The following is a 230,686-nucleotide window of genomic DNA, read 5'->3' on the forward strand; positions in this document are numbered from 1 at the left end:
CAGACTCTAAATAAACACTTCCCTGATTCTCATTAGTTACATCCAAATCTTTAGCTATATTAGTACCATCAATGTCTATACTAATTTTATCATTAACTAATGTTATATCAACCTTTCTGCTCCCCCCATCTCTTATATCAAATTTTTCTTCTTTATTTTTACTTAAGTCTAGTGAGAATATGACATTAGAACTACCTTTTGAATTTTCAATAATACTTATTACATTATTCATAAGTCTAACACATAAACTATCACTTTGATCATCATTAGCTCGCAAATAAATACCTTGAGAACCTATTATATTCCCATTTAATATTGTTGACACATTAACATCCTTATAAGTATCACTATTTAAAAGTTTAAGGATACCTTTTCCTTCTGATAAAGATGTTAATATAATAGTATCATCCTTAAACTCCGCTTTTCCTGATACCTCTTTAAATTTACTTGCCTTTTCTTTATCTCCAACTACAAATTCAATATCCTGCTTCGTATCATCCAAAATTCTCATTAGCAAATGATTGGTTGACCAATAGGACTGTGGTTGAATTCTAGTTAAATCATAGATTGAACTATCTATTGTATTTAGCGAGAAACCTTCCCTATTAAAATTCATATTAAATAACTCTTTAATCCATTTACCATTTATTTCGCTTACCTTGTCATTAGTACCAAACTGACCTGTATTAGAATGCATTAAGGCATATAATTTAGGCACTTGACTAATTTCCTTAGTATACACTTTAGATAAAGCCTTATAGTCACTATCAATACGCTGTTTCATTTCTTCATAGGACTCTTTGGGAATATTATATTCATCTCTAATATAATCCATTAAATAGTGATTATAATCTCTCTCCATACTTGAAGCTGATTCTGCAAACTCAACTGCATTTAAAATACCTAAGTAGTTTGAATCTTTATCAAATGCATTTATGTATTTAAGTCTATACCCATTTGTACCTAATTCCCAGTAAGAGCTATCTACTAACTCTAATAGCTCATTAGAACTTAAAAATTTCGAGTCTTCCTTTTCAAATTTATCAGCATAAGTTAGCATAGTTGCCTTTAAATTGTATTCTTCTATAATTTTCTGAGAAAATATTGCTGTATCTCTTCTTCCATCTTCAAATAGTAAAAATAGTGATTTAGTTGGTAATGCCTTACCTTTTAAATAATAATCCACTACATCCTTTTGAGTAATTGTTACATATCCGTTATTTTTTAATGCTTTAAGCTGTTCATCCAATCTTTTGGTACTTATTAAGGTATCATTTCCTGCTCTATCTACACCAAAATATGATACTGCAATGAAGCCACTATCTTGATTATTACTTACCTTATATGAATTGTAAGGCTCATATACAGAGAATGAAAATAAAGCTTTTATAATAGCTATTAACAATATAATTAAAATAACTCCTTGTAATATACCTCTTGCTATCTTAATCCTATCTTTCTTTTTAGGAGAAAAAGTATTACTTTTCATTGTTTTTCCCTCCGTTTTTCTTAAACTTACTGGAAGTAGTTCTCTGTTCCTTCTTCTTTTGAGCCTTTATATCACTGGGAGTCATTCGCGTGCCCCATGTGGACTTCCAAAAGGTTACCCATGCAATAGGCATCTGCCACAATAATACTGCCTCATAATAAATGCAAAATACCATACCAAAAACCCATGTAGTACTTTTTCTAAGAAACATTTGAGCAAAACTCATCATTAAAGCCATCATCAATATTCCTACTAAGAAGGTTGTTGGAAATATCTTATGGATAATTGGAACATAAATTAAGTTATATGTAACAACTATTGGAGCAACAATAGGAACTACTACACCCATATAAAAGAATACTGCCATAAAAGGCTCCTTTTTCCACATAAATTTACCTGCAATTATTGATTCTCTTAGCCATGAACGCTTCCACCTCATTTGTTGCTTAAGAAATATTTTATATTTATTAGGTACAATGGTAGAACAGATAGCTGTATCTTGATAACTTGTTCGATGACCTTTTAACACAAAATTAGTCATAGCACGATCATCTCCAAAGGTTGCCTTCTGACCTAAAAACCTTTGATTTAACCATGCATCCATATTGTCTAGAATTATTTGTTTTTTATAGCAAGCTAATGGTCCTGATAAACAGGTAACAGCATCAAAATAAGCCTCTGCTGCCTTCATAATTCTAAAGGCTATGTAATAACGCACTGATTGCATCTTTGTTAATACATTAGTGTATGTATTAGCTACATCAGTCCTTCCTGATACGCCTCCCATTTTAGGATCTTTAAAAGGTTGAACTAAATTTCTTATAGCAAAGGGATCTAAAAAGCTATCTGAATCAACAAATACAACTAAGTCATGTTTAGCTTCCTTAACTCCTCTGCATAAAGCATCCCTTTTACCTAGATTATTTTCTTGCACAAAATATTTTAACCTGTGTTTTGTTTCAAATCTCTCTGCTTCACTACTTAACCTCTCAATAGTTTCTTTAATTTTTTCTACAGAATTATCATTAGAACAATCATCTACTACTATAACTTCCAGCTTGTCTATAGGATAATCTTGATTTATGCAACTTAGAATTGTTCTTTCGATCCACACTTCTTCATTAAAGCAAGGAATAATAATAGTTACTCCAGGTGTATAATCCACATCTATTAGCATAGGTTTATATAACATTCCAAATAAATATCTGCTAAGCAAAAATACTGCTGCAATAATACTATAAAGGTATATCCATTTATTAAATTTAAAATATATAATACTTTCTGCACGCATTAATATAATAAATAATGTAATAAATAATAAAAGAAAACTAGAAGTAACAAGTACATATCTATCTTTTTTTCTACTTGAATACTCTGACAAAGTTTCTGTAAACTCTATTCCACAGATAATTTTTCCTTCAGATGTTATAGAATCTCTAACTTTTTCACCTTTAATTTTCACTTTCATTTCATAGCCCTCAGGCATAGAACCAGGTAATATTTTAAATTTTAACTTTATCTCCTCAGCATTGTTTATTATATTTAATTGTGTTTCATCTTTTAATTCTAACAAAAGCCCCGTGGTAGAAATGTCTATAGATTTTACTAATAACTTTTTATTTCCTTTGCTGCTTTTACAAACAACTTCCACATCCGTTTTCATTACATATCTTATACCAGCATTCTTACTCGTTATAAAACCACTAGGGTCTTCTTTATGGTTATCCAAAAGTTGATATCCCCTACGGTCAATATTATCTCTAATTTCTTCCTTATCAGGAACATTTGATAATAACCGTCTATCTTTACGGGGATTTAAAAGGACATCACGGGTTTCATCTTTTTTTATTTTTTTCATATAGTATCTAACCTCATTTTTAAACTCCTCATATGTTACAAAAATTATTATTCTAAATAATCGCTTAGCTTTGCAATTTTATACTTTGTTCCGTAAACTCCATTCTCATTATTAGTTAAGAAAATATCTAAGGCTTCTGCTGTATAATAACTTTGATTGTTCATGTGCATTACTATAATATTCCCTCTACCTTTGATTAAACTTTCTTCTAATGAATGAACAATTTCTTGGGAAGAACTACTTTCATAATCATGAGTTGAAATATTTCCATTAATAGAATATTTAAATCCACTTTCAAATACCTGTGCTAGCCCTTCCTTTTTAACAAGTAAAGTTGGTGGTCTAAAGTATGGTCTTAATGAATTTAAATCACCTATAACATTAGCCATAGCATCATAGGATTTAACTAAAGAAATCTCCAATTTATTCTTGTTTGTATCTAAAGTTTCATGATTATAGTTATGACTTCCAATATCGTGACCATTAAATGCAATGGTTCTAAGTAAATTAGGATTAGCATTAGATACATCTCCGTTAGTATCAATGTACTTTGATATTACAAAAAAGCTTCCTTTTACTTTATGTTTATTAAGTACATCTAAAATCTCATTAACCACAGGATCTCCTCCCCAATCATCGAAGGTAAAGAATATTACATCTTCACCATTGGTATCAATAGTCCCTGTCTTATCCATTAAAACCTGTTCCTCTTCATTTAAATCACTTAAATCCACATATTTATTACCTATGTAATTAGATTTCATCATAGATAAAGCTTCTTCATAAGACCTCCTAATTAATGAGTTAATATTATTCCCCGCCATCCTATATCTCCCTAATTGAGAAGCTGATTCCACAGTATGTTGCAATTCACTTAAAGTCTCAACAGAATAATTCAATGGCTTTTCAACTAAAATATAGGATTGTGTTGCTTCATTATATTTATTGGCATGTCCATTTTTTACATAATTAGAGGTAATTAATTCAATAATATTTGCTACAGTATTCTTATCTTCAAATAAATCTGAGTCTAGCCTAAAGTAAACAATCTCACCTTTTCTTAATGACATATAGGTATTTAAATTAAGATAATCCCTTACAACTTCTTCTGCATTCATGTTTTTATATTTATGATTAATAGGAGATTTAGAATAAGTAAACAGTTCATAACCCTTAATACCATGAATTTTATTGATAACAGATAAAGCTTCTTGAACCTCAACATCAACATAACCATATCCAGGCATGTATGCTTTAGTATTTACACCAATCTTCCTTAATAAATTATCTACTTCATATATTTCTTTACAAATCTCTTCTGTAGATTTGTCTAATAAACTTGAGCTAACTGTTATTCCTCCATTGCCAATTTCATGACCTTTCTTTAATATGTTAGCAATTCTATCTGGATACTTTTCTATTTCATCCTTAGTGACAAAGAAAGTTCCTTTAGCCTTTATTTTATCTAAAGATATTAAAACTGAATTTAATGCAGTTTCATTACCTAATCCTCTAAAGGTATAGGATAATGCTTTTTTAGTAGTGTAAAACTCTGAAATGTTAGGAGCCAGGTTACCATTATTTTTTTCTATTAGCTCCTTAAAATTCACTAAATCTGAAGAATTTTTTACTTCACTATTTCCTTGTGAAGTATTTTTTTCTTCTTTATAACTTTCATCTATATAAATCTCATCTTTATTTGACATATTTTCAGGTGATGAAGTTTCATCATCACTTTTCATTCCTACTAACTCATTCACTTGGACAACAGTTATTTTCTGTTCATCTATGGCCTTCAACAACCATTCTACAATTTTAACAACAGTTATTTCTTCTCTTTCATCCTTAGTAGATTCATCTATCCCTGCTTCTTTGTCTATAGCTGGCTTTTCCTCTTCTATTTCTCCTTCATATTCAAAATCATCAAGAACACCATTAACCTTAATGGAAATAATTGTGCCCTTATCTAATTTATTTACATAATTCTGAGCCTGCCCATAATCCTTGAAACTTTGATAGCTAAGATAATGATCACTGTGAACCACATATTTATTACCTGAGGCGTATGCTGCCTCTAGGACTTCATCAGTGTATGTGGTAGATTTACACTTTAGTAAATTAGATTTCTCCTTAATTATAGTTTCTATTATCTTATTACCACGGCAAAAATCAGTAATTAATTCTTTCTGAGATAACTTTTCCATATACCTAGTATCTGAAAGAGTTTCACTTCCTACTACATGCCCTGCTTTTTTAATGTCTTTTACTGTGGTAGGATCTTCTCCAGCTTTAATACCTGGAATAAAAAAATTTGCTTTTACACCATACTCATTTAGTAACTCCACTATTTTTCCCATGGTATTAGCATCACTAATTCCTTCAAAGGATAGAGCTAGTACATTAGAAGAGGTTTTTACATTAGTTATAACTTCAGCTTGTTTTTTACTACTTAGTAACTTTAATGCATCCTTTATCTCTGCTGATGCATCATACTTATTTTTATCATTTTTAATCATATTTTCAGTATGATTATTCTTAGTGTAACTCTTATATGTAAAGGCTCCTAATCCTACAGCCACGGTTATAATTATTGTGACGATAATCCAATTTTTTTTCATATTATTTCTTCTCCATGTATTTAAGACTTTATTTTTATTTTAACTTTAATAATAACTTATTTCAATAAACAATAATTATTGATTATTGAAATGATATACAATTATACCACAATATTTTATTTTGAATCAATATACTATTAATTAGATTCTGTTGAAAATTACAGTAATAGAATAAAAGCTATTGAATATTACATTGAATATTCAACAGCTTTTTTAACTTATTCAATTATTTATTTTAAAATCAGTAAATTATATATATTAATTAAAATCTTTTACCCTATTGTGTAATTATTTAGATGGAGCAGGTGACTTTACCACAGTTAATTCTAAAATTTCATCATGTTTATTACCAACATTCATCTTAGTTTTAAATGGTATTTTTAATAAAGTGCCTTCTTTGTATTCATGAATTTCTTGGTCATCTAATCCAATTGATAACGTGCCTTTTAGTACAGCCATATATACATTAGAATTTGAAAAATGCTCTGGAAGTCCTTCTCCTTTATTAAATATCATGTGTAAGTAATGAACATTTCCATCTGAAATAAGCATTTCAACTGTTCTACTATGGCTGTTAGTCATTTGATAAATTTTTTCAACCATTATAAATTCCCCCTTTATATCTTTATCTTTTAGAATATATTATTTATACTTAATTGCCTTTGCAGGACATTTATATATAGCTAGTTTAATCTTTTCACTTTCTTGTGATATTAATATATTTTTATTTACCTTTGCTTTTTTATTTTCTAATATAAAATCTTCTGATGCTATCCTTGTACATAATCCACAACCAATACAAAAGTCCTCTTTTATAATTAGTATTGCATCTTCCTTTTCTATAATATCTTCTTTAGGTAATTCTTCTTTTTTAACAAATCTTGAAGTTATAATTGCCATTATAATAATAGATATTGTAGTTAAGCTCCATCGAATCACCATAAATTTAGGACCTAAAAACTTAGATTCATTTGCTAGCATCGGAATCTTAATTACTGCCCAAGCACTTAAGATTATTACCATATTTGCTATGCTGGCACCCTTTTTTATAAGCATCTTACATACAGGAAAAGCTGCATAAATAGGACCTGCTGAAAAACTACCTAGTAAAAAGGAAAATATATATCCTTTAACCCCTGAACCTTCACCTAGTGCATTTTCTATAGTTTTTTTAGGAACCCATCCCTCAATGAGAGATGTTAGTAGAAGTATTACTGGCATTATTATAAGCATTTCTTTCACATAATATAAGCTATTATTTAAAGCCATAATTCCTTTATCCGGCATAAAAATCAATAAAAACAAATAAGCTAAAATAACAAAAGTTAATAACATATTGTTTTTTACTTTTTTAATAATTAAACTCATATTATCACCCCCATGAAAAGTGCTATAACCACAGCAAATATAAAGCTTAATGAGTTTCTAATTAATGCAAACTTAACACCAAATTCTCTTCTTTCAAGAGGAAATGTAACAAAACCAACCATGGTAAGAGTTGTTAAAAATGCCACTATAGGAACTATACTAGCTCCCGCATTTACTAGGGAACCTACTAGTGGAAAAGCAACAAAAGCTGGTATTAAAGTGATGCTTCCTACAAATGCAGAAATAATTGTAGAAATAAAAATATTAGATTGCCCTAAATAATATTTAATTGTATCTGGTGGAATGAATGTAAGTATTAATCCTATAAGAAAAAGTATTCCTATAATTTCTCCTATCATGCTTTTCATTATTCCCGTTGACATTTTAATGGAGTTAAAAGTTTTCTTTTTATCTTTAATTATGGACCAAATAAACCAAGTCAATGTAATTGCCCAAAGAATTATTGTGAAAATATCCATTTTATTTTCTCCCTTCAACATCTTTACTTGTATTATAATTTGTTTTAATATTATAATCAGTTACTAAGGTAACTAATTTTGAAAAAGGGGAAATAATAATGATAGATTTTATTTCTGTTCTTGAAAATACAGAATTATTTAAAGATATCTCTATGAGCACTATTAATCATTTATTTGTACAAGATTCTTTCAATATAAAAACTTATAAAAAAAATTCCGTAATTTATTTTCAAAATGAAAAATGTGTTACTTTTGATATAGTCCTGAAAGGAATTGTCTCTGTACAAAGCACTGATGAGAAAGGAAACTATATCTCAATAAGTGATTTTACTATCGGAAGTGAACTAGGAGGAAATCTGCTTTTTTCCCATAAAAACTTTTATCCAATGATGGTTCTAGCAAAAACGGAAGTAACACTTATACACTTAAAAAAAGATTTAGTTTTAAGTCTCTGCCAAAGTAATACTACTTTTTTATCTAAATTTCTTCACTCCATCTCAGACAAAACCTTAATTTTAACAGATAAAATAAAAACACTTTCTCTTAAATCTATAAGACAATGCATAATTGACTTTCTAATGTATGAAAGCTATGTTCAAAAGAGTAATACAATTAAACTAGAAGTAACTAAAAAGGATTTAGCAGAAAAATTTGGGGTACAAAGATCCTCATTATCCCGTGAATTAAATAAAATGAGAAAAGATGGGTTAATAGAATACGATGCATTTTCTATTACAATAGTAAACCTTGATAAATAGATAAGTGGTAGACCTTTAACTTAAAAAGTCCACCACTATTTTTATTTAAGTATATCAATGGTATTTGCACTAGCAGCCTTATTGGCAGGAATTATACTAGATACTATACCTATAAATATGGAAATTCCTATAGCTACAGATGCAGTAAATAGACTTGGTATTATTGCCATGTGCATAAAATAAGATATGATATTAGCAATTATTATTCCAAATACATATCCTATCACTCCACCAGTGACAGTAATAACTACACCTTCTACTAAAAATTCTCGCTTTATATCTTTTCTTCTGGCTCCTATTGATCTCTTTATTCCAATTTCTAAAGTTCTCTCAGAAACAGAAGTATAAACCATGTTCATAACACCTATTCCTGCAATAAATAATGATATACCAGCAACTCCAGCAATAAATAAAGTTAATGTATTTAGTACTGAACCCATCATTTTTATTATTCCGCTAGTATCCATTACCATATATTCTCCTTCAGCTTTTTTAGAGCCTTCCTCATTAAGGACGTTTTCTATATCCTTAATAGTATCCTTAACATTTACTCCATTAACTAAGGTAATACTCATACCTTGAACTACATCACTGGAAGGGAAAAACTTATCATAGGTGTTCTTTGGAATTTGAATATCTGGTTTAAAGCTAAAGCTAAACTCCTCATCTTCATCAGATTCTATAATACCTACAATTTCAAAGGTAATACCCTTTAAGGTTGCAATACCTCCAATTAACTCTTCTTTCTCTTCAACCTTATCACCAATTAGGCTTTCTCTTAATACTATGGTTCTTGTTGAATTTTCATTATCTTTTTCACTTAAATTTCTTCCTATAATCTTTGGAGAATCAGTTTTTTCTACCTTTGAAGCCATTCCTTGAATGGCAGCTCCCCTTACTTGTAAATCTACAAGCTCACCATATTCATTGCTAGAATATATATATTCTACTGATTCAATTCCTTGTAATCTTTCTATAGCTCTTTTATCATTATTATTAAAACTATTTCCTGCAGCATTAATATGTTCCTCATTTGACGGAGTAAACATTGCATTTAATACAACTTTACCTTCGTTTTCTCCTGTAAAGTCTTTTATAGTTTTATTCTTATACCCCTCCCCTAATGCAACTATGGTAATTACTGCTGCTATTCCTATTATTATACCTAACATAGTTAAGAAAGATCTTTTTCTATTTCTTATAAGATTTCTTAAAGCAGAAAAAATTAGAACACTAAGCTTCATCTAAAATTCTCCTTCCTTAAGCTCACCATCGAAAATAGACATTATTCGATTAGCTTGTCTTGCTACATTTACATCATGGGTGATTAAAATTATAGTAATTCCTTCATCATTAAGTTCTTTAAACATACCCATTATTTCCTTAGATGTATGGCTATCTAAAGCACCTGTAGGCTCGTCTGCAATTATTATATCTGGATTATTAATTAATGCTCTAGCAATAGATACCCTCTGTTGTTGTCCTCCTGATAATTCAGTAGGATACTTATTTATTTTACTCTCAAGATTAACCTTTTTTAATAGTTCTACAACTCGCTTCTTGGTTTCCTTTATTCTATGACCTCTATAAAGCATAGGTATTTCAATATTTTCTTTTATTGAAAGCCTTTTTATAAGGTTAAAATCTTGAAATACAAATCCTATCTTTTCATTTCTAAACTTACTTAAAGCATCATCTGAAAAAGAACTTATATTTTTATCTAAAAATGTGTAACTTCCATCAAACTTTTTATCCAGCAATCCTAATATTTTCATAAGTGTTGATTTTCCTGATCCAGAGGGTCCCATTATTGCTAGAAACTCACCCTTATTTATCTCTAAATTAACATCCTTTAATGCCTGAAGAGTTTCATCCCCAGTAACATAAAACTTATTTATGTCTTTTAATTTAATCATAATTATTTGCTCCCTTCTAGTACCGTAGAAGGATTTTTAATCAACCTATCTCCTATCCCTATAGCTCCATCTAATAAATAATACTTATCATTTTCTAAAGTTGCTTTTATTTCTATATCTTCATAAGATTCGCCTTTTTCCTTAAGTATATGTATCTTAGAATCTTTTTCATATACATAATCTTTAGGTATTTCTATTCCTTTGTAATTGCACTTAACCTCTAAGCTAAACCCTATTCTGATACTCTTTTCTGGTTTTATGTAAAAATTGTATCCTGTTGTAGTTCTTCCTGGTTCTTCAATAGGTAGCTCGTCAATTTCAGTTATAGTACCTTTAATATATTCTCCACTACTAATAACCTTTAACATTACTTCATCATCTATTTTTAAATTCTTTACATCAAATTCAGAAACTTCTGCTTTAACTAAAGGCTCTTTAGATATTATTCTCATATAGGCTACAGTTGGGTCATCTATACCCTTGCTATTTACTTTCACTACTCCATCTATATCTGCAACTATATCTTTACCTATTTTTTTCTTTAAAGTATCCCTTTCAGTTACTATTGACTTGTTTCCCTCTTCATAACTTGCTACTTCAGTTTCTATGCCATTAACTTGATTCATTAACATTTCTATTTGTTGAGAAACTTCTAGTTGCTTACCTTCAAGGACATCTTTTGTTTTCAATAATTCATTATATTGACTTTGAGCTTCTTTTTCTTCTGATGTACTAAGCTTAGATATTTCACTCTTAACTTTATTTAGTTCACCACTTATTGCATTTAAATCTCCTTGTAGCTTATTAATGCTTGTGTTAACTTTATCCTTTTCCTTCTTCACTCTAGATACTTTGCCATTATTGGAGGTTATTTCCCTATCATACTGTGCTATTTGATCTTCAACTGCAGTATTAAGATAAGAAAATAATACATCGCCTTTCTTTACCTCTTGTCCATCTTTAACTTTAATATCTTTTAATTCTCCTTGTGACTTATCTACTATAATGATTTGCTCATCACTTATAATACTAATACCATTAAATTTTAATGTTTCTTCTCCCTTGATTTCATAACTATCTTCATGAGTAATTGTTGTCTCCTCTTTTGGTCCTTTTAACTTTATAGCAATTATTACTGCTGAAAGTATTATAAATAATACTACTGCAATGACAATCAGTATATACTTTTTCTTCTTTGAAAGATTGAAATCCATCTTCAAATTCTTCACTCCTTGTCCTATTCTATAATAAATAAAGAAGATAGAATCTATCTTCTTTATTTACTATACACTAATTTTATACATTCATTGTATTTTCTGCTTCTTCATTATATTTAATTTTCTTAAGTAGGCTGAATACTATTAGATATGCTATTACAATTCCTATTATTCCTGAAACTACAGTTAACCAACTAAAAATTGGAGTTGCAATTAATCCTATTAAAAAGCAAACAGGTTGATATACTGCCAAAGCATATACTGCCATCTTTTTCCACATGAAAATTCCGATAGTAATAACTAAAAGTATTATCCCAGATATAATTGAAAATACTACCATACCATTGCTAAGGGCAAGCTCTGGAAACATTTGAGCTGTAGTCTTATTTGTAAGTGGAGTAAAAAGTGACCCAATTCCTCCAAGAATGTAAAGTACTAACACTAATGTGGTCCAAAATCCCCTTGTCTTTTTTTCCATTTTATAATTCCTCCTTATATAATTATATTAAATAATTTCTAATACTATTTTAGCAGAAATCTATACTTTTTTGTATATATTACTTAAAATTACTATTTTTATACCTAAAAGTATGTGGAATTAAAAACTATAGAATTTTTTATGCTATTTCTATTTACTAAACACTTCCTAAATCTTCGACTTCTTTTTTATATTTATCATATAACTCTTTTAAATTAAGAAATTCATTTAGAAAAGCTCCTCCATGCTTTAATTCTTCATCAATATACTTCATCCCTTCCTTTGCAAAAACAAAACAATATTTTACTATTTCTTCTTTAGCAACATTACACTTTATATATTGGGGTATTGCTTTCATATTTATATGATTTTGAATTTGATTATAATAAAATTGAGCTATTACATAATTTTTTAGCTGGTCCCTATCCTCAAATTGACTCCATTTAATTTCAGATGCATATACTTCTTCTTTAAAATTTTTAATTATATAATCGAATATAGTAACAGATGAATCTATTCTCCTTTGTAAGTTATGTGATAAATTATTTGAATGAATTCTATAATTTATTACTGCACCATCTACTTTTCCATAATTCCAATTATATTTTATTAACTGCAGACAATTCAATGTATCTGCAGAAAAATCATTGTTTTTATAAACTATCCAATTTATTTTATTGTCCTTAAAAAAGTTCAATCTATGAAGACAATTCATAGGTATAATACCAGATGCAGATTTAAAAATACGTCCAATGACCTCCTCTTTAGAATGAACTTGGTAATTCCATTGCTGAACTATTATATTATCCTCATTCACTATATTAAAGTCACTAAATACATAGTCCTTGTTAGGATTTTCTTCTAAATACTCTACAAATTTATAAACAGCATCCCTTTCTACAAAGTCATCACAAGCAATCCATTGAAAATACTTCCCCTTTGCGTTACTAATAATTTCTTGAATTCCTTTTGATGCTCCACCTGAGTTTAGACTATGATAAATTCCGCGTATATTTTTATGTTTTTTCTCATAATTTCTAATTATTTCATCAGAGCCGTCTGTTGAACAGTCATCTATAAGTAAAATTTCTATATTAGGATAGGTTTGATTTATAAAAGAATCTACACATTTTGATAAGTATTTATTACCATTATAATTTGTTATTCCTATAGTAACTAATGGTTGCTCAATCATTGAAACTTTTTTTATTTCAGATAGAGTTATGAATAATGCCTTTAGTTTTTCTATTTGATCCTGCAACTCAAAATCATTCTTAACAAAACAATTATACTCTTGAGAATCATATTTACTATCAATTACCATCTCAAGAGCATCATTTATTGTATTCCAAATTAAACACTGAGGATATATTTCTTTTGCACCAACAAAATTATGGATTATAGGTTTTATCCCTTTTGCCATAGCTTGCATAACACTAATGTTTTGTGATTCTAAAATACTTGTACATAATATATAATTTTTATCTTCTAGCCATTTATCTAGGTTATCCTGCCAACCCTCATAAACTACATTATTTTCTAATTCAAATGCTTTTATCATTTGATTAAAATACAAAACATCTCTAGTATCTTGAAATTTACCAGCAATATATAATTTGTATTGGCTGTTTTTATCATATATAGCTTTAAAAGTATGAAGCAATAGCATAGGTCCTTTCTTATAGTTTATATAACCTACATACGCAATATTAAACCCAGGTTTTCTATCTTGAAAAGTCCATTTAGGAATATCTATACCATTAGGAATTACTATGGTTTTTTCTTTATCAATATTGAAATTATCAATAGTAAAATTCCTTATATGTTCTGCTACAAATATGATTTTATCAACATTTTTCCAGTAAACATTACATGGATATTCAGTAAAGGATTCATAGCTGTGTATTCTACATATAATATTCTTTTCTTTAGCAATGCTAAGTTTACTTCCATAGGATATTAATTCATCACACCACTCAAACCAGCATATATCGGCACACTTCATCCCTTCATCAATTTGCTTTAAATTTGTTACCACTATTTTTTTAGTCACATAGTCATGAGATAATCCATTAATAATATCTTCTAAAAAACTATCTAGCCCTTGTTTTACAAAAAAGACAATATTTTTTCTATTACTTTTCTCAGAATCAACTCTCATACTACTTACATTTTCAACCATACTATTGCTCCTTCATTATTATTATTAAATATAGTAAGAATAGATACTTATTCTATTGATAACCTATCCAATAAAATCTCATTTATCTTTACCATATCTTATGTTAATTAGTAATCATACAGTTTTATATTAATTTGAACAAAAGATTACTAATTATAGTAGAAACTAATAATCTACTCCTTATATGAACCATAAAAGCTTACAGTCTCTATATCTCCTGGATTTTCCTTTGGTACTATAGCCATATTATAGATTTTATCTACATAAAGAGGACTACTATTTGATAAATTGTTATATTCATCAGTTATATAATAATTATCTGTATGTCCAGTACCACTTCTTGTTACTCCAATATTTACTATGGCTACATACTTTGAATTCTCTGCAACAGTTCCCTTGACATTTACCTGTCTTATAGTGCCTTCCCCTTTGTTACAACAATTGCATTCCTTACAACATTTACACTCGTCGTTTATAACCACTTTCAAAAATGGAACAAGATATCTATCCTTACATATTGAAGAACCAAATTGTGTAAGAATGCTATTACTTCTATCAAGTAATGCTATACCTCTATTACTTAATTTATTCTGTAACCATAATACAACAAAATCAGTTAAATCCACTGTTATAGCCACATCTGAAGTTATTGGATGAAAATTTTTTTTAATATTGATATCTACTTCTGGTCGATTATTGAAAGTTGTATAAGTGCTGAAATAATCACATAGGGGGTATATTGAAAATATTTTCCTACAATCATTATAAAAATTATTTGTCTTAAACAATACAAGTTCTGCACTAGAAATTGATGCATTACTTGGTATACTAGAAATATCAAAAAATAGGTAACTAATATAGTTGTGTATACCATCACTACCTACAGTTATAGTAGGTTTATTCATATTTCCGTTTATCAATTTACTGGTTACCGTAAGACTCTTAGTAGCATAAATTATTATATTTGACAAATTTGTCACCTCTTTTTTAATCCATTAGTTTAAAGCATGGAGCAATAAATTGCTCCATGCCATTATAAATAGTTCTAGATGGTATATGACCATGCAGTTACTACACCAGTAGATTCGTCAACAGTATCACCTGTTATAAATTTTGGTACAATTGACAAAGTATAAGAGGTATTAACAGCTAATGATGTTCCATTTGCTGTATTATCATAAGCAATTACTCTATAAAACGATCTATCTCTTCCTGTTGAAACAGCGTTTGTAACATTAAGTCTAATGGTTAAATAAGCAAGACTATTTCTAGCAACAGTGCCTGTAACTCCAACAGAACGAGGTGTACCAGTTTGAGGAGTATCAAAATCAATTGTTAAAGCCATAAAATTCATCCCCCAAATTTTTTTAGGATTTTGCTCCTGATATATTATATGACCTTATATACAAAATGTGATTTTAAATTTATTATCCTGTAATTACTTTTCTAAATACAAGTATAGTAGTTATACTTTTTCTCCTTCACTCTATTTTATTTCTCACAAATAGAACTAAATATTATTATATAAATAGTAATGTTTACTACAAGAACAGTTCATTAAATTTTTACATAGTATATATGGTAAAACTAATAGAATATTTTATTTATTCAACAATGAAGGTTTTATTTAAAAGAGGAGATAATATATTATGAAAAATGAAGTAAGCTTGTGTATGATTGTAAAAAATGAAGAAAACTATTTGCCAAGCTGTCTTAACAGCATTAAAGATATTGTGGATGAAATTATTATTGTTGATACAGGGTCTACGGATAAAACTGTAGATATTGCCAAAAGCTTTGGGGCTAAAGTTTACTATTTTCCTTGGCACAATAACTTTAGTGAAGCTAGAAATGAATCACTAAAGCATGCTACCAAAGATTGGATACTCATATTAGATGCAGATGATGAATTATCCCCTAAGAATCAAGAAAACTTGAAAGATTTACTATACAGACAATTAGATGAAAATGCGATTTACTACTTTGAAACATTAAATTATTATGGAAATATCGTTGATGATAATTCAATAACTATAAATTTAAATCCTAGACTATTTAAAAATAACCATGGAACTCACTATGAAGGAGAAATTCATAATCAATTAGTATACTCAGAAAACAAATATAAAGCAATTTATCAATTAATGCAAATTAATCATTATGGATATATGACTAAATCAATAGAATCTAAGAATAAAAGAAATAGAAATATACCTATTTTAAATGATCAAATAAAAAAAGACCCCAATGATTCCTTTGCTCACTTTAACCTCGGTACTGAATACGCAGCATTAAACGATAATGAAACTGCGTTAGAACATTACTATAAATCCTATGAGAAATTTGACCCATACAACGGATATAGTTATTTACTAATATTTAGGATAATTTTCTTAAACTATAAAATTAAAAATTATGATACAGCTTTTAAGTTCATAGACATCGGTATTAAGCATTATCCTAAATTTACTGACTTATATTTTTTAAAATCTCTTATTTTTAAAGATATGAATATGCCTACACTTCAGATAAAAGCTCTTAAAGAATGTATTGAGCTAGGTGAAGCACCATCTGAATTAAAATGCTTATACGGAATAGGAAGTTTCAAGGCATACTATGAGTTAGGCAATGCCTACTTCGCACTAAAAGACTATGATGCTGCATACAATTATTATATTGAAACACTTAAATCAAAGTCAGATTTCCTTAATCCCTTATACCTTATTGGAGATATATTAAAATTCAAAAATACCCCAATGGATAACTTTAAAAGGATTATAGAAGATCTTATTTCTAGTTCTCCAAAATCTAATCATATTATTGCAGATTTGTTTTATAATGAAGGACTCTATGAAATAGCATTGGAATACGTAGAAAAATGTGAACTATCTGAAACTATTACTGAAGAGCTGGTATTACTTAAAGCTAAATGTCTTGTAATGTCTGGTTCCTTTACCAAGTGTATTGACATGACCAATATAGTTGATGATAATTCTTCAAATTTATATTTTTCAATGTACAAAGTTATAAGTAGTGTATTAACTAATAATTATGATAAGGCGTTATCCTTATTATCCAATTTTAAAGAGGATTCCTTATTAGGTCACAATAAAAAACTATTAGAAGTGTATTCACAGTTTTTAAAATTATTTACCAAAGAATCCACCACTCTTTTATCCGAAGATGAAAATGAAAGGGAATATCTTGATATTATTCTAGAAATATGTGAAATATTGCTTATAAATGATAAATATGACGAACTTAAAATAGCTGTACACTTACTAAATTTAATAAATAATAAATTTGTGATTCTTAATCTAGGAAAACTATATTTTAAACATGGATATATTGAGCATGCCAAAAAAGAAATCATTAGGTCAATAAAAGAATTTGAAGTTTATGATAGTGATAGTCTAGATATATTGCAATATTGCATTAATAATAAAGACGTCTCATAAATCTATATAATTAAAGACTCCCAAACGTTAATTTAGGAGTCTTTATTAGTTCTATACTATACTATATTATAGTATACACTTTAATGCATTATCTAAATCATTTATTATGTCTTCCACATTTTCTAGACCAACAGCTATTCTTATTAATCCATCACTAATACCAGCCATTTCTCTTTCTTCTTTAGTGTATGGTGAATGTGTCATTGATGCTGGATGTTGAATTAAAGTTTCAGCATCTCCAAGACTTACTGCTATTGTACAAAGCTCTGTACTGTTTATAACTTTCTTACCTTCTTCGATTCCACCTTTTACCTCAAAAGCTATTACAGCTCCTGGTAAAGACATTTGCTTTTTAGCTAATTCATATTGTGGGAAGCTTTCTAAACCTGGATAATATACTTTTTCCACTGCATTATGTCCTTCTAAAAATTTAGCTACTTTCATAGCATTTTCACAATGTTTTTCCATTCTTATTTCTAGAGTTTTCATACCTCTAATGATTAAAAATGCATCAAAAGGACTCAAGCTAGCTCCTGTCATATCCTTTACACCAAATAATCTAACATTTTTTATAAATTCTCCACTTCCAACTACAAAACCAGAAATTACATCTCCATGACCATTTAAGAATTTTGTTCCTGAATGAATTACTACATCAGCTCCAAATTCTAATGGTCTTTGAATATATGGAGTACAGAAAGTATTATCAACCATTACTATACAATCCTTATTTTGGTGAGCTATCTCACTTATAGCTTCTATATCTGCAACTTCAAGGTTTGGATTTGCTGGTGTTTCTAAATAAACTACCTTAGTATTTTCTCGCATAGCCTGTCTTACTTCTTCAAGATTGGTGGTATCTACAAAAGTTACCTCAACCCCATATCTGCTTATTCCATGATTCAAATAAGCATAGGTACATCCATAAAGAGTTTTTGCTGCTACCACATGGTCTCCAGCTTTTAACACTGTCCAAAATGCTGATGCAACAGCTCCAATGCCAGACGCTGTAGAAATTGCCGCCTCTGCACCTTCTAGCATTGCTAACTTATCTTCCAATTGAGTATTTGTTGGATTTCCAAGTCTTGAATATATATATCCACCTTCTTCAAGAGCAAATCGTCTACCACCTTGCTCTGCAGATTCGAAAGTAAAGGTTGCTGTTTGATGAATAGGAGTAGCTAAAGCACCAAATTGATCCTTAACGTGTCCACCATGAATTGCTCTAGTAGCAAAGCCCATTGTTTTTAAATTATTCCCCATTAATTTGACCTCCCAATATAAATTATTTTTACAATAATATATAGCAATTCTAGTGCCAAATTAAGGATAATTTAAGTGATACTTAGATCTAGGTGAATATAGTTTTAGACAAAGCTTTAATAACAAGGAAAGGAGAATCTCATTTATTTTTATAATATGTAACTCTTAATATTTATACTAATTTAGTGTAAATATATCTTTACTTATCAGAATTTTTTGTAAATGTTTTTTTACATCTGTAAATTAATTTTTACATACTTTAATACAAAAACACCTACATTTTTATATGGTACTTATTAATTTTATTCATTATTGTAGTATGAGAAACTTTAAGTACACTTGCAGCTTTTCTATAACTCTTATAATTATCTATAGTTTTTTTAATAATTTCTTTTTCACATTTCTCCATTATATCTTTTAATGGTAGCTGCAAATATTCATCAGATTTTTTATCTATAATCTCTTTAGGTCCATAGCTATAAATATCATTCTTAAAATTAATAAAAATATCCTCTGCAGTTAATATGTCACCTTTGCATAAATTCATTGCTCTTTCTATAACGTTTTGTAACTCTCTAACATTTCCAGGCCAATGATATTTCATTAACTCGCTAATGAAATCAACATCAGCGCCCTTTATATTTTTATTTAATTTATAATTTAACTTCTCTATAAAGAACTGTACAAACATCGGAATGTCCTCTAATCGTTCCTTTAATGTTGGAATATACATAGGAACTACATTTAATCTATAATATAAATCTTCTCTAAAAGTTTTATCCTTAATCATGTTCTCAAGATTCTTGTTAGTTGCAGCTATGATTCTTACATCTATGGATTCTTCTTTATTACTACCAATTTTTCTAATTTTCCCTTCTTGTATCACTCTTAATAACTTTGCTTGAATAAACATAGGCATTTCTCCTATTTCATCTAAAAATAAAGTTCCTCCACTAGCTTCTTTAATAATACCATCTTTTCCCCCTATCGTTGCACCTGTAAAGCTTCCTGGCTCATATCCAAACAACTCACTCTCTAATAAGGTTTCTGGTAATGCTGCACAGTTAATAGCAATAAAATTCTTATTACACCTAGGGCTTATGTCATGTATTGCCTTTGCAAAGACTTCCTTACCCGTACCACTTTCACCTCTTAATAACACCGTTGAGTTACTCTTTCCAATAGTCAAAGTCATATTTTTAACTTGCTCTATTGCCTTGCTTGTACCAATTATGTTCTTGAATTCCCTATCCTCTATTGAATCTATTATGGCTTTTAACTTTTTTTCTTTCTGTTCATAATATAATAAATCCATTTCTTTAACTGAAATAATATCTTTAATATTACAAATCTCTTTCATTAGTTCCTTCTTTAACCCATCTTCCATGTCCTCAACCTTTACACATACCTTTTGAAAAAACACTTCCATAGAAATCAAGTTAATTTTCCTATTGTAAATTTTCTCTAATATCTCTACTGTAATTCCCAATCTATCTCTTGTAATTATCTCAAATCTAATCATACAAATCCCCCTTTTGTAAGAAAGTACTATGTTTAAAAGTGGCGTTACAAGACTTCTATTGTAACGCCACTTAAGCTATCCCTTAAAATATAAAACTTTATTTTACTTAGATTAATTCTAAATTATTAATATCTAATTTATAAATGACATCTTTTCGTTCCACTATAACATTGATTTTTTTCTTTACTTCTTCATTTTCTATTATCTTTGAAATAAGCTCTTTAGTTGGATTTATAGCATATGGATTTCCTACAGATTTAAACATAGTTAAATCCCCAGAAGTATCTCCATAAGCATAACTTTTACTTAAATCTATATCATATTTTTCTTTTAACTCCATTAAAGCATTTTCTTTACTTACAGAATCCCACATTGGTATAATTTCACCAGTATATTTTCCGTGGTCATCGGCTTTATAAATGGTACCCCTAAAATCGTCCATTTCATATTTCCCTGCCATCTCTCTTACAAGCTCTATGGGAGATCCAGAAATAGCAATTACAACATGACCTTGTTCCTTATGCCATTTAATTTTATCCCTAGAAAATGTATATACCCTATCACCTTTCTGATTAATCACATTTCTAGCTATATGTTCTATATGTTCTTTACTCAAACCCTTAGTTGCCTCAATATAAACGTCAATCATTTTAAGTAAATAGGTATCATAATCCCCTTGTCTAATATCCCACTTGGAAAAAGCTGGCCTAACTTCATTATACCATTTATCTTCTTCAACTAACTCATATTTTATTATTTTCTTAAAAACTTCTGTTATTAAACCTTCTCTATAGATAGTTCCATCTATATCAAAAAATGCTGCAATCTTTCCCATATAAAGCCCTCCTTAAATGACACTTCAACTCTACACTTTTGTTAGTAGATTTACTTCTTCAAATAAAAATAAGAAGAAGTTTCCATTATAATATTTTATCTACAATAACATATTTATGATTTAAAGTCCAGTATTCATAATAGGGTTCACTAATTTGGATTTTACTAATCTATTAAATAAATCCGTCATTTTCTATTATTATAATAATTAAATATTTTATACAAAACCTACATAATAAAAGGCACCCTTTTGTCAATGACATTTTATTAGGAATGCTTTTAAATTTCATCATCTAGTAACCATTTAATCAAAGAAAATCTCACATGTTTAGGAATTTTATTTTCATTTTTTGTTTTAGCTTCTTTTAGATTAGATAAATTCTCGACACTCTTAACATTCATTTGTTGTTTTAAATTTTCATTTTCTTTTTCTTTTTCATCTAATTTCTTTTCCATTAATATTTTTTCTTTATCCTTTTGTAACAGCATCTGCTCTAAACAACTATTTTTCTTTTTTAATACATCATTATCATACATATATATATTAATTTTCTCTTTTTCATTGTAAAATTTATATTTCAAATTTGATATTTGATTTTTTTCATACTGCATATCCTCTTTCAATGTTCTTAATTCTTCATAAGTCTCTTTAAGCTTTAATTCTAATTCTTCTTTTTCTCTTTTAAGTATTTTAACTTTTGAAAAATAATTTTTTAACTCCTCCTTTTTAAATGTAGAATTTTCAACCTTATGCTCTAGGTTTTTATTATTCTCTACTTCAGTATCTATTGAATTTTCTAAAAATTCCGGCAAAAACATTTGTTCCTGTCCATTAACATTCACTACATATATCTCATTAATAAAATAATTGTTTTGTTTATCTTCTATATTTTCTTGATAAAATACTTTCTTAGGCAATATCTTATCAAAATGCCTGTACACTTGAGGATTGCTAAAATTTTGTCCACAGTCTGCAGAAAAACATCCATAAAGCTTGTTATCGCAAATCCACAAAGCCCATAACACCCTATTATATAATATTAATGTGCAAGAATTAATATTTACATGTTGAAACAGTATAGTATTTTTTTGCAGCCCTGCTTCCTTATACTGGTAAATCACTCTATTAACATGATCATCTTGAGTAATAAACAGATAGTGCTTTATATTTTTTTCTACACAAAAAGTAAAATCTATGTATGGTAAGAGAGACATGTGTATAACTTCTTCCTTTCCCCATCGCCCTTCTACAACGTGGAAATTTCTAGAAATTAATTGATATACTCCAGCTACCATAGTGTTTAATAAGATTATATTAGATTCACACGCTTGGCAAGTACCATACGGAAACTTAGAGTAACATTCTAAATTAGCAATTATTTGCGGTTGAGTCCATAACGTTCCATTTTCAGCAAATTGATGAACTAATATTTCTGAATAAGTATGTTTATCTACTACGTTATATAGTAAATGAATATCCTTGGAGCAAAAAAAAGCTCTAATCCGTATAGGTGTAATTACATCATACTTCATATGGAGGAGAGTTTTATGCGTCCATTCTTTTCCTTCCAATGTAGATAAAATAAGATCGCCACAAATATCCTGACAGAAAACATGAATCTTCCCATTCCACTCCTCCAAAACATAAAAATATTCAAAACTATCTTTATAAATGCTTATCTTCTCTGACCACTCATGATTCATAAGTATTTGATAATATATGCCTTGGTTACTATCATAACAAAACTTTAGTAATCTTCCATCTTTCTGCTTAACCAAAAAACAATCATATTTTTCGTTAGTCATCTTTCTTCTCTCCTCTACAACCTTCACAGTCTCTACAAAATGGAATAAATACTATTTCTTCTACAATTACCTTTGTTGAAATCAAAACACTAACATCAAACTTCAAACTGTTGTTTATAATTACTGGAGTGCCTGTTAATTTAGCAAAAGAATTGATTACAAATTCTACTCCCTCTTGTTCTGCATATGCGGGTATATATAATGTCGCTTTTTGTGTTCCCTTAATTTTTCCTTCAACTATATATTTTTGTTCCCGTTCATCTTTGCATTCTATGTAATAGGGAATATAAAAATCATATTGTAGTATTGAGTATTTTTTTCGACTATCTATAATTTCTCTATTCTTTGTTTCTTTTACAATTTCACACTTTTTAAATACAATTTCTTCCACACTTATAATTTTTTCACCTTTTGAAGATACTTCATTTAATACCTGTGGAAAGATTATTTTTTCTTGATAGGTAGATATAACTTTTTTTGCTAATATAGTGGTTACATTTTCTTGTTTTTCTTCATCTTCACACTCTGCGAAAATAAAAGATTCTTCATCTACTTGAAATTTATTCTGAGTAACCACACCTATATCGTATGGAATACTATTATTCTGTACAAAAGTAAGAGTATCTAAAATAACATTATTAGAAATATCAATCCTTTCAAATACCCCTTTCCCATCATTACTTATACTAGTTACAAGTAATGTTTTTTTATCAGGAGATAATTTAATTCTTTGTAATTCTGGTAGAGTAGTTTTTATTGTTGCTATACTTTCTCTTTTTAAGATATCTATAACTTCAATTCTATGCAACCCACTATTTGCTACATATAAAAGAATCCCGGCCTGATCTAAAGATGTAATATCAGACCCTTTTGGGAAATCTATATATGAAATATCCCCATTTTCAAGATTCAATATAGAGACATTGCCCATATAATTTCCTTTATTAATTCCTTTATTACATATATAAATATATTTTTCATCTTCTCCAATAAGAATACAGCTAGGCGCAGTCCCAACATCTTTGTACACTTTTATCAATTGGAAGTCTGATGTATCATAAACATTTATTTCATTCTGAAAAATGTCCAGTACAAATAATTTCTTCTTCTCCTTGTCAAGTTCTAAACTATCTGCAGCCATAAACCCTTTTATGCAACCAAGCTTTTCACCAGATCTTAAGCTATAAATACATACTTCCTCAGTATCACAGACATAGATTTTCTGAGCTATGAAATCTACTTTTATATTACCATTGTTAGTAATATTCCATGTTCTATTTGAATCATATAAATCCTCAATAAGTGTAACTTTACTATTTCTATCACTAGCTATATACACATTGCTTTTTTCATCAACAATAATACTTAGAGGCCTTGGACCAACATCAATCTCTTTTATAATACTATAACTATCCCCATCAATTATAGATACCTTTCCTGTTCCTAAATGCGATATATAATAGATGATTTTCTCTCTTTTATTAAACATAGACTCGCCTTCACCTCCTCCTTTACTAATAAATCATATTGTGCCATCAGTAAATCTTTATATCATTATTCTAGGTCTATTATATAATTTATCTTAATATTCAATTTTCACTTTTCAGCCTATATAAGTGATTTTAATTATAAATTAATCCAAATAATAACTTAAAGAGTGATCGGTACTAAAACTATATAAAAACTATTTTTGATTCTATTTGAAGTTAGTTTCCGAGTTCACTCTTATACTAAAAAATATGCTTTATGCTTGCTTATTATGCAATATAAATATAAAAAAACTAACCAAGCAAATATTATTCAACTAATTCATAAGTTTGGCTTTTTCCTTCTTTAACAATCTTATACATACTAGTTGGGTAAATATTATTTCTTTGTAATTCTTTTTGTATAGCTTCCATATCTATTTCTTTAAATTTCACTGCTTGAGTACAACTAATATTAATTTTATTAGGAGCAGTAACAAGTTTTACCGCTATATTTTTTCTAACTAAACGCTCGTAAATATATAGCGCCCTGTGATGAGAAGTAAAGACCATGATATAATCGTAATCTTCTATTTTCATATTATCACCTCTATTTTGTGACGCCTTAATTTATACAGGCTCCTTACTTTATTGTATGCTTTAAAGCTGTAGAAGTGACTTTATACTCCATTTGTCCTTCTTCTTAGTAATCGTTCCATAATGGATTGATTCTTTTCTAATTCAAGTTCTTCACTCAATCTCCTTTTTTCTTCATTTATGATCTCACCTTGCTGTTTAATTATTACATTTTCTTCTTGGCATTCTTTCAATTTACTTTCTACCGCTACTTTAATCTTCCTTTCTTCTAGCAATTGTTGTTTTGTATATTCTAACTCTTTTTGAATACTTGTTGTAAGGAGTTCTTCTTCCAAAAACTTTTTTTTTGTTCCCTCTAACTCTTTTTGAATGTTCTTCTGCAATTTCAAGAATATATTACAGTTCTCATCTGACTTCCGCTTTTGTTCTAATATTCTAGTAATTTGTTCCTCATATTCATCTATAAATCTTTGATTTTTTTGTAATTGTAAATTTAATGCTATAATTTTCTTTTCTAAATTTTTCTTTTCTAAATTTACACTAGATAATTCAAGTTTTAAACTTTCAATTGATTCTCTTTCCTGAAGTGTTGCTCCTTTAACTTGATTTCCTTCTTTTTTTAATGAATCTTTCATACTTGTTATAATTTCACTTGGATTAAACAAATACAAATCCAATCCACTAGTTCCATAAATTTTTTTTACTTTAGTAACACTATCCTTATCTATACCAATAAAACAATTATATCTTTCTACTGTAAGCTCATTACCTCTATCAAAATAAACTACGCTACTCCATTTTTTACCATCAAAGGCTGAATAGGAAATCTTCCCTTGTTCTAGCCAACAAACGTACAATTTATTACTTTTAGTAAATAATATAGGTTCTTTCAATTCTTTTCTACTTTCATGAACTCTGAATTCTTTTATACTTCCGATAATATCTATAGAAACATGATCAAGAAAATAAATAGAGTCTTCTCTAGATTTATTTAGTATATGAATTTCCTGTTGATCCATTAACACTTCAAACCCTATATCCTCTCCTTGAATGCCATAAAGTCTTCTTGCAATCGACCATCTGTGATTTTCAAAGTTACAATAGTTTAAAGATATCTCATCACCTTCATCTGAAATAAAAAATGCATAAATATTACCCTTTTTATTTACATGTACTGAATAATATTCTTTTAAATTAGGTATCAATATAATATCCTGTATTGTGGTAATTTTAGTTTCTTTTCCATTCCATATACAATGCATTAACACTCCATGGTCACTACCATCATTACCTACTAGTAAATAAAAGATGTGCATCTCATCTCCGATAATTTCTACTTTTAAGTTTTGTATTTCAAATTCTTCACTTTCCACTTGATATAGTAGCTTTCCCAACCATTGCGTATCTTTCATAGTACAGTATCTCAGTTCCCCTTTAGTATTACTGTATACCACATGTATTGTCTCATCTACACTAACATAAACATCGAATCCTAGCACCTCTACATCAATTAGAGTTTCTTTAGTCCATTTTCCTTCTCTGTACATAATTCTATAACATAACTCTTTATTGTCGTTTCGTGAAAACTTCCATATGTTATCTTTATAGTCACTATATATCCAAGGATATACACCATTCATACTCACTCCCCCTTTATAAAATTATATTTGAATAAAAACTTATTATGCACTTCTATATAACAAAAAATTATATTAACCTGACTTTTTAATATCACCACTTTAATATTCTGACATATGATGTATTGTAAGTATTAAATATATTTATATTTATCATAATTTTTCAAGAGGAGGAGAATTTATGTCCATTAACTTCAAGAAATTTGTGCCACGTCCTGGTCTTGTAAATAAACAAGGACGTTTACCTGATCCTTCAGAATTAGTTTGCATTGAAGTACCTAAGATTTTTGATCAATGCCTAATTAAAAGATGTCTCGTATACGGCGAAGGTCCAGACACAAATACAACAGATAGTCAATTAAGAAGCGATCCGCTCATTGATCCTAAGAGATATATTGGTAGTAGAGACTTCAATGTAGAGCTACTTTCCGTAGATAAGCTTCCGCTCAAAGGAAAACCTGGTTTTAAAAAAGTAGTTCTTAATTATGTGATTTCTTTCTATGCTGATTATATTGATTGCGATGGCGTAAACAAAAGTGAATTATATGAAATTAATAGGACAGATGTAATTGGAAAGTTCTACTGTCCTGATTCCATAGCTCAAATTTCAGCTAGTTTTGTACCTGTTCAACAGGCTGAAGATTTAGATTCTAACATTATAAAACTTGAAATGGTTGCTGAAGCTCTAGACGGTGAATTACTACAAGATCTAAATGGGGATGATGTTCTAGATATTACTTTAGGTTACTACATTGTTGTAAAATGTGAGCTTATTGTACAACTACTTATCCCAGCTTATGACTACTGTCCAGTTCCAAAAGAACCATGTGAAGAAGAACCTGACGAAGATCCATGTGAGAGATTTGATAGAGCCCCAATTCCTAAGTTCTATCCTGATCAAAACCTAGACCCATTATTCCCAGACTGTGACTGTGACGATAATGAAACTGTATTATCGGACTTGCTATAACTGAAGAATAATTAAGGGTTCTATATCTATATGAATAATGTACCTTCGGTAAAATTAGTAATTGTGAAAGGTGATAATATTTTTAAATATATTATTATATTTTTTTATAAATGCTTATCTATCATCACCTTTCTTCTACAAAAATCATATAATATAATAAAACACTTAACAAATAATTGCATACCTTAATTATTCATACAATTGATTTTATTAAAATTTATATAATTAGAGGGAGGATTCTATCTATGAATTCAATGTCAAAAGGTTATTATGATCCTTGCAGAAAAGAAATTAAAGAGGACAAACATTGTCCAACTATTATAAAATGTGGTACCCCTAGTTCTACTACAGTACCTGCAGCTACTGTAGCAGGTACAACTTTTACCGTTAGTTCTGTTACTTTAGATAATTCTTGCTTATGTAACCCAACAACTAAGCTAGAATTTGCAAGTAATCTTGTTGCTCCAGTTGCTTTTACAGGAACTATAAACTTTCAAGTATTTAAACTATGTAGAGGTCAATTTACCCCTGTTCCTGTTGGTCCTGCATGGACATTTGATTTAGTTGCACTACTTGCATCAGAAACATTCTCATTCTTTGTTTGTGATTGTGATTCTTGCTTTGATGATTGCTGTACCTATACTGTAGTTGCAACTGTTACTAGTGCAGTTACTGTTGGTACTCTTAATATCAACAATGCAACACTTGGAGCAATATCAACATGCGGTAGAAATAACTGTTGCTAAAAGTTAGGCATATATGAAAATAATTTGGTTTAGCTAATTTAAAGTTAAGGACATTTAATTATTGTCCTTAACTTTTTTATTGCAAGCGGTTTTATTGTGGAAGAAGATAGCCATGATAGCAAATACTCCCTCTATTCCATCTAACATTGGAAATCAAAACCTCTTGGGCATAGAATTACAAAATGACCTACATCTAGTTGATGTAGGCCATTGCATTTATACCTTTAAACTTCCGTCTACTCTTTACTAGCTATTATTTGCTTTGCTACTTCATTTGCTGAAATCATTCCACTCTGTAAGGCTCCTTGTTGTGATGCATGTTTTTGTGATATATGCTCTCCTGCAAAAAATACTCTATTCCCCATTTCTGGAATAGTTACAGCATAGGAAAACAGTGTTTTTTCCTGGGGCTTAGATAGTGCTCCTGCTCCCCATATATACTGTACATCAGACCAAATTAATGACTTATAGTCAATAAAATTCTCATTAATATAATGAGGAGGAAGTTCATGCATTTTTTCTAGATATCTTATAACGTCGTTAACTTGCAACTCAGGGTTTTCATTGCCTAATCTCACCGCTTCATGACACCAGCTGTAACTAGCAAGCAATGCACCTGGTTCTTCTGGACTTGCATCAGGCTTTAGCGTCCATTTCCCATATTTATTCGATACTGGTTTCGCATGATCTGATGGATAGTAAACTGAAGTTAGTGGGAGGTCAGTAAAAGATCTTCCGCCTACTATTTTTTTGGATGCATTCCCCATCTCCCAAAACCTTTCCTTAATATATAAATATACCTTTTGCGCTGTTTCATAGTTCATTTCATTTATTGCCTGCATCTTTGTCACCGTAAAAAGAGGATTAATCTCAACCCTCCTCAAGCTTGGAAAAGGCACGGCACATATAACATAATCATATTCCTCTAAATTCTCTTTACTTGTTCCACACTCTGTATATTTAAGAAGAATTTTATCACCTGAAGATGAACTATATATGCCATCAACTGGAGAGCCCATTTTTATATCTACATGACCTAATTTATCTTTATCTATACCTTTATATACATCTTCTATTTCTATATTATCACAAAGTGCTCCATATATCGAAAGCGGTAAGTTAATCATGCCATCGTTAATACGGTAAGTGCACTCAGAATCAGCAGTATAATATTGCTGTAGGATTTCAGTGAGACTTAGCTTAAAAAACTGCTGACTACCATCTAAATAGCCTAACATTGATATCGCATCTTCACTAAACTCTGCATTTTCATAGGCTCTTCTATAACTTAGTTTATCTATGTCCTCTATACTCTTTAAGTATTCGGGTTTAGTTTCAACTAACTCCTTTCTTGCTTCTGATGTAAGAGAATCTAGATATTTTTGATAAAATTTTCTATAAAGTTGCGAACGAACTTTGCTTCTATCACTGTCTGTTAAGTGAAATCTAGGATATATATTCCTTGATATATATTTCCCTTTAGGATCGTTCACAGCCTTTTCACCTCTTACATAAAACAGAGCATTAGTGTTATTATTTACAAATGGGCTTGTGTTAAGCTTAAAAAGATTGATATAATGCCAGGTAGTCTCATGAGATACTGGTATACTCATTGGTCCTAATTCACCATAATATCTTTTATTTCTATCAAAATAATATGTGTATACCCTACCCCCAATTCTCTGACTTGCTTCAAATAAAGTAATGTTGCATCCTATCTTTCTGAGTTCAAAGGCTGCAGCTAGCCCTGCCTCTCCCGCACCAATTATCGCTACCTTAATATCTTTAGCATACCCTGTTGGACAAATGTTTGTTATATCTTTAGGTGGACTCATTAAATCAATTATATTATTTAGATCATCTAATCTATTCTGCATCTTTAGTATATATTCAAGCATCGTGTATCTTTCACAATCAGAAGGATTGTCTATTTGATAAAGAGAGTTTGAATTATTACAAGCATTCATAACTTTCACATCCTAATGTTTTTTATTACATATATAATTATATATGTACTGTATCTTCCATTTCACATTATTTTAATTTATAAATCATCTTAATTGCTTCTACTAATTTTTCTATATCCTCAAAAGTATTAAAATATCCCGGACTCACTCTCACCGTACCAGCATACTCTGTACCAATTACGCCATGTATTAAAGGTGCACAATGGTAGCCTGTCCGTAAAGCAATTTCGTTTTCATTTAATTGTTCACCGACAATCGAAGCGTCAATTCCATCTATATTTAAAGAAATTACTGCACTTCTTTGTTTTTTAGAATCACTTCCATAGATTTTTACATAAGAAAGTTTTTTTATCTCTTCTAACAAATACCCTGTTAATTCTTCTTCACATTTTCGTATATTATCTATTCCAATTCTCTTAATAAATTTTATACCTTCACATAACCCAGCAATGCCTGGTGTATTTAGTGTTCCACTTTCAAATTGATCCGGAATAAAGTCTGGTTGGACCATAAAGTGTGAGTTACTTCCTGTTCCACCTTCCTTAAAATTCCTTAGTTTAATACCATCTCTTATAAATAATCCCCCTGTTCCTTGAGGCCCCAATAATCCTTTATGTCCCGGAAAAGCTAATAGGTCAATATGATTATTTTCTACATCAATGGGAATCACTCCCGCACTTTGAGATACATCTACCATAAATATAATCCCATTTTCCTTTGAAAGCCTTCCGATACTTTCGATATCCTGAATAGTACCTAGTACATTAGAAGCATGATTGATAATGATCATTTTAGTGCTTCCCTTGATCTCCTTTTTAATATCCTTAAAATTTACATAACCTGCTTTATCTACACCCACCAGAGTGATTTCAACTCCACCTTCATTTAATGAATGAAGTGGCCTTAAAACAGAATTGTGTTCAATTACTGTACTAATAACATGATCCCCTCTTTTTAAAGCTCCTTTAATTGATATATTTAGGGCTTCTGTAGCATTACTTGTAAAAATCAAATTTAAAGGACTAGGTATATTAAATAATTCACAGATACCTACCCTTGTTTCCATGATTTTCAAAGCTGATTTCACTGACATATCATGAGAGCCTCGTCCTGGATTAGCACAGTAATTTTTCATGCAATTTAGCATTTCTTCATAAACTACTGGTGGTTTTGGAAAGGACGTAGCTGCATTATCCAAATAAATCATATAAACCTCCTTTTCTAATCGCAATTCAAATAAATATATGACTTATCATTAAAGTAAGAAATACCTATGATGAAGTCTAAAGTCATAAAGCTCTTGCTTATTATATATTATATTCAAAAGGTTAAAGTTTCGTGATTGCTCATGAAAATATAAAGAATATAATTATTTCTAATAATGAAATATATCAATTATTCGCTAACCTATATATAGACATAACAAAATCCCGGCATGGAAAATTCACACTCCGAGACTTTGTTAATATTAATATCAGTAATTTAATTATTTATATATCAAAATTATCTAAACTAATCGATTTATATATGACTAATCTTTAGCAACAATTATTTCTACCACATGTTGATATTGCTCCAAGTGTTGCGTTGTTAATATTAAGAGTACCAACAGTAACTACACTAGTAACCGTTGCAACTACAGTATAGGTACAGCAGTCATCAAAGCAAGAATCACAGTCACAAACGAAGAATGAGAATGTTTGTGATGAAAGTAGTGCTACTAAATCAAATGTCCATGAAGGTCCAACAGGAACTGGCGTAATCTGACCTTTACAAAGTTTAAATACTTGAAAGTTTAGTGTTCCTGTAAAAGCAACTGGAGCAACAAGATTACTTGCGAATTCTAACTTAGTTGTTGGGTTACACAAGCAAGAATTATCTAAAGTAACAGAGCTAACAGTAAATGTTGTGCCTGCTACAGTAGCTACAGGGATTGTGGTTGCGCTAGGAGTACCACATTTTATAATAGTTGCGCAATGTTTGTCCTTTTTAATCTCCTTTTTGCAAGGGTCATGCTTGCAAGGATCATGTTTGCAAGGATCATAACAATCTTTTGACATTGAATTCATAAATAGAATCCTCCTTTTAATTAAATAAATTTTAATAAAATCAATTGTATGAGTAATTTAGTGTATTATCCTATTTATTAAGTGTTTTTATTATAATATATGAGTTTATTAGGAAAAAGGTGATGATAGATAGAAATTTATTAAAAAATATAGCAATACACTTAAAACTATCATTACCTTTCATAACTACTGATTTTAGTTAAGTTACATTCCTCATTTACCTGTAAAAACCTTAAGTATTCTTTTTATTATAATAAACTCTATAATTTTTACTAATCGTACTCTTCATCATTATCGTCACAGTCTGGGAATAATGGGTCTAAGTTTTGCTCTGGATAGAACTTAGGAACTGGAGCTCTATCAAATCTTTCACATGGATCTTCAGGCTCTTCTTCACATAATTCTTTTGGAACTGGACAGTAGTCATAAGCCGGTATGAGTAATTGTACAATAAGCTCACATTTTACAACAATGTAATAACCCAAAGTAATATCTAGAACATCATCTCCATTTGGATCTTGTAGTAACTCACCATCAAGAGCTTCAGCAACCATTTCAAGTTTTATAATATTGGAATCTAAATCTTGTGCTTGTTGAACAGGTACAAAACTAGCTGAAATTTGAGCTATTGAATCAGGACAGTAGAACTTCCCAATTACATCAGTTCTGTTAATTTCATATAATTCACTTTTAGTAATACCATTGCAATCAATATAATCAGCATAGAAAGAAATCATATAATTAAGAACTATTTTTTTGAATCCCCGCTTACCTTTAACTGGTATCTTATCTACAGATATAAGTGTTACATTGAAGTCTCTACTTCCAATATATCTCTTAGGATCAATAAGTGGATCGCTTCTTAATTCACAATCTGTTGTATTCGTGTCAGGACCTTCACCATATACAAGGCATCTTTTAATTAAGCATTGATCAAAAATCTTTGGTACTTCAATACAAACTAACTCTGAAGGATCAGGTAAACGTCCTTGCTTATTTACAAGACCTGGACGTGGTATGAATTTCTTAAAGTTAATGGACATAAATTCTCCTCCTTTTGAAAAACTGTAATAAAATTTAATCTATTTTATACTTTCAATACATCATATGCTAGAATAGAAAATTGGTGATAATTAAACCGTATATTATATTACATAAATAACTTAAATTAACAATGCCTTATAAAAAAATATTATTATTTAGATTATAATAGGGAATCTCTATGATAAAATATAATTAGGAAACTAAGGAGAATAAAAATGAAAATAAATAATATAATTAAGGAAAAACTTTCTATATTAGCACAGCCTAAATATCAAAAATTTTCTAGTGGCTTATTACCTGGTATTCACAACATCCTAGGTGTTCGTTTACCTGAACTTCGAAAAATTGCTAAAAAACTTGCAAAAGATGATTGGCAAGGTTATTTGCAAAATGCATCAGATGACAGTTTTGAAGAGATTATGCTTCAAGGGATGACCATTGGTTATGTAAAATCTGAGCTTTCTGATATATTGCCATACATCACAAGCTTTGTTAATAAAGTTGATAATTGGTCCGTATGCGATAGCTTTTGTAGTGGATTAAAACTTCCTAAACAATATCCAAAGGAAATGTGGGAATACTTGATGCCCTATCTTTCAGATACTGATGAGTATCATATACGTTTTGGAGTAGTCATGCTTCTTTTCTATTATATAGATGATAATCATATTGATGAAATATTAAAGCTATTGGATGGCATTAAACATACAGGCTATTACGTTAAAATGTCAGTGGCTTGGGCCATATCTATCTGTTATATAAGGTTTCCAGAGAAAACACTAAAATTTCTTAAAAATAACACTTTGGATGATATGACCTATAACAAAGCTTTACAAAAAATTACCGAATCATTACAAATAGATAAGGATACTAAATGCCTAATGAGAAATATGAAACGAAAATAAACAGAGTTCTTTGCTTCAGAGGGAGTTTTTACTCCCTCTGAAGCTTTAGAAATCGTTATCCAGGTACGTAGCAGCTCTTTACTCCCCCGCTTTGAAGAAGATGGGAGAATTAGAGCTGGTAGTCATCGGATAAATCAAAAAAGTGACCTCTAACAGTTCATAAACTGCTACAGGTCACTTTTAAACAACTTCTTCATGTTAAAGGTTTATATGATGCGTTCCTCTGATTGTGCACATTTAAAATTTATCTATCATTTATATCTTTATTAATTGGTCTTCTCATAGATAATAACATTGGTGTAAAATACTTTTTCCAAAACTTATTACCATATAGATTTGCTGTTTCAAAATCAACATGAATATATGGTACATTAAAATCCTTGCAATAATCATTGACGATTTTCAATAGCTCAATACCTATTTTTTTATTTCTATATTCTAATTTTATATAAGCACCAATTTCGTCGATTAAACCACATTTTTTTATAGACATATCTATAAAGTTATTGTTATCAGCAATACTTAAATTAATAAATCCCACCGGAATATCTTCGTGCCATGCAATAAACACATTTCTTTTTAATATTATTTCTTCAATCTCTTCTTTAGTAACCCTGTCTCTCTTAAGAAATAATGGTGCAGACGCATAATATTCATTGGATTCTTCTACAAGCTCATATAAAACATTAGCATTTTCCATGGTAGCTTTTCTAATATCACACATAGATTTTTCACCAGACTGAATATTACAATCATTAAATGCATCTATCAAATATGACCCATATCCTAAATCAAACAATATGTTTTTTAAATTTATATCATTAAAAAATATTGTCCACATATGATTAAAAATATTTTTATTAATCCATTCCTGTGATATACTTTTATATAATTTTAAATATACACTTTCTTTGTATTCTTCAATAGCAGAATGTCCTATTGCTGGACAAAACACTGTATTCTCTCCATTGAAAGGAAATTCATCATATGCAAAGAATCCAACTACCCTGTTGTCTAACTTTGCTACAACTGCACTTTGATTTTTAATTCTTTCAACAAGAAACTTTTCTAATAATTCTGTATCTTGTTTCCAATGTAATGGGAATTCACTATTATCACAATATAGTTCAAATTGTCTAACCCATATCTTCTTCGCCTTATTTATATCTGAGTCTTCCATATTGGTTACTTCTATCTCTCTAATCATTTTTTTATCTCCTTTTCTATTTTGGTATTGTTTATATCATTTTGAAACTTCCTTCTATAATCATCTATATGCTGTCCAGCTTTTTCATTTTTTCTCTTTCTCATCTCTCTTGCTACAATACTTTTATTAAGATTATTTGCCATTGCGGCCTCTGAGAAAGAGTACCCCTCTTCTACCATGTCTAGTGCTCTTTTAAGTTCCGCATCTGTATATTTTCTATTCATATATAGCCTCCACATTATTTTTTTCCTTAAAAATGGACATAAAGATACCGTAGACAATCAACCCTTTGTACTTGGCTACTCTATCTACGGCTACAAAAAACACGACCTTCCTGTCGCGTTACTTATCCTTTATAGGCAGTATTATGAAAGGTTAACTACTCCCGCAAAAATGCAACACAAATAATAGACTATGTCTAAAGTTACATTTAAGCCCATTTTAAGTTTTATACTAAAATCACCCTTTTACTTGTATTCATTAAAAACATCTCCTTTCATAAAATATTATTAGTAAATAACTGTTTACCTTGATAATTATACTTTTTTATGAATATTTTGTCAATTGCAAAATAACAACTAAAGATGTAATCAAAGTAACACCCTTATTCTATATTAACGTTGTTGCATATATAAGGTATTGGAATAGAATCCAAGTTTCTTATAAAACCCTATGGTAGTTTCATTCTCTTGTGATACCGTTACCCCAATTACTTTGCAATTATTTTCTTTCAACCACTCCATATGCTTAATTACAAGTTTCTTACCAATGCCACTTCCTCTATTATGCGCATCAACGTGAAGTGAATCAATTTCTCCTTTTCCATCAATTATCGTTGATATACAATACCCAATATATCCATCATCACTTTTGGCAACAGTAATTTTTATTGTCTGGCTCTCAAAATCTTTGATTCTCTCCTCAAAGCTAATAAACCTATAGGATTCCTTAAAGTATTCTGAAGTATTTTCATGATACTGTCTGTTTTTTTCCCATAAGTTCTTGATAACTTCAACCTCATCATAAGAAATATCAAAAATTTCATTCATATTTATCGCTTCCTTTCAATAGTCTTAATATAAGCATATCAATGTTCCAAATATATACAAGCAATTATGGAGCCGGTCTCCAGAATGTCCCTTGAATATTTCTTTACTTATGTAGACAAGTAGTCCTTTATATTGAGCTGCTGTCTACAGATATACCAAAACACGCCCCTTCTAATTATACTTTTTATGAATACGTCTAAACATTGAAATAACAACTAAAGATCCAATCAAATATAAATACTTACATTTTTCTTGTGATATAATAAATATATACAAAAATAAAGTAACATCTGTTAATATAAATTATTAGAGTGACTGTATAAAATTTAAGAATATAATTCCTTTAACCATACTAATTTAAAATAAGGAGTGACTTTATAAATGTATGAAAATGACTATATAATGAAAATGATAAAAACAGCCTTACAAGCAGTAGCTTCTATATTTAAAGGGAAAAGTGCTATAGAAAGTAGTATTGATGAAAACAGTGATGATATTACTATTGCAGAAGACCAGCTACTGGAAATAATGATTAGAAAATATATAATTGAAGGTGAAATCAATAAAGCTGAAAATATGCTGTTTGAAGCTATCAATTCTCATAAATCCCCTAGAAACTTAGAACTAGCATTATTCTTTTATGAAGAAATAAGTAAATGGACTGAAGATAAACTCATCAGTTGTAATTTCTCAAAAATAGAAATATTAGAAGGTTTAAATACTGTAAAAAGAATATATAAAAGAAGTTAATAATCAAAACTTCTAAATAAGATTTACAAAATCAGAGAATATACACTAAATTTTTGGACATACGTACCCTCTCATCAATCAAAATGAGAGTAGATAAATTTGTGTTTACACAAACTTATCTACTCTCCCTTTTTATCTATTTAACTTAATTCATCTATTATTTTCTTAGCTTCTTTATTGTTAGGATTCAACTCAAAAGATTTCTTATAACTCGCTAAAGCTTGCTTCTTATTACCTTGACATAAGTACATTTCTACTAAACTATCCTAAAGGTTAGCTGATCCTGGAAATATTTTTATTGATAAATTGAGCACATCTATTGCCTCTTTAATTCTTTTTCTCTCCAACAAGTTATAAGCAATAGCGTTAAATTCATCCTCATACACAAGATATTTTTCAATGGAATTTTCCTTTATTGTATAATACTCCTGTAATGCAATTTCAGAATTATTATTAAACATTGTTCTTACTATATGACTAGCAAGTGATCTTTTTATATATTCAACTTCTTCTCCTAAAAGTATATCTAAAATACTCTCGCATAAAACTTTAGTTCCAATATAATCTGAATTAATCATAACAACAACTGCAATACCTCTCTCTGGTAATATTATTAAATTGCTTCTAAATCCTGTATCCATACCACTGTGAGATCTCACTTTATTTTCTTTATATTCTCCTAAAAACCATGCCAATCCAATTTCCGAAGTATAACCACCCCAACCTGTTAAGGCATATTTTCTCCAAAGTTCTAAATAACTATGGGCTTCTAATATTTTATTTCCTTTAAATTTTCCGACCTTCATATTAGCAATAGCGTAGTTGCACATTTCAACTACATTAGAATACAACGTAGAGCTTGGACCATGTGCACGATTATAAGGAAAAACTTCACTAACCGTGGCACCATAGCCATTCTTGATATCTAAGACATGAGGACTTGTAAGTAGCTCCTTTGAAACTAAATGTTTAAAAAAATTGCTTTCTTTCATTTGTACAACATTGAGAATATTTTCTTTCATATATTTCTCAAAAGACATACCTGAAACTTTTTCAATAACATTTCCCAAAATCTCATAAGCAATATTACTATAGGCAAATTTTTCTCCTGGCTTCCACATAAGTTCTCTTCCACTAATGCTTCTAACGTACCTCTCTAAAGCATCTTCATTATATTGAGGCTTATTCCATTCATAATCCTCTTCATCTGGCATACCTGATACATGAGTTAACAATTGCCTTATAGTTATTTTTTTATATCTATCTCCAAAAATTATAATTTTTACACTAACTTGTGAACTTCCTCTTCTGTTAGCATTCGATACTGGCCTTTTTCAAGGGTTTCATCTAAGGTTAACTCCCCAATAGAAATCCTCTTTAAATATACCACATAACAACCAACTGCCTTTAACATACGCTTAACTTGATGTTTACGTCCCTCAGAAATTGTAAGATATCCACAGATAATAGGCTGATTATAATGTTTTGATTCTATATTATAAAACTTTCCAATATCAGTTTCCTGTTCTAACTCTTCATAGTTCCCACATTTCACCACTTCAATTTTAGCAGGCTTTGTTAATGCTTCACCTTCTCCAATGGAAATTCCATTCTCTAATCTATCCCTATCTTCATCATCTAATGAACCCAATGCCCAAAAGAAATATTTCTTTTCGACATGCCTTTCTGGACACATTAATTGATGATCAAAATCACCATCATTGGTAAAAAGCAATAATCCTTCTGTATCTTTATCTAATCTTCCAACATGAAATATCCCATTTATATTATCCTCATGAAAAAAATCAAAGACTGTTTTATTATCAGCATCCTTTCTTGCAGTAATACATCCTGCAGGTTTATGAAACATATAATACACCTTTTCTCTATAATCAACTACTTTATCAAGATACTCAATGATATCGGTACTCTCCTTAATTTCCATTACAGGCTCTGTTATCACTTCCCTATTTACTTTAACCTTACCTTCTTTAATATAATCCCTACTCTTTTTACGTGTCTCAACGAATGACCCTGCTAAAAATTTATCTAATCTCATGTTTATCCTCTTCTTTTCATATGTAAAATAATTTTAATTCTCTTTTCATAAGTAATTAGTAACTCTTTTAATATATAACAGTTTAGTCTATGAGTAAAGCTGTCAGTTTCTTAATAAGATAGTATTCCGATACATATAATCTAAACATAAACAGATTTCTTTGCTTCAGAGGGAGTTTTTTACTCCCTCTGAAGCAAAGAAATCGTTATCCAGGGTCGTAGCCGCTCTTTACTCCCACTTTGAAGAAGATGGGAGTATTAGAGCGGGTAGTCATCGGATAAAAATGACTAAGGTAATAATAAATCATGTCTTAATCCACTATTTTTAAATAAACATGCCTTATCAAAACAATTTTCTTTCATTTAATAGAAATTAAATTGTGGTATTCAATTACAATATAAACTAATGAATATTTATCTATTCTTAAAAACAGGCCCAAAACCTCTCTTAGTAGATTTTAGGCCTGTTTAATATTATCGAGTAATAAAAAGCTTTTACACTTATATTCATTTAGCAATGTTACACTTTTATATTTATACTATTTAATAATTATAGTGCTGCAATTTTTACCTGTTGTTCTTGTAGGACTTTTAGTGTTAAATTCACTACTATTTTTTCTGTGAATTCAGTAAATATTTGTTCTGCAGGAACTATGCAACTTATAGTTGGATTTATATGAATATCAACCTCAGCAATATCTGCTCTTACTAATTCAGTAAAAGGTTTTTCATTAAAGAATTCTGTAGAGAAAAAACTCTGACCACAAGGATTATGTCCAATTACGGGATCTGAACAAGCATTGCAACCTTGAAGTTTATCTGTAAAAAATTCTAATTCACTCTGAATTTCATTTTCAATAAAAATCGGTTCTCTAATAAAATTAATTCTTGTTGTAAAATTGAAAGGAACTTCAACTGTGCAACATCTTATATCTCCACAAACATTTGGACTTTCAATTATACTACAAGTTTTGGTTGCATACTCAATATTTTTTCTTATAAACCCCTCTATAAATAGTATTCCAGTATCAGGTGCACACTCTTGAAAAAATGGAATAATACGAGATTGAGTTAAAAATACATTTTTTTTAATTCGTTTAATTTCCATAGCTGGTTGGTCTAATGTGATAGTAGCTTCAACAGGAATTGTTATGTTTATCTCTGCTAATACAACTGGAATCTTAACAAATACAGGTCCAGATTTAATAACAACAGGTGTTACAGGAATTTGTTTAGTTAATGATTGTACTTTAGAAGTAATAGTTGCACAAGGATCTGCTACACATTCATAATCACTTGTATTTTTTGGGCTATCATTCATTATAAGATTTCCTCCTTATCTATCTAATTGTTAGTGTAAAGTTTTTTACACTAATTCTTTTTTAAAATTATATATATATCAATGCCCCCTTTTTTTATGTTATAATTGAATCGCAAAGCCAATCAAAACATCCAAAGGAAAAACATTGCTATGGATTCATGATATAAAGATATCTCATGCTTCCGATGAAGCTTATATTAAGTATTGTCATGCTTGATAAAGATAATATTTCTCTTAAAAACAGACCCAAAACCTCTCTTAGTAAGCTTTAGGTCTGCAATATATCATTTAAATAAGATTAATTTTTCAATTTAATTCCTGCATGTTGCTTGTGTTGCTTCTGTTGCTGTAATTTCTACCTGTTGTTCTTGTAATACTTTTAGTGTTAAATTTACTACTACTTTTTCTGTAAGTTGAGTAAATACTTGCTCTGTAGGAACTGCGCAATTTATAGTTGGATTTGTGTGAATATCAACTTCAGCAATATCCGCTCTTACTAATTCAGTAAAAGGTTTTTCGTTAAAGAACTCTGTAAAGAAGGAGCTCTGATCGCAAGGATTACGTCCAATTACTCTATCTGAACAAGCATCGCAACCTTGAAGTTTATCTGTAAAAAATTCTAATTCACTCGGAATGCTATTTTCAATAAAAATTGGTGGTCTAAGGAAAGCAATTCTTGTTGTGAAATTAAAAGGTACTTCAACTGTACAATGTCTTATATCTCCACAAACATTTGGAGTTCCAGCTGTCCTACAAGTTTTAGTTGCATACTCAATATTCTTTCTTATAAAACCTGCTATAAATAGTATTCCAGTATTAAATTGATCATCTTGAGAAAATGGAATAATACGGGATTGAGTTAAATATACATTCTTTCTAATTCGTTTAATTTCTATAGCTGGTTGGTCTAGTGTGATAGTAGCTTCAACCGGAATGGTTATATTTACTTCTGCTAACACAACTGGAATCTTAACAAATGCAGGTCCAGGTGCAATAACAATCGGAGTTACAGGAAGTTGTTCAGTTAGTGATTGTACTTGGGTAGTAACAGTTGCACAAGAATCTGTTGCACAAGAGTTTCCTACACATCTATTGTTATTTGCATTTATTTTATTGTCATTCATAATAACATTTCCCCCATTTTTATCTAATTAAACTATAGTTAGTGAGACCTTATACTATATAATATATGAATTTCTACTTTTTGTTCATATATAAATAAAAAAGTTTCTTTTATTTAGTAAATGCAATCATAAGCCTGTTGAAGAAACTTTAGAGTATCTAAAATAAATAAACAATATCCTCTTTAAAAATTTATTTGCATAAACTCAACCCTTAAAATAAATAAAAAACTAGGTTTCCCTAGTCTTTTATTTATATTTGTTTCAATTCATATACCTTTAGATTTATATCATAAATTAAATACTATTTTAAGTTAAATTGAGCTTTCATTTCTAGTTTTCCATCTGAAAAAGTAAAGTTAGCGTTTGAGCCATCTTTATTTATCCATGCATAGATTATAGCTTCCATATCCATAATTTTTGTTTGAGAAAGTATTTGTCCCTCACCTAATATACCTTTAACTTCATCATATGTCATTCCTTCTTTAACCTGATTATACTTGTCTAATGTTATTTTTGCATCCATACTTTCTAATCCAGCTTGAGCCTTTGCCGTAACTTCATCATTTTGCATGGTAATGGTCAAATTACTTATACCAGAACCATTCCAAGAATATAGATTGGTTTTAATCCCAGCTACCTCAGATGAACTTTCTTCTTTTCCATCTCCAAGTATATTTTTGACCTCATCATATTTAGCACCCATATTTATTTTCAAAAAATTCTCATAGGTAACTTTTGTGTCTGTTTTCTTTTCCTCTGTAACTGCTGGCGAATTAATTGCTGTATCATTTTGTGTCTCTACAGTTTTAGAGCTACATCCTACTAATCCTAAAATTAATAATCCACCAGTAATCATTGATAGTATTTTTCTCATCATTTCTCCCCCTTATTAGTTAAGTCCTTTATAATTGTATAATAATATAGGTCTTCTTACAATCACTTACATATAATGAGTAAAACTTATATAAATGAAAAAAAGAGACTAGATTTCTCTAATCTCCATATAGCTAACTGATAATATTGACCTTATTTCTGTTATAAAACATCATTATACTTCTCAAAATAACAGATATCTTGGTGTCTTATTTACATACTCACTATATTCCTTTTTAAATACTTCTTCCATATGATTTTCTTCTTGAAGTATTTGTAGATGTATACCAACTACAACTAATAAACCTACAATTACGATAATAAGATTTGCATAGGTAATTGCAGCTCCAATAAACATCAAGTCCATTCCAACAAAGGCTGGATTCCTACTGAATCTATAAAGTCCTGAAGTTATAAGTGATGTTTTTGTTGATTTATCTATACCTGCTCTCCAAGAAGTTTTCATGAAAACCATAGCCAATATAAAGAGTGAAACTCCTATTAATGTAATGACTACTCCAATAATGCTTACTGTAAAGCCTTTGCCAAGTCCAACAAACCACTTTTCTGTAAATGATGGGAATAAAGCACTAATAGTCCAAATCCCTATCCCTGCAAAAGTCATTGCTTTTAGAAACCTTTCAATAATAAGACTTTCTTTACTTTTAGTACCTTTACCAAAAACATTAGCTTTAATGTTGTTTTTCTTTGATAATATTATTAGTTTACCTATATATGAAATACCAAATATACATAGTAATGCAAATGAAACTATCTCTATTAACCCCATAATTATTCCCACCTTTAAAATTACTTTTTACTAATATTATTTATATGAATACTTATTCATATGTTCATGTAAATATTATATTCTCACCTCTAATTCGTGTCAATAGACTTTAGCAAAAATTTCTTATATAAAGGAAAACACACTGTACAGCAATAGGTAAAAATATATATCATATTATGAAAGTAAGAGTTATAATTATTGTAAATCTTATGTTCATTTTTGCTGGCTACTCCTAATTGGAATAATCCGAATAATTTTATCATCACCTATATTAGGATTACCTCTTCCATCTCTATTACTTGTTGTTAGGTAAATTGATCCATCTTTCCCCTGAATAATCTCACGTAAGCGCCCATATCTATTCTTCAACCATGAATCTACGCTATTTACTTTCGTTCCTTTTCCATTCAATGAAATAGTAAGTAGTTGTTCTCCACGCAAAGTAGCAACTAGTAATTTCCCTTGCCACGGTCCTTGTTCTACAAAGGCTATACCAGAAGGTGCCCACGTCTCTTCTTCACTGTGTATTAATGGCTTTTGCACTATAACTTCCTTAGAGTCTTCATTTCCTTGAACCAGAGGTCATCCATAATTAGCTCCTGGCTGTATAATATTTATTTCATCATGAGCGGTCTGCCCATGCTCAGATGCATACAATATATTTCTTGAATTCCAGGCTAAACCCTGAGGATTTCTATGACCAAAGCTATAAACAGGTGAATTTACATTTGGATTATCTTCAGGAATACTACCATCTAATTTTATTCGCAGTATTTTCCCTGCTGTGCTTGTGACATTTTGTGCCAATGCAGAATTACCTGCATCCCCCGTCGTAATATATAATTTTCCATCTGGCCCTATCTTTATCCTACCACCATTATGAATCCGCCCACCAGGGATTTTATCAATAAGTACTCTGTCAATAGATGCCTTGTTATTATTTTCAATCAATCTCACAACACGATTGTTAACTTGATTACCTTCTGCATATGAATGCATAACATATATATAATGGTTTTGAGAATAATTTGGATCTAATGCAATTCCCATCAATCCACCTTCCCCTTGGCTTACAAAGGGTGCACTAAATCTGATCAGTGGCTGCGGAAGAAGTTTGCCATCTTCAATAATTCTAACTGCTCCAGACCGCTCTGTAAAATATAATTTACCTTCATTGCTTATATCTATGGCCCAAGGTACATATAAATTTTCAGCAATAACTTCAACTTCATAGGGAAGTTCTCTTGAAATACCGCTCTTTGCTTTCCCTCTAGAGGCGTTATCTCCACGTAATATCATATTAGATAAAACATTGTAAATCTTTCTTTTCATGCTACTATCCTCCAAACTTAAATAAATCATATATCAATGCACACTTTATTTATATTATTAAGTATTCATGTTAATGTTCCATTTTTACATAAATAAAAAGAACCCTATTTCTAGAGTTCTTCCTTTAATCATTTCAATATGATGTATTTAAAAATTACATTGCTCTTGATGGAAATACAGCATCTATTACACCAATTACTAAAGCTGCTAATATTGCGCCTAGAAGAGATACCCTCATATTTGGCACTAAAAATTGTGCTACATATATTATTACAGCTGCAATAATAAAACCTTTTATTCCTTTTCCAAAAGGTGATGCATCAACTCCCATGAATGCTTCTACGAAATAGTCTAATACAGTTATTACAACTGCTGCAATTAGATATGACCATAATCCATAAATACTAAATCCTGGAGTTAAAAATGATGTTATACCTAAAATAATTGCAACTAATATCAATCTTCCTGCCCATCTTAAAATACTATTTCCACTAGAACCTTCTTTTCTTACCTCATTATTATCTGGCATAAGAATTCCTCCTTTAATAGAAATTTTAATTTCTTAAAGGTATTATGCCCATAAATTCCAAAAATATAATCTCCTATATACATATTAAATTATTATACTTTTTATATTATCTATTTTCTTCAACTACCTTCTTATAGGCTTTTGTTTCTACAAAAATTTCATCTTTTAGTGGATTAAGTTTATTTTTATGAATCTTATTAAACTGATAAATTACTAATGCTACATTTGCTATTAAAGATAATAAACTTAAAATAAAAAATGCTTTTGGATTATGTGTAGTAGCTACAGGTGCTATACGATCTGCAAAGGAAGGTACTGTCATAACAAACATAATCCATAGGGCAAGTGTCTGTGCACGATGCTGTAGCCATGCTCCTTTTTTGATAAAGAAAGCAGGTATGGTGCAAGAAAGTAACAGTGCCAAACCACAATAAAATGAATGATCTGCTATACAATTATATGTATAGGCAAAATTCCACAAATCATATGCTATAATCCAAGGCCATATCATATCAGGCCATATCATATCCTTCGTTTTATCTTTAGAAATAAAAATACCAACCCATCCGCAAATGGCAATAATGTTTAGTAATCCAGCTATACCATTCATGATATTCCATGATCCTGACATTACCCAAAGATTGTCTACATATGCTCCGTTCCATGCACCATATGTAAAGCATTGAAAATCACGAATAGCTGCTTCGAGAATATTAATTGCCAAAATAAGTGGTGGAAAGCATAATACCCACTTCTTTTTAGCAAGTGATGGAATATAGCGAATAGCCATAAATCCAAGGCACCCTGCCAGTGCTGAGTAAGTTTTTACCCAGTTAAACCAAGTACCTGTTCCATATTCATTTCCTGGAGCTGCAGTTGTTGGCCAAACAAAAATAGTTAAACCTATAGGAACAATTAAAAAAAGTATAATTCCGCCCCATTTTGTTGAACGACCAAGCTCATTAAAAGCCATTAAGGCGAAAAGAATAAAAAGCCAAATAGCCCAACCTGTAAAATTGGTTGACTCATAAAAAAAACCCATAATATTCCCCCCCTAAAAATAATATTTGACATAATTCTATTATGTCTCTTCATAACAAGCAAAGATATGTAAATATTTAAAGTTTAAATATATTTATCTGTTATCTTAGTAATTATATTACATATTGACTCTTTGGTCAAATATTTAAAACGCCCCAAAACCCCCATGAACAGCACAACTATTTATATAGTTTTATATTTATATAGTTTCCTATATAACTATTTTCCTGTTTAAATATTTATATAGACATATAGTTTTATATACTCCTATTTCTCTATAAATCTAGGTTTATATTTCCCTATGATAATATAAATGCTCAACACTATTGCTCATAACTATTTCCCATTTTCCTTCTATATGCTCAATTTTGTGCATTCCAGTAGTAGATGTTTTAGATAGTTTAGGTGACTTATTTGTCCACTTTATATTATTTAATATATAGTATAAAACATTTATTACTCCACCATGAGTAAGAATCATTACATCATCTTCTTCCATTCCTGTTGAAATATTGTTGCAAAGTTCTAGAAAAGTACTTTGTATTCTCTTGTAAAACTCACTAGGGCTTTCCCCATTTGGATATCTCTCACTCATGTCTAGTGTATTAAAAAAGAGTCCAGGATATTTTATTAATGCATCCTTGTTATCCATTCCTGCCAGAACTCCATTATTTATTTCTCTCCAATCACTACAATACTTCACTGGTATATTTAATTTACTTTCAATCTCCTTAGCTGTTTCAACAGCTCGTCTTAAATCACTGCTTATAATTTTATTAATGCTGTACTTTTCTTTATTATCACTTAAATAATTTGCTAATAATTGGGCTTGTTCCATGCCCTCCTCTATTAAACCCAAATCACTCCATCCACCTCTATAATTTTCATTGTCCATACCATGTCTAACTATGTATATAGCCAATTTACCACTCACTCCTTCCTAGTAACCGAATAAACTATAACTACCATTTACCCTAAAATACTATTACTTTAATCGAATATAGAGCCTATTATTACAATTACATACTTTTATAATAAATTTATAGTTACAATTTGTAAACTATTTTATTTATTATAATATAATCCTTATCCAGGTATGTAATAACTCTTCACTCCCTCTTTAAATTAGATGGAAGTATTAGAGATGATATCAACCGTATAAAAATATATAAAAAAGTACCTATAAGCTAAACACTTTTGTGTATCTAGCCTATAAGTACTTTTATTCCATTAGTATTTTTATAATGAACTTTATAGAATTTTAAATTTTACCTTTTGCTTTTGTTTCTACTTTTTTTGCTGCTATTAAGAAAATTACCATTGCTACAATTGCACTTACAATTCCTATTGGATATGAAATACTTTGAGAAAGCTTAAAGCCTTCTGGTGCAATTAAAATGTAAGATGTACATACTGCTGTCATAAATGTTGCTGGTATAGTAGCAATCCAGTGTTTTTTACCTTTAGTAACTAAGTACATGCCTGATGTCCATAATACTATTGTAGCTAAAGTTTGGTTAGACCATCCAAAATATCTCCATACTATTCCAAAATCCATCTTAGTTAATATAAAGCCTACTACAAATAAAGGAATACTAATTATAAATCTATTTTTAATAGGTCCTTGATCAAGTTTAAATGAATCAGCTATAGTTAATCTTGCACTTCTAAATGCTGTATCCCCAGAAGTTATAGGACATGCTACAACTCCAAGTATAGCTAGTAATCCACCTACTCTTCCAAGTAAGCTTCCGCAAATTTCGTTTACTACCCAAGCTGCTGTATGACCTTCTATTGCCATAGTAGCATTTAACTCTGCTACTCCACCAAAGAAGCTCATTGCTGCTGCAGCCCAAATTAAAGCAACTACACCTTCTGCTATCATTGAACCATAGAATATTTTTCTACCTTGCTTTTCACTAGTTATACATCTTGCCATTAAAGGTGATTGTGTTGCATGGAACCCTGAAATAGCTCCACAAGCAATAGTTATAAATAACATTGGGAATATTGGATTTTTATCTGGGTTTGAATGCATATTAATCAAATTAGCCGGTATTATTTCTGGTATATCAAATCCACCAAAAATTAATGCACCACCAACACCAATTGCCATAACTAATAAACAAATTCCAAAAATAGGGTATATCTTTCCAATAAGCTTGTCTATAGGAACCATTGTTGCAATTATATAATATGCAAATATAATATATATTAATAATGTAATGTTTAATCCTGTTAATCCTTTTAATATACTTGCTGGTCCAGTTACAAATACAACTCCTACAAGAACTAAAAGTATTACTGAGAATACTCTCATAAAGTTTTTGAAGCCTTTTCCAAGGTATTGACCTACAACTTCAGGAATACTTGTCCCATCATGCCTTACTGAAAGCATACCAGAAAAATAATCGTGAACTCCACCTGCAAATATACATCCAAAGACAATCCACAAAAATGCTGATGGACCCCACATTGCACCTGCAATTGCACCAAAAATAGGTCCTAAACCTGCTATGTTAAGAAATTGAATTAAGAAAATTTTGTATGCAGGCATTTTAACAAAGTCTACACCATCCTCTAGCCTTACAGCAGGAGTTTGAATTTTTTCATCTGCTCCAAAAGCCTTTTCCACAATTGCACCATAAATAAAATAACCTATAATAAGAGCAATAATCGCTAAAATAAATGATACCATTTGGACCCCTCCTAATTAATTATTTGTTAACAAAATTATAATATGTTTTTTAGGAGTTTATACGGTTTCATACATGAAAAAACAAAAAAAGCACATCAAGTGCTTTTATATGCCCATTATATGCTTAAACTCACCTATATTATTTCTACTTACGGGTATATCAACTTTCTCACCTTGTAATTTTAACATAAAGGTGTTGTTAAACCACGGAACTATCTCTGTAATTTTATCAGTATTAATAATATATGATCTATGACTTCTATAAAAGAGTTCTTTGGGAAGTTTTTTATAAAATTCTGAAATACTACAGTTTACATTATATTGTACTCCATTAATATAAATTAAAGTTTCTCGTTCCTTTGCTTCACAATAGGAAATATCTACTATATTTTTTACAATCATCTTATTATCTTTCCAAAGGGTTATTTTATTATTTATACTCTTTTTATCTGAAAGTTTATCAATTTTCTTTAATGTACTAACTATTCGTTCTTCTGAATAAGGCTTTAATATGTAGTCATAAGCTTGAATTTCAAAGGCATCTACAGCATAATCTTTATGGGCAGTAATAAAAATTACAAGGGATTGCTTTGGAAAATGATTAATAATTTTACATAATGCAATGCCATCTAATTTTGGCATATTAATATCTAGGAAAATAATATCTGGTTTATTTTCTTCAATATATTCTAAAGCCTTAATAGAATCATCAAATTCATTCACTATTTTTATATTACTGAAATTGTTTATAAAATATTTTAGCTCTTCTCTTGAAGGAGATTCATCATCAACAATAATACAATTCATACCATTACTCCCTTATTTTACTTACATTGAAACTGATTCTAGTACCGCTTTTCAATGTTTCTATCTTTAATCCTTCACCATAAATATATTTTAATCTATTATGAACATTTGATATGCCTATTTTATTTTCTTCCATTTTATCTTCATAGACTTTTTCTATAATATCTTTTGAAATTCCAATTCCATCATCTTCAATAATTATCATAATGTTGTCCTTGGAAACTTTTTGAACTTCAATTGTCACTGTCCCTTCACCTTTACCTTTTAAAATACCATGTTTTATGGAATTTTCAACTATTGGCTGAATGATAAGGCTTGGGATTTTAACATCTAAATCATCTTCAATATTATAAACTACATGAAGTTTCTCCCCAAATCTTGCTTTTTCTATTTCTACATATGCTTTAACCTGCTCTAGTTCCTTATAAATATCTACATGGTTTTCCCCTATATCTAAATTATACCTTAAGTAGGTAGATAAATTAATAATTAGCTCTCTTGCTTTATTAGGATTAAATCTAATAAAGGAAATTATTGTATTTAGTGCATTAAATAGAAAATGAGGATTTATTTGGGATTGCAACGCCTTTATTTCAGCCTTATTTGCCATATTTTTCAGTTCTCCAAGCTTACTTATTTCTAGCTGGGTAGAAATAATTTGGGATAAGCCTACAGCTAAATTTATATTTCTAAAGGAAATAGCATTATCAGTGCAATAATATATTTTTAATGTACCTATTACTTCATCCCCTTCTTTTAAAGGAGCAATAATTGCAGATTTTAAACTACAATTTAAATTAGGACACTCAATCTGATTTGCATTTGTTAGAGAAAGCAAATTCCCTCCTCTAATAACCTTTTTTGTAGCCTCTGTTATAATTTTCTGGCCCTTTATATGGTGGTCAGCTCCTACTCCTACGTGAGCTAATATATTTTCTTTATTTGTTATAGATACTGCATCTGCATTAATTGATTCCCTTATTATTCCGCATATCTGTTCTAAGGAATTTTCATTCATTTCTCTAAAATAAGGTAAAGTTTTATTTGCAATCTCTAAAGCGATTTGTGCTTGTTTTGCTGCAATTTCTTCCTTTTCTTTAAGTATTTTTTGAATTATCAATATTAGAATTGCAATTCCAATAGCATTAGCAAAACTCATAGGAAAATATATGCTCTTTACAATGGTTAATGCATTGCTAAAGGGATGTGCAATTGTAAGTATTAAAATCATTTCTAAAATTTCAATTAAAAGTCCTCCAAATAACCCGTAAAACCACTTGTTATTTTCATTTGATTTACTATATATTAAACCTGCAACTATTCCCGAAATTATAGTAGTTATTGTACAAGGTATTGATGTAATTCCTCCAATATCTACAAGCAATCTATGAACTCCAGCTATAATACCTGCCATTGTCCCTACAAAAGGTCCGCATAGTATTCCCCCAGTCATTACACCAATAATTCTTGTATTAGCAATGGCTCCATTAACCTCTGTTCCTGTGTAGGTTCCCAAAATTCCAAAGGCTCCAAAAATTATTGAAAGCACAATTAGATCTTTCTTTTTAAATTTATCCTTTTGTACTATTTTCTTAAAGCTCCCTAGTCTTGAAACAAAGAAAGCAATAAGGATTACATACCCTAAATTATTCGTAAGATTTCTTAGTAATTCTACCATTAAAATTAACTCCATTTCACTAAATGCATATTTTAAAAACATATATCGAATATTTTACCAGTTGTTTTTATATCTAAATAAGTTTCTATAAATATTATATATAAAATTCTAAAATATATAAACAAAGTTATTAATACTTGTGGTGTCAAATAAGAATGAGCACCCCTAAGAGTGCTCATTCTTAACTTAATAAATTATAATATAATTAATCTATTATAATAATTCAAAAGTTCCTTTTAAATCATCATATATCTTCTTATAAATCTCATAATATCTTTTATATACTAGGGAATTTTCTTCTTTTGGAAATTGTACACTATTTTCAGAAATTGCTATGCTACAAGCTTCATCTATATCCTTATATACGCCAGTTCCAACTCCTGCTAGTAATGCTACCCCTAAGGCTGGCCCTTCTGAAGACTTATTTGTAGATACTTTGCAGTTAAACATATCTGCTAATATTTGACGCCATAGTTCACTTTTTCCGCCTCCACCTGACACCATCACATTAGTAGGATTCATTCCTGTGTCTTTAATGATTTCCATGCAATCTAAAAGTGAATAGGATACTCCTTCAATTACAGCTCTTAGCATTTCATTTTTTGTATGAGCAGCTGAAAGTCCAAAGAATACACCCTTTGCCTTAGGATTTAAATGTGGTGTGCGCTCTCCCATGAGATATGGAAGATATATTACTCCCCTTGAACCTGCAGGCACTTTTTCTGCTTCTTTAGTCATAAGTACATATGGATTAATTCCCATACCTTTTGCTACTTCAATTTCATTAGTACAAAAATTATCCCTAAACCATTTTAAAGAAAGTCCTGCACCTTGGGTTACTCCCATCATATGCCATGCACCTGGCACTGCATGACAAAAGGTGTGTACTCTTCCTTTCTCATCAATTATAGGTTCATCTAAATGAGCAAATACTACTCCTGAAGTACCTATAGTCGAAGATATTTGTCCACTTTTTATAATACCATTTCCTATTGCACCAGCTGCCTGATCTCCTGCTCCCCCAACTACTGGTGTATTCTCTTTAAGACCAGTAACCTCCGCTGCTTTTTTATGAACTTTTCCACTGACTACAATTGATTCATGTACATCTCCTAAATACTCTATAGGAATATCTAAAGCATTAAGGACTTCCTTAGACCAGCACCTATTTTTAATATCTAAAAGCTGCATTCCTGAAGCATCAGATACCTCCGTAGCAAATTCACCTGTAAGCATATATCTTATATAGTCCTTAGGCAATAATATTTTCCTACATTTTTCATATATTTCAGGCTCATTATTTCTAACCCAAAGTATTTTAGATGCTGTAAATCCTGTTAGAGCAGGATTTGCTGTAATATCTATTAATCTTTTTTCTCCAACTTTTTCTGTAATCTCAACACATTCCTTAGCTGTACGTTGATCACACCAAATAATAGATTTTTTTAATACATTTCCATCTCCATCTAACATAACTAAACCGTGCATTTGTCCAGATAAGCCAATACCACTGATGGATTCCGGATTTATATTACTATCTTTTATAACCTGATTAATTGTTATACATACTGCATTCCACCAATCTAAGGGATCTTGTTCTGCCCAACCAATCTCTGGCTGATATAAGGGATATTCTGCTGTAGAAGAGGAAATAGGATTTCCGCCCCTATCAAATAGCACTGTTTTAGTACCCGAGGTTCCAATATCTATGCCTATTAAGTACTTCATATTCTAGCCACTCCAATCAAAACTATTATAGCTTAATAACTGCCTTTACTACATCATTCTTATTTTCTATAACATAGTCAAAGGCTTCCTTTGTCTCACTAAAATCAAATTCATGAGTAACTATTCCATTAACATCAATTTTCCCATCAGAAATTGCTCCTATAGCTGCTGGATATATGTTTCTATATCTAAATACACTTTTTATTTCAACCTCTTTAGTCATTATTTGCATGAAATCGAACTCAATTATATCCTTTGGCGCAAGTCCTACTAATACAATAGCTCCACCTCTTTTTGCTAAATAAGGTGTCTGCTTTATTGTATGCTCAGATCCTGCTGTTTCAATAACCACATTAGCACCAGCATTGTTTGTAATCTCATTTATTACAGCTAGTACATCTTGATTTTTTGCATTTATAACTTTAGTTGCACCTAATTTTAGGGCATAATCTAATCTCTTATCTATAACATCTACAACAATAACATTTGTAGCACCATATGCCTTACAAGCTAATAAAGTTACTAGACCTATACATCCTGCACCTAAAACTACAACCGTATCCCCTAATTTTACATTTCCTTGTGATACGGCATGTAATCCTACTGCTAAAGGTTCGACTAAAGCACCCTCCTTAGTTGATACATTGTCTGGTAGTTTAAAACACATATTTTCTGGATATGTTATATAATTCATTAAAGAACCATGATATGGCGGTGTTGCTAAGAACTCAACCTCTGGGCATAGATTATATTTACCACTTTTACAAAATTCACATTGACCACAAGTTTGACCTGGCTCTAATGCAACTCTATCTCCAACTTTTAAATTCTTAACTCCAGGGCCTACTTGAACTATTTCTCCAGCACATTCGTGACCTAAAATAAAATCTCCATCTACTATGAAGTCTCCTATTCTACCATGCTCATAATAATGTACATCTGAACCACATATTCCTACATATTCTAATTTTATAAGTACTTCTTTATCCTTTGGAACTGAAACCTCAATATCTCTTGTTTCCATATTATGAGTTCCACACATATATACTGCCTTGTTTATCATCTTTATTCCTCCTAAATTAAGTTCAATTATAGACCTTGCACAAAACTGTACAAGGTCTACTTTTTTTATTAGTCTATATTGCCTGCTTTTTTATGAATTTCTATAAACTCATCAGCATTATCCTTTGTTATTAATGGACAATCTACCATTATAGTATCACGCTCTACTTTACCAGTCATAACATCATATGTTAACTTAACAGCTTTTTCTGCAAGCTCGTAAGCACTTTGAAGAGTAGTTGATGTCATTTCACCATTTTTTATAGCTAAACAAGCTTCTGCTGTTCCATCAACACCATATGATAATATATTTGTCTTTCCTGCTGCTTTAGCTGCTTCAAGAGCTCCTACACACATGTTATCATTCATAGATATTATTGCATCAATTTCTCCATGAGTTTGAATCCAGTCTTCCATTAATCTCATCGCTTCATCTTTATTCCAATTTGCAATTTGCTCATCTAAGATTTTAACGTCTGGTCTCTTTGCAAAAAATTCTTTTTCCCATCCTTCACGTCTCTTATCAGAGTGCATATTACCTGCTGGTCCCATAAGAACTACAACTTTTCCATTTTGAGGAACTTGCTCTAAAGCAAGTTTTGCATTTTTAGCAGCTTGGTCAACTGGGTCTGCATCTACTGCCGCTGCTCTATCATTATCATTAATACGATTGTTTACCGTAATAACCTTAACTCCTTTATCCATAGCTGCCATAGCTGGTGCTACTTGTGCTTCAGAATCAAATGGTTGAAGAAGAATTGCATCATATTTTTTTGTAACCGCATTCTCAATATGAGATGCTATAACTTCATTCTTGCTATCTCCATCAAATATATCTACCTGTACATCCTTATAGTTTGCAGCTACTTCATCCTTTACTGCATTTGCAAGCCAAGCAGCAAAAGAATCTCCTTGTGCTCTTGCAATATATGCAACTTTATAAGTCTTTTCACCTTCTGCAGCTGGCTCCTCCTTTGAAGTATTAGTACATCCCACAGTAAGTGATAATGCTAGTAAAGATGACATAGCTAAAGCTAATATTTTCTTTGTTTTCATATCATTTTCTCCCCCTAATAATATTATTTTTATTATATTTTGATTTTTACTTAACTTGATTTAGTTTAAACAGAACTTCCTTTGGTTTTCACTAGGGTTTTGTCTTTTATTTTATCAGTAATACTACCCAGTTTTTTACTTTCTCTTTTGTTCTTAGATTTTATATCGTAAATTACTGCAAATGCAATAATTACTCCCTTTACTACTTGTTGCATATAAGATTGTATTCCTACTAGGTTCATTATATTGTTTAAGAATCCCATAATGAATGCTCCTGCAAGGGTTCCACCTGCAGTTCCTATTCCCCCAGTAAAGCTTGTTCCACCAATTATTGCAGCAGTCATTCCTTCAAATTCTGCTCCTATACCAGCATTAGGAAGCCCAGCATTAACACGAGACATAAATAACACACCTGCGATTCCAACAAATATACCATTTATAAGATAAGCCTTCATCTTAGTTTTATTTACATCTATTCCTGAAGCTCTTGAAGCCTCTTCACTACCACCTACAGCATAAACGCATCTACCTAGCTTTGTATGTTTTAGGATGTACCAAGTTAAAAGAGTAATTCCAGTCATGAATATTACGGGAATAGGAATAAATCCTATAGAATTTTGTCCTAGTACAATAAAGTCTCCTATTTGATAAATATTTTGACCATTTGTAAATAATAAGGCTGCTCCTCTTGCTACAGTTTGCATAGCTAATGTGGCAATAAATGGAGGTGCTTTAAACCTAGTTACCATTATCCCATTGATAAAGTTACAAATAACACCTACAAGCACTCCAACTAGCACTGCTATTTCCAAAGAACCTGTTGCCTTAAAGGCTGCAACAGAAAGCAGACCTGATAAAGCCAGAACTGAACCTGCTGATAAATCTATAAGTCCACATATAATTAAAATTGTTTCACCAAAAGCAATAATAGTGGTTATTGATATTTGTCTTGATATATTGGTTAAGTTTTCTCCTGATAAAAATACAGGACTGATTAAAGAACATGCTATAAACATAGCAAGTAATACAATGTAAATACTATATTTACTTGAGGTTTTTGACCATTTATGTCTAATATCTATCATCTTCATCCTTCTATTCCCCCCTTGTAGCTAACTTCATAATAGCTTCTTGTGTAGCCTTTTCTCTATCTATTTCTCCAGTAATTTTTCCAGATGCCATAACATAGATTCTATCGCACATACCTATGAGCTCTGGTAATTCAGAACTTATTATTATTACTGCTCTATTTTCTTTTGCAAGTTCTGTAATAAGTTTATATATTTCGTACTTTGCTCCTACATCGATTCCCCTTGTTGGCTCATCAAGTATAAGAACATCTGGATTTCTAAGCATCCACTTTGCAAATATTACCTTCTGTTGATTTCCTCCGCTTAGAGAATCAATAGAGGTTTCTAAGTTAGGACATTTTACCTTCATTCTTTCACATATATTTGATACACTACTAATCTCTTTTTTACTATGTAGATGACCCTTATAAAAGAATTTCTCTAAATTAGATATGGATACATTTTCAGTTATACTTCTAATTCCTACTATTCCATATCTCTTACGATCTTCTGATAGCATAACTATTCCATTGTTAATACTATCTTTTACATTTTTTATTTTTACTTCCTTACCCTTAACTTTAATCTCACCTGATAGGTATGGGTCTAGTCCAAATATTGTTCTAGCCACTTCACTTCTACCTGCTCCCATAAGACCTGCAAAACCTACAATTTCTCCTCTTTTCACATGGAAATTAATATCCTCAAAGTGCTTTCCATCAGTTAGTTCTTTAACCTCTAACATGGTTTCTCCGATTTTAATATCTTCCTTAGGATATGCATTGGTAATTTTACGGCCTACCATAAGAGAAATAACCTTGTCTATATCTAACTCACTAGCTGGCTTAGTATCAATAACAACACCATCTCTTATAACTGTTATCTCATCAGCTATTTTAAAGATTTCTTCCATCTTATGAGATATGTATATTATACTTACGCCCTTACTTTTTAATTCAGCAATCTTATCAAAGAGAATTCCTACCTCTTTTCTAGTAATTGCAGATGTAGGTTCATCCATGATAATAACCTGTGAATTATAAGACATAGCCTTTAGTATCTCTAGCATTTGTATATCTGATACTGTAAGATCTTTAAATTGTGTTGTTGGCGAATAGGGTAAATTTTCTTGTTTTAAAAGTTCTTCTGTATCTTTTCTAATCTTCTTCCAATTAATTTTTCCTAATTTATTTACAGGCTCTCTTCCTAAAAATATACTTTCTTCAATAGTAATCTCAGGTATATAATTTAGCTCTTGAAATATCATAGATATACCATGCTTACGAGCTTCAATAGGATTCTGTATCTTAACTTCTTTTCCATCTATATGAATACTTCCACCATCAGGCTGATATATACCATTTATTATCTTCATAAGTGTAGACTTACCAGCTCCATTTTCTCCACAAAGCACATGAACCGTTCCCTTTTTAACAGAAAAACTTACATTTGCTAAGGCAGTTACTCCTGGGAAAAATTTCTGTATACCTTTTAATTCCAGCTTTGGTATATTGCTCTCCACCTTTATCCCCCCTTGTAAACTTTTAATTTCATTCTATGGCATAATTATAATAAAAAAATAATTAACCTATAATGGAAAATAACCTTAGTTTTGTGCAAATTATTCTCGCCTAATTTTTCACAAAGTTCTTTGTGTAATATATTAATATTTTTGTGTAATATATTAATATATTTGTGCAACATAATTATATATATTTCTACATTTTTTTCATTAATCTTAATTTTATATAAAAAAAATACTACTTAACATAGTTAAATAGTATTAATGTGCTACACTTTATCTATTTTTATATGGTATCTTTATATTGACCTACAGTTAATCCTGTTACTTTTTTAAAAGTCTTATAAAAATACTGTTGATCTGTAAATCCGACCCTTTGATAGATAACTTTCATGCTATCTTCACCTTTATTAATCATTTCCTTCGCTTTTTCTATACGCAGATTAATAATATACGAAGAAATATTTATTCCTGTCTCTTTTTTAAATAAAAATGATAGGTATTGTTTAGATAGATTAATATGAGTAGCGATATCTTCTAGGGTAACTTTACTTGAATAATTTTTTTCAATGTACTCCACAACTTTATTTATAATATATTTAGAATTCTGATCATCCCTTATTCTTAGAACTAACTGACATATCTCCTCTAAAAATTTACACATTAGTTTTGATATAAACATAATTCTTGTAGAATCCATAATTTTATTGTAATACCCCTGATATAAGGTATCATAATCATTACATTGAAAATATTCTTCATACTTTTCTAATATACTAACAATAATATTACAATACATAAGCTTACATGTTAACTCTGATATTTTACAACCATTTATTTTCTTCTCTATACTCTCTATATGACTTTTTCCACCCTCTAGATTTCCTTCTTCTATAAAGTTTATAAGAATACTCTTAGATTGTTTTTCGAACTTCAGCATATTTATATCCTTCAATTCTTTATTTTCTCTAGTTTCTACTACAGAACCCAAAGGCAAATAGAATATATCTTTTGTTCTTTCTATATATTCCTTAAAACAATTTGGAAATTCTCTAAGCTCACTAAACATAGGTGTATATATTACATCTAGCTTAATATTAAAATATTGCATTACAGTGGTCTTTATATATTTAATTACCTCTTGTACTTCACCATATTTAATATCTTCCTTGGATATAAAATATATAAGTCCATCCTCCTGTTCCTTCAGAACACATTGTATTTTTTCTTTAGAAAATATCCACGTTATAAGCTCTATCATAGCATTTTTCACATTTTCATTTTCTCTTTCTTTAATGGATGTAATAATATGATTAGTTTCAGGGAAGAAACCTAAAATAGAATATTTTCCTCCATAAATATTAAAGTCTATATGTTTAAACCCCTCAAAATCTACTTCATCAAAGGAACTTGAACCATCTATAAGATATTCTATAAGCTGACTTTTACCCTTCATTAAGGTTTCACTAGCCTTATCCTTACCTAGTGCATCCTTATCCATATTATCTAAATTTCTTTTTACCTCTAGCATGGTACTTATAAGTTCCTCATCCTCTACCTCTGATTTAAGAATATAATTATTAGCTCCACATTTTAGAGCTTGTCTTACATTTGTAAAATCATCATAGCAAGTTAATACCAGTATTTGAGTTAAGCTATCTTTTTTTCTTACTTCTTCAGTTAACCATAAACCATCCTTCTTAGGCATTTTTATATCTGTTATAATTACATCTGGGTTATATAGCTTATACATCTCATAGGCCTTTTCACCATTTGGAGCCTCACCTATAACTGTAAAGCCTATGCTATTCCAATCTATTGTGGATTTTAATCCTACTCTTACAAGAACCTCATCATCTACAATTAAAACCTTATAAACTTTCATCACCCTCTTTATCTACTAAAAAGTCACCAGTAGGTTTCCTCATTATACTCCTAGGAATCGTCACCTTAACATATGTACCTATTTCACTTCTATTTCCTATCTTAATCCCATATTCTTCACCACAATAAAGCTTTATTCTTTCATTAACATTGTTTAATCCAACTTTACTAAATTTATTTACATCCTTTTCTTTAGTAAAGATTTTTTCTAAATCCTCTTCACTGATGCCAAGTCCATTATCTTCTACAAGAATAATTAAGTTTTCACCTTCTATACATGCTTCTATAGATATTTCCAATGGTTCCTCTTCTTCATCTTCCCTAATTCCATATATCAAAGAATTCTCTACAATAGGCTGTAAAATTAATTTCGGTATTGAGCAATTAAGGCAGTCTTCATGAATATTATAAATAATGTTAACTTTTTCATTGAATCTTAGATTTTGTATTTTAATATAATTCTTAACGTAATCTACCTCATCTTCTAGAGTAATCATTTCCTTTCCTAAGTTTATACTTACCCTTAGAAGTTTTATCAGTGAAGTTACTGCATTACTTACAGATTTATCTCCTTGTATCTTTGCCATCCACTTTATAGTATTTAGTGTATTATACAGGAAGTGTGGATTAATCTGAGCATGCAATGTCTCAAGTTCTAACTCTTTTTTTATTCTTTCTTCTTCTACTAGCTTATCAACAACTTCATTCATCTTCCCTATCATATTATTAAAGCTGTTTCCAAGTTCCCCTAACTCGTCAATTCTATCTATATTTATGCGCACATGTAAATCTCCATCTTCAGCCTTCTTCATCATATTTCTCATACTCACCATGGGTTTTGAAATTTGAGACGAAAAGAATAAACAAATTATTATAGTTATAACTACATAAATTATTACACCTATTAACATATATCGTTGCATATTTGTAATTTCTTTGTATAGATAATCTTTAGTTACTATTTTTACAATCTTCCAATCTGTTGATGTAATATTAGAGTATATACATACCTTTTCAACATTATCATCAGTAAACTCTATTGAACCCATATCTATTTTAGATGATAGAACTTCTTTTGCATAATTTTTTTCTTCTATATTCTTTCCTATAATTTCTTTATTAGGATGACTAATTATTTGACCCTTTTCATTACAAATAAATAATTCACTATTCTCCTCTGTAATTAGACTTTTATAAGAATCCTCTAATATGGTTTCATCTACATCAATAAATATTGTTCCCATATCCTTTAAGCTATTTAAGTCTATTATCTTTCTTCCTAAAGAAAAATAGTTCTTAGGAATTTCTCCCGACAATATCTTAACTCTAACAGGAATTGTATCAAACCAAACTAACTCACCATGAGTCATATTGATATTATTAATATCAATTCCCTGTTTAACATAGGTTTTGCTAGCCCCTACATTATAAATATTATGTTTAGTTGTAAGGTATATACTTTCCACCTCTTCATTTGTAGTACAAAAATTTCTCAGTATATTATTTAATTCCTCATGACTTTTAGTTGATGAGCCTTTCAAGCTTTCAATAAAATCTCTATTGGTAACAACCATGTCTGACAGGTCAGCAATGCTATCAATTATAAAATCAATATTGCTTCCTGCCTCATATACAGATTGTTTTGCAGATTCACTATACTTTGTAGTAATAATTGATTTCATTACATTGTTATAAATAATATATATAAATCCAATAGGTATAAATATTAATAGAATAAAAATAACTAGCAATTTATTTCTAAAGCTCTTTCTAATCCATGAAGTTCTCATTTTATCCCCGCTCTTCATTGTAGTAAACTCAACTCTTTTAAAATTTTATCTGCTACTACCTTAGGATCTAAATCATTCTTAACCATATCTCTTACATTATTAATAATAATTTGCTCTACAAAATAGAAATTACTAATCTTAGATCTAAAATATACATTATCCTCTTTCCAGACCTCTAGTAGTGCAGGTAAGTGGTTTAAATTACTTATTTCATTTGTATTACTTTTTACATTTTCTATAATGTCTTGTACATCCTTGCTATTATATACAGATTTTCTTGGTGGCATGCTTCCACCTTCTGGTTCCCATAAAACCATACTTTGAGTCTGAGGTGCAGTAGCCCAAACTATAAATAACCAGGCAGCTTTCTTTTCAATTTCTGAAGCATTACTATTAATTCCTATTCCTGCTCCTCCATATATATTGGCACTTCTCACATTTCCATAGGGCAAGATGCTATAACCAACCTTACCTGCCACTTTAGATAAATTAGGATTTTCTACTACAGCTCCATTTTCATCCCAGTTTGCCATCATTGCAATTTCACCATTCTTAAAAGCTTCCGCAGTATCAGTCCAATTCCAATTAATACTATCTGGTTCACCCACTTCTACCATCTGCTTGTACATACTTAATCCATCTTCAAGGTTATGATTTTTAACTGAAACCATTTTGGGTTTTTCTACTCCTAATGTATTAACATAGGGATCATCAAAATAATCCCCTCCATAGGATTCAAGGACATTAGAAAAATCGCAATATACTGAATTATGTAATTGAGCCATTTGTGCACTTCCATATTTAACTTCCTCATCTGGAACATTTTCATCAATCCATTTTGAAACAATACAATACCTTTCCCAAGTAAAATCTTTCTGTCCTGGAGTCCAATCAAATCCATTTTCAGCCATAAACTGTTCTCTATACTTTTCGAAAATATCCTTTCTATAGAATAAAATCATAGTTGTAGTATCAAAAGGTATAGCACATAACTTAGTTTTATCTCCAAAGTAGGATAAAATATTTACCTGATCATCAAAGAAATCCTCCATACCACCTGGTATATGAGGCATTTTAGGATCATTATTATATAAATTTAAATCCTCTAGATTGTTATGAAACCTGTTAAGAGTTTGATATGGATCTACATAAACAAGTTGAAACTTTGCTCTTTCAGATATAAAATCATTATTTATCTTATTTATCATTGTACTATAGTCCATTGGTCTAATGTTTACTCTAATACCAGTTTTTTCAGTAAAATTTCTACACTCCCTAGAAAGAATATTAGCATTTATATTATTTTCTACTACAAAATTAAGGGTAGTACCTTGAAATTCCCTCCATTGAAATCCCTCTGGTGTTTCTATATTGGGTAATTCATTATCCCATGGATAAAAAGGCGCTTTAATTTTATTACTAATTAATTCATCATCTTTAGACTTAGCCATTATTATATTTTCGCTATAAGTAGTTAAACAAAGCATCATTACAGCCATAATTACAATGAAAATATAAATTCTTTTATTTCTAATAATAATCACCTTCCTCCTTTGTTTTTATATAAAATACTATTCCATTTAGCTACATTATACATAATAATTCTACATATTTAAATGATTAAATCACTATTTTTTCATTAAAATGCTACTCTATTAAAAAATAGAAAAAAAGAACCCTCATAATGAGAGTTCTCCAATGAACTTATTTTTCTTTTAATGCTTCTGGTAATAATTCTTCAATCTTGTTTACTGGTATACCATTTCTGAATTTAACATCCATTCCACAAACTACAGCATAAAATCTAGCATATACCTGTTGAATTTCTTCAACTTCTGGTGAATCTGTTCGATATGAAAAATATAAATTAGTCAATTCAATGGCAACATCATATTCATTCCTTTGTATTGGTGTTGATTTCAACTTCATGTCTTCTTCCATCTTAATCACCCCCTAATAATATTTTACATTAAATACCATCGAAATGCAACAAAGGATAATAAGCCAGTTTGTAGATAATAAATTTCAAGGTAATGTTTATAAAAGTTAAAGCCGCTACTTAAAAACTTAAATAACGGCTGTTTATTAAATATCAGAATTATATTACTGCAACCTATGATGTGGAATAAATCACTAAATAAAATTTAAAACTTATTCACTTTACATATGTCTATGATTATCATTTTAAAAGTGCATTAGCTATTAATTTATCCAATTTACGGATATCTACTCCCTTTTGTAGATTTACTTTGATTTGACCTGCTCTAGTCCATAATTCAACTTCTGCACTAAGATCAAAAAGCTTCCCTGCATTTTCAGTAGACCACATGTTAATAGAAGAATATGGTAAAGAATACACCTCTACTTTCTTGCCAGTAAGCCCTTGTGCATCTCTTACAATTAATCTTTTATTAGTAAAAATTGCACTATCTCGGAATGTTTTATAAGCAGCAATTGCTACTTCTCCTTCAACCAATAAATCATTAACATCATTTGGAATTGGGCATTCAGATACTAGTGTCCATGTTAATATACCTTGTGTTTCTGCCATTTTATTTACCTCCTATAGTAAATCTTTGTCTCTATTTACTATTCTGCATCTATGTAGAAAAACCTTCCTCAATAAATGATTTTTTTCAAGCTTTTGTAAAAGTATTAGATCCACTTCATTTATTGATGATATTAATATACATAGCTATAATAACCTCTATAACTTATGATACTAATATTTAATCGATATTCTTTTCAATTAAAAACAAAAATGCGATAACTTAAATACTAAGATATCGCATTTTACTTTTTAGTTTCATACTCTAGTAATAATAGTAACCCCTTGCCATTTTACTCTCTGCAAGCAGTTTAGATGCACCTGTCCTTTCCCACTCTTCCACCTGTTCAATAGCTTCCTGAGGAGTTTTTCCCAAACCGACAAGGACACCTGATAGGATAAATTCTTGATATAAATGTTCAGGATTAATCCCTTCTCTCGCTTCTGCTAAAGCACGAGTTACTAATGGAGTTATATACCTTACCCAGTCATCTGGCGTAAATTTAGAAGTATCCTGCATTGAACGTCTATTCATAGATGGACTTTCCATACTTCTGTTCAAAGTAAAAAGATAATTATATTTTGAAGAGTGTTTCAATTCATCTGTAATTATATCAAATAAAACATCTCTTTGTGGGCCCATACCTAAAGCTTTTCTAATATCTCTATATCTTTCTACCGCTCTTAGCTCTCCGAATAAAGCTTTTTTAATACCATCTATATATGACTCTGGTCTTTCAAAAGACTCGTCTTCTACCGTTGGAATCTCCATACCGGTAAAGTCCTTATAAATTTTTCTAAACTCTCTATTATGTCTACGTTCATCATCTCGTATAGACGTTATAATGTCTTTTTCTTCCACAGTAGGTGCCATACTTATGAGAAAATCATAAAAAAGTTCATCTTCTCTTTCACCTTGAACTGCCTCTTTCACTCTCTCAAGAGCCTCTTGTAACTGAGTATTATACATCATTTGATTCTCTACTCTAGGCTTAATATACACTAAAATTTCCTCCAGAAATAATAATTCAATAATATATTATGCTAGGTATCTATAAATGTGAAAATAATTACTCTTTTCCTTCCATATTCCACACCTTGTCCATCTATAACTACAATTCGCATTTTATCCCCCTATATTATACCAAATCAAAAGCCATAATTATTGGGTGGTTTATATGTTATAGAAATCATTTTTTGAAGCTCCACAGATTGGACAATTTTGAAGTGAAAGAGGTATTTCTAATCCACAATCATTTAGTAAATCCGCGTTACTTAAAATATCCACTGTGTTTCCGTCTGCAGCAATTTCACCCTCTTTTATCACAATAATTCTTTTACAAGTATCAAATACCATATCTAAATCATGACTAGTTATTATTTTTGTGTGCTGAAAGCCTTTTAATAAATTGATTAATCTTCGTCTTGATTTAGGATCTAAAGCTGCTGTTGGCTCATCCATAACTAATACATCTGGTTCCATTGATAGAACCGATGCAATTGCAGCAGCTCGCTTTTCTCCACCTGATAATTTAAAGGGTGCTCTATCTTTCAAGTGAGATATTCCTACTAACTCTAAAGCCTTTGTAACTTTGATTTCAACTTCTTTTTCATCAAAATTATAATTTCGTGGTCCAAAAGCCACATCATCATATACAGTTGTCATAAACAACTGATCATCAGGATCTTGAAAAACCATTCCTAACCTCTGACGAATCAAGGGTAATGTTTTTTTTGATACATACACATCTCCTATGACCACCTCTCCGTTACTTGGAAATAGAACTCCCATCAAAAGCATTAATAGTGTGGACTTTCCTGCACCATTGGCACCAATAATTCCCACAGATTCACCGTGATGGATTGTGAATGATATATCTTTTACTGCTACATGTCCATCAGGATAGGAAAAATATAAGTTCCTTACCTCAAGTTTATGACAACTCATCTATTTAATCACCCCCGTAATTAATGAACCTATAAGCATAGGTATATTATAAATTCTTGCTAAAATGAAAAATATACTCCAACCTGCTAAATATGCAAAATCACTAAAGCTTAATTTTTCAATATTTCCTGTATTATACTCACCTGTAAATCCTCTCATATTCATAGATTGATACACCCGTTGTGCCCTATCAAATGTCCTAAGTATCAACTGTCCTGCAAAAGAACCCCAAACATTTCTATGTATGCCCTTTTGTCCAGGCGCCCTAAGTAAATATGCTCTCATCATTCTAGAAACCTCTTCTATCAGCACAGATATATATCTATATGTTAATAATAACTGTAATACAAAGATTTTAGGAACTTTCAGCATACGCAATGCTACAGCCAATTTATCCATTCCTGTAGTTGCAATTAATAAAATACTAACAGTTACCGTTAAACCACATTTTATAAAAATAGATAAAAATATTACCCATCCTCTTGAAATAACAATACCTCCTAGAGCCATTGTATGATGATTAAATAAGGGGTTTAATATGCCAATTCCAATAATAAAAGGCTCTACAAGTAATAGTCTTTTAAGGATTGGAACAACTGGCAGCTCTGCTAACACAAAAATAACCACAGGATAGAAAATAAAAGACAAAAGACTACTAATTTCATATCTTCCAAATGATACAACTACAGTTAGGTAAACAATTGTAGTTAATAACTTTGTAATGGGATGAAGCCCATGTATTGTGGTTTCTTTCCCTGCTAAATCACCTAGAAGTCTCATATTATAAAGAGAATTTATTACTTTTGCCATGTAAAATCAAATCCTTATTGTAGAATTTTACTGGTGGTTTCATTACCACCTAGCTTATTTTTATTATTAAACTTTTCTTTTCTTTTTTTAACTAAGCTGATAACAAATCCTGTGAATGCTGCCAGTGCAAGTGTCAATATTCCACCAACGATACCTGAAACACTTGTTCCAGCACTAACTGTAGGCCATTGATCTTCAACTTCTACAGCTGCTTCTTTTTCACTTTCGTCTTCCTTTGCCTTAAAACTGTAATCAGGTAAAAACGCTATCTTACTTTGTATTTCTGATAATGTATTATGAATTCCATCTGGTGTTTCAAATTCTGCTGTTCCTGAAGTTTTTTCCATAGCCCATTCCAATCCATCAGGATTTGAAGAGGCAAACCAAGAAAGCGTTCCGCCAACTAAAACTACTCCAATTACCAGGCTAGTAAGTATCTTTTTCATAGATATATTACCAAGAGCTTCTCCTCTAGCTGCCTTTTCTAGAATTTCTGGTCTAGCCTTCCATACAAAAGTAACAATTGCTGATGTAACAAACCCTTCAGCTACTCCGATTGCTAGATGTATTGGTTGCATTAACAATAAAAAAGTTCCAAAAGGCAATTCAGTCTTTCTAGACATAAGAGTCTGAAGTACAACGCTAAAAGCTCCTATTTGAAGACCAATTATAGTAGATGCCATTGAGGCACCAAAGATCTTCTTAGTAGTAATCCCTTTACGTGTAAACCATTTATAAATTAAAGGGTATGCTATAAAACAAGTATAAAATCCAAGGTTAAATACATTACAACCATAGGCAAGTAACCCACCATCTCCAAAGAACAGTGCTTGAATTAACAAAACAGAAGCCATAGTTAAGAATCCCGCATAGGGCCCTAATAATATTGCAAGTAGTATTCCTCCTCCAATGTGTCCACTAGAACCAGTACCAGGGATTGAAAAATTAATCATTTGTGCAGCAAAAACAAAGGCTCCCATTACCCCCATTAAGGGAATTTTCTTTTCATCCATATCATTCTGTATTTTTTTAATTGAATAAGCTGTAATTCCAGTAGTAGCAGCCAACATAGTTCCTCCCACCACTGGTGAAATCAAAGCATCAGCCATGTGCATAATATTCACTCCTTTACAAAACAAAATGCTCCCCAAAGTCAAGCATTTAAAACCATCTATTTTATCTCCGCAGTTGTAAATCGGAACCTCAGTTGTAAATCGAAACGCAACCCTTTCGACACCAATTAGGTTGTATTAATAATAAATATTTATTGTAAATCAATAAATATTTATTGACAATTCTATTTTCCAAGTATAAAATGATATTAAAAGGTACAGAATTTATAAAGTACTTAATTGCAAACAAAAATTAATCTGAAGTACAAAAATTTATAGGAGGAAAATTAAAAATGAAAAAATATTTATTTAGTATTCTTTTAGTAGTAGCTAGTATAGCGTGTTTTACGATATTTAATGTAGTAGGTTCCGAAGTCTTGCCAGATGGAACTCTATCTGAACCATTCTTTCTTATACCAATAGGATTTTTATTTGCTGGCATAGCTATTATATCAGCAATAATAATTTTTATAGTATCTAAATTTGTAAACAACAATAACCAATAAGTGTATAATCTATTATTTTCAATTAATAGATACGTATTAGAACTTAATTATTGTATATTGTGTTATCTTAATAGTTCTAGATAGCAAAAATAGGCCTATAGGCCTATTTTTTGCCTTCTATAATCATAATATATCGCTTTACATCATCATTTTAATTTCTTTAAACTCATCAAGGTCAGTATAAAGTTCTCCCTTGTATGGATTTCTCTTAGTTTTCTTTATTTTATATATCATATAAAGAAATACAGCTATATTACTTGCAAGAGCTATAGCTCCTAAAATTGTATAAATAGTAGTATTGTAAGTTGATTTAACTACAAACATTCCTGTATCCTGGAAATTTGGAAAAGTTTGAGCAAACATGCACCATATAGCTAAGGTCTGAGCTCTATGCTGTAGCCAAGCACCTTTTCCAACAGTAAATGCACATAGAGTTGGTGCAATGAGTAATGCTAAGCCTGCATACCAAGAATGAGTAGGTATGCAATTATAAGTATATACAAAATTCCATAAATCATATGCAATAATCCAGAACCAAAGCATATCAGGCCATAGCATATCCTTACTTTTGTCCTTTTTAGTTTGTTTTCTAATTACTATTCCAAACCAACCAGTTATAGCAATGATATTTAGTATACCAGCCGCTGCATTCATATAATTCCATGGACCACCCATTACACCTACTACTTCTCCTTCAATAGCTCCTGAATTCATCATCCAATAAGTGGATCCAACCTCAATATCTCTTGCCACTGCTTCTATAATGTTAATAGCTAGAATCAACGGTGGAAAGCATAGTGCAATTTTATTATCAGCTAGTCTCCAAACAACCTCACCAGTAATTTTATCCTTTTTCTCGATATGACGAATACACCAAAATCCAATACATCCTGCTGTTGCAGAATAAACTTTAGCTAGATGGAACCAGTCAGTATAGGTAACATCCTTTAAAACAGTCATCCAAACAACTGTTAAAATAATTGGCAAAATAACAAAACTAAAAAATCCTGCCCACTTCTGTCTTCTAGAAAATTCATTGAATAAAAACAAACCTGCAAAAACTACAAACCACATTCCCCATGCAGAAAACATTATTGCTCCTTCAACATAATTAAATTCAAACATTTTATTCACCCTCTACCCCTATCTAAATTTAAAATTACTTTATAAAATCTTTTATAGTTAACTAAGTTATTTAAAAAGTTTCTTTACTTTTTTAGTTGTAATTTTCACTTTACGTTTAAGAATTTGCTTTATAACTACAGGTTTTAAATCCTCATAGGCTACACCCTCACCATCATATTTTCTTACAAGGGAAATAGCATCAAACTTACATTTAGTGGTACATTGTCCACATCCTACACACAGGAATTCATCTACAACCGTTGCACCACAGCTAAGACAACGTTCTGTTTCCCTTTTTATCTGGTCTTCAGTAAATGTTTCACGCAAATCTTTAAAGGTTTTCCTTGACTTGCTTCCATCTACATGACCTACACTCTGTCTAGGAGTACTATCATATCCTTGAAGTTCTATATTTTCCTTATCTAATGCATGATATTCTTTTCTATCTCGACCAATAATCAAACTTTGTCCTGGCTGAACATAACGATGAATTGAAATTGCACCTTCTTTACCTAAAGCAATTGCATCTATTGCAAACTTAGGTCCTGTTAATGCATCACCACCAGCAAAAACATCAGGCTCACCTGTCTGTAATGTAAATGGATCTGCTTTAATAGTATTATTTCTATTTAGTTCAATTTTACTACCTGATAAAAGTTCTCCCCAATTCATTCCTTGACCTATTGAAAGCAGTACAGTATCAGCCTTAACTATGATAGTGTTATTTTCATCATAAGATGGATTAAATCTTCCACTCTTATCAAATACAGAAATACATTTCTTGAATTCTACTCCTGTAGCACGACCATTTTCAACAATTACTCTCTTTGGTCCCCAAGAATTATTAATTTCAATATTCTCTGATAATGCTTCCTCAATTTCCTCTGGAAGTGCAGGCATTTGTTCACGACTTTCCAAACAGTACATTTTAATTTGTGTATTCCCAATTCTAGTAGCTGTTCTCGCAACATCTATGGCAACGTTACCACCACCGATTACGATTACATTGCCTTCAAGTTTTAACTCCTTACCTAAGTTAACATCTCTCATAAAATCTATACCGGTTATAACATTTTCTACATTTTCACCTTCAATACCAAGTTTCCTTCCCATACATGCACCGATTGCAATATAGAAGGCTTTAAAACCTTGATCCCTTAATTCATTAAGACTTATATCTCTTCCAACCTCAACCCCTGGCTTGAATTCAACGCCTAATTCTTTCAGTATGTCAATTTCAGCATTTATTACATTCTTTTCAAGCCTGAATGAAGGTATTCCTAAAGTTAACATTCCACCAAGAACATTTTCTTTTTCAAACACAGTTACTTTATACCCATCAATGGCTAAGTAGTATGCACAGCTAAGACCTGAAGGCCCTGCTCCCACAACAGCAATTTTTTTACCGTACTCGTGCTTACGTTTAGGCACATATCTATGATCAGTATTTAAATCTTGTTCAGCAATAAATTTTTTGATTTCATCAATAGCAACTGGATCGTCAATATCTCCCCTAGTACAATCTGTTTCACACTTTCTTGGGCAAATACGTCCACATACTGCAGGAAACGGATTTTCTTGTTTGATAAGTTCAAGAGCTTCCCTATATCTTCCTTGAGATGCAAGTTTAACATAACCTTGAACTGCAATATGAGCTGGACAATTGGTTTTACAAGGACTTGTACCTGTATCAACTACATCTTTTCTATTGGTTCTATAATCAGGATTCCATTTATCTGGACCCCACTCAGTATCTCGTGGAGTATCAATTCTCTTTATCTCAGTAGTTACTGGTGTTTTTGAACATAACTTTTGCCCCAATTGTAGTGCATTAACAGGACAATTTTGAACGCACTCTCCACAAGCAACACATTTCTCTTTGTACACTTTAGAAACATAGTTTGAACGTACCATGTCAGCGTTAATAAACATACTAGCAGTTCTTAAAGCAAGACAAGAACATCCACAGCAATTACAAATAGCATGAGTTTTACCAGAACCATCTAAGTTAGGTATTTGATGCATTAAGCCGTTTTCTTCTGCTCTCTTAATAATTTCAAAGGCTTCTTCACGAGTAATCTGTTTGCCCCTCTTCGTACGTATATAGTATTCTGCTGCGTGACCCATCTGAATGCACATGTCTTCCTTAAGATGACCGCAGCCTTCTCCCATAGCTTCTCTTGCTGTACGGCATGAACAATCAGCAACTGAGAAAATATCATTATCATTAAGATACTTAGAAACTTCCTCATAGGATGCTCTTCTAGTTTCACCTTCAATGGCATGTTCTATAGGTATAACACGCATAAGACCTACTCCTACAGGAAAACTTCCTGCTGTCTTAGGTCCTCTTACTCTTCCATAAGCTTCAAAAGCCCTAGGAATCTGAGGATACTTTTTAACATTCTCCTTATTGTTAACCATCATTTCCATGATGCCTGGAACCCAGGTCTCATACCAAAATGTATCTACTTCATCAATTTCATTTACAAAACAAACCCCTGCATCCGCTAATTCTAACAAAAGTTCTGTTGTTCTCTCTACAGATTTGCCACATAAAGGAGCAACATCTTTAGCAGTAACCTTTTTACGTATTTCCATACAAAGTACCACCTCAGCCATTTCTTCTGAAACAACAGGTTCAAGAATCATATACTCTGGATCTGTAGCTTTGATTTCATTTTTCGAGCCACGTTTCTTATTACTGATGTGATTTGCAAGATCAAGTACCTTTTCCTTGACCATATATTATCCCTCCCCAAAATAATTATATGTCATCATAAACAAAACTATAAACACCAGCGTTTACAATGAATTGCAAAGATGGCAAGACTCATTATTATTATTATTAACTATATTAAAATAATCAGCACTTTTAGGTTTTATTAAGTTATTAAAACAAAAGTAACCGAAAGAAGCTGATTATTATATATAGTCAAAATATTTTAAAGTAAGTTTATAATATTTTTAATGTTATGAATTATTTAAAGTTATTTATTTTTCCAATTATCTATTTGTCCACGTATCCAGTCAGCCCATTCTCCAATTCCTTCTCCAGTTTTAGCTGAAATTGGAATAACTTTAATATTAGGATTCAGTTTTTTTACCCTCTCTTTTACTGCCTCCATATCAAATTCAAAATAGTCCGATGCATCTATTTTGTTGACTAATAAAACATCAACTATTGAAAACATTAAAGGATATTTTAAAGGCTTGTCATCTCCTTCTGGTATGCTTAGAATCATAGCATTTTTTGATGCACCAGTGTCAAATTCCGCAGGACACACTAAGTTTCCAACATTCTCCAATATTGCAAAATCAATGTTATCTGTTCCAAGACCTTTTAAACCTTGTCTAGTCATATCAGCATCAAGATGACACATTCCTCCTGTATGCAGTTGAATTACTTTAACTCCAGTCTTTGAAACCTTGTGTGCATCCACGTCTGAATCAATATCAGCTTCTAAAATACCAATGTTCATTTCATTTTGAAGAGCTTCAATTGTTCTTAAAACAGTTGTTGTTTTCCCTGAACCAGGTGATGACATAAGATTTAATAAAAAGACCCCATCTTTTTTCAATTCTTCTCTAAGTAGCTCAGCCTGACGATCATTGTTGTCAAAAACACTTTGCTTAATTTCTAAAACTTTAAATGCCTCCATGTAAACTCTCCCCCATTTCATATTTAATTTAGGTTACTTTATTGAAGTAGGTTACAATATATTATTACCAACCGTTCCACAATATAACATAACAGTTGTTATGTTTATAATATAATACACACCTACCTTTGTCAATGAATTAACATTCGAAATAATAAATATGTTATGAAAATACAGACTATTATGTCCTTGATATAATAGTCCTATGATATGTGAACCATGATGTTGTAAAAATATGATATACTATTTTTAAATGGGGTGAATAAAATGAACGCTAATGAACCTAATGAAAAAAAGCAACATATTTTAGATGCTGCAATTAGTGTATTTATAGAAAACGGCTTTGAAGAAACAAGTATGCGTCAAATAGCCTCAGCTGCTGGGCTTACTACTGGTGCAATATATCATCATTTTAAGAATAAGGACGAGCTATTCTACCACGCAGTAAAGGAAGCTATGTACTTTGCTCAAAAACTTTCTGAAAAAGATGAAAGTAGTAATCTTAAAAGCACTGAAAATATGTTAAATGAAATTAGTAATAAAGTTAGAGAACGTATGTCTAAGGTTAATGAGCAACGCCTTTTGGTTTTATTAATAGGCTACGTATTATCCAAGGGTGGCTCTCTTAGTGAAAGCCTTAAACAAGATTATAATGAAATAATAAACAAGGTAGCAGATATGTACTTCTACGCATTTGGTATTGAAAATAAAAACTGTAAGAAAAGTCTTGCTGCTATTTTAATAGCAGCTCTAGATGGTGTTGCAATGCAATATTCTCTAGGGGTTTTAAAACAGGAAGATCAAGAATTTAAAGACACTTTTATGAGATTTTTCGCAGAAAGTATTCCTATATTTATGCAAAAAAATAAATCCTAAACTAAGTTACATAAAACAAGGATGCTTATAATTTTTACATAGCATCCTTATTTTTATATTGCTAAAATAAATAATATATGTGTGATTTTTATAATGAAAACTCTAATTGGTAATCCCTTGGGTCATTTTCATATAGTTCTTTATTTATTTCCTCTGCTTCTTTACAGCCTATTGAAAAATAAAATGCAATTGTTTCTTCAGCAGAACCTGCACAAATATAAATTTTATCTGCTTTCCACTCTCTTGCAACATTGGCAGAAAGTACGAATAAATTTTTACCTATTCCTTTATTTCTACACTCTAAGGTTATGAAAAGCTGATCTAATAAAACATAATTAAATTTTTCACCAAAAAATTCACGATTAACTGTTGAAAACCCCAGTAATTTATTATTATCATCAAAAGCAGCAATGGCACTTCCCCTACTTAAAATGGTTTTCTTCAAATTTCTTAGATGATATTCATAGCCGTTTGGCCAATCACAATCTTGGTAATTTATTTCTACTAATTTACGTTTGCCACCCACATCTCTCCATGCTTTTCCTATATATTGAGATGGATTCATTTTGTTTATATACTCACATTCCTCTAATTCTAATTTTCTATATATAACATCTCCCATACTTCCACCTCCAAATACTCATGCAAAATAATCCTATTCTATAACACTTTGAACACCCTAGAAATTTTCTCTTACCACTAATTTTTTACAATAACTTCACTTTTATATTTACTATTTAAATAATACACATATTCTAGTAAAAATCCAATAACTCTAACATCAGTAAAATCTGTATTCTCAATTAAATTTTTATTTTCAATGAATAATTTTAGAACTGTTATCCCAAAATAGTATAGAGATATATAGTGGCATCTTTCCATAATGCTTGAAAAAATTTTTTTCTTGCAATTGAATTGATTTTATTAATATTTTAAATTTAATTTATATGACTTATAAACCTAGTTAATATAAGCCTTAATAGATAATTTAAAAACTGATTTTATTTTCTAATTGTTTATTATATAGGTTATTTATGTAAAGGTGACCATTAATTAATTGAAAATTCATTATGCTTTTCCACTTCACATTAGTGAAGATTCATGATAAACTTATTTTTACCAAAGAATTTCCTAGTAACAAATTTAAAGCCACAGAAACTTATTTTTTTTATTTAACGTTATAGGAGGAAAATATTATGAAGAATCTAATGAAGAAATGGAATGGATTAAGTTTAGTAAAACGTATAATCATAGGTTTAATCATAGGTATTATATTAGCCGTAACCATTCCTAATGTAGCAAAACCATTATCAATTTTTGGATCTTTATTTGTAGGTGCTTTAAAAGCCATTGCACCTATCCTAGTCTTATTTTTGGTAACCAGTGCTATTTCCCAACACAAAAGTGGTCATGAAACCAATATGAAAACCGTTATTATTCTTTATCTTTTAGGAACATTCTTAGCCGGACTTGTAGCTGTTATTGCAAGCTTTATGTTCCCGGTAAGTCTAACCCTTGTAGCTGGGGTAGAAAATATTACTCCTCCTGGCGGTGTAGTAGAAGTTCTTAAAGCATTACTATTAAACCTAGTTGATAATCCAGTAAAGGCTCTTTTCAATGCTAACTACATTGGTATATTAGCTTGGGCAGTAATTCTTGGTTTTGCCTTAAAAAATGCTGCAAGTTCTACAAAATTAATAATTTCCAATGTTTCTGATGCATTATCTCAAATGGTTGTATGGGTAATAAATTTTGCACCCTTAGGAATCATGGGACTTGTAGTTGATACTATCGTTACAAGTGGAATAGCTTCACTTCTTAGCTATGGAAAATTACTTTTACTTCTACTTGGAAGTATGATTTTTGTAGCTCTTGTTGTAAATCCAATAATGGTGTACGTAGCTATTCGTCAAAATCCATACCCCCTTGTATTTAAATGCTTAAAAGAAAGTGGAATCACAGCATTCTTTACACGTAGTTCTGCTGCTAATATTCCTGTAAATATGAGTTTATGTGAAGAACTTGGTTTAGATAAAGATACTTATTCAGTATCAATTCCTTTAGGTGCCACAATTAACATGGCTGGTGCAGCTATTACTATTTCTGTTTTAACTCTTGCAGCTGTTCATACTCTTGGTATCCAAGTAGATATTGGTACAGCAATAATTCTTAGTGTACTTTCTGCGGTAAGTGCTTGTGGAGCTTCTGGAGTAGCCGGAGGTTCACTATTACTTGTTCCTCTAGCATGTAGCTTATTTGGAGTCCCAAGTGACATTGCTATGCAGGTAGTTGGTGTAGGTTTTATCGTAGGTGTTATTCAAGATTCTGCTGAAACTGCACTTAACTCATCCACAGATGCACTTTTCACAGCAACAGCTGAATTTAGTAAGTGGCGTAAAGAAGGTAAAAAAATAAATATTTCTAAATAGAAATTAAATACTAGTGTAATTCTTATATAAATATAAAAGCCTCCAAGGATAGCTTATAAACTATTCTTGGAGGCTTTAAACCTTTATAACCACTATAAAAATTAGAATCACCTTTTGTGTATCATGGATATACAAAAGGTGATGAAAAAATTCATCACCTAAATATTACTTCTTAAATATTCCAAAAGGTTTTCCAACAGGTAAAAATACTCTTCCAAAGTGAGTATTTAATACTGCTGCTGCTGAACCATAGAAAGATACTAAAGCTATTGCTAACTCAGAATAAGCAGCTAGCATATGTGTTCCATGCTCCATTATTCCAAAAGTTGTTAGCGTTAATCCTAAGAATAGGAAATCTATCAATAGGAATATTGTAAATAACACCTTATGAGTTTCCATTGCACCTATAGTCATAAATATTGTAAAAATTAAATACCCTAAATAAGCAACTCCTAATTGATTTATGTCAGCTTTAGCTGCTAGGGCTGGTCCAAATACTCCATTTTGAATTAACCAAGTAAAACCAACACCATACCAAAAGAATGCATAAGCACCAAAAGCAGTTGCTCCAAAAGTGTTGTTATGCTTAAAATCATTTAAACAAGCCAACAATTGTGCTGTTGCTCCTAAAAATATTGCCCATGGTAATACTAAAGATACTCCCTCTGTTAATCCTAACTTTTGAGATGATGCTACTAATGTTACCATTGCTAGTCCAAATAAACCTATTGCCGACGGATCAGCTACTACTACTTTAACCTTTGTTTCTTGCATAATATCCTCCTAATATAAGTTCACACAAATTTCATACTTTTAAACAATAACAAAAATATTATCCATTGTCAATAAAAATTATAATGTTTACATATTTATAAACTATTACTTTGAATTATATAGAGAACTATCCATCAATATTAATATGCAAAATAAAAAAACCGCCACAATAAGTGACGGCTTAAAATTAATAATTTTCTTTTCTAACTTCGAAATAACTTTGAGAATATTTACATACAGGACAAACTTCAGGAGCCTTTTTTCCCATTATAAGATGTCCACAAACACGACATTCCCACATAGTTTCTTCACCTTTTTCAAATACCTGTTGCATTTCAATATTTTTTAGTAATTTACGATAACGCTCTTCATGAGATTTTTCAATAGCAGCCACTCTACGGAATCTTTCAGCTAACTCCTTAAATCCTTCCGCTTCTGCATCCTTTGCAAAACCATCATACATGTCTGTCCACTCATAGTTTTCACCTTCAGCTGCATGTAAAAGATTTTCAGCAGTGTTTCCTAAATTACCCAACTCTTCATACCATATACGAGCATGCTCTTGTTCATTTCTAGCTGTCATTAGAAAAATTTCAGCTAACTGATCGTATCCTTCTCTTTGTGCAATATTGGCGAAGTATGTATATTTGTTTCTCGCCTGGCTTTCACCTGAGAAAGCTTCCATCAAATTCTTTTCTGTCTTTGTTCCTGCGTAAATATTTTTAATCTCTTTTTCTTCTTCAATTTTAACAAATACTGAGGCTGGTTGTTTACATTTAGGACATCTAAAACCTTCTGGCAACTCCCCTTCATGAATATAGCCACATACTGAACAACGATATCTTACCATTTTTTTATTCCCCCTAATTTAAAATTCTTTATTTGAAATTTTAATTATTTATTTTTTCACAATTCATTCCTACTATTTCTTATTATACCACATAATATTTAATTTCCCAATACTAATTAGGTTCTCGAAATTTTATAATAGAGGGTATATCGTGCGTTTCTGTTACCAGTAAATTAAATTTTTAAAAACCTACTTAAATATTAGTCCCTTTTACCATTTCTATATTCTCTCATTAAACTGATAGCAGATAGGAATCCAATGTACAGTGGAATCATCACTAGCAAGATTGCAAAAAAATCCCTTGCTGCAGAATATGATGACGTTGTAAATCCTTTAATACAAAGATGACCTAAAAAATATGATATAGGCAAAAATAGAATTTTTATTGTCACATTTTTTACTTTTTCATATCCTCGGAATACAAACATAATTATTCCACAAAGCATTACCAATGCTAAGTCAATAACTAAATAATATGCCAAAACAAGTCTTGGCAATGTGAAAACACCTCCACCAGGATTTTGGTCATTACCATATATTAATCTATCTTCACTTCCATTAGTCATATAATAGTAGACGGAATCTACCACTTCACCATTTGGATTCAAAACAGTATTATTTGCAGGATTTTTAGCAATACTTCTGTTCCAAATACTATCCCATGCAGTTATATTGTAAACATAACCTGTGTTGTCATCATTAGGATAACTACTTATATCATATCCTGATACTTTATCACTGAATAAAGCAAGTACCGACCCATTATCCTTTTCTATTAAGGATACTGTGCCTTCACTATAAGGAATATACTTTGGCGCAGTAAAAAAAGCAATTGTAATTGAAGCAATAACTATGGTCAACATAACAGAAAAAATAATTGTTTGGAGTTTTTTCTTATGCAAAGTAGCCTTTAGATTTCTCAGTGGGGCTACATCTGTATCTATAGGTGGATTATTATATAATTTCATCTCATCAAGTTGCTTTCTACAATCCTCACAAAAACTAATATGCTGTTCCACAATAATGCAAGTATCATTACTGGCAATATTTTCTAGATATAAAGGCAAAAGATCTCTAATCACATTACAAGGTACTTTCATTTATAATCCTCCATTCGCTCTTTGATCTTATTTCTAGCCCGGTGATACGTAACGCAAGCCCAATTATCACTTTTTCCAAACAAACAAGCAATCTGTTTGAAGCTCAATTCTCCAAAAACTCGCAGTGAAAATACTTCTTTATATGGTTCGTCAAGATTATGAAGAATTTCGTGAATTTCCATAGATTCTTCTGTTGAAGATATTATTTGTTCAAAATTAAAATTATCTTTTTGTTCAGAAAGTTCATCTAAATGTATAGTTTTTTTCTTCTTGCGCAGAAAAGAAAAGTAGCAATTTTTTGCAATTTGACATAACCACACTCGTATATCACAGTTACCCTTAAATTTTTCAATAGATTTTATTGCCTTCATAAATGTTTCAGCTGTGATATCCTCTGCTATATGCCTATCTCCAGATAAACTATATATATACAAAAAAATATCTTTAAAATAATTATTATATATATCCTCAAACTCCGTCACTCTATCACCTCCTCACTTATAAGACGCTTTTGATTTGATTATCTTACACTAATATTAAAAAAATTTAAAAGCTAAAGAGAATTATCCATATATTTTTCAATTTATTCCATTATTACTCTGATGTACATTATGCCATAATATCCATTAATTATAAAATCATTAATATAATAAAATACTCTGCTATACTCAAATATATTGTCTTATCTTATGCTTCTTACAATTTTCTTGAATTAACAATTCTTTTTTACAATTAAGTTTTTTAGAACTTTATTTATATTAGAAATGAACCAATATAAACAAACAAACTAAGACCTATAGGTTATCTAACTACCATATCACACGTATTACGAAGAATGGTAATAGGAAGACAACCCATAGGTCCCTAAAAACTTGCTGAGAAGCTTTTATTAGTATTATATATACTCCAATATATTAATTTATTATTTAAAGACTATTCCCTAAGATAAACTACAAATTTTTTCCAATGAAGACATAAGGAATTTTTATTTAGAACTTTCAAGAATCTTTATAATTTCTTTTGGTTTTAATACCTTTCCAAAGGAAACAACTTTTTCATTAATAACTAGTGCTGGAGTTGTCATTACTCCATAAGCCATAATATCCTTAAAATCCATAACTTTAATTATCTCAGCTTCCTTCCCTGTTTCTTTTAATGCTATTTCAGTATTTTCTTTTAATGTAATGCATTTTTTGCATCCTGATCCTAGAATCTTAATTATCATACATATCACTCCTTAAATATTATTTTAAAAAATCTAAATAAAACAAATTCTATTAAAATTAAATATATAAATATATATTCTTATAGTAGAAGATACCCAAAGGCATTAAAGACATAACCTATGATAATGATTCCTATAGTAACAATTCCTACGAATATACCTAATAGTTTTGGTTTCACTACTTTCTTTAGCATAATCATAGATGGAAGGGAAAGTGCAGTTACACCCATCATAAATGATAAGGCTGTACCAATTCCTACTCCTTTAAGTACCAATGCTTCTGCAATTGGTAGAGTTCCAAAAATATCAGCATACATAGGAACTCCTACAAAAGTTGCTATCAGAACAGAATACCATTTATCCTGACCAAGAACAGCAGTAATTACATTCTCTGGAATCCAGTTATGAATTGCAGCTCCTATTCCTACACCGATTAAAATATATAGCCATACTTTTTTTATAATGTCCAAAACCTGATTTTTAGCAAAAATCATCCTATCTTTTTTAGTCAAATCTTCTTGCTCTACTTCAATCATCTTATTGTTAAAAACGAAGGATTCTACATATTTTTCAAGTTTCAACTTGCTAATAATTGAGCCTCCAATAACTGCAAGAATAAGACCTACAACAACATAAGCAATTGCAATCTTCCAGTTAAATATGCTTGCAAGCAAAATAACAGAAGCTAAATCTACAAGAGGTGAAGATATTAAGAATGAAAATGTAACCCCAATTGGTAGACCCGCACTAGTAAATCCTATAAACAAAGGAATGGATGAGCAGGAACAAAAGGGTGTAACAGTTCCAAGTAAGGCACCCAATATATTGGCCCAAATACCATTAAATCTTCCTAAAATTTTCTTAGTTCTCTCTGGAGGAAAGAAACTTTGTATATATGAAATTAAGAATATTAATACTGAAAGTAGTATGAATATCTTCATAACATCATATATAAAGAAGTGAATACTTCCTCCAATTCTGCTACTAACATCTAGGCCAAATAAATTTTTTACTATAAGTGTAACTAAATTACTAAGCCATTCCATTTTCAATAGTTGATTATTTAACCATTCAAATACAAACACATTCCCATCTCCTTAAATTATATTTTTTAACTTTAATTAATTCCAATATTACAAAGTGAATTTTTTACTTAACTCATTTTAAAAGCTATATAGATAATCGTCTATATCCATTATATGACTACACATAGATAACTGTCAATATGTTTGCAATTATTATTTTTGAAGTTAAATTAAATAAGACAACTTACAATTAGTGAAAATAAATCACTTAATATACAAAACTAAAATAAGCTTTGAATCTTATTCACTAGATTCAAAGCTTATTTAATTTCTATTATGTTATCTTCTTAAAGTTTTTTAATAAAAAATTCTATTTATTATTGTTTTAAATCTTAAACTTCCATAATTATTGGCATAATTATTGGTCGTCTTTTAATCTTCATATATATGAATTGTGATAGAGAATTTTTAACTGCAAATTTTATATTTCTTCTACTCATATCTTTAGCTGCTAATTTCTTTTCAACTTCTTTTAATACAATGCCCCTTGCATCATTAATGATGTTTTCTGATTCCCTAACATAAACAAAACCTCTAGTTATTATGTCTGGTCCTGCTACTATAGTATAAGAATCTTTTTTAATTGTAATTACTACAGTTAGAATTCCATCTTGTGCTAATAATTTTCTATCATGTAATACACTACTTCCAACGTCTCCTACACCTAGTCCATCTACCATTATTGCTCCTGTTTTTACTTTACCTGATATGGTAGCAGCTTTGCTGTGCACTTCCAATACATCACCAACTTGGGATACAAATATATTACACTTATCCATACCTAGCTTCTCAGCAAGTAATCCATGCTGCATTAAATGACGATACTCTCCATGAACCGGCATAAAGTATTTTGGTTTAACTAAAGAGTGTATTAGCTTTAATTCCTCTTGACAAGCATGCCCTGAAACATGGATTTCTTCTAAGGAATTATATATAACTTCAGCACCCCTTTTAAATAAATCATTTATTACATTGGATATACACTTTTCATTTCCTGGTATTGGAGATGCAGATATAATAACCAAATCACCTTTTTCTACTTGTACACTTCGGTGTATTCCTGCAGCAATTCTTGTAAGCGCTGACATCGGCTCACCTTGGCTACCAGTTGTGATTATTGTAATGTTTTCACTATCGTACTTACCAATGTCATTTATACCAACAATACTCTCTTCAGGAATGTTTAAATACCCAAGATTCATTGCTACTTGAGATATTTTTTCCATACTTCTTCCACTAAAGGCTATTTTCCTTTCATAGAAAATAGATGCATTTACAATCTGTTGTAGCCTATGAATATTTGATGCGAAGGTTGCCACTATTACTCTTCCTGTTGCTTTACCAAAAATCCTATTAAGGGATTCTCCAATTACCTTTTCTGATATGGTATACCCTTGACGTTCCACATTAGTACTATCAGCAAGTAGCAATAATACCCCTTGCTTGCCCAAAGTTGAAAGTCTTTGTAAATCCATAACCTCTCCATCAATTGGAGTATAATCTACTTTAAAGTCTCCAGTGTGAATAACTCTACCAATAGGTGTATGCACTGCAATAGCACAGGAATCTGCAATGCTATGACTATTTCTTATAAATTCTACACTTATATTTTCTAATTTAATAGTATTTCCAGCTTTTACAACATTAAGGTCACAATCTTTTAGTATATTATGCTCTTCTAATTTACTTTCCACCAATCCTAAAGTTAGACGGGTCCCATACACTGGAACATTAAGTTGTTTTAACACATAAGGTAATGCACCTATATGATCCTCATGTCCATGAGTCAAGAAAAAGCCTTTTACTTTATCCTTATTTTCTAGCAAATAAGTTATATCTGGAATAACTAGATCAACCCCATACATATCTGGCTCTGGAAATGAAATTCCACAATCTATTACAATAATTTCATCCTTATATTCTATAGCTGTTATATTTTTACCAATTTCCCCTAGTCCCCCTAGAGATATAACCCTAATTTTATTTTTAATCTTACTTTTCAAAACATATCCTCCTATTATAAACTAAGTTTATATTCTTTCTCCTCGTTTTAACTTTTCAATAAACTCAGTTAAATCACTTCTTTTTACTCTCCAATGCCTACCAATTTTAAAGGCTGGAATTTTCCCTTCTTGTACTAGTTTATATGTAGTAACTTCACTTATTTTGAAATATTCTGCCACCTCACTAACAGTCATAATCTCATTATCACTCATATTATCATTCATTAAAATTTACCCCCATTTATGTTTAGGATCTTTCTATTTGCTTTTAATTTAAAATCTAAATATGTTAATTCACAAGTTAAGCTTTCTACTTACCCTTGACTTATTCAATTATTATCACTTATATATCATTATATATATATAGTTATAATTAATCAAGTTAGATTAAACTATACTTTAATTAGTTATATTATATTTCATATTATTATGTTAAAATATAAATGATTATATTTAATTATATTTATACCCAAATACAATTAAATTTATTCCCAAAGGTATAAAACACAGTTTTATAAAATATAAGGAGTAATATAGATCATTCTTATATTTTATAATTTTACTTTAAGGAGGCTTGGATATGGATTTTATAAAAAACAACTATAATACTCTGCTTATGGAATGGATAAGATTAAAAACAAAGCAAGCAGTTATTGAAAATTCCCAAGATGGAACTTTAGAAAAAATAGAGGAAGCATTGTTAAATTTAGATATAATTGATATTGAACTTATTAATATTTCAAAGGATTACTATACCTTAAAATTTAAGCATAGAGGCTTATCTAAAATTAAGCAATTTATTTCACAGCAAATAGAGAGCTAACAACTTAATAATTGAAACTCGACTCACTGCGTTCGCTGAGTAAGTGATTCACACCAAATCATAGATTTGGGTTCTCTACTTAAATGAGAATAAAAAAATATATGAATTACCTATGCTTTTTCAACGGTAATTCATATATTTTTATTTTATGGCATATGCCTTTTATTTATCTGTTTTATGGGACTTCTTATTTATCTCCAAATATAAGACACTGTGAAAATAATTTTTCATATCCCTCTGAGGCTCCAAGTTCCATGTACTCCATTTCACCTGCTAAATCTTCAATTTCTTTCTTAACTCTAACAGACATAAGTGCCATATATGCTCCAGTTTTAGAAGAATTCCCTACATATACTAGTTTATCCTTTACCTCTTTTGGCAAAATCCCTGTACCTACAAGGCTATCTGCTGGTAGGTGAGCGCCAAATTGTCCAGCTATCATCACCTTATCTAATTCGCCCATATCAATCTTAGCCTGTTTTAACAAGGCATAAAATCCTGAAAGCAGAGCTCCTTTTGCTAATTGTACCTGACGAACATCCCCTTGAGTTATTAGTAGCTGTTCTGGAGTACCTTTTAAAATAAATTCTCTTTTATTCCCATTTAATTGTATCATCTTATATCGATAATCAGATTCCTCTAGTTGTTCTTTTTTTATAAATGCTCCATTGTTTTTTACAATTCCTGTTCTAAGAAGCTCTTTCACTGCTGCTAGTATCCCACTTCCACATATCCCTATAGGGTCTTCCTCTCCTATAACCTTAAGGTCTATTCCATTTTCAGTGATTTCCATATCTTCAACAGCGCCCTCTGCTGCTCTCATCCCTGAACTTATATTCATTCCTTCTAATGCTGGTCCTGCTGCACAGGAACAGGAAAGTAATCTTCCACCCTTAGATAAAACTATCTCTCCATTAGTTCCAATATCTATAAATAGTATATTTTCCTCAGCTTTATGTAATTCACAAACATAGGCACCTGCCACTATATCAGCTCCAATGTAAGAGGATACAGAAGGAAGGCAATATACTCTTGCACACTTAGCAGCCTTTATCCCAAGGTCACTTGCTGATATGTTTTTTGCCTTTGTAAATATAGGAGCGTAGGGAGATTTTCCAATTGATGTTGCATCAACACCTAAAAGAAAATGCATCATAGTACAGTTTGCAGCAATAGAAATTTCATAAATATTTTCTTTCTTTACTTTTCCCTCACTACATAACTCTTCAACCATTTCATTAATAGCCTCTACAATAGTTTTCTGTAACTCTTCTTTTGAACCCTCTGGATGTTCTAATTCATAGGTTATTCTAGTTAAAACATCTAGCCCAAACTTCTTTTGGGGATTAATTCTTGAAGCTGTAGCTAATTCCTCACCATTGTTCATATCAATTAATGCTGCAACCACCGTTGTAGTTCCGATATCAATGGCAACACCATAAAGAAACTCAGTAGTATCACCTGCCTCAAGGGCAATTAACTCGCTGTCATTAAATACTCCAGTTACAGTTCCATAGCTGCTTTCATAGTCCCTTAGCAACTTCCAGTTGACCTTTTTAGACCCAAGGGCCTCACATAAAGAATCTTCAAAAGGACTTTGTTTTTCTAAAGTAGGCATTTTTATTTCAAAGATTTTTTTAGAAATTGTAGGATTAAACTCAAATTCAGGTACATACCCAGTAGTAAGTATTTTATGCTTTCTTTCCTTTTGCAGAATTTTAATTGTAATATCTTCTTTTGGTACTACCAAGCAGGAAAGTCTTATGTCTGCGTTTATTTCATCTTCTTTCAATAGCTTTCTTTCCGTTGGTGAAAGTGGCGGAAGATTTCCTTCCAACACCCTGACCTTACATTTCCCACAAGAACCATTTCCATTACAAGGATTATCTACAAAAATATCATTTTCTAATAATAGCTGTAGTAAGTTTTTCTTTGGAACATACTCAAAGTCCTTACCTAACTGTTTAATAAAAATCTTAGGCATTTCTATAGCATCTCCTTTTTTAAAGTCTCAAGGATTGCTTTGACATTTGTAAGAGGAGATTTCATTCCAAGTCCACAGGCAGGTGAAATTATGTTCACTCCATCTTTAACACATTTTTTAGTCAAATCAGAAACCTTCTTAGGCTCTCCAAATTCAATTGTATAGGTACTCACATTACCCATAAGTAATCTATCTCCTAAATTCTTTCGTGCCTCACTCATACTAACAATGGAGTCAAAGCTTAGAACATCACTTTTTATTTTTTTTACCTCTTTATACACATTTTTCATTTGGCCACATATGTGCACGATAGTTTTTCCCTGTACTTCTTGAATAGCATCCACTAGCTTATTAATATATTTCACAGCAAATTCTTCAAATAGCTTAGGTCCTAAGATTTCACCAGTTCCACTAGGGTCAGAAATAGCAATTATATCTGCCCCTGCTTCTATTTGCTTCTTTGCAAATAAAATTAATTGATCGGTAACATAATCAACATATTTGTGAGCTTCTTCATTGTTTTTTCTCAGCTCTTTATAAAATACTACAGGTTCCATAACAGAACTAGCAGTGCTTATTGGCCCTGTTAAATTCCCTATTATAGGAACATTGGTCCCCTTTGCTTTTAATAATTTAATTGCATCAATAACTACTTTAGCTCTTCCCTCCTGAAAATTAATCTCGTGGAGTTTCGTCCATTCCTTTACTGAATCTATCGCATACTCCACAACATGAGGTTCATATATGTTTGACCCCATATTCACCGTTGCTCCAAACTCTTCAGACTCAATGGTCATACAAAAAGGAACTCCATAATTTTCAAAACAGTCCTTTTCATATACTGCAGTAGCTAAATCAGCCATAGTTTGCGCATTACTATGAGCCTTTGAAAAATCTATTCCAAGGTCTTCAATTACTTCTGTTGTAACCATGTTCATCATGCCACCAGGACAAATACATGGAACTCTATCAACCTGTTCTCTGTTGAAAACCATATTTAATCGTTCTCTTGGAGATATCATATTACATCCTTCTTTCTAAGCTATATTAAGCATTTTTTTTGCTAATTTTACTGCCTCCACAGCATTGGAACTGTACCCATCTGCACCAATGGTATCTGCAAATTTTTGAGAAATCGGTCCTCCACCTATAAGGACTTTAACTTCATCTCTAATTCCTGCTTCCTTTAACAATTCAATAACTTTTCCCATTCCTGACATAGTTGTTGTCATTAAGGTTGACATGCATACAAAAGAAGCGTTAACTTCTTTAGCTTTGTCTACAAAACTTTTAAGCGAAACATCCCTTCCTAAATCAATCATTTCAAAACCAGCAGTTTCCATCATAATTTTTACTAGATTCTTTCCTATGTCATGGGTATCTCCTTCTACAACTCCAATAACTCCCTTTGGCTTGCTATTTCCTTCTTCTTCTATAGGAAGATGAGGTCTTAATATTGATAGCCCTTCATACATTGCATCTGAGCATAGTAATACATCTGTTACGAAATATTCTTCCTCTTCATATAATTGACTTGCACGGTTCATACCATCTACAAGTCCTTCCATAATACCATCAAAGGCTTTATACTTTGCCTCTACATATTCCTCACAGGCTTCTATTACCTCTTCTTCTTCCATTTCTAATACGCCATCAGATAATCTTTTTAATAACTGTTCTTTAGATGCTGTCATTATTATTCCTCCATTTTAATTACAAAATTTTTCAAACATATATTTTTACATAAAATTTTTCGGATCTATTGGCCACTTTCCATATTTTCTTGCAGAGGCCATAAATTGATCAATATTCTCTAAAGGAACATTTCCTGAAAGGTCACAACCTGATGCTAAAATATAGCCACAAGGACTATCATAAGCCTTTTGCATGCAAGTTTTTACTGCAGAATCTACCTCCTGTGTACTTCCTAAAATTAGAACTTCTACTGGGTCTACATTACCTAGAATTGGAACTTTATCCCCTGCTACTTGTTTTGTGTAAGCTAAATCAACTCTATTATCTATACTTAACATATCGCAACCGGACTTTACCATATCCCCTACTATTGATGTTGTGTCTCCACAAATATGGTAACAAACTAAGCCTTTTGCCTCATGAATATCCTGCATTAAATCTATAGTGTAAGGTAATACAAATTCTAAATATTGTTTTCTATTAAGAATTGTTCCTGATGCAATTGGGTCACATAGCAATATAAGAACACCTCGTTTTATAAATTCTCTACATATCATATTTAATGCTTCTGTGCAAAACTTAATTAACTCATGTACTTTTTCTGGATTTTTTCTAGTTGCTCTTAAAAAATTTTCTGTTTTATAAATACTTGCTGCTGCAGTAAAGGGTCCAGATATTAAAACCCCTGTTGGAACCTCTTTACCTAGCTTATCAATTAATATTTCTGCAGCCTCAATATGTAATTGGAAAAGTTTATCATTTTTTAATTCTAACTTTGACATATCAAGTTTATCTATATCATTTAAATCCTCTAAAACATAACTCATAATTGCTGGTACAGATTCCTCTGGATCATTCATCTTACTACCTAATGCAATACCTACCCCATGTAATCCATATTCAACCACTAATAAATCGTTTCCAAACCTTTCATAACAAGCTATCTGTGCTTTAGCTTCATTTAACGCACTACTTCTTTTCTCTTTGTGGGTCATTCCTAATGCTAGTCCAGACATAGAGCAAGCTACAGGCATCGCAAGTATTCTGTCCATAGGTTTTCCTGTCATGAAGGCATTTAACCTTTCAATTGGGGTCATTTTATCATCCTTGTGCATATACAACCATCTCCTTTTTTTAAGGTGTTATTTATAGTAATTCAAGGGTTTTAATAACCCCATCTTTTAACTGAAAGTCTTTATTTTTCATGCATGTTTGTCCAACAAATTTTGCAAGTCCAATTGCCTTTATGCAGCCTTCTTCATAGTTTGAAGATCCTCCTAAGGAAACATCTTTCCATACTGCTTTATCTGTTCCTAGTAAAGAAAAAGTGGTTTTCGGACAAAGTACTATTATCATTTCTTCATTTATGGTTTTATCCATTGTTTTTAATAAAGGATAAGTAAACATTTCCACTACTTGTTCTGCAAACTTAGGTCCAAGAATATTAACTCCCCCAGAAGAGTCTGCATAGCTAATAATGTTTACCCCTACTTTTTGTGCTTCTTCTATAAATTCAATTATTTCATGTTGAAATTTATTAAAAACTTCCCTAATTAACTCTGGATTCTTTCTAAAAGTTTTGAAAATAACCCTTGGTTCAATTAAAACATTCATTATTGTAAATGGTCCCGAAACATTTAAAATCACATTTTCACCTTGTTCTCTCAAAGACTTACAGGCTTTTAAAACTTCGGAAATTCTTCCCTTTGAAAAATCAATTTTAGGTAAATCTAGCAGTTCTTCTGTAGTTGTACAAATATATTCTTTGGCTCTTGGTCCTATGTTCTCATCCCCAAGATTAACTTTTCCCCCTAGCGCCTCCCCTTCCACAGTATGACAGAAGGGTAGTGTACAAACATTGGCCTTATAGTATTCCTTAAGCTCCTTGGCAAGTGTCACCATACTATCCCAATTTTTATAAGCATCAGGAAATTTCAAATTGGTTTTTTCAATAATTTCTTTACTAATTCCCTGTTCATTACCATATGTACATTTATAATCAATTATTTTTCCCATGGTACTCCCCCTAATCTATTAACAAAAAATCCCTACTATTTTTTTCTTATCTAAGTTACTGCCAATTATGGTTACCTTTGTAGTTTTTACTGATTCTAAATACTCCCAATGATAATGGTGTGGAGTATAATCAAAGTAAACCAGTTTCTTTGTAGAAAGCTGAACAATTCCCTTAGCTCTTACAATAAAACCATACTCCTTTTTATTTAAAGAAAGTAATATTTTATCTATTTCTTTGTCTGAAAAAGCCCGTAGCTTATCTATAGAAAAAGTTTCAAACATCTTATTAGCTGCCAGAAAAGCAGGCCTATCCTTTAACTCAATTTTATAGGATTCCATACTGTTTATTGTTTCAACAATTTCTTCCCCTGATAAAGAAATCCATGGCTCTTTAAAAATTGTAGCCTTGGGATTTATTAAACTTATTTTCTCAATAATCTCTTCAACTTCACTATCCACTAGATTCTCAAAATGACTTAAAAAAATCATCTGAGCATTTTCTATTTGATCTAAATAAAAACTTCCAAAGTTCTCACTGTAATCATTGAAGGAATCTACATCTACAATGGTGATAACATCCTTAATCTTTATATTTAAGGTTGAATTTGAGGAAACCCTATTACAAACCTTTAGTATATCTGATAAACTACCTACACCTGAAGGCTCAATAAATATATTATCTGGTTTATACTCTAAGACTAATTCCTCTAAGGCTTTATTAAAATTTTCTTTAACTGTACAACAAATACATCCAGAATAAATCTCTTTAATTGGAAGACTATGTTGTATTAAATCCCCATCAATACCAATATTGCCAAATTCATTTTCAATTAAAGCATTACTTCCTTGCATATTTGGAATTACTTTATTTAAAAATGTTGTCTTTCCACACCCTAAAAATCCCGAAACAATATTTATGTTAGTACCCATAATTCCCCTCCATACATCAATACTTTTAATTATATATTTTACACTTAAGGCAGTCTAATTTGAATTTCAAATAGAAAGTTGTCATTCAATTGAATTTACCTATACATTAAATTTCATTATATTTTCATTTGTAGCTTTAATATGGGAATTAATTACATGGATTTCTTTGATATGTTGTAGTTACCCAGCACAAAATTAAAAATATGTTTATAAAAGAACAAGAAAAATGACACATAAAAAGACCCCTCTCAAACATAAGCCTGAGAGGGGATAATATCACAACTTCATAGTTATTGTGCCATACCCTTTTCATCATCTTTCTTTTTATTTTTAATAAATCCCTTTAGGTAATGTTTATTGTAATATAAATATTCTATAATCTTATAAACAGCCTCCACTAAAACTAATCCAGCTAACAAATCTATAATCACATGTTGTTTTACAAATTGAGTTGAGATTATAATTAACCATCCAACTATATTAAATCCAATCTTATATTTTGTTGGCATATTTTTAAGCTTATTTATTCCCTTTAAAGCTGAAAAAGTTGCTGCTACATGAATACTAGGAAAACAATTATAGGGGTTGTCCCTACTATAAATAAACTTTACAAAATTGCATAGAAAATCATCATGGATTATTATTGGCCTTGGAACATAGGTTTGAAAGTTTAGATAAATTATAAGACAAATACAATTAACTATATTTAAAGTCAAAAGTGAAATGAAATATCTTTCCTCATCACAATAACACATTATTATAAGTGAGATTATTAAATTTGGCATATACATCATATATGGAAGAATGAATACACTTACAAAAGGAATTAAATCATCTATATCTGTATATACGGAATGTAATTTGGGATTCTGATAATTATTTATAAAAAAATAGCATATACTACTTATTCCTATGGAAAATATCCATAAATATGGTTTTATAGTTTTCACATTATATTTTTCTAGTAACCATTTCATAAATTTCACCTTCATACGAGAATATTATATATTAATATTATATTATTTGTAATTTTTTATCTACGTTAACATTTATAATTAATCAAAAATTTAAATATAATTTTTTATATCTACTACACAAAGCTATTACTTTTTCGTATTTGATCACTCCCTAAAGGAAAAATCCCTCAGACCGTAGTCTGAGGGAACATTAATATATTTCTATTTAATAGCAACAGCTTCAAAGGTAACGACTTGCTCAGAATTCGATGGATACTGACCAAATTTATAGTCTGAAGAAATCACAATATTTTTAAATCCTATACTTTCAAGTATTAGTCTGAACTCTTCTACACCATACCATCTTAATGGGAACCGCTCCAATTCAGTTTGTAAAAGTACCCCTTTACGCCACTTTTCATATCTCCCATGGGAAATGGTATATTGATTTATATAGTCAACCTCTACAATTTTATTTTCTAATGTGATTATATCTCCATTAGAGCAGTCCCAAGTTTTTGTGGAAACTGTACCTGTTGAAATATCTGTTTGCAAAAATATATCAACAATTAATCTACCACCATTAGACAAATGCCTATAAAAGTTTTGTAATGCTTTTATTGAATCTTCTCTATTATGTAGTAGAAGGAAGGTTCCAGTTGGCACTATAATAGCATCGTATTTTGTATCTTGTGAAAAAGACTCCATCTTACCTTCAAAAAGTTTAGGATTCAAACCTCTTTCTTTACAATTATGCTCACATATATTTAACATATCTTTTGAAATATCAAATGCATCCACATTTAATCCTTTTTCTAAAAGCGGAATTAATATACGCCCCGTTCCTGTTGCAGGTTCAAGAATAGGTCCTTTACAAGACTCTAATCTATTCATGTAAAATTCTACATCTCCAAAAGAATGCCCTATAGGCTTATCCATATCATATACTTCTGAAGATAATCTACCATAATAACTTAACATCATTTATCACCTTTCTTCCTTGATTTATCGTAAATACTTATTGGGGGACATACTATACAATGACCTTGTACTAATAATATTTTCGATTCCTTACTATAATTCAATGTCACCTCTAACTGCCCCGTTCTAATAAGTTAATTTTATTATAACAACAACCTTTAAAGAAAACTGTTCCTGTTTTGCTAAGTATTTATAATAAAATATGATTTCAAGTGAATATTCTTATAGCTTCTCTTTGATTTTTAATTTTAAATAAGGTACAAATACAATTGCTATAAGGGCACTTATCCCCATTAAATATGGATAATAAAGATATTTCATTATGATAAATGGTGACAATTTAGCTAATGCTGATGCTGATAAAAGTTGTGCACCATAAGGAATAATTCCTTGGGACACACAAGAAAACATATCTAATATACCCGCTACTCTTTTAGGTTCAATATCATATTGATTGGATATATCTATAGCTATAGGCCCTACAGTAACTATAGCTATAGTGTTATTAGCTGTACATATATCAACTAAACTTACTAATGTGGCAATTCCAAATTCAGCTCCTATTTTACTGTTAACTCTTTTTGTAATAAATCCTAGTATAAACTCAATCCCTCCATTGAATTTTATAATTTCAACCATTCCACCAATTATCATTGAAATTATTACAAGCTCAGACATTCCCCCAATTCCTTTGCCTATGGCCTGCAATAGACCTATTATATCAAAGGCTCCCGTAAATATTCCTATGCTTCCTGCAAATAAGATTCCTCCAACTAGCACTAATAACACATTAACCCCTAAAAGTGCAGCAAGTAATACTCCTACATAAGGTAAAACTTTAACTAAACTATATGAATAATCCCCTACTACCTTAGAATCTTGCCCCAATGTTATAAAAGTGAATATTAAAGTTGTTATTATTGCTGCTGGCAATACAACTGTAAAATTCATTCTAAATTTATCTCTCATCTCACAGCCTTGAGTCCTGGTGGCTGCTATAGTTGTATCAGAAATCATAGAAAGGTTGTCCCCAAACATTGCTCCACCAACAACAGCTCCAACCACTAAAGCTATAGGTATACCTGTCTTAGCCGCAATTCCAGTAGCTATAGGAACTAATGCTACTATTGTTCCCATGGATGTACCTATAGATATTGCTATAAAACATGCAATTATAAAAACTCCAGCTACTAATATGTTACTTGGTAAAAATGTAAGCCCTAAATTAACAGTAGATTCTACAGCTCCCATAGTTTTAGCAACCTCTGCAAAAGCCCCTGCCAATATAAATATCAGACACATTAAAATGATGTTTGGTTCTCCTGCTCCCTTGCAGAATACATCTAACTTTTTATCTAGTGATACTTTTCTATTCATAAATAATGCTACTAATGCTGCTAATAAAAATGGTACAGTTACAGGCATAGCATAAAAGTCCTTTGTAACTAATGATATCCCCATAAAAACTGCTATAAAAATAAATAATGGTAACAAAGCAATAGCACTGCCCTTTTTCAAGTTATCTTTCATTTTTTCCTCCTTAGTTAATTAATGTTTTAATTTTTTTGTATAAGACTTAGTGATCTTAGGCATCTGAAAATAAAAAACTTCTTGCCTTACCTAAAAGATAATGCAAGAAGTTATGTTCTTCCAATTCTTATCTTCCAGGTTAATCCTGCTGGATTTAGCACCATAAAGTTTAAAATAACTACCTTTGGTTGCCGGGCTTCATAGGGCCAGTCCCTCTGCCTCTCTTGATAAGATACTATATTATATTTTTAAATTCTTTATAAGGATAGCATTGGTTTATTATTATGTCAATATAATTAATCAAAAGCATTTTTATCCATCTTTTATCAAAAAAATCCTCAATTTCTTTTTCTATTTGTTTATGGATAACATCCTTGCCATATTATATATTTAGTATACATTTATTTACCTACCATGTCTTCCGAAGTTTCACCATTGAATTTTCATTATGTTAATGTATTGAACCATGCAGAGTGTAGCAATGCGATACCTTCTCGTATCTGTTGTTCACTCAGTAAGCTGTATCCTACAAATATAATGTTTCGGGGATATTCACTCCTGTCATTCCAAAATGGAATCATAGAATATACTTTGACTCCGACTTTTTCTGCCTGTTTAATAAGCCAATCTTGTTCTTCACCACCCGGAAACTCCAAAACGAAATGCACCCCTGCTCCACGACCATGTAATATTACTTTTTTTCCAAACATTTTCGTCGCTTCCTGTAAAAATATATCATGACACCTTTTGTAGGTAATGCACATTTTTCGAATATGACGCTCATAATTTCCCTCTCTCATATATGCAGCTAAAACACGTTGCGTTAACCATGATACAGGAGAACTATGAGAACAGAATAAACTATGATACCTCTTTAGGAGGCGTACTGGCAACACCATATAGTTCACCCTCAGAGAAGGGGAAAGAGACTTTGAAAAAGTTCCAATATAAATAGTACGATCTTCGGCATCTAAAGAGTGTAGTGCTGGCACTGGATTGACATCATATCTGAGTTCGCTGTCATAATCATCTTCAATGATGTAAGCATTGTTAACATTTGCCCAATTAAGGAGCTCCTTACGCTGCACAATTGACATTACAGTTCCATAAGGAAATTGATGGGAAGGTGTTACATAAGCAGCACATGCGTTAGAGCAGCAAATTGATGAAAGGATAAGTCCATCTTTACTAGCTGGGATTGCATGTACATTATAATTGTTGTTGATAAATACATCCCTTGCTCCATTATATCCTGGTTCCTCCATTGCAATAGTGTTATTTTCTTTACGCAGAAGAGTGCACAAAATATTTAAGGAATATTGTAGCCCACAACCGATGATAATTTGTTCCTTACTACAAACCATACCTCTTGATTTGTACAGGTGTTTTCCGATTTCTTCTCTTAATAATAGATCACCCTGCTTATCTGGATAATGATTAACTACTTCTTTTTGCGATGATAGGAGAATTTGAGAGGTGTATTTTCGCCATAACTTGAAAGGAAATTGCTCATAAGGAAGTGTACCGTACTGAAAATCATATAGAATTACAGGTTTCTTCAGTTCTGATTTTTTGATAGATAAGGCATTTATACTCTGCGGCACATAATTTCTCTCCGTAAATTCACTTGAAGTATCCAGAACAAAAAAACCTGACCCATGTCTTGCTTGAATATATCCCTCCACAGCAAGCTGGGTGTAAGCCTGACTAACAGTATTTCGTGCAATACCTAATGTTTGGGCTAGTGTACGAATACCTGGAAGCCGTTCTCCATGTGCAATATTTCCTTGTTCAATATCTTTTTTGACCTGATTATAAATTTGAAGATACATTGGATCATTTGAATTTTCTTGAATATAAATCATATAATTATAACCATCCTTATACCAAAGTGTATCCTATATTATATCATATAAGTGTAACTTTTAATAGGTTCACTTCCATGCTATAATATGTTTAATTCTATATCAAGTACATATATATCTTGAATAGAAATCAAGTTTACATGATTAGGAGGATAATTAAGTTATGCAATATAGAATGAAGAAGTTTCAGTTAACGTTGGAGCAGATTGATGAGCTCCTTCATCGTGCGGATACCGGACGATTAGCTACTATCAATGAGGATGGTTATCCATATGTGGTTGCCATGCACTTTATTTATTACAATAACAAAATTTATATGCATGGTCTACCAAAGGGACAAAAAATCGATAATATAAATAGAAACCCCAAAGTATGCTTTGAGGTTGATGAATTGTTTGGTCTCTTGACTGACAATATCGAGAATGCCTGTGACACCGAGGCAGAGTACAATAGCGTTGTAATTGTTGGAAACGCTTCACTGCTTGAGGACTTGGATTATAAACATGAAGTGTTGAATAAGCTAGTTGAAAAGTACACTCCACAGTTTGCTGGAAAAGAGCTTCCTGATAAAATGATTAAGGGTACAGCTGTGATTGAGCTTGATATGGTAGAGTGTACAGGAAAATATCATAAATAGAGCAAAAGATAAACTTATTTTGTCTAATTGCCATAAAAACCAAATATGATTTTCTAATAGAATTTATCCCGCTTCTTATTGCGGGATATTTTTTATTATCCTGTTCTAGAATTGAAAAGCAATTCCTATTAGTTATTAGACGTCACTAACTTTTCTTTCTTCTGTCTACCATAAATTTTCGTAATCACCCTGATTTTTACTATGAAATCCTTCCTTTTATTAAATTGGCTATAGAATACTAATCATCTATCTACTCTCCTACATCGTCAAAACTCCTTTTCATATCTTTTGAAAAATTCGTAATATGAACGCACATTTTCTAATTCCGTCCACTTTTTCACATCAACTGGATTTTCATCAAGATCATATATTTTTGCTCCACCCATAGCAAGGAGAAAAGGTGAATGTGTTGATATAATAAATTGACATCCTAAAAACCGTGCAGAGTCCTCGATAAATTTCATTAATTCCATCTGACGTTTGGGAGAAAGACTGTTTTCAGGCTCATCCAATATGTATAATCCATTTTCTGAAATTTTTTCAATAAAATATCGAAATGCACTTTCTCCATTTGAATACTCCCTTACATTATCCATAACTTCATTTCTCACAAACTTTGACTGGGTTTTACTCCTAGCAGTATTTACTTTTTTTAGTTGCTCATATTCTTCTATAGACTTCATTTGGAAATGAGAATATTTTGCATCTAAGTATTCTTCAAAAAGTTTTTCCCGTTTTTGATCAATTCCTTCGTTAAGGTTTCGGATATTCAACATATAATCAAATACATCATCACTTGTTATAATTCTGCTATTTTTAGGGATGTCATCTTCAAGTTGCATCTCACACATATTGACATAGTCAGGATAAAAATTAGATTTATTATAGATAGAATCTCGATTGATCCCTGTTTTTTCTGCTATCACATTTAATGCCGTTGATTTTCCCGAACCATTTCCACCATATAAAATCGTAACTGGTTCAAAATCAATTCTTTCAAAACTATGTTTTGATAATATCTTAAATGGATAAAAGGAGTCGTAGCACGTTCTTTTTTCCTCTAGTAAAAAATCAAATTCTATATCATCATTTGGAAATGTAAAAACACTTAAATAAACCATCATAATCACCCTTATCATAACACTATAATATTTGTATTTTTTCTTTTGTCTATCATAACCTTTATAACCATTTAATTTTTAACTATAACCCTGCCTATTTATTATATCCATAAAATTAACAAAGGCCCTCAAACCCGCATGAACAGAACAACTAGTTAACTAGTTATATAGTTTTATAGTTAAATATATCCCTAGTTAACTATAAAAATAGTTTTCTATAAACCTATTTCCCTATGTAAATATTTATATAGAGAACTAGTCATATTTATCTTTTACTTTATTATAATATTTTATTATCAGCTATGCACTACTATCACTATGATTTCATCCTAATGAAAGTTAGATTTTTAAATTGTTTTTTATTACAGAAGTGGTATAGTTAAAATAATTTTTATAAGGTTAACAATATTGCTTGTATATAGTGCTAATACCAAAAGGATTATAGTACAATAAGTAGCACACTTAATATTAACAATTACATATAAAACTTAATGCCTTATTTAATTTATCGGATAAATCTTGTGGAATAGCATGTCCTATACCTTTATTTACATAGAATTCATAGGGAAGATCAACTTCTTCAAATACTTTAATCATTTCTTCTTGCTCTTCCAATGGCATTATAATTTCTCCTTCCATAAATATGCCCCTAACCCCTCTTTCAGCTGCAAGCTTAACATTCACCTTGGTAAATGATTCTGTAAAATCTGGACCTATTGCAATAAACCCTTTTATAGGAATCACATTAGCAAATGTAATGTCTAAGGCTATTATTGCTCCCCCTGAGAATCCTCCAATTATTACCCACTCCTCATCAATGGAATATTCTTGTAATATTAAATTATAACATTCTTTGATATCATTTCTTGAAATAAGTGGATTCATTGTCCAACTGAAACCATTATGACGATATAATTGTGAAGATTGAACATATACAACAATAAAACCTTTCTTTAAAAATTCATCAGGCTTCCAGTATTCACTAAATTCACCTATGTTTCCAGGATCACCATGTAATGTAATAAATAATGGATACCTCTTTCCTTCAATGTAATTAATCGGTAGATGGACAGCATATTTAAATCTAGCCTTTTCTCTAGCCTTTGCTAATAATGAATCATTTTTATTCTTAAGATCAACATACCTGATATCTGCTTTTAAATGAACTTCATCAAAAATCTCCTTATCACATGCCCATCCTTCATTAAGAAGATATGATATCACATTAATAGACTCTTCATACATTTCCTCATGAGAATAAAATTCAGCTTTTAAAATCATTATTTCAAATAAATACTTATCAAATTCCTGTTTAGGAAGATATTCTGATGCATATTCTAATAAATTTAAGGCTTCTCTGTATTTTTTCTGGTTATAAAGAGTTGTAATTTCACCTTCGAATTCCCAATACTTGTTATATTTCATACTTAATTCTCCTTTGATCAATATCTAAATATTTTTCGCAGTATAATATTTCTCATACTATATATTCCATATATAGTAACTTTTAAACTTTATTCTATTATATCACATCACATATTTTCTGAATGTCTGTAGATTGTTTTTCCATATCCATAAACAAATATGCATACAAAGAAAGCACTAAGATTTTATTATCTTAGTGCCTTTAAAAAAGTTTTTGTATCCAGTATTTAATTTATTGATTTAATAGGACGTGCTTCAATATATCCTCTGTATCCCATTGGTGCAAGCTGAAATCTTGGTGCAGTTTCTGGTGCCCACTGATATCCGTAAACAGTAGGGTCAAATTTTTCAATATGATTCCACACTTCATAGATTGCATCCATAAAATCATCATTATAGGATTCACCTTGAAAAATCATTAATTTGCAAGGTGGCAATTCTATAAGTTCATATCCACTAGGAATATCATTTGTGTAGTCAATGGGAACTTCTACACCTTGCACATATTGTGATGTTCCTTCTTTAATAAGATGTTTTGGAAGCCACATTCCAATTGGTTCATATATGGCTTCTTTTACACTTGTTAGTACTGACCATACATCACACCCTACCTCCTCACAATATTCAAAATAACCCGTTGCTTTTTTTCCTCGCCTTAACAAAACTTTTCGTGAAGGACGCTGAATAACCTGTACAAATACAGATTTGGTATTATTGTTATCACTCATCTTTTTTCCTCCTTTATGAAGTGCTCGGTAGGTATCGAAAACTTTCTGAGGCATAAATAGTTTTATTGGTGGTGTACATTGACTATATTTTCTTGGCGGCATCCCAAATTCCTTTGAAAATGCTCTTGTAAATCCCTCGTGTGAGTCAAAGACAAAATCCATCGCTACATCTATAATCTTTTCATTACTATCACGTAGTATTAACGCAGCTTTAGTAAGCCTTAATGCACGAATATAGTCAAATGGTGCCTTACCAGTAACTTCTTTGAATAGTTTTGCAGCATGCCATGGTGAATATCCTGCCACAACAGCTAGTTCTTTTAACGTAATCTTTCTTAAAATATTAACATCAATGTACTCTTGCATACGTTGTACCGCCATAATAGTTTCAGCCTCACTCATTCTTCCACCTCCAATATCTAAAGTATATATCATAAAGAATTCTATTTCTTGACCTTCATTGCGAATAAAAAAGAGCATTTTTCTTCTCTTAATCACTCTACTAATATACCACTTATTAACAAACCTTATATTTCTAATAATACTTTTTCTAAAATTTCATAATGCCAATAATATAAATCCTCGGGTTTTATTGAAAAAGCTTTTTCTTTATCAACAATTATTTTTCCATTTTTAATAGTTACAAAACTAAAAAAAGGTTCTCCTGATAAAAAGGATAAACTGGCATTTTCACTCCATTCCTCAACTGTTACAAAATCATTTTCAAATAGCAGTTTAAGTAAGTCATAAAAGCTTTTTTGCATAACTCTAAGCTTAAAATGTGGACACTCTTTTTTAACAATATATAAATCTATTTCTTCCCATAACTTTTCAATGACACTTTGCCTATTAATTAAACTTTCTAATGATAAATCTCCTGTACTCATTACTTTAAGAATTCTTGTTTCCCATTGTGTTGGTGTCCAAGAAAGAGTTCTACTAAAATTAATAATCCATTTTTCATGTGGAATGTATTCACCATTTACTATAAATAGAGCTTCTACTAACTTAGTGACAGCATTATTCATCATATAATGACCTTGCACTGTATCCCCCCTATGAATCCATATATCACCTGCTAATCTAAAATACCACCAACAATCAAAAAGTAATCCTTCTGCTTGTAATGGTTCTGGTTTATTTATAAGTTTATCTCTTACAAATTTTTTTATTTCTCCATTGGGATCATATAAAATTTTTGCATAAGATAAATCCCATAAAGCAATACTATCCCACGATTTCTGTTTTTCTTCCTCCAAATTTAATATCTTTATATCGTAAAGATATTTTTGAGCCATTGTAATCCCAATTGGTATAGGTGATTTTCCATTATTCCATAGTTCATAATTTTCTTTATCTAAATAAATAACTATGTCAATTTCAGATAGATAATCTACATAACCTCGAGACATCCCTCCATTTAAGGTTATTCCAATTACTCCTTCTAAAGATTTAAGCTTTTTTATACTATTTTGTAATTCTAACATAAAATCATTAATTTTATTTTCACTTTTTAAGTTCACATATGGTCTTTTCATAATTATATCTCCTTCTTAAACTAATTTTGTCATATAAAATATAAATGTAACAGTATAATTTAAATAAAATAAAAAGCCGTAGATTTTACTCTACGACTTCTATCATAAAAAGATAGTTCAATTGCCTAGAGAGTAAAATAAAATCATATACTAATAAAATGGTTCACCAAATAAACTGTCACATCAAACAGTTTTACCACTCTATTTTAATAAATGATTCTATCTTACTTCTCCGTGTCAAATTATACTTTTTGATTACATAGTACTAATTTGACCGAATGGCACTCCACCTTTCAAAATTACACTGTTACATATGAAAATTATACACTTAATTAAAATATTTGTAAACATTATATATTAGTTTTGGAAATCATACTCAGAATATACTATTTAGCCATATATTTAATAGCAAGTTTCTCCTATTAATGAAATTAATCCATTAGCCAATGTTTCACCCCATGATAAGTAATCATGTCCACTATTGAAGTACTCAAAATAGACATCATATCCCTTTTCTATTAAAACATCTTTTAATATATTATTTGTACCAATCATACCTTCTTTATGTTCTAGAACCCCTACATTTAAATAAAACTTAAGTGGTAACTTTTCTATTGTCTTAAATTTAGTACTTATCCAACAATCTAGTTCATGACCATCATGATCTTTTGGTTTGTACCAATAGGAACCTGATTGAGAAAGTACATTTCCAAAAACTTCGGAATGTTTTAATCCTAAATATGATGCCGTCAATCCACCTAAACTTAATCCTCCAATTATAGCTTCATCAGCTTGACCAGAAATATTATAATTATTTCTAATCCATGGAAGTAGTTCTTTAACAATCATATCTCCAAAGGCATCATCACAACTTAATTCTTTATCTCTCATTCCTATAGAGCCAATAAATATTGCAACTATAGGTTCAATTTTTTTATCTGCTATTACATTATCTATTACATTTCTAGCTGAAAGAATATTAATGTACTCCTCCGCGTCAGTTAGAACTAAAAACTTATAAGGTTTATCATCTTCATCATAACCATAAGGTGTATAAATAGTAACTCTACGACTACCTTCTATATTTTCACTATAAAACTCGTGTTCATGTATGATTCCTTTATGAGTATCATTTCTTTCTTTAACCCAAAATTCTTCCTCTGCATTTGGCATTACTACATATGAATCTACTTCATCTTCATCATCATTTTCACCTTTAAAAACTAATATATTTTTATTTAACTTATCATATTCTAAGTTATTCCATCTCTTTTCACAATTAACATCAAGAGAATCATTAACAGAAAAAGAGTATTGAAAGCGTAATTTGCTATTAATTTCATAGCTTGCATACCATATATCTGTATCTAAAAGTCTCTCCATTTTATTTTCCTCTAAGTTATCTCTCCCTATTGGTAATATAAGAACTATATTTTCAATATCTCCATTGCCCTTATAAACAAAAGTAACTAAACTATTTTCCGAATCACCATCTATCTTCTCTATTAATGGAGCATTACCTTTCTCTATGTTATTCCAAAACACTTGTATAGCTTCAGTGTTTCCTAATTCAATCTTTTCTTTTAATTTCATAATTACTGAACTCTTTAGCATTGTTCTTTTCATATTTTTTCACTCCTCTATTTCTTATAGCTCTATATATCTAAATGACTCCTTTTTCATCCATATATAAACCAAAGTACATGTTAAACTTATTAGTCATCAACTCTACTCAATTGCCTATAACATCAGTTGTATGCATGCTTAAAATCCCCATAATATATATTTCTATAACCTACTTATTTTTCAATATACGCATGCTATAATACCACAATATATTACCCGAGTTGAGTAGCCAGCCTATGTTATGTCAGATCAATAAAATCATATCTTCAAAAGCATTTCATACTGACTAACACTATATTCAAACCCTAATTGGAGTAAAAAGTTTTTAGTAGATTCAGATTGATCATCTACGTTAAGAACGCTAATTTTATGTGGATCTGTATTTTTTATCATATCTGTAATTATACTTCTTGCAATTCCTTCACCCCTATAATCCTTATTCACTGCTATTTGTGGAATATCTCCTGTTTTCTTATCAATAATGCCATAGCCAACAATTTTGTTATCAAAACGCACAATAGAATATTGAAATTCTTCTGGTATAGCACTTATAGAATCAATAGAATTCTGCCAAGATGGCTCAAAATCCCAAAATCCTGTTAATTGTCTTAAGTTAATTTTGTCAACATGTTCAACCTTATAGGTTGTTATTGGATTATATTTATTTTTATCTAGATGAAAACATTGGAACTCTCTTTGAATCTCGAAGCCTTGTTTTTTATATAGTTCAACCGCAGATGTATTAGATTTAATTACTTCAAGCAAATATTGCTCTACTTGCTTTTCTTTAAGCTCTTTTTTGATATTTAAAAGCATATTGCTTGTGATACCTTGTCTTCTATATTCAACTGTAACGCCTGTCCCAAGATCATATACTGTTGATTTTCCATTCCAATTTCTAAATCCATTTAAAACGAATCCTACTAACATTTCACTTTTAAATGCACCTATGGACATTTCGGAGACATAACCTCTTCTTTGAAGCATTTGCTTAAACTTCCAGATAGGTAAATCCATCTTAACCTGATAATCAGAAAATGCATCTGAAAACGTTTTATGAAGTGTTTCAATACTTGTTTTATCTAATATTTTATAACTAAACATTTCTTATCTTCTCCTTTATATTATATCATCTTTTAATTTGGCCATAAGTTTGTCAATATTCTTGAAAAAATATTTCTTTAAAGATATGCTTAATATTTATATTATATGTGTTCTTTTAGTATATCACATTAACATTTGCTAATTACATAAAAAACCAATACTTAATAACACTAAGCATTGGCTTTTTACCTTTTAATTATTTTTTCTTAACAGGAATCCAAATTTCACTGTAATAATTTTCATCCTGATTACCCTTTGGATAATCAGCTATATTTGTATACATTTCAATGTTATAACCAGCTGCAATTTCATAATCTTTACAGTTAGGTAGCCATTCTGAGAAGATTTTTTGGTTTACATCTTGCAATGATTTTGGCATTGCTCCCTTACAGGCAAAAATAGCCCAAGTGTGTTTAGGAATAATCTTTGTAATAAAACCCTCTGGAGTTACTGTGGATGGAATATAATTATCGGCAATCAAATATTCAAATTCATCTGAACCCATACTCTCATCAATGCATACACCGTACATTCCGCACACAACTTTACCCTTTCCTGTTTGATAATGCTCTGTCCAGAACTGTGGAATTTCTCTAGTTGCACTATCATATTTAAATACCTTTGATACTCCCATAACTGTAAATGAATCTTTTTCAACAATTTTGTAATCCATAATATAACCGCCTTCCAATGAAAATTTGATTTTTAAGGTCCCAAAAGATTTAATCATTGCTCCGTCTTTTCGAACTGCAGTAGGTGTGACACCATGGAAACGAGTGAAGGCTTTTGTGAAACTATCTGGTGAGTTATAGCCATATTTCACTGCAATATCAATAATTTTCTCATCAGTAGAAACAAGCTCACTGCCGGCAAGAGTGAGCCTACGTTGTCTAATATACTCTCCAACCGTAAAACCACAAAGCATTGCAAATCCTTTTTGGAAATAAAAAGGTGACACCAAAGCCTGTGTTGCAATTTCCTCTATTGTAAGTTCCTCGGTGATATTTTCCTCGATGTAACTAATAGCTTCCCCAATACATTCAATCCATCCCATACTCATCACTCCTGTCTACATTTATATCATATTGCTTTTCAAGCAGTTATTCCCGACTTTTTTTGTTATGTTTTGTCTGGAAGATTAATTTTTAAAGCTTGGCCAACACCATTACGCCGTAGATAGATTATGCTAAATTGGTTAGATAAAGGGAATATATATTATGCAAATATTTTTTATCTCTAAATAATTCATATGTTGAACCAGATAAAATAAATCCAAGATTTTCAACAAGACTAATTGACCTTTTATTGTCAATATAAATGCATGCACTTATCTCTTTTATATTCATATTTCTTATGGCGAATGCGATAATTTCTTTAATTGCTTCTTGCATATACCCATTTCCCCAAAATTCTTCTTTAAGATCATAACCAATTTCCACTTTATACTCTCTGTGATTCCAACAATGAAACCCACATGTACCCATTTTAATCTCATCTAATTTTCTTATTATAACCCAACGATTCTGTAATCGTGGTTCCTGCTGTGTATAAAAATTAATAATTTCATCTGCACCTTCAACATCAGTTAATGGCTCTGCATCAAATAGATACCTATTAACTACGTCATCTGAAAATTCACTAAATATGAAATCTCTGTCATCACTGGATATGTTTTTAAGAACTAATCTTTCTGTTTCTATATTATTAAAAAACATCATTTCCTCCTTTTATATAAAAAGTTTTCTAAAAATCTTTCAGAGGTGGATACTTTAAGTTTTGTAATTCCGAATCAGAAAAAACATTTCCACCCCATACTCTTTCTTTTACCTATTCTTCTAACCTTTTTTTGTTGTCATCTATAAATCTCCATTGCAGCTTATCTGCTACAATAAATGTATCCATAGGTTCATTTAAAAGTTTATTTTCACAAGGAGCTTCTGGATCAAACCAATCATTATTAGCCCAAAGTATATATCCCTCATGCATAGATAAATAACATGATGTAATATCACTAAAATAGTTTTTTTCATATCCTATTAAATTCAAACGACGCAAACCAATAAACTGTAACTGAAGAGTTTTCAATACCATTTGGCTTTGAAAATTAACCTTCAATTTTGAAGTTTCAGCACTACAACCTGTCATTGTTCTTTCTTCATTAACGCTTGCACCACTTATATAGTCAACTTTACAGATACAAGAATCATGAAAGCCACAATATTCATTTAATAAATGCTCAATATCATTATTGTTCTTTATTATATTCCATCCATCGCTCATTATATTTACTCCTTTTTCGTATGAATTAGTAACTTTATATGTACAACTCTTCATAATATAATACCATTATTTACTATAACTGTACATATTTTAAGAATTAATGACACAACTTAATCCATAATATTCTTACTGATTTTTAATACTTATTAAAAATTAAGAGAATCCTTTTTACATTTAGGATTCTCTTAAAATATTTATTATTTATATTAAATCTGAGCATTACTAAATATTTAGTAATGAATTTGAAATTTCCTCAAATCTTTCATCAGGTATACCAAGTTTTTTCTTAAATTTTTCATCTTCTAATCTTTCAATAATTACCTTGTTAGGAGATATTTCTTTAATAACACTTTTTAGTTTCTGTATGGATTCTTCATCATCGTTATAGCCCTTTAGAATAGTTACTTCTAATATAAATTTACCTTTATACTGCTCTCTAAAAGCTTTCATATTTGAAATATGATTCTCAAGATAATAATCTTTACATACCATTGAAAACCGAATACCATCAACCAATGTTATAAATATATTTCCACCCACAAAAGCCCTAGAGTGTGCATAAATACACTCTAGGGCTTGAAACCATTGATATAATTTTAATAAATTCCATTCATCTAATTAAAAAAACAGCTCTCCTACTTTATAGCCCTCAGGCAGTTCTTCTTCACATAAAAATTTGAAGTTATCATCCTTCAGTATTGGTAGAAATACTTCGTATGGTATCCTTGAAAACTCACAGCCATAGCTACTAGCTCCGAACCACTTACCTTCTTTGCTACTCAAGTTTAAATTTCTCGCAAATTTTGTATGATTTGAGCAATCATGAACTGCTAAATCCCAGTTTTCCTCTTCAGCTATTTTCATGAATTTAAGAGTTAATTCTCTGCTCCAAGTTGGAGATATATAACCATGTCTGGAAATATACATGTTTTCGCCTTCATAATTGTGTATGTTATTCTCATTTAAATGTAGCTCTGCACAATTTATAAAATCCAGATTTGTGTCTAAAATTGCTTCTTTTTTCTCAAAAAATCCTTCAAAAAACTCAGGAGTCATTGGAGTTTCAATACCTACATTTTTAATATATTTTTTAGCAAGTCCAATATTTTTTATAACTTTATCTGCACAACTAGTTGCCCCTAGGTTGAATCTTATCTCATCAAGGCCAGCTTCTGCTAAAGCCTTCAAGGTTTCTTCTGTAGCTAAAGTACCATTGGTATATAAATGTTGATGAACCCCTGCCTCACTAAACTTCTTTATAACAGGATAGTACTTTTCAATTTCCATAAAAGGCTCTAAATAAACATAGCATACCCCAGTAGGCTTCTTATGGATGGAAAGAAGTAAATCTATATCCTTCTCATAAAACTTTGTACCTCCGATTTCCCACATACCTTCACCTATAGGAGGCTGATCCTCTAATTCTCCATAGTTATAGCAGAATTTACACTCTATGTTACATTTGTTTGTTTTTCTAATTGCACTTAAGCCAGTTCCCATAAGACAAGAACGGCATCCCATTGCAAACTTTCTTTCATTTCCCACGAAATAAGTTCTATTCCCAAGAGTTTTTAAGTCTTTAATTTCTGACATTAAGATATTATTCCTATGATCAATTGACTCCTCTATTTGTGCAAAGGTAGCGTATATGATTTCCTGTTGTTTTGTCATAAACTCCTCATCCTCTGGTAGCATGGCAAAAAACTCAAACCACATCAACGCATCTTCTTTTGAAATTTTCATTATGTATCCTCCTCTAATTTATCTTCTTAAAGATTCAATCTTAATTCTTCTTGTTATACTTTTTCACGTATTCTTCTTCAAAAGTCATACTCATTCGCTTTATTATATCACTTTCATTGTTTCCTTACTATGTCTTTGGAAACTTATAACTTTTTGCAATTAAAAAGAACCCTGATTTCTCAAGGTTCTAAATGTGTTTCCTTGTTAACATAGCTACAACTTTACTTTGTTGAAACTTGCTGTTTGTGTACCCCACATGAGCTTGGCATTATAACTGGCTTCTTAACAACGTTACTCTTAACTTTAATGATTTTCATCTTGTTCCCTCCTTTCTTTTTGATGTAGCAAGTTGCATACCCTATAACCTACATTATTGTTACATCTTTATCTATTGAAATGGCAAGTTTTCTCCTTTGTTGGATATATCCTAAAATAAAATCAAAGGGAGAATTCTATACCAGTTTCATCTAAGCAATAAAACACTTGTGATATTGCTATTAATTACGATTAGCTTTCTACATACCACTTACTTTGGGAATTATACAATTCTTGATACTTTCCATTTATACTAATTAATTCTTTGTGAGTTCCTATCTGAACAACTTTACCTTTGTCCATAACAACTATTTTATCTGCCATCTTAGTTAGAGCCAGTCGGTGCGTAACAATGAAAGATGTTTTTCCTCTTGAGAACTCGATAAATTTCATATATAATTTAGATTCTTCTATTGGATCAATGGCAGCAGTAGGTTCATCAAGAAGAATCATATTATGTTGCTTATAAAAACCTCTTGCGATGGCTACTCTTTGCCAATACCCTCCTGAAAGGTCCACCCCATCAAAATCTCGTGAAAGCATTGTATTCATACCTTGTGGAAATACTTTGGAATTCACATTTAAATCAGCTTCTTTTAATGAGTTCTCAACACATTGATTTATCACAGTGGTTGATGTATCACTTATAATAATATTATCCTGTAATGTCATCTTATATCGTTGGAAATTTTGGAATATACTAGATATATTTTTCATCAAGCTTTTATGGTCTAATGATTTTGTATCTTGATCATTAAAATATACGCCACCTTTATTGGGCAAGTAAATTCCTGAAATTAGATTTGTTAATGTGCTTTTTCCAGCACCATTTTCTCCTACAATTGCTACGATTTCGCCACTCTCAAATTTAATAGACACATTTGAGATAGCCTCTAGCTTACTTCCTGGATAGCTAAAGGAAACATCCTTAAGCTCAATTTGTGGAGCTTTTTCATAGTTGATTTTCTTTTCTTCTTGTTCTTTTATATTCATAAATTTAAGATAGTTATCAACAGTACCAATCCGTTTCATTGCGTTTCCTATTATGTAGCAAATCATCTGTTCTAGCATACTCATAATCATTCCAGTTGAAGCTAAAACAGCACCAAAATTTCCTACTGAAATAGAACCGTCAAAAAGATACTTAATAAGCAATAAAAGTGTAAGTATATGTCCCAATAATGCCGAAATTTTAAATAACAGCTCAATTCTTATTGATTTAACTTGAGTATTAATAATTTCGTCATTCAGTGTTTCTAATTTATTCTTATATCTCTTAATAAAGAAATTATATGCTCCTAGTAATCTTGTTTCTTTCAATTTTTCTTTTCCAATGATGCATTCCTCATAATGCTCGCACTCTCTACGTAACGGTGCAGCCTTATCTTCAAGTCGAGCATATAATCTACTTTTAAACATTTGAGAAAGCATAACAGGGAGAGAAAATAGAAAAATAATTATAACTAAATTTGGTTTTAACCTATAAAGGTAAATACCTATAATCATAAAGTATGGTATGTAGATAAGTGTAGTATCCACAATTCCTGTTATAAGTGATACACTATTTTTTACACCTTCATGAGCCTTATTGATATCATCTAAAAAAGAAGTGTCCTCAAAACAAGCTGTTTGCTTCATGGCACATTTCTGATTAAACAATTTTTCAAGTTTTCCTGTAACTTTACGCTCATAATCCAAACCAAAAACTGTACTTATTCCATTCAATACTGGGTTCGCTAAAATGCAAAGAAGAAGTAATATAAAAGAACCAATTATTCTTGCTAACATTGCTTCACCAGTAATATATTTACCAATAACGTTAAAAAAGCGGTCAAGTGCTACAGTATTAAGGGCAAGTGTTAAACCCAATAGCAAGTCAATAATGCAAATAAATAGGAAGTACATTGGACAGGCACCAACTACTTTCCGAAAGGCCTGAACAATTGTAAGGAAGGAAGATTTTTTATTAGTTTTCATTCTCATACCACCTCCTCTGACTACGAAACATTTCTGCATAAGAACCATTTTTCGTCATTAGTTCATTAAAATTACCATGCTCGCTTACAGCTCCGTCTTCAATCACATATATAACGTCTGCAAGTTTCGTTGAAGCTAATCTATGACTAATGAGAAGTGTTGTCTTCCCATGATTAATTTTTTCAAAGTTCTCGTAAAGCCGACTCTCACTTACTGGATCTAGTGCTGCCGTTGGTTCATCTAAAATTCTCAACGATGCATTACTTACCAGTGTTCTTGCCATTGCAATTCGTTGCCACTGTCCTCCTGATAAATCAAGACTATCTTTTATAATTCTTCCAATATAGCTATCAATGCCTCTAGGTAGTTCTTGTACTAACTCAATTAATCCACTTTCTTCAATTGCTTCTTGAAAACGTTGAGTGCTATAACCATTCACATTTCCTAATGTAATATTATCCTTCAAAGAAATCTCGTATTTTGCAAAATCTTGATATACCACAGCAAACATGGATTTTAATTCCTCCTGGCTGTACATCTTGATTGAAATATTGTTAATAAGAATATCTCCTTCAAATTCCTCATACAATCCTGTTAGTAATTTAGTGATTGTTGTCTTTCCTGAACCATTAGCTCCAACAAGAGCATAATGCTTTCCGCTTTCAATAACAAGGTTAAGGTTCTTTAAAACATCGCGTTTAGTTCCTGGATATCGAAATGTTACATTCCTAAATTCTATGCGATTCACTAAAACTCTATTCTCTGATGAAACGCATAAGTACTCATTCTTATACTTTAATGACAATAGACTCGTAAAATCTTCTAAGTATTCTTTGGATTGAGCTATTGCTTCAGTATACTCCGGCAATTGCCAAGCCAAATCTGGAATTAGCGATATCGTACTATTAACAATAGAAATAAATAGTCCTATAGACAATAAACCTCTTTTCAGCGGAAACACAAGAATTAAGATAATAACCGCTATCAGTAAGGAAGTTAAAATTCCACCAATTTCAGACTCCTTTAACCATTTTAAACTGGCTTTAAACTTGAGATTCCTAGCAACTTCGTATTGCTTATGCCACGAATCATTAATCTTCTTTGAGTAGTTAAAAAGAGTTCTTTCTTTAGCAGCATTTCTTCCTATCAAAATTTCTGATAGGTACCCAGCTTTCCTTATATGTTTTTCAGACTCTCGATTCGCTTCATAATTTTCCTTACCGCCTCTTATCGCAATACGGAATGTTGGTATTGCTATAAATGCAATTGCTAATGCCGCCCACGCAACCTTAAATAGAAGCACACCCATAATTCCTAGAATCTTAAGTATTAGACTAAATGCTCCCAAAACCTGTCCATAAGACTTAACACATTGAGTCTCAGGTTGTCTAGAAACCCTAGATATTAAGTCTAAACTCTGGTCATCCTCAAAATATTCATATTTAAGTGATGCAACCCTTCCTATTAAAGAAATAAAAAAATTCTCTCTTAAAATATTTTCAAGCTTAGTATTAAGATACTCTAATAATAAAGGAGACAAACTCGAATACAGTGAACATAAAACGATTGCCAATACAGATAACTTTATATGAGCTGCCCCTGAACCTTCTGTAAAAAATCTGATTGAAGAATTGATGAAGTATGAAACAGCTAGCAATGAAAGTGTTGGAACTACACCACTGAAAAAACTAACAACTGCAATTGAAATAGAATAAAAGGGACAGTAATGAATAGGAATGCGAATGATATCAAGTATCCCGAGTGTCTTTTTTGTGAACAAGTTAAAATTTGACATCTAATTATCCCCCTAAAATATTTTAGTGCTTAATAGTCACATGTGCGATTATAATAAATTTCTATAGCCTATAATTCATTATTAAAATCTAAATTAAGCAAAATGCTCATAATTGTCAATTATGCGTTGAAATCTTTCTTCTGATTCTTCAAGAATTTCTACAATTTTTCTTAATGAATACTCATAATGTTCTTTCATATAGCAATTTCCTGTTAAGTATGGGCGTTCTGCTTTACCTGAAATATACTGTGCTACACAGTCTCTACATATATTTCTTGCCCAACATTCATTGCATACCTTATTGTTTTTATTGTTGCATTCCCTTACCAATGGATCATTAATATCATATTTAATTAAACTTACACATGGGTGACGATTCCCATCGGTGTCAAAGGTTTCTAGAAATCCTTTACTCAACTCACAGCAAAAGTCATCAAAGCATATACCATGTAATAACGACTCAATTATTGCCTTTACAAAGATACTAATATTCTTATTTGGTGCATTTTTATAAATCTTACTATATGATTGATCAATATACTTTTCAATATCTTTTTCTTCATCTTGATTATCTTTTATTTTAAGCCAATCTATTTCAGTTGCTACTTCAGAAATATAGTATTCAACTCCCAAGCTTTCAAAATACGCAGCAAGTTCATCTCTACTTATATTGTCAAGATGAAATTTTGTCAATGTGCAATTAAGTTTAACCTTATCTGAAATTGCAGTTTCTTTTAATCGGTTTATAACACTAATTATTTTATGATGTAGGCAATTTACTCTAAGTGTATCATGAATGAAACTCGGACCATCAACACTTATTGTTATATTAAACTTATATTTTTCAAAAAAACTAATCATTTCATCATCAATTAATGCACCATTGGTTACAATATCATAATTTTCAATAATAAAATTAGCTTCAAGTTGCTCCACAATATGTTTAATAATCTTAAAATTCAAAATGGGTTCTCCACCAAAAAAGCTAACCTTAGATATTTTATCATATTTATCTTGTAAGTATTTAACTGCTTTATCCGCAGCTTCCTCACTCATAATAGGACTTACCTCTCCAAAAAAATCTCCTTTTTCATAACAATAAGCACAGTTTCCATTACAATTTATTGTTGTTAGAAATAGTGCTTTCCCTAATGTTCTATCTGCCATTTTGTAAAATTTAGGCATTTCCTGAACATTTTCAAATGAATCTTTATATAATGTCAAGGAATTGCCATCAAAATAGTATTTTGATGTATTTACTGGAAATTCATATATCATTTTCGCACCTCCAATTGTCATTGTATTAATTTAAATCTATAATAATACATTCATTTCAAAACATCAGAAGACCTAGTCACTACTTAATCAGTAGTTGCTAAGTCTTCTTTTTGATTGGATTTCCATTTAAATAAATAGTAAGCGTATAACTCATTGTGTCTTTTGCATTACTATTAATTTATAAGTGCTCAAAATCTCTATATAGTAACTCAACATAAAATTTTGTAAAAAGCACTATATGAAACCCATACATACTGTATCGTCTATTTATTTCACTATTGTTTTAATTTATCACCATAAATAGCTCATTGTAAAATCATGGAAATAAATATAGTAATCAAAACTTTGACGATGATACTCTCATGTTTGAGAATGTATCAATAAAAGACTATTACTTTACATTGTTGTAGCTTGATTCTTATGCACGCCACAGTTGTTTGGTACGATAACTGGTTTCTTAACTACATTACTCTTAACTTTGATAATTTTCATTTGGTTTCCTCCTTTCTTTTTATATAGCATGATGAATACTATATAGCTTGCATCATTGCTACATTTATATCTATTGAAATGGTAAGTTTTCTCCCTTTAGGATATATATACATCATTAATTTGTATATATCCTAAGTTAAAATCTTAAGTAGAATACTATACCAGTTTCATCAAAGCAATTAAACACTCCTAATATTTATATTAATTTTGATTAAATTTAAGCTTGTACTACTAAAAATAACATTAAATTCAATCTACTATTACAATTATTTTCTTATTAAGTTATATATAGTCTTTTCATTTTTGCATTTACACATTGCAGAATATTCACAGTTCAAACAATCATTACTACAATTTAGTGGATAGAAATATTCAAAAGGGTTATTATCTACATCACTCATAACCTCATCAACTATTTCTTCATCAAAATAGCAGTATAACAATTGACTAATGTGCTGATTGTTATCATGTTCAATTTTTAAAGCCAAGTATAATTCATAACAATAGTAATACCTACTACTTGGGTCAGAAGGATTTAGCGTCTCATTATATTTTCTCATCCATAGAAGAGCATTCTCAAGATCATTAACTTTGATATAAAGAAGACACATGAACAATTTTATGGAAACAATGGAGTAAATATTATCATCAGTAAGCTTAATATCATCAATAAAGATGTCAAGAGTGTGATTTTCAGAATAGTTTTTTTTCTTTAGAAATTCAATCACAAAATAAGCTTCATCAGTAGATATGTCATGTAACTTAAATTGTATGATATTTCGAAGCCTTTCATAATCAATGCAATCTTCAATCACCACCGGATCCATAACATTGAATAATTCACTCATCCCGGGAACTAAAATACGATAAGCTAATATCTTAGACTTTGTTACATCTCTCACAAAAATAGAATGACCTAAATCATTAATCAAAGAAATCAATTCAAATAGCATCTCTTGATTATCAACATAAGATTTCTTCTCAAAACTTCCCTCATATGATGGATTTCCCACAAAAAATGTTGACGGATATCGACCTGAACTATCTACAAATATTTCTATAAAATTATCAATATCGCCACCTTCTTTTAAGAAATCACTTCCCCGTGTCATCCCTTCGAAATCTTCAATCTTTTTACCTTGCATTAATTCTGTAAAACAACGCTCAACAGCAACCTCAAGTGATGGATGTGCAGCAGCTTTTACAAAGTAAGAAATATCCTTACAGTTGTACAGAACCAGACCAATGGCTGGAATCCCTCTCCCCAGAGAGAAATCCTTTAATTCTACTTTATAATTTCCAGTTTCCTCAATTGCATCTATCCAATTAATAACATCTGGCATGTTATTTTTAACCTCAGTAGTAATAGTAGGTGGTGTAATATGTTTTTCTATAATTTCTTTGATTACAAACCTTTCTAAAATTTCCGATATTCCTTGGACAAAAGCCTCCGCCTTAGTGTTTCCTGCCACCATTCCGTTGGTACCATAATAAAGATCTACAATATCTATAGGTAGGGCTATCACTTCATCATTTTGAATATTGTGAAATCTTTCATATCTAATATACTCTCCTGATGAATAACTAAACTGCTGCATTTTTTCAAGTATTTTATCATCAGTCTCTCCTTGCACACAGTTTATCCAATAAGATAAATTAGAATAAATAACATCATCATTCTGTTTCTCAACAAAAGAATCATCGTTATATTTACAATTATCTTTTAAAAGACTTCTCCCTTTAAATCTAAAAAAGGCGAGATTTTGCAATCTTTCCATAATCTCACCATAAGCACTTGCCAGTGCATATATCTTATCTGTTCCTTTCCCGCATGTATAGAAATCAGTTCCATCCACCACTAATGCTACTGAATATAGTCCATGAAAACTATCGAACCATGTTTCAGTCACAAAAACTCCCCAATTTGATAGTGCTCTTCTTGCCGTTTCAATTGTTTCTAACGGTTTTCTGTCCTTGAATTTTTGATACATCATTATATCTCCTTTCAGCCTATTAAGCCTCGATACCTTAGCCCATTCTATAGAAACATTTTATTAATATATTTGTATCATTAAGTTTTGTATTGTTAATTTTTTTACTATTAGTTTATTTTCAAATGAATATCTCAATAAATAATTTACCATTAATTACATTTTAATTATATTTTAGGAGTATGTCTACAAAAAGTATTCGTCAATTATCAACTTTATACTAATTTATTCGCCTTGCAATTAGAATGAAATTTTTGTCCAATACTTTTTTTCAACAAAAGTGTTGCATTTATCATGTTGTTTTTAATATATGTATTATTTTATTTACAATATATCTTTTTATTATTTATTGGTTTAAAAATAAAAATAAACGGCGGCTCTGATATCACAAAACCACCGCAAGTAAAATATTAGAGTGCAGAAACTTCTCTGCACTAAGAACGATTTTTTCTTTATGAAAGTGTCAGTCAACTAACCGTAATGTAAATGCTATTAGAGTTCATTTTTATTGTTAGCACCAGGAGTAGTGACAATAACTTTCTCCGGAGTAATAATCAATGCACCCTTTGCAGTAAATTCTCCCTTAAACATATCAGAAACTACGTTCTTAAATGTGTCAACCATTGGTCCCTCAGTAATATATTGAGCAGTACCCTTAATCTGATACCCCTCCATTGTGGATGTGTTACTGGCTGAAACCGCAATTTTTCCGTTTGCTCTGATGTTGTTTAATGTAGTTTCCAAAAATACATCCCCAACTACCAGCTTACCATCATCTGTCACGTTCTTAAATGCTACAGGTACAGCATTTGGCTCAGTTGAATAGGTTGCTAGATACCACATCTGTTCTTTAAATAGTTTAATTACTTTTTCATTCATATAAATTCCTCCTTTATTTGATAATAGCTTAAGCATAGATTTATTATATTCTTCACACTCATTCTCCAAAAGATATAAGCAAATTATTGAGTTACTATTAAATTTAATAGCAACTTGTTGCATTAGAGTATTAGAATTATAATTTATAAATGGAGGTGAAAAAAATGTATCAACCTAAATTAGAAAAAGATATTCGCTGCCCTCTTGAATATGGACTGGAAATATTCGGTGGAAAATGGAAGTCACGTATCATCTGTGTATTAGCTGAAAAGAAAATCTTGCGATATAGTTCCTTAAGAAAAGAAATGATGAATATTACTGATGCTGTTCTGTCAGCTACATTGAAAGAGCTGATTGCTGATGAAATTGTACACCGCCAATCCTACGACGAGATTCCTCCCAGAGTAGAATACACTTTGACGCACAAGGGACAATCAGTAGTTCCAATACTTCAAAGTATTTGTCACTGGTCAGGGGCATATCACAAAGAAGATTCTGAACACATAATGGTGCAATGCCAAAAGTGTGATTATATATTTGAAAATAAATAATGTTTTCGGAAAGTAAGGACTGTATGAAAACTACATACACCATAAATACCAATTAATACTTTTGCATTTTTGTATACCCTATAAAAAACTCCCCTCAGACCGTAGTCCAAGGGGAGTTTAAACATAAATAAATTACATAATATCTTATCCTATTCTCTAATCCAAGAAAACACATATTCCATATGGTCTGGCAATTCTAATTCTGGTTCACATTCTGTATCAAAATAACCTATGAGCCCCTTTTCTTTAACTGAAAAATCAAAGTGAGCTGCAGCAATTCCCATATCCACCCTTTGAATATCATATGGAAAACTGTCACTATATCCCGGCTGTTTATACTCATAAAAGTGGCATGCATTATCCTTTATTAGAATTCTCCAAGGCTGCTTATTTGATGCTGATGGGCCTAAGCGAACCATTTCCAAAGGTACCTCTAGATCTCCTGCTTTTTCTTTTGTAAGAGTTGACTGAAAATCATTTATATAAAACAATTGATTCCATTCTTTACGCTGATCTGCTTTTATCATTTTTCTCATTACAATTTCTTTCATATGCTTCTTTGTAGCAGCATAACCATAGGGAGTTATGATTGGAAATATTTCATCTTCTTCTATATTCATAGCCTTTGCAAATCCTTTACGATTAAAGGTTCCCCCTAACCAACAGGTCCCAAGTTCAAGATGAGCTAAATAAAGAATAACTGCTTCTAGTTCATATCCTAGGGCTTCTAATGCCATTGGTTCTAATTTAATAGTTGTTCCAATATATTGCATTGCCCCCTTAATAACACCGTAAGTTCCAAGCTTATCTTCATCCTTCATTTCCCTATTGTCAAGATAATGAAAGTTAACTTTTTTCCCAAAAGGATTATCCAATGAATTAACAAAGGATTCAATTGCCTTTCTTTTATCTAGTTCAACCTCTTGTTCTTTATAATTTCTTACGCTGTATCGTTTTTTTACTGATTCTTCTATTGAAAAATTAATATTCATTGATGTTTCTCCCTTCTATAATAAATATCTTCTGCTTTTACTCAACTATAATACATATAAATATTCTTTTGTTCTTAGGTAAGAAGATTAACACCCTGAGTTAATACCCATAAGTTTAAAGTGAATCCAATACCCTTACAATAAATCTTTCTGCTTCTTTAAAATCTCTTTGATTGGGATGCCCTTGTGATAATCTGCCCATAATATTAAAAAGCTTTTTGTTAGTAAAATCCTTTGCTATAAAGCTACCTTTACAGGCAAAGCTCCCCTTGTTTATCGCTCCTTTTGACTCTAAAAGTTTAATTAACCTTTTATTATAGAACTTCATCCCAACTCCACTGGTTGAAAATACAAAAATATTTTTACTTGCTAAATTCAACTTATCAACCAAATTAAAAAGCTTTGGTGAGAAACTCTCCCTGTATACCCCAGAACCAAATCCAATCAGATCATAACTTTCTATGTCTAAATCACTAACATCTCTTATATTAATTAACTCCGAATCGATTTTGTCAGCCAATATCCGTGCAATTTCTTCAGTGTTTTTTTTATAATCAGAACAATATATTATCAGCGATTTCATAAATCATACCCCCACTTAATTTCCTTTTAATAAAATTATACTTTAAATATTTATAAAACATGTTAATATTCTCAAGAAAGCTCCATTAAACTATCAGAGGGAAGGGACATGCAACAAACTTTATTGCTCAATTAACTTCTTCATTTTCCACACCATTCTAAATCATATAAAGAGCAAATGCAATACTCAAAATAGTCTCCTACATTTTTAATTCTGCTTCAATCCTTTTGCTATCCTCTAAATCATAGAGATATTCACATAGTGGACTTGATTTTAATGGCTCAATGCCTTTCCATCCATTTTTCAAGGCAATCTGATAATATCTTTTAGCTTCTTCCCTCTTATTGATTTTAAAGTAAGCACATGCTGCGTTATAAAATTGCCATAGAAACCCACGGTTATTTTCAAAGGCTCTAGTATAAAATTCAGCTGAAAGCTTGTAATTAACATTTTTCTTGATATAATAATTACCATTTATTAAATAATTATCGTATAAATCATACCACCCAAAATATACTTTAATATTCTTTTTTTGCTGGAATCCAACTTTTTCAGCTAATTTATAGGATTGAATATTATTATCCCAACAGTGCCAACCTACATTTTTTATATTGTTATTTTTACAATGATTTAAAGCAGCAATAACCACTTGTGTGCAATATCCTTTTTTTCTATAATCCTCTTCTGTTTCTACTCCTAGTTCACATCTCTCTTCAACTACACAGTCAGCTATACATCTGCTTACAACACCACCATCAATTATATATACATACCCAAATCCCTTTTCTAAAAAATTATCAATGGAAGACCAGTTTTCAATTATACTTTCTCTTACATCATCAATTTCTTTCAAATTACTATCTAGCAACATTTCTCTATCTATTTTTTTTACCTTTTCCGATACTTCCACATTATGAAATTTATCTATTTCTAGTTCTAGGTATCTTCTATCATCCTCCATTGGATATAGAGAATTAAATATATCTTTAAATGAATTTTTCCATTCCTTTGAAGAATAAAAAACTATATAATCTACCTTACTTTTTTCTAATGCTTTTTTAAAAATATCATCTTTCAATACATTATTTAACTCACAATTAAAGTCATCATCTTTTGCATTTCCTGCGAAATACATACCCTCGGGACTTATTATTAATGCTGTTGTTGGATTGTCCATATTGTTAACAAAAATCCTGCCTGGATTGATTTTATTTATAACACTGAAAATTGATAAATTATATTCTAAATCTATAAATAAATCTGTAACCTTATTAAAATCAGCTCTATTAAGTTCTACTACCATACTACATACATCCCCTCTTACTTTTCCTACTTTTAAATATTTCATATTGCCTTTTTTCTTTACTTAACCTTTTTATCTCACCTAACTGCTTCATATAACTTTCAAATCTTTCTTGACTTATGATACCATCTTCTATAGCTTGTTTTATTGCACAGCCTGGCTCTTTATCATGGTTGCAATTCTTAAACTTGCAATTTTCTGATAACCTAGCTACATCCTTAAAACTCTCTTCAACTCCATTTTGATCACCCCAAAGCTGAAGCTCTCTAAGCCCTGGAGTATCAATTATCATTGCACCAGAATCATGATAAAATAGTTCCTTGCTAGTTGTTGTATGTCTACCTTTTCCATTAGCTGAACTAACAAAGCCTGTTTTCTGTTTTTCTTCTCCAAGTAAATAATTAATAATAGTTGATTTTCCTACTCCTGAAGAACCAAAGAATACTACTGTTTTACCATATGATAGGTACTCCTTAAAAACCTCCATGCCTATATTACTTATAGCACTAATGCAGTAAATAGGTATTCCTATTGCAATATCATTTACTTTTGTTTTATATTCATCAATTTTATTACATGCATCTGCTTTATTTAGAATGATTACTGGATTTACTCCACTGTTATATGCTAATGTAATATATCTTTCTATTCTTGTGATATTAAAGTTTCCATCAAGCCCACTTACAATGAAAGCTGTATCTATATTTGAAGCTACAACCTGCTCCTCAATGTGCCCTCCTACTATTATTCCATTTCTAATCTTTCTTCCACCAGATATAGGCTGTTTTCTTGCAAAACAATTCTTTCTAGGCAAAACTCCTTGAATTATTCCTTGGGTACTGCCTTCTATTAACTGAACAGCTACCCAATCCCCAATTGCTGGCAAGTCTTTACTGTATGCTACATTATATCTAAATTTACCTGCAAGCTTTGCAGCTATTATACCTTTTTCATAATGTAGTAAATAGTTATTTTTCTGCTGCGAAACTATTCTTCCAGCAATAAGACCTTTATTAAAATACCTTCTAAATTCTTCTTCAAAATAATTATTCCAACCTAGTTTTTCTAAATTCATAAAATCTTCCTTTCATCACAATAACTTATATCACTAAGCCTAATTCGTAAATTATTGCAATATCACGGCTTTATTGAACCTTCATTTATTTTAAATCCATAATATAAAACATTATTATAAGGGTTAGAACAAATTAGTTTAATCCGTCTTCTAAAAAAGGATACAAAAATCCCGCAAAGAGAATAGACCTCCTGCGGGATAATAAATATATAGGCATAAAAAAACACGATAACCTGCATCGCGTTGACAACCAAAATTATTTAGGCCGAACGGTTATACTCATAACATTAGCAAAAGGCAACACAAATAAATGGCATCTTCATCCATTTTTAAAAACCTTTTGCTCTATATTTAATTAGTTCAAAACCACCTCAAATACTGCTGTCATAATAACACTCCCTTCGACTTCATATTAAATTAAGCTATAGTAAAATATTAATTCATTATTTTTCCAATGTCAATACAATTTTTATATAAAGGTAATATTTGGTAAATGGTTTTTAACTAATAGTAAGCCATGATTTATGCCGATGACAAGGGGCTGATTGGATATAAAGTTACTTGATTCATACATATGCTGTACCTAATACAAATGTATAATACTTCTCAGTGATCTTGGGAATCAATATATTTATAGTCAATTTCAACAAATGATAGCAGAGAAAAATTTATTCATTCCTTTATCAGTAAAGTCAACCCTTATGATAGTGCATGATTTATGTCTTAGTTATTGATATAGGTCCAATTCGATATTTTTTATGTAAAAAAAGTCGAGCATGAAAAAAGCAGCTTTGATATTATGTAGATATGGAAGGGGAGAAGATAATGTTAAAAGATTTAAATAAGGTAATTGATTATATTGAAGATCATTTAACTGATGACCTATCTCTTGAAATAATTTCTATTTATGCTGGTGTTTCTGATTTTCATTTTAGGAAAATATTCTTTTATCTTTCAGATATAACGCTTAGTGAATATATTAAAAATCGAAAATTATCTGAAGCTAGTATGAATTTATTACATGGAGAAAAAGTTACTGATGTTGCTTTAAAATACGGTTATCAATCAATGGATGGTTTTACTCGAGCCTTTAAAAAATGGTGTGGTTTTTTACCCTCAGAAGTTATTAAAAATGGTATCATTAAAACTTTTCCTAAACTTTCATTTGTTATAACAGTTAAAGGAGGAATTAATATGGAATTTAAAATTGAAGACAAACCCGCATTTAATTTAGTAGGTGTAAGCAAAAGAGTCCCTATGCAGTTTGAAGGTGTTAATAATGAAATTGTGAAGCTTGCACAAAGCATCACTGAAGAACAAAGGAAAGAAATGCATTCTCTTCAAAACATTGAGCCCTATGAAATAGTCAATGCTTCTTATGAGGCTGACGCTAATTTCTTAAGAGAAGAAGGAGATTTAACTCACTTGATAGGTGTTTTAACAACTACAAATCAAGTGAGTGATCAATTAGAAAAAGTGCCTGTAGATGCATATACTTGGGCAATCTTCCCAAACGAAGGTCCATTTCCATCGACTCTACAAAATACAATGGCAAAAGTATACTCTGAATGGCTTCTATCATCCGATTATGAAGTAATTAATGCCCCTACATTTTCTTTTACTAAAATGGATAAAGACAAAAAAGATTATGCTTATAGTGAAGTTTGGATTCCTGTTCGCAAGAGATAAAAACTAAAATATTAAACATCTATCCTGTTACCTAGCCCCTATTACATTCAGGGTATTTGATATGTTACCCATCGGATTCTTTTGAATCCCTTGCATGGATGTTTGTAAAAAATATTATTCTTCTTAAAAAGGCTTACAAATAAAAGTAAGCCTTTTTACTATCAAATAACAATGTACGTTAATTATGAAATCATGGCCTAATAAAATTAGTTTTATTATCAATAGAAGTCATGCAATAAAGTATTTATTTCAGCCATCCTATCTCTTATTAATTTTAAATCCTTTAAGTATTTAGGTTGTCTCATTCCTAAAACGTTTAAAACCATTAATTTTTCAAATGATATTATTAAAAATTCATCTTTTTCAATTGTGTCCTCTGAAAGAAACTTATAATCAAACAATAAAATACTTTTCCACATTTCAAATTCATATTTACAAACTCCAACGTCATCGTATATTTCCTTTACATTATTAGGATACTTAAATGATAGTAATTCATAATCTTCTTGTATTATGACAAAATCAATGTCTTTACCTGATTCTCTTATCTTATAATATTCCTTAGCTTTTCCACCTATCAATAAAGGCTTTGATAAAAACTGAAAGTTTAGCTTATTAAGATTAATATCTAAATCCTCTATATTTAAACAATTTTCTAATAATACTCTTGTAAAATCATTTTTCATAATTGTTTAATACCCCCTGTATTTTGCCTTGATTCATTATAAGAGCGATTATATAGATTAAGTAATTTAATTTCAAATGATAAAAGTATGCTGAACTACTCCATGAATTTATCAGCTTCAACATTGGTTATATTTCACATTTCTTCTAAATATCTATTGACTATGTGATATTTTTAAGATAATATAAATTGCATCTTTAAAATATGAATTTAGTAAGTAATATTATCTTATAATGAAGACTTATTAACTAAAATAAATTATGAAACTTAACTATAAAACAAGAGCTTACATTTTGGAATAAATCGTAACAAGTATCAAGAGCTTGCCCCTAACAATCTTTACAAGCGCCGCAGGTTATATTATTTTCCTTCGAAAATACTCACTACTTTTGCATATTTATATACCTCCATAAAAAATCCTCTTAGACTGTACTATTTAATTTTCAAAGAACATATTTACCTCAATTCGCTTACTAAAAGCAAATATTCATAAAAAATAATCACTATTATTCATTTATTTGATATCCTGTATTATAAGAATTTTCTAATAAATACTAAATCAGCCTACTCTTAAAAAATTCACATTAATTCTAAGTTGTATTATTAATATTTTTCAATATACTAGGAGGAAATAATCTATGAATCCAATGTCAGAAGTTGATTTAAATTATACTCAAAGTTGTAACTGTGACTCCCAATGTCCAGTTGATTTAAAATGCGGCGAACCTGGTCAAGTAGTACTACCTGGCTCACTAGTAGGAACTACCGCTACTGTTGCTACTCTCACCATAGATACTTCTAAATTCTGTAATCCATGTACAAAACTTGAATTTACAAGCAATCTAATTGGAGTAGGTTTTTCCGGAACCTTAATATTTCAATTATTTAAATTCTGTGATAATCAACAGCCACTCCCAATAGGAGGACCATTTTCTTTTACAGTAGCGACGCCATCTCTTATTGCTAGGACGTTCACATTCTTTTTATGTGATTGCGATTCATGTTTAAATGAATGTTGCACCTATACTGTAATAGTTACAGTCGGTGAAGGTGATGAAGGTGCTATTACAGGTAATATTGGCGTTTTCGCTGCAAGACTATCATCCGTTACTGTAGATAATCCAAAACAAGACTGTTAACTAAATGTAAATTAGAACTTAAATAAATTTCTTTAATCTATTAAATCTATTACATGAAGTTTCCTTTTTATATCTTATGTGTATAATTTACATGATCACTTGCAGGCTAGATAATATACTTACGTATTGAATCTGACCTGCATTTTTAGTCATAATCTTAAATATCTCATCAAATTCCCTACATCTAAAATAATCTATATACATTTCATACAAAACTTATGGTGGCAAATCATATTTTTATTAATATTAAAACAACTTTAATTCGTAATTTGTATAGTCAGCTTAACAACACTTTCAACATGTGTTACCACATTATTCTTATACAATTATACAAAAGGTTATTAATATAATACTCTTTTAGATTAATCTATCCCTATGAGTAAGAACTATACTTAATACAAAGTTAAATTATAATTTTATATATATTCTCATGGCAAAGATATAAAATACAACTATTATCGCTATACATCAAGCAAGGGTAACCCATATCTCTCTTTTACTTTGTTTTATCCGTAACCTTTTTCATGACCTTGTTAACTTCTTGGTCAACAGATTCTTTATAGATGTCAGCGTAGGTTTTTGAATCTTTGATTAAATTGTCGCAGAAAGCCGCTACGTCACTGCCCGTCACTTCGATGATGCCTTTCCCAAAGGCCACACCCTCTTCAAAAAGATCAATAATCCCGGAGAGTAAATCTATCCCGTCGGTTAACTCAACAGGTCCAACCTTAAAAAGATATTTTTGAATCTCTTTATAAACAATCTGAAAATCTTTCGGTAGCGCTTTAACACGCGCTACGTGCACCCGCCACTCTTTTTTGCCTTTGATGTCGTCACCCAGAACATCTTTTACACTCCGACCGTCCACATCCGTTTCTTCGAGCAGGCCAAGCACACCGTCAAGAATTGGCATTAGGTTGCGACCAGTGAAATCCGAGTGTTGCCAAAGATTAACCTTATTTTTTCCCATGCCTCTTGATAATTAGCCGGTAGCTTTTTAGCTCTCGATTCAAAAATTTTCATTTCTTTAGTCATATTGTTTCCCGTAATATTTTCCAAATAAATCACCTCTTGACTATCTAGTATTACTGATATTTTGTATTACTTACTACTACTATGTAGTATCACACAGTAGTAGTGTCAATATGATATTTTATTTTTTGTGTTTATTTTTACGAGTGAGATTTAAAATAGTACTAAGATAAATTCCATCTTAAATTTATATCAGCGTCTAAAATTTCTAATCTAACTGCTAAGGACAATTCTGCCTAGCATTATTTATCAACATATTATAATTTTAGCTACATAAGTTATACCATTTTTTTCAATGACCTAAATACTATCTGTAGTTCTTTTATTATTTATAGTTTTACTTAAAGTATAAAAAGTACATATTCACACATACTAAAATACATAAGGACGGCTCTTTTCATAAATTCGAGCTTTAGATTATCATTTTGTAAATTTAAAATTATTGTAATAAGGAAGGTGAATAATAATGGACTTTTATAAAGTAATTGAAAACAGAACAAGCAATAAGAGCTACAAGTCAACTCCTATACCCACAGAAAAGTTAGATAAAATTATCAATGCTGCTTTAATGGCACCTTCATGGAAAAATAAAACTTGTTATCGATTTATTTTTATCAATGAACAAAATTTAAGAGAGCAAATCTCCAATACAATTATAAACAAAACTGACAAAACATCAAATGCACTTAAACAAGCGCCAATCATTGCTGTTATAGTTGCAGACCCATCGGAAAGTGGTGATGTTGATAATAAATCATATTTTATGTTGGATTGCGGTATTGCTATGGAACATCTGGTATTGGCAGCAACAAATGAAGGTTATGGAACTTGCTGGGTAGGTTCTTTCGAGGAAGAAGCAGTGCGTAAGATTTTAGATATTCCTGAAAAATTCAAAGTAGTTGCAATGACTCCAATTGGTGAAACCAATGAAGATGATGAACATTATCCGCCAAAGGATATCTCACAACATATTTATTACAACAGCTGGAATAATACAAACAGGCAATAATACATTCTTTTCTTTCATAGAAATAGTTTGTGCAACGCCTATTACAAGTTCTGCATCAATAGGGTTGCACAAATTTTAATGTTCAAATCTATCTACTTTAAACAGGTTCAGATCTTTATCTACTTCTCCAGAATATAATTTACTTAACATCATTCCACCTAGCATAGCAAATAATATTCCATTCGCCCCATAACCCAAACAATACCATAATTTAGAATTAGTAGGCTCTTCACCTATAAAACCCAAATTATCTTGAGTAGATGCAAATGCTCCACAATATTTATATTCTATATCTATATTTAAGTTTGGAAATAAGCTTTTTAGTCTTTGTTCTAATATTTCATAACTTTTACTACATAACTTTTCATTATATATATCTGGTATAAAGTTTATATCCTCTCCTCCAATTATTAACCTGTTATCTCTAGTTGTTCTAAAGTAATTATAAGGAACTCTGTTATCTCTAATAACTATGTCTTTATAAATTTCCTCAATGTTATCTATTGGCCTAGTTGCAATATTAAATGTAGTAGTCTTAGTTCCAAATGTCCTTTTAGTGAAAAGTTCTGTATTATACCCTGTAGCTATAATAACAATTTTCCCTTTAACTTTATAACCGTATACAGTTTCTACGGTAACACTATCATTACTATATTTAGCATCTATAACCTCTGTGTTTTCATATGCTCTTAATCCCTCTTTACAACTGACCTCAATTAGATGATGAGTAAATTTATAGGGATCAAATACAGCTCCTCCACCTTTACCTAATACACCTGCCTTTACATCAAATAAAAAAGGATTATTATCTTCATCAATAAATTCTACGGGTAATCCAGCCTCTTTTCTAATATAATACTCTTCTTCCATCTCCTTCTTTTCTAATTTCTTAGCTGTATATAAAAAACTATCTACTCTTTTATAATCACACCTATTACCATATCTATCTATAAACTCTTGAATTTCATCCAATGCCTTTAGTCCTAACTTATATGATTTTATTATATTCTCCATACTCGTATATGCCTTTAGCTCCATAGCATTACTATCAAGCTCATATTCAAGTAATGAGGTTGTTATACTAGTACTGCCGTGACCTATTCTTGATTTCTCTAAAATAACACAATTAATATTACTTTTACTAAAATAGTATCCTAAAATTGCCCCTGTGACTCCTCCACCTATTATTATTACTTCTGTCTCTATATCCTCTGTTAAATACTCATACTGTTTTATCGTTTTGTTAATTCTTGTAAATATACAATCTCCTTGGACATATTGTGTATTCATAATAACCACCTATCTCTTACATATAATTTTAATTGATATTTTTTAATCCACTCCTCATTTTTTCGTAAATAATCTTCTAATTTTTTTAATATCTCTATATTTTCAGAAACATGAATAATTCATATAACTAACTATAAAATAACGTATTTTATTAGACATACTACAATCCTTTCTTAACCATTCATACTTTGTAGCCTTATTATTTCCTAAAGTTTATGCTTATATCCAAGAAATACTAAGCATATATGACAAATTTAGTTTTAAAATTTGTTAATCAAAGTATACTCTCCTCAGATAGTAAAATAGTTGTAGTAGAGAAAAAGTAACGATATTCTCGTACAAGAGATATATTAATGAGAAGTAAATTATGACAAGAAAAAAAATACAACTAATAGAAAATATACATAATCAGAAATTCATGAACTTTCTAATTTTAGTGCTATGACCTTGTTGCATAGTATTCCTGTGAATCAAGCACATTTTCCAAACTTGGAGAATACTATAATGTTATAGTTCTATGAAAGGAATAAAAATATGTATCCTAATGAATATATCCCTTATACTGATGAAATTGATTATGAATCAAGATTTAATTTTTTAAGATCTGAATATACTAATAGTTTTATTGAATTGAAGGATTATGGACCAGAACCCTTTGTAGTAAATATTGATGAGGCTACTAAGCAAAATGATACTTTTCGTACTGCTTTATGGACTGGAACTCATTTGCAACTTACCTTGATGAGTATCCCTATTGGAGGAGAAATAGGTTTAGAGATTCACCCTAATCTTGATCAATTCATACGTATTGAAGAAGGTGAAGGACTTGTTAAAATGGGCGACAGAAAAGATAACTTAGATTTTCAAAAAGAGGTCTATGATGATTTTGCCTTCATCATACCAGCTGGTAAATGGCATAATCTAATCAATACAGGTAATACACCAATTAAATTGTACTCTATTTATGCTCCACCTCAGCATCCACGTGATACAGTTCATATAACTAAAGCTGATGCAGACGCTGCTGAAAAGTAAAACAATAACTCCCTTAAAGAGAGACAAAGAAACCTTAGGCTAATCAGAAATTTATCTTAAGTGAGCTTTCTCAGTATACTTGCACAATGGGAAAACCTGCTTGCTTATATAAGTAAACTGGCAAAGTTTTTCAAAACTTGGATACTTAAAAGTAGGCATAAAACCATATATAAACAAAATGCGGTAACTCATTTTTATTGAGCTATCGCATTTAACTTAAATTATCTTATTTAACCAATATTTCTATTGAAATAACTAAGTAGTAAAATATTAATTCATCTTCATAGAAATATTTTTACCATTAGCTAGTAATGTTTTTTCATTAACAGCTATATATAGAACTTCATTATCTAAGTTCTTATCTTCAACAATTTCTATAGATTTTTCTTCTTTATGTGCCATCATCAATGTTTTATCTTTTACAATAAAGTATTTCAATATATGGTCATTTAGATTGTCATCTATAAAATTCTTTTCACTTATATTTGATATATCTAATGTGTCCACAATAGGCCTATATTCATCAATGCTATCCTTTATATTATTTAATGCAAGTGACATTAACCATTTAAGAAATTCTTCAACATCCCATGTTAAGTTATAAGCTCTAACATCAAATACAACATTATTAACTACCCATAAATATGTAGAGTAATATTTAGTTTTAAACATAGCAGAATATTGTCCTAAAAATTCTGGTCCTTTTTCAAAAGGATTTTCACATAATTCTGTAACTGAACCTAATGATAGAAATCTATTTAAAGATATATTATTATCTTTACTTGAAACAAAAACTCTAACCATTATGTTTTCTTTGTCATTACTTATTTTCCATAGCTTAACTACCTCATCTAATCCAGGTAACAAGTCTTCATAATCCAATTTCCAATTTTGTTCCTTTAAGTATGGATACTCACATGGATTAGGCCATTCACAAACAACAAATTTATCTAACATTTCATTATTTCCCTTATGAACATATCCTATTTTTTCTGAAAACTCTCTAGTAAACTGTAAATCAGTAATCTCATCTATTCCCGTATTGTAGCCTAATCTTTTTACACCATCATAATAGGTTATATTTCTTGTATCTCCATGTGCTTTTGTTTGATCAATTGACTTTAGAATATATTTATTAGCATCTTCATTTCCAGTATGTGGACCAGCACAGCAATCTCCTATGTTTTTGCTTGATTCTATATAGCAAAAAGCATGATTTCCAAAGGATGTTCTCCTAGGGTCATTAGAATTTAGAATTTTAGCATCACCAGTACTCCCATAAAACGGATTATTACACATTCCTCTTCCTTTTAAATTTGTTTCATTTATATATCCAAAAGGATTCATAAAACAATATTTTGAGTTATAACCATATTGCTTCAAATTACACTGAAGGTAAGCAGCCTCATCATAACAATTACTTATAGAATACATATCATTATGAGCTTTTTGATAAGCATTATAATGAAAAGTGATATCATTAAAATCTCCGTTCACATAAATAAAGTGTGGCGCACCACTATAAATATCATAGCTAGGTGGAGAACTGAAACAACATCTAACCACATCCTCTACTGTTACAGCGGATATATTACTTGATAAAGTAGATTCTTTTTCTTTTATATCTGAATTTATTTTCATTGAGTTTCCACACCCTTTATTCCTTTTTTAAAGAACACTTGCATCCACTTGAATGTGAGAAGTTAACATACATTTGTTCATCATCACCATTTAATTTTATAGTAACATAACCATTATCATCACTATCAACAGAGCAATAGAAGTTATCCTTGCATGTAAATGTAACTCCTGCTGAGGTAACAAATTTAATCCACCAATAATCAAATGGAGAAGCAGCTCCGGTTGTATATGTAAAGTCCATATTTTCAGTCTTTTCATTATTAGGTATGTTAATAAAAGTAGTAGATTCTTCCTTACTTTCTTCATTACCTCTCCTATGTCTTAAAAAAATTGATGCGATAGGAGTCCCCCATTTGTTTTCAACCTTAACGTGTCCTGTATGATCTGTCATTTAAAAATACCTCCTTATATCTCTTTATAAAATTTAGTTTTAAAGGTCTATACTACATAAAAATATATCTTGTTACTTCCTTATATTTTTATAACCCATGAGTGTAGCATTACTATCTTCTGCTATAGTTAAATTTTTATTCAATAATCTTATATTAACTCTATATTTATTTAATTTGTAACTACTTTAAGTCTCATTGAATAATATGAATAGATAGATATTTGGGGGAGTTGTAATTTTATAAATGAATACTCTAAGTACATCCAGAGAAATTAATCTGTGTAGAGAGGCCTACATTAGCGAAGATTATGTAACTTTATTCATTAAGTATACAGGAGACTTTAATACCCTGGTTAAAGAACTAGAATACGTATGCGCTGTTAAAGTATCTGAGGGTGCCTACATTGCTTCTGTGAGAACTGCTAATTATACTGACTTCATAAATAGATTTAATAATATACTTAACATAGATTTTAGTTTTCCTTACACCTTGTCAGCTATAGAACCAGTAGAAGCTGCTAATATAACCCAATTTCACGGAGAAACCTATTTAAATCTTACAGGGAAAGGTACAGTAGCTGCAATTATAGATACGGGTATAGATTATTTAAATCCTCAATTTCAAAACCCTGATGGAACTACAAGAATTATAGGTATATGGGATCAAACTATTGAAAGTAATAATAATGATGACCCTATAGCATTTTTTGGCACTGTTTATAGCCAAAATGAAATTAATAGAGCTATTCAAGTATCAAATCAAGGTGGGAATCCTTATGATATAGTTCCTTCAAGAGATGAGTTAGGACATGGTACAAATGTAGCTGGTTTAGTTGGTGCGAGAGGGTTAAATAATGTTATAGGCAGTGCTCCTGAATGTGAATTTTTAATTGTAAAACTTAAGGAATTTAAAACTAGTAATCTTAAATTAGCGGGAATCAATGATAGAAGAAGCACACCGATTTTTGAAGGTATTGATATTTATATTGCAATGAGGTTTGTAATAAATTACAATCCATCACCTTCGACAAAACCTATGAGTATTCTGATCTCTGCAGGAACAAATTGGGGTGGACATGAAGGTATTACATCCATAGAAGAAGATATTAACTTTTTTTCAACAAGAAAGGGACTTATCTTCGTAACTAACACTGGTAATCAAGGAGCTAGCTTAACACATGGTTATGGTAGATTTCTAAAAAGTAATACAATTCAAAACTTGGAGATTATTGTAGGTTCTAATGAAAATAATTTAGTTCTCATGTTCTGGGTTCAAAGACCTGATGTAATATCTATTGAAATAATTTCTCCTAGTGGTGAGATTGCAAAGCCTATACAATCTGGACTTGTTTCTAGTAAGTTTGAGCAAGTTAATTTAATTCTTGAAAATAGTATAATTAACATCGCTTTTTTTAACCCTGAATTTGCTAGTGGAAATGAATCTATATATATAACTATTAAAAATGCCAAAGCTGGACTTTGGCAATTAAGACTTAAAGGAGATTATATAGTTAATGGAGTATATAATCTGTGGTTGCCTCAAAGACCACTTATACAATTAACTACTAGAGTAATAAATCCTAACCCATACATCACACTTCAAGCACCAGCTAATGCCCAAAAATCTATAACTACCTCTTTCTATAATCAAAATAATAATACTATAGCTGCAGAATCAGGTCGAGGCTTTACTGCGGATAATAGAGTAAAACCTAACTTAACTACAGGTGGAGTTATGGCTTTAACTACAGGACTAAATAATGAAACTATCTTACTTTCCGGCGGCTCTGTAGCTGGTGCTGTACTGTGCGGAGCCACACTTCTTCTGCTAGAATGGGGAATCATCCTTGGAAATGACCCTAACATATATGGCCCTACAGCTATTTCTTATTTCACAAGGGGTACTAGTAAAAGGTCTGGTGATATATATCCTAATCCACAATGGGGCTATGGCATATTAAATCTTCAAGGCTCTTTCGAAAACCTTAGATCTTCTCCATTAATTAGACCTTATGATGCACTAAATACTCAAAACGACAATAACCTGCCATCTGATTTTTATATAAGAATGCCTAAAGAATTATCTGTAAGAATAGATGATTATATAGACATTATAGAGTAAGCGTTGAAACCACTGGATCTTATAAAGCTAAAAAGACCGCTAACTAAGAATATTAAATTACTCAGTTAGCGGTCAAACCTTAATATCTATTCAATTACAACTTCTATCTCAGTCTACTCAACCAAACTTACATTAAATCATCTTTTAAACACTTACTCTCTTATTAATTTAATGCAAGTAACTAATTGCTCTTTCTCCAACAATAGTATTCTCTATCAAAATTGCATGTATATCTTTTACAATACTTTCATCTAGAGGCCTATTTTCTGAAATATATGTTTTCACATATCCATTTGCCTTCTTATGATTAACTACTTCATAAGTTTCCACATGTGTTTTGATAGAAATATGATACTAATACGCATTAATATTGATTTTGTATAAAGATATACCCCATAAGGTGTAGGGGGTATGAGGTTATACTGATTGATACCATTACGCAATTATCATTTTATTTTTTTGAGAGTATTCAGAACAACATTAAGTGTTAAGCTCCTTCAACCATATCCCGTGTGTGATATCCAATATACCCTAATATCATCAATGCAATACTAATCAAAGTCATAGTAATAAAGATTACTCCATCAAACTGATCTACCGGCATTCGTGGAATCCAACTTTGCACGGCTGTTTTTGAAAACCATTTCGGTAAATTTAATATTCCGCCAAAGTAGTTTAGTGCAAACGAATAGCCAAGATACACATAAATAGCTTTACCTAGTTTTGGTACCCAACCTAAAACCAAAGCTGCAAGCCCGATAAAGAACAAAACAGAAGGCAGAAAGTTATACCCTGCGATTATAAATTGTTGCAAATTCATAGTTGAGCCATCTCCCATTGTAAAAATTGCTGTACCACCAAGACTGCCTGCAGCCAGCAAAATCCCAACTACTCCAGTAACCACTGCCAAAATGACACTTACCCAATAGAGCTGAGCACGAGTCACTTTTGTAGCATAAAGCTGACTCAAATGTAGTCTTACTTCTTCCGAGTAAAGTTTATTAACAATGGCTATTGGTAAAACAGAAACCAATCCAATCATTACCATCATAATGGTCCCAGTAAATGATTCTTCTAACGAAACATCTGCTAGAGTAAACATTTGCTTCATCACTTCATTGCTGCTTAGAAAGGTTTGCATATCTCCATAAATCGAACCGTAGGCTGCCCCCATGATTACGAAAGCAACTAACCAGCTAATCATTACACCTTTGTTAATCTTGATGTACAAACCAGGTACAGACAGCAATGATTTTTTCGCTGACTCCCGTCCCTCTCTTACAGGTAAGTAACCAGCTCCCATATCACGTCCGCCTTCAAGGACAAAAGCAACGATCACTGCAATGATACAAAAGACTACTGCAAGAATCAGAGGAACCCAATTGTTTTTAGTAAAAGGATATGTCAGATAAGTCCATCCCATAGGATTAAACATTGAGAGATCAACATTTGACACATCGGTACCAGCACGTAAAATATAGAGTAATCCAAGAATTCCAAGAGACGAACCGGTTGCACCGGAAGAGATTGGCATAATTTGTGCCATAACTAATGCAACAACCCCACCAATGATACCAGCCATCCCTATCGATGCACCAAACAAGAATGATCCTTTGGCAGTAATCGTATCTGCACCAAAGCTAGTCATAACCACGCTAATAAAAATTGCTAATAAAACATTGATAAGTACTATTTCGGTAATCACAGCAAAAGAATTGGCTTGACGACCTACCTGGAAGGAGCGTACTAGTTCAGTAAGCCCATGATCTTCTTCCTTACGAGTATGGCTGACAACATGTAAAGCAGCCATAATCATCGCAAACAAACCACAGAATAACAACATTTCATGGGCATACATAGCTCCTAACGTATAATCCGCTGCCGACTTTACTGGTGTCGGACCAACCATGGAAATCATGGCAGGATTTTTGAGGGTTTCATACATTCCCATCAAACCTTGCCCCTTACCGATTTCTTCGAAAGCTTGAACAAAACCACCTGAAAATAAGCCCAGACCCAAAATCCAGACAATAATTTTTTTCCAATCATGTTTCAGATATAGCTTAAATAATACACCCCAACGCGCAAATTTTTCATTCATAATAATTTCCTCCGTTCCGACTCTAGACTTCGTAATGACGCATGAATAAGTCTTCAAGGGTAGGTGGCACAGATTCAAACTTCTTAACACCTAATTTTGATGCTTTTGACAAAATATCATTGATATATTCATTATCTGCAGAGAAGGTAGCTTGGGTACCTTTTTGCTTGAAGTCATGAACACCTTTAACTGATGCCATCTCAGCCACATTCCCTTCCGTCATCAAAGTAACCGTAGAACGAGTCAAGTGACGCAATTCATCCAATGTCCCAGTCTCAACGACTTTTCCTTGACGTATAATTACCACCTTGTCTGCTAAACGTTCTACTTCACTTAAAATATGTGAGGATAGTAAAATTGCTTTTCCTGCATGCTTAATTTTTTCAATTTCCTCTTGGAAAACGGCTTCCATCAAAGGATCAAGACCAGAAGTAGGTTCATCAAGAATATACAAATCGGAGTCCACTGACAATGCCGCAATCAATCCGACTTTTTGTCGATTCCCTTTTGAATAGCCTTTTGCCTTTTTCTTAGGATCTAATTCAAAACGCTTAATCAAATAGTCACGTTTATTCTTATCCCCACCGCCATGTAGGTTTATAAATAAATCAATAATTTCTCCACCTGTTAAGCTGCCCCAAAGAGCCACATCTCCCGGAACATATGAAATGCGCTTATGAATCTCAAGGCTATCCTTCCAAACATCTTTAGCAAAGATTTTCACATCCCCAGCATCACGTTTTATAATTCCCAGTAAAATACGAAGCGTTGTTGATTTACCCGCGCCATTTGGCCCAATAAACCCTACAACTTCCCCTCCATTTACCGTGAAGTTCACATCATGCAATGCTTTAAATTTACCGAATCTTTTCTGCAACCCTTGCACTTTTACAATTTCTTTCATAATAAAACTCCTTCTTAGAATATTTTGAAATAGTCTTATAACGTGCTTTCCGGTTTAAACCAAAGTTCAAAATACAGAGCATAATATGAACTATATTGTCAATAAAAGTCCATATACTATATTTTTTAACTATGTTTTAAACTAAAGTTCATTTATAAGTTCCATTATAGATCTTTTTATCCGCTATGTCAATAAAAACCACTACATTTTGGACTATTATTCATTTGATAATCCAAAACTTTTACTATATAATATAAAAAGAAAACGATAATCATAAGCTTTTTAAATATTGTTTAGTCATACTCGATAGAAAGAAGGTTATTGAATGAATGGTTATGAGAAAAGGACACAGCATAAAAAAAATCAAGTTTTAGAAGCAACTCTTGATTTGATGAGCAACTACACCGGCATAGAAAATTTAACTATGGATGAGATTGCTAAAAACGCCAATGTGGGTAAAACTTCAATTTTTAAGTATTTTGGTAGTAAAGAAAATCTTATCCACGAGGTTTTTAGGCATTTTTTAGATAAGATAGGAAATACAGCCAGAGAAATTATGGCGGAAAATAATCCTTTCGAAGAAACACTCATTGCCATGAGTCAGAACAAAATTAATTATTTAGAAAAAATCAACAAGCAGTTCTATTTGGATTTGATGGATTTTGTAACCAAAAAGGGGGACGACGGTTTATCCTTGATGATGCAACAATATGTCAAAGAAAGCTACAGTATCATGCTGGATTTATTCCACCGTGGACGTAAAGAAGGTAAGGTTGATCTGAAATATTCAGATGAATTTCTTTTGACTTATTTTCAAGCCCTTGTTGAAGGTATCTCAAGTCCTCACATCTACCCAAAGATTCTCCCTTATACGGCCCAATGGACAGAATTGTTAATTAAAGGTATTGCACCAAGTAAATAGAATTATAGCCAAAACACCTGAAGATAATACTAAGCCCATTTTTCACTTAAACTTTTACCCCCGATAGTTCCCATGAACGTATATCCAGGGTATATTGGGGGTGAACAGATTTACTTTTATTTTTCATATCTTATAGGACATAGTGTTTTATAGCTTTTCGCACTTTAATTTCTTAACATTAACACTACACACTCCACGTGCGTGAGAACATAATATCTATACAATTACACAAAAGGTTATTGACATAATAACCTTTTGTGTAATCTAACCCTATAGGTGAGTAACTGCACCTGGGACAAAATAATTGGAAGTTTTCAATCCAGATATCTCCCTTTTACTTTGTTTTATCCGTAACCTTTTTCATGGCCTTGTTAACTTCTTGATCAACAGATTCTTGATAGATGTCAGCGTAAGTTTTTGAATCTTTGATTAGCTCGTCACAAAAAGCTGCTATGTCACTACCCGTCACTTCGAGTACGCCTTTCCCCAAGACTGCTCCCTCTTCAAAAAGATCGATAATCCCCGAGAGCAAACCTATACCGTTGGTTAGTTCAACAGGACCAACCTTAAAGAGATATTTTTGAATCTCTTTATAAACAATCTGATAATCTTTTGGGAGCACTTTGACACGCGCCACGTGCGCTCGCCACTCTTTTTTGCCTTCAATGATATCTTGTATTCTCATTGTATCCTCCTATTTACCTAATTTTTTAGCGATATTATTGTTGAGTTGCTTGCGCCACTTGTCACGAAAAGACTTTGCCCCTTCTTCGCCGACCAGCGCTGAACAGAAGCCTTTGATATCGTCACCCAAAACCTCTTGTACACTCTGACCGTCTGCAGCAGTTTCTTCGAGCAGGCCAAGCACACCGTCAAGAATTGTCATGAGGTTGCGACCTGTGAAATCTGAGTGTGTCCAAAGATTAGCATTAATTTTTTCCCATGCTGTTTGATAGTCATCCGGTAGCTTTTGGGCTCGCAATTCAAAAGTTTTCAATTCCTTAGTTATATCGCTTCCCGTAATTTTCTCCCAAAAATTCATCATTTCCCCTCCTTTAATTCATTAATTTTCAATGATACAAACTCCCATTTTTCCCAGAACTTCTGTAGTTCCTTGCGCCCCGCGTCGTTGAGTGCGAAAAACTTTCGCGGCGGCCCCATATCGGATGGCTTTTTCGTAATTTCCACTAATCCGTTTTTCTCAAGCCGCACCAAGATGGTATATACCGTCCCATCCACAATGTCCGAAAAACCGAGGGCGTTCAGTCGCCGCGTGATCTCGTACCCGTAGGTTTCCTTGTGTCTGATGATTTCAAGAACACAGCCTTCCAGCACACCTTTGAGCATTTCTGTAAGATTCTCCACTGTAACTCCTCCTTGCTATTCTGTATGACCAGTATTCAGTACTACTTATTACTAGTATATAGTATCACGCAGTAGTATTGGTGTCAATATAATAGCCTATAAAGAAAAACTCCCACAGGAGTTTTAAATTATTAATTTTTAATTTGGCTGTCTGCGACAGGCTCATACAAAGGTTATATTATTCTTCTATATTTCCTTTATAAAGATGTTTTTCTTTAATGTTAATTTTAAAACTCTTTTCATGCATCTTATCGTATTTTCTTCTCTACTATCGACTAAAGAAAATACTTCCCCTGTTTCTCCTACTCTTCCAGCTCTATGTAAATAATCGCTAAGATTTTTAGGTATATCTAGGTTAATAACATGGCTAGTAATAGGTTATTCATTTATTGTAATTAGGTATTCTAATAAAAAAATTGTTCGTCAATTTTCTTTAACTAATCAACGAACAACTTCTAGCTACCCATTATTAAATTTAACTTGTCTACCAAGTTCAATTATATTTGCAATAAGTACCTTACATCTTACGCAACCTTATCCCGTACCTGTTCCTGTAATTTCACCAACTTTTTCTACAGTATTAGCACCATTTTTAACAGCACCAACTACAGTTTTAAGTGAAACACCCTTGCATCCACAAACAGAAGAAAGAATTTGCTCAAGCTCACTTTTGCACCCTTCACAAAAAAGATAAATCTTCTATAAGAACACTCCACTGTTCTGACGCCAGAGGCATTTATTTTAGAAAAATATCTGGTCTAAAGTTTATCTCACTCTGCTTTAAAGTCTTCATATGTATTTAGTTTTACTTTCATAGCATCTGCTAATTTTTTCGTGCATTCAACATTTATATATTTAACTCCTATAAAAAGTGTTTTAATTTTCTTTCACCTGCTCCAATTTCTCTAATTTCTTTAAGCAAATGATCAAAATAGCCTTCATTTAAAAGCGTTCCATTCTTTAACCTTTCCTTATTCATAACGTAACTATGAATTGAAAAATCCTTAAGTACAGAAGTTGCCCACTGACTAAAAACTTATTATATTCCCTCTCATTAGTTGAAACTAGTCGGTTTTTCTGACAAGTTGAATTCTCATATAACTCACCATCTAAAAAATAGATTTATAAATTTCAAAAAGTTCGTCTATGTAGGGATAGGCTTCTTGAGGTGGAATAAAATGTCCATCATCGTACCAAATAATAGATTTACTTCCATAAAAAGAACCATAGCTAACCCGTAGAACATACGGACTAGCTATGGTTTGTTTGTTATTTGGTTATTATTCAAATTATTAAACTCTGCTTATACAAATTGATAACATAAAACTAATGACATCTATCGCATGGGTCATTCTTTCCACTTTCTTGTATTGTTCCCTCTAAAATAGTTTTACTTCTAGATAAAGTAGAACAACTCTTTGTAGTATGATAGCTATTTCCGTTAGGTGTCCAATATACTTTCCCTGGACTGCTTGTACTACCTGAATTATTGATAGTAGTATTTGTATTATTACTAGAATTTGAGCTGTTAGTTGAAGTATTTGTTTCTAAACTTGCATTATATTCATCAGGATTCACATTATCAAATTCATCATTAATTACATTGCCATTAATTGTATAAGTGTAGCTGTAGTGACTTGGTATCTGTGTAGTTGTATTTGGATAAGTTATTATTGCAACAAACTCTGTACAACCTCCAGCATCTCGAATAACCTTTTCCATATAAGCTTGGTCACCATGCCTATTAAGGATACTATTCTGAGGAGTTATATTGTATGCATTAGAAACTCCACCAAGTGAATCAGCTATAACATGTCCCTCATCCAAGGTCCTACTTTCAACTCCTGGCACTTTCGCTTCATCTTGATAATATCTTCCACTTGAATTAACAGGCTCTGTTGAATCATCTTGTAAGATTATCTCCTTTGCTATTACCTTAACTAGCTGACCGTATTCATTGGTAAAAGCATAATATTCTCTATCTCCAAATCCTATGTCAACTACAACATTAGGTTCTCTGTGTCCAGATAGATTTCCACCATCAACTACTATCAGCTTATATCCTGAAAATATATCTTCTGTGATAACAGTTGAAGTTTCTTTTTTTGATTCTTCCTTTAAATTACTTGCAGTTTCCTTATCTGCTTCAGTTGATTCATCCACTGAACTATCTTCAATCTTCTTCTCTTCTTTAGCTTCAATTTTATTACTTGCAATATTTTGTTGATTTTTTGTATCTTTTGGCATCATGGTCATGCCAAAAATTAAAACAGCAAATACTATTCCAATTAAGCTTGACAAAAATTTCTTCATTTCTTAAAAATTCCCCCTAATCATCTTCAGTTCTCTATTATTTTACCATCCAGGCATGGATAAAGCTACTTACATTAGTTTTTTTATGTTAAGGTTATCTCTATTTATCTACATAAACTGCATAACTTATGAATATGTTACACTTATAACCAACCTTTCCATATACCTGTAATCCCTTATCTGTTATAATTAACCTATTGGCAATATTTTAAATAAATATTAATTAAAGGAGATCTCTATGAATTATAGAAATTTTTATGAATTTGAAGAATACTATTCAATACTCTTCTCTGAAAAAAAGTATGATGAAGTTTTAAATATACTCCTTCATGCAAATGAACTTTTACCAAAGGATGAATATGAAGAAAATCTATTTGAACTTATAATCGATGAATCTAGGGTATATACTCAAACCAATAATAGCGAGAGCTGTATTAATCTTATAAAAAAATCACTTGAAAAAGGTTATCCATTTCCCTTACACTGGCCAAACTTTGATTTATTAAGAAACCACCCTGAATATGAGTCTCTTAATAATTTAAATACAAAGCTACTTCACCAAGCTAAAGAAAATTCTAAACTAGAATACGAAGTTCACCTTCCAAAATCTTATGATCCAACAAAAAAATATCCATTATTCTTTTGTCTACATGGTGATGGATTTCATTGCAACATAAAAAATACTAGCTGGTATTGGAAGCCTGATGCACTTTTAGAAAAAGGATACATAGTTGTATATCCTCAATCATCACAAATGTATTTCCATAACAGCTTTGGCTGGCTTACTGATCCCACTCTATCAAGAAAAGAACTGAAAGATTGCTATGAACAATTATTATTAGACTATTCCATTGATGAAACTTGTGTATTATTGGGAGGTTTCTCGGGTGGTTCAACTACCTCTATTGATATGGCTTTTCATAACACTATTCCAATAAAAGGAGTTATTGCATTATGCCCTGGTGATTACTTAGATATCATCGGACTTGAAGATACAAAGAAATTAGCAGAAAGAAAAACAAAAATAGTTATTCTTGAAGGGGATCAGGACACTGACCCAGTTGTTCAGCATCTTTTAAAATTATTTAAGGAAGTTGGACTTGCTCATGAATACCATATTAATAAAGGAATTGGACACTGGTACCCAGAAGATTTAGATGAAAAAACTTTAAAGGCTGTGGAGTTTATAGTTAATAATTAATTTGGGGTGTGTCTATATCTTGTGGTGATCGTATTATTTTTAGGCTCTGCTAAAAATTACAGTGATAGAATATCATTGGTTACTTTCACCTCTTTTAAAATAACAAAATCTCTGAAACCCTTGATGCCACAACAACTAGTTAACTAGTTATATAGTTATATAGTTTCCTATTAACATATATAACTAGTTTAATAGGAAACTATTTATTATATGAAAATATAAATTCTCTCCAAATTTTATCACTTTGATTAACAGCAGAGCCTTCATATATGCACTTTAGAGTATCCAGGGTGTGTCATCTACTGTTAAATATATTGATACCGTATCCTTGATTTCTATTGGAATAATGCTTAGTCTAATCGTAAGCGTAAAAGAATTCCCGCCTAGTATATGAATACCAACCTTTGTTAAAATTGAGTTATCAATTTAAAAAGAAAGGTTGGTATATTTATGTCAAGATTATCGGAGGAGCAGACAACATACTGGAATGAAGCACTAGAAAAACTATCTACATACAGTGGTACTGTCTCAGATTTTTGTAAAGAATATAGTATTGATAGGCGTAAATTGTATTATCATAGAAAAAAGGAAAAAGATCTTTGTTCTAAAAGAACAGTATTTAATGCTATCTCAACAACAAAGGATGACAATAACATAAGTGCTCCGCACAAATATCCGAAGGATTATACTCAGATTAAGATTGAAATAGGAAAAGCTAGAATATTGATTCCATCTCATGATGTAAAGTTACTATCAAGTATAATTAAGGAACTAGAGTCATCATGTTTAATTTAAATAATGTTAACACAGTATATCTAGCCTGTGGAACTACTGATCTCAGAAAAAGTATTGATGGATTAGTACTACTCGTAGAGACAGAGCTTAAGCTAGATCCTTTTGAAAAAGCACTATTTGTATTTTGTAATAGGCAGATGAATAGGTTGAAGATACTTCATTTTGACGAAGGCTTCTGGTTATATTATTTTAGATTAGAAAATAATAGACTAAAGTGGCCTACGACAAAAGAAGATGCACTTAAAATTAATAAAAATGAATTAAACTGGCTTCTTAAAGGATATGAAATTAGAACTACTTCAAAGTTTAAACCTATAACAGCAAAGAACTCTTTTTAGTGTGAAAAATCTATATAAAAACACCTCAAACCCTTTATAAACCAAGGGTTTTGTGGTATAATGTAGATAAATAAATCGAACTAATGAGGTTAAAAAAATGGATAGCTTAAACTTGGAGAATCAGCTTGATGAAGCTACAAAAGAATTAATTATAAATATGGAAAAGCAACTTGAAGAAAAGGCTTCTGAAATAAAATCTAAAGATAAAGAAATAAATGATTTAAAGAATCAATTAGCTTATCTTCAAGGACAAATTCTAAATAAAAATAGAAAGATATTTGGTCAGTCTAGTGAACAGGTGGATTCTAACCAAATATCTATTTTTGATGAGGCTGAAAAGAATAGTAACTCTAAAATAGAAGAACCTACAATAGAGGAAGTAGTTTATCAAAGATCAAAGCCATCTAAAAATACGGGCAAGAAATATAACTTAGCTAATTTAGAAAGAGTAGTAATTGAACATAAGCTATCTGCAGTGAATGTAATAGTGAACTAGAGGTTATTGGTAAAAAGACTAAAGAAGTATTAAAATATGTTCCAGCTAAACTTTATATAGAGGAGCATGTTACTTACAGCTACGCTTGTAAAGCTTGCGAAGCAGCTTCAGGCGAAGCCAGTATAGAGACAACTAAGGGCTATGAAGGTATTTTATATAAGAGTATGGCCTCTAATGAGCTAGTAGCTCATGTTATAAATATGAAGTACCAACATGCCATGCCCCTATATAGACTCGAAACTTATTTCAAAATGCTTGGTGCGAATCTTTCAAGGCAGACTCTTTCCAATTGGGTTATAGGCGCAGCCGATGCAGTAACACCTATAATTGAAATAATGAAAGAAGAGCTATTGAAGTCTCCTTATGTCCAGGCTGATGAAACTACTCTTCAGGTTATTGAAGATAATGGCAAGGAATCTAAGTCTAAGAAATATATGTGGTTATATAAAACTGGAGGTAATGTTCGTCCAATCATAATATATGACTATCAAAAAACTAGATCTAGTTCTTGTCCTAGAGATTTTCTTAGTGGGTTTTCTGGATATCTCCAGACTGATGGCTATGCTGGGTATAATAGTGTAGAAAATATTAAAAGACTCTACTGCCTAGCACACATAAGAAGAAAATTCCATGAAATCATAATAAATTTAGATGAAGAAGCCCTAAAAAAATCAAGAGCAATAATAGGGTTTAATTTATGTGAGAAAATTTATAAAGTAGAAAAAGATATAAAAGAGCAATATGGCGATGATGAAACCTTTTATGAAAAGAGATATGAAATAAGACTTGAAAAGACAGCTCCGCTTCTTGATGAATTCGAAAAATATGTAAACAGAGAAATTAAAGAGGCACTACCTAAAAGTGCTTTAGGCGAAGCTCTAGAGTATGCTAGAAAGTTATTGCCAGATATTAAAACAGTTCTAGAAGACGGGATACTAGATATAGATAATAATGCCTCGGAGAGAGCTATAAAACCTTTTGTAGTAGGCCGAAAAAATTGGTTGTTTTCTACATCATCTAAAGGAGCGAAGGCTAGCGCCATGATCTATAGCATAATAGAAACAGCTAAAGCTAACAACCTAATAGTTGAAAAATACCTAACATATTTATTTGATATGCTCTCAAAATCAGATGTGCAGTCTAAAGAGCAATTTTATGAGCTTATGCCTTGGTCGGCAGACCTTCCAGAGGATGTTAAAATTTAAAAAGTTGAAAATAACTAAGTATAAAAACCACAGTAGGTCCATATAAATGTCCTTACTGTGGTTAATTATATAATCATTGAAATCAAGATACAAGACATCTATTTTTTGACGCTTACAATTATACTCCCAAAAACAACCTTACTAAATATTTTTAGGCAAAATAAAACACCAGATACTATTGTACCTAGTGTTTTAAAATAATTACAAATCCATGCTATTAAGTATTTCTTTAAGTTTCTTTATTTCTTAAACTGACAAAGTGATTCCATTTCTCATCTTCTTATGTTGTGAATCCCAATCTCTAATATCATATTTCATTTCTTTGTCATTGTTATTCACCCAAAACTTCAGCAACATTATCTTGAATGTCATTTTTTATTTGCTCAATTTCTTTCATTAATTCACTTATTCTTTTCTCTTTCAGTTCTATCTCTTCCACAATCTGCTCTTGAATTGAAAGTGGTGGAAGTGGAATAAGCATCCTCTTTAGAGTAGCCACTGAGGCTACATTTTGTATTGCCGCTCCAACTTGATTCCTAAAATATTTATTTTGTATTATTGGACTTTGTAAATATATTTTAACATACTTTCCCAACACCTTATTTGATGGAGTTAGCTTTAATAGAGCTTGATTTATAATACCTTTTTTATGTTTTTTAGGAATAATTGATACCTTTCCCATTGTCCCTGAGCAGCTTATCAATATATCTCCAGTTTCAACTTCAAATCGTCTCATTTCTTGAAATTTATTTTCATCTATAAAGTATCTTCCAAATGAGTAATCATCATTTATAGCATGATATTGTTCATAAACCAAATACCCTTCTTCTACAAATATTTCCTTTTTCAAGCTACCTCCAAATGGTCCCCTTATAAATTTACATACCTCTTGTAGTTCTACCATCGGATACTTTGCATTAAGATAAACTTCTTTGTCCCTATACCTTTCTCCAACCAGTATATAATCTTGTGCCTTTATATCACATTTACTGGATAATACTGCAAACTCATAATCTTCTTCATTAAATTTAATTGTTTCACCCATATATATATTCTGCTTATACTCATTCAAAAAATCTAAAACTTTTGGCATATCACTACCTGTTACTTGTTTTCTTTGTGCTCCTAAGTCATATCCATCATTATCTATTTTTACAAACAAAATATTATCTGTTTTCTTAGCAATTTCTTTATCCATAAGAAGAATGCTAGTTTTAACACCTGAATATGGATTAAATACTCCTGCTGGAAGTGATACTACTGCCCATAGGTAATTATTTTCAACTAAATTTTTTCTAAGATTTTTATACGCATTAGCGGTTTGAAATACTATTCCTTCAGGAACTATTACCCCTGCTCTACCAGTAATATTTAAATGTTCCATTATATAATCTACAAATAGTACCTCTGAACGCTTGGCTGATATAGAAAACTTATCATGTGGTCTTATTCCACCTTTAGGTGTCATAAATGGTGGATTTGCAAGTATTACATCAAAAGTATCGTTCCATCTTGTATCGTTAGTTAATGTATCATATTCATATATTTTAGGGTTAGGAAAAAGATGTAAATATAAATTTACAAGTGATAATCTAACCATATCTGGTGAAATATCATAACCTACAATATTTTCTGTAAGTTTTGCCTTCTCATCTGGTGTTAACCCCTTTTCTTCATTCTCTTTAATAATATGCTTATACGCAGAAATTAAAAATCCAGCCGTTCCACATGCAGGGTCAAGTATACTTTCATTCTTTTTGGGTTGTACTACATCTACAATAAAATCTATAATATGCCTTGGAGTTCTAAATTGACCTGCATCTCCTTGAGAACTCATTATTGACAATAAATATTCAAAAGCATCACCTAAATCTTCACTATGTTCATAATTAAATCCATTTATTTCCTTCATAAAAAGATTAAAGGTTTCAGGGTCTCTATATGGAAGAAATACGTTTTTAAATATATTTCTAAATAATGCTGGAAGATTATTATTTAAGCTTAACTTTTCAAGTGCTTCTGCATATAAATTTAATTTTTCAAATCCACTCTTTTCTTTACTTACTATGTTTGACCATTTATAGACTTCATATTCACCTGTAAAAAATTCAGCTTCTCCACCTAAGTCTTCAAACTCTCTATCCATATCATTCATAAACTTGTATATTAAAGCTACTGTTATTTGCTCTACTTGTGATTTAGGATCTGGTAGTTTTCCTACCAATATATCTCTCGCATCATCTATTCTTTTTCTTGTTGTACTGTCTAACATAAATTGCCTCCTATCCTATGTTAAAAAAGTATTTATGTTAACATAGTCCTTTATATAATTTGGTATAACCTTAATCCAAGTCTCATCATTTCCGTTTTCTTTAATATTTAATTCTTTAATTTCATCAAGAGTAATCTTAGGATTAACAACAAAATCTCTAAACATTTTTTTATCTATTTTATTTCTTATATCTCCATCTGTTACATATGCTTTAAATAGATTCTTCATAGAGACTATATTATTTTCTGGTTTATAAATAGATATAAATTTTTCAAATTCTTCTTCTAGCAGTTCATCCTTAGACTTAAAATCAGTTATATCACCAAATATTTTCGCAATAATTTCTCTTAAAGTCAACCTTCTATCTAAATTTAATGCTTTCTGTAATTTGGAAAGATTTATATATTCATTAGGCTTATCAAATATTTCTTTCTTTATGTAGTCTTCTATGACTTCATAGTTCTTTTCTTCATAATTTTTTTTAACAAAATCATCATTTTTCATATCATCTTCAAATTTTTCATAAAGCTTTCTATCAATTTTCATTCCATCAAAACCAACTTGCGTTTCACGTAACATTACTAATGGATCTGGAGAGAAGTTTTCAAATTCTCCTTTATTATAAGTAGTTGTTTCTCCTTCACTTGCTGTTTTTCCTGACCTTTCTTTGGGTAACTGAATAACTTCATCATAATCAAATTTTTCTTCAAAATACTCACAATTCCCAAAGAAATCAAATAATTTAAAGTTTCCTTTTTTCTTTTTATGCTCTTCTCCACATACATCTTTATAACTAAATGTATACGTTCTTGTTCCTCTTCCTTTTATTTGTACAAAATCACTTGGAGAAAATATTGGTCTTAACAGACATATGTTAATTAAGTCCTGACAGTCATAACCTGTAGTCATCATTCCAACAGTTACACATACTCTTGCCTTACTTGTTTTATAACCTTCAAGAAAATTTGAATGTTCTAAAAGTATATTGTTTTTAAAATTCTTAGTATATTGTTGTGCCTCTGTTATAACTGAAGTTATCTGTACTGCAAAATCAGAATTATATTTATTCGGAAATATTTTATCTGCAAATTCATTTAATATTTGAGTTACTTTTGTGGCATGATTTTGACTTACACAAAATATAATTGTCTTTCCTATTTCACCACTAATAGGGTCTCTTAGTGCATTTTCCATAAAAGTTTTGCAAAATATCGCATTTGTTTCTTTTGAAAAGAATTTTTTTTCAAAATCCTTATGAGAAAATAATTTTTCTACATTATTACCTTCATCATCTATTTCCATAACAGAATAACCTTTATCAGATAATAATTTAGTTGTTATTTCTGTTCTTGCATCTACAACTAGAGGGTTTACTAAATATCCCTCTTTTACTCCATTAATCAAACTATATCTAAAAGTAGGTTCTCCTGACTTGCACCCAAAGGTTGTATACGTGTCCATAAGTTCTCTTCTTTCAATTTCTCTTGGGTCTCTATCATTTGTATCTTTAATATTTTTCAGATAATCCTTAGGAGTTGCTGTTAACCCTAATTTATATCCAACAAAATATTCAAAAACAGCCCTGCTATTTCCTCCTAATGAACGATGTGCTTCGTCAGATATAATTAAATCAAAATCTGTAGGTGAAAATAGTTTTTTATATTTATTATTAAACATTAAACTTTGAATTGTTGTAACTACAATATCTGCCTTTTTCCAGTCATCTTTATTTTCTTTATATATTACTGTATTATAATTGTTTTTTAAATAAGCATAAAAATCATCCTTAGCTTGATTTTCAAGTTCTATTCTATCAACTAAAAATAAAACTCTACTTGCATTTCCAGTCTTTAAAAACAATTTAATAACTGCGGCTGAAGTTAATGTCTTACCAGTACCCGTTGCCATTTCAAATAGAAATCTATCTTTTCCATCTTCTACAGCCTTCTGTATTGAATTAACGGCTCTAATCTGATATCTTCTTAAAAATCTTAAATTATTTTTCTTATTAAAATCATCTCTTGTTTCTCCACCAGCAATCCAATCTGGCTCTTTCATATAATTTGGCATTTCAGTTATAGCTATAAAATCATCTTCTATAACTTCATTAACCAACGCTTGTGGATTAGGATTATATGATTTAAATGTTCCCAACGATTCTAATGTAGGAAATTTTGTAATAATAATTGGATTTCCTTTTTCTAAATCCCAAAAATAATGTAAATTACCATTTGATAAAATAATAAATCTTACATTTAAAGATTTTGCATATCTTCTAGCCTGCTCTTTTCCTACTAAAGGATGTAAATCCTCTTTTTTTGCCTCTAAAACACAAATAGGAAATCCCCTATCATCATTAAGTAAAAAATCTACATATCCATTAGTTGTCTTTTCAAAATTTTCACCAAGATCATTTATATGGTTTTTTTTTATTTTTGTGTTAGTTTCTAAACTAATATTAGCTTGTCCATTTTCATCATCAAAAAATCTCCAACCTGCTTCTTCAAGCAATTTATTTATTTTAATTCTTGCAAATGCTTCCTTTTTTCCCATATCCATTCCCCCATAAATTTCTACATAATATTCCATAACATTATTCTATTCTCTAATAGAATATAATTCAATAGGAGATTTTACAGAACAGATCTTTACATATCTACTAAAATTCTTCTCAAAATTTTCTATGATAATTTAAAATAAAAGGCTCTGTAGTTGATTAAAGTGATAAATCTTGGAGAGAATTTATATGAACATTAATTATGGAGGTTTGAAAATGAGTTCGCCCAATTATCACGAAGTGTTAGCGTTAGCTAGAGAATTAAAAGAAAATGAAAGATTAAAACTAATTTTAGAAATAAGTAAAACAATGAATGATGTTTTAATAAATAAAAAGGCTAAGGAGTTATGTTGCCCTTACTGCGATAGCAGCCGTATTGTAAAGAATGGTAAGAATAAAACAACACAGAGATACCTATGCAAAATTTGCTTAAAGTCTTTTATTAGTGTTACAAATACTCCAATATATTATTCAAGAAAAGAAATTAATACTTGGAGTAAGTATGTTCATTTATTGTTTCAAGGATATTCCTTGAGAGAAACTATAAAAGTCATTCCCATAAGTTTAAAGACAGCGTTTCTTTGGCGTCATAAGATTCTTGATGCTTTAAGAGACAACTTAAAAACTAAAGAGTTATGTGGACAAATTCAAGCTGATGAAACTTACTTTAGAGAATCCTTCAAAGGTAATCATAGCAGGGATGGTTTTATCATGCCAAGAAAACCTCACAGGAGAGGAACTCCAGCTAAATTTAGAGGAATATCTAAGATGCAAGTATGCGTACTTACAGCCTTAGATAGTAAAAAAAGTATTATAATTGAGCCTAGCTGTATGGGACGTCCAGGAAGTAGTGATCTTTTAAGAGCACTAGGAAGTGTAATAAAAAAAGATAGTGTGCTTGTAACAGATTCACTGTTTAGTTACAAAACACTATCTTCCTATAGTAAATCAAAACATATAGCAATCCCTACGGGTTCTCGCAGAGTAGGTTCATATAATATCCAAAGAATTAATAACCTTCATAGTAAAGTGAAAAGTTTTATGAGGCCCTATAAAGGTGTTTCAACTAAGTATCTTAGTAATTATATGTTTCTTTTTAAATACATAGAGTCGAAATATGAGGCTACGCCTATATTTTTTAGGGGCACAAGGCCTTATTTCAGCACGAACTTTAAGGGATGTCCACCAATATTCTCATAGCATGTATATTCTATCACTGCAATTTTCAACAGAGCCAAATAAAAAAACTTCAGCAAATTACTGGAGTGTATGATTGAGAGTACTTTGTTTATTGAAAATATAACTTAAATAAAAAGTTCTCGATTTAAACTATATTAACCATTTTCTTATGTCATTATAAATATCTACCTTTATAGCTTTTTCTCTATAACTAATTGATAAAATTCATACCAAGCATAATAATCACAATTCTCTTTTCCTATTCCCATATATAAATATAAATTTAATCGTGTTGTTACTATTATAGATTTAATATCCTCAACGTCATTTCTTGATATACCTAATAAATCACATACATCAATAATATTATTTCTTAACTCTTCTTCTCTTCTTTTTATTTTTTCAAACACCTTATCTTGAATTACTCTTTTTTGTTCTGATTCAGCATAGTATTCATTCTGAACAGTCATTTGATAATTTTTATACTCTATATTCAAAATATTTTTAGTGAACGGCGAGTACACAAGCACATCAATATCTCCAGTTACTTTGTTTTTTTTAAGCTTTTTTATCCCAATTGTTGGATACTTTTGTCCATTATAAGGCAACCTGTATCCATTCGCCTCTAAATGGTCAGCCAAATAATAATTCAAAAGCCAATTATAGTCTCTATTTATAGTTTTAATTGTTTTTTTATATTTCTCTTCAATTATAATATTAGATAATTTTTCATAGTGTCCCCAAAGCAAAGATTTTTCAATAAAATCATAAACATAGTACATATATTGAAAATCTATTATACCATAACTTTCAAATTGTATTGCAAATATCAAATCATTATCAATAGAGAATGTATCTCGATTGTTTATGTTACAAAATTGAAAAATAAATTTTTGCAATTGCCTATTTACGATATGCTTGAGATTTACCCAATTAAAAAAATAATAGCCTTCTCTTTCAAATTCACAAAATCTATCAAATATTGCTTTTGTTTCTTTAATATCAGAAATGCCACATAAATTCATCCTACTAACTTTTTTCATTAACGAATTAAAATCTTTCTTTTCTTCTTTGACTTTTTTTGAAAGTTCCTCATTTGTCAAGCTATAAGTGTACATACTACTAGGAAACATGGATTCCTCTTTAATTTTAATAAAATACATTTTAATTTTATCATCTTCATAATTCAAATTATTTTTTTCCAAATTACATTTTTGCGATACATAAAAGTAATATACGCACCATTCATATAATTTGATTACATTCTCATCATCGCTCTGTAATATTATATTTGAATTTTTAGCATCTGATATGCAAGAATACATTAGACTAAAAATTCTTGATTGTTCTATATAACACTCAAAATTCTCCTTCTCCTTACTAGCACGAAGTTTTGAATTGCATTTCATTATAAATAAAGCTACCGCACACTCTTGATCAATGTATATTGATATTTCTTTAATTTTTTCCTTAGTTGTATTTATTTTTTCTTTATATGAATAATGTTTGAATAATTTATTATTAATCTCATTAACTTTTTGTTCAATTTTTTCAATAATTTTATCTTGTTCTATCGAAATTAATTCTTCTATTTTCTTTGACTTCTTTATAATTCTATATAAGTCCATATTGCCTCCATAAATATAACAAAAAATCCATTAATATTTTTTGTAATTTTAACACTTATTAATAATGTATCTTAACTGATACAAATAATTCAACTCCATTTAAAAGTTTTCTCTTCTAATATCATTACTATTTCTAACAAAGTCAAAAATAATGTTCCCCTACTCAACCATTCATACTTTTTGCTGTGTAGGAGAACATATTTATAATTATTTTAATCCTAGTATTCCAATATGTTTATCTTTTATATAGCTTTACGCAGGTCTCAACGTGGCACGAGAGGATAGAAAGTACCTCAAATGCCTTTAGTCGTTCGAGGGAACATATCCACCTGCTTTTTTCTACTATTTTGGGTTATTGGAAATATATCCACACTTTCAATCACCTTAACATCAGTCGAAAATATAATCTATGCTTATTATCATTAATAGCAATCTCTTAAACATATACGTTGACTAAACAGTGTTAATTGAATGACCTATATACCATAACTATACTCTCGTAGACTTTCCAAATATCATTACATAGATTATTTGCTATATTTTGATCTTCCCTCATATCGATTTCATATGAACCATTTCCATGTCTTGATGGTCCGCCTTTCAAAACAATCAAATATCTGAACTCATTCAAGATCCCAATAAACTTTTGAACTGTGCTTCTGAGTTTTTGATTACTAATCGTACTACTTGGTTTATTCAAGTAGTCATTTAAATTGAAAATAGGCTCTAGCAGATTCCTCTGAAAGTCATCTTGATAATTGTGTTCTTTTAGCATGTATGATGTGTTAGAGTTTTCAATTGTTTGAATAATTTTTTCCACTACAATTTTATCATTATTTGATAAAGGTATCTGTTCTATATAGTTTCTTCCTATAGCAATGTTCTGATTAGCTTCAATCTCAGCAAGTTGTTTCCATGTATGTAACATCTCAACAGAGTAATATTTTTCATCTCTATCTATCATTGCTGCACAGTTCCGACAAAGCCATATTCCATTATCTATAGATGTTCTTTCATCAGTAGACATATTAACATCGTATCTTTTACCCCCTGATGCAGCAGCACAAATATGCGCCGCTTCTCCAATACTTACAGTTCCATTGTCATTTTCCTTTGCACCAATTGTTGGTTTACGACATTGTGGATTCGAACATCTATATGCCACCCTTTTTGCTAATTCTTCTTTCGTTTTAGGACTAAAATCATCTCTCAAATCGTATCACCTCAAAATTAATATATTATCTATTTACCAACTAACAGCCAGTATTCCTCTTAACCCTATTGATAGATTATTTTTCTTCTTTACTTTGATTCTTTTCAGCCTTAATCAATTCACTTGGATGCTTAAATGGCTGTTCTCCATCTACTCGTAAACACATGGTCTGAAAATGAAGTTCACTATCAAATTCAAGTATTTTTCGAATCAAATCCGTTTCAATATCCATATGACTCATGAATATAGATATAATCGTTGCTTTTAACACATTTATTGTATCTGACATTTGCACGCTTTCCAAAACACCTGTTTTATCCAGCTTATAATGGGAATAATAATTTCTAGTATCCCCCAATTCCTTAAAATAAAGTTGTATTAATTCTTCATCTTGCTTTGCTCCTATAATAGAATCATCTCTTCTTAACTTTTCTATATGGGCAGCATTTTTTCTTATTATCTGTAAGTATTGATTGTCAAGTTCTTGCATACGATGAGACAATGATGTTTTTGCAAGAAATCCTGCTGCAATCCACCCCGCAATGTCTTCCATATGTTTAGACTTATATTTCCATTCAGGAATGACTGACTGTATTGTATCTTCAAATAGTGGTTTGCCTTCATCAGTAAATATTAATTTTTTAATTTCTTTTGTTGACGCTTTTAATGCAGCCTTTATTTTTCCCTTTATCTCTTCATCACCAGAAATGCGAGTATGGTATCCATCTAGAATTCTCATATATTCAACAAAAATATCTTCAGCAAAAATATCCTTCTTTCCGTTTACAGAAAAAAATATCCTTCTCAGCAATGAATATGAATCATCAAAATAAAACTTTCTCCAGTTGGAATAATATCTTTGTAAATGTTCTGCAACAACATAATAATATGTTCTTGGTCTATTTAGTACATCTCTAATTGTTGTATTATAAGAAAAATCTCTATTGAAGTATAACCAGCTTTTTAAGTCCTGATCTTTAATAGTCAGTCTAATATCCTGTGCAACACTTACCGTTCCTATCAGTAATCCAAAAAACTGCATTATGCATTCGATATCATCCATGACACGTTGAACATCCTGTTCTTGCGTATATTGTACTTTAATTCTCGGTTCATTTTTAATAATTATTTCTGTTCTGTCGTCACCCCGTATGCTGCTGTTAAAGCTTTTAGATTCGAAGTACAATTCTACATATGGATTCTCAGAATGGATAATAATTGATTCTAAATGCATCTCACCTGCTGCCATCTTATCCATATCAGTACTTCCATAAAATACAGTGCTTATGCCTATCCAATCGATAAGTTCCGGAATCGAAAATGAAAACTCAACAATGCCAGATATATCAATACCCTTTGAAAAACTAAAATTTTGCATTAACACATAAAAAACTCGATGTGAAGATGTATAATCGAGCAAGCGATTACTACTCGGTTTCGTAGATCCATTTACAAATACTTTATATCCATACTCACCGTCACTACCTATAAATGTAGTAGGAAATACTTCACCATGAAATCGGCTATAAAATTCTATACTATTGCCATCAATAAGCAACTCTGCAACTTCTTTTTTTTCAGGTTCTTTCTCTTTAAACCATGTTCCAACGTGTCTTTCCATATAAATCCTCTTTCTTAAATTAATATTCTGGCTTCACATAAGTAACTTCTATATCATATCCTAGCTACTCCATCATACTAACAAATCATCGTATTTACTCACATCATCTATGATAGTCCCTCACTTTTATCATCGGTACTCATAAGCAAATCTGCAAGGTATGTATATTGCTTTTGCGGTGAAATCAGTTTTGTCTTATTAAAAATATCTGGCTGTTCTGCAAAATCATCAACTCCGTTTGAAAACGAACTAAAGTGAACACCTATCATCCCTAATAATTCTCTCGTTGTCATGCATTGCAGTTTTTCTTTCAAAGCTTTTATTTTCTATTCCATCTATTTTCCTCCAAAAACAACTGAATATAGTCATTAGACTACCAGTTCTATATAATAATTCGGGGACACAAAATTTGGCGAACCACTTTACTGTAAATCATGAATTTGATTAATCTCTACAAATGTGATGCACACCTGTTCTTCACTCATTATTACAACATTTTATTAGGATTTATTTTTTCCTTTTGTTATTATTGTGAGTGCAGTACCTCCAACTAAAACTACCACACCCAATGCCGCTTTACCTGTATCCTTGATTCGTTTAACGTGCTCATTTCTGCAATTTTCACAATATTTATGTTTATATCCTTCTGGGAGAGGTCTTTGGCATTTCTTATTTTTACATTTCTTCTCCATCTTCTTCGCCCCCTAAAAGTTTGTGTTCTTCATTAAACGGTAATGCCTGAATTTTCTTTTCAATATCCGGCAGAGTCTTCGACCAATAATTCTCTGGTGATGGATCTATTAAATCCAATCGTTCTACCAATCCCTTGGTTTCAAGATAGGTTTTTTGTATATACCCTGCATAATACTGAAGGCTTAGCCGTGCCGCCTCAGTTTCTCCCATTTCCTGATAAGCAATTGCCTCAGTTAACGAAACCATATTTACTGCACATAGGCTTTCTCGAATTTCATTCATTCTCGAATTCACTTTATCCGGAGCAGCACCAGAGATGAGTTTCCCCCATAATGATTCCGGCTGATTCTTTATAAATGTCAGATTAGCATTTTGACTCTGAAATAAAAGATTTCTGCTATCTTCTGCATCGGAAGCAATCCGCAATAAAGCCATTGCTTTTAGTTCTGGATTTTTTATTGTCATTGCTTGCAATAATTTCTGTTGACAACTATATGCTGTAGCCAATCTGTCATATTCTTGCCCTTGCCTTACTTCTTCAACTGCAACCTGTATAAGTTGAATCTGTTCTGCTATTTGAGCCATCTGCATTTGAGTTGCGTAACTCGTCACGGCCTGAGATAATTCTGGTGCAACCTTTACGCTCTTTAGTGAAACCGTAGATACTATTTTTTTAGTTTTCGGACTCACAAGGTTTGCCATTAAGGAGCCATCTTTTTTTGTCATCAACTTTAGAACCCCTTGAGCTATTTGAGACTTCTGCTCATCTGTCAAAATAGCCTGCAATGTTTCGTCCGGGATACTCGCCTTTACTGTATTTATAAACGCTGGTGCAGAATAGAGCATCTTTTCAATTTTACTTAATGTGACCTTTGCACTTTTGAGCAAAGGTTTCGCAACTTCGGGTACAGAAGAAAAATATCCATCTACATCAGCACAATAGTCTGAAGCATCAATTATCTCGATATCATCTGGAGAAATATAAATTGTGTTATCCATATGCATACCTACCTTTTATACTGTATTCTGTAATACAGCTTGTAAATTTTGCGAATCGTCATTTATAATAATATCTTCAAAAGTTCTGCCTTCAATAGTTTTCTACGTTCATTCATAAATGTAAGAAAATTAGCATAACTGTACTCCATTTGTGGAAGGAAGTTAATTGTTCTATACTGAATTTTATCACTGTCAGTCTTGTACTGATCAGCGAACCATTTGTCAAAATCTGTATTTAGTTTTTCTTCATTCAGCAGTGCCGCCAAAAGTTGCAAGTTGCTGATGTCATTTACCATATCGATGTACTCGTCTAGTTTATCTTCTGACACGCCCATTTTACGAAGGTATGGTTTCTTAAATTTGCTCTTAGGATACATATGATCTTCATGGAATTTATTACTGAAATCCAATGAAGGGTACAAAAGCATAAGGGTTGATAGTGTTTCCCTTGCACCGTATTTTAATTTCAGCAAGTACTCATCAATATCATCTTCCGTGAACTGAATGGACTTATTTGTACCTTTGAACTTATCAATAATTTCATTAATTGGGAAGTCATTGGATACATTGTTCTTTAAAATCTCACGGATAGGTCTGATTACATTATCTGGCTGCCCACTGAATATTTTCTTCAACAATGCCCGAATGAGCCACTTCTTAATTTTTGCACGGTTATCCTTTGTAGTACTTGAATCCACAAAATTATCTGGCATTCCTATTTTGAGCAGATAATATGCAATAGGAATAAGGGCATTATTAGAACTCAATGTTTCGCCGGAATAACCAAATGACGATATAAGGTTAACCGACTGCTTGATTGCCTTTTTGATGTTATCCCAATTAGCCTCGATCTTCATCATGTTAGGTTTATTGAAATTATCAACTTTAAATGCTATGTCCGAGAAATCTGTAAGCACAAGGGCCGTTTTCAAAACAAAATCCTTATTAATTCTGAAACCACCACCAATTGAATTTACGTCATCAACAAACTCTGTAATTTCTTCTCTTGCATCGTGAGTTTGCCATTGTGCAGATGCAATCGAAAGTAGAAGGTCTGAATATGTTAGTACTGTACCACCACTATTTACACGGATAAAGATATTCAATACCTTGTCCAGTTCGGTGGATTTTTCTTTATAATAACTCAGGGTAAGAGATGTATGAATCACTTTATGTAGTTGTGAAAGAGTGTTTGTAGCAAACTTGGCCTGATCCCTCGAATATTGATGGGCTTCGGAATAGCTAATGTTATCTGTCACATAAGTGGCCACATCTCCCAAGTCTTGCATATCTAGAATATTACCAACTTCAAACCAGTATTCATCATCTGTGTTTTTTACATCATTGCATATCAAGAATTGGAAATCATATTTATTACTGCTATCCTTTGCCCTTGAAATCAAATTCAAGTATAACTTTCTAACAGGGTAGGCATTATCATTTTTCTTCTGTTTGTATTTCAGTCTATATGCGTAAGAACCCTTTAATCCAATATAAATTGAAGTCAAACGTTGCTGTCCATCAAGAACAGCCGTCACACCATCTGCTCCCTTGAGGTCTGCTTTTTTGTTATGAATTGATGTTTTTTCATGGTAATTTTTCAGAAATTCATAAAAATCATAATCACCAAGTTTATCTTTACTAATTTCCCAGAAAAGAAATGCCCCAATTGGGTAATCTTGCATCAAGCTATCAAAGAGAGTTTCAATTTGTGTAGTATCCCACACATATTCACGTTGAATCGAAGGAAGTACATATTTGTTGTTAGAAATATCTCTCATAACCTCCGCTATGGTTAATGGTGTTTCGTAAGCCATTTTTATTCCTCCATCTCATTATTTTTATCCCGTTTCACATAAGTCAGTACAATATCATAGCCAAGAGCTTCCATCATCTGCACAAAGGTCTTGTTTACCACACCATCCTGTTTTTTGATGATACGATTCACATAAGATTTTGTAGTATTGATGTCTTCCGCTATTTTGGCTTGTGTGGTTCCATTCTCTATACACTTAACTTTAACATCAAGTTCTATATTATTTTTAATCATATTCTACACCTCTGCTTGTTTGCTCTCAACTTATTTCGCAATTCAGATAACTTATTGTACTACAATTTTTGGTAAATTTCAAATTACCCTAACATAATAGACAAATGAAGTTCTCGCAACAAAAACACCCTGCATTCCTGCAAGGTGCTAACTTCGGTAATCAATTCTTTTATCTTTCCACATCCACATTTGTACCTGACTTGAACTCCACCATGAATTTTTCCTCATAAACCGTTACCTTTTCAGCCATTCGCCTCACAAGGGATTCATCATATTCTTCTATCTGCTCCATCTGCTTTGCAAGGAACTCCTGCATCTCGACAATTCGCTGTTTCAAACCTTCTCTTTCCGCATTCTCTGCCATAGTATTCTGCGTTGTTCTCGCAAACGGTCTATCTCATCAGCAAGGTCATTATATAGTGCCATTATAATGTAGTTATTAAGAAAAATGAGAATACAAACCAATAAGTATTCATACCGATTCGCACTTTCAGATCTTAGTAAAATTTATTTAACAGAACATTATATATACATTAAATAAAATTGTTTACAATGTCGGTTATTACGACATCAATTGAATTGTTTTGTTTGCAAGTATTGTTAATTGCATTAACAGCATAATTTCTATTTACTAACAGATAATACTGAATAGTAGCTTGTGTATCAGTATAATTTTTGTACAATCTGTTAAGCAATGCTTTTCGTAATAGATTTTGTTGAATCTCAAGCGTGGTCACCGTGCTATCAAAGATAAATTTTCCGTTACTATCTACCAATGGATTTTTAAGAGAAATTCTTGAAATAATGTAAGTAATCCATCTTCTAGCTGTAACCGCAACAACTGCTGTTGTTGCGTAACGTAATTTACCATTGTTCATTGTTGTTATGCCACCTCGTGGTCCTATACGAGAACCATTTAGAGATGAATTTGCAATATCATTGTTTATATCACTACAAGATAGATATTGCAACTGTGGTTTCGTAAAACTCGTTGCTCCATATCCAACATATGAGTTATCGTAGTGTGAAAAATCTTCTATCAACTCTTGTATTCTAGTGTTATTTTCAGTTATAACGATATTTCTTGCAATATTTGCTTTAAAAATAAGCTCCATACCTTCCTGTAATATCGAAATCATGTTCAGCATTTTCTCAAAAGAAGAAATAACAGTCAATGTATAAAATTCAAAATCTGATTTTCCTAAGAAGTTATTTGCTGTTTGTGATAAAGAAGTGCATGAAGGTAAAAGAAATTGAATTCTTTCATTAGTAAAATACGAGTCATTGAACTCAAATTTTTTATTATCAGACTTATCTTCATAAAACTTGCCAATGTTCAATTGAGCCAATAATTCAAATGTAGATTTGGATTTTGCAGCAACTGCTTCTGGCTTAAAAAACTGATGTTTTTCTCCTTGAATATCATCCATCATACTTTTTACATTATCAGTTGTAGGCTTTTGACCATTGAAACTAAACATTTCAAACATAAAGTCTGTCCTATTGTGAACTAAAAACACAGGCAATGACTCAAAGACGCTTTTCAATACATCTTTATATAGCTCTGTAACAATGTTTGGATATGTGTCGCTACAAAAAAACACAATTCCATCTAAATTATCTAGTCCTAATTCTGATAGTGACTTTGAAGTTTGAGACTTTAAATCATTATTAAGCATTATATCTAATAATCCTCTAGTATCCCTAATTCTTAAATCTATATGCTGGTCTTTTAAGAAAAGGGCTAATGCTAAATTTGCTGGAACACGTAATATTAATTTGCGAACAAATGTATCGATTGTTTCTGAACACATAAGTTTTTTCAAAAGTTTCTCGTTAGCTGGTTCACCCTTTAAACTTTCAATCTGCTTTTTAATATGCTCTTTTACATTCTGTCCTTCATCAAGTATAGTTAATTTCAAAACATCACTTAGCACCTTATATTTCTTGATTTGAACATTATATTTATCAAGGTTGCCATCTACTGAACCCATGATGTTTTGCTCAAATAAATCAACATCTTCAATAAATATACCATTACATTCAGTTTCTTGAACAATGTGATACTCAACAGTTGTTTTTGTTCTACCATCATCACCACTAGCAAGATTAATGATTAATTGCGGTACATTTGTTAATACCGCAATTGATGTAGTTTTACCACACTTTGTTGTTCCCATGTTTGCCAATGTAATTGTTTTTGCCGATGTACTGCTATTGTTTAAAGAATTATTCATAATAATTCTCCTTTCATATTTTTACAGTACTCGTTATCTAAAACAAAAAGCAGTTGCAACTAAACTTAGTCACAACTGCAATAATTCCAGTTCGTTCTAAGTACAAGTCAAACCAATAGGTAGAATCTTATCTGCAATAGTAGAATAAGAGTACTGATTAATTCTAATGGTAACACATTCCAATTGTAATGTAAATGGGTTTTTCTGAATTTTTTTAATAATTTGGGTTGTTGTACAAAATGTCTTTTTCATATATTTTTACATTTTAATATTATTTTGAACTCCAGATTTGAATTCCACCGAGAACTTTTCCTCATAAACTGTTACCTTTTCAACCATTCGCCTCACAAGGGATTCATCATATTCTTCTATTTGCTCCGTCTGTTCTGCAAGAAACTCCTGCATCTCGGCAATTCGCTGTTTCAATCCTTCTCTTTCCGCATTCTCTGCCATAGCATTCTGCTTTAGTTCTCGCAAACGGTCTATCTCATCAGCAAGGTCATTATAATCCTTTTTTGCATTGGCTCGTTTTAATAGTTCCTTTTGCAATTCTTCCAGCTTAGAATTGATGCTTTCCATAGAGCCTTCATCCTCCTTATTTAATTGTTTTAGCACAAGCTTTAATTTTTCTGGTATTGGCAGTCCTATCTTTGCTGAGTTTTCTAAAATACTTATCCCTTCATTAGAAGTGTAGAAAAAAATAACAGCGGTGCGAATTGCACTACCGCTGCCTAAAATCTTAGTGTCTACAATGTGTGATATTCCTACTAATACAAAAATAAGAACCTTTTTAAAAATCCCCTTAAACCCTAAACTGCTAGATAACTTCTTTTCTAATATTGCACGCATTATACCTGTGACATAGTCAATTATGACAAATATAATTAAGGCATAAAGAAAGCCATCTAAACCTCCTAAGATTCCTCCTATAAAAGCTCCAATGGCTGCAAAGATAGCTTGAAACACACCTAATATGTCTTTCATAAATACATCCCCTCTACATATATATTTTTTGTACTGAAGTCTAAAATATACCGTCTAGAATATTGTCAATTATAAAATCGTATTGTATCTTCATTGTGTTAGTTGGTGTTTTAGTCACCGGAGCTGCCAGTAGTGTTTGCGCTCCTATAAGAGATGGTCCAAATGCATAGTAATAATAGTTATAAGAACTTGATCTACTCCACACTCCAAAACAATATCCATAATTAAGATACTTGCTAAAAAAACTTTCTATTATCTGCCAGGTAAACTTCCCAAAAACAACTGTGCTATCGCAAAAGTTGTTTTCTGATTACTATCACCCCAAAAAACATTCCCACTCCACAAAACATCAATTTAATATTGACACTTATAGATATAAATGCTAATTTACAATTAGTGGAATTGTAATTTAGCTCAATAATAGGATAGCATAAAGTAAATGAATAAATTATTAGGAGGTGCTACTGATGGCAACAAGAGGAAAAAGTATAAATCTGTTCTTAATGGATGGTAATGCAAACGGTCGTATGAAATGTACCCTTGCCAACTGGACAGGTGTTGCATATAAAATTCCACGTACTGAGTTAGATAAATGTAAAGAACGAGATGATCTAAAACAGAGTGGTGTTTACTTCCTATTTGGGACGTCAGATCAAACTGGGAAAAATGTTGTTTACATAGGGCAAGCAGGTGCAAGAAAAAATGGTGAAGGAATTCTCAATCGCTTGCAGGAACACAAACGCAACGCTGAGAAAGATTATTGGACAGAGGCCATTGTTTTCACAACCTCTAACAATTCATTTGGTCCCACCGAGATTAGTTATCTTGAAAATCGTTTCTGTAATCTTGCAATGCAGGCAAACCGCTACACTATTAAGAACGGAAACGACCCAACTCCAGGCAATATTACCGAGGAAAAAGAAAGCGAACTAGAGGAATTTATAGATTATGCCAAAATCATTATGGGGACACTTGGACATAAGGTATTCCTACCATTTACAGATCCAAAAACTGTTGTTCCTGAAGCTACCACTGACAATGAACCAGAATTGATTCTATATCTTAAGAGAAAGAGTAGAAAAAGTGGGCAACTCATTGAAGCCTCTTGCAAGCAGACTAGTGAAGGTTTTGTCGTTTTAAAAGGTAGCCATATTGAAACAAAAGATTCTCCAAGCATCCCTGTAGGAATAAAGGAAGCTCGAAAAAATGCAAAAATAGATGATCAAGAAGTATTACAAGAGGATGTTCTATTTAATAGTCCTTCCTATGCTGCTGCTTTCGTTATTGGTGGTCATGTAAATGGTCTAACTGAGTGGAAAACTACAGAAGGAAAAACCTTGAAAGAGCTTGAAGAAGAACAATAAAAATTAGGATTTCCAGGACTGAAGGTCACTGCTGTGAATTTAACAGCAATATTTTCAATCTCGGAAATCCTTTATATTTAGGGCATTTCTATTTCCTAATACTAAAACACTCTTCATAAGCTTAACAACCGCCTCAGCAGTAGTCTCCTGCCAATCATCCGTCGCTTCGCTCGGATTCTTGGGGAGCCCTTGCATGGGTGGCACTCTTAAAACTTCCTAATTCGCTTTGCTCTTAGTAAGTTTTGTGACCACCTCAACATGCGGCGTGTGCATTGCTTAATGCTTATTATAAGTTACTATGTGAGAACTTATGTTTGTATATGTGTTTTAAAAATTGATTTTGCTGAGCTTAGATAATATATTTGGTTAATGTATATTTTTTTCTTTTAATCTATGTTATTTTCTCGGGTGGCAAATTGATGACATTGCCACCGAAAATTTTAAAATCTAATTTAAATTAATAATTCAATGAGGTGATAATTTTGTATTCTTTTAATATTAATATTCAAATATCAGATTTAGAGTTGAAAAGTATTATAAATGACATTAGTAAATCCATTAATATCCCACCTATTAAAATAATTGCTCCTAGCATTGAATATGAAGACTCGAACAATAATGAATTACTTTATACAGTACCTGACGTAGCTACTCTTTTAAAAACAGATGAACCTACAGTAAGAGAACTTATAAAAAGAAATATTTTAATAGGTCTAAAATTAGGAAGACTTAAAGTCACTAGAGCAGAACTATTACGCTTTCTTAATGAATATACTGGAAAAGATCTATCTGATTTAGATAACATAAAAGATTTATAGATGAAGTAAAAGCCTAGATTTATTCTAGGCTTTTTAATTGCTCTCTTCTTTCTTCAATTAACTTTTCTAGTTCTTCCAAATCCTCTAGTGTAGCTTTGTTTTTTATAAAGCTTCTAGATGTACTTCTACTTTTCAAATAATTAGAGTATTCTTTATTTTTTTGCTGCCATTTCTTATTAGCCTCGGTTTGTGTTGATGTTTTATTATTCATACTTATTCACCTTTCTTAATAAATTTAATGATCATTAATATTACCATTACTACAGCTAATGCTAACCCAATATACTGCAGAGTGGTTAAATCGGAGAAACTCAAGTCTGAAATCCATATAGCTGTTATTACTAATACAATTATGTCGATACTAAGATTAATTTTGTTCTTCATATTTTTCTAAGGTGCTGGTATAATATATATAAGGATGGAAGAGGGAAGTTGCATTTCCCTCTGTCCTTTGTTTAGCGTTTCCTTTGGTGGGGGCGCTTTTTCTTTTGTCTTTTTTTCTTTGGTTTTAATTCTTTTAGAAGTTTTACTATTGTTAGTGTTAAAACCACTATTTCTAATATGTCTTTCAGCACCTTACTACCTCCTTTCTATACTTTAATTATACTACGGATAGTATAAGGTGTCAACCTTTTTTTATATGTTTTTCTAAAAATTAGTATAAAATTGTTTAAATATTATAATTTTGTCTATAATCTAAATACATCTTAAACCATGTGATTATACAAAAGAAAAAAGGCTAGTAAGGATTTTATTCCCTACTAGCCTCTTCAATATCCATTATAAACTATACATTGTTTTTTTCTTTAATATGCTTATATATTTATTATCATAGATATTGCTAGTGTCTACACTATAATTAGTAAACTTCAAGCTATTAAAATCATAATTATTTGGCCAATAAATAATGATTTCATTAATATCTATTAAATTATTATATAATGGATTTAATTCTTGAGTGATTAATTTCAATTCTTGAAATAATTTTTGAAGAAATTTTTCCCCCTTATCAACAGCTAGTATCTTATAACTTAAAGAACCATCTCTTCTAATCTTAATAACATCACTATTAGATTTCTTAAATAACAAAAAATCATCATATTCTCGATTCAAATCATACCCTATTTCTTGCAATTTCAAAATTACTTTTTGCAGTTGAAGGTTTAAGAAAAATGTTCCAGGCGTTAAATTAACAGTAACGAAATCCATTATTATTCCCACCCTTTCACTGAAATTAACTGGTTGAATTTTTTTTTACATTTATAATAGCTTATAGATATATTTATAGTCTCTTTACTATCAAACACTTCTTGATTCTTGTGTTTCTCACATAAAACTAATGTTTCTTTAATTAAATCTATTATATCATCAATTTCATCAACTTCGCTATCATATTCATCCATCAATTTTCTTTTACTATCTACCTTTTTCATCATATCTTTACAGTCCGATCTAACCAACTTTATACTGTCATAATTAAGTATTGGTTTATTTTCACATATTTGTTTACCAAAATCATAAAATGTACTTGTTTCTTTTTGCTTTGGATCATTCATTTTAACATTGGAATTATTATTTTCCAGACCAATATTTCCTATGAAAGAATTTTGAACAATTATCGAACTATCAGCATTATTACTCTTTATATTTAATACATAATTTTTGCTTGATTGTCTTATCTCAATATTTTCTACATCATTACAATTCTCCATTTCACGCACCCTATCACCTATGAACTTATACTAATTCCTATATTTTTTTACATAGACACACTCAATTAAATTATATAATTTTTCTAATCCTTCTAATAGATTTTCTTGTTCTCTATTTAATGAGCTGTCTCTAATATTTATAAGTACTGGTTTAATTTTTTTATTTGTAACAAAATACCAACATGTATTTTTGTTAAATACCTCATCTACCTCTTCAAATATAGTTGATGATACTAGATTGTCAAAGTTATTTTTTTTTCTTAACTTTATTATATAGTATTTTTCAAATAATGGATTTAATATTTTTTCTGTAATAGCTTCTATTTCAATAGAATACTTTTTTTCTAACTTAATAGATTTATATGTAACAATTGTTGAAATTACTGAACCTACAATAACACCAATTAGACCACTTATAACCTCTAAAAAGAATTCATTGTTGCTACTACATTTAATTATTACTCCACTCAACAATCTTCTTCCGAACTCATATAATTGTTCCATAATCTGTACCTAACTATGTTAAACTATTTTTCTTTTTAAAATCTTCTATATTATCTTTAAATTTATTAGTAACTTCGATGTACTCATTCATCATTCGTATATCAATAGCATTATTTCCAGATACTAATTTTCTATTTAAAGCCTCTGTAAATCGATTAATTATATTTATCATTGAGTTAAAATCTAGTGAGCTTGAGAAATCTTTCCCATCATTTCTAACTAAAGTTATATTGATAATTGGTGAATTATTTATTATTGAACAACTAATTGTAGAAACATTAAAAGGGTCATTAATCGCACTATTAATGCTCATTGTTATATCAGTATACAATATTTTTATTTTTTTTAACCTTGCATTTAATTGTTTATTAACAGTTGATTGATTTGGATATATAATATTAATATCCTGCATATATGTATTAAATATATTAAAATACTCCATATCTCCTTCAAATATCATAAGCAAGATATTATTTAATTTGCCAAGTGCAGCGATATTTGATGTACTCTTGAACACAACACTATAAGCTTCTTCTAATGAACTAATTAAATTATTGCTTTCGATATGCTTTAACAACAAATTATATTTCTTCAAAAACTCATTTTTATCTAAAATGTCTTGATTATCTAACTCATTTTTATTATTTTCCATAGCCTACACTCCTCATAAAACAATGATTTACTATTATTAATAATAGTATTATTCCACATACTATAATTCTACAAAACATCAAGTTTTCCTCTAAATTCTAGCAAATAATTCAAAATATGAAGAATAGATTTTTATATAGCAGTTGAATATTTTATACCTTTTGATTTCTTTATTAATATCTTCACTGAAATTTATGTAAAAACTATAACACCATAGAAATAATTTAGAATATAAAATAAATAGATCTTTAAATACGACTAAAGATACTTTTTATACATATACAAATATAATTTTTTTTACTTATATCCTATTATTGTATTTTAAATAAGATATGCATTAAAGTATATAAAAATTATATGAACGATTTAAAGTAGTAGCAAGTTTTACCTTACTATCCTCTAAAATCTCCTATAAATATTTATTAGCGGCATTTTTCATTGTTGCAAATCTGTTAGTATCATTTGTATTTCCACCTATCTGAATAACCTCTTTAGCTTTTAATCCACTGGCTTTAAAATCATTAACCCTCATAAGTGGACATCCTAATTTTTGAGCCACCATTACTGCAGCAAATAGATCTGCATCCCCTAAATAAGTTACTATCTTTTTCATATCATATTCCTCCTTAATAGTTGGTTTTGGATATACACATACTCCTGAGTTATCATATACTGAATATCCTTTATGCTTATCACATTCAGCTTTAGCACCTAATAAATCTTTATAAGCACCTATTTGACTTGATGCATCTTTCCATGATTTTCTTATTCTATATAACTTAGAAGGATCTGTAGGTAATTTCACAGGCTTGTCACTAATATTACTTTCTTTATATTTTATCCCGCACTGCTTCAATATTCCTTTAGCTATAGCTATACCAAACAATTCTTGTTCTTTAACAGTATCTATTATTTTATTGTCTATTTCATTGTCTAGAAATGCACATTCAACAATAACCGCATCCATGTTAGTTTCTCTTATTACTGCATAGTAATCAGTTCCACCTGTTCCCTTTTTGTCATACTGTTTAACCGTATCTTGTCCTATTGATTTAAGCTCTGCTGCAATTTTATTAGATAATTCTAATCCTTTTCCTCTATAAACAGAATGAATGACTTCCCCTCTATCTCCTCCACCTGCATTACAATGAATAGATATAAAATATATGGCCTTCACATTATTAGCCATCTTAGCTCTTTCTGAAAGTTCTACAAACTTATCAGTTTCTCTAGACATTATTACTTCTATGTCATATTGCTGCAATACATTCTTGCACTTTTTAGCTATAACTAAAACTATCTCTTTTTCTATTAGTTTTTTATAAACTGCTCCTGGATCCTTTCCTCCATGACCTGCATCAATAAATATTATTATTTTTAGTTTGCCCATAATTCATTCCTCCTTAAATATAAAAGAGTGAGATTGCTCCCACTCTGTAAACTACTTATTAATTTGTTTTACAAGTTGATTGGTATAAACACTAACACCAACTACTAAAATCCCTTGAATTATAGCATTTATATTAATGCCCATAAGTGCCATAGCTAAACCTATCCCTATAGGTAATAGTATTAATGGTATATATTTATCTTTTATTCTTTCAATCCCTTTTAAAATCATACCTATAATATAAAGTACTGGTATTAAAATTAAAGCATTTTCTGTAATGTAATTAATAACTTCCATAATTATCTCTCCTTCTTATTTAAAATTAATTAAAAAAGCAATCACTGCACTTATTAAAGCTCCAGCAACTGCTCTCCATAACCATCTGTTAGCATCTTCTAAATCTGAAATTCTATTGTTTGCAACTTTTAACTTTTCCTCAAAGTTTTTTAGTTTAAGTTCATTGGTATCATTCATGTTTTTAAGTAAGCCTTTTATCTCAATTAAGCTTTCTCTCACCTCTTGTATTGCATCAGCTTCACTCATCTTACACCTTCCTTTTTACATAATAAAAGAGACTAGATTTCTCTAATCTCTTAACCAACTACTTGATAATATTGTTCTTCATACCCAATACGATATCCTATTATTCTAAAATCAACTTTTCCGGTATATCCTTGTACATAAAAGCTAGTTCTATCTTTAAAAACTATATTAACACTAGGATTACTGCAGAATACTGCATAAGTAGATATAGTCTTAATGAATGTACTGTCTAGTAATACTGTAGTTCCTTCTTCTTGTATATCTATATCAAATAATACATCTTCTAATAATACCTTTGGACTATCTATTGGAGACATTCCAAGTGTAGCTCCATCTACAACTATAGTTCCTCCAGCTTTCGTTCCATTTGTGTTAAATACATGTCTAGGTGTTCCGGCAATCATAAAACTAATAGTCCCATCTGGTGATATTCTTATTCCTGTATCTACGCTTTTAGAAATGTAGAATCTAAATGTACCAGAACTAGCATCTATTTTACATTGGTCTGCAAAGTAAATAGTTGGTGGTTTACAATCCAAGTAATTAGGATAAAATCTAAACCTAGCAATACCATTTTGGTATATATCTGTAGAACCTTTATCAATACGAATATAGCTATTTTCATCCCATTTAAGCCTTACTGCACTTCCTACACCTTGTTCATTGTTATATGTCGCATCAATGGAGCATCCACCAAACAAGTGTAAAATTGGGTTTGCTGGATCTGCATAAAGATTACCTCTGACCATTAAGTTTCCATTTGCATCACCTTTTAAAACAGAATTACCTGCTCTATTCTTAACGTCTATTGCCCCATTGTAAATAGTTACTCCATTGGCATCAATTTCTGTAGAACCACTAATAACTTCATTTTGCCTTGCTGTATAAGAACCATTCTCACCCTTAGATAGACAAGGTAGTCCAATACTAAACACTCTATATCCAGTAGTACCAGCTTTAGGTTTTACATCTATATATAATAAGAAGGTATCATAATTAATATCTTTTGTCGTAAAGGTTACAGAATATCGGTTAATATTATAGCCAGTTTTAAGATTGATGACTTGATTAGCTACATAGCTGGCTCCTAACTTATAATCTATATATAGCCTAAATGTTTCTATATTACTTTCTGTTATGCTGCTAAGAGAAAAAGTATACTGTGAATTTCTTTTAGGTAATCTTTCGCCTATCATACCTTTTTGATATAAGAGTCCCCTATCGCTAGTTAAGCTGAAAGCTCTCCACCCATCTGTGGGCATAAAGAAATTAGCATTACCAGTATATAATCCGATACCACTCATATTCCAGCCTGTAGTTTCTCTATTAGAAAAACTTGAATTGCTTAAAAGATTTATTATATCTATAGAGAAAAAATCTAATTTCAATTGATTTGCTGTGAGCTCCATACTTGCTTTAGTAGCATAAGTATTAAGTGCATCATTCTTGGATAGATAAGTATTACTTACTGTAGAAATTATTGCACTGTCTGTTATTTTCTGTTCTGCAGTATTCATCCTTGTGCTAAGAGAAGTTACTTTGCCATCTATAGTTGTAGTAGTCTGTTCTACAGTTCCAACTCTACTAGTAATTTCTGTTAAGTCAGTTTCTATTGTAGACACTCTGTCAGATACTGTAGTGATTTGTTCATGGATATTCTCTTCTATTTTTATATTTCTAAGCCAATATGGTGCTACATATGGATATTGACCAAGCCCCATTTCCATTTTAAAAGCATTTAATGGTACCTCTAATATAAATTTAAACTTACCGTTTTCTACCGCAACATTTACATTCCTTTGACCTTGTATACTAGTGCCATCCTCATTGTAGAAAGCATAGTAAGGTGTTAATGTAGTCAAATTTGTTTCGCCACTTATGATAATTTTATTTTTAATATTATAAATTGTACATCCTAATAAATCAGAAGGATTTCCAATTATATTAAAAGTATAGTTTTCAATAACAATATTAGTTGTATCTCCTATATTATTATGAGAGCCTTTATATCTTCCTACATTTTTTATAACAAATAAATTACTTCCACCAATTTGTTCTACGGCGCCATTAACTATATTATTAACTTCTGTTGCTTCAACTTTTAATGCTATCTGATTTTGCAATTGACTAATACTGCTACTTTGTGTGCTAACAGTGGAATTAAGTCCACTAATCTGTGTAGTATGATTACTAACTGTTGCTACTGTACTATCTAAAGTTCTTTTTATGTCATTGGTCTTGGTATCTACACTAGTTATTTGACCTGTTAAATTATTTATACTACTAGTGTGGCTACTAATTACACTACTAATAGAATCTACTGTTGCTACTGTGGAGTTATACGCATCTTTAAGTTGTATATTCTGTCCATCTTTAACTATTGTAGTGTTAGAGATAAGAGTACTTATCTTTCCTTGTTGAATGTTTAGAGCTGTAGTATTGCTCTCTGTAACTTCTTTCATGGTAGACAATGCACTTGCAAGACTTGTAGAGTACTCTAATTCTACAGTTGGATTTATTAGACTACCCTCAGTTAAGAAATATCCATCTTTGAATTGCTTCATATACTGCTCCACACTAATAGGTTCTTTCACTGGTATTGCAAGTTGATAATATATTGTAACTGGGTTAGCTTGTAGCCACGCTTTTAATTTAACTGTCTTCTGTATTCTGTCATCAGTGTCGGTTATCCCTGTTTTATTCCTTGATAATGAAATTCTTGTAACTGCATATGCGTTAGATGTGGATACGCCTTCTAATAATGCTGAACCTGTATAATAATCTGTAAGGGCTGGTAAGGTATCACATATTGTAGCTAAAACATTAGGTGAGCCTATGGGTACAGAAAAGTATCTTGTATAGAACTCGTCTAGGTTTGTACTAGCGTTGTATCTTTCCCAATTCCATGAGTCTACGTCGGCTAAATTCCCTTTACCTACATTCCTAGTAACCTCATTTTCTTTAGCAGTATCTCTCACCCCATTAGGTAAACCCCTTAATGGGTTAGTTAATGTTATAAGTTGTCTGTGCTCCTTATAAGGTTCATAAGGTTTAGACGTATTTCCTTCGGTTAATCTTAAATTAGAGTAAGTAACATTATTAATTTTAGCAGTAGTTGTAGTTGCATAAAGACCTATGATTATCTTAGAGTTATTTCCGGAGTTAAAAGTCCCACCTTTTATACCTAAATCTTTTAAAAATCCTAAAGGTGTATTTATATTTACAAACCCGTTAGTTGTATCTGAAATTTCAAAATCACAATAATAATCTGTATTAGGCTTTACTTTGCACTCTACAGAGCTTCTTAGCCACGCATATGCTTCAAATGAAGATACTGTTACAGTGTCACCTACAACATCTGATCTTGTCTTACCAGAATCTTTTATTTTATTTATATCTAATAAGTTCTCGCCTTTACTTACAATTTCCGAAGCCTCTCCATTTTCTGAGACACTTCTTATACCTTCAAAGTAAGGTATTTCTTTGTTAGTCCAATCTCCTTCCAACATCATGTAGTAACCACCAGTTTGTATATCAACAGAACCTTCTTTACCACCAAAAAACACACTAACTACCTTCTTTATATCAGAAGTGGTAGTATATTTAATTTTAAATATTTTGCCACTATCCGTAGAAGTTAAAGTTTGATAATGAACACCTTTATTAACATCAGAAGTATTTGTATAATTCATGGCTAAGTAAAAATAACTTAATGTAAGGTTTGTATAATTAGCTTTAAAAATTAAAGTATACTCTGTATTTGGTTTAACATTAAACACTTCAGGTGCTTCACTTATTAATCCAACATTAACAGTACTTGTTGTACTATAGGTTTTAATAGCATCCAGGAATATTACTTTAGGTAAAATATTCTGTAATGTCCGTCCACTAATACTATTAATCTTCAACATTCCATCTATAGCACCTTCTAACTTGGTTGTAGAACTATCTGTAGTTATACCCGGAGGAGCACTATCCACCTTAGTTGTAAGAGTATTAAAAGCTACATTTAAAGTCTGTGCAGTACCATCCAAGAGTACTTTGCTGCTATTAATAGTTGTAGCTCCATTATTAATATTTGTTACTACACTAGATATATTAAGCTTATCTCCACTTATATTAGCATTATCGCTTACCATATCATCTCTGATAATTTTATTCTTTATTCCATCTGCCTTAAGTCCTGTTGCATCAAACATTAGCTTTCCGGAACTATCCCACACATACATGTTGTAGTCACTTGATGCATCCTTACCTATCTGAACCCTAACCCTTGTACTATCCTTAATCTGTATAGTGTTATCGAATATTAGAAGATTTCCACTATCACTTTTTATTCTGAACTTATTCACAGATATATCTCCGGCATTTATTTTACTTACATCCAAATTCTCAATCATGGCATTTTTGATAAAACCATTTACTACTGTAACCTTATCCGAACTTAGTATTAAGGATTGGATATTGTTAGATGTAAGATTTCCATTAACTAATGTTTGTATATCTCCTACACTACTTTCTAATATCTCTATCCTTCCTACACTAGCAGTTAAATCTATTATGTTAGCCTTACCTATAATAGCCTGGCCCATAGTTGCATCTGCAGCTATTAATTTTTCTATATTAGCATTAATTGCATTTAAATCACTCACATGAGCTACATCTATAATTGCAACTTCTATTGCTGCAGTTTTAGCTTCAATAGTTTGTGTTCTTATAGATACAGCCTCTAAATCTTGAATGTTAGCTTTATTAATTAATGCCTCATTAACTATCAACAATTCAGTTACAACTCTATCAAGCTTATTTGAGCCACTTCCACTAGAATTAAAACTATTTTTATTCTTAGTTTCCCCCTTGGCTCCTATTTCAGCAGTTAAGCCACCATTATAGGTAAACTTTTGAGATAGAATAGGTATTTTCCTTACTGTTCCTTTAATATCTGTACAAGTAACTATATCTCCTACATCTAAAGAGATATCACCTTGCCATTTCATTGTATAACCTAAGTACTCAAACCCATTTAGCTTAGTATAAATATCATTAAGAATACTATCCGTTACCCAAGGATTTTCAAACTTAACTTCCATAGAATCTATACCTAAGGACCCTTTATTTAATTCCTTATCTCCAACTTTACAACTAACTTTACCTATCTTGTATTTAACTTCTTCTCTTTTATAATCAATATAGTTATCTGGAGTAATAGAGTAATCTATATCCTTAGTTGTAACTATAGTAAACTTTCCAGCTCTAGTTATAAGAGCATTGCCCCCACATAAAGAAGATACATATCCAAGTATTTCTCTACAAGTAAAGCCCTCCAACTTTTTAACTGTATAAGCTGGAAGGCTTCCTGTAAATTGTACTCCTGTTTTAGTTACAAGTTCATTAACTACTTGTTGTAAATTAGCTGGATAAGTCAAATTACTAAAGTATGGAGTTTCAAACTTTATCATATTATCATAACAAGTAAATTTAGTTGTATAGTCCGTTTTCTCTATATCATCAATATTAAATAGCCCCATTAATATATATTCTATTGTAGCTCCTATTTTAAGGCCTATTTCTACTTTAACCTGGCTAGTAGAGTAAATAATATCCCCTCTATTTAGTAGTGTTAAATCAAGAGTTTGTGAAGGTGTATTACCAATGCTAAACCCTTCTCCAGGCTGTATAGTTTCTAAAATGATATCTACTATATCATCATTAGTATATATATTATTCCCTATAGTTACTTTACACTCAAAGGATCTACTCGGTTTCTTTATTTCTAATTTATAATCTGCACTTGTTGTCTGCATAATTAACCTCCTTTCTCTATAGTAAGAGTCATGGAGATTACTCCTCTATCATATAATCTATAAGTATTAGCTCTGTTGGACTCATATCACACTTAGAGTTTACAAGTTCATCTATATGGAATTTATGAATATCCACTTCATTCTCTATGGCTAATAGTTCCTTAATATCTCCATTCCAATCTTCAACATGTTCTGGTGCAATTTTAATGCTATTATCCTCTATTAATGGTTTACCCTCTTCATCTTTCACAGAGTACTTTTCTATAAGCTTTTGTCTTTCCTTATTGTAGACTTTAATTTCAGCTTCAATCTTCGCTATATTCTTTGCTATAGCATAACTCACCTTGATAGGTAAGTTCTTCTGTGATATTGTACCTAGTACATTTGCATCATTTACTATTCTTTCATTACTAAGCTTCATTTACAGTACCTCCTACTAATTCATCTTCTATTGCATAGAGTTGCTTATCAAATGCATCCATATCGGCTCTTACTTCTACTCTGTTAGCATTGTAAAGCTCTTTGTTTTGTATGCTTCTAGTAACACTTCCATTGTTTCCTCCATCTGTGGAAATTGTAGCACTCATGTACACAACTTGTTGCCCCTCTATAGTACTTTGTCCTGTTAGTGTAATACTTTTATTTGTTTTTAACATTTAAATCATCCTTTCTATTTTTAGATATTAAAAAAGAGCCTACATATGTAAGCTCTTTTGTTAGAATATAAATTTAACACTTGCTATTTCAGATGCTTTAACTTTTAGTTCACCATTCATATCCTTAAATGTATAATCCCCATTATTATCTTTAAGGTTAATTATTGATGGTACTAGCATTTCAATTCCTGATAATTTAAAATTAGCTGGCGTTGTAATTATTCTTCCATCTTTTAATTCATATTCTAGTTGATTCATTTTTTCACCCCCCATTTATGTAATATATTTCTACATAATATGAGTAATTCCTTTATTTTTTTCTAACCTTTAATTCTCCATCCTTTACTTCTATTCCACTTTCATTTATAATTATTTCTTTCATTTAAATCATCCTTTCTACTTTTCAATAAAATTCATTTTTAGTCCGCTCCACTTTACTTCTCCATTTTTATATTGATAAGCTGGGGCAGTTCTATCACCTACATACATCGTCTTGGTTATCATCCCCTGTTGTGGATCCGGAAAAGTAACTGTAAAAAAAACACTACTTACTGAATTTAGTAGTGTTGATATTTCCACCTGGCTTAATGGTGGCCATTCTAAATTAATTTTTCTTTTTACTGCAATTCTATCTCTTATCATATACCCTGCTGCAACTCTATTAGACTCTCCGTCTAGATCTTGAATTGTCACTTCGTATTTACTAGGAGCAGCAATAGCCACTCCATTAATTTTAAGCATATTACCACTCCTTTTATGTTGGAATTAATGTTATATTACCTTGTCTTTGCATCTTCCTAAGCTGTTTTAATGCTACCTTACCAATTACAGAGCCATCTACTTGTAATATTAAATCTCCATCACCAAATCCATTATCTGAATTTCCTTGTGGCATTCTATCCGATACCTTCTGTGCTAAATCTGTTATCCATGCGGTATTGTTTTCTAAAGGCATTATAGCTTCTTTCCCGTCTTCTCCAAATATCCCCAATGTTGCTCTATCAACTACCCCACCTTTAGCAAAATAATTAACTCCAACTTTAGGCATTTCTTTAGTTTGTAAATTAAAATCACCATACATATAGAAATGAGGAACTTTAACTCTAAGCGTTGCATTAAAGTTATTAAATAAAGCTTTAATATTACTAATACAATTAGCTACATTTCTATAAGCTTGATTCATATTGTTAGTTATATTATTTCTTACATTTGAAAAAGCCATGTTAGACATATTAGCTATAGAAACAAATCCATTAGTCATACTATTACTTAAATTTCTAGTGATGTTATTAACAATATTAGCAGCTGAATTATAAACAGCTATTATATTATTAAGCATACTAGCTGTAGTTCGCGATATACCACTTAATAAGCTCCTAACAGTACTAGACATATTAGAAAAGGATGCTCTAATAATATTACAACATTGGTTCATATTACTATAAATAATTGATGATATATTAGAAAATGCACTAGCTATTGATTTCCTTATGCTTGATGTTGTATTCCCTACTACAGCCCTTATTCTATTAAGTGTAATGTTTATAATATTGCTAGCATTGGTAAACTCACTAGATATCTTAGCCCCTACACCATTAAATGAACTCTTTAATTTATTCGCTAATGAAGATGCCTCATTAGAAAATGATTGTATATTCTTCTTAGCTCCATCTATACTCTTATTTACTGAAGTCATAGATTCTTCTGCTGTAGTGGCTACATTTTTATAGGCTTCTTCTTGTGCTGTAGCACTATCTTGATTAGCCTGTGCCATGGCATCTGTAGCACCTTCTACAGTAGTAACTTGATTATCATAACTAGTTTTAGTTATTTCATCTATATGTGCCCTATCTGCATCAATTGCTTCTCTTAGTTGATCCTCATAGATTCTTCCTTGAGTTGTAGTATTTCCATGAGTAGATAAAAGTTCATCAAGTGCAGCTTGTTTTGATGCAATACTCTCTTGATATTTTGCTACCTCACTATCAATACTAGCTTGGAAATCTGCATTGGCTTGATCTAATTTAGCTTTCTTTTCTTGATAAGATAAACTTTCATCTGATTCTATAGTAGCTAAATAAGCTGCATGTCTAGAAACTCTTTCATCATAGGTTAAACCCTCATAACTAAGCATGTCTTCATTTATTCCTTTAAGAATACCATACTGTTTCATGAACTCATTCTTTTCTGCTTCAGTTAAATCTACATACATGGCTTTAACTTCTTCATTATAGACTGATTGATTTTCTCCCATTTCATTGAGCTTTTCTTGGTCGTGATTAACTATAGCATCTAAATACTCTTGGGCACTTTGAGATAACATACCAAACTTTTCAGTAGCAGTTTTAGTGGCTTCATCAACTTCTTCTGCAAGTCTAGTAGCATTAAAATGAATACTATCCAAGTATCTATTTACATTAGATGTAGCAGTTCCAAAGGCATCATCTGTAGTTTTAGCAGTATCTTCTGCCACAGTTCCAACTTCTTCAATATTTTCTTTAACTTCTGGTTCTGTATCCCATCCAAAGAAATTCTTTATCTTGTCCCATAACCAGCCTACTTTTTCACCTATCCAACCTAATACAGAACCTAATGCATCAGATATTGCAGTCCACCAACCAAATTTATCACCTATCTTTTTTACTACAATAACTAACGCTGAGACTGCCGCTATTATTAAACCGATTCCTAAGGCATCTAAAGCTAGTCCTAATACAACTGCTCCTGTAGTGGCCGCTCCTTCAGCAGTAGTTAAACCTATCAGACCTGCAGTACTTGTTCCCATGCTTACTAAGAATTTTTTCAAAGATGCTATTGCTTTTACACCCATTTCAATTGTCCAATCTTTTAAATATAATAAACCTAAATAAATACTTTCTCCAAATGATTTTAAAGCTTTAATAGCACTTTTACCAACAGCAATGACCCAATCTTTTAGGTACATTATACTTAGTCTTATAGTATCTCCAAGTAATTTTAAACTTTTAATCGGGTTTAACAATATTACCCCTAAGTTTCTACACGCTAATATTGCTTTATTTATTCCTTCTTGAACCCATTTAATAAACATTCTATTATTATGATTTATATTTGCAACTACTCCTACTAAACTATATGAAAGACTTCCTAGTTTAGTAGTTACATCCCCTATTCCTGCTATTACATTAGTAAACTTCCAGGCTCCCCATAATATTAGAAAAGCTTCTAATACATAACGGCATTGTTCTATAACTATTAGTACTGCTTTAATTGCTCCTGCAACTATATTTAATGTTAAGGCCACGGCACCAATAATTACACTACCAGCCCAACTATTCATAAATGCAGTTATAAAATTAATTGCATCTCTCATAATCTCAGCTAATATAGTTCCAACTAGCATAACTATATCACCTATAACATTAATAAACGCCTGGCCTCCTAATTCTAAGAACTTACCAAACCAATTACCAGCACTTATAATAAAATCCCTTGCTGCTATTGCTAGGCTATTCATAGCATCTATAAACTTTCTAGTATAAGGATTATTATCCGGATTAAGATGGTTCCACAAGTTACCTAATGCTACAAGTATATCTCCTCCAATTTGTAGAGCTACACCACCTACTACTATTCCTATTTCAGCCATGTGTTGTACAAACTCTTTTCCTCCATGGTTCCATACAGATACTAAGAAACTTTTTAATGCATCACAACTATACCCAAATGCTTGCTTAAAATAATCCCATTTAGATAAGAACCACTCACCATAATTATCCCAAGCCTTTTTAAGTGGACTTAACAATTCAGCTAATATATCTTTAACTTTATTATTCAGTTCTACTAGTGAATTTTCTGTTGGTGATGTATCTATTGCCGGTGATGAAATACTTCCTATTCCTCCTGCACCACCACTACCACCGGAGCCTCCACCGGAACCGCTGTCAGAATCATCATTGGACTTTAATTTATTTATTTCATCAATTCCCATTAATGCTTCTAACTGTTTCTTTGCTTTATCAGCTTTTTTACCTACTTTATCAGTAGCACCACCTAAATTATTCATAGCACCAGTGGCATCATCAATTCCTCCTGTAGCTCCTCCAAAATCAATTGCTCCTGCTCCACCAGAACCTCCAGAACCACCACTTATATTAAATCCTATTGCACTAAGAACTGAATTGAATGTATTCGCCATTTGCACTAATTTAGCCATAATAGTATTTATAACATTAATAACTGGTGTTAGTACTGCAATCAAACCTTGACCTATGCTTGCCTTTAATGATTGATATTGTAGGCTTAACAATCTAACTTGATTGGCCCAACTTCCACTTGTTCTAGCAAAATCGCCATTAGCTGCACTCAATGTTTGTGTAACATACGCAAGCCTCAATGCAACTTTTTCTTGTTGATTCATAGCCTCTGTAGTTTTCCCATATCCGTTAGCTAAAGCATATTGATTAAGATTCTCTTGTGTCATTACAACACCAAGTTCTTTTAAACTTTCAGTCTCACCAGTAAATACACTCTTTAACTTTGTATAGGCTTCATTTTGACTTATATTATAAAAGGAAGCTACATCACCAGAAAGATTAGTAAGGGTTTCAGCCATTTCCTCCGCTTGATCTACCGCAAACCCCATTGATTTAGACATAGCTCCGAAGTTACCCATATACTGTTTAGCCATAGTTTCGGATAGTCCCACTGTCCTCATAGCATTTTTAGCAAATTCATTTACCTTAGTATTCATGTTTCCAAAAGTAACATCAACAACGTTTTGAACTTCTGTAAGATTAGATCCTAACTCTAAACATGATTTAGTAAACCTAGCTATTGAAGCAATCGCAAAAACACTAGCTAACATCTTACCAAGTTTATCAAATGTACCATTCATTCCATTAACACTATTATTGACTCTACTGGCCATACTATCAACTTTTGTTTGAACTTGGGCTACTTGATTATTAAACTGTTTAGCATTAGCACTAATAACTACTTGTAATTCTTCTAATGTCAATTATTCTCACCTCCAATCTCTGTTTTCAGTGAGTTTACTCTTTGTGCAAACTCTTTCATGTGCTGCTTATTTATTTCCATTTGTACCTTTATTTTATTTTTTTCATTAACCTTACTTTCTTCTTCAAATAAGTCTGCAAACATAGCTAAGAATTGAATTGGCTGATTATCCTTACTTATTATGCATGCCGTGCCATTGGTAATTAATGTAGAAAGCCTATAAACCATATCAGCTGTATCTTTTCTTCTTATCTCCCTTTTTCTTAGAAAAGAATCTCTTACTTTGGTTATTTCTTTAATTGTCATATCGTAAAAATCACTTACACTTATTCCACAATCTAAAGCATCATCAAGTAAGTACTTTTCAATAAACTCTGTGTATGTCTCAGGTGTTTTCTTCAAAAATGGGGAAGTGGTACTTTCACCCTCTTCCCCTACTTTAAATTTTCTACCTTTTCCTCTGGACTACCTAGCATTCCACTTTCAGTTAGTAATTCCATAACCTCTCCGAATAAATCAAGCTGAGTTTTACCACCTTCTATATATTCATCAACTAGATCACAAGTCTTATTAAAAGTCATTCCATGATGATATTTTTGCAATGCACCCCAAAGTATAGTTACACAATACTTAAGAGATGGAATAGGCATCTTATTCATGGAGTCAACTTTTATATTTCCTTTAGTATCCATGGAGTTAGCTGCTACACTCTGTAATCCAAGTACCTCATCTAAAATGTTTTCTCCTAACTTCTCTTCTACTAATATAGTTGCATTTGTATTTAATTTTAATTTATATTCTTTTTCTCCTACTGTTAATACTTTATATAATGACATATAAATCTCTCCTTACTTCTCTTAAAATAATAAAGGACATACACTTAAGTATGCCCTCATGAACTACGGTGTTACTGTTGGGTCCGTTACTGTAATATCACTTTGTAATGCTAATGATAGAGTAAAGTCAATTGCTCCATTAACTCCACCGCCGCCAAGTTTTACACTGCATTGAGCTTTAAATACAAACTTAGTTCCATCTGGATAAGCTTGTTCAAAGTCTACTACTGCCTTACTATCTGCTAATGCTCTTAGTACTCTATATGGACTATCTACTGCATCATTAGCATACTTAAATTTATAAGCTAAATCTCCATAATCTCCTATTCCATATTCATACTGCTTTGTTGAATCCTCTAAGGTTGTATTTTCTACCTTCTCCGGATCATTACCCATTTCAGGAACTTCTTTTAATCCTTTTAATTTTATAAAAGTACTTCCTGTAGATTTATAACTTAATGTAATTCCATTTGCTAACATTTAATATCATCCTTTCATATATAAACTTAATCATTATAAACAAACTCTGTTGAACTATCTATAATACCTTCATATCGCATAACCTTGTGTTTCAAGCCACTGGTATCTGAAACATCTTGGCAAAATGTACGTTGTAACCCTAGCTTTGATAATTTCTTATCTACCTCTAGTGCTGAACTTGATGTGCTTCTATTGTGCCATATATCAACTCTATATCTTAGATATGATTTTGACTCTTCCCCATCTACCCATTCAGCTACTTTATTATCTTCTTCTGTATATTGTATAGCTGGGAACGTTGCCCAATCCGCGGGATAACTGTCACTTACATTAGAAGATATATCTTTAATGGCTGAATATACTTGATCCTTAACATTTATCATTTACCTGCCACCTCCCTTATCTTCTTCTCTAAATCACTTGCTATATTCTTTTTTAAAAGTTCTTCATTGTTCTTTAATGCCGGATACATAAACGGTTGAGCTGGTTGACCTTCAATCCATCTTGGACCTACGTCTGGAATATTAACTAACCATTTATCTTCCTTATAACTTAATGGTCCAGGATATTTATCTCCACCAGATTCCTCTCCCTTTTTTCCTGTTCCAAATTCAACATAAGCTGCATATTCAACATTAGTAAAGACTTTTCCTATAACTTTGCTTTGTTGTGATTTAACATCTGTATATATACGTTGTTGTAAATCTCCACTATCTACTGGGCATAAGTCTTTAGCTTCGCCTTGAACTAACTTAGTCTGCTTTGCGATACTTGTTTCCAGCACCTTATTAGCATTTCCACCAAGAGCATTAAGCTTCTTCATTAAAGAATCTACTCCATTTATACTCATAGTATCTTCTCCAGTTCTATCACTAGATGTGAGTATGGCTTTATACTTATAATCTTATAATCTGGTTCACTTTCTTTAGATACATAAACACATATACCATATCCTTCACATAGCTCTATGTCATTAACTACATATAAAGTTATATTATCTTTTACTATTACTTTATAGGGTCCATCATAAAGCATATTTAGAATATAATTAAGTCTTTCTCCGTAGATTTCAGCTTGTAGCTTTCCATTTGCAGGAGATATATTTGCTTTTATTTCTATTGGTTCAGAATACCCTGGATATTTGCCACCTTCATTATCATCAATTATAGTTTTTTTCTTAAGATAATAAATTTTCTTATTCTTTACTCTCAACCATATTCACCGCCTTAAGTCTTCTATAAGCTTTAAGTCTATTCTTAATACCTTCAGGCATTTCATAACTAACAGATATACCACCTTCACTTCTGGAAGCTTCACCTTCAGAGCCTAGCCTGTTGTAATAGATTATAGATAACTCTCTTTGTAATCCTTCCATTTTAGGTAATAAGACATTTCTATTAGTGTAGTCTAATATATCAGCCTCAGCATCTTCAAGGAATTGGTTGAGCAAATTCTCCTCTGCATCTGGCAATCTTACCTTCAACTTTTCTAACTGTGTCACATTAACACCACCTAAAAAGAGGACACTATTCAGCATCCTCTAACATTGTAATTATTTCATCCTTTTTAGCTTTTGAAGATATTTCAATTCCCTTTTCAATTGCTACTTCTTTTAGCTGTTCAATAGTTAAATCACTTAGATCTATATCGGTATTATCAATTTTACTTACTATAAAACCTCTTCCTTCAAACCAGGTAGCAATCCAATTATCTTTAACTTTGGCCACACCTTCAACAAACATAACTGGTCCATATTCACCAGTGTAGTTATTATCATCTTTAAATTTTACTTCATACATTTACATTCACCCCTTACTGTACTTTTATGTTACGAAGAACTCCTGCTGCTCTAGTCTTTTTAAGAACTGTTGCTGCAACCATTTCAACTTCACCTTTTTTAACTGCTCCAGCTGTTTTAAAGTCTGGTAGCCATGTTTTTATTAGTTTACCACCAGTTGGAGATGCTGCATGAAGTCCATCTAAAGCAAATCTAGCTCCGTATAGGTCAGTTAGTCCTGTTGCACTCGTACCTACTGTTCTTGCAACTATCGGAACCGTAGGTTTTGTAGCAGAACCATCATGGAAATACTGTAAATCCACAAGAGGAATACCATTGTATGAATCAACACTTCTACCAAATCCATCAACACCCTTTTCTAAATACCCTGCTCTTCTAGCTGCTTGTTTAATACGTGTAATTAACTTTCCATTACCCATTAATGCATCTGGTATTCCATCCATTTCAGCTAAAAATTCATCTAATAGATCTAATAGCAACTTATAATTTGTATCCAATGCCGAAGCACTTGATAAATCTATAACTGACTCTGTATTGATCTCTGTAGATGAACCTACTAACATTTTATCTAATCCATCAAATCCCTTAACAGATTTATCCCCATTGATTACTGCATTGTGGAATAAATTGATTGTAGCTTTTACCTTCTCCTTAAGTTGAAAGTCAACTTCATTTACCGCACCAGAAGTATCTGCTATTACTCTATCAATATCAAATGTTCCACCGAATACCTTAAGCTCTACTGACTTTGTTTGTCTATCTGCAACCTGTGGAGTGTACTCTGTGTTGATATCTCTGAATCCTGCTGTTGCTGGAGTCTTTAATTGAGTATATCCGTAAACAAGTGTACTTCCTCCAGTTCCTGGTGATACTGTATCATCAAATATTAATTTATCCATAAGGATAGATCCTCTTCTAAATTCGTCTATAACTTGTTGGTCTACTTTATTTGCCATTCCTACTTTTGCTTGTGCTAATGTTATTGCCACTTTTACATCATCCTCTCTTTTTAACCTTTATAAAATTCTGCAAGTGCACCTGTTAGTGTGTTATCACTTGTATTTTTTCCTCCAAGCTTAGGAGTATCTTTACCTCTTAACTTTTCATTTACAGCTTTCTCTACTGCAGATTGAAAAGCTTTTTCTACTGCTTCAATGCTTGCATTACAAGTTTCAGCATCTGAATAGTTAAGTATATCTACTAGATCCTTAGGTAGTCCCTTCTCTGCTAGTGTTTCATAAGCTTGTGCTTTAAGTTCTCTAGTAGTTATATCTTTTTCTCTCTTTTCTAGTTCTGCTATTCTTTTTTCTTCCGCATACTTTGCCTTTTGTTCAGCATTCATCTTAGCTAGTTTCTCTGCTTCTGTCTTTGCATTTTCTAATTCAGTAGCCTTATCTGTTTCCCACTTAGATTTTGCAGTTTCAAGAGCTTTAGCAACTCGTTTATCAAATTCAGATTGATATTTCTTATCTTTAAGAACATCATCAAAATTCTTATCTTCTTTACCTCCCTTGGTTTCTTCTGTTCCAGTATTATCTGTTCCAGTTTCACCAGTTTCGGTAGTTCCCCCATCAACTCCAGTATCCGGAGCTAACATAGGTTCAAATCTGCATAATCCTAAGTTTATTAATAATTTTGTATTCATAATTACCTCCTTGCCCACTACATTCAATTAAGCCCATAGTGTTCAATTATTTTATTCTAGCCTTTTAGAGCCTTGCTAAGGGCATAATAAAAAGCCTTAGTTTCCCAAGACTTAATTCTAAACATGATAAAAGCACCTACATAAGTAAGTGCTTAAAATTTATATATTTTATTTTTTACCTGGCTTCCATTGATGTCCACATTTCAAACAAGTTACAAGAACTTTATTCTTTCCATGCCCTGCAGCTATAGCTCCATACGCTCCTACAGTTGCTACACCTAAAGCACCTTTTGCTAAACTAAATCCTTTTTTATTAGCTGTAATAGAAGTACTTCCACATTTAGGACAACGTGCTACATTATCAATGGTACTTGATTGTGTTACTGTACTAACTGTCGGATTTGAAGCCATTATTCTTTCATACTCTAATTCCTTCTTAGTTTTAATTTTATACCCAGGCTTTGTTGTAGCTTTAGGGTTAGTGCTCACAGTTACTTCTGGATTTGAAGCCATTATTCTTTCATACTCTTTTCTTTTTCGTTCTTTTTCTTCTTCTTTAAGTCTTTTCTTTCTTGCTCTTTCTTCTTGTGAATCAAATAATCCCATGCATACCCCTCCATATATTACTATCAGTATAATAATATACTAAAAATAGGAATAATAAAAGCACCTACTCCTTATATAAGTAAGTGCCTTCTATTGATTATTCTTCTGATATAGAATATCATCATATAATTTATATAGCTTTAATCCTAAATCATTAACAGTATCTTGATTATCCATACCATGTAATACTATTTCATCATTTATTAATAATTGTACTTCTCTAAAATCTTTAGTATCTATATTAAATTCAATATAATTATCTACTTCAGCTTTGTTAAGTATATATTGGTTTATATCTGGTGCATTAATTAATAAATCAAATAAACTTTTGTTTAGTTTAAATTTCATAATAACTTCCCTCCTATCTTTATGGATTAGTTTGAATCAAAACTCCCGTATTAGGGTTTATTGAAACCATGCATCTATCTGTTACAAGCTTTATACTATCAGGGTCAGTTTTTCTTGCTCTAACCACACCATTTAAAATAGCATCTTTAATATCATTAATTGCAACTCCGTCTCTAGGTCTACCTGTATCTGGATCTTTAGATGTTCCAAATACTCTTTCTATAAAGTGCTTGCTTTGTTCCTTTATTTTAACCCCATTTGAAGTAGTTAATCCTATAATATCAGTATCAATAATATTTTTATATTCTTTATACTGGCTATATGGGGTAAAAATCGATATCATATTATTTGATCTAGATTTCACATAGTCCTTAACAAGATTCCATTCTTTACTATCATTATACTTTAATTCTCTGAAATCTGTAAATGATTTAGGAGCATCTTTACCAAGTATTTCTTTATACTTACTATACTGTTTTCTATCAGATGCCTTATTCTTAATCATCTTCTCAAATACTTCTGTTTTATCTTTGCCATACTTATCAACTACAAACTTATCATACCACTCTTGATACTTCATATCTCCAGGTACTGTATAAGTTTTACCTGTCTCTGGGTCCCTTGCTCTTCTTTGTAGTCTTTCCATATTCTTAAAGTATGCTCTTGTTGTACTTCTACAGTATGGATGTAATGGAGGTAAATTACTTCCTGTTCTTAACTTATCTACTTTTATAATCTTACCGTCCATACTTCTACATATACTAGATGTTCTTAAATCTAATGTAGCAATAAATATTACTTTATCTATCCCACATTCTTTATAGCTTTCAACTTCTGCTGCATTTGTTATATAAGTGGTCTCTGTTCTTATAATTCTCTCACAAGCAAACTTCTCATAATCAGTCATGTCTTGTAACTCTTGTGACATTCTCCTAGAGCCTTTACCACTCATTAAACCACTTGCTATTACTTCTTCTAATTTCTCTGCTAATACATCTGTATTATGCCATATACGCTTACTATAGTGTTTCCCACTCCACTTATTCTTAAGTATCTCTTGTATTGTTCCTAATGGCATTTGAGCAACATTAAAGCCTACACCTAATCCTTTCTGAATATCAAATAGGTTTGTGTAATAGGCTTTCTCTATATTATCTGTATATAATTTAGTACTTTTATTTATTTCTGCATCTGCTGCTAATTTAGTATTAATATAAATACTCTCTTTTAATGCTTCTAATCTTGTTATTCTAGCTTTATAAGCATTTGCATTTAATTGTGCCATCATATACCTTTTCAATTCTTTATCTTGTATTCCGTGTATTCTCGCCCTAATGCTCTCTAACTCTTTATTAGGTATTTTACTATTAAGTAATCCCTTTGTTTCTCCTATGCTTAATCCACTATCGCTCTGAAACTTAAAAAATATCTTATTAATGTCTTTATTAATATCCTCGAGAGCCTTATCATAAGCATTATTTATTTTATGAATAGTTTCATCACTAGACTTATGATAGCTTTCCATTCTTAAGTTAGATCTTTTTTTCCAATAAGCATTACTTCTCTTCTTCATCTACCTCACCATCTTCTGGGTTAGTATTCTTAAAGTCGTAACTACCAAAGGTTAATTGTTGTTGCTCTACTTTCTTTTTATTTTCTTCATCTAGCCTTTTTCTTTCCTCTTCAATATCTATTTCACCATCAAACCTTTTAACTCTAGTTTCCCATGAAATAAAACCTTCTGTTTCTTGTGCTATTCTAGCCATAAGTTCATCATCTACTGGAAGACTCCTCTTCATAGCTATATCTATATTACTAGAATCAATATTCTTAGCTCTTATATTCTCTATATTAGACATAAGCTTTAACCTTTGCCTTAATCCTTGTTTAAAGTATCTTTCTTTTGTTTTTCCCAATTGTTCAAAACCTAGTAACTTGTACTTCATAGCAATACCACTTGCATTACCTACAAAGTTTTCATCAGTAAGACATGGGACTTTTGAAAACTCATGTATATCATCTTTAAGTGACTTCTTAAGTACTTCTATTTCAGTTTCATTAAGATTCTTAACTAACCACTTAGCATCTCCACCTTCATCAAGCTCTATAATCTTTAATTCTTTAAGTAATCTTCCTGTCTTAATCTTTTCCTCTTCATCATCCCCTAATGAAGCACCTATAACTGCAAGTAATGCATCAACAACCTGTTCCTTATCATTTATCCTATCGGATTGTAAAAGGTTATAAGCATCTATTAGAGTAATAACTCCTTCAAAGTCACCTCTAAGTTTCTTATTATTTCTATACTCAATAAGAGGTATTCCATTAAAGTAATGTTTTTCTTCATCCTTTAATATAAATACCGTACTCTTTATATCTTGTGTAAAATAATGATATATCTTATCTTCAGTATAAATATTAATATCATACCCTTTTAACTGATCATCAATATCTCTCTTTTCAAAGTAAGTTACTCCAAATAAAGGCTTTTGTTTTACTGTTGTATCACATACTAAGAAACTATTTAAAGGGCTGCATACTGCTAATTCTGGATAAGGTATTTCATCATCATTCATAAATAACAATTCATATCCTATACCCATAATACTCATATCTTGTGCTAATTCATTATTATGACTATCTTCATCTATCTCAGTGAAGATATCATTTAGTTCATCAGCACCATCACCACTATAAGTTATTGGTGTACCAAATACATATCCAGTAGCCATATCAGTAATATATTCAGCGTGATTTGCTACTATTTTGTTATTAGGCAATAAGTCACTTGATAATGATCTTTCCAGTATCTTGTGTTCTCCATCATAATATTTATTCAATAGACTATATCTGTCCAGCATTGCCCTATGGTTAGATATACACTTTACTAGCAAATCATCTGGAATACTTCCATCTTCATTTAATAAATCTCTGTCTTTTAAAATTGCCATTATTATTTCACCTACCTTAATCCTATCTTTGCTTTACTCTTAACTTTCAGTCTTCTATCATTCATTTCATCTTCCATACCATATCTAGCAGCATCAATAGTATGGTTGTTTTTATCTGGATACTCTCCTTTTAAATTCCCCTCTTTATCTTTCTCTATCTCATACCCTACAAATTCTCTTTTTGCATTAGGGCATCTTACTGGATCTATTATTATTTCTTCTATTTCTTCAGACAAAAATTTAAGACCATGCTCTACTGAGTCTGGTCCTTTCTTACATGCTATCATATTGATTCCTAATTTTTTTAACTCTGCTATAGTTCTTGGTGCTGCATTATCAGCTACAACTCTTTTATTTAAAGGATTCTTCTTTTTAATAAGTTCTGCAGCCTTACTGTTTCCTAACTGTACTTGAAATATTTCATCAAATATATATAATCTTTTTCTCGTCTTATCATAATGCATTTTAACAAGGGCTAACGGATCAGCTGCATAACCATCATCAAATCCAAACTTTAATTTATCAAAATTTCTAATTTCTTCATCTGATATTTCTCTTATAGTTAAGTTTCTAAATACCTCTCCACCAGTTCCAGTAACTGCTCCTAGGTAATCATGCTCATACTTAGTTGGATTGACTTTCTTCATATGCTCTGCTTCAATTAAGAATTGTTCACCTAGCCATTCTTTAGGTACGGACCTATAATCACTATGATGTATATATTTATCTTTTCTCTTCTCTACTACTTCCTGGTTACACCAGTTTCTTTGACTTTCAGGAGGGTTAAATGAGTAGAATACACAGAATTTAGGTCCACCCCTTAAAATAGATTGATTAATTGTATCTATTTTATTCTTACTTTCAAACTCGTCCACCTCTTCATACCAAAGATACTTAATGTATCCCTTAGGTACTTTAGTAGACTTAACCTTCTTAGGATTATCAGCACCTTTAAACCTTATTACTTGTCCAGTAGGCTTATAAGTTATTGTTAATTTTGCTTCTGGTACATGCCATTCATCACTTACACCTAATGTATCTATTGCCCATTTAATCTGGTCTCTTACTGATTCTGATAGAGTATCCTTTACCCGTCTTAGTACTAATGCATTAGACATAATACCTTCTTGGGCATCTTTCATTATACCTAAGACAATTTCAAGTGAAATAAAAGAGGACTTCGTACTACCTCTACCACCTTTAAACCAGTAGTGAGTGTGAAGCCCTTTTTTAATATCCATATGCACTTCATAAAAACTTGAAGCTATTATACTCTTTAACTTAACTTTAATCATCTATATCATCTACTATCTGAACTTGTTGAGTTCCTTCAACTTTAATATTTTCTGTAAATAACCTGTATCTCTTACCTAATAACTCTGCTGCTTTGTTTCTATCCTTGGCTGACATATCTTTCTTAACTATTCTTGCAGAGCTACAACCTTCTCCTTCTCCTTCAACAACTACAACTTCCTCAGTTAGTTCATTTCTCATAACTTTAGTTAGATATTTCATCACTTCTGCTGCATCTGCTATACTTTCATCTTCTATTTTCTTAAGTTGTTTATCTATATAGTTTTTAACGTTAGTATTTGTTAGTAATTTACTTCCGTTTACCCTTGCAGTTTCATCTTTCTTACAACTTGAATAAGCTTTCTTGTAAGCTCTAGTGGCATTAAGGTCTACTAGATATTCATTTGCAAATATTCTTTGTTTATCTGTTAGTTTGGCCATAATGCCACCTCACTTTCTATAAAATAAAAGAACCCCATAATTAGGATTCTAAGTTTTAGTTTGTATTTTCTATTAAACTATTTATAATTTCTTTAATAGAGTTCTTAATTTTGTCATGCCGAATTTTATCTACATCTATTTTTCTAATTTCTTTAATTTCATCTTTTTTCACAAATCTTTCTACACCATCTTCAAATACTAAATAGTAATCTTCATATTCCAGAAAACATGAACAAGATATAATATCTTTGTTTAAATGCATTATAAATATATTATTCATCTCAATTTCTTTAATAACTCCATATATTCCAGTTTGAAACAGGTATATAATTATACCCATTCCTGCTAAATATCCTGTAAAAAATATTGTTGAAATATCTGTTATTCCTAAAACAGCAACTATAAATATTATCATAAACACACATGAAACAACTCTACTAAGTGTGTTTATTAATTTATATTTAAATTTCACCTTGTTCTTATTTCCATTTTCAAACTTATCAATAAATAATTTTTCTATTTCTTCCGATATTAATATACTTAAAATCATAAAACATATCATTACAGCAACTATAAACCCTATAATAACTGTTAAATCGACATTATAACTTGGAGTTGAAATTGATTTAATAAATACACTTGATTTTCTATTTAAAATAAAATCTTTAATATAGTAACAAAACATAAGTATATACATCAAAATTATCATATTTCCAATCCATTTTAAAATAACTTCAAATGTAGATTGTTTCCAATAAACGTTTTTATATTTCAACTTTATTTTTTCAACAAAAAATCCGCTAAATACTTTTATTAAAAAACCTGCAACTGTCCAAAATGATATCATTGTAAGTAATATTTCTTTGATATCCTTTAAAATCTCCATTTTATCCCCTCCCCAAAATATCTTACAATATTTCCTATAATATAGCAATAAAAGACACCTAGTTTCCTAAGTGCCTTTTTTATTGTGGTTTATGGGGAATTCAACTTTCTTTTACAATATAATTATAACATCTGTAATCCTCTATATATTCTCATTCTTTTCTCATTTTCTTCTCAAAATTTTAATATAAAAAACTACCTTCATGCTTTGCTATATCCTCCACTAAGTCATCCCGCATTCTGTAAGCTGTAGCTATAGCTATGTTTAATCTTTCAGCTATTATATTAACCTTCATTTTATCTCTATACTTAAGCTCTATAAATTTTTTATTTTCTAGACTTAAATCTTTTAAATTCTGCTCCATATGAGTTATAAAGCTTTCTGTATCTCTAAGCTTAGCTTTAAATTTAAACAAATTTCTTATCTTAATAGCTCTTTCCTCTTCTAGTTTCTCTATAGCCCTAATTATTTCGCTTTCTGCATAGCTTGCACTATTAGTACTTGTTTGTACTCTCTCATTAATCCCCATCCCTGGTTGATGATAGTCTATTTTAATATTAGTATTTTTAATATCATATTCTATGGATTCAATTTGCTTTTCTAACTGTTCTATTCTAACTCTAATATCATTAATTTCTTTTTTCTCTCTAAAATAACTATAGAGCTTACCTTCTGTCTTTCTAAATAGTTCTTTATTCAAGTCTCATCTCCTCCAGTTCAAACTCAACTCTTTCTAGTTCTTCTGTATATCTCTTAAGTATAGTAAGTTCTACAACTTGGCTATCATCTTTAAACGCTATTCCATTTAAACTATCTAAAATTATCTTTGCAATATTATCTCCATCTGGCTTTTTAGTTGGATACTCTAATCCTTCTTTTATAGCTTTTATTCTCTTTTTAGAATAGCTACTCATTATTGGATAGTATGCTGTTATTATAGCTTTAATTGGTCCATCTAAGTATTTTCCATCTTGCTCCCTGTAATTAATCCTTACCCAATTCTCATAGTTAACTGTATCTTTAGGAGTCATAGCATGTCCATTAAACACTCTTGGTCTAGCCTTTCCTTTTATCTTCCCTTCGACTACTATCATCTTCTCCCTCCTCTTCATCTTCATTGCCTACAAATATATATTTCTCTAAAAACTCTCTTAAATTCATAACCAACTTCCTTTTTCATTAAATTTGAATAAAAAAATACCGCATATTCATTTCTGAATAGTACGATATCTTAAGCAATCTAATATTTAAATTTATCTTCATAATATATTAAGATTGTTTATTTATTTTAGCAAAGTAACTATCTATCATTTTTACTTTTTCTGTTCTCTCCATTAATTTATAGTAAGTCAGCCACTTTTCAATTGAATGTAAAGGAATAGTTGTACCATGAATATCAATATAGTCCTTAATATCCTTTTTTTCAAGTGGAAAGTAATGCTCAATATTACTATTTACTATAACAAATCCAGCAATAACATCAAAATCTATTCCTTCAATATTGAATTCCATAAAGTCCTTTGTTTTGTATTGTATATTAGGATTTTTAGGTTGTAATTTACCAAAAGATAAAAGGATTTTTTTTATTTTTTCCACATCACTTTCAGCAACCATAATATCAATATCATGAAATTCATTAGTAATTTTTTTAAAATACAATAATAATGATGCACCGATTGCCCATGTAATATTATTGGAATTTACCTCTTTGGCAACTTTCGATAGAACTTTCAGTTTATTTTCTATAGTTATCAAACATCTCACTCCTATTAATTATAATTATTCAATTCATATTTCATATAATTATGACTTAATTATATCATTTTTTGTAAATACCGTACTATTCAATTTTCAACGAATAATTTATCTTACTTAATCTTAAATTTGCATATTATATTTTCAACTACATAAACTACTGTTGAAAGGTGGTTAATGATATGAAAAAACTTACTGTTATACTATTGATCTTAATGACATTAATATTTAATATATCCATTACGACAACTGCATTTGCAGAAAATATGTTTAAAGAAGGAACTTATAGCATATCTGATTTTAATTTTTCAAAGGATAGCTTATATTATATCCAGAACGTTTCAAATGGTCGTGCTTATGCTATCGTTTTTGATGAAGAACTTATTGCAACACAAGTCTTATATCTAACACCTAAATCCCCTAAGTATAATCTAGTTCCTCTTACCGATAAACACAGAATTGTAATAGTTGGTGATGGTCAAGTATATATTGATAAATGGACACAATAGGGTGTCCATTTATTTATTAAAATCTTTACACTTTCTTTGAATTGTGAAATAAAAAACCACCGTATTATTCAGAATTGAATTTTACGGTAGTTTAGTCGTTAAATAAGAATTTATTATCTTAAAATTGATTTAATCTTCCCTACTAAATTGGAATTTAAAAAGCATTCCAAATGAAGCAAAATACAAATACACATCCCCATGCATTATTAGTTTCTCTTTTTATTATAAGCATACCATAAATAGCTATGAATGTAGTGATTATTTCAATAATACCCCAGAAAGATGTACTAAAGGGATGAAATAAAATACATATCACAGCACAAGCAATAGCACCTACATTAAACCACTTACTTTTAGGTGGATATATACTGTTTAATTTATCGCTAATAACAACATAATTAAATCCTTCAAAAAATCCCCACACTATAAAAATCAATGCCATTCCTAAAACGTTGATTGGAATACCACTTTCTAATACATCATTTGTAATAATAATGCTCAGTGGGTGATAACCTGTATATTGTCCTGATATAAAAATATACATTAAGTATGGAATAAAACAGATAATTGAACCTAATGTAGATTTAATTGTATTTCTTTTTAATAATCCAAAATCTGAAAATCGTTCCTTTCTAAAAATACATACTACTGTAATTCCTAATCCAGCTATACCAAATTGAACACCTGCATTAAGTACCAAACGTAGGACAATAGAATTATTAGAATCCTTTATATAATTCACCATTTGATTTCCAAACAGCATGTATACTATAAATGATCCCAATGTTATTAATGTAATAATCCATATATCAGCATCTAGATTTCTTTGCTCTAAAGTTAAGCTTTTTTTACCCATCTTATACCTCCAGTATAAATTACTATTTAACTTATCTAATTCAATTATACGCTAAATACACCATAATTTTCATGTTATTTCAAATACCGTACTATTCAATTTTCAAAGAACACACTTTATTATATGATTGTCATATGAGAATACCACCTTGCAGCAGTACTCCCATATGACCTTATTCCTAGATTTAAAATATCTTTAATTGTTCTTCAATCATTGGTTCATAATTCATTAAAATTAATTCATTTCTAACTGGCATCTTATCACCTGCAGCTCTATTTTTAATTTGACTGGCCGTACTGTACTTAACTACATACCAATCCTTATACAAGTCATCAATTAGTGGACTACTGTAATAACAAACCATAGCTTTTCCTTTTATTTTATCCAATCTTTCTTTTAACCTAATATGGTCCTCCTCTTCAAATCCTCCAAAGTACATATTTTCGTGGTCATGATATGGTGGATCTAAAAAGAATAGTGTATCTTCTGTATCATAGAACTTTATTACTTCTTCAAAGTCTCGGCTTAATATATTCCATGTTTTAATTAATTCGGACATTCCAGGTATAAGCTCTGTTGCACTTATTAATTGCTTGGCCTTATTTTGAGTTTTAGATAATCCAATTCCATTTCGGTATTTATGTCCTCCGCCTCCAAAGCAAACCCTCATTAAGTAATAAAACCTAACTGCTGATTCTATATTATCCTCTGGCCATGGCTCCCATTTCCACTTCTCATATAAACTTTCACTATATGGTAATGCTGAACATTCTTTGTATAGTTGTTCCGGATTATCTTTAAGTACCATCATATAATTTACAAGCCTATCGTTTATATCATTTACAATGGTTAACTTTGATGGATTTACTGTCTCTTTAAAAAATGGAACTGCTCCGGATCCAAAGAAACAATCACAAAATATATCATGCTTAGGCATTAAATCTATATAAAGCTCTTCCTTGCCATGCTTTCCACCTATCCACTTTATATTGCTTAATCTTTTGAGTTTCAATTTATCACCTAATTTCTTTTAATATTTAGAATGGCATGTCCTCCCCATCATCTACTGGAGTATAATCATTGTTGTCCTGTCCTTGACTCTTATTCCCAAACTCTAAGAAACTCACTTCATCAGCTACAACCTCAGTAACATATCTTCTTCCACCATCTTTAGCCTCATATGACCTAGTTTCAATTCTTCCAGCTACACTTAAAAGCTTACCTTTACTCATATAGTTAGCAGTACTCTCCGCTTGTTTCCCCCATACTACTATAGGGATAAAATCAGCCTCTGGTTGACCTTCCTTCTTAAATCTCCTGTTCACTGCCATTGTAAATGTGCATACTGCAGTTCCTGTGCCTGGAGTAAACTTTAGCTCTGGATCCTTAGTCATGCGACCTATTAAAACAACCTTATTCATAAATCATACCTCCTAAATTTATTACCACTACTTACAATCACATTTAACCTTCAATGGAGTAAACATAATCTTTGCTGATTCATCCTTTATGCTTTTTTCTAACTTAATCTTATTTGATTCAACATTCTGTGCTAGTTGACCTATAGCTTTTTCATTGAATTGTCCTCTTTCAACAATCTCTTCATTAATTTGATTGCATTGTATCTCTATAGACCTCTCAACACTTTTCCAATATACTTTCTGCTTGTCCATCTTCTTGTCTAAGTTATTTAATTTCCTTTCTAGAGTAATATATCCCATAAGAACTAAAACCCCTATAACACCTATTCCTAAGCCTAAAATTATATTCATCTTCTATTCCCCCTTATTTTTTCAAGATAACTAATACTTTTTTATCTAGTAATGTCTCTAACTGCTCATTGAACTTAGTTTCTATTATGTCTTTTGCTAATTCATAACCTACAACCATAATTATTTCATTTTCCTTATCCTCTATCTCTGTATTCATGAACCAGGTCCTATAGGTTATTTCTCCATACTGTTCATATATCTTTGAGTGATACGGAGTAGGAACGGATAGTGATGGGAGTGAAGGGGGTTTTTCTTTCCCTTCTTCTCCTTCTTTAATTTCTTTAATTTCTTCTCCTTCTTCTTTTGTGTACCCTTCGTTGTTCTTTTGATGTTCTTTTGATGTATCCTTCGTTGTTCTTTTGATGTTCTTTTGTTGTTCTTTTGATGTACCTTTTGTTGTACCCTCATCTTGATAAAGCCTATAGTTTTCAATGGTTATCGTTGTACCCTTTGTTGTACCTTTTTTGATTATCATTCCTTCGCTTTCTAGTAGCTTAAGGTACTCCCTAGTTTTCTTTCTACTCCACCCCCATTTTTCAGCAAGTTTTAACTCTGATGTATAGTAACTTCCTCTAGGAATATTAACTATTTCATTACCTATTAGTAACTTTTCATCCTTCCATCTTGCTAATTGGATGAGGTCCACAAATGCTCTGAATTTTTCTGCATCCTGGAATATCCAATGTTCAAAGATACTTCTATCTAGCTTTATCCATCCTTCTGCCATGAAATCACCTACTTGTCACTTATGTTTTCAAAGGTTTTTAAACCCCACTGCCTATCTATAGAATTAGTTAAATCATTCCACTGGCTATAACTAAACTTAATTAGTTTTTCAAGATCTCCATCTTCAATAAATATCTCTATATGACCCCCACCATCTTTGATAGATATCACCTTACCATCATCAGCTCTAAGGTCTATCTCTTCTTTATACATATGATCCTCTCCTTTACTGCTTATTTGTTGAGTCACATTTTTTAGAAAGTCTCTTATATACTTGTTCATACTGGTCACTAGAAAGCTCTTTGATTTCTCTAACTCCAAAGTCTTTCTCAATAACTTGCTTTATGACATCTTCCGAAATCCCTGCAGTTGAAGCTAATTGGGTTAGTTCTTTAATTTCTCTATCGCTTATTGAGCTTGGTAATGCCCATGTAGGCAATTTAGGTATCCTCCAATAGATAGTCTTTTTATCTTTAGTAACAGCCTTTTTCCATCCAGTGTTATCCTTAGGCTTTTCTAATGAACATTCTGCAAAGCTTTCTGTAAGATTATAGAGATATCTTCCTATACCATATCCACTACTAGCACACCTCTTTAAAGCTCCGCTTATTCCGCCTTTAAAAGGTTCAACATTACTTTCACTTGCTCCATCTTCTTTATATATCCATTCTCCCTGGCTATCCTTCACCGATATTCTGCATATTATATTGCTATCATTTGAACCTGTTCTATACTCAACTTTCCAGCCATCAAATCCAAATACATAATCTAGTCTATTTTGTATTGCTCTAGCTTGTACATAACATAAGACCATTGCCCATGGCTTATTGTTGGATACACCACAACTTTGAACTCTCCATTCAACCTCATTCTCTCCAAACGGTTTTCTTAATTCTTCTTGTATATCCATTTATCTAATCCTCAAGCTTTCAGTTTGCTTTAGTACTACTCCTGGTATTTCTTCACCAGCCTTTAATCTACTAAGCGTTTCTTTTTTATCAAGAACTGGTGCTGGAGTATTGAAAAGTTCCTTAGGTATAACACTTTCATCTAAAACTTCTACACTTGCTGGATTCTTTTGAATACTGAATGAGAATAATTTACCTTTAATCTTAGGCTTGTCCACCGCTCTCATAGCCTCTTCTAAATATCCCTTAAGATTTTTAACATTAGTTTCTAAACTTTTTCTTCCTGCTGCAAGTCTAGTCTCTTCTTCTTTATATCCTGTAATTTGAACTTCCATAGTTTTTATAAGTTTTGCTATGTTTTCAGACTTATCTTCTAATTGCTCTCCAACCTCATTAAGTGCTTCATTTATAACTTCAACTGGTACTGTAGGGTCTTCTAATAACTCCTGTAAGTTTAAATAGTTTTGTGTTAATTCATATAGTTTCATTTATATTTCCCCCTTATAATCTAAATCTCTGATAGTTTCACCTGTATGCTCGTTGTGAATTTCATTATTGTCTAATTCTGTGCCAGGTGGTATAATTTCAGAAAGAATATTTTCTTTAGGTTGCATCTTACTTTGGTCGGTGGAGCAACCTTTTACTATTTCTATGGCTTCACTTATACTTTTACCCTCTTCACAAAGTCTTTTTACTTCATCAAGCTTTTCATTTAAATCTAGCAATGTTGACACTTTCTAGTACCTCCCCACTTGTAGTTTTTAGTTTTCTTTCGTATTCTTCGAGAATTTTCCATGGCATGAATATCTGCATCACTTGCAAGAAATTCTCTTTTTCTCTTCCGTTGGAGCTCTAGTATTGTCTGAACAACCTCTTCTTTACTTTGCTTTCTCATAACCATAACTACACCACCAATTCGCAAAGTGCATTGGTTATAAAGATTAATGTTACGAATCCAGATAAGAATATTCCGCCACAAACTTTTCTACCGACGTTATTCTCTCTCCTGTATTGAACTAAACTTGCAATACATATTATTGATGTGAAAATAATACTTACTACTCCTGTTACGATATAACCTAAGCTATTCATGACTACAACCTCTTTATTTTCTTAATGCAGCTTGGACAAATGTTCTTTCCATTAAAGTTCTTTACGTCTTTACCTTCGCCACAGAATAAACATGTTGGCTCGTATTTCTTTAATACAACCTGGTCCCCATCCACATAAATTTCTAGTGGGTCCTTAATGTCTATACCTAACGTTCTTCTTAATTCTACTGGTAATACTACCCTTCCTAAGTCATCTACTTTTCTTACTATTCCTGTTGCTTTCATGATTAAATTTCCTCCTTAAATAAATTCAATATAAAATCTCTACCTTTTCCAGTCCATTTACGATCATAAATTATATGTCCATTGTCCAAAACGTCTTGTTTTATACTTACATATCCGCATTCGGAATATTTAGAATATAATAGCCATGTCCTGTTCTGCTTGTATTGTATTTTCTTATCTGATAAAAGGCTATTTAACTTAGTAGCACTACTTAAGCCAAGTTCTTTTGCTATTTCGGATGTAGTATATAGCTTGTTTTGGTGTACTAATTTATCCCTTTGCTTTTCTGCTTCAATCCTTGCTACTTTCTCCTCTTTAAGTTTTGTTGCTGCTGCTATTAGTAAGTCGGGATTATCTAGTAATTCATCTGTCGCATACATGCCATGTTTTCTTATGCTTGGCAGTACATCACTTGTTACCCATCTTTTAAATTTTTTAGCACTTGGTAGTTTGCTACTTAAGATTAAACTGTAAAGTCCACTTTCGTTAATTACTACTGGGGATTGTTCTCTTCCTATGGAGTCACGAATCGTTACCCCATCTCCAATAAATTTATCTTCTTGTTCAACATGATCTAATAATGCTTTTCTTGAATTTGTATATCCTAATATTTCTGCAATATCTTTTCCAACAAACCAAGGTTCATTATCTCTTGTCAAAATTCTTACTTGTCCAAATTCTTCATTTTTAAAAATCTCAATGTTATTCAATCTCATTCCTCCTTTATTTTGTTTTATTCCCCAATAAATGCTAGAATGTTGTTGAAAGGGGATGATTTTATGTCTGAGCTAAAAAAATTTATTTCTTCTTCGTTTAACTTAATAACTGTATTTTCTTCAGTTGGTCTTTCTTTATTTTTTTGGATATTTCAACCACTCAATACTATACCTGCATATTTGTTCATTATTACTTTGTGCCTTTGTTTCTTTTTATTATGGTTATTTTTAATGAGTATATTGAATAATAAAAAAGAGAATTCATATGATATTAAAGTAATACAAAGTATAGGAACATATTGCCTTTGTACTCCAAATAAAATATTAACGCACGATTCAATAGTATCTTTTTACTATTTAGACAAAGGTTTTGAACATCTAATTGCTTATGGTATAGTTATTAATATTCAAGGAAATGATATGGTCCAAATTGAGCCTACATTGATTCCAAATATAATTATTAAATCTAACTCAGTTTCAATCACTAATTTCATAATCGAAAATCGTAAGTCAATAATAATAAAACCTATTGTAACTAAACCAATAATTAAATATTTAGGAGGTATTTATGAAAAAAATATTTAAAGTTGTAAGGATAATTAGCCCTACCGAAATAGTTATCAATGCTGGTAGTAATGAGGGAATACTAGACTATCAAAGATTCTTAGTATACTCACTTGATGGTGAAGAAATAATCGACCCAGATACAGGAAAATCCCTTGGAAACTTAGAAATTGTTAAAGGCACTGGTATTGCTACATTTGTTCATGAAAAAATGTGTACAATAACCTCTGACATGTATTCTAAATATAGTAATTTAGATATAAATTTAATTCCAAAAATCAATTCCTATTTCGATGACAATAGTCCAAAAGTTGGTGATGAAAAGCACCTTTCTTTTAAAGAAGTTACAGTAGGTGATTTCGTCAAAGCAATCTAAAAAATATAATTAATATCGGTCCGGCAACTGAACCTAACAAAGGATAAATTATTCCAATTCCTATTCTTGAATTTGATGATTTATCCATTTTTTTTAATATTTTATCTAGATAAATTGTAATTATAAAATTTGCAATAATGTTTATAGTAAATACATACACTACGGCTAGTTGGAATTTATTCATTTCTCATTCCTCCCTTAATTTCCTTACCCTCACGTTGGAGCTGCTTGAATACTAATTTAATTCTTTTACATTGTCTAAATCTGACAAATCTTTACCTGCATAGTCTCTAAGAAATCTTAATAACTCTATTTTTGTAACTTTAAGTCTACCTAGTTTTAAACCTACCAGTATTTTCTTATCTATAAGCTCATAAACTTTATGTTGATCAACTTTTAAAATCTTTGCTATTTCTGGAACTGTATATAATAAATCTTCCATTTCTACCTCCTTAATTAATCTGAAATACTTTTTCAACTTTTTCATCTAATGCATGAGATATTGCTTTCATTACATCCAGACTTGGATTAGTTCGTTTACCTTTAGCCAGTGAACATACATATGCAGATGTTATTCCTGCTTCTTTAGCTATATCTGCATAGCTTAAACATTTCTTCTTTCTTATGCTGTCAATTTTGTTCATACATTTAATTCTCCTTTCACTTATTTATTAATGTTTACTACGTGTTAATAGTATCATATACTGTCAGTAAACGAAACTACCGCTAAACCTTATATTATATCATTATCGTTTACTATCAGTAAATAGCTTATTTTTTCTTTATTTTTCTTAAATTTTCATTGCTTTTTATTAACTGTGAGTATATAATATTAACTGTGAGGTGATAGTGTTGTTAGGTGATAATATTAAAAAAATAAGAATTAATAAAGGGCTAGGCCTAAATGAAACTGCTAAGAAAGCAGGTATAACAGGTGGTTATTTAAGTTCTATTGAAAATAATAAAAGAACTAATATTGGAACTGATATTTTACAAGCAATAGCTGATGTATTAGAAGTATCAGCAAGTGAATTCTATGTTGATGCTGAAAATAAAACATTAGAAAAGTCACCTGATAAAAATGATTTAACAGATAAAGATAAAAAAGATATAGAGAAAAGCCTTGATGCTACTCTTAAACAACTAGAAGAACAAGATGGACTTATGCTTTCTGGTAATCCAGTAGATGATAACGACTGGGAACTTATTAAAAGTGCTATAAAAAATGGTCTTGAGTATGCTAAAAAAATGAATAAAGAAAAATATACTCCTAAAAAATATAAAAAGTAGTTTTCTATTAGGGGGATTGGGGATATTGAAAAATATTATAAATAAAAAGGTAAATTATTTAAAAAAGACATTTAATACAAATAATCCTTTTGAATTATGTGAGTGCTTGGGAATAAAAGTATTCTTTGAGGATTTAGGTAAGAATACTAATGGATTTTTCCAAGCAGCTCCAAGAAATAGGATTATTCATATAAATTCTAAATTAAGTGATATAGATAAATTTTTCACATGTGCACATGAATTGGGCCATGCAATATTTCACTATAAATCTAATGTTTTATTTCTTGAAAAAAACACTCTTCTATCAACTAGTAAATATGAAATTGAAGCCGACACGTTTGCTGCTGAGTTGCTAATTGACGATAATCTTTTAAATAGATATGAAGATTTTTGTCTTGAAGTTGTAGCTAATTGTGAAGGTATTAATTATAAATATTTAAAGCTTAAATTTGACTTAATTTAAATTAAGTATATATTTTTTTAGTTTCACGCGAACATACGTGTGTCAAAGGAGGTATTATTATGCAAGGTGGAACTCGAAAACGTGGTTCTACATGGAGTTACTATTTCGACCTTGGAATAGTCGAAGGTAAAAGAAAAAGAAAAGAGAAGGGAGGTTTCAAAACTAAAAAAGAAGCCCAGGAAGCCTTAAGAATTGCTTTAAATGAATATGAAAAATGTGGATCTGTTATAGATGAAAGTAATATTTCTGTTTCAGATTACTTTGATTATTGGTATAAAGAGTATGTGCTTATTAACTGCAAATACAATACGCAAGAATATTACAAAAGGATAATAAAAAACCACATAACGCCATCCTTAGGTATATATAAACTTAAATCATTAACTCCAGCTATACTACAAGAGTTTATAAACCAAAAATACCTAAGTGGATTATCTAAATCAAGTATAGATAATTTCTATGGAGTACTTTCTGGAGCATTAAAATCAGCAGTATATCCTTATCAATTTATAAAAGAAAATCCTATACAATACGTTAAATTGCCTAAAAATAATAACTTGAAGAGCTCTAAGGAAGATTTAAAAATAATTTCTATTGAATACTTTAATAAAATTATCAATAGATTCCCTGTAAAAAGTAATTTCTATATTCCACTTCAAATTGCCTTTCACACTGGTATGCGTGGTGGAGAAGTTACAGCCTTACAATGGAGTGATATAGATTTAAATAATAAAACTATTAAAGTTAATCATACTCTAATAAGTAAAGGAAAAGGTATTTTTGAACTAGGTACACCTAAAACTAAAAGTTCTAACAGAACCATTGTTATAGGAGATACTTTAATAAATATATTAAAGAAACACAGCTTATATCAAAAAGAAAATAAGTTAAAGTATGGTAAGTATTATGCAGATTCTAATTTTATATGTACTAAAGAAAATGGTGAACATATAACAACTGATAGTCTTAAGTATTTATCTAAGGTAATAAATTATGAATTAGGTATAAACTTTAATTTTCACTCACTTAGACATACTCATGCTACTATGCTTTTAGAAGCTGGAGCCAATATAAAAGATATTCAAGAGAGATTAGGTCACTCAAAACTCGCTACAACTATGGATACCTATTCCCATGTAACCAACAAAATGAAAAAAGATACTGTTAATATTCTTGAAAATATACTTATACAAAAATAATTTGCCACCATTACAAAACTTATGGTGGCAAATCGGTGGCAAATCATATTTTTATTCACATCAAATTAGCTTAAACTCACTATTTATCTAGTCAGCTTAACAACGCTCTCAACATGCGGCGTATGGGGGAACATATCCATAACCTTCACCTTTTCCACCTTATATCCATTAGCAGTTAATACCTCTAAATCTACTGCTAGTGTTTTAGGGTTACAGGATACGTAGATTATTTCTTTAGCATCAAATTTTATTACGTAATCTAGGGCTACTGGGTGTACTCCCGGTCTTGGTGGGTCTAGGATTATTATGTCTGGTTTTTCTGTTACATTTTTTATGGTTACTGCTACGTCTCCTGCTATGAATTCACAGTTGTTTAGGCCGTTGATTTTAGCATTTTCTTTTGCAGCTTCTACGGCTTCTTCTATTAGTTCTATGCCTACTACTTTTTTTGCTTTTGGAGCTACTATTTGTCCTATGGTTCCTGTTCCGCAGTATAGGTCAAAGACTACTTTGTCTTCTGATTCTCCTATGAAGTCTCTTACTATAGAGTAAAGCTTCTCGGCTCCTTTTGTGTTAGTCTGGAAGAAGGCAAAGGGATTTATTTTAAATTTTAATCCTAGAAGCTCTTCTATTATATAGTCTTTTCCATGTAGTATTTCTACAGAGTCTGCTTGCACTACATCTGATAGAGAGTCATTTAAGGTATGGATTATTCCAGTGAGTTCTCCTTTTAGGTTTAATCCTTTTAAAGTATTTACAAAGGCTGTGAAGTCATATTCTACCTGTGTAGTTGTAACTATGTTAACTAATATTTCTCCTGTGTTTATAGCCTTTCTTACTACTAGGTTTCTTAAAAAGCCTTCATGTTTTAAGACCCTATAATAAGGAAGGTTTTCTCCTCTGAAGTGGTTTATAGTTGCATTTATTATAGCTCTAAAGTCTTCGTCTACTATTTGACAGTTATGTACTGATACTATGGCAAAGCTTTTTCCTTTAGCGTGCATGCCTAGGGTTAGTTCTCCACCTTTTTCAAAGTCTCCAAAGGTAAATTCCATTTTATTTCTGTATTCATAGTGAAGTGGGCTGCTTTCTATTCCTAGGTACTCATAATCTGTTATACCCTTGTTATCTAAAAGTGCCTTTACTTGTTCTTCTTTAAATTTAAGTTGAGTGTCTAGTGATAAGTCTCCTTGACTACATCCTCCACAAATTCCAAAGATATCGCAGGCTGGCTTTACTTTGTAATCTACATCTTCTAAAACTTCAAGTAGTTTAGCTTCTACTCCATTGGAATTTTTTTTAGTTACTCTTGCTCTAACCTTTTGCCCGGGCAATGCATTTTTTATAGCTACTTTTTCTCCTTCATGGAAGGCAACTCCCTTTCCTGGAAATTCTGTACCCTCTATGATAAATTCATATTCTTTTCTCTTTCTCATGTTTATCTCCTTATCTAATAAAATTCTATGTTAATTTTAATTTTTAATTTAAAAATAATTTCATTTATTATGTATATCTTTAAGTTTTATTAAAGTAATTTTACCCTCTATTTGGGGGTTCCAAATATAACTCAGAAAATCACAAAAACCTCTGAAACCCGCATGAACAGAACAAATAGTTAACTAGTTATATAGTTTCCTAGTTATATAGTTATATAGTTATATAGTTATATAGGTATATTGTTTTATTGTTCCCTATTTAACTATTTTACTATATCTATAGGTTCATAGTTTTCTAGATATATTGTTTCCTAGGTAAATAGGTGTATGTTTATTTGAAATTACCTAGTTTATTATATATTATCCCCCAGATTTTATCTAGGCTTTTATGGTATATCCCTAGGAATTTTAAAGCTTCTCCTTACACTCAATGTGGCAACTCTTAGTATTGTGGTATATATGTGGCTTAATTGACATAAAATATAGGAAGTTGATATAATGGTTAAAACTGTGGAAAACTTTGAGTTAACTTTTAGAATATCTTTAAAGGGGTGAGGTTATACTGTGAGATCTAAAAAAGAAAATACTAAGGCACTAATAGTTGATAGCTTTAAAAAGTTAATGACTCAACATTCCTTTGATAAGATAACTATAAAAATGATTACTGATGAGGCAAAGTTAATAAGACCCTCCTTTTATAACCACTTTGCTGATAAGTATGAATTACTTGAATGGATTTGTTATAAGGATATATTTGAAGGTGCAACCCTTCTTATAGATAATAAAATGTTTAATGAGACAATTCTTTTTATTCTTACTAGGATAGAAAATAATAAAGAGTTTTATGTTAAAGCTATGAAAATAGAAGGACAAAATTCCTTTGAGAGTATAATATATAAATTTCTTCTTAAGATGTTTGAAGAATTATTTTCTGTGCTAGATATAGAAAATATGAATTTTGAAGGAATTCTCACCGCTTCTGAAATTGCTAATTACTATTCTAGAGGTCTAACCTATTTTTTAATTACTTGGCTTAAAAAAGGTGTACAAGTTCCTGCTCATGAGTTAGCTGAAAAATATTATTTACTACTTTCTAATTCCTTAGAAGATATTGTATTCAAGCCATTATAAAAAGTTATGGGCTTTAACAAAATATCTTACTAATCTTATATAAAATATTGAAGATGCACTTTAATATTATTGTTAGCGAATGCCATTTGCAGGGATATTAGATTTACTTAGTATTTATGAATGGTAAAATCGTTAAGCAACACAACTTGTTTGAGTGTATACGAGTTGTTGTGTTGTAGATTTTACCTTGAATAAATGCTTTAGTAAATCAATATTCCGAAACGGCTGAGCGTTAATAATATAAGTGCTTATTCAATATTTATTTAGATTAGCTTATTTTGTTAAAGCCCCTACTTAACCTATCATAAAACAATTAAATAGATTTGTTTTAAAGCAACTACATAAGTTGCTTTTTGTTTTTTTTGATATACATTTAGGGCAAAGTGTATTTTTACATAAAAATCTATATTGACTATAATTTAAGAAAACAGATTATGAAAGGAAGATGCTTATGAGTGTTCTGGAAGTAATCATAGTATCAATAGGATTGTCTTTAGATGCATTTACAGTGACAGTATGTACAGGTGCAACTCAACCTTATCTTAAAAAGCGTATGGATTTTATTGTTGGCCTTGCATTTGGAGGAATACAAGCTATTATGCTTACTATTGGAATGATGATTACCAAGTTTCCAGTAAGCTCAATTTATTCTGAAACTTTTAAATCCATCAATCAATGGTTTTCTGCAATTATTTTCATTTTCTTAGGACTGAAGATGATAAAAAATGCACTTACTATTAAATCCATCAATGAGCAAAGGGAAAGTTTTAATTATAGAAATATTTTGTCCTTAGCCTTTGCAACTAGTTTGGATGCTTTAGTATTAGGAATTGGCTTTGCTCTACTGCGCACTGAAATTATTATAGATATGTTTATCATATTTGTGATAACAGGGATTTCATCTATTGTTGGACTAAGGGTAGGCTACCGTGTGGGTGATAAGTACAGAGTTGCAGTTAATATCTGTGGTAGCGTTATATTACTTATTATGGGAGTAAAAATGATACTTTCTTACTTTAAAATTATTTAAAATGGGGGTTGGCTTATGTTAAATGTAAAATATAAAATTGAAAAGGCTGCTTTAAAGCAGGGACTTGGATACTTAAAGAAAAATCCTGAGAAAAACTTTGAGAAAATTGTTCACTGGCTAAGAAAGTTTGATACAGAAAATTTATATGCATCTCAATATGATGCCATTGAAGGATTTTTGAAGGAGAAGGATAATAACTGGGTAGAGCTTATGACTAAATTAGCCAAAGAAGTGAATCCTCATATTTTAGAGACTGTGTTTAGTAACTTTCTTCTTAATTCTTCTATTAGAGGTTGGAGTGAATCTAGAAAAAAATCTAAGGAGTATGGCTATGAAATTCCCTTTACTTTACTTATAGACCCTACTACTGCTTGTAATAAGAAATGTATTGGTTGTTGGGCTGCTGATTATAATAAGGCTTTAAATTTAAGCTATGATGAATTAGATAGTTTACTTATTCAAGGTAAGGATTTGGGTATCTTCTTTTATATAATGACTGGTGGTGAGCCTTTAGTTAGAAAGAATGATATTTTAAAACTCGCTAAGAAACATAATGATTGTGTGTTTATGATATTTACTAATGGAACCTTAATTGATCAGGCTTTCTGTGAAGACCTATGTGAAGTTGGAAATATAGTTCCTACTATTAGTGTTGAAGGCTTTGATGATGCTACTGATGCAAGACGTGGTGATGGTTCTTGGAAGGATATTACTCGTGCTATGGCTCTTATGAAAGAAAATAGAGTTCCATTTGGATTCTCAACTTGCTTTACAACTAATAACTGTGACAGCGTTTTATCTGAAGAATTTATAGATATGATGATAGATATGGGGGCTTATTTTTCTTGGTACTTTACCTTTATGCCTATAGGCTGCAAAACAGATACTTCCTTAATGGCTAATCCTGATCAAAGAGAAAAACTCTATCGTACTATAAGAGGTTGGCGCTCTACTAAACCAATATTTAATATGGATTTCTGGCATGATGCTGAATATGTTGGTGGTTGTGTGGCTGGTGGAAGACGCTACTGCCATATTAATGCTAATGGAGATGTGGAACCTTGTGTATTCTGCCACTACTCCAGTGCTAATATAAAGGAAGTTCCTTTAATTGAAGCTTTAGGACAGCCACTGTTTATGGAATATCAAAAGAATCAACCTTTTAACAATAATCAATTTAGACCTTGCCCAATTCTTGATAATGCTCCAAAGATTGCAGAGATGGTTAAGGCTTCTGGGGCTAAGTCTACAGAGTATGTAGATCCTGAAAATGTAGAAGATTTAGTAGCTAAAACTATAGACTATGGTGAAACTTGGGCTAAGAGAGCAGAACCACTATGGGAAGAAAATTTAATGTGTAAAAATAAATAAAAACAACTATATAAAATGGATTTTCGCTAATAAACTAATCTAAGATAAGTGTTGAGCATGCGCAAACAATAATATAAAGTGCAAGCTCAGCATTCTATATAAGATTAGTAATATATTTGCGAAAATCTTTTTTTATTTTTAATTTAGTAAAATTCTTATAATCCCAATATTCATTGACACTAATTCTAAATGTATTTACAATTATAGTATCTATAATATATATTTTACAAAGGTTGTGAATACATAACTAATAAACTATATTATATTTATTTTAATCTTTATTTAAAGGAGATATTTATGAAACGAAAATTTTTAAACTTAAAATCCTTAATACTTGTTATTGTATTAGCATTTACCACAAGTTTCTTTAACACATCTGCTAATGCTGAATCCAATATACTTGACTCCCCTGAACTTTTATATGCAACTAATGATGCTAAAAATGATATAAATACATCTAAAAAGAGTTCTAGTGATTCACTAGTTCCTACCCGTTCTCAGCTTATGTGGGTAACGGATAATGCTGATGTATTGCCTGATAGTAGTATAAAATATATAATCACAAGAAACAAGAAGTTTACTGAAACTAGTGATGCTGAAATCTCAGTGTTAACTATTGAAAATTTACCAGAAGGTAATGACATAGAAACCTATGCTTATAAAGTTTTTGATGAATGGGATATGGACTTAAAAGAAAAAAATAATGCAGTATTACTTCTTATTGTTTCTGGTGAAAATAAGACTTTCATTGCTACAGGTACTGGTTTAAAAAGTGCTTTAACGGATTCAACAGTCTATAAATCTATAGAAAAAAAGTTTGCTACATCCCTAAGTACCCATAATAATAAGTACAATCTTAGCAATGTGGTATCAAGCTTAGCTACTAAGATTGATACTATTGATAAAAATAATTCTTATGATATAAATAATACTTATAATAAAAGTAATTCTGATAACTCAGGCGTACCTTTTATGAAATATTTAGGAATAATTTTACTTTTTGCATTTTTACTTTTTTTATTTTTATTTTTTTATTTTTTAAAACGTGTTTCTAAATCTTCTATTTATAAAAATTATAGGAAAAAGAACAATGTTAAAACAACTTCTTCTGCTAAAGAATTGCCTTCTTCTACCGATGAAATAATCTCTTCTGGTGATGAAGCTGTAGATGTTATTATTGCTGAAGGACTTGCTTATCTTAATCAAATTAAAAAGGCAAATGATGAAATTCCTGATGAGAAGATTACTAATCAAATTACACGTATGGAAGTAGCTACTGACAAGATTTTTAGATACATTGCAAAACATCCTGAAGATGCATCTCAAATAAGTAAATTTATGAGCTATTATTTACCTACACTTTTAAAACTATTGAATTCATATATAAGTTTAAATGGACAATGTATTAAAGGTGGTAACATATCTACTACCATAGAAAACATTGAAGGCATTCTTTCTACTATAGCGGATGCCTTTGAAAAACAATTAGATAATCTATTTGCTGATGATGCTCTAGATATATCTACTGACATTAAAGTACTAGAGGCTATGCTTGTCCAAGAAGGTCTAACTAGTGATGGTTTTATGAAATAATTTGTTTCATATAAATTTTTTCAAATTATACGTGTTTAAATTTTATGCTTACTTAAGTATAGAGAAATATATTTATTTTAATATCAAGGAGGATAATTAAATGACAAATACTGAAAACAAAGATATATTATATACAAATTCTAATACATCAAATATAGTTCCTTCACTTACCTTAGATACTTTTACTGAGGCAACTCCTGAAGTTAAACCACAACTAGCTCCAGATGTGGAACCTGAAGTTCTTGATGATAGCTCATTAAGTGATGATGAAAAGAAAATTGTAAGTGATTTTGCAGAAAAAATTGATATTACTAATACAAATATGATCCTTCAATATGGAGCTGCATCTCAAAAAAAAATAGCTGGATTCTCTGAAAGTGCTCTTAAAAATGTTCGAACAAAGGACTTAGGTGAAGTTGGAGATATGATAACTAATTTAATTGGTGAACTTAAAGACTTTAATACTGAAGAAAAACCAAAGGGTATCTTTGGAATATTTAAAAAAGCAGCTAATAATATATCAAATCTTAAAACTAAATATAATAAGGCAGAAGTAAATGTAGATAAAATATGTAATGTTTTAGAAGGACATCAAATTCAGCTATTAAAGGATATTGCCATGTTAGATGAAATGTATAGTATAAATCTAGTATATTTTAAAGAACTTTCTATGTATATCCTTGCTGGCAAGAAAAAACTTGAGGAAGTTCGTAAAGTAGTGTTACCCCAATTAGTTGCAAAGGCTAATACATCTAATCTACCTGAAGATTCTCAAGCTACTAATGACATGGCTAATCTTTGTGATCGTTTTGAGAAAAAAATTCATGATTTAGAACTTACTCGTGTAATATCTATTCAGATGGCTCCTCAAATTAGATTAGTTCAAAATAATGATACTCTTATGGCAGAAAAGATACAATCTACCTTAGTCAATACTATTCCTCTATGGAAGAGTCAAATGGTTATTGCCTTAGGTGTTGCTCATTCTCAACAAGCAATGGCAGCTCAAAGAGAAGTTACAAATATGACTAATGAACTATTACGTAAGAATGCTGAATCATTAAAAACAGCTACTATTGAAACTGTAAAAGAAAGTGAACGTGGAATTGTAGATATTGAAACTTTAAAACACACTAACCAAACTCTTATATCTACCCTAGATGAAGTAGTTAAAATCCAAGAGCAAGGCCGTCAAAAACGTCAAGAGGCTGAACTTGAAATTGGACGTATGGAAGGAGAGCTTAAGAAAAAGCTTCTAGATATTCGTTATTAATTTAAATTCTATTCTGTTTCTTTTTCTTCCTTTTCCCCTTATAATATAAGAGTAGATTATGCTTCATAAATTTATAATATATTCTTTAATATGAAGCTTGTAAAAATTAAATTTCTGGAGGAATTATGAATACACTTACTTTTATTTTTTTATGCTTTGCAGGTTTTCTGGCAGCCTTTGTAGATTCCATTGCTGGTGGTGGTGGGATAATAAGCGTTCCTGCTTATATGATAGCTGGTTTGCCTCCTCACGTGGTTCTTGGAACTAACAAGTTTACAGCTTCTATGGCCTCGCTTACTAGTTCTATTAATTTTATAAAGTCAGGTAACTGCAATTTTAAGTTTCTTAAAATAGTGGCACCTTTCACTTTAATAGGCTCTATTTTAGGAGTTAAGGCTGTACTTCTATTGGATGAAAGTTTTCTTCAACCTTTAGTTCTTGTGCTGGTTCTTGCCATAGGTGTTTATACATTCTTTTCTAAATCCATTGGGGAAAAGGATAATTTTAAGGGATTAAATAAAAGGAATATGACTATTTCTATAATCTTTGCTTTTTCACTAGGATTCTATGACGGATTCTTTGGACCTGGTACAGGCTCCTTTTTAATCTTTGGTCTTATTAATATTTTAGGTTTTAATTTTCTTAAAGCTTCAGCAAATGCTAGAGTTTTAAATTTTGTTAGTAATATTGCTGCTCTTGTTACCTTTGCCTTTAGTGGTAACATAAATTATCTAATTGGTATACCTGTTTGTGTATTTATGATATTAGGAGCTAAGCTTGGAACAAAGTTAGCTATTAATAAGGGTTCAAAGGTTATTAAGCCTATTTTTGTTACTATGTCCCTTGCGGTAGCTATAAAAATGTTATTACAACTATTCTAATATTAAATATTTTATATATTAGGAATAATTTTCTTTACAGGAACTTATCCTTAACCTATACTTATTAATGTGTGCTAAAAAGGAGGCTTTGTGCTCATGTATTCATTTGTTGTTGTAATTATTATAATTATTATTGGATTTTTAGTTTGTAAGAGAAATTATAAAAATAGAGCTAGTCATATTAATGGCAACTTATTAGAGTATTGTTATCACATTGTTGTAGAATTTGAAAAACTTAACTTTGAACAACGAGGAAGGTTTAAGGATTCTCTTACTCAAAAGGAATCAGATCTATTTGATGGAATAATAACTAGAAGCATGACTTTAGGTAAGAATCTTAACATACTTCAAAGCCATATGTTTAATCTAGAGTCTATTATGAAAAAAATAAGGGCACAAAAAACTAATATAATGCAATAAAAAATATTTTAATAAATATTTAGATATAATTTCTCATATTATACATAAACTAAATGGGAATCTTAAGAAAGGAATGATATTATGAATTTAAAAAAATTAATAACAAATACTTTAGCTATTGTAGGTGCTGTTGTGGTTGTAGATAAAATTGTAAATGCCGTTTCAAACAAGAGCATAAAGTCTATAAGTGAGGCTCTTATGAAGGGTGATTTAAATGAAGATGAAGATAGAGATGAAGAATCAGACCTATGTCAATGTAGCTTCTTAGATGATGACTATGAAGAAAATCTAAATGCTTGTCACTGTGGTGAAGATTCTGAAATTGATTATGAAGCTTTCCCTGACATAAAACAATATGAAGATAGTGACGAAGGTGCTTTTCAGTATGCTATAAAAACTGAACCTATTACGGATACACCAAAAGAAGTATAATATGTATTAAAGTCCACCTTCCTTAAAAGAAAGTGGACTTTTTAATTATCTGTGATGTTTTTTATGATGTTTTTTGTTCTTCTTGCTCTTCTTCTTACTTGGATAACATTCATCATATTCTTTATAATCATAGTATTTCTTTTTATGATGTTTGTGTCCATAATCACAATTATTTAGATACATGTTTTGAAGTAAATATTCACACTTCATGCAGTTGCTCTTAGGCTGCACACATTCCTCACATACCTTATAACTTATTGGATCACGATTTTCTAATCTACGACGGTCTCCTTCATATTCTTCTCTTAGGATGTCATCATATACTGGTTTTTCATACCTATTACAATCATCATTTAAAACTATGTCTTGATTATCTTCTTCTCTTTCACATTTGCATTTTATAGGTTTTTTGTCCCATTCCTTTATAAATTCTGATTTATCCTCATGGTGTTCATATAGCTCATCATTATTATGGAAGTTATGATTTTCTAGATAATCATCATCTTTATAATTATTTTGGCCATTATAGTATTCTTTCTTGCAATGGTAATCATCCTTATTCCACTTATCATGTTTATCATGTTCGTCATGGTGTTCATGATGGTGATCACAATGCTCTTCATGGTGTTCATGATGGTGGTCGTGATCATCTTCATGGTGTTCATGGTGTTCTTCATTGCACTTCTTACATTTTGGACAAATGTACTTAGATTTTTCTTCTAAGTATTCACAATCATCTTCACATCTATAATCCCTATTAACTTCATTAAGACCAAATTTATTCCTAGATTCTCTATTATCATAATATTTTTTATATGCTCTTTCAGCTTCTAATCTCTTCATATATAAAATATCATCAAATTCATCATCTGTTTCTACAAAATCATCATACATATCAAAATCTTCTTTTCTTTCAACAGATTTAATAAATCTTTTTGCTAAACCATCTACAGGATCCTTAAATTCTACAGATTTTACATCAGTATAATCATCTACATTCCATCTGTTATTACATTGACATTCATGGGAATTTTCATTATTAAATACTATCTCCCTACCAAAAGTAACATTAGCACTAGCTCTCTCTTGTGAAAAATCTCCGTCGGTATCAAAGGCTTCAATAGACATTATATACCTTTCTCCTAGACTTGGTTTGTTAGCTAGTTTTAAAACATAGGAGTTAGCATCTCTGCCTAATGTAGTTACATAGTTGGAGTTTATGAATATATTATATCCACCTAAATCTATATCAGTATTTTTAGTCCAATTCATTCTTATTTCTTGGCCTGTTGCTACTGCTCTAAAGTCTCTTACACTTCTAGGTTGCGTTAATAAATCTAAATTTTCTGGTCCATAGTTTAAGTCTACTGGTGGATTTACTCCAGGCATGGTTCCATTCTCAGTAAATTGCCACATTCTCCATCTAGTCCATCCACCTTGATCCCTTGGATATGGAGGATTTGTTGGTAATTCTGGATACATAGCAATCCAAAGAGGCATATCTGCTAGAATAAAGCCTTTCTTAGTATGGTAGAAATTATTATATAAATCAATAAAAAATGCTCCAGTATATAACATCATTTTTCTTCTAGTTTTTCTTTCAAATCTCTTTCTAAATCTGTCTACCCAATCTAGTAATGCATCTGTAGATATAGATTTATCTAGTGGTGCTTCAATGTCAATTACAGGGAATAGATCTCCATATCTTCCTGGTCCATAAGCTTGTTGTAATATGTCTATAAATCCATCACATTGAACATCTGCGGTAGTTAAATCTGTGGAAGGTACTGCATAGTGATATGCTCCTGTTTTTACTCCCACATTTCTTAATCCGTTTACATACTCAATAAATTTTCTGTCTATTCTAAATCTACCAGTACCATAACCAGAACCACGTAAATAAGCATATGGGGTTTGTGTTGCAAGTAGAGTATAATTTACATCGCCCCTATATTCATTTAAATCAGGACCTATTATGTTACGACTAGTTTTATTTTGCATACTCTCCTCCGAAATTGAATGCTTCACTTATTATATTACTAGTCATATATCCAATGTGTTACAACATTTTTATTTGAATTTATATGATTTTTTTAAAATTACTCTCATTAGATTTTAATATATAGAACCTAATTATCTACTGATTCTTTACTTTAATTTCTCCACTCTGTAAGTTTACCTCATATATTTTATTGTTTAAGAAAATATTTTCATCCCTTCTATTATTTCCTGAATAGGTTATATAGAAAATTATGCTATTTTTATCTTTAAATAAGCTCTTGTAGTATGTGGTAACTCCTTTTACATATTTATCGGAATCTTTATTTTGAGTGTTTGATGCCTTTATATCTTTTATAAATTTAAAAACTTCATCTTTAATATAGTTATTAATTTTCATCTCTATATCCTTGTTTATCATATTTTCAATTTTAGGATAAGATAAATACTGATTAAAATCTTCACTACTTTCTTCATAATTTATTGTTTTTATTATTGGGGCTTCCACTTGAATATTTACTTTATTTAAACCTTTAGGAAATTTACTTAGAGGTATATAAAATTTAGGAATTCCTGCTACGTAGGGAGCAATTTCATATTCATCAAAATATATAACTAAGTCTTTATCTGTTAAGAAAAACTTTTGATTATAAGGGATTACATTTAGTTTATCTACAGCTTCTTTGAAATATAATTCAGGATTTTTATTTATAGTAGCTTTCACATTGTCTAAAATAATTTTATTATAATTCCTATTATTACCCAAGAAATCTTCAATGACTCCTCTATTTCCTGTATTTATATCAAAGTTAAAAGACTCATCTACTGATGATCCATGAGCTCCACCTGTATAACTATATAGGTTTAGTGTTATTGAAAGGATATTATTCTTATTATAAGTCACATTATTGTTTACATTAATTACATAGGGTTTTGTTTCTAACCCAACTTTTATATTATATTCATTGTCTCTAATAGATAGCTTTGTTATATATTCTTCAAAGTCATTAATTCTTTTTGATATCTTATTATTTATAATCCCTTCTGCTTCTTTATTTTTAACAATCTTTACAATGGGCCTATTGATATTTACAGATACATACTTATTAGAATATACCTTTTCCTCGTTTTCTATTGTGGCACCTTCTTCATCTTTCAGTATATTATTAACCATTCTTGGTAAAGATATCTCTACGGAATCAGGATCACTGTGTGTATCTATGGCAAATGCTCCATGAAAATTAGTAGTTAATAATAAAACTAAAATTAAATATATAACTTTCTTCATAACATTTCTCCCTTCTATAAAATATATTTTAAATAAAATAACTTTATATTAGTTTGCCCATATAAATCTTGTGTACACCTGTTAATTTTTAATAAAAAAATGCCTTAACCTTTAGTTAAGACATTTTTTCAAATTAATTTTTTATAATTTAATTCTTAATTTATTTAATATAGTACTTGTTATTACCTGTGGTCCACCTAATATATACATTTTATTTATAGTATTTCTATTTTGCGTAACTAAATTCATTACTGATATATTCACCTCAGTTGGATCCATCAATAGTACAAAAGATTTTCTTTGTGCTGCTAAAGCTGATACTGAAAGAGCATCTGGAAAATCAGTTCCTAGAGCAGTATACATCTCACTAATATTTAATACGCTTTTAAATCTATTAAATATTTTTTGATTTGTATCATATCTATCTACTCCACCAATTCTTTCATAATTAATTAAAGTTTTCGCTGTGTAATCTGATATAACACCAGAACCACCTATTACATAAGTTTTAGTAATATTTTTATTACTTAAATAGCTTTTTATATTAGTTGGTATAGTGCTGTCTCTAGTTAAAAGTATCGGCATGGCTTTAATACCTGCAATGGATGATATGGAAAGACTATCTGCAAAGTTTTCCCCAGTTGTAACTACAACTTCACTTTGAATTCCAATCTGCTGTGCAATTTTTAAAGAAGTTTCATATCTATCTGCTCCACCTAACCTTTTTGTAGTTATATTCATTGCTTTAATTTGATTTTCAAAAGCAGATGAAAGAACACCAGTTCCTCCTACTATATATACATTCTTAACCTTTAGGTTAGATAATAAATTTTTAAGTTCTTGTTGTTCATTTAAAGATTGATTCCTAGCTAATAGTATTGGTGCTTTATTTTTAGCAGCCAACGGACCTGCACATAGAGCATCTGGATAATCTGTTCCAGGTGCTATTACAACTGTATCAGAAGAAGACCACCCCTTCTTTGCCACTAAATAAGAAGTTTCATATCTTGTAGCTCCATATATTCTCTCACCAGGGGTTGAAGAAAGGGTTACATTAGCCTTTAAATAATTATTTATACCATTAGCTATACCACTAGCTAATAATTCTTGATAAGAATTAGTGCTCATTTTAATTGCTTCACTTTTATTACTTATAAAACCACATTCTGCTAAAATTGATGGCATTTTAGTTTCTCTAACCACATGAAAATCAGCAGTCTTTACTTTTCTATCATAAGCTCCTGTACTGCTTATTAATTGTTTTTGCACAGAATCTGCAAGTGGCTTTGAATCCATTCTATTAGGATAATAATAAGTTTCTATTCCATATGCAGCAGTTGTAGTTGCTGAATTTATATGAATTGATGCAAAGGCATCAGCTCCTGAATTATTAGCAAGGGAACTAATTTCTCTAAGCTCCAAAAACTTATCCGTAGTTCTACTCATTACTACTTCTATTCCTTGAGATTGAAGAATTCTTTGAACCTTAAGAGCTATCGCTAAAGTTAAATGTCTTTCTTCTAATCCATTCGCACAAGCTCCTGGATCACCACCATATCTCGGATCACCACCATGTCCTGCATCAATAAATACTCTATAGTTACTGTTAGTTGTTATAGCTTTTGCAGTGGTTGCTGTTAAAGTTCTAGCTGATGCTACTTCTTTAGTTGGCTCCTTTACTAATACTTCATAAACATAAGTACCGCCTTCACTTTCAAGGGTTATAAAGGTTTCCCCTGTAGCTACACCCACAAATTTTCCATTTTTGTCTACTTTGACTATACTTTCATCTCTAGAACTTAATTTAAAAGGAATTGAAGCTTCTTCTTCTACTAAAAGGCTAGTATGGTCAATTGCTTGTCCAACATCAATGGATAATCCATTTTTCACTTGTACATTAGCCCCTTCATTTTCACTTAGTATAGTTTTTAATTGACTTTCTGTATTACTTATACCACCATCTTCTGCTGCAGCTAATCTACTAACTGGAGATACCATAGTAATTGTTAACATTGCAGTTATTGCACATAGTAGCTTTCTAATACGACTTTTACTTCTTTTCACTCTTCTTTCCCCCTATTATACATAATTATACATTTTATCACTAAAATATAGTCACCATTAATTTTATTCTACATATATCATTCATATCCTTTTGATTTTTGATAAATTATGTGGAATTTTTACTTTTACAGTGTTACTTATACATTATAACATATAAATTGGGAGTAATTTGTAAACTTTTATAATATAGCTTCCTCATGCAATAATTAATATGAATTTAAATCTTGGTAAACAGAGTTTTTAGCTTCAGATGGAGTATTAAAGCTAGTAGTAATGGATTTAATTAGAGCTATAACTTATAAAAGGTATATCCTAATGACTTTCATCACTATGATATACCTTTTAATTCTTACTTTAAATAATAAAATCCTTTGGATCATGCTCCTTTGCTTTAGGACCATTGTATTCAGCCTTAGGTCCATTAAATACAGCTTTAGCACTTTCTACTTGTGGATCATGATTTATATTTTTTTTCTTAAAATGTCCATCTTCTTTTTTATTATTTTGTGTTTTTTTCATATTTGTCACGGTATCACCCCTTTGTAATATTAGAGTAACCACAAATCTTTAGTTTATACTTTTTAAAGTTTCTTAAATTTAAATATAAGATATTTTCTAATATTTACCTGCACTTATAATCATATTATGATATAATTATAGTATTATACTCATATATTAAGAGTAAACTTAATATAATAAAAATGGTTTAAAGGAGGTTATTACATTATGGAATACAATTTATCAACTTTAGAAGCTTTTCAAGTTTTAGATTCTCATCCTACTTACAGAGCTATTAATTCTGAAGGTCATACTTTAGAACTTAGAGGTCCAGAAAAATTTATCATTCACAGACGTGTAAAACTTGCAAAAGATAAGCATGTAAGTCTTAATGATACATGGAGAATAATTAAGCCTATTGATTATGAACTAGCTAATGAACTTTTCAAAAGACTTAGAACTATAGAAATTAGATTTGAAGATGGTACTAAGAAATTCTATTCAAAGATGCCTGACAATGGTCATGTTATCCTTGAAAGTGATCTACCACATTATAAAAATTGCTTATTTTATTGTTTTAGTTACTATGAAGAGTAAAATTTCTATGTAAGGATTTATTATGGATATTGATGAGTGCATAAATAAAAAATAGACTATGAAACTTAATTTCATGTTTCATAGTCTATTTTTTGTAACCTTTAAAGTACCTACTAATATATTATATATAGATAGTACTTTTTGGGAGATTTATATGGAATTTTACGGAAGTCAAACTGAAAAAAATCTGAAAAAGACTTTTACTGGTGAGAGTAAGGCTAACACTAAATATACATTATATGCAGAAAAAGCTAGAAGTGAAGGTCTTCACTATGTAGCCCAAGTTTTTGATGAAACTGCATTTAATGAACTTGCCCATGCTAGAAGGGTATTTGGAGAATTTTTAGGTGAAGTAAACTCTACAGAAGAAAACTTAATGAATGCCTTTATGGGCGAAACTGCTGAAGCAACTGCAATTTATAAAGAATATGAAGAAGTCGCAAGAAGGGAAGGGTTCGAAGAAATCGCAGACTTCTATAAAGAACTTGCAGAAGTGGAAGCTGAGCATGATTTAAGATTCCGTGCTCTTTACAACCGATTACTTAGCTGTACCTTGTATAAAGGAGATTCTGATTCTCTATGGCAATGTACTAACTGTGGATATATACATGAAGGTGACACTGCACCTAAAGTATGTCCTCTTTGTAAATTCCCTCAAGGATGGTTTGAGCCATATTGTAACCCTCTAGAATAAACAGAGTTCTTAGCTTCTTCGAAGATTAGAAATCGTTATCCAGGGACGTAACAGCTCTTTACTCCCTCTTTTAAGAAGACTGGAGTATTAGAGCTGGTAGTCATCGGATAAATGCCTTAAAATAGCGTAGATACCCACCCCCAGGGTAATCTCGCTATTTTATTTTTATAATATAAAGGTTTTTAATGATTTTTATAGAAATATTTAATTTATATACTATGGAGCTAAATTTATACATATTAATTTTGATCTTCTACTATACATTAATTGAAGATATCATGTTTTTTATTAAAAGTTTATATTTTTTTATTATAGGAGTTATTATGAGTATTAAAATTTTAATTTGTGATGATGATGCACTGATAAGAGAAAGTTTAAAGATTATATTATCCATGGATGAGGAGTTAAATGTTGTACATGTTTGTGAAAATGGTTTGGAAGCTGTTAAATATTGCTGTAATAACTCTGTGGACGTGGCACTTTTAGATGTTCGTATGCCTAAATTAAATGGTGTAGAGGCAACTAAGGAGATTTGTAAAGTCACATCAACTAAAGTCATTATATTAACCACCTTTGATGAGGATGAATATATTTCTTCTTCATTAAGGAATGGAGCAAAGGGTTATTTGTTAAAAAGCAATTCTCCTAATACTATTATTAACACCATAAAAGTAGTTCATAATGGAAGTGACGTAGTGGAAAATGGAATTATAGATAAGCTTCTTTCTAAAACTTCTCCAGTATGTCCTAACCCTAATATGAATAATTTTTCTAAAAGAGAAGTGGAAATTATAGAATCTATTGCTGAAGGTTTAAGTAATAAGGAAATTTCTGAAAAGCTATATATCTCTGAAGGTACTGTGAAAAATTATATTACAAACATATTAACTAAAACTAATTTAAAGCATAGAACCCAAATTGCAGTTTGTTATTTAAAAGGAAAAATTTAGGTATGACTAAAGTCATATAAAGTTATGACCTTTTCCACTTATTAGTGGGAAAGGTTTTTTATATAATTTAATTATAGGATATTCTAATTATATTTAAATTTCAGCTAAGAAATATCAATATGATTTTTAGAAAATACTTAATAATTTTTTAGCTTAAAAAAGGGGTTGTTATAATGTTAATAAATATGGAAAACCTGACTAAAAACTTTGGTGATAATATTGCTGTAGATAACTTAACTCTTTCCATTGAAAAAGGTGAAATTCTAGGTCTTTTAGGTCCTAACGGTGCAGGTAAAACTACTACTATAAATATAATCACCTCCATACTAAAGCCTACTAAAGGTAATGTAGAAATCTTTGGAAAGTCTCTTTATAAGTATGGATCAGAAATTAAGGCTCGTATGGGTATTGTACCTCAATACATATCTTTATACGAAAACCTTACAGTAGAAGAAAATATAAGTTTTTTTGCAAAACTTTATGGGTTAAGGGGAGCTTCTTTGAGAGAGGGTTTAAACTATGCTCTAGATTTTATCTCTTTACAGGATCATAAAAAAACTAAGTGTAAAAATCTATCTGGTGGAATGCAGCGTCGATTAAATATTGGTTGCGCCATAGCTCATAAGCCAGAAATTATAATTATGGACGAACCAACCGTGGGAATAGATCCTCAATCTAGAAATCATATATTAAATATGGCAAAAGAGCTTAATAAAGAAGGTTGCACTATTATTTATACTTCTCACTACATGGAAGAAGTTCAACAGCTGTGTAATAAAATTGTTATTATGGATAATGGAAAGCTAATAGCAAAGGGAACTAAGGATGATTTAATCTCTTTAATTTCTGATAACTCCACTTTAGAAATTGAAGGCTATGATATTAATGAATCTGTTTTAGAAAAGCTTTTGGAAATAAAGGGAGTAAAAAGTTATTCCTTAAATGAAAATAAAGTACTGATAACCTCCAGTAAAGATGTATCAAATTTAAGTTCCATTATTAACTTTTTTACTTCTAATAATATAGAAATTAGAAATATGGGTTATAAAACCTTAGATTTAGAAGATGTATTCTTAACTTTAACTGGCAAAAAGCTTAGGGATTAGGAGGAAATTATGAAATTTTTAAATGTTGTTTATTATGATATATTAGACCTAGTTAGGGATAAGACCTCCATGTTATCCATGATAATTTTCCCTATATTATTTATGACTACCCTTGGAATAACTTTAAGTGGAGCCTTTTCTTCAAGCTATGAATTTAAACCTAAAACAGTGATATATGTGAACAATCTTTCTACCACTTCTAATTATAGTGAAGAAAAACTTATATTAAACAATTTCTTAGAACTGGGGAAAAATAATAATATAACCTTTAAAGAAATTTCATCTGTAGAAGAAGGTCAAAAAGAAGTTCAAACCGCTAATTCTATATTCCTAGAACTTAAGGATAAAAATATTATAGTTTATAAAAATTCTAAGAATAAATATTCCACAAATATAGTTATAAGTATGCTAACTTCCATATCTAAAAAAGTCACTCTAAAAAGTATCACCAATGGTAATATTGAAACCTTAGAAGAAGGCTTTACTACTGCTACTGAATTTCAGCCTAAAAAAGGGTTTACCTCCTATGATTATTATGGCATCGTGGAAATAACTATGATGGTCCTTTATGGTTCGGGCTATGGGTTTTATACCATTTATAATAATAGAAGAAACAAAATAGAAGCTAGGTGCTTTCAAGGGAACCTTTCTAAAAATTCCTATATAATAACTAAAGTTACTTCAACTTTTATTGTAACAGCGATATCACTAATTCCTGCAATGCTTTACTCCATATTTGTTTTAAAAGCTTATTGGGGTGAGGATTACTTCTCTGTTATAGCACTCCTTTTATCTTTAAATTTCTTTGGCACTACCCTTGGGATTTTACTTGGATATATTTTTAAGGAAGAAAAACATGGTTCCTTCTTTCTTAATACCTTAATTATACCTGTTATGACATTTTTAGGTGGAGGATATATATATTTAGAAGATGGTAATAAGCTGCTTGATATAGTACGCTATATTTCACCTTTAACCTTAATAAATAAATCTATTCTTTCCATAGCTTTTTATGAGGACTATTCTAAGTTTTATATAAGTATTCTTTACTCTGTAGCACTGGGAATTTTATTTTTAGCTTTTACTTTCTCTATATCAAATAAACAGGAGGCTTATTAATGAAGATTTTATTAGTTATGGCGGAAAAAAATCTAAGGCTTATATTTAAAGATAAGCTTTCTATAATACAACTTTTTATTCCTATAATAATAATAATGATTAGTATAAAATTATTTAGTTTCAGCAATGGAACTGTAAAAATCGGGATTATAGATGAAGATTGCTCTGATTCATCAAAGCTTTTAATAAGTAGTTTAAGTAATAATTCTTCAATTAGTACAGTACCTCTTGAAAGTTCTACTGTTGAATCAACTATGATGGAGACATCTATTCCTGTCACCATTGAAATCCCTAAAGACTTTGAAGAAAGTATTATAAATGGAACTCCTAAAAAGATTAATGTACTTTCTGAAAAAGACAGTTCTATGGGTGATGCTATTACCTCCATAGTAAATCTTCAAGTAGAAGATTTATATAACTTGGGCATTAATTCTAATAAAAGCAATGATGAATATGAAAAACTTTTATTAAAATATAGTGATGATCCAGTTAAAATAACCTCTAAAACCTTATCAGATTTAGAGAATGATTTTGATTTAACTCAAACTGCAATTGCCTTTGTAATTTTCTTTCTCATGATGAGGGCATCTTCTATATCTTATATAGTATTATCAGAAAGATGGAATAAAACTTACTATAGAATATTTACTACGCCAGTTACCTCCTTTCAATATATTGGAGGAAATATCTTAGCAAACTTTTCACTTTTAGCTTTTCAACTTCTAATTACCCTTATAACTCTAAATTATTTTGTAGATATATATACCGGAGTGAGCTTTATTCCTCTGTTTCTTCTATTATTAGGAATAGCCCTAGTTACCGTGGCCTTTGGTACTTTTTCCATAGCTTTATTTTTTAATTCTAAGGGATACGGTATGTTTTCTAACATTGTAATTACTATCACTACCATGGTATCAGGTGCTTTTACTTCCATTAATTTTTTACCTGAAAGTGTTAGATTTATAGCTCCCTTCACTCCTCAGTACTGGGTAATGAATGGGATAACTAAACTTCAGATGGGTATGGGAACAGATTCTATTATTATTAATTTGGGAATATTATTACTCTTCTCCATTGCGCTATTTTTAGCTTCAGCCTATAAGCTTAAGTTCAAACTTCAATAAAAGTTTTATATTTAATGTAAGTATTATAAATACTGTATTAAAGACCATTATAATAAACCTTCACTAAGAAATTTAATTTATTAGTGAGGGTTTATATATGTATTCTTATCTTTAAATGATATAATTAAGCAATAATATTTTTTAATTTTACTTTGAAAGAAGGGATATAATGAGTATATTATCTTTAAAAAATGTTTCTTTTCAAGATGCTAATACAAAAGTTCTAAAGGACATTAATTTAGAAATCAATGAAGGGGATTTTATAACTATCACAGGTCCTTCTGGTGGTGGCAAATCAACCTTACTGAGAATTTTAGGGGACTTAATTTCTCCAACTTCTGGCCATGTATACCTGAGAGATAAGGATTATTCTGAAATCCCCCCTCTTAAACTGCGCAGTGAAATAAATTATTTTTTCCAACAACCTTATTTGTTTGGTAATACTGTCTATGATAATCTTTCTTTTCCCTATGAAATTAGAAAGAAAAATATAGATGATAGGAAAATATATATGCTTTTAGAAAAGTTTAATATAGACAAGGAATACTTAATTAAAGATATAAACAAATTATCTGGTGGCGAGAAACAAAGAATTTCCCTTATTCGCTCTCTTCTCCATGCAGGTCCTGTTCTCCTACTAGATGAGATTACTTCAGCACTAGACAAAGAAAATAAACTTTTAGTTGAGCATATTATGAAGGATATGAATAATAAAGGTCATACAATCTTATGGATTACCCATGATTTATCTCAAATAAAGGACTTAAGCAATAAAAAGATTATTATAGAAGATGGAACAATAATTTCTAAGGAGGGATTTTAATGAGTACTCTATCACTTATAGTTTCTTCAGTATTAATTTGTATTCCTATTTTCATCTCCTATAAAGAAGATTTAGGACTAGGTAAAGATATACTTATTAGTATGGTTAGAGCCATAATACAATTAGTTATAGTAGGCTATATACTTCAATTTGTATTTAGCTTAGAAAATCCTATATTCACTATTTTATTAGTTACACTAATGATTATCAACGCAGCACTTAACACCAAAAAGCGTAGTGAGAACATAAAAAATCCTGTTAGAACATCCTTTATTGCTCTATTTTCAGGTGCTTTTATAACCCTTTCTATATTAGTACTTTCTGGTGCTATTAACTTTATTCCTAATGAAATAGTACCTGTAGCCGGTATGGTTGTGAGTAATTCTATGGTTGCTATAAATCTCAGTTACAAAAACCTTAATACTACCTTTAGTAGCAAGAGAAATGAAGTTGAAGTTAAACTTGCTCTTGGAGCCACATCTAAGGTTGCATCTAAAGAGATTCTTAAAGATAGTATAAAACTCTCAATAATGCCTTCCATTGACTCTGCTAAAACCCTTGGCATTGTATCTCTTCCTGGGATGATGACTGGATTGATTTTAGCTGGATCATCTCCACTTATGGCAATTAAATTTCAAATAATGGTTACCTTTATGATATTATCTTCAACCTCCATTGCTACTCTAATAGCAACCTATATCTCCTACAAAAGCTTCTTCAATGAAAGATCTCAATTAAAAATATAATATTAATATAAGGATTGTCCAAATAAATTAAATAGTTATTTAGGCAATCCCTTATTAATTGCTCTGTTATGATAAAGGAAGAATCATTATTATAGTAAATCCATCTTCTCCATTAAAACTAATATTTCCTCCAAGGTCTATTACTCTCTCCTCCATTGCCTTAAGTCCAATGCTCTTTTTTATATTCACTGCTCCATCACCATTATCTTTTATAGATACTCTTACAATCTTATTTAGAACTTCAATATTAAAATAAACACTGTTACCCCTAGAGTGTTTCTTTATGTTTGTAATTCCCTCCATTAGGTTATTAATTATACACTTCCAATGACTATAGGTAAGCTTGTCTATGTTTCCAGAGTAATTAAAGGTATATCCATAACTATTATGACTAAAAGCATCATCCATTATAGATTTCACTCTATTTATACCTAATTGTTCCTCGGAAGGCTTAATTATTTTTAAAGTTTTTCTAATATCATCCATACCTTCCCTTAGAACTTGAATAGTTGTATTTATCATATTTTTAGCTTCATTTTTATCTTTATCTATTACTACCTTTGTGGCTTCTAGATGCATTAAACTAGAAGCTATAGTATGTCCAATTTTATCATGCATTTCCTTTGATAGCTTATTTCTTTCTTCTAGCTTTGTGGTATATATTATCTGTTTTGAATAATTTTTTTCTTTTTCTACCTCTTTAGTATACTTGTCTATTTTTTCTCTTAACATTAAGTTTTCTTTCCATATTTTATCTATTTTACTTACTTTGTTAATTAATATCTTTGCTGCTATATAGTAAAATATTGCAAACAATAAATAATTCATAACTATGTCTTTTGGTATCATTGTTATAAATAAGATACTCCCTATAAAAGAATATATAAGCTTTATATTCATTAGTATACCTATATCAAAAAAAGTAAATGGTATTAATACGAAAAATATACTGTTGTATTTTATGCCTAGTCCATAAGAAATACAGAAAGACATGGCTGATAAACATAGCTTTATCTTAATATTCTCTAAGTAATATAAAGCTATGTTTATTATTATAAAACACAGTAATCCTATAATTATAGAGCTTTGGAAGCCGCCACAATTTATATATACATAGATACTAAATATGAGCCCAAGTAATTTTATATTGAGAAAATAATCATCCCTGTTATTAAGCATGCAATTTCCACCTTTGCTAAATATTATATCTTTATATTATCACAATAATAAGATCTTTCACAAAATATATCACTAATCTGGAATAAAATATTGAGCATGTACTTATATAATTTAAATACATGCTCAACATTTATTTTTATTAATTTATTTTGTGAAAACCCTTTTTATTATTGACCTAAGTTAGATTCTCTGACTTCCATTTCTTCTCCCTCACATAGCGTTATTGTTGCATTTTCCTCAAGGGTATTTACCATACTTTCCTCCTTTTGTTTTCCACATTTTTCTTTTCCTCTAAAAAACATTAAAAATATTATCACTGGGATTTGAACAAATATAAGAGCTGCAAGTATTCCAAATACACCTGATAAATTTATATCCTTAAATCTTTTATAACTTAAAATGAATAACATTATATTTATAAAAACTATCAGGGTAATCTGAAAAGACATGGAAGCCGCTATTAGCAACCCATTATCAGTTTTTTCAAGTTTAAAAGTAATAAATATTCCAATAATCTCTAAAATTATAAATCCTATTAAGAAAGCTAGTACATAGATACTATATTTTTTTCTTCCTATTCCTTTGTTAAGTAAAAATAAGTCATCACTCATTTCATCACCTCATTAACAGTATTTTACATCAACCTACTATAATTCTATACACATTTTCAAATATTATAACTAAAATCAATAAACCTCTGGAAATTATTTTAATAATCTCCAGAGGTTTATTTTAATACTACAGCATAGTTCTTTATAAAAGTTACTTTTCACTTTTATACAAGTCTACATATTCTTTATAAACTACAGCTACTTTTTCTATATAGTTTACGGTTTCTTTAAATGGTATTGTATGAACTACTTCTCCATCCTTGGAATATCTAGGATCCTGAAGCCATTTACATACATTCCCTATGCCACCATTATAAGCTGCTAGCATTTCATTTGTATATTTAAGTTGATTTTTTAAGTAATTTAGATACCAACACCCCATTTCTATATTCACATCTTCATTCTTCAGCATTTCTATAGAGAAGTTTTCTATATTTAGTTGCCTGGCTATCCATTCTCCTGTACTTGGCATTATCTGCATTAATCCTACAGCTCCCATAGATGAAACAATATCCTTATCAAACCCGCTTTCTGTTTTGATTATAGCTGCAACTAAATAAGGATCTAGTCCATAGATTTCACTATATGCTTCAATCTCTTCACTATATGGTACTTGTATATGATTCTCTACTATATCTTTTTCATTACTATCTACTTCCTTAGTTTTTTCATTTTCATGCAAATTCATAAAATATAAATTAATACATATTCCTGCTATAAATAAAATAGCCGTTATACT

The 230,686-nt window shown here is 30.7% G+C and carries 228 protein-coding genes, 5 pseudogenes and 1 riboswitch (2 of these 234 cut by a window edge); of the genes and pseudogenes, 48 read left to right on the forward strand and 185 right to left on the reverse strand.

Annotated elements, in window-relative coordinates; translation table 11 throughout:
- The 6 genes from B3B03_RS08550 to B3B03_RS08575 form a co-directional block, all read right to left on the reverse strand.
- Positions 1-1,489, reverse strand: the 5' portion of a protein-coding gene (locus B3B03_RS08550) for a glycoside hydrolase (protein ID WP_346877001.1). Its footprint begins 194 nt before the window's first position; 1,489 of the gene's 1,683 nt are visible here — the first part of the coding sequence; the start codon lies at positions 1,487-1,489; its stop codon lies off the left edge, out of view.
- Positions 1,479-3,347: a glycosyltransferase gene (locus B3B03_RS08555; protein ID WP_346846462.1), complete on the reverse strand. Its 1,869-nt coding sequence runs from the start codon at positions 3,345-3,347 to the stop codon at positions 1,479-1,481. Before B3B03_RS08555 ends, B3B03_RS08550 begins: the two co-directional genes overlap by 11 nt.
- A 47-nt stretch (positions 3,348-3,394) precedes the next feature.
- Positions 3,395-5,965, reverse strand: a complete 2,571-nt coding sequence (locus B3B03_RS08560) for a polysaccharide deacetylase family protein (RefSeq protein ID WP_346877002.1) — start codon at positions 5,963-5,965, stop codon at positions 3,395-3,397.
- A 288-nt stretch (positions 5,966-6,253) separates the two neighbouring features.
- Positions 6,254-6,568, reverse strand: a complete 315-nt coding sequence (locus B3B03_RS08565; RefSeq protein WP_346877003.1) for a cupin domain-containing protein — start codon at positions 6,566-6,568, stop codon at positions 6,254-6,256.
- Between the two features lie 39 nt (positions 6,569-6,607).
- On the reverse strand, positions 6,608-7,333 hold the full coding sequence (locus B3B03_RS08570) for a permease (RefSeq protein WP_346877004.1): 726 nt from the start codon (positions 7,331-7,333) through the stop codon (positions 6,608-6,610).
- Positions 7,330-7,812 (reverse strand): permease, encoded by a 483-nt coding sequence (locus tag B3B03_RS08575; protein WP_346877005.1) that lies wholly within the window; start codon positions 7,810-7,812, stop codon positions 7,330-7,332. Before B3B03_RS08575 ends, B3B03_RS08570 begins: the two co-directional genes overlap by 4 nt.
- Before the next feature lie 98 nt (positions 7,813-7,910).
- Here B3B03_RS08575 and B3B03_RS08580 point away from each other — a divergent pair, with 98 nt between their 5' ends.
- On the forward strand, positions 7,911-8,570 hold the full coding sequence (locus tag B3B03_RS08580) for a Crp/Fnr family transcriptional regulator (protein WP_346877006.1): 660 nt from the start codon (positions 7,911-7,913) through the stop codon (positions 8,568-8,570).
- A 41-nt stretch (positions 8,571-8,611) separates the two neighbouring features.
- Here the strand turns inward: B3B03_RS08580 and B3B03_RS08585 are convergent, their stop codons facing one another.
- The 7 genes from B3B03_RS08585 to B3B03_RS08615 form a co-directional block, all read right to left on the reverse strand.
- Complete coding sequence (locus B3B03_RS08585; protein WP_346877007.1) at positions 8,612-9,814, reverse strand: ABC transporter permease; 1,203 nt, start codon at positions 9,812-9,814, stop codon at positions 8,612-8,614.
- A complete protein-coding gene (locus tag B3B03_RS08590; protein WP_346846455.1) occupies positions 9,815-10,486 on the reverse strand; it encodes an ABC transporter ATP-binding protein in 672 nt (223 codons plus the stop codon). It abuts the gene before it with no gap.
- A gap of 2 nt (positions 10,487-10,488) precedes the next feature.
- Positions 10,489-11,700, reverse strand: a complete 1,212-nt coding sequence (locus B3B03_RS08595; protein ID WP_346846897.1) for an efflux RND transporter periplasmic adaptor subunit — start codon at positions 11,698-11,700, stop codon at positions 10,489-10,491.
- An 82-nt stretch (positions 11,701-11,782) separates the two neighbouring features.
- On the reverse strand, positions 11,783-12,181 hold the full coding sequence (locus B3B03_RS08600) for a hypothetical protein (protein ID WP_346877008.1): 399 nt from the start codon (positions 12,179-12,181) through the stop codon (positions 11,783-11,785).
- Positions 12,182-12,338: 157 nt separating this feature from the next.
- Entirely contained in the window at positions 12,339-14,363 is a 2,025-nt protein-coding gene (locus B3B03_RS08605; protein ID WP_346877009.1) for a glycosyltransferase, read from the reverse strand.
- A gap of 173 nt (positions 14,364-14,536) precedes the next feature.
- On the reverse strand, positions 14,537-15,334 hold the full coding sequence (locus tag B3B03_RS08610) for a DNRLRE domain-containing protein (protein WP_150844549.1): 798 nt from the start codon (positions 15,332-15,334) through the stop codon (positions 14,537-14,539).
- A 74-nt stretch (positions 15,335-15,408) separates the two neighbouring features.
- Positions 15,409-15,708 carry a hypothetical protein gene (locus B3B03_RS08615; protein ID WP_150844550.1) on the reverse strand — a complete coding sequence of 100 codons (300 nt, stop codon included), beginning with the start codon at positions 15,706-15,708 and terminating at the stop codon, positions 15,409-15,411.
- Positions 15,709-16,012: 304 nt separating this feature from the next.
- Between B3B03_RS08615 and B3B03_RS08620 the strand changes: the two genes are divergently transcribed.
- Positions 16,013-17,821 carry a tetratricopeptide repeat-containing glycosyltransferase family 2 protein gene (locus B3B03_RS08620; protein ID WP_346877011.1) on the forward strand — a complete coding sequence of 603 codons (1,809 nt, stop codon included), beginning with the start codon at positions 16,013-16,015 and terminating at the stop codon, positions 17,819-17,821.
- A 66-nt stretch (positions 17,822-17,887) separates the two neighbouring features.
- Here B3B03_RS08620 and megL read toward each other — a convergent pair whose 3' ends face one another.
- The 7 genes from megL to B3B03_RS08655 all read right to left on the reverse strand — a co-directional run bounded on the left by megL (position 17,888) and on the right by B3B03_RS08655 (position 26,949).
- Positions 17,888-19,084, reverse strand: coding sequence for a methionine gamma-lyase (megL, locus tag B3B03_RS08625; protein WP_346846451.1), 1,197 nt, complete (start codon positions 19,082-19,084; stop codon positions 17,888-17,890).
- Between the two features lie 274 nt (positions 19,085-19,358).
- Positions 19,359-20,606 carry a sigma 54-interacting transcriptional regulator gene (locus B3B03_RS08630; protein ID WP_346846450.1) on the reverse strand — a complete coding sequence of 416 codons (1,248 nt, stop codon included), beginning with the start codon at positions 20,604-20,606 and terminating at the stop codon, positions 19,359-19,361.
- 106 nt (positions 20,607-20,712) lie between these two features.
- The gene (locus tag B3B03_RS08635; protein ID WP_346846449.1) at positions 20,713-21,441 is read right to left on the reverse strand and encodes an HAD-IB family hydrolase; all 729 of its coding nucleotides are present in this window, start codon (positions 21,439-21,441) and stop codon (positions 20,713-20,715) included.
- Positions 21,442-21,719: 278 nt separating this feature from the next.
- Positions 21,720-23,246: a hypothetical protein gene (locus tag B3B03_RS08640; protein ID WP_346877012.1), complete on the reverse strand. Its 1,527-nt coding sequence runs from the start codon at positions 23,244-23,246 to the stop codon at positions 21,720-21,722.
- On the reverse strand, positions 23,239-24,735 hold the full coding sequence (locus B3B03_RS08645) for a hypothetical protein (RefSeq protein WP_346877013.1): 1,497 nt from the start codon (positions 24,733-24,735) through the stop codon (positions 23,239-23,241). Before B3B03_RS08645 ends, B3B03_RS08640 begins: the two co-directional genes overlap by 8 nt.
- Before the next feature lie 307 nt (positions 24,736-25,042).
- Positions 25,043-25,312: a DUF3343 domain-containing protein gene (locus B3B03_RS08650; protein ID WP_346846446.1), complete on the reverse strand. Its 270-nt coding sequence runs from the start codon at positions 25,310-25,312 to the stop codon at positions 25,043-25,045.
- Positions 25,313-25,392: 80 nt separating this feature from the next.
- On the reverse strand, positions 25,393-26,949 hold the full coding sequence (locus B3B03_RS08655) for a hypothetical protein (RefSeq protein ID WP_346877014.1): 1,557 nt from the start codon (positions 26,947-26,949) through the stop codon (positions 25,393-25,395).
- 178 nt (positions 26,950-27,127) lie between these two features.
- Between B3B03_RS08655 and B3B03_RS08660 the strand changes: the two genes are divergently transcribed.
- Both B3B03_RS08660 and B3B03_RS08665 read left to right on the forward strand, forming a co-directional pair.
- Entirely contained in the window at positions 27,128-27,916 is a 789-nt protein-coding gene (locus B3B03_RS08660; protein WP_346846444.1) for a hypothetical protein, read from the forward strand.
- 245 nt (positions 27,917-28,161) lie between these two features.
- Entirely contained in the window at positions 28,162-28,662 is a 501-nt protein-coding gene (locus B3B03_RS08665; RefSeq protein WP_346846443.1) for a DUF4489 domain-containing protein, read from the forward strand.
- A gap of 236 nt (positions 28,663-28,898) precedes the next feature.
- On the opposite strand, the gene B3B03_RS08670 is transcribed toward B3B03_RS08665, so the two are convergent.
- The 4 genes from B3B03_RS08670 to B3B03_RS08685 all read right to left on the reverse strand — a co-directional run bounded on the left by B3B03_RS08670 (position 28,899) and on the right by B3B03_RS08685 (position 33,741).
- A complete protein-coding gene (locus B3B03_RS08670) occupies positions 28,899-30,629 on the reverse strand; it encodes an NAD(P)/FAD-dependent oxidoreductase (RefSeq protein ID WP_346846442.1) in 1,731 nt (576 codons plus the stop codon).
- 67 nt (positions 30,630-30,696) lie between these two features.
- Positions 30,697-31,836 carry an aminotransferase class V-fold PLP-dependent enzyme gene (locus B3B03_RS08675; RefSeq protein WP_346877015.1) on the reverse strand — a complete coding sequence of 380 codons (1,140 nt, stop codon included), beginning with the start codon at positions 31,834-31,836 and terminating at the stop codon, positions 30,697-30,699.
- A 331-nt stretch (positions 31,837-32,167) separates the two neighbouring features.
- Complete coding sequence (locus B3B03_RS08680) at positions 32,168-32,698, reverse strand: DUF4489 domain-containing protein (RefSeq protein ID WP_346877016.1); 531 nt, start codon at positions 32,696-32,698, stop codon at positions 32,168-32,170.
- A 272-nt stretch (positions 32,699-32,970) separates the two neighbouring features.
- Positions 32,971-33,741, reverse strand: coding sequence for a hypothetical protein (locus B3B03_RS08685; RefSeq protein ID WP_346846439.1), 771 nt, complete (start codon positions 33,739-33,741; stop codon positions 32,971-32,973).
- 222 nt (positions 33,742-33,963) lie between these two features.
- On the opposite strand from B3B03_RS08685, the gene B3B03_RS08690 reads away from it, so the two are divergent.
- Entirely contained in the window at positions 33,964-34,647 is a 684-nt protein-coding gene (locus B3B03_RS08690) for a DNA alkylation repair protein (RefSeq protein ID WP_346877190.1), read from the forward strand.
- Between the two features lie 244 nt (positions 34,648-34,891).
- Here the strand turns inward: B3B03_RS08690 and B3B03_RS08695 are convergent, their stop codons facing one another.
- The 3 genes from B3B03_RS08695 to B3B03_RS08705 form a co-directional block, all read right to left on the reverse strand.
- A complete protein-coding gene (locus tag B3B03_RS08695; protein ID WP_346877017.1) occupies positions 34,892-35,854 on the reverse strand; it encodes a GNAT family N-acetyltransferase in 963 nt (320 codons plus the stop codon).
- Positions 35,851-36,078 (reverse strand): hypothetical protein, encoded by a 228-nt coding sequence (locus B3B03_RS08700; RefSeq protein ID WP_346846437.1) that lies wholly within the window; start codon positions 36,076-36,078, stop codon positions 35,851-35,853. The genes B3B03_RS08695 and B3B03_RS08700 overlap by 4 nt, the downstream gene beginning before the upstream one ends.
- A 390-nt stretch (positions 36,079-36,468) precedes the next feature.
- A complete protein-coding gene (locus B3B03_RS08705; RefSeq protein ID WP_346877018.1) occupies positions 36,469-36,903 on the reverse strand; it encodes a GNAT family N-acetyltransferase in 435 nt (144 codons plus the stop codon).
- 381 nt (positions 36,904-37,284) lie between these two features.
- Between B3B03_RS08705 and B3B03_RS08710 the strand changes: the two genes are divergently transcribed.
- Positions 37,285-37,653 (forward strand): DUF6483 family protein, encoded by a 369-nt coding sequence (locus B3B03_RS08710; RefSeq protein WP_346877019.1) that lies wholly within the window; start codon positions 37,285-37,287, stop codon positions 37,651-37,653.
- 266 nt (positions 37,654-37,919) lie between these two features.
- Here B3B03_RS08710 and B3B03_RS08715 read toward each other — a convergent pair whose 3' ends face one another.
- The 27 genes and pseudogenes from B3B03_RS08715 to B3B03_RS08845 all read right to left on the reverse strand — a co-directional run bounded on the left by B3B03_RS08715 (position 37,920) and on the right by B3B03_RS08845 (position 68,437).
- Positions 37,920-38,933 carry a serine hydrolase domain-containing protein gene (locus tag B3B03_RS08715; protein WP_346877191.1) on the reverse strand — a complete coding sequence of 338 codons (1,014 nt, stop codon included), beginning with the start codon at positions 38,931-38,933 and terminating at the stop codon, positions 37,920-37,922.
- A gap of 2 nt (positions 38,934-38,935) precedes the next feature.
- Entirely contained in the window at positions 38,936-39,712 is a 777-nt protein-coding gene (locus B3B03_RS08720; RefSeq protein WP_346877020.1) for a pseudouridine synthase, read from the reverse strand.
- 549 nt (positions 39,713-40,261) lie between these two features.
- Positions 40,262-41,032: a CsxC family protein gene (locus B3B03_RS08725; RefSeq protein ID WP_346877021.1), complete on the reverse strand. Its 771-nt coding sequence runs from the start codon at positions 41,030-41,032 to the stop codon at positions 40,262-40,264.
- Positions 41,033-41,343: 311 nt separating this feature from the next.
- Positions 41,344-42,156: a CsxC family protein gene (locus tag B3B03_RS08730; RefSeq protein WP_346846432.1), complete on the reverse strand. Its 813-nt coding sequence runs from the start codon at positions 42,154-42,156 to the stop codon at positions 41,344-41,346.
- Between the two features lie 301 nt (positions 42,157-42,457).
- Complete coding sequence (locus B3B03_RS08735) at positions 42,458-43,030, reverse strand: DUF3862 domain-containing protein (RefSeq protein ID WP_346877022.1); 573 nt, start codon at positions 43,028-43,030, stop codon at positions 42,458-42,460.
- Positions 43,031-43,213: 183 nt separating this feature from the next.
- On the reverse strand, positions 43,214-43,819 hold the full coding sequence (locus tag B3B03_RS08740) for an isoprenylcysteine carboxylmethyltransferase family protein (protein WP_346877023.1): 606 nt from the start codon (positions 43,817-43,819) through the stop codon (positions 43,214-43,216).
- Between the two features lie 213 nt (positions 43,820-44,032).
- Positions 44,033-45,181: pseudogene (locus B3B03_RS08745) on the reverse strand (PQQ-dependent sugar dehydrogenase).
- A 124-nt stretch (positions 45,182-45,305) separates the two neighbouring features.
- Positions 45,306-45,680 (reverse strand): phage holin family protein, encoded by a 375-nt coding sequence (locus tag B3B03_RS08750; RefSeq protein ID WP_346846428.1) that lies wholly within the window; start codon positions 45,678-45,680, stop codon positions 45,306-45,308.
- A 106-nt stretch (positions 45,681-45,786) separates the two neighbouring features.
- Complete coding sequence (locus tag B3B03_RS08755) at positions 45,787-46,722, reverse strand: DUF5692 family protein (RefSeq protein ID WP_346846427.1); 936 nt, start codon at positions 46,720-46,722, stop codon at positions 45,787-45,789.
- A 288-nt stretch (positions 46,723-47,010) separates the two neighbouring features.
- Positions 47,011-47,643, reverse strand: coding sequence for a histidine phosphatase family protein (locus B3B03_RS08760; protein WP_346877024.1), 633 nt, complete (start codon positions 47,641-47,643; stop codon positions 47,011-47,013).
- Between the two features lie 339 nt (positions 47,644-47,982).
- Positions 47,983-49,419, reverse strand: a complete 1,437-nt coding sequence (locus B3B03_RS08765; RefSeq protein WP_346877025.1) for a carbon starvation CstA family protein — start codon at positions 49,417-49,419, stop codon at positions 47,983-47,985.
- Positions 49,420-49,524: 105 nt separating this feature from the next.
- Complete coding sequence (locus tag B3B03_RS08770; RefSeq protein WP_346846424.1) at positions 49,525-50,226, reverse strand: LytTR family DNA-binding domain-containing protein; 702 nt, start codon at positions 50,224-50,226, stop codon at positions 49,525-49,527.
- Positions 50,227-50,230: 4 nt separating this feature from the next.
- Positions 50,231-51,904 (reverse strand): sensor histidine kinase, encoded by a 1,674-nt coding sequence (locus tag B3B03_RS08775; RefSeq protein WP_346877192.1) that lies wholly within the window; start codon positions 51,902-51,904, stop codon positions 50,231-50,233.
- Positions 51,905-52,117: 213 nt separating this feature from the next.
- A complete protein-coding gene (gene xylB / locus B3B03_RS08780; RefSeq protein ID WP_346877026.1) occupies positions 52,118-53,632 on the reverse strand; it encodes a xylulokinase in 1,515 nt (504 codons plus the stop codon).
- 25 nt (positions 53,633-53,657) lie between these two features.
- Positions 53,658-54,695: an NAD(P)-dependent alcohol dehydrogenase gene (locus B3B03_RS08785; protein ID WP_346877027.1), complete on the reverse strand. Its 1,038-nt coding sequence runs from the start codon at positions 54,693-54,695 to the stop codon at positions 53,658-53,660.
- Positions 54,696-54,763: 68 nt separating this feature from the next.
- Positions 54,764-55,750: a sugar ABC transporter substrate-binding protein gene (locus B3B03_RS08790; RefSeq protein ID WP_035130662.1), complete on the reverse strand. Its 987-nt coding sequence runs from the start codon at positions 55,748-55,750 to the stop codon at positions 54,764-54,766.
- Positions 55,751-55,815: 65 nt separating this feature from the next.
- Positions 55,816-56,832, reverse strand: coding sequence for an ABC transporter permease (locus B3B03_RS08795; protein WP_414632832.1), 1,017 nt, complete (start codon positions 56,830-56,832; stop codon positions 55,816-55,818).
- A 13-nt stretch (positions 56,833-56,845) separates the two neighbouring features.
- Positions 56,846-58,342 (reverse strand): sugar ABC transporter ATP-binding protein, encoded by a 1,497-nt coding sequence (locus B3B03_RS08800; protein ID WP_346846418.1) that lies wholly within the window; start codon positions 58,340-58,342, stop codon positions 56,846-56,848.
- A gap of 286 nt (positions 58,343-58,628) precedes the next feature.
- Positions 58,629-60,227, reverse strand: coding sequence for a response regulator transcription factor (locus tag B3B03_RS08805; RefSeq protein ID WP_346877029.1), 1,599 nt, complete (start codon positions 60,225-60,227; stop codon positions 58,629-58,631).
- Complete coding sequence (locus B3B03_RS08810) at positions 60,214-62,034, reverse strand: sensor histidine kinase (RefSeq protein ID WP_346877030.1); 1,821 nt, start codon at positions 62,032-62,034, stop codon at positions 60,214-60,216. The genes B3B03_RS08805 and B3B03_RS08810 overlap by 14 nt, the downstream gene beginning before the upstream one ends.
- Entirely contained in the window at positions 62,031-63,560 is a 1,530-nt protein-coding gene (locus B3B03_RS08815; protein ID WP_346877031.1) for an ABC transporter substrate-binding protein, read from the reverse strand. Before B3B03_RS08815 ends, B3B03_RS08810 begins: the two co-directional genes overlap by 4 nt.
- A gap of 160 nt (positions 63,561-63,720) precedes the next feature.
- On the reverse strand, positions 63,721-63,957 hold the full coding sequence (locus B3B03_RS08820) for a hypothetical protein (protein ID WP_346846414.1): 237 nt from the start codon (positions 63,955-63,957) through the stop codon (positions 63,721-63,723).
- A 238-nt stretch (positions 63,958-64,195) separates the two neighbouring features.
- Positions 64,196-64,567, reverse strand: a complete 372-nt coding sequence (locus B3B03_RS08825) for a PH domain-containing protein (protein ID WP_035130653.1) — start codon at positions 64,565-64,567, stop codon at positions 64,196-64,198.
- Positions 64,568-64,829: 262 nt separating this feature from the next.
- Entirely contained in the window at positions 64,830-65,567 is a 738-nt protein-coding gene (locus B3B03_RS08830) for a ferritin-like domain-containing protein (protein WP_346846413.1), read from the reverse strand.
- Between the two features lie 171 nt (positions 65,568-65,738).
- Positions 65,739-66,512 carry an ABC transporter ATP-binding protein gene (locus B3B03_RS08835; protein WP_346846412.1) on the reverse strand — a complete coding sequence of 258 codons (774 nt, stop codon included), beginning with the start codon at positions 66,510-66,512 and terminating at the stop codon, positions 65,739-65,741.
- Positions 66,513-67,322: a cobalt ECF transporter T component CbiQ gene (gene cbiQ / locus B3B03_RS08840; protein ID WP_346846411.1), complete on the reverse strand. Its 810-nt coding sequence runs from the start codon at positions 67,320-67,322 to the stop codon at positions 66,513-66,515. It abuts the gene before it with no gap.
- Between the two features lie 14 nt (positions 67,323-67,336).
- Positions 67,337-68,437, reverse strand: coding sequence for an energy-coupling factor ABC transporter permease (locus B3B03_RS08845; RefSeq protein ID WP_346877032.1), 1,101 nt, complete (start codon positions 68,435-68,437; stop codon positions 67,337-67,339).
- 290 nt (positions 68,438-68,727) lie between these two features.
- Between B3B03_RS08845 and B3B03_RS08850 the strand changes: the two genes are divergently transcribed.
- Positions 68,728-68,940 carry a DUF3955 domain-containing protein gene (locus tag B3B03_RS08850; RefSeq protein ID WP_346846409.1) on the forward strand — a complete coding sequence of 71 codons (213 nt, stop codon included), beginning with the start codon at positions 68,728-68,730 and terminating at the stop codon, positions 68,938-68,940.
- A gap of 138 nt (positions 68,941-69,078) precedes the next feature.
- On the opposite strand, the gene B3B03_RS08855 is transcribed toward B3B03_RS08850, so the two are convergent.
- From B3B03_RS08855 to hypB, 3 genes are all read right to left on the reverse strand, one after another.
- A complete protein-coding gene (locus B3B03_RS08855; protein WP_346877033.1) occupies positions 69,079-70,065 on the reverse strand; it encodes a DUF5692 family protein in 987 nt (328 codons plus the stop codon).
- A 66-nt stretch (positions 70,066-70,131) separates the two neighbouring features.
- On the reverse strand, positions 70,132-72,810 hold the full coding sequence (locus tag B3B03_RS08860; protein ID WP_346877034.1) for an FAD-dependent oxidoreductase: 2,679 nt from the start codon (positions 72,808-72,810) through the stop codon (positions 70,132-70,134).
- A 245-nt stretch (positions 72,811-73,055) separates the two neighbouring features.
- Positions 73,056-73,727: a hydrogenase nickel incorporation protein HypB gene (gene hypB / locus B3B03_RS08865; RefSeq protein ID WP_346846406.1), complete on the reverse strand. Its 672-nt coding sequence runs from the start codon at positions 73,725-73,727 to the stop codon at positions 73,056-73,058.
- Positions 73,728-73,994: 267 nt separating this feature from the next.
- On the opposite strand from hypB, the gene B3B03_RS08870 reads away from it, so the two are divergent.
- Positions 73,995-74,603, forward strand: coding sequence for a TetR/AcrR family transcriptional regulator (locus B3B03_RS08870; protein ID WP_346846405.1), 609 nt, complete (start codon positions 73,995-73,997; stop codon positions 74,601-74,603).
- Positions 74,604-74,691: 88 nt separating this feature from the next.
- Here the strand turns inward: B3B03_RS08870 and B3B03_RS08875 are convergent, their stop codons facing one another.
- Both B3B03_RS08875 and B3B03_RS08880 read right to left on the reverse strand, forming a co-directional pair.
- A complete protein-coding gene (locus B3B03_RS08875; protein WP_346877035.1) occupies positions 74,692-75,225 on the reverse strand; it encodes a GNAT family N-acetyltransferase in 534 nt (177 codons plus the stop codon).
- Between the two features lie 77 nt (positions 75,226-75,302).
- Positions 75,303-75,485 carry a hypothetical protein gene (locus B3B03_RS08880; RefSeq protein ID WP_346846403.1) on the reverse strand — a complete coding sequence of 61 codons (183 nt, stop codon included), beginning with the start codon at positions 75,483-75,485 and terminating at the stop codon, positions 75,303-75,305.
- Positions 75,486-75,799: 314 nt separating this feature from the next.
- Here B3B03_RS08880 and sstT point away from each other — a divergent pair, with 314 nt between their 5' ends.
- Complete coding sequence (gene sstT / locus B3B03_RS08885) at positions 75,800-77,032, forward strand: serine/threonine transporter SstT (RefSeq protein ID WP_346846402.1); 1,233 nt, start codon at positions 75,800-75,802, stop codon at positions 77,030-77,032.
- A 165-nt stretch (positions 77,033-77,197) separates the two neighbouring features.
- Here the strand turns inward: sstT and B3B03_RS08890 are convergent, their stop codons facing one another.
- The 8 genes from B3B03_RS08890 to B3B03_RS08925 form a co-directional block, all read right to left on the reverse strand.
- Positions 77,198-77,806: an acetate uptake transporter gene (locus B3B03_RS08890; protein ID WP_035130633.1), complete on the reverse strand. Its 609-nt coding sequence runs from the start codon at positions 77,804-77,806 to the stop codon at positions 77,198-77,200.
- A 187-nt stretch (positions 77,807-77,993) separates the two neighbouring features.
- A complete protein-coding gene (gene rbr, locus B3B03_RS08895) occupies positions 77,994-78,656 on the reverse strand; it encodes a rubrerythrin (RefSeq protein WP_346846401.1) in 663 nt (220 codons plus the stop codon).
- A 200-nt stretch (positions 78,657-78,856) separates the two neighbouring features.
- Positions 78,857-79,756, reverse strand: a complete 900-nt coding sequence (locus B3B03_RS08900) for a zf-HC2 domain-containing protein (RefSeq protein WP_346877036.1) — start codon at positions 79,754-79,756, stop codon at positions 78,857-78,859.
- On the reverse strand, positions 79,753-80,238 hold the full coding sequence (locus B3B03_RS08905; protein WP_346877037.1) for an RNA polymerase sigma factor: 486 nt from the start codon (positions 80,236-80,238) through the stop codon (positions 79,753-79,755). Before B3B03_RS08905 ends, B3B03_RS08900 begins: the two co-directional genes overlap by 4 nt.
- 503 nt (positions 80,239-80,741) lie before the next feature.
- Positions 80,742-80,981 (reverse strand): thioredoxin family protein, encoded by a 240-nt coding sequence (locus B3B03_RS08910; RefSeq protein WP_035135794.1) that lies wholly within the window; start codon positions 80,979-80,981, stop codon positions 80,742-80,744.
- An 80-nt stretch (positions 80,982-81,061) separates the two neighbouring features.
- Positions 81,062-82,066, reverse strand: coding sequence for a permease (locus tag B3B03_RS08915; RefSeq protein WP_346846398.1), 1,005 nt, complete (start codon positions 82,064-82,066; stop codon positions 81,062-81,064).
- A gap of 332 nt (positions 82,067-82,398) precedes the next feature.
- A complete protein-coding gene (locus B3B03_RS08920) occupies positions 82,399-84,069 on the reverse strand; it encodes a ribonuclease J (protein ID WP_346877038.1) in 1,671 nt (556 codons plus the stop codon).
- 27 nt (positions 84,070-84,096) lie between these two features.
- On the reverse strand, positions 84,097-84,294 hold the full coding sequence (locus B3B03_RS08925; protein WP_198028608.1) for a helix-turn-helix domain-containing protein: 198 nt from the start codon (positions 84,292-84,294) through the stop codon (positions 84,097-84,099).
- 355 nt (positions 84,295-84,649) lie between these two features.
- On the opposite strand from B3B03_RS08925, the gene B3B03_RS08930 reads away from it, so the two are divergent.
- On the forward strand, positions 84,650-84,892 hold the full coding sequence (locus B3B03_RS08930) for a hypothetical protein (RefSeq protein ID WP_346877039.1): 243 nt from the start codon (positions 84,650-84,652) through the stop codon (positions 84,890-84,892).
- Positions 84,893-85,079: 187 nt separating this feature from the next.
- Here B3B03_RS08930 and B3B03_RS08935 read toward each other — a convergent pair whose 3' ends face one another.
- The 10 genes from B3B03_RS08935 to B3B03_RS08980 all read right to left on the reverse strand — a co-directional run bounded on the left by B3B03_RS08935 (position 85,080) and on the right by B3B03_RS08980 (position 96,849).
- Positions 85,080-86,876: an ASKHA domain-containing protein gene (locus B3B03_RS08935; RefSeq protein ID WP_346877040.1), complete on the reverse strand. Its 1,797-nt coding sequence runs from the start codon at positions 86,874-86,876 to the stop codon at positions 85,080-85,082.
- Positions 86,877-86,878: 2 nt separating this feature from the next.
- The gene (locus B3B03_RS08940; RefSeq protein WP_346877041.1) at positions 86,879-87,898 is read right to left on the reverse strand and encodes a methylcobamide:CoM methyltransferase MtbA; all 1,020 of its coding nucleotides are present in this window, start codon (positions 87,896-87,898) and stop codon (positions 86,879-86,881) included.
- A gap of 15 nt (positions 87,899-87,913) precedes the next feature.
- Positions 87,914-88,570, reverse strand: a complete 657-nt coding sequence (locus B3B03_RS08945) for a corrinoid protein (protein ID WP_346846393.1) — start codon at positions 88,568-88,570, stop codon at positions 87,914-87,916.
- Positions 88,571-88,615: 45 nt separating this feature from the next.
- A complete protein-coding gene (locus B3B03_RS08950; protein WP_346877042.1) occupies positions 88,616-89,686 on the reverse strand; it encodes a uroporphyrinogen decarboxylase family protein in 1,071 nt (356 codons plus the stop codon).
- A 31-nt stretch (positions 89,687-89,717) separates the two neighbouring features.
- The gene (locus B3B03_RS08955) at positions 89,718-90,587 is read right to left on the reverse strand and encodes a uroporphyrinogen decarboxylase family protein (protein ID WP_346877043.1); all 870 of its coding nucleotides are present in this window, start codon (positions 90,585-90,587) and stop codon (positions 89,718-89,720) included.
- 18 nt (positions 90,588-90,605) lie between these two features.
- Positions 90,606-91,517 (reverse strand): GTP-binding protein, encoded by a 912-nt coding sequence (locus B3B03_RS08960; protein ID WP_346877044.1) that lies wholly within the window; start codon positions 91,515-91,517, stop codon positions 90,606-90,608.
- 290 nt (positions 91,518-91,807) lie between these two features.
- Positions 91,808-92,494 carry a phosphatase PAP2 family protein gene (locus B3B03_RS08965; protein WP_346877045.1) on the reverse strand — a complete coding sequence of 229 codons (687 nt, stop codon included), beginning with the start codon at positions 92,492-92,494 and terminating at the stop codon, positions 91,808-91,810.
- A 201-nt stretch (positions 92,495-92,695) separates the two neighbouring features.
- On the reverse strand, positions 92,696-93,457 hold the full coding sequence (locus B3B03_RS08970) for a class I SAM-dependent methyltransferase (protein ID WP_346877046.1): 762 nt from the start codon (positions 93,455-93,457) through the stop codon (positions 92,696-92,698).
- Positions 93,458-93,676: 219 nt separating this feature from the next.
- A complete protein-coding gene (locus tag B3B03_RS08975) occupies positions 93,677-94,984 on the reverse strand; it encodes a Na+/H+ antiporter NhaC family protein (protein WP_346877047.1) in 1,308 nt (435 codons plus the stop codon).
- 124 nt (positions 94,985-95,108) lie between these two features.
- A riboswitch (SAM riboswitch) is annotated at positions 95,109-95,218 on the reverse strand.
- 212 nt (positions 95,219-95,430) lie between these two features.
- Complete coding sequence (locus B3B03_RS08980; RefSeq protein WP_346877048.1) at positions 95,431-96,849, reverse strand: PLP-dependent aminotransferase family protein; 1,419 nt, start codon at positions 96,847-96,849, stop codon at positions 95,431-95,433.
- A gap of 163 nt (positions 96,850-97,012) precedes the next feature.
- Between B3B03_RS08980 and B3B03_RS08985 the strand changes: the two genes are divergently transcribed.
- Entirely contained in the window at positions 97,013-97,486 is a 474-nt protein-coding gene (locus B3B03_RS08985; protein ID WP_346877049.1) for a pyridoxamine 5'-phosphate oxidase family protein, read from the forward strand.
- A gap of 266 nt (positions 97,487-97,752) precedes the next feature.
- Here the strand turns inward: B3B03_RS08985 and B3B03_RS08990 are convergent, their stop codons facing one another.
- The 16 genes from B3B03_RS08990 to B3B03_RS09065 form a co-directional block, all read right to left on the reverse strand.
- Complete coding sequence (locus tag B3B03_RS08990) at positions 97,753-98,607, reverse strand: AAA family ATPase (protein WP_346877050.1); 855 nt, start codon at positions 98,605-98,607, stop codon at positions 97,753-97,755.
- A gap of 468 nt (positions 98,608-99,075) precedes the next feature.
- Positions 99,076-100,032: a hypothetical protein gene (locus B3B03_RS08995; RefSeq protein WP_346877051.1), complete on the reverse strand. Its 957-nt coding sequence runs from the start codon at positions 100,030-100,032 to the stop codon at positions 99,076-99,078.
- A gap of 227 nt (positions 100,033-100,259) precedes the next feature.
- On the reverse strand, positions 100,260-101,162 hold the full coding sequence (locus B3B03_RS09000; protein WP_312654245.1) for a helix-turn-helix transcriptional regulator: 903 nt from the start codon (positions 101,160-101,162) through the stop codon (positions 100,260-100,262).
- Between the two features lie 125 nt (positions 101,163-101,287).
- The gene (locus tag B3B03_RS09005; RefSeq protein ID WP_346846384.1) at positions 101,288-102,298 is read right to left on the reverse strand and encodes a DUF4037 domain-containing protein; all 1,011 of its coding nucleotides are present in this window, start codon (positions 102,296-102,298) and stop codon (positions 101,288-101,290) included.
- A 402-nt stretch (positions 102,299-102,700) separates the two neighbouring features.
- Complete coding sequence (locus tag B3B03_RS09010; RefSeq protein ID WP_346877052.1) at positions 102,701-103,924, reverse strand: alpha/beta hydrolase-fold protein; 1,224 nt, start codon at positions 103,922-103,924, stop codon at positions 102,701-102,703.
- 258 nt (positions 103,925-104,182) lie between these two features.
- Positions 104,183-105,028, reverse strand: a complete 846-nt coding sequence (locus B3B03_RS09015) for a GNAT family N-acetyltransferase (RefSeq protein ID WP_346877053.1) — start codon at positions 105,026-105,028, stop codon at positions 104,183-104,185.
- Positions 105,029-105,224: 196 nt separating this feature from the next.
- Positions 105,225-106,082: an AraC family transcriptional regulator gene (locus tag B3B03_RS09020; protein WP_346877054.1), complete on the reverse strand. Its 858-nt coding sequence runs from the start codon at positions 106,080-106,082 to the stop codon at positions 105,225-105,227.
- A gap of 127 nt (positions 106,083-106,209) precedes the next feature.
- On the reverse strand, positions 106,210-106,743 hold the full coding sequence (locus B3B03_RS09025; RefSeq protein WP_346877055.1) for a GNAT family N-acetyltransferase: 534 nt from the start codon (positions 106,741-106,743) through the stop codon (positions 106,210-106,212).
- 112 nt (positions 106,744-106,855) lie between these two features.
- Complete coding sequence (locus B3B03_RS09030; RefSeq protein WP_346877056.1) at positions 106,856-107,308, reverse strand: hypothetical protein; 453 nt, start codon at positions 107,306-107,308, stop codon at positions 106,856-106,858.
- 222 nt (positions 107,309-107,530) lie between these two features.
- Complete coding sequence (locus B3B03_RS09035; RefSeq protein ID WP_414632830.1) at positions 107,531-107,824, reverse strand: hypothetical protein; 294 nt, start codon at positions 107,822-107,824, stop codon at positions 107,531-107,533.
- Between the two features lie 102 nt (positions 107,825-107,926).
- Positions 107,927-109,051, reverse strand: a complete 1,125-nt coding sequence (locus B3B03_RS09040) for a radical SAM protein (protein WP_346877057.1) — start codon at positions 109,049-109,051, stop codon at positions 107,927-107,929.
- A 507-nt stretch (positions 109,052-109,558) separates the two neighbouring features.
- Positions 109,559-111,349 carry an ABC transporter ATP-binding protein gene (locus B3B03_RS09045; protein WP_346877058.1) on the reverse strand — a complete coding sequence of 597 codons (1,791 nt, stop codon included), beginning with the start codon at positions 111,347-111,349 and terminating at the stop codon, positions 109,559-109,561.
- Positions 111,333-112,883 carry an ABC transporter ATP-binding protein gene (locus tag B3B03_RS09050; RefSeq protein ID WP_346877059.1) on the reverse strand — a complete coding sequence of 517 codons (1,551 nt, stop codon included), beginning with the start codon at positions 112,881-112,883 and terminating at the stop codon, positions 111,333-111,335. Before B3B03_RS09050 ends, B3B03_RS09045 begins: the two co-directional genes overlap by 17 nt.
- A 348-nt stretch (positions 112,884-113,231) precedes the next feature.
- A complete protein-coding gene (locus B3B03_RS09055; RefSeq protein WP_346877060.1) occupies positions 113,232-114,416 on the reverse strand; it encodes a radical SAM protein in 1,185 nt (394 codons plus the stop codon).
- A 758-nt stretch (positions 114,417-115,174) separates the two neighbouring features.
- Positions 115,175-116,899 carry a YcaO-like family protein gene (locus tag B3B03_RS09060; RefSeq protein WP_346877061.1) on the reverse strand — a complete coding sequence of 575 codons (1,725 nt, stop codon included), beginning with the start codon at positions 116,897-116,899 and terminating at the stop codon, positions 115,175-115,177.
- Positions 116,900-117,391: 492 nt separating this feature from the next.
- The gene (locus B3B03_RS09065) at positions 117,392-117,847 is read right to left on the reverse strand and encodes a pyridoxamine 5'-phosphate oxidase family protein (RefSeq protein ID WP_346877062.1); all 456 of its coding nucleotides are present in this window, start codon (positions 117,845-117,847) and stop codon (positions 117,392-117,394) included.
- Between the two features lie 95 nt (positions 117,848-117,942).
- Here B3B03_RS09065 and B3B03_RS09070 point away from each other — a divergent pair, with 95 nt between their 5' ends.
- The gene (locus tag B3B03_RS09070) at positions 117,943-118,329 is read left to right on the forward strand and encodes a helix-turn-helix domain-containing protein (protein WP_346846376.1); all 387 of its coding nucleotides are present in this window, start codon (positions 117,943-117,945) and stop codon (positions 118,327-118,329) included.
- Between the two features lie 149 nt (positions 118,330-118,478).
- Here B3B03_RS09070 and B3B03_RS09075 read toward each other — a convergent pair whose 3' ends face one another.
- The 4 genes from B3B03_RS09075 to rsgA all read right to left on the reverse strand — a co-directional run bounded on the left by B3B03_RS09075 (position 118,479) and on the right by rsgA (position 122,282).
- Entirely contained in the window at positions 118,479-119,321 is an 843-nt protein-coding gene (locus tag B3B03_RS09075) for a nitroreductase family protein (protein WP_346877063.1), read from the reverse strand.
- A gap of 115 nt (positions 119,322-119,436) precedes the next feature.
- Positions 119,437-119,904 (reverse strand): flavodoxin domain-containing protein, encoded by a 468-nt coding sequence (locus tag B3B03_RS09080; RefSeq protein WP_346877064.1) that lies wholly within the window; start codon positions 119,902-119,904, stop codon positions 119,437-119,439.
- A gap of 199 nt (positions 119,905-120,103) precedes the next feature.
- Positions 120,104-121,252 (reverse strand): GNAT family N-acetyltransferase, encoded by a 1,149-nt coding sequence (locus tag B3B03_RS09085; protein WP_346877065.1) that lies wholly within the window; start codon positions 121,250-121,252, stop codon positions 120,104-120,106.
- Positions 121,209-122,282: a ribosome small subunit-dependent GTPase A gene (gene rsgA / locus B3B03_RS09090; RefSeq protein WP_346877066.1), complete on the reverse strand. Its 1,074-nt coding sequence runs from the start codon at positions 122,280-122,282 to the stop codon at positions 121,209-121,211. The genes B3B03_RS09085 and rsgA overlap by 44 nt, the downstream gene beginning before the upstream one ends.
- An 825-nt stretch (positions 122,283-123,107) precedes the next feature.
- Here rsgA and B3B03_RS09095 point away from each other — a divergent pair.
- On the forward strand, positions 123,108-123,971 hold the full coding sequence (locus B3B03_RS09095) for an AraC family transcriptional regulator (RefSeq protein ID WP_346877067.1): 864 nt from the start codon (positions 123,108-123,110) through the stop codon (positions 123,969-123,971).
- A gap of 218 nt (positions 123,972-124,189) precedes the next feature.
- On the opposite strand, the gene B3B03_RS09100 is transcribed toward B3B03_RS09095, so the two are convergent.
- The gene (locus B3B03_RS09100) at positions 124,190-124,657 is read right to left on the reverse strand and encodes a hypothetical protein (RefSeq protein ID WP_346877068.1); all 468 of its coding nucleotides are present in this window, start codon (positions 124,655-124,657) and stop codon (positions 124,190-124,192) included.
- 637 nt (positions 124,658-125,294) lie between these two features.
- Here B3B03_RS09100 and B3B03_RS09105 point away from each other — a divergent pair.
- Positions 125,295-125,795: a DUF4489 domain-containing protein gene (locus tag B3B03_RS09105; RefSeq protein ID WP_346877069.1), complete on the forward strand. Its 501-nt coding sequence runs from the start codon at positions 125,295-125,297 to the stop codon at positions 125,793-125,795.
- Positions 125,796-126,291: 496 nt separating this feature from the next.
- On the opposite strand, the gene B3B03_RS09110 is transcribed toward B3B03_RS09105, so the two are convergent.
- Complete coding sequence (locus tag B3B03_RS09110; protein WP_346877193.1) at positions 126,292-126,636, reverse strand: DUF1048 domain-containing protein; 345 nt, start codon at positions 126,634-126,636, stop codon at positions 126,292-126,294.
- Positions 126,616-126,830: pseudogene (locus B3B03_RS09115) on the reverse strand (DUF1048 domain-containing protein); the annotation flags it as partial. The pseudogene B3B03_RS09115 and the gene B3B03_RS09110, both read right to left, overlap by 21 nt.
- A 463-nt stretch (positions 126,831-127,293) precedes the next feature.
- On the opposite strand from B3B03_RS09115, the gene B3B03_RS09120 reads away from it, so the two are divergent.
- Positions 127,294-127,836 (forward strand): nitroreductase family protein, encoded by a 543-nt coding sequence (locus B3B03_RS09120; protein ID WP_346877070.1) that lies wholly within the window; start codon positions 127,294-127,296, stop codon positions 127,834-127,836.
- Between the two features lie 75 nt (positions 127,837-127,911).
- On the opposite strand, the gene B3B03_RS09125 is transcribed toward B3B03_RS09120, so the two are convergent.
- Entirely contained in the window at positions 127,912-129,126 is a 1,215-nt protein-coding gene (locus B3B03_RS09125) for an FAD-dependent oxidoreductase (RefSeq protein WP_346877071.1), read from the reverse strand.
- Between the two features lie 543 nt (positions 129,127-129,669).
- On the opposite strand from B3B03_RS09125, the pseudogene B3B03_RS09130 reads away from it, so the two are divergent.
- Positions 129,670-130,161, forward strand: a pseudogene (locus B3B03_RS09130) (cupin domain-containing protein); the annotation flags it as partial.
- A gap of 270 nt (positions 130,162-130,431) precedes the next feature.
- On the opposite strand, the gene B3B03_RS09135 reads toward B3B03_RS09130, so the two are convergent.
- The gene (locus B3B03_RS09135) at positions 130,432-131,802 is read right to left on the reverse strand and encodes a hypothetical protein (protein ID WP_346877072.1); all 1,371 of its coding nucleotides are present in this window, start codon (positions 131,800-131,802) and stop codon (positions 130,432-130,434) included.
- Positions 131,803-131,818: 16 nt separating this feature from the next.
- On the reverse strand, positions 131,819-132,193 hold the full coding sequence (locus B3B03_RS09140) for a hypothetical protein (protein ID WP_346846369.1): 375 nt from the start codon (positions 132,191-132,193) through the stop codon (positions 131,819-131,821).
- A 244-nt stretch (positions 132,194-132,437) separates the two neighbouring features.
- On the opposite strand from B3B03_RS09140, the gene B3B03_RS09145 reads away from it, so the two are divergent.
- Positions 132,438-134,315 (forward strand): S8 family peptidase, encoded by a 1,878-nt coding sequence (locus B3B03_RS09145; protein WP_346877073.1) that lies wholly within the window; start codon positions 132,438-132,440, stop codon positions 134,313-134,315.
- A gap of 168 nt (positions 134,316-134,483) precedes the next feature.
- On the opposite strand, the gene B3B03_RS09150 is transcribed toward B3B03_RS09145, so the two are convergent.
- From B3B03_RS09150 to B3B03_RS09160, 3 genes are all read right to left on the reverse strand, one after another.
- The gene (locus B3B03_RS09150; protein WP_346877074.1) at positions 134,484-134,645 is read right to left on the reverse strand and encodes a hypothetical protein; all 162 of its coding nucleotides are present in this window, start codon (positions 134,643-134,645) and stop codon (positions 134,484-134,486) included.
- Between the two features lie 157 nt (positions 134,646-134,802).
- Positions 134,803-136,416, reverse strand: a complete 1,614-nt coding sequence (locus B3B03_RS09155; protein ID WP_346877075.1) for a tetronasin resistance protein — start codon at positions 136,414-136,416, stop codon at positions 134,803-134,805.
- 22 nt (positions 136,417-136,438) lie between these two features.
- Positions 136,439-137,320, reverse strand: coding sequence for an ABC transporter ATP-binding protein (locus B3B03_RS09160; protein ID WP_346877076.1), 882 nt, complete (start codon positions 137,318-137,320; stop codon positions 136,439-136,441).
- A 325-nt stretch (positions 137,321-137,645) separates the two neighbouring features.
- On the opposite strand from B3B03_RS09160, the gene B3B03_RS09165 reads away from it, so the two are divergent.
- Positions 137,646-138,242 (forward strand): TetR/AcrR family transcriptional regulator, encoded by a 597-nt coding sequence (locus B3B03_RS09165; protein ID WP_346877077.1) that lies wholly within the window; start codon positions 137,646-137,648, stop codon positions 138,240-138,242.
- A 334-nt stretch (positions 138,243-138,576) separates the two neighbouring features.
- Here B3B03_RS09165 and B3B03_RS09170 read toward each other — a convergent pair whose 3' ends face one another.
- From B3B03_RS09170 to B3B03_RS09195, 7 genes are all read right to left on the reverse strand, one after another.
- Positions 138,577-138,927 carry a DUF1048 domain-containing protein gene (locus tag B3B03_RS09170; protein ID WP_312061154.1) on the reverse strand — a complete coding sequence of 117 codons (351 nt, stop codon included), beginning with the start codon at positions 138,925-138,927 and terminating at the stop codon, positions 138,577-138,579.
- 9 nt (positions 138,928-138,936) lie between these two features.
- Positions 138,937-139,284: a DUF1048 domain-containing protein gene (locus tag B3B03_RS09175; protein WP_346877194.1), complete on the reverse strand. Its 348-nt coding sequence runs from the start codon at positions 139,282-139,284 to the stop codon at positions 138,937-138,939.
- Positions 139,284-139,607: a PadR family transcriptional regulator gene (locus tag B3B03_RS09180; protein WP_346877078.1), complete on the reverse strand. Its 324-nt coding sequence runs from the start codon at positions 139,605-139,607 to the stop codon at positions 139,284-139,286. Before B3B03_RS09180 ends, B3B03_RS09175 begins: the two co-directional genes overlap by 1 nt.
- A gap of 186 nt (positions 139,608-139,793) precedes the next feature.
- Positions 139,794-139,982 carry a helicase-related protein gene (locus B3B03_RS18035; protein WP_349679340.1) on the reverse strand — a complete coding sequence of 63 codons (189 nt, stop codon included), beginning with the start codon at positions 139,980-139,982 and terminating at the stop codon, positions 139,794-139,796.
- A 159-nt stretch (positions 139,983-140,141) separates the two neighbouring features.
- A complete protein-coding gene (locus B3B03_RS09185; protein ID WP_346877195.1) occupies positions 140,142-140,303 on the reverse strand; it encodes a (2Fe-2S)-binding protein in 162 nt (53 codons plus the stop codon).
- 166 nt (positions 140,304-140,469) lie between these two features.
- A complete protein-coding gene (locus tag B3B03_RS09190) occupies positions 140,470-140,586 on the reverse strand; it encodes a hypothetical protein (protein WP_346877079.1) in 117 nt (38 codons plus the stop codon).
- A 347-nt stretch (positions 140,587-140,933) separates the two neighbouring features.
- A complete protein-coding gene (locus B3B03_RS09195) occupies positions 140,934-141,920 on the reverse strand; it encodes a DNA/RNA non-specific endonuclease (RefSeq protein ID WP_346877080.1) in 987 nt (328 codons plus the stop codon).
- A 238-nt stretch (positions 141,921-142,158) separates the two neighbouring features.
- Here B3B03_RS09195 and B3B03_RS09200 point away from each other — a divergent pair, with 238 nt between their 5' ends.
- From B3B03_RS09200 to tnpC, 5 genes are all read left to right on the forward strand, one after another.
- Positions 142,159-143,121, forward strand: a complete 963-nt coding sequence (locus B3B03_RS09200; RefSeq protein ID WP_346877081.1) for a hypothetical protein — start codon at positions 142,159-142,161, stop codon at positions 143,119-143,121.
- Between the two features lie 450 nt (positions 143,122-143,571).
- The gene (locus tag B3B03_RS09205) at positions 143,572-143,916 is read left to right on the forward strand and encodes a hypothetical protein (protein WP_346877082.1); all 345 of its coding nucleotides are present in this window, start codon (positions 143,572-143,574) and stop codon (positions 143,914-143,916) included.
- Positions 143,904-144,254, forward strand: coding sequence for an IS66 family insertion sequence element accessory protein TnpB (tnpB, locus tag B3B03_RS09210; RefSeq protein WP_346877083.1), 351 nt, complete (start codon positions 143,904-143,906; stop codon positions 144,252-144,254). The genes B3B03_RS09205 and tnpB overlap by 13 nt, the downstream gene beginning before the upstream one ends.
- Before the next feature lie 97 nt (positions 144,255-144,351).
- Positions 144,352-144,750, forward strand: coding sequence for a transposase (locus B3B03_RS09215; RefSeq protein WP_346877084.1), 399 nt, complete (start codon positions 144,352-144,354; stop codon positions 144,748-144,750).
- Between the two features lie 5 nt (positions 144,751-144,755).
- The gene (gene tnpC / locus B3B03_RS09220; RefSeq protein WP_346877196.1) at positions 144,756-145,955 is read left to right on the forward strand and encodes an IS66 family transposase; all 1,200 of its coding nucleotides are present in this window, start codon (positions 144,756-144,758) and stop codon (positions 145,953-145,955) included.
- Positions 145,956-146,286: 331 nt separating this feature from the next.
- On the opposite strand, the gene B3B03_RS09225 is transcribed toward tnpC, so the two are convergent.
- Positions 146,287-148,227 (reverse strand): N-6 DNA methylase, encoded by a 1,941-nt coding sequence (locus B3B03_RS09225; protein WP_346877085.1) that lies wholly within the window; start codon positions 148,225-148,227, stop codon positions 146,287-146,289.
- Positions 148,228-148,242: 15 nt separating this feature from the next.
- A complete protein-coding gene (locus B3B03_RS09230) occupies positions 148,243-150,780 on the reverse strand; it encodes a DEAD/DEAH box helicase family protein (protein WP_346877086.1) in 2,538 nt (845 codons plus the stop codon).
- Positions 150,781-151,000: 220 nt separating this feature from the next.
- Between B3B03_RS09230 and B3B03_RS09235 the strand changes: the two genes are divergently transcribed.
- Complete coding sequence (locus B3B03_RS09235; RefSeq protein ID WP_346877087.1) at positions 151,001-151,984, forward strand: IS1595 family transposase; 984 nt, start codon at positions 151,001-151,003, stop codon at positions 151,982-151,984.
- Positions 151,985-152,154: 170 nt separating this feature from the next.
- On the opposite strand, the gene B3B03_RS09240 is transcribed toward B3B03_RS09235, so the two are convergent.
- The 12 genes and pseudogenes from B3B03_RS09240 to B3B03_RS09295 form a co-directional block, all read right to left on the reverse strand.
- A complete protein-coding gene (locus B3B03_RS09240; protein WP_346877088.1) occupies positions 152,155-153,591 on the reverse strand; it encodes a hypothetical protein in 1,437 nt (478 codons plus the stop codon).
- A 463-nt stretch (positions 153,592-154,054) separates the two neighbouring features.
- Positions 154,055-154,804, reverse strand: coding sequence for a hypothetical protein (locus tag B3B03_RS09245; protein WP_346877089.1), 750 nt, complete (start codon positions 154,802-154,804; stop codon positions 154,055-154,057).
- Positions 154,805-154,880: 76 nt separating this feature from the next.
- Positions 154,881-156,425 carry a HEPN domain-containing protein gene (locus B3B03_RS09250; RefSeq protein WP_346877090.1) on the reverse strand — a complete coding sequence of 515 codons (1,545 nt, stop codon included), beginning with the start codon at positions 156,423-156,425 and terminating at the stop codon, positions 154,881-154,883.
- A gap of 107 nt (positions 156,426-156,532) precedes the next feature.
- Positions 156,533-156,718 (reverse strand): hypothetical protein, encoded by a 186-nt coding sequence (locus B3B03_RS09255; protein WP_346877091.1) that lies wholly within the window; start codon positions 156,716-156,718, stop codon positions 156,533-156,535.
- 207 nt (positions 156,719-156,925) lie between these two features.
- Entirely contained in the window at positions 156,926-157,117 is a 192-nt protein-coding gene (locus B3B03_RS09260; protein WP_346877092.1) for a hypothetical protein, read from the reverse strand.
- Positions 157,101-158,117: a hypothetical protein gene (locus B3B03_RS09265; RefSeq protein ID WP_346877093.1), complete on the reverse strand. Its 1,017-nt coding sequence runs from the start codon at positions 158,115-158,117 to the stop codon at positions 157,101-157,103. Before B3B03_RS09265 ends, B3B03_RS09260 begins: the two co-directional genes overlap by 17 nt.
- 62 nt (positions 158,118-158,179) lie before the next feature.
- Entirely contained in the window at positions 158,180-159,934 is a 1,755-nt protein-coding gene (locus B3B03_RS09270; RefSeq protein ID WP_346877094.1) for a DUF262 domain-containing protein, read from the reverse strand.
- A 2-nt stretch (positions 159,935-159,936) separates the two neighbouring features.
- Positions 159,937-160,167: a helix-turn-helix transcriptional regulator gene (locus B3B03_RS09275; protein ID WP_346877095.1), complete on the reverse strand. Its 231-nt coding sequence runs from the start codon at positions 160,165-160,167 to the stop codon at positions 159,937-159,939.
- Between the two features lie 169 nt (positions 160,168-160,336).
- A complete protein-coding gene (locus B3B03_RS09280; protein WP_346877096.1) occupies positions 160,337-160,531 on the reverse strand; it encodes a hypothetical protein in 195 nt (64 codons plus the stop codon).
- Positions 160,532-160,700: 169 nt separating this feature from the next.
- Positions 160,701-162,404, reverse strand: a complete 1,704-nt coding sequence (locus B3B03_RS09285) for a hypothetical protein (protein ID WP_346877097.1) — start codon at positions 162,402-162,404, stop codon at positions 160,701-160,703.
- Positions 162,405-162,989: 585 nt separating this feature from the next.
- A pseudogene (locus B3B03_RS09290) lies at positions 162,990-163,388 on the reverse strand (phage holin family protein); the annotation flags it as partial.
- 40 nt (positions 163,389-163,428) lie between these two features.
- Positions 163,429-163,593: a hypothetical protein gene (locus B3B03_RS09295; protein WP_346877098.1), complete on the reverse strand. Its 165-nt coding sequence runs from the start codon at positions 163,591-163,593 to the stop codon at positions 163,429-163,431.
- A gap of 262 nt (positions 163,594-163,855) precedes the next feature.
- On the opposite strand from B3B03_RS09295, the gene B3B03_RS09300 reads away from it, so the two are divergent.
- Positions 163,856-164,752, forward strand: coding sequence for a GIY-YIG nuclease family protein (locus B3B03_RS09300; protein WP_346877099.1), 897 nt, complete (start codon positions 163,856-163,858; stop codon positions 164,750-164,752).
- A gap of 482 nt (positions 164,753-165,234) precedes the next feature.
- Positions 165,235-165,570, forward strand: a complete 336-nt coding sequence (locus B3B03_RS09305) for a helix-turn-helix domain-containing protein (RefSeq protein WP_346877100.1) — start codon at positions 165,235-165,237, stop codon at positions 165,568-165,570.
- A 19-nt stretch (positions 165,571-165,589) separates the two neighbouring features.
- Here B3B03_RS09305 and B3B03_RS09310 read toward each other — a convergent pair whose 3' ends face one another.
- The 35 genes from B3B03_RS09310 to B3B03_RS09480 all read right to left on the reverse strand — a co-directional run bounded on the left by B3B03_RS09310 (position 165,590) and on the right by B3B03_RS09480 (position 194,867).
- Positions 165,590-165,781, reverse strand: coding sequence for a hypothetical protein (locus B3B03_RS09310; RefSeq protein ID WP_346877101.1), 192 nt, complete (start codon positions 165,779-165,781; stop codon positions 165,590-165,592).
- A gap of 2 nt (positions 165,782-165,783) precedes the next feature.
- On the reverse strand, positions 165,784-165,954 hold the full coding sequence (locus tag B3B03_RS09315; protein WP_346877102.1) for a hypothetical protein: 171 nt from the start codon (positions 165,952-165,954) through the stop codon (positions 165,784-165,786).
- Positions 165,955-166,350: 396 nt separating this feature from the next.
- A complete protein-coding gene (locus B3B03_RS09320; RefSeq protein ID WP_346877103.1) occupies positions 166,351-166,779 on the reverse strand; it encodes a hypothetical protein in 429 nt (142 codons plus the stop codon).
- Between the two features lie 2 nt (positions 166,780-166,781).
- Positions 166,782-167,282: a hypothetical protein gene (locus B3B03_RS09325; RefSeq protein ID WP_346877104.1), complete on the reverse strand. Its 501-nt coding sequence runs from the start codon at positions 167,280-167,282 to the stop codon at positions 166,782-166,784.
- 30 nt (positions 167,283-167,312) lie between these two features.
- Positions 167,313-167,786, reverse strand: coding sequence for a hypothetical protein (locus B3B03_RS09330; RefSeq protein WP_346877105.1), 474 nt, complete (start codon positions 167,784-167,786; stop codon positions 167,313-167,315).
- Between the two features lie 13 nt (positions 167,787-167,799).
- Complete coding sequence (locus B3B03_RS09335; protein ID WP_346877106.1) at positions 167,800-168,438, reverse strand: hypothetical protein; 639 nt, start codon at positions 168,436-168,438, stop codon at positions 167,800-167,802.
- A 408-nt stretch (positions 168,439-168,846) separates the two neighbouring features.
- A complete protein-coding gene (locus B3B03_RS09340; protein ID WP_346877107.1) occupies positions 168,847-169,827 on the reverse strand; it encodes an N-acetylmuramoyl-L-alanine amidase in 981 nt (326 codons plus the stop codon).
- A 51-nt stretch (positions 169,828-169,878) separates the two neighbouring features.
- A complete protein-coding gene (locus B3B03_RS09345; RefSeq protein WP_346877108.1) occupies positions 169,879-170,124 on the reverse strand; it encodes a phage holin family protein in 246 nt (81 codons plus the stop codon).
- Positions 170,125-170,139: 15 nt separating this feature from the next.
- A complete protein-coding gene (locus tag B3B03_RS09350) occupies positions 170,140-170,370 on the reverse strand; it encodes a hemolysin XhlA family protein (protein ID WP_150844901.1) in 231 nt (76 codons plus the stop codon).
- Positions 170,371-170,420: 50 nt separating this feature from the next.
- The gene (locus B3B03_RS09355; protein ID WP_346877109.1) at positions 170,421-176,174 is read right to left on the reverse strand and encodes a hypothetical protein; all 5,754 of its coding nucleotides are present in this window, start codon (positions 176,172-176,174) and stop codon (positions 170,421-170,423) included.
- A gap of 37 nt (positions 176,175-176,211) precedes the next feature.
- Positions 176,212-176,595: a hypothetical protein gene (locus B3B03_RS09360; protein WP_346877110.1), complete on the reverse strand. Its 384-nt coding sequence runs from the start codon at positions 176,593-176,595 to the stop codon at positions 176,212-176,214.
- A complete protein-coding gene (locus B3B03_RS09365) occupies positions 176,585-176,830 on the reverse strand; it encodes a hypothetical protein (RefSeq protein WP_346877111.1) in 246 nt (81 codons plus the stop codon). The genes B3B03_RS09360 and B3B03_RS09365 overlap by 11 nt, the downstream gene beginning before the upstream one ends.
- Before the next feature lie 60 nt (positions 176,831-176,890).
- Positions 176,891-177,088: a hypothetical protein gene (locus B3B03_RS09370; RefSeq protein WP_346877112.1), complete on the reverse strand. Its 198-nt coding sequence runs from the start codon at positions 177,086-177,088 to the stop codon at positions 176,891-176,893.
- Between the two features lie 138 nt (positions 177,089-177,226).
- Entirely contained in the window at positions 177,227-177,571 is a 345-nt protein-coding gene (locus B3B03_RS09375) for a DUF6711 family protein (RefSeq protein ID WP_346877113.1), read from the reverse strand.
- A 13-nt stretch (positions 177,572-177,584) separates the two neighbouring features.
- Positions 177,585-181,829, reverse strand: coding sequence for a hypothetical protein (locus B3B03_RS09380; RefSeq protein ID WP_346877114.1), 4,245 nt, complete (start codon positions 181,827-181,829; stop codon positions 177,585-177,587).
- A complete protein-coding gene (locus B3B03_RS09385) occupies positions 181,826-182,230 on the reverse strand; it encodes a hypothetical protein (RefSeq protein ID WP_346877115.1) in 405 nt (134 codons plus the stop codon). The genes B3B03_RS09380 and B3B03_RS09385 overlap by 4 nt, the downstream gene beginning before the upstream one ends.
- 32 nt (positions 182,231-182,262) lie before the next feature.
- Positions 182,263-182,664 carry a DUF6096 family protein gene (locus tag B3B03_RS09390; protein WP_346877116.1) on the reverse strand — a complete coding sequence of 134 codons (402 nt, stop codon included), beginning with the start codon at positions 182,662-182,664 and terminating at the stop codon, positions 182,263-182,265.
- A gap of 63 nt (positions 182,665-182,727) precedes the next feature.
- Positions 182,728-183,144, reverse strand: coding sequence for a phage tail tube protein (locus tag B3B03_RS09395; protein WP_346877117.1), 417 nt, complete (start codon positions 183,142-183,144; stop codon positions 182,728-182,730).
- A gap of 26 nt (positions 183,145-183,170) precedes the next feature.
- A complete protein-coding gene (locus B3B03_RS09400; protein ID WP_346877118.1) occupies positions 183,171-183,527 on the reverse strand; it encodes a hypothetical protein in 357 nt (118 codons plus the stop codon).
- Complete coding sequence (locus B3B03_RS09405) at positions 183,524-183,994, reverse strand: HK97-gp10 family putative phage morphogenesis protein (protein WP_346877119.1); 471 nt, start codon at positions 183,992-183,994, stop codon at positions 183,524-183,526. Before B3B03_RS09405 ends, B3B03_RS09400 begins: the two co-directional genes overlap by 4 nt.
- Positions 183,991-184,356 (reverse strand): hypothetical protein, encoded by a 366-nt coding sequence (locus B3B03_RS09410; RefSeq protein WP_346877120.1) that lies wholly within the window; start codon positions 184,354-184,356, stop codon positions 183,991-183,993. The genes B3B03_RS09405 and B3B03_RS09410 overlap by 4 nt, the downstream gene beginning before the upstream one ends.
- Positions 184,340-184,645 carry a phage head-tail connector protein gene (locus B3B03_RS09415; RefSeq protein ID WP_346877121.1) on the reverse strand — a complete coding sequence of 102 codons (306 nt, stop codon included), beginning with the start codon at positions 184,643-184,645 and terminating at the stop codon, positions 184,340-184,342. The genes B3B03_RS09410 and B3B03_RS09415 overlap by 17 nt, the downstream gene beginning before the upstream one ends.
- Before the next feature lie 25 nt (positions 184,646-184,670).
- Positions 184,671-184,943, reverse strand: a complete 273-nt coding sequence (locus B3B03_RS09420; protein ID WP_346877122.1) for a Rho termination factor N-terminal domain-containing protein — start codon at positions 184,941-184,943, stop codon at positions 184,671-184,673.
- A gap of 13 nt (positions 184,944-184,956) precedes the next feature.
- On the reverse strand, positions 184,957-185,931 hold the full coding sequence (locus B3B03_RS09425; protein WP_346877123.1) for a major capsid protein: 975 nt from the start codon (positions 185,929-185,931) through the stop codon (positions 184,957-184,959).
- A 20-nt stretch (positions 185,932-185,951) separates the two neighbouring features.
- Positions 185,952-186,587: a DUF4355 domain-containing protein gene (locus tag B3B03_RS09430; protein ID WP_346877124.1), complete on the reverse strand. Its 636-nt coding sequence runs from the start codon at positions 186,585-186,587 to the stop codon at positions 185,952-185,954.
- 168 nt (positions 186,588-186,755) lie between these two features.
- Positions 186,756-187,193: a hypothetical protein gene (locus B3B03_RS09435; RefSeq protein WP_346877125.1), complete on the reverse strand. Its 438-nt coding sequence runs from the start codon at positions 187,191-187,193 to the stop codon at positions 186,756-186,758.
- A 90-nt stretch (positions 187,194-187,283) separates the two neighbouring features.
- Positions 187,284-187,541 (reverse strand): hypothetical protein, encoded by a 258-nt coding sequence (locus B3B03_RS09440; RefSeq protein WP_346877126.1) that lies wholly within the window; start codon positions 187,539-187,541, stop codon positions 187,284-187,286.
- Between the two features lie 19 nt (positions 187,542-187,560).
- The gene (locus tag B3B03_RS09445; RefSeq protein WP_346877127.1) at positions 187,561-189,114 is read right to left on the reverse strand and encodes a minor capsid protein; all 1,554 of its coding nucleotides are present in this window, start codon (positions 189,112-189,114) and stop codon (positions 187,561-187,563) included.
- Positions 189,098-190,492 carry a phage portal protein gene (locus B3B03_RS09450; RefSeq protein WP_346877128.1) on the reverse strand — a complete coding sequence of 465 codons (1,395 nt, stop codon included), beginning with the start codon at positions 190,490-190,492 and terminating at the stop codon, positions 189,098-189,100. Before B3B03_RS09450 ends, B3B03_RS09445 begins: the two co-directional genes overlap by 17 nt.
- Before the next feature lie 11 nt (positions 190,493-190,503).
- Positions 190,504-191,787, reverse strand: a complete 1,284-nt coding sequence (locus B3B03_RS09455; protein ID WP_346877129.1) for a PBSX family phage terminase large subunit — start codon at positions 191,785-191,787, stop codon at positions 190,504-190,506.
- Entirely contained in the window at positions 191,780-192,226 is a 447-nt protein-coding gene (locus B3B03_RS09460) for a terminase small subunit (RefSeq protein WP_346877130.1), read from the reverse strand. Before B3B03_RS09460 ends, B3B03_RS09455 begins: the two co-directional genes overlap by 8 nt.
- Before the next feature lie 55 nt (positions 192,227-192,281).
- A complete protein-coding gene (locus B3B03_RS09465) occupies positions 192,282-193,112 on the reverse strand; it encodes a hypothetical protein (protein WP_346877131.1) in 831 nt (276 codons plus the stop codon).
- A gap of 181 nt (positions 193,113-193,293) precedes the next feature.
- The gene (locus tag B3B03_RS09470; protein WP_346877132.1) at positions 193,294-193,812 is read right to left on the reverse strand and encodes a transcriptional regulator; all 519 of its coding nucleotides are present in this window, start codon (positions 193,810-193,812) and stop codon (positions 193,294-193,296) included.
- The gene (locus tag B3B03_RS09475) at positions 193,805-194,206 is read right to left on the reverse strand and encodes a RusA family crossover junction endodeoxyribonuclease (protein ID WP_346877133.1); all 402 of its coding nucleotides are present in this window, start codon (positions 194,204-194,206) and stop codon (positions 193,805-193,807) included. The genes B3B03_RS09470 and B3B03_RS09475 overlap by 8 nt, the downstream gene beginning before the upstream one ends.
- 175 nt (positions 194,207-194,381) lie before the next feature.
- Positions 194,382-194,867 carry a nucleotidyltransferase domain-containing protein gene (locus B3B03_RS09480; RefSeq protein ID WP_346877134.1) on the reverse strand — a complete coding sequence of 162 codons (486 nt, stop codon included), beginning with the start codon at positions 194,865-194,867 and terminating at the stop codon, positions 194,382-194,384.
- Positions 194,868-195,082: 215 nt separating this feature from the next.
- Between B3B03_RS09480 and B3B03_RS09485 the strand changes: the two genes are divergently transcribed.
- Complete coding sequence (locus B3B03_RS09485) at positions 195,083-195,376, forward strand: hypothetical protein (RefSeq protein WP_346877197.1); 294 nt, start codon at positions 195,083-195,085, stop codon at positions 195,374-195,376.
- 154 nt (positions 195,377-195,530) lie between these two features.
- On the opposite strand, the gene B3B03_RS09490 is transcribed toward B3B03_RS09485, so the two are convergent.
- The 12 genes from B3B03_RS09490 to B3B03_RS09545 all read right to left on the reverse strand — a co-directional run bounded on the left by B3B03_RS09490 (position 195,531) and on the right by B3B03_RS09545 (position 201,685).
- Positions 195,531-196,232, reverse strand: coding sequence for a hypothetical protein (locus tag B3B03_RS09490; protein WP_346877135.1), 702 nt, complete (start codon positions 196,230-196,232; stop codon positions 195,531-195,533).
- A gap of 184 nt (positions 196,233-196,416) precedes the next feature.
- Positions 196,417-197,244 carry a DNA adenine methylase gene (locus B3B03_RS09495; protein WP_346877136.1) on the reverse strand — a complete coding sequence of 276 codons (828 nt, stop codon included), beginning with the start codon at positions 197,242-197,244 and terminating at the stop codon, positions 196,417-196,419.
- A 25-nt stretch (positions 197,245-197,269) separates the two neighbouring features.
- On the reverse strand, positions 197,270-197,653 hold the full coding sequence (locus tag B3B03_RS09500; protein WP_414632831.1) for a single-stranded DNA-binding protein: 384 nt from the start codon (positions 197,651-197,653) through the stop codon (positions 197,270-197,272).
- A 27-nt stretch (positions 197,654-197,680) separates the two neighbouring features.
- Positions 197,681-198,004, reverse strand: coding sequence for a hypothetical protein (locus tag B3B03_RS09505; RefSeq protein ID WP_346877137.1), 324 nt, complete (start codon positions 198,002-198,004; stop codon positions 197,681-197,683).
- Between the two features lie 13 nt (positions 198,005-198,017).
- The gene (locus tag B3B03_RS09510) at positions 198,018-198,731 is read right to left on the reverse strand and encodes a hypothetical protein (RefSeq protein WP_346877138.1); all 714 of its coding nucleotides are present in this window, start codon (positions 198,729-198,731) and stop codon (positions 198,018-198,020) included.
- Positions 198,732-198,739: 8 nt separating this feature from the next.
- Complete coding sequence (locus B3B03_RS09515; RefSeq protein ID WP_346877139.1) at positions 198,740-198,943, reverse strand: hypothetical protein; 204 nt, start codon at positions 198,941-198,943, stop codon at positions 198,740-198,742.
- Positions 198,944-198,956: 13 nt separating this feature from the next.
- Positions 198,957-199,640, reverse strand: a complete 684-nt coding sequence (locus B3B03_RS09520) for a Rad52/Rad22 family DNA repair protein (protein ID WP_346877140.1) — start codon at positions 199,638-199,640, stop codon at positions 198,957-198,959.
- Complete coding sequence (locus tag B3B03_RS09525) at positions 199,641-200,126, reverse strand: siphovirus Gp157 family protein (RefSeq protein WP_346877141.1); 486 nt, start codon at positions 200,124-200,126, stop codon at positions 199,641-199,643.
- A complete protein-coding gene (locus tag B3B03_RS09530; RefSeq protein ID WP_147520682.1) occupies positions 200,127-200,372 on the reverse strand; it encodes a hypothetical protein in 246 nt (81 codons plus the stop codon). It lies immediately after the preceding gene.
- Positions 200,357-200,539, reverse strand: coding sequence for a hypothetical protein (locus tag B3B03_RS09535; RefSeq protein ID WP_346877142.1), 183 nt, complete (start codon positions 200,537-200,539; stop codon positions 200,357-200,359). The genes B3B03_RS09530 and B3B03_RS09535 overlap by 16 nt, the downstream gene beginning before the upstream one ends.
- 193 nt (positions 200,540-200,732) lie before the next feature.
- A complete protein-coding gene (locus tag B3B03_RS09540; RefSeq protein WP_346877143.1) occupies positions 200,733-200,975 on the reverse strand; it encodes an AbrB/MazE/SpoVT family DNA-binding domain-containing protein in 243 nt (80 codons plus the stop codon).
- 2 nt (positions 200,976-200,977) lie between these two features.
- On the reverse strand, positions 200,978-201,685 hold the full coding sequence (locus B3B03_RS09545; RefSeq protein WP_346877144.1) for a phage antirepressor: 708 nt from the start codon (positions 201,683-201,685) through the stop codon (positions 200,978-200,980).
- Positions 201,686-201,754: 69 nt separating this feature from the next.
- On the opposite strand from B3B03_RS09545, the gene B3B03_RS09550 reads away from it, so the two are divergent.
- The gene (locus B3B03_RS09550) at positions 201,755-202,276 is read left to right on the forward strand and encodes a hypothetical protein (RefSeq protein ID WP_346877145.1); all 522 of its coding nucleotides are present in this window, start codon (positions 201,755-201,757) and stop codon (positions 202,274-202,276) included.
- Entirely contained in the window at positions 202,260-202,631 is a 372-nt protein-coding gene (locus tag B3B03_RS09555; protein WP_346877146.1) for a hypothetical protein, read from the forward strand. The genes B3B03_RS09550 and B3B03_RS09555 overlap by 17 nt, the downstream gene beginning before the upstream one ends.
- Here B3B03_RS09555 and B3B03_RS09560 read toward each other — a convergent pair.
- The 3 genes from B3B03_RS09560 to B3B03_RS09570 are packed head-to-tail and all read right to left on the reverse strand — an operon-like array spanning position 202,618 to position 203,275.
- Positions 202,618-202,815, reverse strand: a complete 198-nt coding sequence (locus B3B03_RS09560; protein ID WP_346877147.1) for a hypothetical protein — start codon at positions 202,813-202,815, stop codon at positions 202,618-202,620. The genes B3B03_RS09555 and B3B03_RS09560 overlap by 14 nt on opposite strands.
- A gap of 51 nt (positions 202,816-202,866) precedes the next feature.
- Entirely contained in the window at positions 202,867-203,073 is a 207-nt protein-coding gene (locus B3B03_RS09565) for a helix-turn-helix domain-containing protein (protein WP_346877148.1), read from the reverse strand.
- 10 nt (positions 203,074-203,083) lie between these two features.
- A complete protein-coding gene (locus tag B3B03_RS09570; protein ID WP_346877149.1) occupies positions 203,084-203,275 on the reverse strand; it encodes a helix-turn-helix transcriptional regulator in 192 nt (63 codons plus the stop codon).
- Between the two features lie 208 nt (positions 203,276-203,483).
- On the opposite strand from B3B03_RS09570, the gene B3B03_RS09575 reads away from it, so the two are divergent.
- Genes B3B03_RS09575 through B3B03_RS09585 form a run of 3 tightly spaced genes read left to right on the forward strand, consistent with a single transcriptional unit; the run spans position 203,484 to position 205,583 of the window.
- On the forward strand, positions 203,484-203,921 hold the full coding sequence (locus tag B3B03_RS09575) for a helix-turn-helix transcriptional regulator (RefSeq protein ID WP_346877150.1): 438 nt from the start codon (positions 203,484-203,486) through the stop codon (positions 203,919-203,921).
- A gap of 25 nt (positions 203,922-203,946) precedes the next feature.
- The gene (locus tag B3B03_RS09580; RefSeq protein WP_346877151.1) at positions 203,947-204,384 is read left to right on the forward strand and encodes an ImmA/IrrE family metallo-endopeptidase; all 438 of its coding nucleotides are present in this window, start codon (positions 203,947-203,949) and stop codon (positions 204,382-204,384) included.
- Positions 204,385-204,443: 59 nt separating this feature from the next.
- Entirely contained in the window at positions 204,444-205,583 is a 1,140-nt protein-coding gene (locus B3B03_RS09585) for a site-specific integrase (RefSeq protein WP_346877152.1), read from the forward strand.
- Positions 205,584-205,666: 83 nt separating this feature from the next.
- On the opposite strand, the gene rlmD is transcribed toward B3B03_RS09585, so the two are convergent.
- Positions 205,667-207,019, reverse strand: coding sequence for a 23S rRNA (uracil(1939)-C(5))-methyltransferase RlmD (gene rlmD / locus B3B03_RS09590; protein ID WP_346877153.1), 1,353 nt, complete (start codon positions 207,017-207,019; stop codon positions 205,667-205,669).
- Positions 207,020-207,583: 564 nt separating this feature from the next.
- On the opposite strand from rlmD, the gene B3B03_RS09595 reads away from it, so the two are divergent.
- The 8 genes from B3B03_RS09595 (at position 207,584) to B3B03_RS09630 (ending at position 215,150) form a co-directional block, all read left to right on the forward strand.
- Entirely contained in the window at positions 207,584-208,150 is a 567-nt protein-coding gene (locus B3B03_RS09595) for a TetR/AcrR family transcriptional regulator C-terminal domain-containing protein (protein ID WP_346877154.1), read from the forward strand.
- Positions 208,151-208,601: 451 nt separating this feature from the next.
- On the forward strand, positions 208,602-209,180 hold the full coding sequence (locus tag B3B03_RS09600) for a manganese efflux pump MntP family protein (RefSeq protein WP_346877155.1): 579 nt from the start codon (positions 208,602-208,604) through the stop codon (positions 209,178-209,180).
- 15 nt (positions 209,181-209,195) lie between these two features.
- Positions 209,196-210,551 (forward strand): radical SAM protein, encoded by a 1,356-nt coding sequence (locus B3B03_RS09605; RefSeq protein WP_346877156.1) that lies wholly within the window; start codon positions 209,196-209,198, stop codon positions 210,549-210,551.
- Between the two features lie 297 nt (positions 210,552-210,848).
- On the forward strand, positions 210,849-212,144 hold the full coding sequence (locus tag B3B03_RS09610) for a 5-bromo-4-chloroindolyl phosphate hydrolysis family protein (RefSeq protein ID WP_346877157.1): 1,296 nt from the start codon (positions 210,849-210,851) through the stop codon (positions 212,142-212,144).
- A 100-nt stretch (positions 212,145-212,244) separates the two neighbouring features.
- Positions 212,245-213,417 carry a toxic anion resistance protein gene (locus B3B03_RS09615; protein WP_346877158.1) on the forward strand — a complete coding sequence of 391 codons (1,173 nt, stop codon included), beginning with the start codon at positions 212,245-212,247 and terminating at the stop codon, positions 213,415-213,417.
- Between the two features lie 125 nt (positions 213,418-213,542).
- Positions 213,543-214,298, forward strand: a complete 756-nt coding sequence (locus B3B03_RS09620) for a TSUP family transporter (protein ID WP_346846337.1) — start codon at positions 213,543-213,545, stop codon at positions 214,296-214,298.
- Between the two features lie 96 nt (positions 214,299-214,394).
- Positions 214,395-214,718: a hypothetical protein gene (locus tag B3B03_RS09625; RefSeq protein WP_346877159.1), complete on the forward strand. Its 324-nt coding sequence runs from the start codon at positions 214,395-214,397 to the stop codon at positions 214,716-214,718.
- 81 nt (positions 214,719-214,799) lie between these two features.
- Positions 214,800-215,150 carry a hypothetical protein gene (locus B3B03_RS09630; protein WP_346846335.1) on the forward strand — a complete coding sequence of 117 codons (351 nt, stop codon included), beginning with the start codon at positions 214,800-214,802 and terminating at the stop codon, positions 215,148-215,150.
- Positions 215,151-215,195: 45 nt separating this feature from the next.
- On the opposite strand, the gene B3B03_RS09635 is transcribed toward B3B03_RS09630, so the two are convergent.
- The 4 genes and pseudogenes from B3B03_RS09635 to B3B03_RS18055 all read right to left on the reverse strand — a co-directional run.
- Positions 215,196-217,151 (reverse strand): glycoside hydrolase family 25 protein, encoded by a 1,956-nt coding sequence (locus tag B3B03_RS09635; RefSeq protein ID WP_346877160.1) that lies wholly within the window; start codon positions 217,149-217,151, stop codon positions 215,196-215,198.
- Between the two features lie 136 nt (positions 217,152-217,287).
- The gene (locus B3B03_RS09640; protein WP_346846333.1) at positions 217,288-218,436 is read right to left on the reverse strand and encodes a PdaC/SigV domain-containing protein; all 1,149 of its coding nucleotides are present in this window, start codon (positions 218,434-218,436) and stop codon (positions 217,288-217,290) included.
- A 141-nt stretch (positions 218,437-218,577) separates the two neighbouring features.
- Positions 218,578-220,500, reverse strand: a complete 1,923-nt coding sequence (locus tag B3B03_RS09645; RefSeq protein ID WP_346877161.1) for a cell wall-binding repeat-containing protein — start codon at positions 220,498-220,500, stop codon at positions 218,578-218,580.
- Between the two features lie 414 nt (positions 220,501-220,914).
- A pseudogene (locus B3B03_RS18055) lies at positions 220,915-221,019 on the reverse strand (CPC_1213 family protein); the annotation flags it as partial.
- Positions 221,020-221,226: 207 nt separating this feature from the next.
- Between B3B03_RS18055 and B3B03_RS09655 the strand changes: the two are divergent.
- From B3B03_RS09655 to B3B03_RS09690, 8 genes are all read left to right on the forward strand, one after another.
- Positions 221,227-221,595, forward strand: coding sequence for a hypothetical protein (locus tag B3B03_RS09655; RefSeq protein ID WP_346846330.1), 369 nt, complete (start codon positions 221,227-221,229; stop codon positions 221,593-221,595).
- Between the two features lie 154 nt (positions 221,596-221,749).
- Positions 221,750-222,289, forward strand: a complete 540-nt coding sequence (locus B3B03_RS09660; protein ID WP_346846329.1) for a rubrerythrin family protein — start codon at positions 221,750-221,752, stop codon at positions 222,287-222,289.
- Positions 222,290-222,612: 323 nt separating this feature from the next.
- Positions 222,613-223,239 (forward strand): response regulator transcription factor, encoded by a 627-nt coding sequence (locus B3B03_RS09665; RefSeq protein WP_346877162.1) that lies wholly within the window; start codon positions 222,613-222,615, stop codon positions 223,237-223,239.
- A gap of 173 nt (positions 223,240-223,412) precedes the next feature.
- A complete protein-coding gene (locus tag B3B03_RS09670) occupies positions 223,413-224,345 on the forward strand; it encodes an ABC transporter ATP-binding protein (RefSeq protein ID WP_346877163.1) in 933 nt (310 codons plus the stop codon).
- A 9-nt stretch (positions 224,346-224,354) separates the two neighbouring features.
- Positions 224,355-225,464, forward strand: a complete 1,110-nt coding sequence (locus B3B03_RS09675) for an ABC transporter permease (RefSeq protein WP_346877164.1) — start codon at positions 224,355-224,357, stop codon at positions 225,462-225,464.
- The gene (locus B3B03_RS09680) at positions 225,464-226,588 is read left to right on the forward strand and encodes an ABC transporter permease (protein WP_346877165.1); all 1,125 of its coding nucleotides are present in this window, start codon (positions 225,464-225,466) and stop codon (positions 226,586-226,588) included. The genes B3B03_RS09675 and B3B03_RS09680 overlap by 1 nt, the downstream gene beginning before the upstream one ends.
- Before the next feature lie 169 nt (positions 226,589-226,757).
- A complete protein-coding gene (locus tag B3B03_RS09685; protein WP_346846324.1) occupies positions 226,758-227,411 on the forward strand; it encodes an ABC transporter ATP-binding protein in 654 nt (217 codons plus the stop codon).
- Positions 227,411-228,157, forward strand: coding sequence for an ABC transporter permease (locus tag B3B03_RS09690; protein ID WP_346877166.1), 747 nt, complete (start codon positions 227,411-227,413; stop codon positions 228,155-228,157). Before B3B03_RS09685 ends, B3B03_RS09690 begins: the two co-directional genes overlap by 1 nt.
- Positions 228,158-228,223: 66 nt before the next feature.
- Here the strand turns inward: B3B03_RS09690 and B3B03_RS09695 are convergent, their stop codons facing one another.
- The 3 genes from B3B03_RS09695 to B3B03_RS09705 all read right to left on the reverse strand — a co-directional run.
- Positions 228,224-229,336: a sensor histidine kinase gene (locus B3B03_RS09695; RefSeq protein ID WP_346846322.1), complete on the reverse strand. Its 1,113-nt coding sequence runs from the start codon at positions 229,334-229,336 to the stop codon at positions 228,224-228,226.
- Between the two features lie 167 nt (positions 229,337-229,503).
- A complete protein-coding gene (locus B3B03_RS09700) occupies positions 229,504-229,947 on the reverse strand; it encodes a DUF805 domain-containing protein (RefSeq protein ID WP_346877167.1) in 444 nt (147 codons plus the stop codon).
- Between the two features lie 151 nt (positions 229,948-230,098).
- Positions 230,099-230,686, reverse strand: the 3' portion of a protein-coding gene (locus tag B3B03_RS09705) for a lytic transglycosylase domain-containing protein (RefSeq protein WP_346846320.1). The gene runs 42 nt beyond the window's last position; the window shows 588 of its 630 coding nt (coding positions 43-630); the start codon falls outside the window, past its right edge; its stop codon occupies positions 230,099-230,101.

The organism is Clostridium sp. UBA5712, assembly GCF_002419845.1.
GTDB classification, from domain to species: Bacteria; Bacillota; Clostridia; order Clostridiales; family Clostridiaceae; genus Clostridium_J; species Clostridium_J sulfidigenes.

Bases quoted from the DNA above. Each gene is read 5' to 3' on its own strand.
- B3B03_RS09680 (WP_346877165.1), top strand. From the start codon at position 225,464: ATGAAGATTTTATTAGTTATGGCGGAAAAAAATCTAAGGCTTATATTT.
- B3B03_RS08855 (WP_346877033.1), bottom strand. From the start codon at position 70,065: ATGTTTGAATTTAATTATGTTGAAGGAGCAATAATGTTTTCTGCATGG.
- B3B03_RS09340 (WP_346877107.1), bottom strand. From the start codon at position 169,827: ATGGGCAAACTAAAAATAATAATATTTATTGATGCAGGTCATGGAGGA.
- B3B03_RS09270 (WP_346877094.1), bottom strand. From the start codon at position 159,934: ATGGCTTACGAAACACCATTAACCATAGCGGAGGTTATGAGAGATATT.
- B3B03_RS08640 (WP_346877012.1), bottom strand. From the start codon at position 23,246: ATGACTAACGAAAAATATGATTGTTTTTTGGTTAAGCAGAAAGATGGA.
- tnpB (WP_346877083.1), top strand. From the start codon at position 143,904: ATGTTTAATTTAAATAATGTTAACACAGTATATCTAGCCTGTGGAACT.
- B3B03_RS08790 (WP_035130662.1), bottom strand. From the start codon at position 55,750: ATGAAAACAAAGAAAATATTAGCTTTAGCTATGTCATCTTTACTAGCA.
- B3B03_RS09215 (WP_346877084.1), top strand. From the start codon at position 144,352: ATGGATAGCTTAAACTTGGAGAATCAGCTTGATGAAGCTACAAAAGAA.
- cbiQ (WP_346846411.1), bottom strand. From the start codon at position 67,322: ATGGCAAAAGTAATAAATTCTCTTTATAATATGAGACTTCTAGGTGAT.
- B3B03_RS09120 (WP_346877070.1), top strand. From the start codon at position 127,294: ATGGACTTTTATAAAGTAATTGAAAACAGAACAAGCAATAAGAGCTAC.
- B3B03_RS08670 (WP_346846442.1), bottom strand. From the start codon at position 30,629: ATGAATGCTTGTAATAATTCAAACTCTCTTTATCAAATAGACAATCCT.
- B3B03_RS08695 (WP_346877017.1), bottom strand. From the start codon at position 35,854: ATGATTAGAGAGATAGAAGTAACCAATATGGAAGACTCAGATATAAAT.
- B3B03_RS09170 (WP_312061154.1), bottom strand. From the start codon at position 138,927: ATGAGAATACAAGATATCATTGAAGGCAAAAAAGAGTGGCGAGCGCAC.
- B3B03_RS09375 (WP_346877113.1), bottom strand. From the start codon at position 177,571: ATGCTTAAAATTAATGGAGTGGCTATTGCTGCTCCTAGTAAATACGAA.
- B3B03_RS09255 (WP_346877091.1), bottom strand. From the start codon at position 156,718: ATGACAACGAGAGAATTATTAGGGATGATAGGTGTTCACTTTAGTTCG.
- B3B03_RS09435 (WP_346877125.1), bottom strand. From the start codon at position 187,193: ATGGGATTATTTGATTCACAAGAAGAAAGAGCAAGAAAGAAAAGACTT.
- B3B03_RS08965 (WP_346877045.1), bottom strand. From the start codon at position 92,494: ATGAAATGGTTACTAGAAAAATATAATGTGAAAACTATAAAACCATAT.
- B3B03_RS09335 (WP_346877106.1), bottom strand. From the start codon at position 168,438: ATGGAAAATAATAAAAATGAGTTAGATAATCAAGACATTTTAGATAAA.
- B3B03_RS08635 (WP_346846449.1), bottom strand. From the start codon at position 21,441: ATGGGAAAGATTGCAGCATTTTTTGATATAGATGGAACTATCTATAGA.
- B3B03_RS09100 (WP_346877068.1), bottom strand. From the start codon at position 124,657: ATGAAAAATGATTTTACAAGAGTATTATTAGAAAATTGTTTAAATATA.
- B3B03_RS09455 (WP_346877129.1), bottom strand. From the start codon at position 191,787: ATGATTAAAGTTAAGTTAAAGAGTATAATAGCTTCAAGTTTTTATGAA.
- B3B03_RS08750 (WP_346846428.1), bottom strand. From the start codon at position 45,680: ATGCCAGATAATAATGAGGTAAGAAAAGAAGGTTCTAGTGGAAATAGT.
- B3B03_RS09075 (WP_346877063.1), bottom strand. From the start codon at position 119,321: ATGAATATTAATTTTTCAATAGAAGAATCAGTAAAAAAACGATACAGC.
- B3B03_RS09600 (WP_346877155.1), top strand. From the start codon at position 208,602: ATGAGTGTTCTGGAAGTAATCATAGTATCAATAGGATTGTCTTTAGAT.
- B3B03_RS08845 (WP_346877032.1), bottom strand. From the start codon at position 68,437: ATGCACATGGCTGATGCTTTGATTTCACCAGTGGTGGGAGGAACTATG.
- B3B03_RS09390 (WP_346877116.1), bottom strand. From the start codon at position 182,664: ATGTCATTATATAAAGTATTAACAGTAGGAGAAAAAGAATATAAATTA.
- B3B03_RS09675 (WP_346877164.1), top strand. From the start codon at position 224,355: ATGAAATTTTTAAATGTTGTTTATTATGATATATTAGACCTAGTTAGG.
- B3B03_RS09535 (WP_346877142.1), bottom strand. From the start codon at position 200,539: ATGGTTATGAGAAAGCAAAGTAAAGAAGAGGTTGTTCAGACAATACTA.
- B3B03_RS08825 (WP_035130653.1), bottom strand. From the start codon at position 64,567: ATGGCAGAAACACAAGGTATATTAACATGGACACTAGTATCTGAATGC.
- B3B03_RS09020 (WP_346877054.1), bottom strand. From the start codon at position 106,082: ATGGGATGGATTGAATGTATTGGGGAAGCTATTAGTTACATCGAGGAA.
- rbr (WP_346846401.1), bottom strand. From the start codon at position 78,656: ATGGTAAGATATCGTTGTTCAGTATGTGGCTATATTCATGAAGGGGAG.
- B3B03_RS09445 (WP_346877127.1), bottom strand. From the start codon at position 189,114: ATGAAGAAGAGAAGTAATGCTTATTGGAAAAAAAGATCTAACTTAAGA.
- B3B03_RS09365 (WP_346877111.1), bottom strand. From the start codon at position 176,830: ATGTTAAAAACAAATAAAAGTATTACACTAACAGGACAAAGTACTATA.
- B3B03_RS08630 (WP_346846450.1), bottom strand. From the start codon at position 20,606: ATGATTAGATTTGAGATAATTACAAGAGATAGATTGGGAATTACAGTA.
- B3B03_RS08700 (WP_346846437.1), bottom strand. From the start codon at position 36,078: ATGAATAGAAAATATACAGATGCGGAACTTAAAAGAGCACTAGACATG.
- B3B03_RS08930 (WP_346877039.1), top strand. From the start codon at position 84,650: ATGGATTTTATAAAAAACAACTATAATACTCTGCTTATGGAATGGATA.
- xylB (WP_346877026.1), bottom strand. From the start codon at position 53,632: ATGAAGTACTTAATAGGCATAGATATTGGAACCTCGGGTACTAAAACA.
- B3B03_RS09360 (WP_346877110.1), bottom strand. From the start codon at position 176,595: ATGAAGCTTAGTAATGAAAGAATAGTAAATGATGCAAATGTACTAGGT.
- B3B03_RS08685 (WP_346846439.1), bottom strand. From the start codon at position 33,741: ATGTCCATTAACTTTAAGAAATTCATACCACGTCCAGGTCTTGTAAAT.
- B3B03_RS08755 (WP_346846427.1), bottom strand. From the start codon at position 46,722: ATGGGTTTTTTTTATGAGTCAACCAATTTTACAGGTTGGGCTATTTGG.
- B3B03_RS08565 (WP_346877003.1), bottom strand. From the start codon at position 6,568: ATGGTTGAAAAAATTTATCAAATGACTAACAGCCATAGTAGAACAGTT.
- B3B03_RS08850 (WP_346846409.1), top strand. From the start codon at position 68,728: ATGAAAAAATATTTATTTAGTATTCTTTTAGTAGTAGCTAGTATAGCG.
- B3B03_RS09320 (WP_346877103.1), bottom strand. From the start codon at position 166,779: ATGGATTTCGTTACTGTTAATTTAACGCCTGGAACATTTTTCTTAAAC.
- B3B03_RS09345 (WP_346877108.1), bottom strand. From the start codon at position 170,124: ATGGAAGTTATTAATTACATTACAGAAAATGCTTTAATTTTAATACCA.
- B3B03_RS09355 (WP_346877109.1), bottom strand. From the start codon at position 176,174: ATGCAGACAACAAGTGCAGATTATAAATTAGAAATAAAGAAACCGAGT.
- B3B03_RS08725 (WP_346877021.1), bottom strand. From the start codon at position 41,032: ATGAATGATAGCCCAAAAAATACAAGTGATTATGAATGTGTAGCAGAT.
- B3B03_RS08890 (WP_035130633.1), bottom strand. From the start codon at position 77,806: ATGCAAGAAACAAAGGTTAAAGTAGTAGTAGCTGATCCGTCGGCAATA.
- B3B03_RS09670 (WP_346877163.1), top strand. From the start codon at position 223,413: ATGTTAATAAATATGGAAAACCTGACTAAAAACTTTGGTGATAATATT.
- B3B03_RS09265 (WP_346877093.1), bottom strand. From the start codon at position 158,117: ATGGATAACACAATTTATATTTCTCCAGATGATATCGAGATAATTGAT.
- B3B03_RS09165 (WP_346877077.1), top strand. From the start codon at position 137,646: ATGAATGGTTATGAGAAAAGGACACAGCATAAAAAAAATCAAGTTTTA.
- B3B03_RS09565 (WP_346877148.1), bottom strand. From the start codon at position 203,073: ATGGAAGATTTATTATATACAGTTCCAGAAATAGCAAAGATTTTAAAA.
- B3B03_RS09615 (WP_346877158.1), top strand. From the start codon at position 212,245: ATGACAAATACTGAAAACAAAGATATATTATATACAAATTCTAATACA.
- B3B03_RS09330 (WP_346877105.1), bottom strand. From the start codon at position 167,786: ATGGAACAATTATATGAGTTCGGAAGAAGATTGTTGAGTGGAGTAATA.
- B3B03_RS08995 (WP_346877051.1), bottom strand. From the start codon at position 100,032: ATGAAATATAACAAGTATTGGGAATTCGAAGGTGAAATTACAACTCTT.
- B3B03_RS09175 (WP_346877194.1), bottom strand. From the start codon at position 139,284: ATGAATTTTTGGGAGAAAATTACGGGAAGCGATATAACTAAGGAATTG.
- B3B03_RS09550 (WP_346877145.1), top strand. From the start codon at position 201,755: ATGTCTGAGCTAAAAAAATTTATTTCTTCTTCGTTTAACTTAATAACT.
- B3B03_RS09045 (WP_346877058.1), bottom strand. From the start codon at position 111,349: ATGAGAATGAAAACTAATAAAAAATCTTCCTTCCTTACAATTGTTCAG.
- B3B03_RS09695 (WP_346846322.1), bottom strand. From the start codon at position 229,336: ATGCTTAATAACAGGGATGATTATTTTCTCAATATAAAATTACTTGGG.
- B3B03_RS08935 (WP_346877040.1), bottom strand. From the start codon at position 86,876: ATGCCTAAGATTTTTATTAAACAGTTAGGTAAGGACTTTGAGTATGTT.
- B3B03_RS08575 (WP_346877005.1), bottom strand. From the start codon at position 7,812: ATGGATATTTTCACAATAATTCTTTGGGCAATTACATTGACTTGGTTT.
- B3B03_RS08740 (WP_346877023.1), bottom strand. From the start codon at position 43,819: ATGGGGTTAATAGAGATAGTTTCATTTGCATTACTATGTATATTTGGT.
- B3B03_RS09570 (WP_346877149.1), bottom strand. From the start codon at position 203,275: ATGAACAAAATTGACAGCATAAGAAAGAAGAAATGTTTAAGCTATGCA.
- B3B03_RS08615 (WP_150844550.1), bottom strand. From the start codon at position 15,708: ATGGCTTTAACAATTGATTTTGATACTCCTCAAACTGGTACACCTCGT.
- B3B03_RS09500 (WP_414632831.1), bottom strand. From the start codon at position 197,653: ATGAATAAGGTTGTTTTAATAGGTCGCATGACTAAGGATCCAGAGCTA.
- B3B03_RS09030 (WP_346877056.1), bottom strand. From the start codon at position 107,308: ATGAGCGATGGATGGAATATAATAAAGAACAATAATGATATTGAGCAT.
- B3B03_RS08975 (WP_346877047.1), bottom strand. From the start codon at position 94,984: ATGAAAGATAACTTGAAAAAGGGCAGTGCTATTGCTTTGTTACCATTA.
- sstT (WP_346846402.1), top strand. From the start codon at position 75,800: ATGAAGAATCTAATGAAGAAATGGAATGGATTAAGTTTAGTAAAACGT.
- B3B03_RS09625 (WP_346877159.1), top strand. From the start codon at position 214,395: ATGTATTCATTTGTTGTTGTAATTATTATAATTATTATTGGATTTTTA.
- hypB (WP_346846406.1), bottom strand. From the start codon at position 73,727: ATGGAGGCATTTAAAGTTTTAGAAATTAAGCAAAGTGTTTTTGACAAC.
- B3B03_RS09395 (WP_346877117.1), bottom strand. From the start codon at position 183,144: ATGTTAGCAAATGGAATTACATTAAGTTATAAATCTACAGGAAGTACT.
- B3B03_RS09540 (WP_346877143.1), bottom strand. From the start codon at position 200,975: ATGAAAGCAACAGGAATAGTAAGAAAAGTAGATGACTTAGGAAGGGTA.
- B3B03_RS09350 (WP_150844901.1), bottom strand. From the start codon at position 170,370: ATGAGTGAAGCTGATGCAATACAAGAGGTGAGAGAAAGCTTAATTGAG.
- B3B03_RS08945 (WP_346846393.1), bottom strand. From the start codon at position 88,570: ATGACAGCATCTAAAGAACAGTTATTAAAAAGATTATCTGATGGCGTA.
- B3B03_RS08820 (WP_346846414.1), bottom strand. From the start codon at position 63,957: ATGGAAGAAGACATGAAGTTGAAATCAACACCAATACAAAGGAATGAA.
- B3B03_RS09225 (WP_346877085.1), bottom strand. From the start codon at position 148,227: ATGTTAGACAGTACAACAAGAAAAAGAATAGATGATGCGAGAGATATA.
- B3B03_RS08600 (WP_346877008.1), bottom strand. From the start codon at position 12,181: ATGGAAAAAAAGACAAGGGGATTTTGGACCACATTAGTGTTAGTACTT.
- B3B03_RS08665 (WP_346846443.1), top strand. From the start codon at position 28,162: ATGAATTCAATGTCAAAAGGTTATTATGATCCTTGCAGAAAAGAAATT.
- B3B03_RS09205 (WP_346877082.1), top strand. From the start codon at position 143,572: ATGTCAAGATTATCGGAGGAGCAGACAACATACTGGAATGAAGCACTA.
- B3B03_RS09420 (WP_346877122.1), bottom strand. From the start codon at position 184,943: ATGTATGAAGTAAAATTTAAAGATGATAATAACTACACTGGTGAATAT.
- B3B03_RS09635 (WP_346877160.1), bottom strand. From the start codon at position 217,151: ATGCAAAATAAAACTAGTCGTAACATAATAGGTCCTGATTTAAATGAA.
- B3B03_RS08880 (WP_346846403.1), bottom strand. From the start codon at position 75,485: ATGGAAAGATGCCACTATATATCTCTATACTATTTTGGGATAACAGTT.
- B3B03_RS09240 (WP_346877088.1), bottom strand. From the start codon at position 153,591: ATGGACTTATATAGAATTATAAAGAAGTCAAAGAAAATAGAAGAATTA.
- B3B03_RS09610 (WP_346877157.1), top strand. From the start codon at position 210,849: ATGAAACGAAAATTTTTAAACTTAAAATCCTTAATACTTGTTATTGTA.
- B3B03_RS09555 (WP_346877146.1), top strand. From the start codon at position 202,260: ATGAAAAAAATATTTAAAGTTGTAAGGATAATTAGCCCTACCGAAATA.
- B3B03_RS09440 (WP_346877126.1), bottom strand. From the start codon at position 187,541: ATGAAATTTAAACTAAACAAAAGTTTATTTGATTTATTAATTAATGCA.
- B3B03_RS08560 (WP_346877002.1), bottom strand. From the start codon at position 5,965: ATGAAAAAAAATTGGATTATCGTCACAATAATTATAACCGTGGCTGTA.
- B3B03_RS08870 (WP_346846405.1), top strand. From the start codon at position 73,995: ATGAACGCTAATGAACCTAATGAAAAAAAGCAACATATTTTAGATGCT.
- rlmD (WP_346877153.1), bottom strand. From the start codon at position 207,019: ATGAGAAAGAGAAAAGAATATGAATTTATCATAGAGGGTACAGAATTT.
- B3B03_RS09515 (WP_346877139.1), bottom strand. From the start codon at position 198,943: ATGTATAAAGAAGAGATAGACCTTAGAGCTGATGATGGTAAGGTGATA.
- B3B03_RS09275 (WP_346877095.1), bottom strand. From the start codon at position 160,167: ATGATTAAAAATAATATAGAACTTGATGTTAAAGTTAAGTGTATAGAG.
- B3B03_RS09520 (WP_346877140.1), bottom strand. From the start codon at position 199,640: ATGGATATACAAGAAGAATTAAGAAAACCGTTTGGAGAGAATGAGGTT.
- B3B03_RS09400 (WP_346877118.1), bottom strand. From the start codon at position 183,527: ATGATAAATGTTAAGGATCAAGTATATTCAGCCATTAAAGATATATCT.
- B3B03_RS09605 (WP_346877156.1), top strand. From the start codon at position 209,196: ATGTTAAATGTAAAATATAAAATTGAAAAGGCTGCTTTAAAGCAGGGA.
- B3B03_RS09505 (WP_346877137.1), bottom strand. From the start codon at position 198,004: ATGAATATAATTTTAGGCTTAGGAATAGGTGTTATAGGGGTTTTAGTT.
- B3B03_RS08580 (WP_346877006.1), top strand. From the start codon at position 7,911: ATGATAGATTTTATTTCTGTTCTTGAAAATACAGAATTATTTAAAGAT.
- B3B03_RS09040 (WP_346877057.1), bottom strand. From the start codon at position 109,051: ATGAAAATTTCAAAAGAAGATGCGTTGATGTGGTTTGAGTTTTTTGCC.
- B3B03_RS09250 (WP_346877090.1), bottom strand. From the start codon at position 156,425: ATGGAAAGACACGTTGGAACATGGTTTAAAGAGAAAGAACCTGAAAAA.
- B3B03_RS08605 (WP_346877009.1), bottom strand. From the start codon at position 14,363: ATGGTTGAAAATGTAAGTAGTATGAGAGTTGATTCTGAGAAAAGTAAT.
- B3B03_RS09080 (WP_346877064.1), bottom strand. From the start codon at position 119,904: ATGAAATCGCTGATAATATATTGTTCTGATTATAAAAAAAACACTGAA.
- B3B03_RS09160 (WP_346877076.1), bottom strand. From the start codon at position 137,320: ATGAAAGAAATTGTAAAAGTGCAAGGGTTGCAGAAAAGATTCGGTAAA.
- B3B03_RS09235 (WP_346877087.1), top strand. From the start codon at position 151,001: ATGAGTTCGCCCAATTATCACGAAGTGTTAGCGTTAGCTAGAGAATTA.
- B3B03_RS09230 (WP_346877086.1), bottom strand. From the start codon at position 150,780: ATGGGAAAAAAGGAAGCATTTGCAAGAATTAAAATAAATAAATTGCTT.
- B3B03_RS08660 (WP_346846444.1), top strand. From the start codon at position 27,128: ATGTCCATTAACTTCAAGAAATTTGTGCCACGTCCTGGTCTTGTAAAT.
- B3B03_RS09260 (WP_346877092.1), bottom strand. From the start codon at position 157,117: ATGGAGAAGAAATGTAAAAATAAGAAATGCCAAAGACCTCTCCCAGAA.
- B3B03_RS09060 (WP_346877061.1), bottom strand. From the start codon at position 116,899: ATGTATCAAAAATTCAAGGACAGAAAACCGTTAGAAACAATTGAAACG.
- B3B03_RS09010 (WP_346877052.1), bottom strand. From the start codon at position 103,924: ATGAAAAGAACAATGCTAAAGAGTTCAGTAATTATGAAATTAAAAGAA.
- B3B03_RS08805 (WP_346877029.1), bottom strand. From the start codon at position 60,227: ATGAAAGTTTATAAGGTTTTAATTGTAGATGATGAGGTTCTTGTAAGA.
- B3B03_RS09660 (WP_346846329.1), top strand. From the start codon at position 221,750: ATGGAATTTTACGGAAGTCAAACTGAAAAAAATCTGAAAAAGACTTTT.
- B3B03_RS08940 (WP_346877041.1), bottom strand. From the start codon at position 87,898: ATGATATCTCCAAGAGAACGATTAAATATGGTTTTCAACAGAGAACAG.
- B3B03_RS09300 (WP_346877099.1), top strand. From the start codon at position 163,856: ATGGCAACAAGAGGAAAAAGTATAAATCTGTTCTTAATGGATGGTAAT.
- B3B03_RS08970 (WP_346877046.1), bottom strand. From the start codon at position 93,457: ATGATGTTAAGTTATTATGGTAGATTATCTTCAGAAGTATATGATATG.
- B3B03_RS08620 (WP_346877011.1), top strand. From the start codon at position 16,013: ATGAAAAATGAAGTAAGCTTGTGTATGATTGTAAAAAATGAAGAAAAC.
- B3B03_RS09630 (WP_346846335.1), top strand. From the start codon at position 214,800: ATGAATTTAAAAAAATTAATAACAAATACTTTAGCTATTGTAGGTGCT.
- B3B03_RS09640 (WP_346846333.1), bottom strand. From the start codon at position 218,436: ATGAAGAAAGTTATATATTTAATTTTAGTTTTATTATTAACTACTAAT.
- B3B03_RS09310 (WP_346877101.1), bottom strand. From the start codon at position 165,781: ATGAATAATAAAACATCAACACAAACCGAGGCTAATAAGAAATGGCAG.
- B3B03_RS09560 (WP_346877147.1), bottom strand. From the start codon at position 202,815: ATGAATAAATTCCAACTAGCCGTAGTGTATGTATTTACTATAAACATT.
- B3B03_RS08910 (WP_035135794.1), bottom strand. From the start codon at position 80,981: ATGATAATTAAGATTCTAGGATCAGGATGCAAAAAATGCATTACATTA.
- B3B03_RS08835 (WP_346846412.1), bottom strand. From the start codon at position 66,512: ATGAGTTGTCATAAACTTGAGGTAAGGAACTTATATTTTTCCTATCCT.
- megL (WP_346846451.1), bottom strand. From the start codon at position 19,084: ATGGGGAATAATTTAAAAACAATGGGCTTTGCTACTAGAGCAATTCAT.
- B3B03_RS08730 (WP_346846432.1), bottom strand. From the start codon at position 42,156: ATGAATGACAATAAAATAAATGCAAATAACAATAGATGTGTAGGAAAC.
- B3B03_RS09525 (WP_346877141.1), bottom strand. From the start codon at position 200,126: ATGAAACTATATGAATTAACACAAAACTATTTAAACTTACAGGAGTTA.
- B3B03_RS09190 (WP_346877079.1), bottom strand. From the start codon at position 140,586: ATGAATAAGGAAAGGTTAAAGAATGGAACGCTTTTAAATGAAGGCTAT.
- B3B03_RS09195 (WP_346877080.1), bottom strand. From the start codon at position 141,920: ATGAAGAAATTTTTGTCAAGCTTAATTGGAATAGTATTTGCTGTTTTA.
- rsgA (WP_346877066.1), bottom strand. From the start codon at position 122,282: ATGAATTTAGAAAAACTAGGTTGGAATAATTATTTTGAAGAAGAATTT.
- B3B03_RS09095 (WP_346877067.1), top strand. From the start codon at position 123,108: ATGTTAAAAGATTTAAATAAGGTAATTGATTATATTGAAGATCATTTA.
- B3B03_RS09085 (WP_346877065.1), bottom strand. From the start codon at position 121,252: ATGAAATATTTAAAAGTAGGAAAAGTAAGAGGGGATGTATGTAGTATG.
- B3B03_RS08985 (WP_346877049.1), top strand. From the start codon at position 97,013: ATGCAATATAGAATGAAGAAGTTTCAGTTAACGTTGGAGCAGATTGAT.
- B3B03_RS08925 (WP_198028608.1), bottom strand. From the start codon at position 84,294: ATGAATGATAATATGAGTGATAATGAGATTATGACTGTTAGTGAGGTG.
- B3B03_RS09490 (WP_346877135.1), bottom strand. From the start codon at position 196,232: ATGGGTAAAAAAAGCTTAACTTTAGAGCAAAGAAATCTAGATGCTGAT.
- B3B03_RS09015 (WP_346877053.1), bottom strand. From the start codon at position 105,028: ATGTTTAGTTATAAAATATTAGATAAAACAAGTATTGAAACACTTCAT.
- B3B03_RS09485 (WP_346877197.1), top strand. From the start codon at position 195,083: ATGACATTAATATTTAATATATCCATTACGACAACTGCATTTGCAGAA.
- B3B03_RS08650 (WP_346846446.1), bottom strand. From the start codon at position 25,312: ATGAAAATAGAAGATTACGATTATATCATGGTCTTTACTTCTCATCAC.
- B3B03_RS08900 (WP_346877036.1), bottom strand. From the start codon at position 79,756: ATGAAAGTACCTTGTAATGTGATTAGAGATCTTTTGCCTTTATATCTA.
- B3B03_RS08955 (WP_346877043.1), bottom strand. From the start codon at position 90,587: ATGGGAAAAATAATTGATTATAAATGTACATATGGTAATGAACAGGGA.
- B3B03_RS08765 (WP_346877025.1), bottom strand. From the start codon at position 49,419: ATGGTATCATTTATTTTAGCGATTATTGCTCTTATTATAGGTTATTTT.
- B3B03_RS08555 (WP_346846462.1), bottom strand. From the start codon at position 3,347: ATGAAAAAAATAAAAAAAGATGAAACCCGTGATGTCCTTTTAAATCCC.
- B3B03_RS09585 (WP_346877152.1), top strand. From the start codon at position 204,444: ATGCAAGGTGGAACTCGAAAACGTGGTTCTACATGGAGTTACTATTTC.
- B3B03_RS08595 (WP_346846897.1), bottom strand. From the start codon at position 11,700: ATGGATTTCAATCTTTCAAAGAAGAAAAAGTATATACTGATTGTCATT.
- B3B03_RS08950 (WP_346877042.1), bottom strand. From the start codon at position 89,686: ATGCACAAGGATGATAAAATGACCCCAATTGAAAGGTTAAATGCCTTC.
- B3B03_RS09450 (WP_346877128.1), bottom strand. From the start codon at position 190,492: ATGGCAATTTTAAAAGACAGAGATTTATTAAATGAAGATGGAAGTATT.
- B3B03_RS08585 (WP_346877007.1), bottom strand. From the start codon at position 9,814: ATGAAGCTTAGTGTTCTAATTTTTTCTGCTTTAAGAAATCTTATAAGA.
- B3B03_RS09620 (WP_346846337.1), top strand. From the start codon at position 213,543: ATGAATACACTTACTTTTATTTTTTTATGCTTTGCAGGTTTTCTGGCA.
- B3B03_RS09430 (WP_346877124.1), bottom strand. From the start codon at position 186,587: ATGAATACAAAATTATTAATAAACTTAGGATTATGCAGATTTGAACCT.
- B3B03_RS09685 (WP_346846324.1), top strand. From the start codon at position 226,758: ATGAGTATATTATCTTTAAAAAATGTTTCTTTTCAAGATGCTAATACA.
- B3B03_RS08810 (WP_346877030.1), bottom strand. From the start codon at position 62,034: ATGAAGAGCGGGGATAAAATGAGAACTTCATGGATTAGAAAGAGCTTT.
- B3B03_RS08570 (WP_346877004.1), bottom strand. From the start codon at position 7,333: ATGAGTTTAATTATTAAAAAAGTAAAAAACAATATGTTATTAACTTTT.
- B3B03_RS08680 (WP_346877016.1), bottom strand. From the start codon at position 32,698: ATGAATTCAATGTCAAAAGATTGTTATGATCCTTGCAAACATGATCCT.
- B3B03_RS08710 (WP_346877019.1), top strand. From the start codon at position 37,285: ATGTATGAAAATGACTATATAATGAAAATGATAAAAACAGCCTTACAA.
- B3B03_RS08980 (WP_346877048.1), bottom strand. From the start codon at position 96,849: ATGATTTATATTCAAGAAAATTCAAATGATCCAATGTATCTTCAAATT.
- B3B03_RS09325 (WP_346877104.1), bottom strand. From the start codon at position 167,282: ATGGAGAATTGTAATGATGTAGAAAATATTGAGATAAGACAATCAAGC.
- B3B03_RS09510 (WP_346877138.1), bottom strand. From the start codon at position 198,731: ATGGCAGAAGGATGGATAAAGCTAGATAGAAGTATCTTTGAACATTGG.
- B3B03_RS08770 (WP_346846424.1), bottom strand. From the start codon at position 50,226: ATGAATTGTATTATTGTTGATGATGAATCTCCTTCAAGAGAAGAGCTA.
- B3B03_RS09155 (WP_346877075.1), bottom strand. From the start codon at position 136,416: ATGAATGAAAAATTTGCGCGTTGGGGTGTATTATTTAAGCTATATCTG.
- B3B03_RS09055 (WP_346877060.1), bottom strand. From the start codon at position 114,416: ATGATATATGAATTTCCAGTAAATACATCAAAATACTATTTTGATGGC.
- B3B03_RS09700 (WP_346877167.1), bottom strand. From the start codon at position 229,947: ATGAGTGATGACTTATTTTTACTTAACAAAGGAATAGGAAGAAAAAAA.
- B3B03_RS09690 (WP_346877166.1), top strand. From the start codon at position 227,411: ATGAGTACTCTATCACTTATAGTTTCTTCAGTATTAATTTGTATTCCT.
- B3B03_RS09475 (WP_346877133.1), bottom strand. From the start codon at position 194,206: ATGATAGTAGTCGAAGGGAAGATAAAAGGAAAGGCTAGACCAAGAGTG.
- B3B03_RS09070 (WP_346846376.1), top strand. From the start codon at position 117,943: ATGTATCAACCTAAATTAGAAAAAGATATTCGCTGCCCTCTTGAATAT.
- B3B03_RS08785 (WP_346877027.1), bottom strand. From the start codon at position 54,695: ATGATAAACAAGGCAGTATATATGTGTGGAACTCATAATATGGAAACA.
- B3B03_RS08875 (WP_346877035.1), bottom strand. From the start codon at position 75,225: ATGGGAGATGTTATATATAGAAAATTAGAATTAGAGGAATGTGAGTAT.
- B3B03_RS08860 (WP_346877034.1), bottom strand. From the start codon at position 72,810: ATGGTCAAGGAAAAGGTACTTGATCTTGCAAATCACATCAGTAATAAG.
- B3B03_RS09370 (WP_346877112.1), bottom strand. From the start codon at position 177,088: ATGAATCAACTAGAATATGAATTAAAAGATGGAAGAATAATTACAACG.
- B3B03_RS09280 (WP_346877096.1), bottom strand. From the start codon at position 160,531: ATGGCAGAGAATGCGGAAAGAGAAGGTTTGAAACAGCGAATTGTCGAG.
- B3B03_RS09655 (WP_346846330.1), top strand. From the start codon at position 221,227: ATGGAATACAATTTATCAACTTTAGAAGCTTTTCAAGTTTTAGATTCT.
- B3B03_RS08655 (WP_346877014.1), bottom strand. From the start codon at position 26,949: ATGAATGGTGTATATCCTTGGATATATAGTGACTATAAAGATAACATA.
- B3B03_RS09405 (WP_346877119.1), bottom strand. From the start codon at position 183,994: ATGAGTATAAATGGAGTAGATTCTTTAATGAAGAAGCTTAATGCTCTT.
- B3B03_RS09105 (WP_346877069.1), top strand. From the start codon at position 125,295: ATGAATCCAATGTCAGAAGTTGATTTAAATTATACTCAAAGTTGTAAC.
- B3B03_RS09145 (WP_346877073.1), top strand. From the start codon at position 132,438: ATGAATACTCTAAGTACATCCAGAGAAATTAATCTGTGTAGAGAGGCC.
- B3B03_RS08775 (WP_346877192.1), bottom strand. From the start codon at position 51,904: ATGGTAGAATTACTAAGAAATCTTACGAATAATTTAGGGTATGTAATC.
- B3B03_RS09460 (WP_346877130.1), bottom strand. From the start codon at position 192,226: ATGGCCAAACTAACAGATAAACAAAGAATATTTGCAAATGAATATCTA.
- B3B03_RS08590 (WP_346846455.1), bottom strand. From the start codon at position 10,486: ATGATTAAATTAAAAGACATAAATAAGTTTTATGTTACTGGGGATGAA.
- B3B03_RS09465 (WP_346877131.1), bottom strand. From the start codon at position 193,112: ATGGAGATTTTAAAGGATATCAAAGAAATATTACTTACAATGATATCA.
- B3B03_RS09135 (WP_346877072.1), bottom strand. From the start codon at position 131,802: ATGAAAATAAATTCAGATATAAAAGAAAAAGAATCTACTTTATCAAGT.
- B3B03_RS09315 (WP_346877102.1), bottom strand. From the start codon at position 165,954: ATGAAGAACAAAATTAATCTTAGTATCGACATAATTGTATTAGTAATA.
- B3B03_RS08990 (WP_346877050.1), bottom strand. From the start codon at position 98,607: ATGGTTTATTTAAGTGTTTTTACATTTCCAAATGATGATATAGAATTT.
- B3B03_RS08960 (WP_346877044.1), bottom strand. From the start codon at position 91,517: ATGGGTACTAACATAAATATTGTTTCGGGATTTTTAGGGTGTGGAAAG.
- B3B03_RS09285 (WP_346877097.1), bottom strand. From the start codon at position 162,404: ATGAATAATTCTTTAAACAATAGCAGTACATCGGCAAAAACAATTACA.
- B3B03_RS09000 (WP_312654245.1), bottom strand. From the start codon at position 101,162: ATGAGTGAGGCTGAAACTATTATGGCGGTACAACGTATGCAAGAGTAC.
- B3B03_RS09140 (WP_346846369.1), bottom strand. From the start codon at position 132,193: ATGACAGATCATACAGGACACGTTAAGGTTGAAAACAAATGGGGGACT.
- B3B03_RS08735 (WP_346877022.1), bottom strand. From the start codon at position 43,030: ATGAGAAAAATACTATCAATGATTACTGGTGGATTATTAATTTTAGGA.
- B3B03_RS09200 (WP_346877081.1), top strand. From the start codon at position 142,159: ATGAATTATAGAAATTTTTATGAATTTGAAGAATACTATTCAATACTC.
- B3B03_RS09025 (WP_346877055.1), bottom strand. From the start codon at position 106,743: ATGTTTTTTAATAATATAGAAACAGAAAGATTAGTTCTTAAAAACATA.
- B3B03_RS08675 (WP_346877015.1), bottom strand. From the start codon at position 31,836: ATGATTTATTTGGATAATGCAGCTACGTCCTTTCCAAAACCACCAGTA.
- B3B03_RS09665 (WP_346877162.1), top strand. From the start codon at position 222,613: ATGAGTATTAAAATTTTAATTTGTGATGATGATGCACTGATAAGAGAA.
- B3B03_RS08720 (WP_346877020.1), bottom strand. From the start codon at position 39,712: ATGAGATTAGATAAATTTTTAGCAGGGTCATTCGTTGAGACACGTAAA.
- B3B03_RS08705 (WP_346877018.1), bottom strand. From the start codon at position 36,903: ATGAATGAAATTTTTGATATTTCTTATGATGAGGTTGAAGTTATCAAG.
- B3B03_RS09005 (WP_346846384.1), bottom strand. From the start codon at position 102,298: ATGAAAAGACCATATGTGAACTTAAAAAGTGAAAATAAAATTAATGAT.
- B3B03_RS09125 (WP_346877071.1), bottom strand. From the start codon at position 129,126: ATGAATACACAATATGTCCAAGGAGATTGTATATTTACAAGAATTAAC.
- B3B03_RS08645 (WP_346877013.1), bottom strand. From the start codon at position 24,735: ATGTTTAATAAAAGAGAGAAAATCATCTATTATATATCGCATTTAGGA.